Annotated in this window: 215 protein-coding genes and 2 tRNA genes (2 of these 217 only partly in view); 152 read left to right on the top strand and 65 right to left on the bottom strand. The window is 37.1% G+C overall.

Annotated features, from left to right (window positions below; translation table 11 throughout):
• A protein-coding gene (gene lysS / locus AC27G3_RS04720; protein WP_487119271.1) for a lysine--tRNA ligase crosses the window boundary here: on the top strand, positions 1-931 show its 3' portion. 653 nt of this gene lie to the left of the window's left edge; only the last 931 of its 1,584 coding nucleotides appear in the window; the start codon falls outside the window, past its left edge; the stop codon is at positions 929-931.
• A gap of 107 nt (positions 932-1,038) precedes the next feature.
• Here the strand turns inward: lysS and AC27G3_RS04715 are convergent, their stop codons facing one another.
• Both AC27G3_RS04715 and ygfZ read right to left on the bottom strand, forming a co-directional pair.
• Positions 1,039-1,527 carry an FKBP-type peptidyl-prolyl cis-trans isomerase gene (locus AC27G3_RS04715; RefSeq protein WP_487119269.1) on the bottom strand — a complete coding sequence of 163 codons (489 nt, stop codon included), beginning with the start codon at positions 1,525-1,527 and terminating at the stop codon, positions 1,039-1,041.
• Between the two features lie 4 nt (positions 1,528-1,531).
• Positions 1,532-2,524, bottom strand: coding sequence for a tRNA-modifying protein YgfZ (gene ygfZ, locus AC27G3_RS04710; protein ID WP_487119267.1), 993 nt, complete (start codon positions 2,522-2,524; stop codon positions 1,532-1,534).
• 148 nt (positions 2,525-2,672) lie between these two features.
• Here ygfZ and AC27G3_RS04705 point away from each other — a divergent pair, with 148 nt between their 5' ends.
• Together AC27G3_RS04705 and AC27G3_RS04700 are read left to right on the top strand one after the other, a co-directional pair.
• Positions 2,673-2,972, top strand: coding sequence for an FAD assembly factor SdhE (locus AC27G3_RS04705; RefSeq protein WP_487119265.1), 300 nt, complete (start codon positions 2,673-2,675; stop codon positions 2,970-2,972).
• Positions 2,920-3,411, top strand: coding sequence for a protein YgfX (locus AC27G3_RS04700; protein WP_487119382.1), 492 nt, complete (start codon positions 2,920-2,922; stop codon positions 3,409-3,411). Before AC27G3_RS04705 ends, AC27G3_RS04700 begins: the two co-directional genes overlap by 53 nt.
• Here AC27G3_RS04700 and nadB read toward each other — a convergent pair.
• Positions 3,386-4,987, bottom strand: coding sequence for an L-aspartate oxidase (gene nadB, locus AC27G3_RS04695; protein ID WP_487119263.1), 1,602 nt, complete (start codon positions 4,985-4,987; stop codon positions 3,386-3,388). The two genes, AC27G3_RS04700 and nadB, sit on opposite strands and share 26 nt — an antisense overlap.
• Before the next feature lie 244 nt (positions 4,988-5,231).
• On the opposite strand from nadB, the gene rpoE reads away from it, so the two are divergent.
• From rpoE to AC27G3_RS04640, 11 genes are all read left to right on the top strand, one after another.
• Positions 5,232-5,810 carry an RNA polymerase sigma factor RpoE gene (rpoE, locus tag AC27G3_RS04690; protein ID WP_487119261.1) on the top strand — a complete coding sequence of 193 codons (579 nt, stop codon included), beginning with the start codon at positions 5,232-5,234 and terminating at the stop codon, positions 5,808-5,810.
• 58 nt (positions 5,811-5,868) lie between these two features.
• Complete coding sequence (locus tag AC27G3_RS04685; RefSeq protein ID WP_487119259.1) at positions 5,869-6,474, top strand: sigma-E factor negative regulatory protein; 606 nt, start codon at positions 5,869-5,871, stop codon at positions 6,472-6,474.
• Positions 6,471-7,475 carry a MucB/RseB C-terminal domain-containing protein gene (locus AC27G3_RS04680; RefSeq protein ID WP_487119257.1) on the top strand — a complete coding sequence of 335 codons (1,005 nt, stop codon included), beginning with the start codon at positions 6,471-6,473 and terminating at the stop codon, positions 7,473-7,475. The genes AC27G3_RS04685 and AC27G3_RS04680 overlap by 4 nt, the downstream gene beginning before the upstream one ends.
• Positions 7,472-7,969 (top strand): SoxR reducing system RseC family protein, encoded by a 498-nt coding sequence (locus AC27G3_RS04675; protein ID WP_487119255.1) that lies wholly within the window; start codon positions 7,472-7,474, stop codon positions 7,967-7,969. The genes AC27G3_RS04680 and AC27G3_RS04675 overlap by 4 nt, the downstream gene beginning before the upstream one ends.
• Positions 7,970-8,069: 100 nt before the next feature.
• The gene (gene lepA, locus AC27G3_RS04670) at positions 8,070-9,860 is read left to right on the top strand and encodes a translation elongation factor 4 (protein ID WP_487119253.1); all 1,791 of its coding nucleotides are present in this window, start codon (positions 8,070-8,072) and stop codon (positions 9,858-9,860) included.
• Between the two features lie 36 nt (positions 9,861-9,896).
• Positions 9,897-10,817 (top strand): signal peptidase I, encoded by a 921-nt coding sequence (gene lepB, locus AC27G3_RS04665; protein WP_487119251.1) that lies wholly within the window; start codon positions 9,897-9,899, stop codon positions 10,815-10,817.
• Positions 10,818-11,510 (top strand): ribonuclease III, encoded by a 693-nt coding sequence (rnc, locus tag AC27G3_RS04660; RefSeq protein WP_487119249.1) that lies wholly within the window; start codon positions 10,818-10,820, stop codon positions 11,508-11,510.
• Positions 11,500-12,429: a GTPase Era gene (era, locus tag AC27G3_RS04655; RefSeq protein WP_487119247.1), complete on the top strand. Its 930-nt coding sequence runs from the start codon at positions 11,500-11,502 to the stop codon at positions 12,427-12,429. The genes rnc and era overlap by 11 nt, the downstream gene beginning before the upstream one ends.
• A 14-nt stretch (positions 12,430-12,443) precedes the next feature.
• Positions 12,444-13,130, top strand: a complete 687-nt coding sequence (recO, locus tag AC27G3_RS04650) for a DNA repair protein RecO (RefSeq protein ID WP_487119246.1) — start codon at positions 12,444-12,446, stop codon at positions 13,128-13,130.
• A 22-nt stretch (positions 13,131-13,152) separates the two neighbouring features.
• Complete coding sequence (gene pdxJ / locus AC27G3_RS04645) at positions 13,153-13,887, top strand: pyridoxine 5'-phosphate synthase (RefSeq protein WP_487119245.1); 735 nt, start codon at positions 13,153-13,155, stop codon at positions 13,885-13,887.
• Between the two features lie 122 nt (positions 13,888-14,009).
• The gene (locus AC27G3_RS04640; RefSeq protein ID WP_487119244.1) at positions 14,010-14,267 is read left to right on the top strand and encodes a hypothetical protein; all 258 of its coding nucleotides are present in this window, start codon (positions 14,010-14,012) and stop codon (positions 14,265-14,267) included.
• A 14-nt stretch (positions 14,268-14,281) separates the two neighbouring features.
• Here AC27G3_RS04640 and barA read toward each other — a convergent pair whose 3' ends face one another.
• The gene (gene barA, locus AC27G3_RS04635; RefSeq protein WP_487119243.1) at positions 14,282-17,158 is read right to left on the bottom strand and encodes a two-component sensor histidine kinase BarA; all 2,877 of its coding nucleotides are present in this window, start codon (positions 17,156-17,158) and stop codon (positions 14,282-14,284) included.
• Positions 17,159-17,355: 197 nt separating this feature from the next.
• On the opposite strand from barA, the gene rlmD reads away from it, so the two are divergent.
• From rlmD to AC27G3_RS04615, 4 genes are all read left to right on the top strand, one after another.
• Positions 17,356-18,672, top strand: coding sequence for a 23S rRNA (uracil(1939)-C(5))-methyltransferase RlmD (gene rlmD, locus AC27G3_RS04630; RefSeq protein ID WP_487119242.1), 1,317 nt, complete (start codon positions 17,356-17,358; stop codon positions 18,670-18,672).
• 19 nt (positions 18,673-18,691) lie between these two features.
• Positions 18,692-20,920 (top strand): GTP diphosphokinase, encoded by a 2,229-nt coding sequence (relA, locus tag AC27G3_RS04625; protein WP_487119240.1) that lies wholly within the window; start codon positions 18,692-18,694, stop codon positions 20,918-20,920.
• Positions 20,921-20,981: 61 nt separating this feature from the next.
• Positions 20,982-21,815 (top strand): nucleoside triphosphate pyrophosphohydrolase, encoded by an 834-nt coding sequence (gene mazG, locus AC27G3_RS04620; protein ID WP_487119238.1) that lies wholly within the window; start codon positions 20,982-20,984, stop codon positions 21,813-21,815.
• Between the two features lie 37 nt (positions 21,816-21,852).
• Positions 21,853-22,236: a YbaN family protein gene (locus AC27G3_RS04615; RefSeq protein WP_487119237.1), complete on the top strand. Its 384-nt coding sequence runs from the start codon at positions 21,853-21,855 to the stop codon at positions 22,234-22,236.
• Positions 22,237-22,242: 6 nt separating this feature from the next.
• Here AC27G3_RS04615 and AC27G3_RS04610 read toward each other — a convergent pair whose 3' ends face one another.
• Positions 22,243-22,827 (bottom strand): DUF4202 domain-containing protein, encoded by a 585-nt coding sequence (locus AC27G3_RS04610; RefSeq protein ID WP_487119235.1) that lies wholly within the window; start codon positions 22,825-22,827, stop codon positions 22,243-22,245.
• A 290-nt stretch (positions 22,828-23,117) separates the two neighbouring features.
• On the opposite strand from AC27G3_RS04610, the gene pyrG reads away from it, so the two are divergent.
• The 12 genes from pyrG (at position 23,118) to rpoS (ending at position 33,981) form a co-directional block, all read left to right on the top strand.
• Positions 23,118-24,755 (top strand): CTP synthase, encoded by a 1,638-nt coding sequence (gene pyrG, locus AC27G3_RS04605; protein ID WP_487119233.1) that lies wholly within the window; start codon positions 23,118-23,120, stop codon positions 24,753-24,755.
• Between the two features lie 117 nt (positions 24,756-24,872).
• The gene (gene eno, locus AC27G3_RS04600) at positions 24,873-26,171 is read left to right on the top strand and encodes a phosphopyruvate hydratase (RefSeq protein ID WP_487119232.1); all 1,299 of its coding nucleotides are present in this window, start codon (positions 24,873-24,875) and stop codon (positions 26,169-26,171) included.
• Positions 26,172-26,416: 245 nt separating this feature from the next.
• The gene (locus AC27G3_RS04595; RefSeq protein WP_487119230.1) at positions 26,417-27,046 is read left to right on the top strand and encodes a hypothetical protein; all 630 of its coding nucleotides are present in this window, start codon (positions 26,417-26,419) and stop codon (positions 27,044-27,046) included.
• Positions 27,047-27,194: 148 nt separating this feature from the next.
• The gene (gene ftsB, locus AC27G3_RS04590) at positions 27,195-27,524 is read left to right on the top strand and encodes a cell division protein FtsB (protein ID WP_487119228.1); all 330 of its coding nucleotides are present in this window, start codon (positions 27,195-27,197) and stop codon (positions 27,522-27,524) included.
• Between the two features lie 2 nt (positions 27,525-27,526).
• The gene (gene ispD, locus AC27G3_RS04585) at positions 27,527-28,249 is read left to right on the top strand and encodes a 2-C-methyl-D-erythritol 4-phosphate cytidylyltransferase (protein ID WP_487119227.1); all 723 of its coding nucleotides are present in this window, start codon (positions 27,527-27,529) and stop codon (positions 28,247-28,249) included.
• A gap of 34 nt (positions 28,250-28,283) precedes the next feature.
• Complete coding sequence (gene ispF, locus AC27G3_RS04580; protein ID WP_487119225.1) at positions 28,284-28,796, top strand: 2-C-methyl-D-erythritol 2,4-cyclodiphosphate synthase; 513 nt, start codon at positions 28,284-28,286, stop codon at positions 28,794-28,796.
• A 6-nt stretch (positions 28,797-28,802) separates the two neighbouring features.
• Positions 28,803-29,849, top strand: a complete 1,047-nt coding sequence (gene truD / locus AC27G3_RS04575) for a tRNA pseudouridine(13) synthase TruD (RefSeq protein WP_487119223.1) — start codon at positions 28,803-28,805, stop codon at positions 29,847-29,849.
• 13 nt (positions 29,850-29,862) lie between these two features.
• Complete coding sequence (gene surE, locus AC27G3_RS04570; RefSeq protein ID WP_487119221.1) at positions 29,863-30,615, top strand: 5'/3'-nucleotidase SurE; 753 nt, start codon at positions 29,863-29,865, stop codon at positions 30,613-30,615.
• 34 nt (positions 30,616-30,649) lie between these two features.
• Positions 30,650-31,312, top strand: a complete 663-nt coding sequence (locus AC27G3_RS04565; protein ID WP_487119219.1) for a protein-L-isoaspartate(D-aspartate) O-methyltransferase — start codon at positions 30,650-30,652, stop codon at positions 31,310-31,312.
• A gap of 50 nt (positions 31,313-31,362) precedes the next feature.
• Positions 31,363-31,941, top strand: a complete 579-nt coding sequence (locus AC27G3_RS04560; RefSeq protein WP_487119217.1) for a YqaA family protein — start codon at positions 31,363-31,365, stop codon at positions 31,939-31,941.
• A gap of 200 nt (positions 31,942-32,141) precedes the next feature.
• Entirely contained in the window at positions 32,142-32,960 is an 819-nt protein-coding gene (locus AC27G3_RS04555; RefSeq protein ID WP_487119215.1) for a peptidoglycan DD-metalloendopeptidase family protein, read from the top strand.
• Between the two features lie 79 nt (positions 32,961-33,039).
• Complete coding sequence (gene rpoS / locus AC27G3_RS04550) at positions 33,040-33,981, top strand: RNA polymerase sigma factor RpoS (protein WP_487119213.1); 942 nt, start codon at positions 33,040-33,042, stop codon at positions 33,979-33,981.
• Positions 33,982-34,056: 75 nt separating this feature from the next.
• Here the strand turns inward: rpoS and mutS are convergent, their stop codons facing one another.
• Positions 34,057-36,639, bottom strand: coding sequence for a DNA mismatch repair protein MutS (gene mutS / locus AC27G3_RS04545; protein ID WP_487119211.1), 2,583 nt, complete (start codon positions 36,637-36,639; stop codon positions 34,057-34,059).
• Between the two features lie 362 nt (positions 36,640-37,001).
• Here mutS and recA point away from each other — a divergent pair, with 362 nt between their 5' ends.
• The 10 genes from recA to nirD all read left to right on the top strand — a co-directional run bounded on the left by recA (position 37,002) and on the right by nirD (position 50,282).
• Positions 37,002-38,039 (top strand): recombinase RecA, encoded by a 1,038-nt coding sequence (gene recA / locus AC27G3_RS04540; RefSeq protein WP_487119209.1) that lies wholly within the window; start codon positions 37,002-37,004, stop codon positions 38,037-38,039.
• Positions 38,040-38,261: 222 nt separating this feature from the next.
• On the top strand, positions 38,262-39,269 hold the full coding sequence (locus AC27G3_RS04535; RefSeq protein ID WP_487119207.1) for an AraC family transcriptional regulator: 1,008 nt from the start codon (positions 38,262-38,264) through the stop codon (positions 39,267-39,269).
• Between the two features lie 133 nt (positions 39,270-39,402).
• Positions 39,403-40,074, top strand: a complete 672-nt coding sequence (locus AC27G3_RS04530) for a c-type cytochrome (protein ID WP_487119205.1) — start codon at positions 39,403-39,405, stop codon at positions 40,072-40,074.
• 14 nt (positions 40,075-40,088) lie between these two features.
• The gene (locus AC27G3_RS04525) at positions 40,089-41,369 is read left to right on the top strand and encodes a cytochrome-c peroxidase (protein ID WP_487119203.1); all 1,281 of its coding nucleotides are present in this window, start codon (positions 40,089-40,091) and stop codon (positions 41,367-41,369) included.
• A gap of 1 nt (position 41,370) precedes the next feature.
• The gene (locus tag AC27G3_RS04520) at positions 41,371-42,888 is read left to right on the top strand and encodes a parallel beta-helix domain-containing protein (RefSeq protein WP_487119201.1); all 1,518 of its coding nucleotides are present in this window, start codon (positions 41,371-41,373) and stop codon (positions 42,886-42,888) included.
• 177 nt (positions 42,889-43,065) lie between these two features.
• Positions 43,066-44,007 carry a bifunctional Delta(1)-pyrroline-2-carboxylate/Delta(1)-piperideine-2-carboxylate reductase gene (gene lhpI, locus AC27G3_RS04515; RefSeq protein ID WP_487119199.1) on the top strand — a complete coding sequence of 314 codons (942 nt, stop codon included), beginning with the start codon at positions 43,066-43,068 and terminating at the stop codon, positions 44,005-44,007.
• 26 nt (positions 44,008-44,033) lie between these two features.
• Positions 44,034-45,344: an aminopeptidase P family protein gene (locus AC27G3_RS04510; protein ID WP_487119197.1), complete on the top strand. Its 1,311-nt coding sequence runs from the start codon at positions 44,034-44,036 to the stop codon at positions 45,342-45,344.
• A gap of 198 nt (positions 45,345-45,542) precedes the next feature.
• The gene (locus AC27G3_RS04505) at positions 45,543-47,108 is read left to right on the top strand and encodes a sensor histidine kinase (protein WP_487119195.1); all 1,566 of its coding nucleotides are present in this window, start codon (positions 45,543-45,545) and stop codon (positions 47,106-47,108) included.
• Positions 47,109-47,376: 268 nt separating this feature from the next.
• On the top strand, positions 47,377-49,911 hold the full coding sequence (gene nirB, locus AC27G3_RS04500; protein WP_487119193.1) for a nitrite reductase large subunit NirB: 2,535 nt from the start codon (positions 47,377-47,379) through the stop codon (positions 49,909-49,911).
• Between the two features lie 20 nt (positions 49,912-49,931).
• Positions 49,932-50,282: a nitrite reductase small subunit NirD gene (gene nirD / locus AC27G3_RS04495; RefSeq protein ID WP_487119191.1), complete on the top strand. Its 351-nt coding sequence runs from the start codon at positions 49,932-49,934 to the stop codon at positions 50,280-50,282.
• 364 nt (positions 50,283-50,646) lie between these two features.
• Here the strand turns inward: nirD and AC27G3_RS04490 are convergent, their stop codons facing one another.
• Positions 50,647-51,933 (bottom strand): NAD(P)/FAD-dependent oxidoreductase, encoded by a 1,287-nt coding sequence (locus AC27G3_RS04490; protein WP_487119189.1) that lies wholly within the window; start codon positions 51,931-51,933, stop codon positions 50,647-50,649.
• A 10-nt stretch (positions 51,934-51,943) separates the two neighbouring features.
• Positions 51,944-52,975 carry a proline racemase family protein gene (locus AC27G3_RS04485; RefSeq protein ID WP_487119187.1) on the bottom strand — a complete coding sequence of 344 codons (1,032 nt, stop codon included), beginning with the start codon at positions 52,973-52,975 and terminating at the stop codon, positions 51,944-51,946.
• A 546-nt stretch (positions 52,976-53,521) separates the two neighbouring features.
• Here AC27G3_RS04485 and AC27G3_RS04480 point away from each other — a divergent pair.
• From AC27G3_RS04480 to AC27G3_RS04455, 6 genes are all read left to right on the top strand, one after another.
• Positions 53,522-54,535, top strand: coding sequence for a 4-hydroxyproline epimerase (locus tag AC27G3_RS04480; RefSeq protein ID WP_487119185.1), 1,014 nt, complete (start codon positions 53,522-53,524; stop codon positions 54,533-54,535).
• Positions 54,536-54,621: 86 nt separating this feature from the next.
• Positions 54,622-56,154, top strand: coding sequence for an aldehyde dehydrogenase (NADP(+)) (locus tag AC27G3_RS04475; protein WP_487119183.1), 1,533 nt, complete (start codon positions 54,622-54,624; stop codon positions 56,152-56,154).
• Positions 56,155-56,323: 169 nt separating this feature from the next.
• Complete coding sequence (locus AC27G3_RS04470; RefSeq protein ID WP_487119182.1) at positions 56,324-56,992, top strand: GntR family transcriptional regulator; 669 nt, start codon at positions 56,324-56,326, stop codon at positions 56,990-56,992.
• Positions 56,993-57,271: 279 nt separating this feature from the next.
• Positions 57,272-58,801, top strand: coding sequence for a SulP family inorganic anion transporter (locus AC27G3_RS04465; RefSeq protein WP_487119180.1), 1,530 nt, complete (start codon positions 57,272-57,274; stop codon positions 58,799-58,801).
• A 109-nt stretch (positions 58,802-58,910) separates the two neighbouring features.
• Complete coding sequence (locus AC27G3_RS04460; protein WP_487119178.1) at positions 58,911-59,231, top strand: DUF1289 domain-containing protein; 321 nt, start codon at positions 58,911-58,913, stop codon at positions 59,229-59,231.
• A gap of 138 nt (positions 59,232-59,369) precedes the next feature.
• A tRNA-Phe gene (locus AC27G3_RS04455) sits at positions 59,370-59,445 on the top strand.
• A gap of 88 nt (positions 59,446-59,533) precedes the next feature.
• Here AC27G3_RS04455 and trhA read toward each other — a convergent pair.
• Complete coding sequence (gene trhA / locus AC27G3_RS04450) at positions 59,534-60,169, bottom strand: PAQR family membrane homeostasis protein TrhA (RefSeq protein ID WP_487119176.1); 636 nt, start codon at positions 60,167-60,169, stop codon at positions 59,534-59,536.
• A 188-nt stretch (positions 60,170-60,357) separates the two neighbouring features.
• A complete protein-coding gene (locus AC27G3_RS04445; protein WP_487119174.1) occupies positions 60,358-60,576 on the bottom strand; it encodes an EF-hand domain-containing protein in 219 nt (72 codons plus the stop codon).
• 419 nt (positions 60,577-60,995) lie between these two features.
• Between AC27G3_RS04445 and AC27G3_RS04440 the strand changes: the two genes are divergently transcribed.
• The 11 genes from AC27G3_RS04440 (at position 60,996) to ribBA (ending at position 74,001) form a co-directional block, all read left to right on the top strand.
• Entirely contained in the window at positions 60,996-63,692 is a 2,697-nt protein-coding gene (locus AC27G3_RS04440; RefSeq protein WP_487119172.1) for a TonB-dependent receptor domain-containing protein, read from the top strand.
• Positions 63,693-64,098: 406 nt separating this feature from the next.
• Positions 64,099-65,649, top strand: coding sequence for an alpha/beta fold hydrolase (locus AC27G3_RS04435; protein ID WP_487119170.1), 1,551 nt, complete (start codon positions 64,099-64,101; stop codon positions 65,647-65,649).
• Positions 65,646-66,404 (top strand): ABC transporter ATP-binding protein, encoded by a 759-nt coding sequence (locus AC27G3_RS04430; RefSeq protein WP_487119169.1) that lies wholly within the window; start codon positions 65,646-65,648, stop codon positions 66,402-66,404. Before AC27G3_RS04435 ends, AC27G3_RS04430 begins: the two co-directional genes overlap by 4 nt.
• The gene (locus AC27G3_RS04425; protein ID WP_487119167.1) at positions 66,401-67,564 is read left to right on the top strand and encodes an ABC transporter permease; all 1,164 of its coding nucleotides are present in this window, start codon (positions 66,401-66,403) and stop codon (positions 67,562-67,564) included. The genes AC27G3_RS04430 and AC27G3_RS04425 overlap by 4 nt, the downstream gene beginning before the upstream one ends.
• On the top strand, positions 67,564-68,148 hold the full coding sequence (locus tag AC27G3_RS04420; protein WP_487119166.1) for an RNA polymerase sigma factor: 585 nt from the start codon (positions 67,564-67,566) through the stop codon (positions 68,146-68,148). The genes AC27G3_RS04425 and AC27G3_RS04420 overlap by 1 nt, the downstream gene beginning before the upstream one ends.
• Positions 68,149-68,784: a hypothetical protein gene (locus tag AC27G3_RS04415; protein ID WP_487119164.1), complete on the top strand. Its 636-nt coding sequence runs from the start codon at positions 68,149-68,151 to the stop codon at positions 68,782-68,784.
• Positions 68,785-69,083: 299 nt separating this feature from the next.
• Complete coding sequence (gene glyA, locus AC27G3_RS04410; protein ID WP_487119162.1) at positions 69,084-70,343, top strand: serine hydroxymethyltransferase; 1,260 nt, start codon at positions 69,084-69,086, stop codon at positions 70,341-70,343.
• A 149-nt stretch (positions 70,344-70,492) separates the two neighbouring features.
• Positions 70,493-70,987: a transcriptional regulator NrdR gene (gene nrdR / locus AC27G3_RS04405; RefSeq protein WP_487119160.1), complete on the top strand. Its 495-nt coding sequence runs from the start codon at positions 70,493-70,495 to the stop codon at positions 70,985-70,987.
• A 2-nt stretch (positions 70,988-70,989) separates the two neighbouring features.
• Positions 70,990-72,138: a bifunctional diaminohydroxyphosphoribosylaminopyrimidine deaminase/5-amino-6-(5-phosphoribosylamino)uracil reductase RibD gene (gene ribD / locus AC27G3_RS04400; RefSeq protein ID WP_487119159.1), complete on the top strand. Its 1,149-nt coding sequence runs from the start codon at positions 70,990-70,992 to the stop codon at positions 72,136-72,138.
• A gap of 14 nt (positions 72,139-72,152) precedes the next feature.
• A complete protein-coding gene (locus AC27G3_RS04395; RefSeq protein ID WP_487119157.1) occupies positions 72,153-72,827 on the top strand; it encodes a riboflavin synthase in 675 nt (224 codons plus the stop codon).
• A gap of 64 nt (positions 72,828-72,891) precedes the next feature.
• Positions 72,892-74,001, top strand: a complete 1,110-nt coding sequence (gene ribBA, locus AC27G3_RS04390; protein WP_487119155.1) for a bifunctional 3,4-dihydroxy-2-butanone-4-phosphate synthase/GTP cyclohydrolase II — start codon at positions 72,892-72,894, stop codon at positions 73,999-74,001.
• A gap of 135 nt (positions 74,002-74,136) precedes the next feature.
• Here ribBA and AC27G3_RS04385 read toward each other — a convergent pair whose 3' ends face one another.
• Positions 74,137-75,420: an Ig-like domain-containing protein gene (locus tag AC27G3_RS04385; RefSeq protein ID WP_487119153.1), complete on the bottom strand. Its 1,284-nt coding sequence runs from the start codon at positions 75,418-75,420 to the stop codon at positions 74,137-74,139.
• An 83-nt stretch (positions 75,421-75,503) separates the two neighbouring features.
• The gene (locus AC27G3_RS04380) at positions 75,504-76,019 is read right to left on the bottom strand and encodes a hypothetical protein (RefSeq protein WP_487119151.1); all 516 of its coding nucleotides are present in this window, start codon (positions 76,017-76,019) and stop codon (positions 75,504-75,506) included.
• Between the two features lie 216 nt (positions 76,020-76,235).
• Between AC27G3_RS04380 and AC27G3_RS04375 the strand changes: the two genes are divergently transcribed.
• The gene (locus AC27G3_RS04375; RefSeq protein WP_487119149.1) at positions 76,236-76,613 is read left to right on the top strand and encodes a hypothetical protein; all 378 of its coding nucleotides are present in this window, start codon (positions 76,236-76,238) and stop codon (positions 76,611-76,613) included.
• Positions 76,614-76,782: 169 nt separating this feature from the next.
• Here the strand turns inward: AC27G3_RS04375 and dxs are convergent, their stop codons facing one another.
• Genes dxs through AC27G3_RS04360 form a run of 3 tightly spaced genes read right to left on the bottom strand, consistent with a single transcriptional unit; the run spans position 76,783 to position 79,857 of the window.
• Entirely contained in the window at positions 76,783-78,645 is a 1,863-nt protein-coding gene (gene dxs / locus AC27G3_RS04370; protein ID WP_487119147.1) for a 1-deoxy-D-xylulose-5-phosphate synthase, read from the bottom strand.
• 58 nt (positions 78,646-78,703) lie between these two features.
• Positions 78,704-79,594, bottom strand: coding sequence for a (2E,6E)-farnesyl diphosphate synthase (ispA, locus tag AC27G3_RS04365; RefSeq protein ID WP_487119146.1), 891 nt, complete (start codon positions 79,592-79,594; stop codon positions 78,704-78,706).
• Entirely contained in the window at positions 79,594-79,857 is a 264-nt protein-coding gene (locus AC27G3_RS04360) for an exodeoxyribonuclease VII small subunit (protein WP_487119144.1), read from the bottom strand. The genes ispA and AC27G3_RS04360 overlap by 1 nt, the downstream gene beginning before the upstream one ends.
• Before the next feature lie 230 nt (positions 79,858-80,087).
• Between AC27G3_RS04360 and pomA the strand changes: the two genes are divergently transcribed.
• The 3 genes from pomA to thiI all read left to right on the top strand — a co-directional run bounded on the left by pomA (position 80,088) and on the right by thiI (position 83,517).
• Positions 80,088-80,855, top strand: coding sequence for a flagellar motor protein PomA (pomA, locus tag AC27G3_RS04355; RefSeq protein ID WP_487119143.1), 768 nt, complete (start codon positions 80,088-80,090; stop codon positions 80,853-80,855).
• 9 nt (positions 80,856-80,864) lie between these two features.
• The gene (locus tag AC27G3_RS04350) at positions 80,865-81,806 is read left to right on the top strand and encodes a flagellar motor protein MotB (protein WP_487119141.1); all 942 of its coding nucleotides are present in this window, start codon (positions 80,865-80,867) and stop codon (positions 81,804-81,806) included.
• Positions 81,807-82,050: 244 nt separating this feature from the next.
• Positions 82,051-83,517 (top strand): tRNA uracil 4-sulfurtransferase ThiI, encoded by a 1,467-nt coding sequence (thiI, locus tag AC27G3_RS04345; RefSeq protein WP_487119139.1) that lies wholly within the window; start codon positions 82,051-82,053, stop codon positions 83,515-83,517.
• A gap of 159 nt (positions 83,518-83,676) precedes the next feature.
• On the opposite strand, the gene AC27G3_RS04340 is transcribed toward thiI, so the two are convergent.
• Both AC27G3_RS04340 and AC27G3_RS04335 read right to left on the bottom strand, forming a co-directional pair.
• On the bottom strand, positions 83,677-84,621 hold the full coding sequence (locus AC27G3_RS04340; RefSeq protein WP_487119138.1) for a ketopantoate reductase family protein: 945 nt from the start codon (positions 84,619-84,621) through the stop codon (positions 83,677-83,679).
• Positions 84,618-84,971 carry a VanZ family protein gene (locus AC27G3_RS04335; protein ID WP_487119136.1) on the bottom strand — a complete coding sequence of 118 codons (354 nt, stop codon included), beginning with the start codon at positions 84,969-84,971 and terminating at the stop codon, positions 84,618-84,620. The genes AC27G3_RS04340 and AC27G3_RS04335 overlap by 4 nt, the downstream gene beginning before the upstream one ends.
• Positions 84,972-85,119: 148 nt before the next feature.
• Between AC27G3_RS04335 and AC27G3_RS04330 the strand changes: the two genes are divergently transcribed.
• Together AC27G3_RS04330 and AC27G3_RS04325 are read left to right on the top strand one after the other, a co-directional pair.
• Positions 85,120-85,602 carry a YajQ family cyclic di-GMP-binding protein gene (locus AC27G3_RS04330; protein WP_487119134.1) on the top strand — a complete coding sequence of 161 codons (483 nt, stop codon included), beginning with the start codon at positions 85,120-85,122 and terminating at the stop codon, positions 85,600-85,602.
• Between the two features lie 236 nt (positions 85,603-85,838).
• Positions 85,839-87,185, top strand: a complete 1,347-nt coding sequence (locus tag AC27G3_RS04325) for a sodium-dependent transporter (RefSeq protein ID WP_487119132.1) — start codon at positions 85,839-85,841, stop codon at positions 87,183-87,185.
• 103 nt (positions 87,186-87,288) lie between these two features.
• On the opposite strand, the gene AC27G3_RS04320 is transcribed toward AC27G3_RS04325, so the two are convergent.
• Positions 87,289-87,492: a helix-turn-helix domain-containing protein gene (locus tag AC27G3_RS04320; protein WP_487119380.1), complete on the bottom strand. Its 204-nt coding sequence runs from the start codon at positions 87,490-87,492 to the stop codon at positions 87,289-87,291.
• Between the two features lie 402 nt (positions 87,493-87,894).
• Here AC27G3_RS04320 and AC27G3_RS04315 point away from each other — a divergent pair, with 402 nt between their 5' ends.
• Positions 87,895-89,535: an AMP-binding protein gene (locus AC27G3_RS04315; RefSeq protein WP_487119131.1), complete on the top strand. Its 1,641-nt coding sequence runs from the start codon at positions 87,895-87,897 to the stop codon at positions 89,533-89,535.
• Positions 89,536-89,547: 12 nt separating this feature from the next.
• On the opposite strand, the gene AC27G3_RS04310 is transcribed toward AC27G3_RS04315, so the two are convergent.
• Entirely contained in the window at positions 89,548-90,270 is a 723-nt protein-coding gene (locus AC27G3_RS04310; RefSeq protein ID WP_487119129.1) for a TIGR01621 family pseudouridine synthase, read from the bottom strand.
• A gap of 2 nt (positions 90,271-90,272) precedes the next feature.
• On the bottom strand, positions 90,273-91,631 hold the full coding sequence (locus AC27G3_RS04305; protein ID WP_487119127.1) for a Na+/H+ antiporter NhaC family protein: 1,359 nt from the start codon (positions 91,629-91,631) through the stop codon (positions 90,273-90,275).
• A gap of 350 nt (positions 91,632-91,981) precedes the next feature.
• On the opposite strand from AC27G3_RS04305, the gene AC27G3_RS04300 reads away from it, so the two are divergent.
• The 3 genes from AC27G3_RS04300 to AC27G3_RS04290 all read left to right on the top strand — a co-directional run bounded on the left by AC27G3_RS04300 (position 91,982) and on the right by AC27G3_RS04290 (position 97,470).
• Positions 91,982-94,870, top strand: a complete 2,889-nt coding sequence (locus tag AC27G3_RS04300) for a M16 family metallopeptidase (RefSeq protein WP_487119126.1) — start codon at positions 91,982-91,984, stop codon at positions 94,868-94,870.
• A gap of 134 nt (positions 94,871-95,004) precedes the next feature.
• Positions 95,005-96,588: a glutamate--cysteine ligase gene (gshA, locus tag AC27G3_RS04295; protein ID WP_487119124.1), complete on the top strand. Its 1,584-nt coding sequence runs from the start codon at positions 95,005-95,007 to the stop codon at positions 96,586-96,588.
• A gap of 261 nt (positions 96,589-96,849) precedes the next feature.
• On the top strand, positions 96,850-97,470 hold the full coding sequence (locus AC27G3_RS04290; RefSeq protein ID WP_487119122.1) for a transglycosylase SLT domain-containing protein: 621 nt from the start codon (positions 96,850-96,852) through the stop codon (positions 97,468-97,470).
• Positions 97,471-97,891: 421 nt separating this feature from the next.
• Here AC27G3_RS04290 and AC27G3_RS04285 read toward each other — a convergent pair whose 3' ends face one another.
• The 3 genes from AC27G3_RS04285 to AC27G3_RS04275 all read right to left on the bottom strand — a co-directional run bounded on the left by AC27G3_RS04285 (position 97,892) and on the right by AC27G3_RS04275 (position 101,256).
• Positions 97,892-99,178, bottom strand: a complete 1,287-nt coding sequence (locus AC27G3_RS04285; protein WP_487119120.1) for an HlyC/CorC family transporter — start codon at positions 99,176-99,178, stop codon at positions 97,892-97,894.
• 87 nt (positions 99,179-99,265) lie between these two features.
• Positions 99,266-100,063 (bottom strand): cytochrome C assembly family protein, encoded by a 798-nt coding sequence (locus AC27G3_RS04280; protein ID WP_487119118.1) that lies wholly within the window; start codon positions 100,061-100,063, stop codon positions 99,266-99,268.
• Positions 100,064-100,170: 107 nt separating this feature from the next.
• Positions 100,171-101,256 carry an SO_0444 family Cu/Zn efflux transporter gene (locus AC27G3_RS04275; protein WP_487119116.1) on the bottom strand — a complete coding sequence of 362 codons (1,086 nt, stop codon included), beginning with the start codon at positions 101,254-101,256 and terminating at the stop codon, positions 100,171-100,173.
• A 215-nt stretch (positions 101,257-101,471) separates the two neighbouring features.
• Here AC27G3_RS04275 and ffh point away from each other — a divergent pair, with 215 nt between their 5' ends.
• Positions 101,472-102,860, top strand: a complete 1,389-nt coding sequence (gene ffh / locus AC27G3_RS04270; protein ID WP_487119114.1) for a signal recognition particle protein — start codon at positions 101,472-101,474, stop codon at positions 102,858-102,860.
• Positions 102,861-102,938: 78 nt separating this feature from the next.
• Here ffh and nagB read toward each other — a convergent pair whose 3' ends face one another.
• Positions 102,939-103,730 (bottom strand): glucosamine-6-phosphate deaminase, encoded by a 792-nt coding sequence (nagB, locus tag AC27G3_RS04265; protein ID WP_487119113.1) that lies wholly within the window; start codon positions 103,728-103,730, stop codon positions 102,939-102,941.
• 205 nt (positions 103,731-103,935) lie between these two features.
• Positions 103,936-104,649: a 2OG-Fe(II) oxygenase family protein gene (locus tag AC27G3_RS04260; protein WP_487119111.1), complete on the bottom strand. Its 714-nt coding sequence runs from the start codon at positions 104,647-104,649 to the stop codon at positions 103,936-103,938.
• A 249-nt stretch (positions 104,650-104,898) separates the two neighbouring features.
• Here AC27G3_RS04260 and rpsP point away from each other — a divergent pair, with 249 nt between their 5' ends.
• From rpsP to AC27G3_RS04210, 10 genes are all read left to right on the top strand, one after another.
• Entirely contained in the window at positions 104,899-105,147 is a 249-nt protein-coding gene (gene rpsP, locus AC27G3_RS04255; protein WP_487119109.1) for a 30S ribosomal protein S16, read from the top strand.
• A gap of 29 nt (positions 105,148-105,176) precedes the next feature.
• Positions 105,177-105,704, top strand: coding sequence for a ribosome maturation factor RimM (gene rimM / locus AC27G3_RS04250; protein ID WP_487119108.1), 528 nt, complete (start codon positions 105,177-105,179; stop codon positions 105,702-105,704).
• 3 nt (positions 105,705-105,707) lie between these two features.
• Complete coding sequence (gene trmD / locus AC27G3_RS04245) at positions 105,708-106,535, top strand: tRNA (guanosine(37)-N1)-methyltransferase TrmD (protein WP_487119106.1); 828 nt, start codon at positions 105,708-105,710, stop codon at positions 106,533-106,535.
• 12 nt (positions 106,536-106,547) lie between these two features.
• A complete protein-coding gene (rplS, locus tag AC27G3_RS04240; RefSeq protein WP_487119104.1) occupies positions 106,548-106,901 on the top strand; it encodes a 50S ribosomal protein L19 in 354 nt (117 codons plus the stop codon).
• A gap of 547 nt (positions 106,902-107,448) precedes the next feature.
• Positions 107,449-109,743 carry a phosphate ABC transporter permease gene (locus AC27G3_RS04235; RefSeq protein WP_487119102.1) on the top strand — a complete coding sequence of 765 codons (2,295 nt, stop codon included), beginning with the start codon at positions 107,449-107,451 and terminating at the stop codon, positions 109,741-109,743.
• 86 nt (positions 109,744-109,829) lie between these two features.
• A complete protein-coding gene (gene pstA, locus AC27G3_RS04230) occupies positions 109,830-111,467 on the top strand; it encodes a phosphate ABC transporter permease PstA (protein ID WP_487119100.1) in 1,638 nt (545 codons plus the stop codon).
• A 70-nt stretch (positions 111,468-111,537) separates the two neighbouring features.
• Positions 111,538-112,362, top strand: a complete 825-nt coding sequence (gene pstB, locus AC27G3_RS04225) for a phosphate ABC transporter ATP-binding protein PstB (RefSeq protein ID WP_487119099.1) — start codon at positions 111,538-111,540, stop codon at positions 112,360-112,362.
• A gap of 27 nt (positions 112,363-112,389) precedes the next feature.
• Positions 112,390-113,091, top strand: a complete 702-nt coding sequence (gene phoU / locus AC27G3_RS04220) for a phosphate signaling complex protein PhoU (protein ID WP_487119097.1) — start codon at positions 112,390-112,392, stop codon at positions 113,089-113,091.
• A gap of 232 nt (positions 113,092-113,323) precedes the next feature.
• A complete protein-coding gene (locus AC27G3_RS04215; RefSeq protein ID WP_487119095.1) occupies positions 113,324-114,004 on the top strand; it encodes a TIGR00153 family protein in 681 nt (226 codons plus the stop codon).
• Positions 114,005-114,014: 10 nt separating this feature from the next.
• On the top strand, positions 114,015-115,280 hold the full coding sequence (locus tag AC27G3_RS04210) for an inorganic phosphate transporter (protein WP_487119093.1): 1,266 nt from the start codon (positions 114,015-114,017) through the stop codon (positions 115,278-115,280).
• A 105-nt stretch (positions 115,281-115,385) separates the two neighbouring features.
• Here AC27G3_RS04210 and AC27G3_RS04205 read toward each other — a convergent pair whose 3' ends face one another.
• Positions 115,386-115,664 carry a peptidylprolyl isomerase gene (locus AC27G3_RS04205; protein ID WP_487119091.1) on the bottom strand — a complete coding sequence of 93 codons (279 nt, stop codon included), beginning with the start codon at positions 115,662-115,664 and terminating at the stop codon, positions 115,386-115,388.
• A gap of 221 nt (positions 115,665-115,885) precedes the next feature.
• On the opposite strand from AC27G3_RS04205, the gene AC27G3_RS04200 reads away from it, so the two are divergent.
• The 3 genes from AC27G3_RS04200 to AC27G3_RS04190 are packed head-to-tail and all read left to right on the top strand — an operon-like array spanning position 115,886 to position 118,080.
• A complete protein-coding gene (locus AC27G3_RS04200; RefSeq protein ID WP_487119089.1) occupies positions 115,886-116,434 on the top strand; it encodes an RNA polymerase sigma factor in 549 nt (182 codons plus the stop codon).
• Positions 116,427-117,146 (top strand): hypothetical protein, encoded by a 720-nt coding sequence (locus AC27G3_RS04195; RefSeq protein ID WP_487119088.1) that lies wholly within the window; start codon positions 116,427-116,429, stop codon positions 117,144-117,146. Before AC27G3_RS04200 ends, AC27G3_RS04195 begins: the two co-directional genes overlap by 8 nt.
• A 4-nt stretch (positions 117,147-117,150) precedes the next feature.
• A complete protein-coding gene (locus AC27G3_RS04190; protein ID WP_487119086.1) occupies positions 117,151-118,080 on the top strand; it encodes a hypothetical protein in 930 nt (309 codons plus the stop codon).
• 112 nt (positions 118,081-118,192) lie between these two features.
• Here the strand turns inward: AC27G3_RS04190 and AC27G3_RS04185 are convergent, their stop codons facing one another.
• Both AC27G3_RS04185 and AC27G3_RS04180 read right to left on the bottom strand, forming a co-directional pair.
• Positions 118,193-118,651: a hypothetical protein gene (locus tag AC27G3_RS04185; RefSeq protein ID WP_487119084.1), complete on the bottom strand. Its 459-nt coding sequence runs from the start codon at positions 118,649-118,651 to the stop codon at positions 118,193-118,195.
• A 442-nt stretch (positions 118,652-119,093) separates the two neighbouring features.
• The gene (locus AC27G3_RS04180) at positions 119,094-121,259 is read right to left on the bottom strand and encodes a malate synthase G (protein WP_487119083.1); all 2,166 of its coding nucleotides are present in this window, start codon (positions 121,257-121,259) and stop codon (positions 119,094-119,096) included.
• 516 nt (positions 121,260-121,775) lie between these two features.
• Between AC27G3_RS04180 and AC27G3_RS04175 the strand changes: the two genes are divergently transcribed.
• Positions 121,776-122,144 carry a hypothetical protein gene (locus AC27G3_RS04175; protein ID WP_487119081.1) on the top strand — a complete coding sequence of 123 codons (369 nt, stop codon included), beginning with the start codon at positions 121,776-121,778 and terminating at the stop codon, positions 122,142-122,144.
• A gap of 99 nt (positions 122,145-122,243) precedes the next feature.
• Complete coding sequence (locus AC27G3_RS04170; protein WP_487119378.1) at positions 122,244-122,621, top strand: VOC family protein; 378 nt, start codon at positions 122,244-122,246, stop codon at positions 122,619-122,621.
• A 99-nt stretch (positions 122,622-122,720) separates the two neighbouring features.
• Here the strand turns inward: AC27G3_RS04170 and AC27G3_RS04165 are convergent, their stop codons facing one another.
• The 3 genes from AC27G3_RS04165 to AC27G3_RS04155 are packed head-to-tail and all read right to left on the bottom strand — an operon-like array spanning position 122,721 to position 124,777.
• A complete protein-coding gene (locus AC27G3_RS04165; RefSeq protein WP_487119080.1) occupies positions 122,721-123,449 on the bottom strand; it encodes an LrgB family protein in 729 nt (242 codons plus the stop codon).
• Positions 123,442-123,861, bottom strand: a complete 420-nt coding sequence (locus AC27G3_RS04160; RefSeq protein WP_487119079.1) for a CidA/LrgA family protein — start codon at positions 123,859-123,861, stop codon at positions 123,442-123,444. Before AC27G3_RS04160 ends, AC27G3_RS04165 begins: the two co-directional genes overlap by 8 nt.
• Positions 123,833-124,777 carry a LysR family transcriptional regulator gene (locus AC27G3_RS04155; protein ID WP_487119077.1) on the bottom strand — a complete coding sequence of 315 codons (945 nt, stop codon included), beginning with the start codon at positions 124,775-124,777 and terminating at the stop codon, positions 123,833-123,835. The genes AC27G3_RS04160 and AC27G3_RS04155 overlap by 29 nt, the downstream gene beginning before the upstream one ends.
• A 343-nt stretch (positions 124,778-125,120) precedes the next feature.
• Between AC27G3_RS04155 and AC27G3_RS04150 the strand changes: the two genes are divergently transcribed.
• A complete protein-coding gene (locus AC27G3_RS04150; RefSeq protein WP_487119075.1) occupies positions 125,121-126,707 on the top strand; it encodes an isocitrate lyase in 1,587 nt (528 codons plus the stop codon).
• Positions 126,708-126,821: 114 nt separating this feature from the next.
• On the opposite strand, the gene AC27G3_RS04145 is transcribed toward AC27G3_RS04150, so the two are convergent.
• From AC27G3_RS04145 to tkt, 7 genes are all read right to left on the bottom strand, one after another.
• Entirely contained in the window at positions 126,822-127,607 is a 786-nt protein-coding gene (locus AC27G3_RS04145; protein WP_487119073.1) for a DUF481 domain-containing protein, read from the bottom strand.
• Complete coding sequence (locus AC27G3_RS04140) at positions 127,597-128,427, bottom strand: mechanosensitive ion channel family protein (protein WP_487119072.1); 831 nt, start codon at positions 128,425-128,427, stop codon at positions 127,597-127,599. The genes AC27G3_RS04145 and AC27G3_RS04140 overlap by 11 nt, the downstream gene beginning before the upstream one ends.
• A 148-nt stretch (positions 128,428-128,575) precedes the next feature.
• On the bottom strand, positions 128,576-129,640 hold the full coding sequence (fba, locus tag AC27G3_RS04135) for a class II fructose-bisphosphate aldolase (RefSeq protein WP_487119070.1): 1,065 nt from the start codon (positions 129,638-129,640) through the stop codon (positions 128,576-128,578).
• Between the two features lie 287 nt (positions 129,641-129,927).
• Positions 129,928-130,818 carry a fructose bisphosphate aldolase gene (locus AC27G3_RS04130; protein ID WP_487119068.1) on the bottom strand — a complete coding sequence of 297 codons (891 nt, stop codon included), beginning with the start codon at positions 130,816-130,818 and terminating at the stop codon, positions 129,928-129,930.
• Between the two features lie 115 nt (positions 130,819-130,933).
• Positions 130,934-132,112: a phosphoglycerate kinase gene (locus tag AC27G3_RS04125; RefSeq protein WP_487119066.1), complete on the bottom strand. Its 1,179-nt coding sequence runs from the start codon at positions 132,110-132,112 to the stop codon at positions 130,934-130,936.
• Positions 132,113-132,201: 89 nt separating this feature from the next.
• Positions 132,202-133,227, bottom strand: a complete 1,026-nt coding sequence (gene epd / locus AC27G3_RS04120) for an erythrose-4-phosphate dehydrogenase (protein ID WP_487119064.1) — start codon at positions 133,225-133,227, stop codon at positions 132,202-132,204.
• A gap of 102 nt (positions 133,228-133,329) precedes the next feature.
• Positions 133,330-135,318: a transketolase gene (gene tkt, locus AC27G3_RS04115; protein ID WP_487119062.1), complete on the bottom strand. Its 1,989-nt coding sequence runs from the start codon at positions 135,316-135,318 to the stop codon at positions 133,330-133,332.
• Between the two features lie 354 nt (positions 135,319-135,672).
• Here tkt and AC27G3_RS04110 point away from each other — a divergent pair, with 354 nt between their 5' ends.
• On the top strand, positions 135,673-138,009 hold the full coding sequence (locus AC27G3_RS04110; RefSeq protein WP_487119060.1) for a CHASE domain-containing protein: 2,337 nt from the start codon (positions 135,673-135,675) through the stop codon (positions 138,007-138,009).
• 268 nt (positions 138,010-138,277) lie between these two features.
• Positions 138,278-138,415 carry a hypothetical protein gene (locus AC27G3_RS04105; RefSeq protein WP_487119058.1) on the top strand — a complete coding sequence of 46 codons (138 nt, stop codon included), beginning with the start codon at positions 138,278-138,280 and terminating at the stop codon, positions 138,413-138,415.
• A 78-nt stretch (positions 138,416-138,493) separates the two neighbouring features.
• On the opposite strand, the gene AC27G3_RS04100 is transcribed toward AC27G3_RS04105, so the two are convergent.
• Positions 138,494-138,691, bottom strand: coding sequence for a hypothetical protein (locus AC27G3_RS04100; RefSeq protein ID WP_487119056.1), 198 nt, complete (start codon positions 138,689-138,691; stop codon positions 138,494-138,496).
• Positions 138,692-138,725: 34 nt separating this feature from the next.
• Entirely contained in the window at positions 138,726-138,965 is a 240-nt protein-coding gene (locus tag AC27G3_RS04095; protein WP_487119054.1) for a hypothetical protein, read from the bottom strand.
• Positions 138,966-139,145: 180 nt separating this feature from the next.
• Between AC27G3_RS04095 and AC27G3_RS04090 the strand changes: the two genes are divergently transcribed.
• Positions 139,146-139,871 carry a pseudouridine synthase gene (locus AC27G3_RS04090; RefSeq protein WP_487119052.1) on the top strand — a complete coding sequence of 242 codons (726 nt, stop codon included), beginning with the start codon at positions 139,146-139,148 and terminating at the stop codon, positions 139,869-139,871.
• A gap of 40 nt (positions 139,872-139,911) precedes the next feature.
• On the opposite strand, the gene AC27G3_RS04085 is transcribed toward AC27G3_RS04090, so the two are convergent.
• Positions 139,912-140,421 (bottom strand): M48 family metallopeptidase, encoded by a 510-nt coding sequence (locus AC27G3_RS04085; RefSeq protein WP_487119050.1) that lies wholly within the window; start codon positions 140,419-140,421, stop codon positions 139,912-139,914.
• Positions 140,422-140,526: 105 nt separating this feature from the next.
• Between AC27G3_RS04085 and AC27G3_RS04080 the strand changes: the two genes are divergently transcribed.
• Complete coding sequence (locus AC27G3_RS04080) at positions 140,527-140,982, top strand: RNA methyltransferase (protein WP_487119048.1); 456 nt, start codon at positions 140,527-140,529, stop codon at positions 140,980-140,982.
• Positions 140,983-141,113: 131 nt separating this feature from the next.
• Here the strand turns inward: AC27G3_RS04080 and AC27G3_RS04075 are convergent, their stop codons facing one another.
• Positions 141,114-142,310 (bottom strand): hypothetical protein, encoded by a 1,197-nt coding sequence (locus tag AC27G3_RS04075; protein ID WP_487119046.1) that lies wholly within the window; start codon positions 142,308-142,310, stop codon positions 141,114-141,116.
• A gap of 187 nt (positions 142,311-142,497) precedes the next feature.
• The gene (locus AC27G3_RS04070) at positions 142,498-143,301 is read right to left on the bottom strand and encodes a ribonuclease H family protein (RefSeq protein WP_487119044.1); all 804 of its coding nucleotides are present in this window, start codon (positions 143,299-143,301) and stop codon (positions 142,498-142,500) included.
• A gap of 221 nt (positions 143,302-143,522) precedes the next feature.
• On the opposite strand from AC27G3_RS04070, the gene AC27G3_RS04065 reads away from it, so the two are divergent.
• Positions 143,523-143,999, top strand: a complete 477-nt coding sequence (locus AC27G3_RS04065) for a putative 4-hydroxy-4-methyl-2-oxoglutarate aldolase (protein WP_487119042.1) — start codon at positions 143,523-143,525, stop codon at positions 143,997-143,999.
• A gap of 94 nt (positions 144,000-144,093) precedes the next feature.
• On the opposite strand, the gene AC27G3_RS04060 is transcribed toward AC27G3_RS04065, so the two are convergent.
• A complete protein-coding gene (locus tag AC27G3_RS04060; RefSeq protein ID WP_487119040.1) occupies positions 144,094-144,399 on the bottom strand; it encodes a hypothetical protein in 306 nt (101 codons plus the stop codon).
• 158 nt (positions 144,400-144,557) lie between these two features.
• On the opposite strand from AC27G3_RS04060, the gene AC27G3_RS04055 reads away from it, so the two are divergent.
• The 3 genes from AC27G3_RS04055 (at position 144,558) to AC27G3_RS04045 (ending at position 147,992) form a co-directional block, all read left to right on the top strand.
• A complete protein-coding gene (locus AC27G3_RS04055) occupies positions 144,558-145,448 on the top strand; it encodes a mechanosensitive ion channel family protein (protein WP_487119038.1) in 891 nt (296 codons plus the stop codon).
• A gap of 205 nt (positions 145,449-145,653) precedes the next feature.
• Entirely contained in the window at positions 145,654-147,093 is a 1,440-nt protein-coding gene (locus AC27G3_RS04050; protein WP_487119036.1) for a zinc-binding metallopeptidase family protein, read from the top strand.
• A 95-nt stretch (positions 147,094-147,188) separates the two neighbouring features.
• The gene (locus AC27G3_RS04045; protein WP_487119034.1) at positions 147,189-147,992 is read left to right on the top strand and encodes a tRNA-uridine aminocarboxypropyltransferase; all 804 of its coding nucleotides are present in this window, start codon (positions 147,189-147,191) and stop codon (positions 147,990-147,992) included.
• A gap of 20 nt (positions 147,993-148,012) precedes the next feature.
• Here the strand turns inward: AC27G3_RS04045 and AC27G3_RS04040 are convergent, their stop codons facing one another.
• Positions 148,013-148,909 carry a LysR family transcriptional regulator gene (locus AC27G3_RS04040; protein ID WP_487119032.1) on the bottom strand — a complete coding sequence of 299 codons (897 nt, stop codon included), beginning with the start codon at positions 148,907-148,909 and terminating at the stop codon, positions 148,013-148,015.
• 173 nt (positions 148,910-149,082) lie between these two features.
• Here AC27G3_RS04040 and AC27G3_RS04035 point away from each other — a divergent pair, with 173 nt between their 5' ends.
• Positions 149,083-150,585: a CoA-acylating methylmalonate-semialdehyde dehydrogenase gene (locus AC27G3_RS04035; RefSeq protein ID WP_487119376.1), complete on the top strand. Its 1,503-nt coding sequence runs from the start codon at positions 149,083-149,085 to the stop codon at positions 150,583-150,585.
• A 372-nt stretch (positions 150,586-150,957) separates the two neighbouring features.
• Here AC27G3_RS04035 and AC27G3_RS04030 read toward each other — a convergent pair.
• Positions 150,958-151,034, bottom strand: a tRNA-Arg gene (locus AC27G3_RS04030).
• 151 nt (positions 151,035-151,185) lie between these two features.
• Positions 151,186-152,370: a flagellar assembly protein T N-terminal domain-containing protein gene (locus AC27G3_RS04025; RefSeq protein ID WP_487119030.1), complete on the bottom strand. Its 1,185-nt coding sequence runs from the start codon at positions 152,368-152,370 to the stop codon at positions 151,186-151,188.
• Positions 152,371-152,667: 297 nt separating this feature from the next.
• Between AC27G3_RS04025 and AC27G3_RS04020 the strand changes: the two genes are divergently transcribed.
• Positions 152,668-153,324 (top strand): FlgO family outer membrane protein, encoded by a 657-nt coding sequence (locus AC27G3_RS04020; protein ID WP_487119028.1) that lies wholly within the window; start codon positions 152,668-152,670, stop codon positions 153,322-153,324.
• Positions 153,325-153,331: 7 nt separating this feature from the next.
• Positions 153,332-153,811, top strand: a complete 480-nt coding sequence (locus AC27G3_RS04015; protein ID WP_487119026.1) for an LPP20 family lipoprotein — start codon at positions 153,332-153,334, stop codon at positions 153,809-153,811.
• A gap of 216 nt (positions 153,812-154,027) precedes the next feature.
• Here the strand turns inward: AC27G3_RS04015 and flgN are convergent, their stop codons facing one another.
• The 3 genes from flgN to flgA all read right to left on the bottom strand — a co-directional run bounded on the left by flgN (position 154,028) and on the right by flgA (position 155,620).
• The gene (flgN, locus tag AC27G3_RS04010; protein ID WP_487119024.1) at positions 154,028-154,459 is read right to left on the bottom strand and encodes a flagellar export chaperone FlgN; all 432 of its coding nucleotides are present in this window, start codon (positions 154,457-154,459) and stop codon (positions 154,028-154,030) included.
• 79 nt (positions 154,460-154,538) lie between these two features.
• Positions 154,539-154,853: a flagellar biosynthesis anti-sigma factor FlgM gene (gene flgM, locus AC27G3_RS04005; RefSeq protein WP_487119022.1), complete on the bottom strand. Its 315-nt coding sequence runs from the start codon at positions 154,851-154,853 to the stop codon at positions 154,539-154,541.
• A gap of 74 nt (positions 154,854-154,927) precedes the next feature.
• The gene (flgA, locus tag AC27G3_RS04000) at positions 154,928-155,620 is read right to left on the bottom strand and encodes a flagellar basal body P-ring formation chaperone FlgA (protein ID WP_487119020.1); all 693 of its coding nucleotides are present in this window, start codon (positions 155,618-155,620) and stop codon (positions 154,928-154,930) included.
• Between the two features lie 193 nt (positions 155,621-155,813).
• Between flgA and AC27G3_RS03995 the strand changes: the two genes are divergently transcribed.
• The 24 genes from AC27G3_RS03995 (at position 155,814) to AC27G3_RS03880 (ending at position 179,071) form a co-directional block, all read left to right on the top strand.
• Positions 155,814-156,749: a chemotaxis protein gene (locus tag AC27G3_RS03995; RefSeq protein WP_487119018.1), complete on the top strand. Its 936-nt coding sequence runs from the start codon at positions 155,814-155,816 to the stop codon at positions 156,747-156,749.
• A 73-nt stretch (positions 156,750-156,822) separates the two neighbouring features.
• On the top strand, positions 156,823-157,653 hold the full coding sequence (locus AC27G3_RS03990) for a CheR family methyltransferase (RefSeq protein ID WP_487119016.1): 831 nt from the start codon (positions 156,823-156,825) through the stop codon (positions 157,651-157,653).
• 117 nt (positions 157,654-157,770) lie between these two features.
• Positions 157,771-158,172 (top strand): flagellar basal body rod protein FlgB, encoded by a 402-nt coding sequence (gene flgB / locus AC27G3_RS03985; RefSeq protein ID WP_487119015.1) that lies wholly within the window; start codon positions 157,771-157,773, stop codon positions 158,170-158,172.
• Complete coding sequence (gene flgC, locus AC27G3_RS03980; RefSeq protein WP_487119014.1) at positions 158,172-158,591, top strand: flagellar basal body rod protein FlgC; 420 nt, start codon at positions 158,172-158,174, stop codon at positions 158,589-158,591. The genes flgB and flgC overlap by 1 nt, the downstream gene beginning before the upstream one ends.
• Before the next feature lie 80 nt (positions 158,592-158,671).
• The gene (locus tag AC27G3_RS03975; RefSeq protein ID WP_487119012.1) at positions 158,672-159,361 is read left to right on the top strand and encodes a flagellar hook assembly protein FlgD; all 690 of its coding nucleotides are present in this window, start codon (positions 158,672-158,674) and stop codon (positions 159,359-159,361) included.
• A gap of 78 nt (positions 159,362-159,439) precedes the next feature.
• On the top strand, positions 159,440-160,840 hold the full coding sequence (gene flgE, locus AC27G3_RS03970; RefSeq protein WP_487119010.1) for a flagellar hook protein FlgE: 1,401 nt from the start codon (positions 159,440-159,442) through the stop codon (positions 160,838-160,840).
• Positions 160,841-161,052: 212 nt separating this feature from the next.
• Positions 161,053-161,796, top strand: a complete 744-nt coding sequence (gene flgF / locus AC27G3_RS03965; protein ID WP_487119008.1) for a flagellar basal-body rod protein FlgF — start codon at positions 161,053-161,055, stop codon at positions 161,794-161,796.
• Positions 161,797-161,860: 64 nt separating this feature from the next.
• Positions 161,861-162,649, top strand: a complete 789-nt coding sequence (gene flgG / locus AC27G3_RS03960; protein WP_487119006.1) for a flagellar basal-body rod protein FlgG — start codon at positions 161,861-161,863, stop codon at positions 162,647-162,649.
• A gap of 15 nt (positions 162,650-162,664) precedes the next feature.
• On the top strand, positions 162,665-163,348 hold the full coding sequence (flgH, locus tag AC27G3_RS03955; protein WP_487119374.1) for a flagellar basal body L-ring protein FlgH: 684 nt from the start codon (positions 162,665-162,667) through the stop codon (positions 163,346-163,348).
• A 54-nt stretch (positions 163,349-163,402) separates the two neighbouring features.
• Positions 163,403-164,494: a flagellar basal body P-ring protein FlgI gene (locus AC27G3_RS03950; RefSeq protein ID WP_487119004.1), complete on the top strand. Its 1,092-nt coding sequence runs from the start codon at positions 163,403-163,405 to the stop codon at positions 164,492-164,494.
• 18 nt (positions 164,495-164,512) lie between these two features.
• Positions 164,513-165,574, top strand: a complete 1,062-nt coding sequence (gene flgJ, locus AC27G3_RS03945) for a flagellar assembly peptidoglycan hydrolase FlgJ (protein ID WP_487119002.1) — start codon at positions 164,513-164,515, stop codon at positions 165,572-165,574.
• Between the two features lie 47 nt (positions 165,575-165,621).
• Positions 165,622-167,592 carry a flagellar hook-associated protein FlgK gene (gene flgK, locus AC27G3_RS03940; protein WP_487119000.1) on the top strand — a complete coding sequence of 657 codons (1,971 nt, stop codon included), beginning with the start codon at positions 165,622-165,624 and terminating at the stop codon, positions 167,590-167,592.
• A gap of 20 nt (positions 167,593-167,612) precedes the next feature.
• Positions 167,613-168,818 carry a flagellar hook-associated protein FlgL gene (gene flgL, locus AC27G3_RS03935; protein ID WP_487118998.1) on the top strand — a complete coding sequence of 402 codons (1,206 nt, stop codon included), beginning with the start codon at positions 167,613-167,615 and terminating at the stop codon, positions 168,816-168,818.
• A 128-nt stretch (positions 168,819-168,946) separates the two neighbouring features.
• Positions 168,947-169,762: a flagellin N-terminal helical domain-containing protein gene (locus AC27G3_RS03930; protein ID WP_487118996.1), complete on the top strand. Its 816-nt coding sequence runs from the start codon at positions 168,947-168,949 to the stop codon at positions 169,760-169,762.
• 273 nt (positions 169,763-170,035) lie between these two features.
• Positions 170,036-170,848, top strand: a complete 813-nt coding sequence (locus AC27G3_RS03925; RefSeq protein ID WP_487118994.1) for a flagellin N-terminal helical domain-containing protein — start codon at positions 170,036-170,038, stop codon at positions 170,846-170,848.
• 75 nt (positions 170,849-170,923) lie between these two features.
• The gene (locus tag AC27G3_RS03920; RefSeq protein WP_487118992.1) at positions 170,924-171,373 is read left to right on the top strand and encodes a flagellar protein FlaG; all 450 of its coding nucleotides are present in this window, start codon (positions 170,924-170,926) and stop codon (positions 171,371-171,373) included.
• 58 nt (positions 171,374-171,431) lie between these two features.
• The gene (fliD, locus tag AC27G3_RS03915) at positions 171,432-172,790 is read left to right on the top strand and encodes a flagellar filament capping protein FliD (RefSeq protein ID WP_487118991.1); all 1,359 of its coding nucleotides are present in this window, start codon (positions 171,432-171,434) and stop codon (positions 172,788-172,790) included.
• A gap of 32 nt (positions 172,791-172,822) precedes the next feature.
• Positions 172,823-173,266 (top strand): flagellar export chaperone FliS, encoded by a 444-nt coding sequence (gene fliS, locus AC27G3_RS03910; protein WP_487118990.1) that lies wholly within the window; start codon positions 172,823-172,825, stop codon positions 173,264-173,266.
• Positions 173,266-173,595, top strand: coding sequence for a hypothetical protein (locus AC27G3_RS03905; RefSeq protein WP_487118988.1), 330 nt, complete (start codon positions 173,266-173,268; stop codon positions 173,593-173,595). The genes fliS and AC27G3_RS03905 overlap by 1 nt, the downstream gene beginning before the upstream one ends.
• 232 nt (positions 173,596-173,827) lie before the next feature.
• On the top strand, positions 173,828-174,814 hold the full coding sequence (locus tag AC27G3_RS03900) for an NAD-dependent 4,6-dehydratase LegB (protein ID WP_487118986.1): 987 nt from the start codon (positions 173,828-173,830) through the stop codon (positions 174,812-174,814).
• 42 nt (positions 174,815-174,856) lie between these two features.
• Complete coding sequence (gene neuC / locus AC27G3_RS03895) at positions 174,857-176,017, top strand: UDP-N-acetylglucosamine 2-epimerase (RefSeq protein WP_487118984.1); 1,161 nt, start codon at positions 174,857-174,859, stop codon at positions 176,015-176,017.
• A 52-nt stretch (positions 176,018-176,069) separates the two neighbouring features.
• Entirely contained in the window at positions 176,070-177,176 is a 1,107-nt protein-coding gene (gene neuB, locus AC27G3_RS03890) for an N-acetylneuraminate synthase (protein WP_487118982.1), read from the top strand.
• 133 nt (positions 177,177-177,309) lie between these two features.
• Positions 177,310-178,371: a nucleotidyltransferase family protein gene (locus tag AC27G3_RS03885; protein WP_487118980.1), complete on the top strand. Its 1,062-nt coding sequence runs from the start codon at positions 177,310-177,312 to the stop codon at positions 178,369-178,371.
• Positions 178,364-179,071, top strand: a complete 708-nt coding sequence (locus tag AC27G3_RS03880; RefSeq protein WP_487118978.1) for an acylneuraminate cytidylyltransferase family protein — start codon at positions 178,364-178,366, stop codon at positions 179,069-179,071. Before AC27G3_RS03885 ends, AC27G3_RS03880 begins: the two co-directional genes overlap by 8 nt.
• Positions 179,072-179,223: 152 nt before the next feature.
• Here AC27G3_RS03880 and AC27G3_RS03875 read toward each other — a convergent pair whose 3' ends face one another.
• From AC27G3_RS03875 to AC27G3_RS03855, 5 genes are all read right to left on the bottom strand, one after another.
• Entirely contained in the window at positions 179,224-180,789 is a 1,566-nt protein-coding gene (locus tag AC27G3_RS03875; protein WP_487118977.1) for a B12-binding domain-containing radical SAM protein, read from the bottom strand.
• 13 nt (positions 180,790-180,802) lie between these two features.
• On the bottom strand, positions 180,803-181,828 hold the full coding sequence (locus AC27G3_RS03870; protein WP_487118975.1) for a 6-hydroxymethylpterin diphosphokinase MptE-like protein: 1,026 nt from the start codon (positions 181,826-181,828) through the stop codon (positions 180,803-180,805).
• A 9-nt stretch (positions 181,829-181,837) separates the two neighbouring features.
• Positions 181,838-182,014 carry a hypothetical protein gene (locus AC27G3_RS03865; RefSeq protein WP_487118973.1) on the bottom strand — a complete coding sequence of 59 codons (177 nt, stop codon included), beginning with the start codon at positions 182,012-182,014 and terminating at the stop codon, positions 181,838-181,840.
• A gap of 95 nt (positions 182,015-182,109) precedes the next feature.
• Positions 182,110-184,590 (bottom strand): 6-hydroxymethylpterin diphosphokinase MptE-like protein, encoded by a 2,481-nt coding sequence (locus AC27G3_RS03860; RefSeq protein ID WP_487118971.1) that lies wholly within the window; start codon positions 184,588-184,590, stop codon positions 182,110-182,112.
• A 237-nt stretch (positions 184,591-184,827) separates the two neighbouring features.
• Complete coding sequence (locus AC27G3_RS03855; protein ID WP_487118969.1) at positions 184,828-185,100, bottom strand: hypothetical protein; 273 nt, start codon at positions 185,098-185,100, stop codon at positions 184,828-184,830.
• 149 nt (positions 185,101-185,249) lie between these two features.
• Here AC27G3_RS03855 and AC27G3_RS03850 point away from each other — a divergent pair, with 149 nt between their 5' ends.
• Positions 185,250-186,524: a motility associated factor glycosyltransferase family protein gene (locus AC27G3_RS03850; protein WP_487118967.1), complete on the top strand. Its 1,275-nt coding sequence runs from the start codon at positions 185,250-185,252 to the stop codon at positions 186,522-186,524.
• Positions 186,525-186,537: 13 nt separating this feature from the next.
• On the opposite strand, the gene pseC is transcribed toward AC27G3_RS03850, so the two are convergent.
• Complete coding sequence (pseC, locus tag AC27G3_RS03845) at positions 186,538-187,695, bottom strand: UDP-4-amino-4,6-dideoxy-N-acetyl-beta-L-altrosamine transaminase (protein WP_487118965.1); 1,158 nt, start codon at positions 187,693-187,695, stop codon at positions 186,538-186,540.
• A 147-nt stretch (positions 187,696-187,842) separates the two neighbouring features.
• On the opposite strand from pseC, the gene pseB reads away from it, so the two are divergent.
• The 20 genes from pseB to AC27G3_RS03745 all read left to right on the top strand — a co-directional run bounded on the left by pseB (position 187,843) and on the right by AC27G3_RS03745 (position 208,115).
• Positions 187,843-188,838, top strand: coding sequence for a UDP-N-acetylglucosamine 4,6-dehydratase (inverting) (pseB, locus tag AC27G3_RS03840; RefSeq protein WP_487118963.1), 996 nt, complete (start codon positions 187,843-187,845; stop codon positions 188,836-188,838).
• 28 nt (positions 188,839-188,866) lie between these two features.
• Positions 188,867-190,033, top strand: coding sequence for a glycosyltransferase family 2 protein (locus AC27G3_RS03835; RefSeq protein WP_487118961.1), 1,167 nt, complete (start codon positions 188,867-188,869; stop codon positions 190,031-190,033).
• On the top strand, positions 190,026-191,141 hold the full coding sequence (locus AC27G3_RS03830) for a glycosyltransferase (RefSeq protein WP_487118959.1): 1,116 nt from the start codon (positions 190,026-190,028) through the stop codon (positions 191,139-191,141). The genes AC27G3_RS03835 and AC27G3_RS03830 overlap by 8 nt, the downstream gene beginning before the upstream one ends.
• A 63-nt stretch (positions 191,142-191,204) precedes the next feature.
• Positions 191,205-191,738 carry a dTDP-4-dehydrorhamnose 3,5-epimerase gene (gene rfbC, locus AC27G3_RS03825; protein ID WP_487118957.1) on the top strand — a complete coding sequence of 178 codons (534 nt, stop codon included), beginning with the start codon at positions 191,205-191,207 and terminating at the stop codon, positions 191,736-191,738.
• On the top strand, positions 191,735-192,637 hold the full coding sequence (gene rfbD / locus AC27G3_RS03820; protein WP_487118955.1) for a dTDP-4-dehydrorhamnose reductase: 903 nt from the start codon (positions 191,735-191,737) through the stop codon (positions 192,635-192,637). Before rfbC (AC27G3_RS03825) ends, rfbD begins: the two co-directional genes overlap by 4 nt.
• Positions 192,638-192,696: 59 nt before the next feature.
• Positions 192,697-193,470: a glucose-1-phosphate cytidylyltransferase gene (gene rfbF, locus AC27G3_RS03815; RefSeq protein ID WP_487118953.1), complete on the top strand. Its 774-nt coding sequence runs from the start codon at positions 192,697-192,699 to the stop codon at positions 193,468-193,470.
• Positions 193,470-194,552 carry a CDP-glucose 4,6-dehydratase gene (gene rfbG / locus AC27G3_RS03810; RefSeq protein ID WP_487118951.1) on the top strand — a complete coding sequence of 361 codons (1,083 nt, stop codon included), beginning with the start codon at positions 193,470-193,472 and terminating at the stop codon, positions 194,550-194,552. Before rfbF ends, rfbG begins: the two co-directional genes overlap by 1 nt.
• Positions 194,549-195,100, top strand: a complete 552-nt coding sequence (gene rfbC / locus AC27G3_RS03805) for a dTDP-4-dehydrorhamnose 3,5-epimerase (RefSeq protein WP_487118949.1) — start codon at positions 194,549-194,551, stop codon at positions 195,098-195,100. The genes rfbG and rfbC (AC27G3_RS03805) overlap by 4 nt, the downstream gene beginning before the upstream one ends.
• On the top strand, positions 195,097-196,347 hold the full coding sequence (locus tag AC27G3_RS03800) for a methyltransferase domain-containing protein (protein WP_487118948.1): 1,251 nt from the start codon (positions 195,097-195,099) through the stop codon (positions 196,345-196,347). Before rfbC (AC27G3_RS03805) ends, AC27G3_RS03800 begins: the two co-directional genes overlap by 4 nt.
• Position 196,348: 1 nt before the next feature.
• A complete protein-coding gene (locus tag AC27G3_RS03795) occupies positions 196,349-197,467 on the top strand; it encodes a DegT/DnrJ/EryC1/StrS family aminotransferase (protein ID WP_487118946.1) in 1,119 nt (372 codons plus the stop codon).
• A complete protein-coding gene (locus tag AC27G3_RS03790; RefSeq protein WP_487118944.1) occupies positions 197,460-198,254 on the top strand; it encodes a class I SAM-dependent methyltransferase in 795 nt (264 codons plus the stop codon). Before AC27G3_RS03795 ends, AC27G3_RS03790 begins: the two co-directional genes overlap by 8 nt.
• Positions 198,255-198,304: 50 nt before the next feature.
• Complete coding sequence (locus AC27G3_RS03785) at positions 198,305-199,084, top strand: cephalosporin hydroxylase family protein (RefSeq protein ID WP_487118942.1); 780 nt, start codon at positions 198,305-198,307, stop codon at positions 199,082-199,084.
• A complete protein-coding gene (locus AC27G3_RS03780; protein ID WP_487118940.1) occupies positions 199,084-200,391 on the top strand; it encodes a glycosyltransferase family A protein in 1,308 nt (435 codons plus the stop codon). Before AC27G3_RS03785 ends, AC27G3_RS03780 begins: the two co-directional genes overlap by 1 nt.
• 184 nt (positions 200,392-200,575) lie before the next feature.
• The gene (locus tag AC27G3_RS03775; RefSeq protein ID WP_487118938.1) at positions 200,576-200,974 is read left to right on the top strand and encodes a hypothetical protein; all 399 of its coding nucleotides are present in this window, start codon (positions 200,576-200,578) and stop codon (positions 200,972-200,974) included.
• The gene (locus AC27G3_RS03770; protein WP_487118936.1) at positions 200,971-201,768 is read left to right on the top strand and encodes a hypothetical protein; all 798 of its coding nucleotides are present in this window, start codon (positions 200,971-200,973) and stop codon (positions 201,766-201,768) included. Before AC27G3_RS03775 ends, AC27G3_RS03770 begins: the two co-directional genes overlap by 4 nt.
• On the top strand, positions 201,761-202,330 hold the full coding sequence (locus tag AC27G3_RS03765) for an adenylyl-sulfate kinase (RefSeq protein WP_487118934.1): 570 nt from the start codon (positions 201,761-201,763) through the stop codon (positions 202,328-202,330). The genes AC27G3_RS03770 and AC27G3_RS03765 overlap by 8 nt, the downstream gene beginning before the upstream one ends.
• Before the next feature lie 6 nt (positions 202,331-202,336).
• Entirely contained in the window at positions 202,337-204,397 is a 2,061-nt protein-coding gene (locus tag AC27G3_RS03760) for a hypothetical protein (RefSeq protein WP_487118932.1), read from the top strand.
• Positions 204,398-204,409: 12 nt separating this feature from the next.
• A complete protein-coding gene (locus AC27G3_RS03755) occupies positions 204,410-206,749 on the top strand; it encodes a PEP/pyruvate-binding domain-containing protein (RefSeq protein ID WP_487118930.1) in 2,340 nt (779 codons plus the stop codon).
• On the top strand, positions 206,746-207,345 hold the full coding sequence (locus tag AC27G3_RS03750; RefSeq protein WP_487118928.1) for a gamma-glutamyl-gamma-aminobutyrate hydrolase family protein: 600 nt from the start codon (positions 206,746-206,748) through the stop codon (positions 207,343-207,345). The genes AC27G3_RS03755 and AC27G3_RS03750 overlap by 4 nt, the downstream gene beginning before the upstream one ends.
• Positions 207,345-208,115 carry a phosphocholine cytidylyltransferase family protein gene (locus tag AC27G3_RS03745; protein WP_487118926.1) on the top strand — a complete coding sequence of 257 codons (771 nt, stop codon included), beginning with the start codon at positions 207,345-207,347 and terminating at the stop codon, positions 208,113-208,115. The genes AC27G3_RS03750 and AC27G3_RS03745 overlap by 1 nt, the downstream gene beginning before the upstream one ends.
• Here AC27G3_RS03745 and AC27G3_RS03740 read toward each other — a convergent pair.
• Genes AC27G3_RS03740 through pseG form a run of 9 tightly spaced genes read right to left on the bottom strand, consistent with a single transcriptional unit; the run spans position 208,086 to position 216,320 of the window.
• Positions 208,086-209,288, bottom strand: coding sequence for an acyl-CoA reductase (locus AC27G3_RS03740; RefSeq protein ID WP_487118924.1), 1,203 nt, complete (start codon positions 209,286-209,288; stop codon positions 208,086-208,088). The genes AC27G3_RS03745 and AC27G3_RS03740 overlap by 30 nt on opposite strands.
• Positions 209,272-210,363, bottom strand: a complete 1,092-nt coding sequence (locus AC27G3_RS03735; RefSeq protein ID WP_487118922.1) for a LuxE/PaaK family acyltransferase — start codon at positions 210,361-210,363, stop codon at positions 209,272-209,274. Before AC27G3_RS03735 ends, AC27G3_RS03740 begins: the two co-directional genes overlap by 17 nt.
• Entirely contained in the window at positions 210,356-211,744 is a 1,389-nt protein-coding gene (locus AC27G3_RS03730; RefSeq protein WP_487118920.1) for an AMP-binding protein, read from the bottom strand. Before AC27G3_RS03730 ends, AC27G3_RS03735 begins: the two co-directional genes overlap by 8 nt.
• The gene (locus tag AC27G3_RS03725; RefSeq protein WP_487118919.1) at positions 211,744-212,478 is read right to left on the bottom strand and encodes an SDR family NAD(P)-dependent oxidoreductase; all 735 of its coding nucleotides are present in this window, start codon (positions 212,476-212,478) and stop codon (positions 211,744-211,746) included. Before AC27G3_RS03725 ends, AC27G3_RS03730 begins: the two co-directional genes overlap by 1 nt.
• Before the next feature lie 15 nt (positions 212,479-212,493).
• Positions 212,494-212,763 carry an acyl carrier protein gene (locus tag AC27G3_RS03720; RefSeq protein ID WP_487118917.1) on the bottom strand — a complete coding sequence of 90 codons (270 nt, stop codon included), beginning with the start codon at positions 212,761-212,763 and terminating at the stop codon, positions 212,494-212,496.
• A complete protein-coding gene (locus tag AC27G3_RS03715; protein ID WP_487118915.1) occupies positions 212,744-213,340 on the bottom strand; it encodes a GNAT family N-acetyltransferase in 597 nt (198 codons plus the stop codon). The genes AC27G3_RS03720 and AC27G3_RS03715 overlap by 20 nt, the downstream gene beginning before the upstream one ends.
• Complete coding sequence (locus AC27G3_RS03710) at positions 213,333-214,103, bottom strand: cytidylyltransferase domain-containing protein (protein ID WP_487118913.1); 771 nt, start codon at positions 214,101-214,103, stop codon at positions 213,333-213,335. The genes AC27G3_RS03715 and AC27G3_RS03710 overlap by 8 nt, the downstream gene beginning before the upstream one ends.
• Positions 214,100-215,182: a pseudaminic acid synthase gene (gene pseI, locus AC27G3_RS03705; RefSeq protein WP_487118911.1), complete on the bottom strand. Its 1,083-nt coding sequence runs from the start codon at positions 215,180-215,182 to the stop codon at positions 214,100-214,102. Before pseI ends, AC27G3_RS03710 begins: the two co-directional genes overlap by 4 nt.
• 19 nt (positions 215,183-215,201) lie before the next feature.
• The gene (gene pseG, locus AC27G3_RS03700; protein ID WP_487118909.1) at positions 215,202-216,320 is read right to left on the bottom strand and encodes a UDP-2,4-diacetamido-2,4,6-trideoxy-beta-L-altropyranose hydrolase; all 1,119 of its coding nucleotides are present in this window, start codon (positions 216,318-216,320) and stop codon (positions 215,202-215,204) included.
• Positions 216,321-216,574: 254 nt separating this feature from the next.
• On the opposite strand from pseG, the gene AC27G3_RS03695 reads away from it, so the two are divergent.
• The 12 genes from AC27G3_RS03695 to fliM form a co-directional block, all read left to right on the top strand.
• Complete coding sequence (locus AC27G3_RS03695) at positions 216,575-218,077, top strand: sigma 54-interacting transcriptional regulator (RefSeq protein WP_487118907.1); 1,503 nt, start codon at positions 216,575-216,577, stop codon at positions 218,075-218,077.
• A 225-nt stretch (positions 218,078-218,302) separates the two neighbouring features.
• The gene (locus AC27G3_RS03690; RefSeq protein WP_487119372.1) at positions 218,303-219,475 is read left to right on the top strand and encodes a sensor histidine kinase; all 1,173 of its coding nucleotides are present in this window, start codon (positions 218,303-218,305) and stop codon (positions 219,473-219,475) included.
• Complete coding sequence (locus AC27G3_RS03685) at positions 219,465-220,853, top strand: sigma-54-dependent transcriptional regulator (RefSeq protein WP_487118905.1); 1,389 nt, start codon at positions 219,465-219,467, stop codon at positions 220,851-220,853. The genes AC27G3_RS03690 and AC27G3_RS03685 overlap by 11 nt, the downstream gene beginning before the upstream one ends.
• Positions 220,854-221,124: 271 nt before the next feature.
• The gene (gene fliE, locus AC27G3_RS03680; protein WP_487118903.1) at positions 221,125-221,484 is read left to right on the top strand and encodes a flagellar hook-basal body complex protein FliE; all 360 of its coding nucleotides are present in this window, start codon (positions 221,125-221,127) and stop codon (positions 221,482-221,484) included.
• A gap of 138 nt (positions 221,485-221,622) precedes the next feature.
• Positions 221,623-223,332 (top strand): flagellar basal-body MS-ring/collar protein FliF, encoded by a 1,710-nt coding sequence (gene fliF / locus AC27G3_RS03675; protein ID WP_487119371.1) that lies wholly within the window; start codon positions 221,623-221,625, stop codon positions 223,330-223,332.
• Positions 223,325-224,374: a flagellar motor switch protein FliG gene (gene fliG, locus AC27G3_RS03670; RefSeq protein WP_487118901.1), complete on the top strand. Its 1,050-nt coding sequence runs from the start codon at positions 223,325-223,327 to the stop codon at positions 224,372-224,374. The genes fliF and fliG overlap by 8 nt, the downstream gene beginning before the upstream one ends.
• A gap of 89 nt (positions 224,375-224,463) precedes the next feature.
• Positions 224,464-225,249, top strand: coding sequence for a flagellar assembly protein FliH (fliH, locus tag AC27G3_RS03665; RefSeq protein ID WP_487118899.1), 786 nt, complete (start codon positions 224,464-224,466; stop codon positions 225,247-225,249).
• Positions 225,250-225,285: 36 nt separating this feature from the next.
• Positions 225,286-226,662, top strand: a complete 1,377-nt coding sequence (fliI, locus tag AC27G3_RS03660) for a flagellar protein export ATPase FliI (RefSeq protein WP_487118897.1) — start codon at positions 225,286-225,288, stop codon at positions 226,660-226,662.
• Positions 226,663-226,676: 14 nt separating this feature from the next.
• Positions 226,677-227,117 (top strand): flagellar export protein FliJ, encoded by a 441-nt coding sequence (gene fliJ / locus AC27G3_RS03655; RefSeq protein WP_487118895.1) that lies wholly within the window; start codon positions 226,677-226,679, stop codon positions 227,115-227,117.
• 131 nt (positions 227,118-227,248) lie between these two features.
• A complete protein-coding gene (locus AC27G3_RS03650) occupies positions 227,249-229,258 on the top strand; it encodes a flagellar hook-length control protein FliK (RefSeq protein ID WP_487118893.1) in 2,010 nt (669 codons plus the stop codon).
• Positions 229,259-229,355: 97 nt separating this feature from the next.
• A complete protein-coding gene (gene fliL, locus AC27G3_RS03645; protein WP_487118891.1) occupies positions 229,356-229,898 on the top strand; it encodes a flagellar basal body-associated protein FliL in 543 nt (180 codons plus the stop codon).
• A gap of 66 nt (positions 229,899-229,964) precedes the next feature.
• A protein-coding gene (gene fliM / locus AC27G3_RS03640) for a flagellar motor switch protein FliM (protein ID WP_487118889.1) crosses the window boundary here: on the top strand, positions 229,965-230,686 show its 5' portion. 355 nt of this gene lie beyond the right edge of the window; only the first 722 of its 1,077 coding nucleotides appear in the window; it begins with the start codon at positions 229,965-229,967; the stop codon falls past the right edge of the window.

Raw genomic sequence — 230,686 nt, 5'->3', positions numbered from 1 at the left:
TAAGCCATTTATGACGCATCATAATACGTTCGATCTTGATATGTACCTGCGTATAGCGCCAGAGCTTAACTTAAAACGTTTAGTGGTAGGTGGTTTTGATCGGGTATTCGAGATTAACCGTAGCTTTAGAAACGAAGGTATTTCAACTCGTCATAACCCAGAATTCACTATGATTGAATTCTACCAAGCTTATGCTGATTACCATGACTTAATGAATACAACTGAAGAGATGTTACGTACTATCGCGCAAGACGTTTTAGGTACGACAACGATTCGTAATACTGTTAAAAACGCTGATGGCGAAGTCGTAGAAGAGAAATTCTACGACCTAGGCAAGCCATTTGCGCGTTTATCAATGGTTGATGCTATTTTACAATACGGTAAAGATCATCGTGGCGCAGCAAGCTTTGATGAAGCAGCGTTACGTGATCCAGAAAACAACTTCGACGCAATTAAAGCCATGGCGAAGGCAGTAGGTGTTAAAGAAGGCGATGCAGCTAAAGTATGGGGGCCAGGTAAATACATTTGTGAAATCTTTGAAGAAGTAGCAGAGCATTTATTAGACCAACCAACATTTATAACAGAATACCCGTGGGAAGTATCACCGCTTGCTCGTCGTAACGATGAAAATCCATTCATTACTGATCGTTTTGAGTTTTTTGTTGGTGGCCGCGAATTAGCTAACGGTTTCTCAGAGCTTAACGATGCTGAAGATCAAGCTGAACGTTTCCAAAAGCAAGTAACAGAAAAAGATGCGGGTGATGATGAAGCAATGCATTATGACGCCGATTATATTAACGCTTTAGAGTATGGCTTACCGCCAACGGCAGGTGAGGGTATTGGTATCGATCGTTTAGTGATGTTATTTACAGATTCGCCAAGTATTAAAGATGTTATTTTATTCCCGCATATGAGACCAGAAGCAGAATAATACATTTAAGAACGAAAATAAAAAGCCGACAGTATTTATATACTGTCGGCTTTTTTTATCAGCAGATTATTTTAACCAGCTCACGATAGCTGACTTTAATCTAAAGATTAGTGATTATGACCACAACCACCTTCAGCATGCACATGCCCATGAGCTAACTCTTCTTCGCTCGCATCACGAATTTCTAATACTTCAACATCAAATTTTAAGTCGATACCTGCTAAGGGATGATTTCCATCTACAGTAATTTCATCATCTTGCACATCAATAACGATAACGGTTTGTTCACCATCGTCAGTCGTTGCGCGAAGTTGAGAGCCAACAGCTAAGTCTTCGATACCTGCAAATAATGTTTTAGGTACGGTTTGAACATAATCATCAAATCGTTCGCCATATGCTTGAGCAGCAGGCACTTCAACCTCAAATTTATCGCCAACAACATGATCTGTTAGAGCTTCTTCTAATCCTGGGATTAAATAACCCGTACCATGAATAATTTCAAGGGGCTTATCATCGTAAGAACTATCAATTAAGGTATCTTCGCTATCAGATACTGCGTAATGCATAACGACAACTTTGTTTTTTTCAATTTTCATAGAATTAATCTTCTTGGTTAAGTGAATAAGGTAAATCGACCAACGAGAATTGAAGCTCAGGAGTTGATTTAAGTCGAAACACTGTGCTTTGTTCTACATCGCTAGCAAGCACAGCTTGAATGTTTACTTCTTCTTGACAAATGTAGGTTGATAAAACATCTCCAGCTTTACGCCAATTATCCCCTAGTTGTTTTTCGATAATATCGCCAGCAACAATTTTTGGGTAATCAGTATCTACTGTGCCAGTTGAGTTAAGTCGAAACAAGGCTCGCTTATTTTTTCCTAAGTATTGCATACGAGCTACTGTTTCTTGTCCTAAGTAACAGCCTTTAGTAAAGCTTATGCCGTTAATAGCTTGTAGATTTAACATTTGTGGCACATATTGTTCGACACTTTCTGGCGCTAACACTGGGAAGCCTTCTGTTATTTCTAATAAGTTCCAAACGTCGTGATTATATATAGCTAAATTGAAGTTACCTATTAATTGCTCAACAGTGCTGCTTTCATCAATTAATAGGTAACGAGCTGTTTCTCCTGCAATATAAACCAAGGTAGTTGAGCCTGCTTGAATTACTGGAGTTAAACTATCGGGAATACGATTAAATTGCTGTTGTAACACTTGTGTTGCTTGCTCGCCAACTAATGCATAAAAGCTTAACTGTGAGGCTTGTTCAATTTCAACTTTAGCAAATACCCCAAATTTTTGTAATGCTGCTAATGAAAGGGCGATACTGGTTTTAGGTTGGATTAATAAGTAGCGACTATTGCGCTCAATTAATCGAAAAACTGAAAGCACTTTTCCTTTAGCATCACAATGCGCGCCATGAGTTAAACTGTGCTCGTTAACTGAATTAACATCGCAAGTAACTTGCCCTTGGAGATACTGACATTGATCTTGGCCAACTAATGAAATAGCACTCAAATCACTTAATGCAATAACATACGTTGCAGGAAGCTGTGAAACGTTTGGCTGTGAAATTACGGTTTGAATAGACATAATGTTATTTATTGAGGGGTTTGATATTAATATGATGTGGGCAATAATAAAAATCTCAAGATTTAAACAAAGAAATGTCAGTAAAAAGCTGCGACTTTATTGGCGAAATTGTTACAATAGCACTAGTTTTAATCTTAAGTGGTAAATTATGTCTGTTCAATCTTCTCATTCACAATCTGTTGGTGCACCTTCATCAAAGTCGCTTAAAGATAATAAGCCGCGTTTAAGGTGGGCATGTCGTCGTGGTATGTTAGAACTCGATGTGTTGTTTATGCCTTTTGTCGAAGAGGCTTACGATTTATTGTCAGATAAAGATAAAGATATATTTGAGCGTCTATTAGCAGAACAAGACCCAGAGTTATTTGCATGGTTTATGGGACATAAAATTTGTGAAGATGAAGAACTTAACGCCATGGTCCAATTTATACTCGATAGAGTTAAAGCATAAAATCACATTAAAAACGTCACACTATAAGTACTTTTGCTCTGGTGTGACTGTTTTTTTACTACTCGCCTTTATTACCTATTTCTACAGCACCAACCTATACCCATTAGCTAGTTTGATTTTTTTTACTGTGCTTTTTTTACCTTTAATAAGTTTTAGTTTAAAAGATGTGGATCAAAAATTCATTGCTAAAGAGCAACAGGAAGTTTTTACTGTTACTCAGCAGGGCAGTTGCCAGTTTTATCGTTCAAATGGAGGCGCTCAAGAATGGCAGCTATCAGCACACTCTAGAGTGAGTTTTCTCGGGTGCTGGCTAATTTTTAATAAACAAGAAAATAAGTTAACTCATGCGGAGCCAATATTTATTTTCAAAGACCAACTATCGACAGTAGACTACTCTCGATTAAGGCGAATTATTAAGGCGTTAAAACCGTTACCTTAGCGGTGCTATCTGTTTCTGGGTAATCAAGAGTATAGTGCAAGCCTCTACTTTCTTTACGAGCTAAGGCACTGTTAATAATTAACTCTGCTACTTGTACTAAATTACGTAACTCAAGCAAGTTATTACTGACTTTAAAGTGGCGATAATACTCATCAATCTCACTTTGGAGTAACTCAACACGGTGTAAAGCGCGCTCTAACCGCTTGGTTGTGCGCACAATCCCAACAAAATCCCACATAAATAATCGAAGCTCGTGCCAATTATGTTGAATAACCACTTCTTCATCAGAGTCAGTCACTCGGCTTTCATCCCAATTAGGTAACTGTTGGTGAGGTTGTTTATGGTCAATTGTTTCAGTTATTTCTAGGGCAGCGGCTCTAGCAAAAACTAAACACTCTAATAAAGAATTACTTGCCAGGCGATTGGCACCATGAAGCCCTGTGTAAGAAACTTCGCCGATAGCATATAAATTTTCAATATCGGTTTTGCCATGATTATCTATCATAACTCCGCCGCAAGTGTAGTGTGCTGCTGGCACAACAGGAATAGCTTGCTTGGCCATGTTTATGCCTAAAGACAATGTTTTTTCATAAATTGTTGGAAAATGACTCTTTATAAAGTCTTCATCTTTGTGGCTAATGTCTAGGTACATGCAATCGGCGCCTAGGCGTTTCATCTCAAAATCGATGGCTCTGGCAACAATATCGCGAGGTGCTAATTCAGCACGCTCATCAAAGTCAGGCATAAAACGGCTACCGTTTGGGCGTCTCAGGATTGCGCCTTCACCTCGAAGAGCCTCGGTGAGTAAAAAAGTTCCAGCATCAGCATGAAATAAGCACGTTGGATGAAATTGATTAAACTCCATATTAGCGACTCGACAACCGGCACGCCAAGCCATTGCAATACCGTCACCACTAGCAACATCAGGATTTGAAGTGTATTGATAAACTTTACTTGCTCCTCCTGTTGCTAAGATTGTTTTTTTCGCCTGAATACTTTCAACTTGCTCGTTTGTTCGATTCCAAATGTAGGCGCCAATACAACTTTTAGTTGTAGATTTATTAGGAAGCATCTCAGGCTTACAGATAAGATCGATGGCATTATAGCGCTCGAGTAATGTAATGCGTTTATGTTGTTTAACACGTTCAACTAAAGTCGTTTGAACAGCTTGACCAGTGGCATCAGCAGCATGCAGTATTCGTCTGTGGCTGTGGCCACCTTCACGGGTTAGGTGATAATCTGAATGGCCTTGCTCAGTGACTTCTTTATCAAAGACAACGCCTTGTTCAATTAACCATTCTAGACAAGCTTTGGCATTTTCTGCGGTATAACGAACAGCAGATTCATCACACAAGCCTGCGCCTGCAATTAAGGTGTCGGATACATGTGAGTCAATGCTATCATTTTCGTCAAAAACGGCTGCAATCCCTCCTTGGGCATAAAAGGTAGAGCCTTCATTCATTAGCCCTTTACTTAAAATGATGACGTTAGAGGTTTGCGCTAAATGCAGAGCAAGAGTTAAACCGGCAGCACCGCTGCCAATAATTAATACATCACAATTGTATTGTTGATTCATAAAAGTTGGATTTTAAGGTATTCTATACGCTAATAGCTTGATGTTAACGTTTATTGCCGTCATGGAACAGTAATAAACGCGCGATTGTGGGAATATTTTCATATTATTTTCATCTTTTTTAAAATTAAAATAAAATAATTAGAACTTTTTAATAAATGTGTAGTCATACTTGAAGCGTTAACTGTTGCTTGATTTGAACAGAAGTGGAAGTTTGTTAAAAATGTAGTTGGGAGAAATGGCTCAAATGAGCGAACAGAACGTTGACCAAGAATTGGTTGAGCGGGTGCAACGTGGAGACAAAAACGCTTACAACCTGCTAGTAACAAAATATCAACATAAAGTGACGAGTTTAGTCTCACGTTATGTAAAGAATCAAAGTGATGTACCGGATTTAGTGCAAGAAGCGTTTATTAAAGCCTATCGTGCTTTACCCAATTTTAGAGGCGAAAGCGCTTTTTATACTTGGCTATATCGGATTGCTGTAAATTGCGCAAAAAATCATTCAGTGGCATTAAGTCGCAAACCTCCGGGGAGTGATATTGATGTTAATGATGCCGAGTTTTATGACAGTGGTGACGCATTAAGAGAAAATGCCTCCCCTGAAAAGGCCTTATTAACAGCAGAAATTAAAAAAGTTGTTTTTGATACTATGGAACAGTTGCCTGAAGATTTACGTTTAGCGATAAATTTTCGAGAGCTTGAAGGATTAAGTTACGAAGAAATAGCTATTATTATGGATTGTCCTGTTGGTACGGTGCGCTCAAGAATATTTAGAGCACGCGATGCAATAGAGAAAAAGATTAGGCCTTTGCTACAAAATTAACCGTAAATTGAGCAATGTACCTAAAGATTAAATATTTACCAACATTAAAGGTTTAAGTATGAGTGAAAGTAAATTTGAAAAAATATCATCACTTGCTGATAATTATCGTGACAGTAATAAATCAAACGATGACTTATTCGAACAATTAGCAAATGATAATGTGCTTTCTGAGACTTGGGATCGTTATCACTTAATCGGTGATGTACTTCGTGATGAACTTCCTGAATCTGTTTCAGTAGACTTATCCGCTCAAATTGCTCAATCAATTGCCGATGAACCTACGATACTTGCGCCTAAAAAGTCGACTATTTATCGTGATGTAAAAGCGAAAGTAGTTCAATTTGCTAAACCTTTTGGTCAAGTTGCTATTGCTGCATCAGCGGCAGGTTTAATGATTTTAGGTGTTCAACAGAATGTTGCTCAAAATGAAGTCGTAATGCCAAGTCACGTGGTACAAACAACACCGCTAGCGGGGTTTGCTGCTCCAGTAAGTTTTAATACGCAGTCGAATTCTCGTTTAACACAAAAACAAGCGTATATTGAACAACAAAGACGTTTTCAAGCACTCTTGTCAGATCATCATCAACAAGTTAAATTAAGTACTCCTAGTGATAAAGTCACTGCAACTTCACCAACCAACAAGGTTGAAAGCTCCGCTAAATGATAAAAATTATTTCTTTTATGCTGCTGTTAAGTATTAACTTAGCAGCAGTTGCTAGTGAAACACCGCTAAACTCCTCCGAAGAAGCTAATAAAATTAAACCGGTATCCGCTAAGTTATGGCTTGAGCGTTTATCTGTTGCGTTAAAAGAACTCAACTTTAATACCTCTTTTGTTGTGGTAAAAAACAACCAAGCGGAGCCTTACCATTGGTTTCATGGTGTCGATGAAAATAATGAAGAGTTAGAAATTTTTGCAACCCTTAATGGCCCTAGACGCGATATTTTGCGAAAAGGCGATATTATTAGTTATATCGAGCCAGAAACACCACCATATTCTGTCGACTCTGAAACTATTAGTGGACCAATTCCAGCGATTTTAAGTGGTGATATTGCCTCTTTAGAAGCAAGTTACGAATTTATATCAGTAGGGCGCAGTAGAATATTAGGTCGGGTAGCGCAACTAATTAGAATTGTATCGAAAGAGCAAGACAGATTCGGTTATTGGTTATGGTTAGATCAAGAGTCTGGTTTGTTATTAAAACTAGCGATAATTTCTCGCAAAGGTCAATTACTTGAACAAGTACAATTTACCCATTTAGAAATTACCGATCATTTGGTCGATACAATTAAACAATTGAAATTTGCCGAACTACCGCCCGTGATTGAAAACATCAATAACTCAACTGTCGAAGAGTTAGGATGGGAGGTTCAGTGGTTACCTACAGGTTTTAAGCCTGTTAAATCGAATCGTCACCGTATTTCTGCAACAAAACAAGCGGTAGAGTTTATTTTATTTAATGATGGTTTAGTGGATGTTTCTGTTTATGTTGCTGCTAGTCGAGATAAAAATAGAGACGTTGAGTATGTAATGGATGGTGCAACGTTAGTATTAAACCAAGTAGTGAATGGCTTTGAAGTTAGTGTTGTAGGTAAAATACCTTCGAGTACAGCAAAAGCGATAGCTGATTCTGTTCGTATTAAAACGATTACCTCAGCGCCATGATGGAAGAGTTAGCAACAGTTGTTGCCATTAAACCCTCTAATTTGGCTGATGATACTCTCTCTACGGTCACCGTTGAAAGTACAATAAAGTCTACCTGTAGTGGTTGTAAACAAGTTGACAGTTGCGGTAGCGGACAAGTATCCAAGGCTATCCCCCAAAAAAAATTAACAGTAGACTTAAACACTGATCTTAACGTTAACGTAGGTGATACTATTGTCCTCGGTTTGTCTGAAAAAGGGATGCTACATTCGGCGTGGCAAGTATACTTATGGCCTTTAATTGGTCTTATTTCTTTTTCTGGGCTAGGGCAATATTTTGTACAATCTGCCATTTTCTCAACTGAGTTATATGGTGTGTTGTTAGGTTGTGCAGGGGGATATCTTGGCCACCGCTTAGCGAAGTTCTGGCAAACTCACTCTGAACAAGGGTTGGCTTTGATGCCTAAAATTCTTCGTATTCAATCAAATGATTTAAAAATAACCACTCTCGACTAATTCCCGCTATAGATATGTGAATAAAGATAGCCCCAGCGCGTGAAATTAGCTAAAATCTCGCCATTACTTAATTTATCAGCCTATATTTGACCTTCTATTTATGAAAAATATTCGAAATTTCTCCATCATAGCTCACATTGATCATGGTAAATCTACGCTTTCCGATCGTTTGATACAACATTGTGGCGGTTTACAAGACCGAGAAATGGAAGCTCAAGTACTCGACTCTATGGATATAGAACGAGAACGTGGTATTACCATTAAAGCACAAAGTGTAACGTTAGATTATAAAGCTCAAGATGGTGAAGTTTACCAGTTAAATTTCATTGATACTCCTGGACATGTTGATTTTTCTTATGAAGTTTCACGCTCTTTAGCTTCTTGTGAAGGGGCGTTGCTTGTCGTTGATGCAGGTCAAGGTGTTGAAGCACAAACCGTTGCAAACTGCTATACCGCTATCGAAATGGATTTAGAAGTTATTCCCGTTTTAAATAAAATTGATTTACCTCAAGCGGATCCGATACGAGTTTCAGAAGAGATAGAGCACATTATTGGTATTGATGCCACCGATGCAGTAACTTGTTCGGCAAAAACTGGTATCGGAATTGAAGACGTTTTAGAGTCTATTGTTAAAAATATTCCTCCACCAGAAGGAGATAAAGAAGCTCCTCTTCAAGCCCTTATCGTCGATTCTTGGTTCGATAATTATCAAGGCGTTGTTTCATTGATTCGTGTGATGAATGGTGAAATTAAAAAAGGCGATAAAATGTTGGTGATGTCCACTGGACAAGTACACCAAATTGATAAAGTAGGTATTTTTACTCCTAAGCAAACTGATACCGGTATCTTAAAAACCGGTGAAGTAGGTTTTGTTATCGCGGGTATTAAAGAAATTCATGGTGCGCCAGTAGGCGATACTATTACTATTTCAAAGAAAGAAGCTGCTGAACCATTAGCGGGCTTTTCTAAAGCGCAACCACAAGTATATGCCGGTATTTTCCCTATTAGTTCAGACGATTATGAAAACTTTAGAGACGCACTTAATAAGTTAAGTTTAAATGATGCCTCTTTATTTTTTGAACCTGAAAACTCGTCAGCATTAGGCTTTGGTTTCCGTATTGGTTTCCTTGGCATGTTGCATATGGAAATTATTCAAGAACGCTTAGCGCGTGAATACAATCTTGATTTAATTACTACTGCGCCAACAGTAAACTATGAAATCGCTTGTACCAGTGGAGATGTGTTATCTATTGATAACCCATCAGATTTACCGCCAATTAATAATATAGATGAAATTAGAGAGCCTATAGTACAAGCTAATATTTTAGTTCCCCAGGAGTTTTTAGGTAACGTCATTACACTGTGTATTGAAAAGCGTGGTATGCAAAAAGACATTATCTATCATGGTAATCAGGTTGCGGTAACTTACGAGTTACCTATGGCTGAAGTCGTTATGGACTTCTTTGATAAATTAAAGTCTACCAGTCGTGGTTACGCATCACTTGACTATAACTTTGTTCGTTTTGAAGCTGCTGACATGGTTCGTGTTGATGTCATGATTAATGGCGATCGTGTTGACGCTCTAGCGATGATCACACATAGAAGTAATTCAGTATCACGTGGACGTTTATTAGTAGATAAATTGAAAGAGCTTATTCACAGACAAATGTTTGATATTGCTATTCAGGCGGCTATTGGCAATAACGTTATTGCACGTACTACTGTTAAACAACTGCGTAAAAACGTAACTGCAAAATGTTATGGTGGCGATATTAGTCGTAAGAAAAAACTTTTACAAAAACAAAAAGACGGTAAAAAACGTATGAAGCAAGTGGGCAATGTTGAAGTTCCCCAAGAAGCGTTTTTAGCTGTGTTGAAGCTAGAGAACTAATTAAGTTATATTAAGTTAACGTGTTTTAGGAAAATTATGGCTGTTTATTTTTCAATTTTTTTGGTTATTATCACTGTTATTACAGGGATAGTTTGGTTAACAGATAAATTTTACTTGGCATCGCAACGTCAATTAAAAGTCGATAATGCGCAAAGTCAATGCACAGAGCCGTTAACTAAAGAAACTATTGCAACCTTGTTAGAGCCTTCTGCTGTTGTTGATACTTCGGTGCAAGTATTTCCAGTGATTGCTTTTGTTTTGGTGCTGCGATCTTTTATCTATGAACCTTTTCAAATTCCGTCTGGTTCAATGATGCCAACATTACTTGATGGCGATTTCATTTTAGTGAATAAATTTAATTACGGACTTCGTGATCCTGTGGTTCGTAATAAGTTTTTTGAAGTAGGTTTACCTGAGCGCGGAGATGTTGTGGTATTTAAATACCCTGAAAATCCGGATATCGATTACATCAAGCGTGTTATAGGTTTGCCAGGCGAACGTATTATTTATCGAAATAAATCGCTTTATATCAAACCTGTGTGCCAGCCTACTGATGATAAGTGTCCTGAGTTTGAACAAGTTGTGCAAGACTTTCAAAATACGGGTGAGTACAGCAATCAACAAAGACCATTAACTCGATATACCTCGAAAATGCCCAACAAAACTCATGACATCTTAATTGATAATCAAGTGGCGCCACGAACGGCTAATTACTTCCCACAAACTGGCACGCAGCGCGACGAGTTTGTTGTACCAGAAGGACAATACTTTGTGATGGGTGACAATCGTGATAACTCACTTGATGGTCGTTACTGGGGCTTTGTTCCAGAAGAAAATTTAGTTGGTGAAGCGGTAGCTATTTGGATGAGTTTTGATTTTGAGCGTGATTCAAGAGACATACTTCCTCATTGGATCCCAACGGGTGTAAGGCTTAATCGTATAGGTGCTATTCATTAAATGATCAAAAATAATGCCCAAGCTATCGCACGATTAACTAAACGCCTTGGTTATAAATTTAATGACGAGTCGTTATTGATTCAAGCGTTAACACATCGAAGTGCAAAAGGTGCTCACAATGAGCGTCTTGAGTTTTTAGGTGATTCAATTTTAGGCTTTGTTATTGCTGAAGAATTATTTGAACGTTTTCCTGCACAAGATGAAGGCGACTTAACTCGCATGCGCTCTAGTTTAGTAAAAGGAGTTACTTTAGCTGAACTAGGTAAAGACTTTTCACTTGGTGAACACCTTATTTTAGGACCTGGTGAATTGAAAAGTGGCGGACATCGTCGAGAATCTATTTTAGAAGATGCTATTGAAGCAATCATTGGTGCGGTTTATTTAGATTCAGATGGAGCTACTTGTAAAGAGTTAATTTTACGCTGGTTCGATTCTCGCTTAACAAAAATTAAACCTGGTAGTGTTCATAAAGATCCCAAAACACGTTTACAAGAGTACCTGCAAGGCAGAAAAATAGAATTGCCAAATTATGAGGTTATCCATACAACTGGGCAATCACATAATCAAGAGTTTACGGTACGTTGTACTACCCAAATTATTGACAAAGAAGTGGTATGCAAAGGAACAAGTCGACGTAAAGCTGAACAAGCGGCAGCCCAACAAGTATTGGAAATAATTGATAATGCCAAATAATTCAACACAACAAAACGAGACTAAACGTTGTGGTTTAATCGCCATTATTGGCCGACCTAATGTCGGTAAATCAACCTTGCTTAATGGTTTGTTAGGGCAAAAGATAAGCATTACTTCTAAAAAGCCTCAAACGACAAGACATCGTATTTTAGGTATTTTAACCGAAGGTAATAACCAAGCGGTATTAGTCGATACCCCAGGGCTTCATTTAGATGAAAAAAGGGCGATTAACCGATTAATGAATCGTGCGGCAAGTAGTTCTATAGCAGAAGTAGGCTTAGCAATATTTCTTGTTGAGGGGACGCATTGGACTGAAGACGACGAAATGGTGTTAAAGAAAGTCCAACAGGCGAATGTGCCTTGCGTGTTAGCAATTAATAAAGTAGATAATGTACAAGACAAAGAAGCCTTATTACCGCATTTGCAAATCTTAGCAGAAAAATATGACTTTCAAGAAATAGTGCCAATTTCAGCAAGTAAAGGCTACAACATAGATAAAATAAGCAACGCTTGTTTTGCTAGCTTACCTGAAAGTGATTTTTGGTTTCCTGAAGACTATATTACCGACCGTTCAAGCCGTTTTATGGCTTCAGAAATTATAAGAGAAAAGCTCATTCGATTTACTGGTGACGAACTTCCTTATTCGACTACAGTTGAAATTGAACAATTTAAAGTTGATGCAAAAGGCATTCTACATATCAATGCTTTGATCTTGATTGAACGTAGTAGCCAAAAAAGAATGGTGATCGGTAATAAAGGTGAGCGTTTAAAGACTATTGGTGCAGAAGCTCGCAGAGATATGGAGAGCTTGTTTGATCAAAAGGTTTTCTTAGAAACTTGGGTTAAAGTGAAATCAGGTTGGGCGGACGATGAAAGAGCTTTACGCAGTTTAGGGTATGGCGACGAGTATTCAGGCTAGCTGTAAGCTTTAATATGGAACCTATTGAGCAATTAGCTTTTGTCTTACACAGCCGTCCTTTTCGTGAACATCAGCTCATTGTCGAATTATTAACTGAGCACGACGGTAAAGTATCAGCTATTGTCTACTCAGGGAAAACGAACAAATCAAATAAAAAAGGGCTCCTTCAGCCCTTTTGTCCACTTAATGTCGTATTAAAAGGTAATAATAGCCTTAAAAATCTTAGCCGTGTTGAGGTGGCTGAAAAGTCATATTTACTTAAAGGTGATTGCCTGTATTCTGGCTTTTATTTAAATGAGTTAATTGTTAAGTTACTCGGTGAGTTAATTGCCTGTCCAAGTTTATTTCATCATTATCAATTAAGCTTATCCTTGTTATCAAAACAACTACCAATTGAACCAATTTTAAGAAAGTTTGAATTAGATTTATTAGAGGAGTTGGGATTTTCTTTTGACTTCTCTCCTGTATTCGAGCATGAAGTTAAAAACTTCTATTATATTCCAGAAGAGGGCTTTATTCCTTGTACTGAAAAGATTAACCTTCCACTATTCAACGCCAATCATTTACAAGCTATTAGTCAACAAGAATTAAGTGATATTAACGTTTTACGCAGTCATAAATTGTTAATGAGACATGTTTTTAATGGCTTGCTTGGTGGTAAACCCTTAAACAGTAGAAAACTGTTTAAAAAGAAAAATTAACATTATTAATGGATAAACAGTTATGAAAGATATTTTATTGGGCGTAAATGTAGATCATATTGCAACTTTACGTCAAGCACGCGGTACTAATTACCCTGATCCTGTTTATGCAGCTTCAGTTGCCGAGCATGCAGGTGCTGATGGTATAACTGTTCACCTCAGAGAAGATAGACGCCATATTCAAGACCGCGATATTTATGTCTTAAAAGAAACACTACACACGCGCATGAACTTTGAAATGGCGGTCACCGATGAAATGTTAGCTATAGCATGTGATGTTAAGCCAGTATTTTGTTGCTTAGTACCTGAAAAACGAGAAGAGCTGACTACTGAAGGTGGTTTAGATGTCGCAGGACAGCTAGCTAAAATTACTGATGCAGTTGAAAAACTTGCCGCAGTTGGTACACAAACAAGCTTGTTCATTGATGCAGATAAAGCGCAAATTGATGCGGCATTAAAGAGTAAAGCCACTTATATTGAAATTCATACTGGCACCTATGCTGATGCAACTACCGAGGAAGCTCAAGAAGTAGAGCTTCAACGTCTTATTGAAGGTATTAAATACGCACATGGCTTAGGATTAAAAGTGAATGCTGGCCACGGATTAAATTACTTTAATGTTAAACCTATTGCTGCAATTGAAGAGATCATCGAGCTAAATATTGGTCATGCAATTATTGCTAGGGCTGCAATAGATGGCTTAGATAAAGCTGTTAGAGATATGAAAAACCTCATGAGAGAAGCAAGAGGCTTGTAACCTTAAAAACCATACCAAGCGCAGAGTTATTGAGTGTTAGATTAAAAATTAGCCGTTTTTATGCTTATTTTGGGAAATGTCCTATACTAACTATAGTTATGTAATTTTTCTAGGATGGAGCTATGACGGCAACTGAGCGTACTAACAACCCGTTAGTTGAAAGAAGAGCCGAGCCACCAGAGCAGTCTGTTTGGTGGTCTAAGCTTTCTTTAGCCCAAAAATTTTCAGCGAGTAGCCTAGGAAAGTTTGGTTATGAGTTGAAATTTATCCGTCAAGAAAAAGGCCAAAGTGTTGCTGTATTAGTATGTAATGATGGTATTGCGGTCATCTCTGAAGAAGGAGACATCAATACCTCACCCAATATTATTATTAGAGAATAATATTGGCTATAAACTTAATTTACCATACTTAAAAATTTTGGTGCTTGCGCCATAACATTATCTAAATGTTCGAAGAATTCAAAAAATTCAGGCTCTAAATCATCGAGTGAATTGTCAAGTTTTAACTGTGTCTCTATATGATGGGTAATCTTTCCTAAACTGGGGACTCCTGTATAACAGCAGGCACCGTTCAATTTATGAATCAAGGTTTTTACTTGGTCAATATCTTGACTAGTAAGCGCATCTGAAATGTATTGTTTTGTTTCAGGCAAGCTTTTAACTAACCCTTCTAGCATATCTTTAGCTAACTCCACCTTATTACCCGTACGTTTTAATGCGAGTGGCCAGTCAATGATATTATTGGCTTGAATGATATGAGACTGCATATCAGTAGCTTTCATTGAGCTAGCCTGAAGTTCAGCTTTTTGTGCTTGTTCAATGTTTGTCTGTGTTAAATCAATATTCCTTGTTGGCAATGTCTTATTTTGGAAGCTATTGTTAATATTATTTGAGCTAGGTATAAAAAGCTCTAAATCGCAATATTCATAAATACTGTGGCGTAACATGGTTTCATCTATAGGCTTAGTTATATAGCCACTGAAGCCTTCTTGTAATAACTTCTCTTTTTCACCACTTAATGCATGGGCGGTAACCGCAACAATAGGGGTACTATTATTAAAAGTATTAGCTTTAATGGTTTTTAATGCCGTAACTCCATCCATTATTGGCATTTGGATATCCATAAAAATTAAAGCAAACATTTCGTTCTTACAGATATCTACAGCTTGCTGACCATTACTTGCCGTAGTCACTTCTGCAACTTGCTCTAATAGTAAGGCTTTTATCAGCTTTAAATTAGCTTCGTTATCATCGACAGCCAGTACTTTTATCGGCACATTTGACGTTAATTGTGTCGGAGTATTTTGGGGGATTTCATTTCGTTGTGGTTGTAACACGCGGCTAAGTCTTGAAGGAGTTATCGGTTTACTTAAACAACTTAATGCCCCACTTGCTAATAAAGCCTCTTGAAGGCTCGGTGAGTTAGAATTGATTGCTAAATGGATAGCTGGAATGTGAGTGGATATAGTACTAATTAATTCTTTTAAATCGTTAATTTCTGTTGGTGTTACTGCATGACCGATTAACGCAAAATCAAATGTCTGATTTTGCGTTAAGGCGTTACTTAATTTTTCCAAACTATGCACAGGAGTTACCTGCATTTGCCAAGACTCCATAATTTCGCTGGTCGCAATACGTGAGTGCGTTAATGGCTCAAAATACAAAATACTTTTACCAAAAAGTGCCTTGGTATCTAATGGCGAATCAATGGGAATAGGGTTGATTTCACACTGAAAATTAAACCAAAATGTTGAGCCTTTACCTTCTTCAGAGGTAAAACCAATATCGCCTTGCATTTCGTTAGCTAAACGTTGAGAAATTACCAATCCAAGGCCTGTGCCGCCATATAAACGGGTAACACTTTTATCTGCTTGACCAAATGCTTCAAAAATAGTCTTTTGTTGCTCGGCATTCATGCCAATGCCCGTGTCGGTGACAGTAACTTTTAATCTAACACTGTAAGAGTCAACTGCTTCACCTTCTACATCAATGGTTACTGAACCTTTTTCAGTGAATTTTATCGCGTTATTAGCAAGGTTTATCAGTACCTGTTTAATTCGCATCGCATCACCAATTAACGAATCTGGTAAATTAGGGGCGATTCGTAAAGAAAACTCAATATTACGTTTTTGTGAGCTGGGGGCTAATAGGGTTAAGGTTTCTTCTATGGACTCTCTTAAAGTAAAAGGTATTTTTTCGATGACCATTTTGCCGGCATCTAATTTAGAAAAATCTAAAATATCATTAATTATTGCTAGTAGATTATTAGCTGAGCGCTCAATCGTTTGTAAGTAATCACGCTGAGTTTCAGATAACGGTGTTTTCAGTACTTGACGAGTAAAGCCGATAACACCATTTAGCGGTGTTCTTAACTCGTGGCTCATGTTTGCCAAAAATTCTGATTTTACTCGGTTAGCATCTTGTGCTTTTCGTTTTGAAATATCTAATTCAACATTTTGAATTTCAAACTGCTCTAAGCTTTCTCTTAAATCTATAGTTGCTTGGTCAATACTTCGCTGCATTTCATCACGATAATCGCCCAGCGATTGAGCCATAGCATTGATACCGTTTTTTAAAAAGTTTAATTCACCAATTAGTTGTCCACTCACTCGACTTTCTAGTTTTCCTTCCCTAATGCGATCAACCGCTTGCACCATAGTGCTAACAGGGCGAGTAACATTTTTAATGAGTCTAATGGCAAATATAGCATTAATTAATGAACCAAATACCACGATAGTAAAAGCAACAATTAATTGGCTTTGCTGGCTGTATTTAATTTTATTTTTATCAATTTGCATTGCGACATAGCCAACTATTATTTGGTCATTGTCTAAGTTGTTATTAACGTCAATGAGGTTTTCATTAATAATCGGAGTTCTAAAGATGAAGTAATCGTCGAGGGTTTGACTCATCGTATGTTGAGGAATGGCTTCTGAAGGCTGTAAGCGCATAATACTAGTATCACCATGGTAAGCACTAGTAACTAACACTTGGTTATCTGTTGTAAAAACAGTGATACTTTTAACTATGTTTGCATGGTTTCTATGGGCAAAACCTATCAACTTTCTCAGTTTTTCACGATCTTTCTTTAAAATAGGATCGACACTTGCAATCGCAATGGGTTCAATAATACTTTGAGATCGAATCGATAAAAACTCGTTTAGTTCAAGATAACGGCCATAAGAAAAATAGCCAGCGACTGTTAAACTGATTAACGTCGTTGGTATTATAGTGAGTAATATAACCCAATCTTTGAGGCTTATTTTATGCATTGTTTAGCAACCGAAAATGAGTCAACCTTAAATTAGCCAGCATAATAAAATCTTCGTTAAAGATTAGTTGGAAATTAGTTTGCTAGTCATATGAATAAGGTTAAAATTACCTTTGTTGATTTATATAGCCAATTTAATTGAATATATCATGTCACACCCTCACAAAACTATCCATATAATCATTGGTAATCATAAAGATGGCGAATTTTTTTCAAGCAAGCAAAAAGAAACAAACCTTAGGTCAAGTTTTCGATATGACAATTGAAAGAGTCGACTTAAATGGCTGTGGTGTTGCTCGATTAAATAAAAAGCCAGTATTTATTGAACAAACACTGCCAAATGAAGTGGTAAAAGCGAAAATTGTAGAGCAAAAAAGTAAATATTCGCGAGCTAAAATTATTGAAATCAGTCAATCTTCACCACAAAGAATTAAACCACTTTGCGAGCACTTTCGTTTATGCGGTGGGTGTGATTTGCAGCATTGGAGTTTTTCAGAGCATTTAGCGTTTAAGCAAGAAAAAGTCATCAACCTTTTTCAGCGAAACCAGGTAAAGCAACCACTACCTTGGCAAAGTGCTATTGTTAGTGAACCTTGGCATTATCGACGTAAAGCGCGAATTGGTGTGCAATACGATAAACACAATAAAGCCGTGTTAGGTTTTAGGCAAAAATCAACCAATCAGCTTACCGCAATTAAAAAGTGTCACGTACTCGTAGAGGAAATTTCCACGATATTTACACTATTAAAAGATATTGTTAACCAGTTAAGCTTAAGTCGCTCGGTTGGACACATTGAAATAATTGTAACTGAACAGGTAAACTTGGTTATTAGGCAGCTTAAAAATCTAAATGATAAAGACAGATCGCTTTGGGAAAGTGCAGAGCAGTTAAATCGGTGGCAGGTTTTTATTGATGATGGCGAACAAGTACAACCGTTAACTAAAGTAAAACCCTTAACATATGCTTTATCAAACAATATAGAACTATCATTTAAAACAACAGATTTTATACAAATAAATCATCGCGTTAATGTAAGTATGGTTGAGCAAGCGTTAAATTGGCTATCATTAAAACCAACGGATATTGTCCTTGATTTATTTTGTGGCTTGGGCAACTTTAGTTTGTCTTTAGCACAGAAAGTTAAACAAGTTGTTGGTGTTGAAGGTGTGCAAAATATGGTTGAGCGCGCAACTATTAATGCACAAGCGAATCAATTAACGAATTGTCGATTTTATCAAGCCGACTTAAATGCTGACTGGTCAAAGCAAACTTGGAGTCAAGAAAAGTTTAACAAAGTGCTACTCGATCCAGCACGTGCCGGAGCTTTAGAGGCTATTGAACAATTAGTTCAGTTACCGGTTAAACAAATACTTTACGTAAGTTGTGACCCGTCGACGTTGGCAAGAGATGCTAAGCAATTGATTAGTCACGGTTATAAAATTGAGAAAATAGCACTAATCGATATGTTTTCTCAAACAAAACATGTCGAAACTATGGTACTGTTTTCACGTTAAACAATAATAGGGATTGATAATGGTTTCGGTACGTAAGTCGCACCAAATGTCTACCACAACTTTTGAACAGTGGTTAGAATCTTTAGATATTTCCACTGCTAAGTGTCAAGCACTTGAGTTGTTATGGGAGCAAGTTGGACAAAGGTTTGAAAACCAAGCTGAATGTGAAGCTAAATCACTAGAGATGGTTGAAATCTTGTCGCCATTAAACCTTGACCGCGATTCGTTATGTGCAGCCTTTTTAACGCCGCTTCTGCAGTATCAATGTATTACCATGGATTTTGTTGAAGAGCACTGTAATAAACAAGTTTTCTTGCTTTGCCAAGGGGTTGAGCAAATGGAAGCGATAAAAACCTTACAACACAACCCATCTAAACAAAATGTTGTGAATAATGTTTCTGCTAACCAAATTGATAATATTCGTAAAATGTTATTGGCAATGGTTGATGATGTTAGAGCTGTAGTGATTAAGTTAGCTGAGCGTCTATGCCATTTACGACTGGTTAAGAATAGTGATGAAGAAACTCGTGTTTTAACCGCAAAAGAAAGCGCTAATATTTATGCGCCTTTAGCCAATCGGTTAGGTATAGGACAATTAAAGTGGGAGCTCGAAGATATCTCTTTTCGCTATTTACATCCCGCACTTTATAAAAAAATAGCTAAACAACTTGATGAAACTAGACTAGACCGTGAACGCTATATGAGTGATTTTGTTGAAGGGTTGTCGCAACAATTATCTGAACTTAATATCAGTGGAACGGTTTATGGCAGACCCAAGCATATCTATAGCATTTGGAAAAAAATGCAGCAAAAATCGCTCGATTTTGAGCAATTGTTTGATGTGCGAGCTGTTCGGGTAATTGTTGAGCAACTTCAAGATTGTTATGGTGCTTTAGGGGCAGTACATACCAGTTGGCAACATTTACATAATGAGTTTGACGACTATATTGCGACACCTAAACCTAATGGTTATCAATCTATTCATACGGTTGTTATTGGCCCTGAACAGAAGTCTGTAGAAATACAAATACGTACTCAACAAATGCACGACGATGCTGAAATGGGGGTTGCTGCTCATTGGCGTTATAAAGAAGGTAGTACTGGCGCTAAAGGTAGTGAGAAAAAATCAGGCTTTGATGAAAAAGTCAGTTGGCTACGTAAAATTTTACAATGGCAAGAGGATGTAAGTGATAGCGGTGAGTTAATAGACGAACTTCGCAGTCAAGTTTTTGAAGACAGAATTTACGTTTTTACCCCTAACGGTGATGTCGTCGATTTACCCGTGGGTTCGACACCGTTAGACTTTGCCTATTACATACATTCTAATGTTGGTCATTGCTGCATAGGGGCTAAAGTATTTGGTAAAATAGTGCCTTTTACATATCAATTACACACTGGCGATCAGGTGGAGGTATTAACCACCAAAACACCCAATCCTAGCAGAGATTGGTTAAACCCTAACTTAAACTATATACATACAGCGCGAGCGCGTGCAAAAGTTCAGCACTTTTTTAAACTTCTCGACAGGGATAAACATATTGCTCAGGGCAAGCAATTACTTGAAGTTGAGTTGGCTAAACTTAAATTAGAACAGGTCGAACTTAGTAGTACGGTTGAACGTTTTAACGTAAAAACTATTGATGACTTATATGCTGCTATTGGCTCAGGCAATGCACGTTTACAGCAAGTTACCAACTTTTTGCAGCAACAAGATGATAAGTGTAAGCCAGTAGAGGATATTGATCCGCAAAGTTTAATTAAACAGCCATCAACACAACCAACTTCTTCTGATAATAACGGTATCACGGTTTCTGGTGTTGGCAACTTACTCACACATATCGCAAAATGTTGTCACCCTGTACCAGGCGACGAAATTATGGGATTTATTACTCAAGGTCGTGGTATTTCAGTTCATCGACTCGATTGTGAACAGCTTTCCAATGCGTTAAATCAACAGCCAGAGCGAGAAGTTGAAGTGCAATGGGGACAACAAAACCTAAAAAGCCAACAAAGTTATCAAGTGAAAGTTCAAATAGTTGCAATGGACAGGCAAGGACTACTTAGAGATGTTTCAACGATTATTTCTAACGAAAAAGTGAGCATTATTGGGATGGAAAGTCATTCTGATACTGATAAGCAAACAATGGTTATGTCGATTACTTTAGAGTTGTCCAACAGCAGTGCTTTGTCGAAACTTATCAGCAAACTGTTGCAATTAGAAGATGTAGGCGAAGTTAGACGGTTATAAAGTAGTGCTCATTGCGGCGCTTTATTTAGAGTAAATGAACATACCGAAAAGTTGAGAGACTATGTTAAACGAACAAGCTTCAGTAAATAAACTTAAATGGATAATGTCAGCACTTAGGGATCCTAAAACGGGTTGCCCGTGGGATATCAAGCAAGACTTTGCTTCAATTGTTAAATGCACTATTGAAGAGGCATATGAGGTTGCTGATGCAATTGAATCTGAAGATTTTACCGAGCTTGAAAAAGAGCTCGGTGACTTGCTTTTTCAGGTGATTTTTTATAGTCAATTAGGGCAAGAAAAGAAGCTATTCGATTTCGACTCAGTTGTGGCCGCGATTTGTGAAAAACTGATCCGCCGACACCCTCATGTATTTGGTGAGGCTAACTTGACGTCAGATGAAGAAATAAAAGCGAATTGGGAAAATGAAAAAATAAAAGAACGCCAATTAAAAAATGATGCACAACAAGGCGACAGTCATGTGTCTTTGAGTGTTTTGGCTGATATTCCGAAAAATTTACCCGCACTTACTCAGGCTGCCAAAATTCAAAAGCGGTGTTCGCATGTTGGTTTTGATTGGCATGAAATTGATGATGTCTTTGATAAAGTCGCTGAAGAGGTCGACGAAGTTAAGGCTGAAATTAATCACTATAAAAACGGAGAGCCTGACGCTTTAGCAGAAGAATTGGGGGATTTAATGTTTGCAGTGGTAAATTTATGTCGTCATGCAAAACAAGATCCTGAAACTATCCTCAGACAAGCTAATCGAAAATTTTCTAAACGCTTTGCTGGTGTTGAGCAAAGTGTTGAACGTTCTGGCCTTAGTTTTGAACAGCACAGTTTAGCTGAGTTAGAAGACTATTGGCAGCAAGTTAAACAGGCAGAAAAGTTTAAATAAATTTATACCTTAACAAGAGTAACTTAAGGGTTTAGCAATGCTATATAAATGTGTCGGCTATTTGTTTTTAGGGTTAGCAGTACTAGGTGTTGCTTTGCCTGTATTGCCGACAACACCTTTTGTATTAGTCGCTGCTAGTTGTTTTGCTAAATCGTCACCAGCATTACACCGAAAGCTTTTAAATAATAAAGTCTTTGGCCCACTCATTATTAACTGGCAAACTCATCGCGTTATTTCCTTAAAAGCAAAGGTTATCGCTTTAGCAACCATGTTTATATCCATGTGTTGGTCTATTTATATGCTGGACAATATTTATCTACAAGTATTAGTTGCAGGTCTTATTTCTGGCCCTTTCGTGTTTATTTTAACGGTGCCAAGCAAGATTACACCTGTTGAAGATAGAAATGATCAACAGGAATAGTCGTTATTAGGCGAGTGCTTTTCCTACTAAAGTAGATAAATGCTCAGGTAATGTAAGAGTTAACGCAATGTTTTGCCCTTGAACTGACATTTTTCCCCAAGTTTTTTGTAGTACACGGATAATTTTTTCTTCACTGTGTTTTTCAGCAAAATCATCAAAATAGAATTGTAAAAAGACCAGGCAGGCAACATCTTCTAGTGTTTGCGTATCGCTGTTAGATTTGAGTTGCTCTTTGCGAATAATTGCCGCAGTTTGTAAAGACTCCTCAGTAGAGTATCCATGAGTTAACATTAACTCTTGCGTTAATTGTGCATGAAACTTTCCTAAGGCAATACGCCATTTAAAGTAACCTTTTTTACCTAAATCAAATTCTGAGCGTTTTAAATGCCAACGCTTGATGTGCTGAGCTCTAACCGCTACTTGTAATAACTCAGAAGCTTGTGGCCAATGTTGAGTAAGCATATTAGTCATTTGATGACCATAAACATATTCTTTTGGTTGCTCAATATCGTCAAAAACTATTTGATTAGGATCTTCATTATTAATCGCATCAATGGCTGCTAAAATATTGTTAAGGCGTGCATTATTCATAAGAGGTAGCTGTAAAAATTTTGGATAAACTAAGCTTAGCATTTTTACTTCAATAATTTAGCGTGTTTTCATAATATTTTTTAGCGATAGATTCATTGAACATATTGTCGTTGGCATGGGATTTAAGTATAATGTTTTCCCGTCCTGCTAAATTTGTTTTTCAATAGTAAACACATTGCTCTTTCTGCCATTTTTCAGCTGAAAGGGGCGTTCATCTATTGCATTTTTAGCTATCGTAATAGTTGACAGCTATTTGAATATAACCCGTTCATTCTGACTTTTGGTATCACATGACAACTCGATATATTTTTGTAACTGGTGGCGTTGTATCGTCTCTTGGTAAAGGTATTGCAGCAGCATCTCTAGCAGCAATTTTAGAAGCACGTGGCTTAAAAGTTACTATGCTTAAACTGGATCCATACATTAACGTTGATCCTGGGACAATGAGCCCTATTCAACATGGTGAGGTTTTTGTTACCGAAGACGGTGCGGAAACTGATCTCGATTTAGGTCATTACGAGCGTTTTATTCGCACCAAAATGACCAAACGAAATAACTTCACTACTGGTCGTATTTATCAAGATATTTTGGCAAGAGAGCGCAAAGGTGAGTTTTTAGGCGCAACAATTCAAGTTATCCCACATATTACCAATGACATCAAACGTCGTGTAATTGAAGGAGCAGAAGGATACGATGTTGCCATGGTAGAAATTGGCGGCACGGTGGGTGATATTGAATCACAACCATTCTTGGAAGCTATTCGTCAATTAGCCGTTGAATTAGGGCGTGAACGTTCAATGTTTATGCACTTAACTCTTGTGCCATATATAGCTGCAGCGGGCGAAATTAAAACTAAGCCAACTCAACATTCAGTAAAAGAATTACGTTCAATTGGTATTTTTCCTGATATTTTGGTTTGTCGTAGTGAACGCACTATACCTGCGATTGAACGCGGAAAAATTTCATTATTTACTAACGTAGAAGAAAAAGCCGTACTTTCAATGCGAGATGTCGACAGTATTTATAAAGTCCCTGCATTACTGAAATCTCAAGGCATTGATGAGTTAGTGGTAAAACGTTTTGGTTTAGATGTACCTGAAGCAGACTTAAGCGAATGGGAAAAAGTACTTTATCAAGAAGCTAATCCTTCAGGCGAAGTGACTATTGGTATGGTAGGGAAATATATTGAATTACCAGATGCTTATAAATCAATAAACGAAGCGTTAAAACATGCAGGTATTAAAAAGCAAGTTAAAGTAAAAATTCAATACATTGACTCGCAAAATTTAGAGTCTAAAGGTACAGATGCTTTAGCTAACCTTGACGCGATTCTTGTTCCTGGTGGTTTTGGCGAACGTGGTGTAGAAGGTAAAATTCTTGCCGCCCAATATGCTCGTGAAAACAAAGTACCTTATTTAGGCATTTGTTTGGGTATGCAAGTGGCTCTTATTGATTATGCCCGTAATGTTGCTGACTTAACGGGTGCACACAGTACAGAGTTTAACGAAGAAACACCTTACCCGGTTGTTGGTTTAATCAGCGAATGGTTAGACGAAGAAGGCCAAGTAGAGTACCGTCATGAAGGATCAGATTTAGGCGGCACTATGCGCTTAGGCTCTCAATTGTGTCACCTTGTGAAAGGTACCAAAGTGTGTGACGTATATAACAGTGAAACAATTTATGAAAGACACCGTCACCGTTATGAGGTAAATAATAACTACCGAGAACAATTAAGCCAAGCGGGTTTAGTGTTTTCGGGATTATCTACGGATAAAACTTTAGTTGAGGTGATTGAAATTCCTGATCACCCTTGGTTTATTGCTGGGCAGTTCCACCCTGAGTTTAATTCAACTCCGCGTGATGGACACCCATTATTTGAAAGCTTTATTGCTGCCTCGTTTGAGCATCAAAAACAGCAATCTAGCTAAACATACAACTATTGAAAGCCGTAACACTTGTTACGGCTTTTTGTTATTAAATTAAGTTAACAAACGACGCGTAGGTTAACGAAAACTATTTTAGATTTAATTTTAAAGGAAAAAGTAATGTCGACTATTAATAAAATTATTGCTCGTGAAATTATGGACTCACGTGGTAACCCAACCGTAGAAGCTGATGTCTACCTAGAATCTGGTGCTTGGGGACGTGCTGCAGCACCATCTGGCGCATCAACGGGATCTCGTGAAGCTTTAGAACTTCGCGATGGTGATAAAACTCGCTACTTAGGAAAAGGTGTTTTAAAAGCGGTTGCAGCGATAAATAACGATATTCAAAGTGCTTTAATCGGTAAAAGTGCATTAGAGCAAGCGAGCATTGATCAAATCATGATTGATTTAGACGGTACTGAAAATAAAGAAAAATTTGGTGCAAACGCTATTCTTGCTGTTTCATTAGCAGTAGCTAAGGCGGCAGCAATGGAAAAGAAAGTACAATTATTTGAACATATTGCTGACTTAAATGGTACTTCGGGCCAGTATTCACTTCCTTTACCTATGATGAACATCATTAATGGTGGTGAGCACGCTGATAATAACGTTGATATTCAAGAGTTTATGATTCAGCCTGTTAGTGCTAAAAGCTTTAAAGAAGCACTTCGCATGGGCGCTGAAATATTTCATGCATTGAAAAAAGTTTTATCATCGAAAGGATTAAACACTGCCGTTGGTGATGAAGGTGGTTTTGCACCTGACTTAGCATCAAATGCAGATGCACTTGCTGTTATCAAAGAAGCAACTGCTTCAGCAGGCTACGAGTTAGGTAAAGACGTAACCTTAGCTATGGATTGTGCTGCTTCAGAATTTTATGATGCAGACCAAGGTATTTATGATCTTAAAGGCGAAGGCAAGCAATTTACCGCCAATGAGTTTTCAGACTTCTTAGCGACACTTTGTCAGCAATACCCAATTGTTTCTATCGAAGATGGTCTAGACGAGTCAGATTGGGACGGTTTCGCTTACCAAACAAAACTACTAGGTGACAAAGTTCAAATCGTAGGTGATGATTTATTCGTTACTAACACTAAAATCTTAGCACGTGGTATCGAGCAAGGTATCGGTAACTCAATTTTAATTAAGTTCAACCAAATAGGTTCTTTAACAGAAACACTAGCAGCCATCAAAATGGCAAAAGATGCTGGCTTCACAGCGGTTATCTCACACCGTTCAGGTGAAACAGAAGACGCAACAATCGCAGATTTAGCCGTAGGTACAGCAGCAGGTCAAATCAAAACAGGTTCTCTATGTCGTTCAGACCGTGTTTCAAAGTATAATCAACTGTTACGCATTGAAGAGTACTTAGGCGACAAAGCCATCTTTAACGGCTTGAGCGAAGTTAAAGGCCAATAATTAACTCAATAGCTGCGTTGCTCGTGCTTATTGACTATCGTCAACGCCGCGCGAGCGCCTTGCTCTTGGTTAATTATGTCAACAGTACTTATTAGGTTAATCAACACCTTGTACTTAGGACAGTTAACGTCTTAATACACAAAAATCCGATATTTATATCGGATTTTTTTATGGGTAATTTTATCTTTTGTTCACAATCGCGTATGCTTAAACAATAAGCAGTAATTTACTGATTTTTAAGCACCATGACCCAAGCCTCACTTTGGCAAGAACAACAACAATCTCCTGATTATGCAGAGCTTTGCAATGCGCTTTATGAGCGAGAATTGGCATTGCTTGCGAATATGACGTTACCTAGTGCTCAAGCGGTTCAGGGGCGGTTAAAAAGCCTTTCTTATTATATTAATCGCACCGCTTTACTTATGACTCAAGTCGACACGCCTCTTGAGTTAGATGTTCAAAATGCATTGTGGCAAGCAAAACAGAGCAATAAAATTCCTTTAACTGGGCAAATTAGTGAAGACGTAAATACTTGGTACTTATCAATTCCGCTATCGTTAGGGTTAATCGTACCCGTATTTTCGCAAGCGTATTCGAAAGAACATATATTGTTAGATTGTATTGATCGTGTGGATAATGATAATCAGCGATTTAGAACTAACGCTGCAGGTTGGTTTTACTTGACAGAAAACAAAGAATCCAACGACTTCAAACCTCGATTACTTAAACCAAATAAAAAAGTAATGTTAGCTGCTTGTGCAGGGCATTGCTGGCAAGACGGGCAAAAAATACGACCTATTATTCCCAGTTTACGAGAGCTGCTTCTTTCTTGCTCTATTAATTGGAAGAACTTCAAAAAGTCCTCTAATCTATAACGTCCTGTAGATATCACCATTAATTGCTAATTCTGTGCCACTTTAACTTGAATAACAGCAGTGTCTTCAAACTCGCATCTTAGAGTGATTTGAGTATATAATACTGACAACTTTTCACTGCTGTTTCATTTTACTGTAATACTCCGTTATGCGATTAATCACTGCTGGGCTTGTTATATTTTTGATCCTGTTACAATACCGACTTTGGTTTGGTAAAAACAGTGTGCCTGATTACTTGTCTTTACAACACGAAGTTAGCCGTCAGCAGCTTGATAATGAAAAACTAAGACAAAGAAATAAACTTTTATATGCAGACACTGATGATTTAAAACTTGGTGTGGAAGCAATTGAAGAGCGAGCAAGAAACGAGTTAGGGATGATTAAAGAAGGCGAAACTTTTTTTCGAATTATACCTAACCAATCTAAAAGAAACGATCTTGATGATTCCTTTGCTTCAACGAAAAAAACGAAAGAATAACTATGACATCTGGTTTAACGTATCCCTTTAATTCGCTAGTTGTTGTTGTTCCTGCTGCAGGTGCAGGAAAAAGAATGCGAGCAAACTGCCCGAAACAATACTTAAAAATTAATGAACTTAGTGTACTAGAGCACACGGTACTTCGTCTTTTAGCACACAAGGCAATTATTAAAGTTATTGTCGTGATTAGCCAAGAAGATGAATACTTTTGTCAAACAAGCTTGCACAATAACCCTGATATATTAACGGTTAAGGGCGGGCAAGAACGAGTGGATTCGGTACTGTCCGGCCTTAAAGCTATTGATGAAGTAAAGTTTTCATGGGTTATGGTTCATGATGCTGCTCGCCCATGTGTTTCCCACCAAGATATTGATGCGCTGATTGCTAGCTGTCAGTCTAATAAACAAGGTGGTTTATTAGCTTACCCTGTTAAAGACACTATGAAACGGGGGAATAAATCAAGTAAGAACAGTGTTAATTGTACTGTTGAACGTGACGATTTGTGGCATGCACTCACTCCTCAAATGTACCCTGTATCTCAGTTGATACAGGCGATTGAGCAATCTAAAAATGATGCTGCCAATATTACTGATGAATCGTCAGCAATTGAACATGTTGGTTTGCCAAGTTTATTAGTTGAAGGCAGTAGTGAAAATATTAAAATAACGCGCCCAGAAGATTTAGCGCTAGCAACGTTTTATCTTGCTCAACATAACGCTACTTAACAAAATAGAGCAAAGTTTTTAAAAAGGAAGTGATATGCGAATTGGTCATGGTTTTGATGTTCATAAATTTGGTGGCAAAGGGCCCCTTATTTTAGCCGGTATAGAAATACCTTATAAACAAGGCTTTATTGCTCATTCTGATGGTGATGTTGCAATCCATGCTTTATGTGATGCTATTTTAGGAGCTTTAGCTTTAGCTGACATTGGTAATCACTTTCCTGATACAGATGCAAAGTTTGAGAATATTTCTAGTCGAATATTACTCAGACATGTTGTTAAATTGATGACAGAAAAAGAGTATGAAGTTGGAAATATTGATTTAACCATTGTTGCACAAGCACCTAAAATCGCACCTCATTTAATAGCCATGCGTGAGTGTTTATCACAAGACTTAGTATGCGACGTTTCTCAAGTTAATGTAAAAGCAACTACCACTGAAAAACTTGGCTATGCCGGTCGAAAAGAAGGTGTTGCCGTGCATTGTGTTGTTTTACTAAGGCCTATTGTCCAAGCTTTCGAGTCCATTCCTCTCACCCCAGAAGGTTAGTTTTACATGTCAGCAGTACTTGCTTATTTATTTGGTAAACCCAAGTCTTCTGGGTTGTTACGTTCAACTGAAAGCGATTTTAAAGTGTTTGAAGAATTACCTTTTCAGCCTTGTGGCGAGGGTGAACACTTACTTATTCATATTCGTAAAATAGGTCAGAATACTTTAACGGTTGTTAGTGCCTTGGCTAAATACTTTAAAGTAAAGGAGCAGTTAGTTTCTTATGCGGGTTTAAAAGATCGCTTTGCTGTTACCGAGCAGTGGTTTGGTGTACACCTTCCTGGAAAAGAAAACTACGATTTGAGCGATCTGCACATTGATGGTGTTGAAGTAATATCTTTTAAACGCCATAACAAAAAATTACGTATTGGAGCGTTAACGGGCAATCATTTTGAATTAACATTAAGAGATGTTACCGAGATTGAAACGTTAAAGCAGCGCTGGCAAAAGATTATTGACCATGGTGTTCCCAATTATTTTGGTGAGCAACGTTTTGGCATTGATGGCGGTAATATTGACAAAGCTAAACAGCTTTTTGCTGGTGATATTAAAGTTAAAAATAAAAAAAAACGGGGTTTTTACTTATCTGCGGCAAGATCTTATATATTTAATGAACTGGTTAATAAGCGCATTGAACATGATTATTTTGATCGCCTCGTTGAAGGTGATGTTTGCATGTTATCAGGAACTCAGTCTGTATTTATAGCCCAAACAGTTGATGAAGCTCTAACAGAACGGTTACTGAGTAAAGATATTGATATTACCGCACCACTTTGGGGAGCTGGCGAGTTAATGTCTCAAGGTGAAACTCGCCATTTTGAACAACAAATGGCTGGGGCTGAGTCTGAACTTTGTCAAGGTTTAGCAAAATTTGGCTTAAAGCAAGAGCGTCGCAGAATTCGTTTAAACTTGTCACAGCCGACTATTGAAATAAAAACAGAGACCGAACAACTCAGTATTGTAACATTAAAATTTTTTCTGCCTGCAGGCTGTTATGCCACAACAATTTTAAGAGAATTAATTGATTATACCGATGTTAACTCGTCTAAGTAGAAGATAAAGACAAATGAAAATATTGCTCAGTAATGATGATGGCGTTAATGCTTTAGGTATAAAGGTTTTATATCAAGAATTAATGAAACTAGCCAAGGTTACCGTGGTAGCTCCTGATAGAAACTGTAGTGGCGCCAGCAACTCACTCACTTTATTAAACCCTTTACGCGCACAGACTCTAGAGAATGGGTTTATCTCTGTTAATGGTACACCTACAGATGCTGTTCATGTAGGCATTAGCCAGTTAACAAACCCTATGCCTGATTTAGTCGTGGCAGGCATTAATAATGGCGCCAATTTAGGGGACGATACTCTATATTCTGGTACAGTTGCCGCAGCAACCGAAGGGCGACATATGGGAATGCCCGCTGTAGCAGTTTCGTTAGTGGGTCATAAAGAAGCGCACTATCAAACCGCAGCTGTAGTTGCGGCCAAAATTATTCTTAGGTTGCAAGCACACCCTTTACCTGCGGACCAAATATTAAATATAAATGTGCCAGATATTCCATTATCGATGTTAAAAGGTGTTAAAGTAACGCGCTTAGGGCATCGCCATAAAGCCGAAACCATGAAAAAAATGCAAGATCCATGGCAACGTGACATTTACTGGTACGGAACATTAGGACAAGAGTTAGACGGCGGAGAAGGAACAGACTTTTATGCTGTTGCTAATGGGTACGCCTCAATAACCCCTTTAACAGTAGATATGACTGCCCATAAAAGTTTGTCATCCATGACTGAGTGGTTGAAGAACCTTTCACTGTAAATCGTTAATAAAAGTTGAGTAAAAGAGCTGTAGTATGAATGTAAGAATCGCGAAAAGTATCAGTGGAAAGTCAAGTCGCAGTGGAGAAATTTTAGCCCAAAAATTGCATGCCGAAGGTATTGTCAGCCAACAAGTGTTACAAGCGATTGCTCGAACTCCCCGCCATATTTTTGTTCCGGAAATTCTTGCTCATAAAGCTTACGATAATACCGCTTTGCCTATAGGGCAGGGACAAACTATTTCTCAACCTTATATTGTTGCTAAAATGTCTGAGTTATTATTAGCTCAAGGTTTACCTAAAAATATTTTAGAAATTGGTACAGGTTCGGGTTATCAAACGGCTATTTTAGCGCAATTAACACAAAACGTATTTTCTGTAGAACGCATTAAAGCGTTACAGTGGCAGGCAAAGCGACGGTTAAAATCAATGGATTTACATAATGTTTCAATGAAGCATGGCGATGGTTGGCAAGGCTGGGCCAGTAAAGCGCCTTTTGATGCAATAATTGTCACTGCAGCGCCAACCAGTGTGCCTAAAGCACTATTAGAGCAACTTGCTGATGGCGGACGTTTAATTATTCCAGTTGGGGATGATCAACAAGTCCTTAAAGTGATCACCCGAAATAACAATTCATATAGCGAGCAACAGGTAGAAGCTGTTCGCTTTGTACCTTTAGTTCCTGGCGATTTGTTATAAGCCATTTTATACGTTTAATTTAATACTAATCTTACCTGAGTTAACAAACAGTGAAAATTTTTTCTACATTATATCAATGGACATTACGTTGGGCAGAGCACCAATTTGCACCAAGAATTTTAGCCATACTAACGTTTGCCGAGTCTGTTTTTTTTCCAATTCCTCCTGATGTGCTTTTAGCGCCAATGGTTTTGGCTAAGCCCCAAAAAGCTTGGTACTTTGCTAGTTTAACGACAATTGCTTCTGTTCTGGGCGGGGCGGTAGGATTTTTTCTAGGGTATTTTATGTTTGAACCCTGGATTCAACCTATTATTTTTGAGCTTGGTTATCAAGCACGCTTTGAAAAAATTATGACTTGGTTTGAGCAGTGGGGCGTGTGGGTCGTTTTTATTGCAGGCTTTTCCCCTGTGCCGTATAAGTTATTTACTGTAAGTGCTGGCTTTTTACATATGGCGTTTTTACCTTTTATACTAGTTTCATTTATTGGCCGTGGTATGCGTTTTTTCTTAGTGGCAGGGCTTATTAAGTGGGGGGGCGCTGCAATGGAGAGCAAAATTCGTCAATATATTGATTTTTTAGGTTGGGGCGTTGTTTTACTTATTGTGCTGGTTTATTTATTTAATCGTTAGAAATCATAGCGTCTTAAAGGTAGTATTAAAGTTAGTAAGCTGAACTCAGGTTAAGTTAACTAATTGTTTTAAGTTTTGCACAAGGAGATATTTATTTTAACCATGTATTGCACCACTCATTGTCGGAGAAGGAATACCTTTATATCATAATGAGGCAAGTTAATTTAAAATGGGTAAACTGTTATTGGGCATTCATTGCTATGGCCTTTTTCTTACTGTCTGGTTGTTCAACTAGAGAAACACCCGCTCCCGTCGTCAATGCTTATAGTACAACTCCTCTTAAAGATCGTGTTAAAAATAGCATCAGTTCTACCTATTACACCGTTAAACCGGGAGAAACTTTATACTCTATTGCATGGCGTGCAAATTCAGATGTTAGACAGTTAGCAAAGCTGAATAAAATTTCGTCTCCTTATAAAATTTTTCCGGGGCAAAAATTAATTGTTTCTGAAAAAAAATCATTAAAACCCTCCCAAGCTAGTAGTAATAAGAGTTATGCAAAAAACTCGAATAAAAGCTCTAGCAAAAACGTTCAAAAAACCATAAAAAAAACTGTTGCACCGAATAAAAAGCAGGAGTATGGTAAAAATGTAAGTGAGCAAAAAGTAAGCGAAAAAGCCACTTCACAAGGTTCAACCTTCTCAGCAAAAATAAGAGAATGGCAGTGGCCAGCTAATGGAAAAGTGATAGCTCGATTTTCTACGGCACAACATGGTAATAAAGGCATTGATATCGCAGGTCGGCGAGGCAATAAAGTTAAAGCGGCAGCCGATGGTAAAGTAGTTTATGCGGGAAGTGCATTAAGCGGTTATGGAAAATTAATTATTGTTAAACACAATGACGATTACCTTAGCGCTTATGCACATAACGATAAAATACTGGTTAAAGAAAAACAACAGGTAAAGGTTGGCGATGTTATTGCAAGAATGGGTGACACAGACGCGAAAAGAGTCATGCTTCATTTTGAAGTTCGCTTTCGAGGAAAATCTGTTAACCCTATGAAGTACTTACCTAAATAATACTTATAACTAAAAAGATGGAGTTACCGTGAATATTTAATCTAATTATTAGCTTTGCTACTTTATTGGGAGATATAGTATGGGCGTAACAACGAAAGAACAAAAAGAAAAAAATGCAGTTTCACAAGCAGATAATAAAAGGACCAAGGAAGTGTCTACAAAAACTAAAGAGAGAGTTTCGTCATCTAGTTTGGATCCAACACAGATTTATTTAGGTGAGATCGGCTTTTCTCCATTATTAACAGCAGAAGAAGAAGTATATTTTTCGCGTTTATCACTTAAAGGTGATGAACCTTCACGAAAACGTATGATTGAAAGTAATTTACGTTTAGTTGTCAAAATAGCCCGTCGATATAATAATCGTGGCTTACCCTTATTAGATTTAATTGAAGAAGGTAACTTAGGGCTCATTCGAGCCGTTGAAAAATTTGATCCTGAGCGTGGTTTCAGGTTTTCAACTTATGCCACATGGTGGATACGTCAAACCATTGAACGTGCCATTATGAATCAAACCCGTACTATTCGATTACCTATTCATGTTGTAAAAGAACTTAACATCTATTTACGCACCTCAAAAGAATTAGTACAAAAGCTGGATCATGAGCCAACCGCAGAAGATATTGCTCAAGCACTTGATAAGCCAGTGGCTGACGTAGCAAAAATGCTTAAACTCAACGAGCGTATTACTTCTGTAGATACCCCGTTTGGTGGCGATTCAGATAAAGCTTTATTAGATGTTATCCCTGATGAAAAAAATAGTGGTCCAGAAGGCGATTTACAGTCTGCGGATATGAGTCATAATATTATTCATTGGTTAAATGAGCTAAATACCAAGCAAAGAGAAGTACTTGCGAGACGATTTGGTTTGATGGGTTATGAAGCGGCGACCTTAGAAGATGTCGGTAGAGAAATTGGCTTAACTCGAGAACGAGTACGTCAAATCCAAGTCGAAGCTTTAAAACGTTTACGTGATATTTTGAGTCAACAAAATCTCTCCATTGAAGCGATTTTTCAAGCCTAATAACAACTGTTAAATTAAAGCCAGCATATTTGCTGGCTTTTTTATGTATGCGTAAATAATTGTAATTACAGTGGCTTATAATTGCTCTTTCAGTTGAAACAATAAATCGAGTGCTTGTTTTGGACTTAATTCGTTAATATCTAAGTCTTGAATCGCGTCAACTATTGGATGTGTTTGATCGACTAAAGACAACTGCTCAAATAAACTCTCATCATTGGGTAAAACAGAAGGTGTTTGATTACTCTCTAATTCACTTAAGCGCTGTTTAGCGCGTTGGATCACTTTCTTAGGGACACCGGCTAGTTGAGCCACTTGCAAACCAAAGCTCTTACTCGCAGCTCCCTCTTGAACCGCATGCATAAAAATAATGTTGTCATTGTGTTCAACAGCATCAAGATGGACATTGGCAACGCCATCTATTTGCCCTGCCAACTGTGTTAACTCGAAGTAATGACTAGCAAATAATGTAAAAGCTTTAGTTTGTATCGCTAACATTTCTGCACATGCCCAAGCTAAAGACAAACCATCGTAGGTGCTTGTACCACGACCAATTTCATCAAGCAGTACTAAACTTTTTTCTGTGGCGTTATGCAAAATATTTGCAGTTTCCGTCATTTCAACCATAAAGGTAGAACGACCACTTGCAAGATCATCAGATGCTCCGATGCGTGTAAATATACGATCAACCATGCCAATATTCGCAGCACTTGCCGGAACAAAGCAACCAATATGTGCTAAAAGTACAATTAATGCCGTTTGTCGCATATAGGTTGATTTACCCCCCATGTTAGGTCCTGTGATGATTAACATCTTTCGTTGAGGCGTTAATACCACAGGGTTAGCGATAAAGGCATCTTGAGTCATTTGCTCTACAACCGGATGGCGGCCTGCTTCTATATTAATACCTGGCGCTTTCGATAAAGTAGGCTTGGCATAATTGAGCGCTTCGCTTCGTTGGGCAAAAGTATTTAGTACATCTAATTCGGCAATTGCCTGAGCTAATCGTTGTAACCTCTCAAGCTCAGGGAGTACTTGATCAAATAATTGATCATATAAACGTTTTTCTAATGCTAAAAATTTACTTTGTGCATTTAACACCGTCACTTCGTGCTGTTTCAATTCTTCAGTAATAAAGCGTTCATTATTTTTTAGCGTTTGTCGGCGTATATAATCGTCGGGCACTTCACTAGCAGCACTGCGACTTATTTCTATAAAGAAACCATGAACTTTATTGTAACCCACTTTTAATGATTGAATACCTGTACGCTGTTTCTCTTTTGCTTCAAGTTGAGCTAAAAAGTCGGTAGCACCATCGCTCAAATCGCGAAGTACGTCGAGTTCGTCATGATAACCTGGCGCTATAACGCCGCCATCGCGTATCAACACTGGTGGGTTCTCAACCAGTGCCTGCTCAAGTAATTGTTGAATACTCGAAATTGGTAAGCTGCTCTTTGCTAGTGTAGGTAGATACCCCGTAGTAAACACCTGCAAATTTTCTTGTAACTCAGGAAGCAGTATTAAAGCATTTCTCAGGCGGGCAAAGTCACGAGGGCGAGCAGAGCGAAGCGCAATGCGCGAAACTATACGCTCTATATCACCTAATTGTTTCAATAGATTGTGTAAATCAACATGTTGATCAGCCGCTAAAATATCACTAATTGCACTGTGCCGGTTTGTTAAAACATCAATATCCCTTAGTGGGAAATGAATCCAACGTTTTAATAAACGAGATCCCATGGGGGTGGCTGATTTATCTAGAACTGATGCTAAGGTATTCTCAGTACCGCCATGTAAGTTCGTCGTTAACTCAAGGTTTCGTCGAGTTGCAGCATCTAAAATAACGCCAGTAGCAGAAGATTCACAAACAATATTTCTAATATGCGGTAATGAACTACGTTGACATTCTTTTACGTATTGAAATAAACAGCCGGCGGCAGACAAACCTAATGTCTTATCATTTACACCAAACCCGGTAAGTTCTTTAGTGCCAAATTGTTGATTTAATAAACTGTTTGCCGTATCTAAATCAAATTCCCAGTCTGGGCGGCGACGTAAACCTTTGTAACTCTCAATTAAAGTAAACTGTTTAAATGATTCTGGGTAGAGAAGCTCAGCTGGGGTAAGTCGCTGCAATTCGGCGAGTAACTGTTCTTGGCTTTGTGGCTCAGTTAATACAAAACGGCCGCTAGTCATATCGAGATAAGCTAAACCAAAAATATTCTTAGTTAAAGTTGCTGGCGATTCAAAAATAGCAACGATTAAATTGTCTTGCTTATCGACAAGTAAGGCTTCGTCACTAACGGTACCGGGAGTGACTACTCTAACAACTTTTCGCTCAACAGGGCCTTTACTTGTGGCAGGATCGCCGATTTGTTCACAAATAGCGACCGACTCACCTAATTTAACCAATTTAGCTAAATAGGTATCAACAGAGTGATAAGGAACACCAGCCATAGGAATAGCATTACCGCCTGTTTTACCTCGTGCTGTTAACGATATATCTAGTAAATCAGCAGCTTTTTTAGCGTCATCAAAGAATAATTCATAAAAATCCCCCATACGATAAAAAATTAAAATATTAGGAAATTCAGCTTTAATGGTTAGATACTGACGCATCATAGGGGTGTGAGAACTTAAATCTTGCGGTGATGTTGTCATTTAAATCTTTTTATTCGTATGGTCATGTAAAATTGAAGCTGTAGATTATGACATAAAGCTTGAGGAGAGATCTTAATTATTTTGTTAATTAAAAAGGATTTTGCGCGCGGTACAATCATGTTGAAAACAACTGTACAGGTTACTGTAATATCAGCAGTATATGATTTAGTAACTTTTTTGTTGGTTTTTCTAAAAAGTTATTAAGGATGATATAATTTATTTATATCAATAAGTTAAAAGTATAGGTTTTTATTATTTTACTTAATAAAAAAATAAATTGTAAAAAAACTTGATACTGTACGACCATACAGTATACTTGCTTCATCAAAACGAAATTCCAGAAGTTATCAGCGGAGCAAAATATGAAAGACGATAAAGAAAAAGCATTAGCAGCAGCCTTAGGCCAAATTGAAAGACAATTTGGTAAAGGATCTATTATGAAGCTTGGCGATAATAATACGATGGATGTAGAAACTATTTCTACAGGTTCGTTAGGATTAGATATTGCGCTAGGTGCTGGAGGTTTACCTTTAGGCCGTGTGGTTGAAATTTATGGACCAGAGTCAAGTGGTAAAACAACCCTGACACTAGAAGTAATCGCAGAGGCTCAACGTAAAGGTAAAGTTTGTGCTTTTATTGATGCAGAGCATGCACTTGATCCAATTTATGCTGAAAAATTAGGTGTGAATATTAATGACTTGTTAATTTCACAACCAGACACTGGTGAACAAGCTTTAGAAATTGTTGATATGTTAACGCGCTCTGGTGCCATCGACGTTATTGTTGTCGATTCTGTTGCTGCTTTAACCCCTAAAGCTGAAATTGAGGGAGACATGGGAGATTCTCACATGGGCCTTCAAGCACGTATGCTTTCTCAAGCTATGCGTAAATTAACCAGTAACTTAAAAAAATCGAATACTATGCTAATTTTTATTAACCAAATTCGTATGAAAATTGGTGTTATGTTTGGCAGCCCTGAAACAACTACTGGTGGTAATGCATTAAAATTTTATGCTTCTGTACGTTTAGATATTCGTCGTATTGGTGCGGTTAAAAACGGCGATGAAATTGTCGGGAATGAAACTCGGGTTAAAGTCGTAAAAAATAAAATTGCGCCGCCGTTTAAACAAACTGAATTTCAAATACTTTATGGTGAAGGTATTAATAGTTTAGGCGAGTTAATTGAATTAGGCGTTAAAAATGGTTTTGTTGAGAAAGCAGGCGCTTGGTATAGTTGTAATGGTGAGCGAATTGGTCAAGGCAAAGCAAATGCCGCTAAGTATTTAGAGGAGCATCCTGAAATGGCCAAAGATGTTGATACTAAATTACGAGACTTACTATTAACAAAAGCCTTACCAGCTGAAAAAGAAGAAGTATTGGTTGAATCTGAAGCTGAGTAGTCTGAATCAATAAGTATCAATAAACAAAAACGATAACGACGGTTATCGTTTTTTTTTAGTTAAAATTTATCTAGTTTCAATTTTGATAAATTGCGTTTAGACTACTGAAAGTCATACTTTTTCTTTTTGATTAACCTTTTTCTAATTTATCTGGCTTATAGAACTCATTATATGCAATCTCTTCAACTGTTTTTTTATAATTTTGTTTTAGCGCAAATGTTAATGAGCACCATTATTTTGCTGCCACTATGGAATAAAAATCAATCTATTCGTTTATACATTTTACTGATGATAAGCAGTAGTGGTTATCTGCTTGGAGAAATATACGCGCCTAGTTCTGTTGATTCTTTAGCGCACTGGTTTGAATTAATTGGTGGTAATGCACTACCGGGGTTATTTTGGTTAGTGAGTTTAAGTGTATTTGGTGATCACGTTATTTTAAAACGTTGGCAATATATAATTGCTTCATTAACTTTATTCGTGCCACTCACTAAAGAAATTACACAAGTGTTATGGTCGTATCAATTATCCGATTATCAAGCGTTTTATGGTTTTGTAAAATATAGCTCTATGTTGTTAGAGCTGGTGTTAATTGCTCATGCGCTAATGATTGCTGCTCAGCAGTGGCGTGACGATTTAGTACAAGACAGACGTTACATTCGCGGCGGCTTTATCACATTTTCAGCAATGTATCTTTTTCTTGTGATTGTAATGAATGATATTTTGACACTAGAGTGGCTTTGGTTAGATTTAATGAAAAGTCTTCTTTTAGCTATATTAATTGCAGGAACAAACTTTTTATTATTTCGTTTACGTGAGGCAAGTTTATTTGAAGTGGTAAAAACAAAAGTAACACCTGTTGCAGAAGTTAAAGCTCCATCAAAAGCCTTAAGCAAAGTGATTGCTTCTATGGTTGAAGATAAGCTTTACCAACAAGATGGCATGACAATTTCTAGCTTAGCAAAACACCTTTGCATACATGAATATAAATTACGTCATTTAATTAATGGTGAATTAAATTATCGTAACTTTAATGACTTTTTAAACTATTACCGTATTAAAGAAGTCACAGAAAAACTAGGCCAACATGAATACAGTGGAGTGCCTGTATTAACATTAGCGTTAGAGAGTGGCTTTAGAAGTTTAAGCTCTTTTAATAAAGTATTTAAAAGTACACACCATGCTACACCTACCGAGTATAGAAAAAGAATATTAGCGCAAACTTTGTAAAACACACCTAGTTACATCCTATAATTGCTGATGAATTTTAGAATTCGTCAGCTTTTTTTGGTAATCCGTAAGCTTTTTTAAAATAACAACTCTATATTTAGCTGATAAATATTTATGTTTGTTACAAGGCTTAATGATGTTATTTAATTTCTCTTATTCTTATCTGGTACGATTATTTTTACTTTTTAGCAGTATTTTTTCATTGAGTGTTTTGGCTAACTCTGCATCAAGTGGCGAAGCTTTATATCAACAATGTGCTGTTTGTCATGGAGCAGCAGGAGAAGGTAATGAACAATTAAATGCTCCAGCACTTGCAGGACAATTTGATTGGTACATAACTCGTCAATTAAACAATTTTTCAAGTGCATTGCGCGGCGCTCACAAAGATGACTTGCACGGAAAGCAAATGGCTAGTATTGCCAAGGGCCTAACCAGTGAAAGTGATACTTTACTGTTGAGCCAGTTTATTAATTCATTTCCTGAACCCGTAGTTAATACGACAAGTAGTGCTCAAATAGATGCAGCTTCACTTAAAAATGGCAGCCGATACTATCACGCAAAATGCGGCGCTTGTCACGGTGGTGAAGGTCAAGGAAATAAAGCCTTCAATGCTCCTAAATTGAATATGCTCAATACTGACTACTTATTAAGACAAATGAATAACTTTTCCACAGGTATTCGTGGCACAGAAAAGGCCGATAAACTGGGAAGGCAAATGGCGATGATGGCTAAAACAACGTCAGGGCAAGAGCTTAAAGATATTGTTTATTACCTTACTACTATGAAAAATAGTGATGTTAAGTAGGGAGGCTGCGATTAATGATTAATTTTTTACTACCGTCACTTGTAAAAGGTTCACTATTAACTTACCTGGTTATACTAAGTTTTTTGGTGACTCAAATAGGCAATGCTACTGATATTGCTGATAATAACTTTGCACTTAAAGACAACTGTCCACCAAGTTTTGAGTTAATCAAACAGTCAGAGAAAAGTATATGCCGATTAGTAACCTTATATCAATTTTATGATTCAGTTCAAGACAGAGGGTTAGGTGGCACGCAAACTTCATTACCTAAGCATCGAGATGGTTTTACACCGGAGCAAATTGATTTAGGCCGATACTTATTTTTTGATCCGCTGTTATCCAAAGATGGTTCTATTTCTTGTGCAAGCTGTCATCAACCTGATAAAGGATTTAGTGACGACTTAGATCGAAGTATTGGTATTACAGGTGAAAAAGTCACCCGTGGTGCGCCAACATTATGGAATGTTGCCTTTTTAGACAAGTTCTTTTGGGATGCGCGTTCAACGACTTTAGAAGATCAAGCCCAAGGCCCATTGTTTGATCCTAAAGAAATGGGAAATACTCCCGAGAACCTTTTACAGTCATTGAAAACTAACACAATTTATCCAACATTATTTGCACAAGCATTTCCTGAGCAAGAAACTATAAATTTAGAGCAGGTATATACCGCTATTAGCGCTTTTCAAGCCTCATTAATATCGCTAAATAGTCGTTATGATCGATATGCTCATGGTTATCATCAAGCCTTAACTGAGAACGAAATCGCAGGATTAAATGTATTTCGTTCGTTTGTAGCCCGTTGCGCTGAGTGCCATCAACCACCTTTATTTACCAATAATCAAATTGCCGTTATTGGTACACCAGAGCCTGAAGGACAGGTATTTGATGTTGGAGCTGAAAAAACATACAACGAGAAAAAATTAAGAGGTGCATTTAAAGTACCTACGCTTAGAAATATTACAAAATCAGCACCTTATATGCATTCAGGTCGATACGATAATTTATTAGATACCGTGAAATTCTATAATGATGGTCGAGGTAACGCAGTGCCTGAAGATGAAGATTTATTACTGCATTGGCATATTTCTGAGCCTGATTTAACAGATAAAGAAATGCAGCTGGTTGTTGAGTTTTTAGGTGCGTTAACTGATGAAAGCTTAACACCAGAAATTCCAAATGAAGTGCCATCAGGTTTAGCGGTTATCGATATAAAATATCAATTATCAAAACAAAGTGAACAAGTTAATCAGCAACAACAATTACAACAAAAAAATAAACGACAAAGTGGAGAATAATATGAGTGCAGGCAAGGTAATCAGTGTCTTATTAGTAGTAGGGGCCTTTGCAGGAGGCGTGTACTATGGAGGAAGTAATAGCTCTCCTGTTATTACAAGCTCTAAAGGTGGGGCAAGCTATAGTGGTGGTTACGATAAGTCATCAGAGGAAGCTAACCAAAGTTCAAAGAGTAAAAGCACCGTATTAAAAAGAGAAGTAGAAGGCACCACTCACACTGTGAATGATGGCGATAGCATCATGGACGCTGTTCAGCTAGCAAAACCTGGCGACACCATTCAAATTATGCCGGGTAATTATCACGAAACTGTTTATATTGATAAAGACGATATACATGTTATTGGTGTGATTAAAGAAGGAGAGCGAGCTACACTTGATGGCAAAGATCTACTTAATGATGCTATTTTATACTCAGGTAATAATATTATTATTGAAAACTTATTGATCACCCGTTACAAAGGTAACGGCATTATGGGTCAAGCAGGTAATAATTTTGAAATTCGAAATAACATTATTGTTGATACTGGCGTATACGGAATTTTCCCGCAATTAGGAAAAAACGGCTTAGTTGAATATAACGTTATCTCTGGCATTGAAGATGCTGCTATCTATGTTGGTATGAGTGATAATATTCACGTAGCCTATAACGATGTTTTTGACAGTGTGGCAGGTATTGAGATTGAAAACTCTCGTCATGCCATAGTTGAAAATAATTATGTTCATAATAATACTGGTGGAATTTTAGCTTTTATCACTCCAGGTTTACCGATTAAAACCACTTTCGACGTAATTATTCGTAATAACTTTATTTCAGCAAATAACCATAAAAACTTCGGTGCGCCTGGCTCTACCGTTGGCGGAATTCCTGCCGGTACGGGAATACTTATTATGGCAGCCGACGATGTTATTGTTGAAGGAAATATTATTTCAGACAACAAAACAGCAGGGATTTTAATCACTGACCATCACAATGCACCTAACGTTACCATTGATCCTGAGTCAGATCCTGTGCCTGATCGCGTGATGATCTTAGATAATTTAATGCTTAACAATGGTTACGACACAATTGATGAAGTTAAAGCATTAATGTTGACGGAATTTAAGCAAGGTAAGGCTGATATTGTGTCTATTGGCGCAAAAGATGGTTGTATCATTAACCGTCATCGCTATGTAACGGTTGGAATTAAAAGCTTTAAAGAGTGTAGCTTTACTAATACAGCTTCTACTGATAGCTACCTTTTAGATGAGCCAGTTCCACCAAGAATGATCGACCCTGCTGAACGAGGAAAAGTCGTTTATATGGGGATTTGTGCAGGGTGTCACACATACACAGGACGAATGATTGGTCCTCCAGTGCAAATTATTCAGGCGTTATATATGGATAACCCACAAGGTATAGCGGATTATATTAATAAACCAACTAAGAAACGTGAAGATTATCCTGAAATGCCACCACAAAATTACTTAGATGCAGAAACGCGATTAGCAGCGGCTAAGTATATGTTAAGCCGGAGTAACTAGTAGCGCTACATAGTTTCAGAGAATATTAACACTTATGGAAACAGTACGATTTATCGTGCTGTTTTTTTTTGCAAATTTAACTTGGGATAATATCTGAACTTTTAAATTGGTATACAGTATGCAATAATGCCGGTTGATTTAATATTGGTTTTATCACTTATTATTACGAGGCTATACATGTTAACCATTTCCGCGAAGACAATAGATCAAGCATTACAATTCCCCCTATTAATCGACGCACTTGAGCAAGCATTTGCAGATGATTTAACCGTGCCTCCACGCCTGCATTATGATATGGAAAACCCCAAGTCTAGCCGTGAAACTACCTTGTTAATGATGCCTGCATGGCAAGCAGGAGAAGTAGCTGGCATAAAAATCGTAACAGTGGCTCCTGAAAATAGTCAAAAAGACTTACCGTCAATTCAGGGGACATACTTACTGTTAGATGTTGATACAGGCTCTATGATTGCCATGATGGACGCTCCTGCGATTACAGCAAAGCGAACAGCTGCAGCTTCTGCACTAGGATCGCGCTTTTTATCACGTGAAAACAGTGAAAATTTATTAGTGATTGGCACAGGCACCTTATCTTCTCAACTTATTGCTGCCCATGCCAGTGTACGGCCAATTAAAAAAGTAAAAGTGTGGGGCCGAACAATAGAAAAGGCACAGGCGGTGTGCGATCTTGTCAGTCATTTACATCTAGATTGTCAGCCGGTAACGGATATTGAAAGTAATATTGCTGATGCTGACATCATTTCATGTGCAACTCTGAGTCAAAATCCTCTCGTTTTTGGTCAATGGTTAAAGCCCGGTCAACATTTAGATATGGTTGGAGCCTATCGTCCTGACATGCGTGAAATGGACGATGAATGTATGACTCGAGGGCGTATTTTTGTAGATAACACTTCGTCTGCTGTCAGAGAAACAGGCGACATAGCTATACCACTTGCTAATAAGGTTATTACTCTTGACGATATTGAAGCCGATTTATTCGCTTTGTGTAGAAAACAAATGGTTATTACCCGCGATGTTAACGACATTACTGTTTTTAAGTCAGTCGGGCATGCATTAGAAGATTTAGCAGCAGCTAAGCTTGTTGCAGATTTTGTTAAATAAGTAAACGAGTAAATTTGAGAGGTTCTATGCTAAATATGAAGTTTTTTGCCGAGCGTCGCGCTTGGTTAATGAATCAACTTGATGAAGATTCGGTTGTGATAGTCGTTGGTAATACTGCTAAAACACGCAGTAAAAATATTAAATATCATTTTAGGGCTGATAATGATTTGTATTACCTTACCGGATTTACTGAGCAAAATTCGGTAGCTGTTATTCGGCCCAAACACCTAAATAACTTTATCCTATTTACTCGACCAAACGATGCCGACGCTGAAACAAGTTTTGGTGCTCGAGCAGGAATAGAGGGCGTTAAGCAAAAATTTGGTGCTAATCAAGCTTTTGATATTAATGATATAAATAGCGAGTTGCTTCACTTATTGGAAGAGCGAAGTAAAGTTTACTACCTAGATGAGCAAGGTATTTACAGCGACCAAATTTTAACATGGATCAATCACCAAAAACGAAATACCGGCTTTGATACGATAAAGCAGCATCGACAATTATTGCCTTTAGCGCCAATTTTACATAATAAACGTGTGATTAAGTCTGATGAAGAAGTGGTCTTAATTAAAAAAGCGGTACAAGCGTCAGTAAGCGCTCATAAAAAAGTCATGCAATTAGCAAAAGTTGGCATGAATGAACTACAGATTGAATCAGCATTTAATCATGAAATTGCTGAGTATGGTTGTCGCGATGTTAGTTATCCTTCTATTGTCGCTAGCGGCAATAATGCCTGCTGCTTGCACTATGAAGATAATAACTGTGTATTAGAAGATGGTAAATTGCTACTTATTGATGCTGGCGCAGAATATCAATACTACTGCAGTGACATTACGCGTACTTGGCCTGTTAATGGTAAATTTTCTGTTGAGCAAGCACAGTTGTATCAAATTGTGCTTAACGCACTTGATAGCGCAATTGCAATCATTAAACCTGGCTTGTCTTGGCACAAAATTTATCAAACTTGTGTTGAACAAATGGCGAAAGGACTCTTGGAACTTGGTTTATTAACGGGCACCTTTGAGCAAGTCATGGCAGATGAGTCCTATAAAAAGTTCACAGTACATAAAACAGGTCATTGGTTAGGAATGGATGTCCACGATGTGGGAAGTTACCACCAAGCAGATAATACTTGGGTAGAGTTAGCAGCCAACATGATATTTACCATTGAACCTGGCATTTACATTCCTGAAAACTGCACATCGGTTGATGAAAAGTGGCGGGGCATTGGCATTAGAATTGAAGATGATATTTTAGTGACAAGTCAGGGCGTTGAAAACTTGTCAAAAGACGTGCCAAGAACCATTGAAGAAATAGAAAAAATAAGGGCGATTTAATTAACATGCTTTAAGGGGAGTTTTTTTGTTTTATCAATTAAATACCCCTTTATATGTTAATGAATTGCTAAATAATCACCATTAGTATTGACTTTTTTTTGTTAGCTGCATTTAATGAGGTAAAGCAACTAACAAGGACAGTAAAAGCTGCCAATCCGGTCGGGATATTTTTATAAGCTAATTTACTGAAAAGTGTTCATGACTAAAACAAATGGTATTAATAACAAATTAAGCCAACGTGTATTAATTTACATCGTTTTATGTAGCTCAGTTTTGTCTATTTGTTCTACCTTTGTACAGTTATATTCTGACTTTAATGATGATCTTGTTTATTTAGATCAAAAGTTTGAAAGTATTAACACCAGTTACCTTCCTTCTATTGCTACAAGTTTATGGGACTTTAATCAAACCTTAGTTGAACAACAAATTAAAGGGATTGTCGAGCTCTCTGATATTCAGTACGTTAAAATAGTGACCGACTTTGGTAATGAATATTCGTCTGGTGATCCTAATGCACAAACCACTAAATATTTAGAGTATCCAATTAATTATGGTGGCGGCACCATAGGAACTCTTCAAATATCGGCCAATTACCATGATATTTACTCTGCGCTTTGGCAAAAAGCTAGTTTTATCATTACTTCCGAATTCATTAAAATTTTTATTGTGGCCTTTTGTCTTATTTTTATTGTTCATAAGTTGATTACGAGGCACATCTATTTAATCACTGATTATTCACAGCAACTCAGTGGCGATAATTTAGATCTGCCTTTGGCCTTAGTTAATCGCTCTGGAAAAAAAGATGAGTTAGATTTTTTGGTTGATGCCATTAACGCTATGCGCATAAAACTGAAAAATGACATAATTAAATTAGAAGAAGCCGAGAATGCTCTTATCTCTCTTAACGGTGAATTAGAGGTAAAAGTGTTTGATCGTACTTCAAAATTAGCTAGCACTAATGAGCAGTTACAACACAGTCTAGATAATCTTACATTAGCGAAAGATCAATTGGTACAGTCTGAAAAAATGGCTTCACTGGGGCAATTAGTCGCAGGTGTTGCTCATGAAGTTAATACGCCATTAGGTATTTGTGTTACCTCTATCACTGCGTTAAAAGAAAAAATCGACGATTTGGTCAAAGCTGTCGATTCAGAAGAGTTAACCAAATCCTACCTTTCAAATACTTTAAATTTGTTGATTGAATATCAACAAATTATTGAGCGTAGCTTAAATAAGTCTGTTGAATTAATTCGCGGTTTTAAATCGGTTGCAGTTGAGCAGCATACAGATCCTGAAATTAATATTAATTTATTTGGGCATGTTACAGACGTGGTTAATACTGTAAAAACAATGTTTAAACATAAAAAGTATCAAATTTCTGTATCGGTAGATCCTGAACTAAACTTAATTACTTACCCTAGCGCTTGGAACCAAATTTTAACTAACTTTTTGATGAACTCACATATACATGGTTTTGAAGGTTGTGTTGAAGGTGAAATAAGTATTGAGTTTACTGAAAGTAGTGGCTATTTAACCCTGTTATATAGTGATAATGGTAAAGGGTTGAGTGACGAAATTAGAGAGAAAATATTCGATCCTTTCGTAACCACCAAAAGAGGGCAAGGCGGTTCGGGCTTAGGTATGAATATTGTTTATACTCTCGTTGATGCAAAACTTGAGGGCACTATAAGGGTACTTAAAACAGAACAAGGCTGCGCTTTTAAAGTTAAAGTACCTATACATAAAAAGACTGTAACGAAGTAGCGCTTACGTACTATATAAAGAATATAAAAATACAAAACACCTAAGGGTATGTCGTTAGCTTAGGTGTGTAAACGGTCATTTAGTTGCACCAATTAAACATACACCCTTCCTAAATTATGCACTTTAATTGTGCATGTTTAATTTATCATAGTTTTCCTTTTTATTATTAATTCATTAAAAACATAGACTTATGTTTTTCGTTGTCGTTGGTACAAGCTTTGCAATCTTGGATTTATAAATCTCAAATAATGTAGATTCAGGAAAACACATGAGTAATAAAATTAATTTAGTTGTTATCGGTAATGGTCCGGTTGGGCATCATTTTTTAGAGTCTTTGGTGCAAAGTGGTAAGTCGGGGAATTATAACATCACAGTGTTTGGTGAAGAAGTAAGACCTGCGTATGATCGTGTACGTTTAACGGCTTGGTTTGATACTCGTGATGCTGCCGACATTAATATGGTAGAACAAGGCTTTTATCCCAGTAATGATATTACGCTTTTTACTAGTGATAAAGTGGTTGCCATAGATCGCTCAGCTAAAACTGTTACCTCACAAACAGGTAAAATTGTAAACTACGATAAGATTATTTTAGCCACTGGCTCTTACCCTTTTGTCCCTCCAGTACCTGGCTTTGACAGAGAAAATGTTTTTGTATATCGCACCATTGAAGACTTAGAAGCTATAACAGCAGCGGCACAAAAAGGCAAAACAGGCGCGGTAATTGGTGGAGGCTTATTAGGTCTTGAAGCAGCTAAAGCTTTAAAGGACTTATCTTTAGAAACTCATGTTGTTGAGTTTGCCCCAAGATTAATGGCGGTTCAAATAGATGATGGTGGCGGCAAAATGCTGCGCAAAAAAATTGAAGATATTGGCGTTAGTGTGCATACCGAAAAAAATACCAAGAGTATTACCGATGGTGAAAACGCTGTACACAAAATGAGTTTTGCTGATGGCGAAAGCTTAGAAATAGATATTATAGTGTTTTCCGCTGGTATTAGACCCAGAGATGAACTCGCTAAATCATCCGATCTAAAAATGGGCGAACGTGGTGGCATTGTTATTAATGACCAATGTCAAACAAGTGATGAGGATATTTATGCCATTGGTGAAGTTGCTTTGTGGGAAAATAAAATATTTGGTTTAATTGCCCCTGGTAATGCAATGGCAAAAGCGGCATGTGAACATTTACTTGGCGATAGTGGTAATGAGTTTACCGGCGCCGACATGAGCACAAAGCTTAAGTTAATGGGCGTAGATGTAGCCTCAATTGGCGATGCTCATGGCAATACACCAAACAGTCGCAGTTATACTTTTGTCAATGATCGTGATGAAGTTTATAAAAAAATAGTCGTTTCTGAAGATGATAAGTATCTACTAGGTGCCGTGCTTATTGGCGACGCAAGTGAATATGGCAACTTATTACAGTTTATGCTTAACAAAATGGAACTTCCTAGTGAACCAGAAGGCTTAATATTGCCACAAGTTGATGGTCAATCAACTGGACTCGGTGTTGATGCACTGCCTGAAACCGCTCAGTTATGTTCTTGTATGAATGTAACTAAAGCTGATGTGGTATGCGCGGTCAGCGAGGGTGCAACTAATATAGGTGATATTAAAAATGTCACCAAAGCTGCTACGGGTTGTGGTGGCTGTACGGCGTTAATTACCCAAGTTCTTAATTGTGAATTAGAGAAAAATGGTGTTGAAGTAAACACTGATCTTTGTGAGCACTTTGCTTATACCCGCCAAGATTTATATAACATTATTCGTGTTGAAAAAATAAAAAGTTTTGAGGCATTACTTGAAAAGCATGGCTCTGGTTTAGGTTGCGATATTTGTAAGCCTACAGCAGCCTCACTATTAGCTTCTTGTTGGAATGATTACATTCTTGAAAAACCATTACACGGTTTACAAGATACCAATGATTACTTTATGGGAAATATGCAAAAAGATGGCACTTATTCCGTTGTGCCACGTGTTGCAGGTGGTGAGATTACCCCAGACAAGTTGATTGTTTTAGGTGAAGTGGCTAAAAAATATAACCTTTATACCAAAATTACCGGTGGACAACGGGTCGATTTGTTTGGTGCTCGCTCTGAGCAATTACCACCCATTTGGCGAGAACTTATCGATGCAGGTTTCGAAACAGGTCATGCATACGGTAAATCATTACGTACGGTTAAGTCTTGTGTTGGCGATACCTGGTGTCGATACGGCGTACAAGACTCTATGGGAATGTCACTATTACTAGAGAATCGTTATAAAGGCTTACGCTCACCACATAAGTTGAAAATGGCGGTATCAGGCTGTACGCGAGAATGTGCTGAAGCACAAAGTAAAGATGTGGGAGTTATTGCCACCGAAAATGGTTGGAATATGTACGTATGTGGGAATGGAGGGATGAAACCAAGACATGCTGACTTATTTGCCTCTGATCTTGATGATGTCACCTTAATTAAATACATAGATCGCTTATTTATGTTTTATGTTAGAACTGCAGATCGTCTACAACGAACTTCTGTTTGGATGGATAACATGGAAGGTGGTTTAGCCTATTTACAATCCGTTATTATTGATGACAAATTGGGCGTTTGTGCTGAGCTAGAAAAAGAAATGAGCACCGTTGTCGAAACTTACCAGTGTGAATGGAAATCTACCCTAGAAGATCCAGAGCGGATGAAACGCTTTAGTCATTTTGTTAATAGCGATAAGAGTGATGACAATGTGGTATTTACTCAAGAGCGCCAACAAATTAGACCAAAAATTAAGAATGAACGTATTGAAGTGACCACCATAGACTAATAATCCAAGAGGACTTTATTATGAGTATGATAGAACAAACAGAAACATGGGTAGATATTTGTAAATTTGAAGATATTCTACAAAACATGGGGCGTTGCGCGCTGTTTGAAAATGAGCAAGTAGCTATTTTTAGAGTTTTAGAAGCAGGTATTGAAAAGATTTACGCTATTGACAATTATTGCCCATTTAGCCAAGCGAATATTATTTCACGTGGCATAGTTGGCAGTGTTTCTGATAAAACGGTGGTTGCTTCTCCTTTGTATAAGCAACACTTTGATTTAGCCACAGGGCAGTGCTTAGAAAACGAAGCTGTATCGATAAAAACGTATAGTGTACGTTTTGAGGCTGGCATGGTGCAATTAGCTGCTTAAAACAATTAGCAAGCCCCAGTAATAAAAAAACCACAATAAGGTAAAAGCATTATTGTGGTTTTATTTTTTTAAGCTTTTTTATTTAACCTGGGCTCGGCTTAACAAATATTTCTCTAGCAGCTATTTTTCCTTACTTCTTCGTTAAATTTCTTGCAATAGGCCAGCTATTGACGCGAAATTTGCCTTGAATTAAGAAAAACTACCAAGCTAGAGTAAAGTAATTATTTACTTATTTTTCAAACTGTTAACCATCTCTTAAACCGAGTTCAGGTTACTTAAGCAGAACTTGCTTTAAGAAATCTTAAACGAAGATATAAAGAAATCGCTGTTACTGTTAGAAAATATTTATTAAGCCGTTTTCAAGCTAATTAAATCGGCTAATCGAAAAAGGACTAATATCTATATCAGTAGCGTTATCTGTAACGACTTGTCCAATTAACTTACCAGTTATAGCCCCTAGTGTTAATCCTAAGTGCTGATGTCCTAGTGCAAAGTAAATATTGTTATGCTGTGGTGCTCGACCTATAACCGGAAGCGAATCGGGTAGAGAGGGTCTAAAACCTAACCACCGTTGATCTTCATTTGCCTCGTTAGCGTTAAAGCTTGGTAAGTTATCAAGCATTTGCTCTGCATGTTGGTAAAGCATGTCTGCGCGTTGCATGTTAGCTTTCTTTTTTAATCCAGCGAATTCTACCGTACCAGCCAATCGCAAGCCATGTGCCATTGGCGTCATAATAAATCGACGCTCAGCAGAGGCTACAGGGCGAGTCAATTCACTGTTTTTAATGTTATTTGCTAAATTTAAACTGTAGCCGCGTTCTACTTCTAAAGGCAATTTATAATTTAATTGCTTCAGTAATGTTTTTGACCAAGCGCCTGTAGCAACAATAACTTGATCAAAAGTGAGTGTTTCGTTGTCACTGGTTAACTCCACACTAGCATTACTGCCATGTTTATAGATTATGTGGTTTACGCTAAATTGTCTGTATTGGCAGCCTAAGGATTGTGCATACCGAGCAATAGCTAGACATACTTGTTGAGGATCAGCGGTATGAGCAACATCAGTGAAATAAAGGGCATGTTGAATTTTATGGCTTAAATTAGGCTCTAGTTCCAGTACTTGATTACGGTTAAGTAATTTTACTGATATACCTGCATCACTATAATGCTTTAATTGCTTTTCGACTTCCGTTAATGGACTGTCTTCAAAAGTTAGTAAACTGCCGTTAGTTGTTAATAAATATTCGGCATTAGCTGCTTTTAATAACGGCTTATAATAGTCAATAGCATGTTTGTTCAGTGATTTAAGCGCTTCACCATTTTGCTTTCGTTTACTGGGGAACATATTTGTAATGAACTTTATAAACCAAGGCAATGCTTGAGGCAAATACATTGGCGATAAACGCACAGGCCCTAGGGGAGCAAGTAATAACTTAGGTAGTTGCCATAATAAGTTCGCTTCAGCCAGGGGGAATACTTGTTCAGTAGCAAAGTGGCCTGCATTACCCTTCGAGCAACCCTCTCCAATATTTTCTTTGTCTAACAATGTCACGTTAAACCCTAGCTTCTGTAGCTCAGCAGCACAGTTCACGCCAATAATACCGGCACCAATAACAGCAACATTGTTGTTTTTTATTGTTGATAACGACATGGTGTTACCCTTATCTTAAAATAAAACCGTTGGGGAAAATATCATCTTTGGCAAGCATGAATTGGTGATCGCCAGTAATAAAAGCTCGGCCGCTGACTCTTGGAATAATGGCCGATTTTCCATAATAATCACAATGTGATTGAATATTTACAATCATTTTTCCGCCAACAATGCTTTCAATGGTCACGTCTTCTTTATCAGCAATATTTTCTTTTACCGCAAGTAAAGCAATTCGTGCACTAACGCCGGTGCCGGTTGGTGATCTATCGACTTCACCGTCGGCAAACACACACACATGACGAGAATGCGAGCTAGGATTATCTGTTTTTGTAGAGTAAAAAATAATGCCATACAAAAAGCTTAAGTCGGTTTCTAACGGATGTTTAATGGTATAGCTCGCCATTACCGCCTTTTTAATTGCGCGACCAGCGTCGATTAATGCCTGTTGGTTTTCCGGAGTACAGTCAAGTCCTAATGCATCGGCATCAACATAACCATAATAAGCACCACCATAGGATAAATCGTAGTTGACTTCACCAAAACCTTCAACATTAACCACTTGATCTAAAGCTTCAACAAAGGAAGGAACATTGTCAAAACTAACAACGAGCTTGTTATCGCTATTAAGGTGAGCATAGGCACTAATAAAGCCTGCTGGTGCGTCAATACCAATGACTTGATTGGGGGATGGCATATCTATCGCTCTAGTTTCAATAGCAACTGAGACCACCGCAATGATGCCATGGCCACACATACTGCTATAACCTTCGTTATGCATAAATAAAATACCAAAATCGGCTTCTTTAGTGCAAGGCTCGGTAATAAGAGCGCCATACATATCTGCATGACCGCGAGGTTCAAACATCAATAATTGACGAAGGTGATCTAAGTGTTCGGTTACATACTGGCGTTTTTCAAGAATAGTACTACCAATAATTTCTGGGTAGCCTGAAGATATAATGCGCAAAGGTTCGCCTTCTGTGTGTGCATCAACCGTATGTATTTTTTGGTATTGTGTTAAATTATCAACGCTTAACTGCATGTATCCCACCTTTTTTAGAAATAATAAACATTGTGCTTGAACTTTAAAAGAGATTGTATACAATATGCTTTGTTGTTTCTAGGAATACTTTACGGTATTTGTACTAAATTTAACGCAAACGCCATAACTGCATATGGGCAAGGTAATTATCTAGCGGTAGTAGATAATATAACAAAGGTTTATCTACTAACGTCGGCGCGCCTCAATTTATGACTGATATCATCATTAAATAAGGTGTTACACGTCGTATTTTTATATTGTTTTGGTGTTGTTGATATTTCTATAAAATTTGCCGTGAACTTAGTCAAAACATGAAACATTGGTATCGATAGCTTGATGGTATTATCTGGTATAATTTACTAATTAGATAAAGCCGAAGCGATTCATCATAACCAACAAGATACTTGTAACTGTGCTCGCTGAACGTGTTAACTATTTGCGTGGTCTACACAGGCTAATCGCGTAATAGATAAGCAGGTAACTCGTGGTTTATGAGCTACCTGTTTTGTTGGTTTGTAAAATTGAATTATTTTTTCTGAGAGATGTATGATCAAAGGAACGTTTTTTTGTATTGATGCTCACACTTGTGGAAATCCTGTTAGGTTAGTGACTAGCGGTCACCCTAATTTAAAAGGTGAAACCATGAGCGAAAAGCGTCTAGACTTTATGGCAAATTACGATTGGATTCGTCAAGGGTTGATGTTCGAACCTCGGGGTCATGACATGATGTCTGGTGCATTTTTATACCCACCTTGTAGTGATAATGCTGATGCATCGATATTATTTATTGAAACTTCGGGTTGCTTGCCGATGTGTGGTCACGGCACGATTGGCACAATAACTTCAGCATTAGAAAATGGCTTAATTACGCCGAAAACTCCTGGGAAACTCATTATTGATGTGCCTGCTGGGCAGATTTCCATTGAGTATGAAGAAAATAATGGCAAAGTAAATTCCGTTAAAATATTTAATGTACCCGCATATTTAGCACACCGTGATGTTGTGCTTGAAATACCAGAACTTGGGCCTCTTAAAGTTGATGTTTCTTACGGAGGAAATTTTTACGTTATTGTTGAACCACAAGAAAACTTCCCAGGTATCGATCTTTGGGATGCTGGGCAAATTCTTCGTTGGAGCCCAATAGTCCGTGAAATTGCCAGCCAAACATTAAAGTGTGTTCACCCTGAAGATCCTTCAGTTAATGGTGTTTCGCATGTGTTATGGACAGGTAAATTTCAAACCAATGGATCAGATGCTGCGAATGCGGTTTTTTATGGCGAAAAAGCAATAGATCGTTCTCCATGCGGTACAGGAACCAGTGCACGAATGGCACAATTGTTTACTAAAGGCTTATTAAGCAAAGGTGATACATTTGTCCATGAAAGTTACATAGGTAGTCAGTTTATTGGAAAGATTGAAGACGTTATTGATATTGATATGCCTACCGGAAAAATACCGGCTATTATGCCGAGTATTCAAGGATGGGCAAAAATATTTGGTAGTAACCGTATTACCATTGACGATGATGATCCTTATGCTTTTGGCTTTGTCGTTAAATAGAAATTTAAAAAGGAGAGCTTTCTCCTTAGTTGTAAAAATGAGTGTCGATAACCTTCGACTAAATGAAATTGAAAAGTGAGAACATTATGTCAATTACAGGAAAGAATTTAATCGCAGGCGAATGGTCTGGCGAAACAGAAGGCGGCTTCACCGCATTTAATGCAATCAGTCATGAGGCTATTGCCATTTCTTTTGCTGATGCAACAGAATTAGAAGTCAATACTGCAATTAGTCGTGCGAATGATGCTTTTGCATCGTATAGCCAATTAAGTGCTGAAAAACGCGCACAATTTTTACGTACTATTGGTGAGCAAATTAATGCGTTGGGTGACGAGTTAGTAGAAACTGCTTGTGCTGAAACAGGTTTACCAGCTATGCGTATACAAGGTGAACGAGGCCGTACTGTTGGACAATTAGGTTTATTTGCTAACTTGTTAGAAAGTGGCGAATACCAAGGTGTAATCGATTTAGCTGATAATGATCGTCAACCGTTACCTAAACCCGATACCCGTTTAGGTTATTTGCCTTTAGGCGTTGTTGGGGTATTTGCTGCCAGTAACTTTCCTTTAGCATTCTCAACTGCTGGTGGTGACACCGCTTCTGCATTGGCCGCCGGTTGTCCTGTTGTAATGAAAGCCCATGCTGCGCATCCTGCGACAGCTGAATTAGTTGCTCGTGCTATTTTAAAGGCCATTGACATATGTGGCGTAGATAAAGGTGTTTTTTCGCTTATTCAAGGGAAAAACTATGCTATTGCTAGCCAAATAGTTACTCATCCATTGATTAAAGCTGTAGGATTTACTGGTTCAGAACGTGTTGGAATGATATTGCAACAACAAATTAATGAGCGTCCTGAGCCTATTCCATTCTATGGCGAATTAGGCAGTATTAATCCTCAATTCATTATGCCTGCAAAGCTAGAGAATGATTCAGAAGCAATTGCCCAAGGTCTTGTTGCCTCATTAATGATGGGACAAGGTCAATTTTGTACGAGTCCAGGAGTGTGGGTGGTTGTAGGTAAAGAAACTGATGAAAGCTATCGTCAGTTTATCAACAGCGCAGCACAAAGTTTGAAAGAACAAAGTGCAGGAGTCATGTTAACGCCTGCAATGTGTAAAGCTTACGACAGTGCCGTTGCTCAGAGAACGTCATTGTCTGGCGTTGAATTATTAGAGACAGGGCAATCAGGTAATGAAAAAGAATGTTCTGCGTCGTTATTTACAACAGATTTAACGACATTTATTAATACTCCAGCTTTGCATGAAGAAGTGTTCGGTTTTAGCGCATTAATTGTTCGCTGTGAAGACTTCGCTGAAATGATGCAGTTTATTACTTTATTAAAAGGTAATTTAACGGCGAGTATTCATGGTGTTGATGCTGATCTATCGTTAACTCGTGAAGTTGCGCAAGCTGTGGCACACAAAGTAGGTCGTTTAATTTACAACCAAATGCCTACCGGTGTTGAAGTTTGTGCATCGATGAATCACGGTGGCCCATTCCCTGCGTCAACTAATATTCGTACGACTTCAGTAGGTAGCGAAGCAATAAAACGTTTCCAACGTCCAATTTGTTATCAAAATATGCCAATAGAATTACTTCCTCTGGCATTACAAAGCTAATTTTTGTAATAATAATTAGCGTTTTTGATAAATAAACTTATCTACTAAAAACGCTAATTTTAAGCAAAAAAAGCATGTTATTGGTTGAATAACGTGCTTTTTTGCTATTAATGCTTTGATTTTGATCCTTAATGATTATAATGGATGCAATAATATTAGGGACCCAATAATGACGATAGTATATAAAACAAGAACACAGCTAGTGGTGGAAACGCTTAGAGAAAAAATCCTAAACGGTGAAATTAAGGCTGGGCAACCATTAAGACAAGCAGCCTTAGCAGAAGAATTAAATGTTAGCCGTATACCTGTACGTGAAGCACTTTTGCAATTAGAGGCAGAAGGTTTAGTTTCATTTGAGCCTCATAAAGGCGCAACGGCTACTGAGTTAAGCGTGGATCAAGTGGGTGAATTATTCGACTTGCGTGCTATGCTAGAGTCTGACTTGTTAGCGTCTTCTCTTCCTTTTATTACCGAAGAAAAACTGGATGAAGCAACCGCTATTCTTAAAAAATTAAATAAAGCATTAGGTAAAGAAAATGCTGCGAATACTTGGAGTGAATTAAATTCACAATACCACAACTGTTTGTATTCGGGAGCTACAAGACCACAAACTCAAGATTTAGTTAATACCTTAAATAAAAATGCAGATCGTTATATTCGTATGCATTTATTGTGGGCTGGCGGAATTTCTAGAGCAGAATCTGAACATAATGATTTGCTTGATAAGTGTAAAGCTCGAGATATTGACGGTGCTGTGAAAATATTAAAACAACACGTTTTAGGATCTCGCGATGAAATTAAAGAGTTTTTGAGACAGCGTGAAGCTGCTAATTCGTAACGCTCTGGGTATTTAAAATTCACCTATTTATATCCAGTAACACCCGCTTAATCATTTCTCGATAAGTTGATATAAGAATAACAATAAGTGTTTGTTTAGTTGTTTTAAAAATAAACACTTATTGACATTTTCCCTGTAAATCTATAGTATTCCCGCGCTTTAAAATCCATTAGCATGATAAAAAATATCAGTACTGTTTAGTCGTTCAATGGCAAAACTTTGAACTGATGTGCTTGATTTTTATCACAATCCTATTGCTTTAATAACCGTGAGAAAACAATGTTTGAATTACACGCCAGTAAAGTCTCTAACCTGAAAAATGATGTACTATCAGGTTTAACCGTTGCACTTGCTTTAGTACCTGAAGCTGTTGCATTTGCATTTGTTGCAGGTGTTGAACCCCTTGTTGGATTATATGCTGCCTTTATGGTGGGATTAATTACTTCTATTTTTGGTGGTCGCCCTGGTATGATTTCTGGTGCCACTGGCGCTATGGCTGTTGTTATGGTCAGTTTAGTTGCTATTTATGGAGTAGAGTATTTATTTGCCACAGTGGTGCTCACCGGTTTACTGCAAATATTGGCCGGGATTTTTAAACTCGGAAAATTTATTCGATTGGTTCCTCACCCAGTAATGCTCGGTTTTGTTAATGGTTTAGCGATTGTAATTTTTCTTGCTCAACTTGGGCAGTTTAAAGAAGTAAATGCAGCAGGTGAGTTAGTTTGGATGGTTGGTACGCCACTTTATACAATGGCAGGCCTAATTATTCTTACAATGGCAATTATTCATTTATTTCCAAAATTAACCAAAGCTGTACCTTCTACCCTAGTGGCTATTGTGGTCGTTTCATTGGTAGTTTTTGGTGCTGATTTAGATACTCGCCTTGTTGGCGATATTGCCTCTATTGCCGGCGGCTTGCCTACCTTTAGTATTCCTTCTGTACCTTTTAATTTTGAGACCTTCAGAATTATATTCCCATTTGCTTTAGTTCTTGCTGCTATTGGCTTAATAGAGTCTTTATTAACTTTAACACTAATTGACGAACTAACAGGTACACGTGGGCGTGGTAACAAAGAATGTGTTGCCCAAGGTGCTGCTAATACCGTTACAGGTTTTTTCGGTGGCATGGGTGGTTGTGCCATGATAGGGCAATCGATGATTAATGTTAACTCTGGTGGGCGAGGTCGTGCGTCAGGTATTACAGCAGCACTAGCTTTACTTGGCTTTATTCTTTTTGCTTCTGGGTTAATTGAGCAAATTCCATTAGCGGCACTTGTTGGTGTTATGTTTATTGTTGTTATTGGTACCTTTGAATGGTCAAGCTTCCGTATTTTAAATAAAGTACCTAAAGCAGATGCAATTGTTATTATTCTTGTTTCCGGTGTTACTGTTATTTCAGATTTAGCTGTTGCCGTGGTTGTTGGGGTGATCGTTTCAGCGTTAGTCTTTGCTTGGGAGCATGCAAAGCATATCCTTATTACCCGTAACGAAGATGAAAATGGCTCTACTGTTTATCAAGTGACAGGGCCTTTGTTTTTTGGTTCCGTATCAAACTTTTTAGAGCAATTTACCGTTGAAAATGACAGCAATGATGTCATTATTGATTTTGATCGTTCACGTGTAGCAGATCACTCTGCAATTGAAGCAATAGATACGTTAGCAGAGCGCTATTTAGCTAAAGGTAAAACATTGCACCTTAAGCACTTAAATCAAGAATGTCAGTTATTACTTAAAAAGGCAGGTAACTTGGTTGAGGTAAATGTGATAGAAGATCCTGATTATCATATTGCTTCTGATAAGTTAGAATAAAAGCAATAGTTTAGTGCTTGAGCAGTCAAGCGCTTATCGCTTCAAGATAATAGCGCGTTAATAGGGTATAATAATCCTGTTAACGCTTTTTTATCTCAAACGGAATGTTATGCAATTAGAGTTTTTTGATGTCCCAAGTCCTTGTGTAAGCGTCTGCGAAACTGACGAGAAAGGTTTGTGCTTGGGCTGTTTTCGAAATAGAGAAGAAAGGCTGAACTGGATTAACTTAACCTCTAACGATAAACAAAAAGTTATTAAACGTTGTAAACAACGTAAAAAGCGTAAAGATGCTTTAGTTAATGAAAAGGCGACAACTAAGCAAGACGAGCAACCAGAAAATGATATTATTCAACCCTCTCTATTAGATCCGCCAATAAAAATTAAAAAAGAACAAAACTCAGATCTAGACTTTGAAGATTTTGAACTATAAACGTTCAGTTAAACCTTATTTCCCACTTTAATTGAAGCAGAGAACTAAAAGATAACTAAAAGTTGTTGCGAGCAGTAGCGTTTATCGTTACTATACGCGCTCTTTGAAGCATCTTACATTATTAAGAGCACTCAAATTGCCCCGATAGCTCAGTTGGTAGAGCAGAGGATTGAAAATCCTCGTGTCCCTGGTTCAAATCCGGGTCGGGGCACCATAAAATCAAGGCTTGCAATGAATTGCAGGCCTTTTTTATTGGAAAAAATTTACTGTTGTTATTATCCCCGTCACTGAAATAAACAATACTACAGATAAAAGTAGATCATAAAGAAGTGACATCCCGCACCTGCAAGTACAAATAAATGCCATAGCGCATGATTATATGGGATAGTTTTACTCATATAAAAAACAACGCCAAGCGTATAAATCGCGCCTCCGCTGATAAGTAATATTAAGCCTTCGGCAGATAAGCTTAGATACAATTGATTAATTATGCCTAAAGAAATAAATCCCATCCCCAAATAAGTCATTAGAGATAACTTTTTATATTTATGACCAAATACTATTTTAAAGATAATGCCGGCGACTGCGATTATCCAAACCATAAGCAACATGCCATAGCCTAATGGTCCCTTTAAAGTGATTAACATTAATGGGGTATAGGAGCCGGCAATTAAAATATAAATAGCGCAATGATCGAGTAATTTAAATTTTTGTTTTAAATGCTTGTTACTCACGCCGTGGTATAACGTTGAGGCTAAAAAAAGTAATACTAAACTGCAACCATATATGGCAAAGCTTAGGGTTTTTATGTTGTCTTTTTCAGGCAATGAATAGCTCAATAACATAATTAATGCGATAACACTAAACACCAACCCTAAACCATGGGTAACGGTATTTGCTAGCTCTTCAACTGGGCTATATTTAGGCTCGTTTATCATAGGCTATTTATATATTCATTAATTTATGAGGTTAAGCGTACACTTGTACGCACAAATAATGAAAGAGGCAAGTGTTAAATGTAGAAAAGACTGTTTTGGCTGAGGTCTGTAATTTTTTAAGTATAAAATTATATTGAAAATAAGGAGAGACAGCGTAGCACTTTGAGGATAAGCGCCACGCATTGTCGTTATAAGGCGAGTTCTATTACCATTTCTTTTAATTCATCTTTAGAAATTGAATTATCATGATTTTTATCGAAACGATTAAAAATTGTTTCACACATTTGAATGCCTTTATCTTGTAAAAGTACATCTATCAGCTCAACAAATTCGCTTCGATTAATAACACCATCTTTATCTTCATCGAATACTTCGAACAGTTCGTCTACCCATTGGTTTATTTCCATAATGCTTCCTTAAATGCTTAGGTAAAAACTTATTAAGTCAACCTTATCCCTTATTGCTCAGTTTTGGAATGATTAATTAAAGTTTTTATTAACTTATCAACCAGTAGGCTAAATGCTTCGTGTTTTATCTTAGTTAAAGTTCAATAACTACGTCAATAAATCAGCATTCTTCAGTCAAAATGTAACCGTTCTTAATTAGAATTTAACAGAATTACGTTTTCTTATTGTTAATTATAATTATAGCTCGTTGTTTTTGTTATATATAACTAATTATAATACAAATACACAAAAAAATAGTTGAATATTAAAAAACCCTTAAATATACTTGAGCAACATATATTGTATACATTATATGTTGCTACATAGATAGCCTGTAAGATATTAAAAACTTATAACAACGAAATTCAAGGGTAAACAAAATGTCAAAGAAAATTACGCGTGGTTTTAAACCACAAAAATCTCTTCTTGCCGCAGCAATTGCTTCTATAGTTACTATAGCCCCTGCTTCAGCATTCGCTGCAGAAGAAACTCTAGACGCAACTGGAGAAGTTGAACGTATATCTGTTACTGGTTCTAGAATCAAAAGGATTGATTTAGAAGGAGCCTCACCTGTTACAGTTATAAAAACAGATGATTTAATGAAAGCAGGTTTTACAACTGTTGGAGATGCATTACGTGATTCAAATTTGAATGCATTTGGTTCTTGGGGAGGGGGATCAAACAATAGTTGGGCATCTCAATCAACAGTCCAATTAAAAGGTGCTTCTGCTGAACATACGTTAGTATTACTTGATGGTCAGCGCTTATCTAAATCTCCTGTATTAAATGGTGGAGCTTCTAATCTTAACGTTATCCCGATGGCTGCTGTTGAACGTATAGAAATATTAACTGACGGTGCATCTGCTATCTACGGTAGTGATGCAATTGCTGGTGTAATTAATATAATCATTAAGAAAGAATTTGAAGGTATTCAAGTAGACCTTCACAAAGAAGAACCAGATCTAACTGGTGGTGATCAAAATCGAATTTCATTTACTGCAGGTATTTCTTCTGATAAAGGTCATTTAGTTTTAACTATGGAGCATTACCAGCAATCAGGTGTCATGCTAAATGATCGTTGGTATACCCGACCGGTATTACTAGAAGGCGGAAACCCAGGAGAATTCCAAGATTATGCTAATTTATCTCCTACAGGTCGTGTACTTCGAGGTGGTGCGGCTGATAATTGGGTTTGGTCGGCACCAACAGATGATTGTTCTATCTACGGGAATGATTTTAAAGGCTCATTAACTGATAGTGATTATGCTGGTGATACACTATGTGCGTATGATTATTCTAATGCGGCAGCATTAATAGGTAAAAGTAAGCGAGATAATACACTAGTTAATTATACTTATGATTTATCTGATGAAATTAGATTTACTGCTCGTGCTTTTTGGGCTAAAAACGAAACACAAGATGTTTCTGCTCCAGTACCAGGTGCTATCGGAATTCCTCAAGGTCTTCCAGAACGTACTTTATCTGATGGCACTGTACTTAAAGCATTATCACCTGATCCAGATGCCGCAATGAGCTATCGTTTTGATACTGCAGGTCAACGAATTGGTGAGCATCACGATAGTGTATACGATTATTTATTCGCTTTAGACGGATCTGCAGAAAATTTTGATTGGAACATTTCAGCCAACTATAGTAGTTACACTAACTTTACTTGGGGTACAGGCTATTTGTTAGACGGTGCAATTGATGAATTAGTAGGTGACATTGACCCTGTAACTGGTGAGTTTGTAGGTTGGGATCCACGTGATCCAAATGAACCACTTCCTCAAGGAGCGAAGGCTAATTATGATAAACGTAAATCTTCAGATAGTTTAAATATTATTGGTGGTATTTCGTTTGAGCCAGTAGAGCTTCCAGCTGGTGCTTTAAGTGTTTATCTTGGTGCTAATTACATGGAAGAGTCTTTAGATTCTCAAGTGGATGCGCTAGCTGAAGCTGGACTTATTGTTGGTGGTAATGGTGGTTCAGGTGGTAAAGGTGAGCGCGATGTTGTTTCAGCATTTTTTGAAACGATCATTCCTGTTATTGACGGTTTAGAGATTAACTTAGCTGGACGTTATGACGATTACTCTGATTTTGGAAGTACATTTAACCCACAAGCTTCAATTTCTTACCGCCCAATAGAGTCTTTGCTGCTGCGTGCATCAACAGGACAAGGATTCAGAGCACCAACGTTATCTGATTTATACATGGGTACAGTCGAAGGTTACTTAGACACGACTAACTATGTTCAGTGTGAAGCATTAGGAGAAGATATTGATTCGTGTGAACGAGTAGAGAATGTTGCGGTACGCACAGGTGGGAATTTATTACTCCAACCTGAGGAGTCAGAATCAACAAGCTTTGGTTTAGTTTGGGAATTTGCGGATAATTTTGATGTGTCAGTAGATTACTGGCAACTTGATACCAAAAAGTTAATTAGTCAAATTGATCAAGATGAAATCTTATATACTCAAGCTAAATTGAATGCAGCAGGCGGTGGTGATGTAGGGAATGTTTATCCAGGTTCATCGGTATCTTTTTTAGGTAATGGTCGCATTGATAATGTAGTAGCACCTACGTCTAATATTGGTATTACAGAACGTGAAGGTATAGATATTAGTTTTAGTGGTCAACTAGAAACAGGGGTTGGTGATTTTGGGTTAAGTTTAAATGCATCTAAATTCTTAACTTATAAAGATTCTTACTTAGACAGTGGTAGTTTAGTTGTATCAAGAGATCGTACTGGTGATGAAGGTTATCCTGATCTACGTATTAACATGACATTAGATTGGCAAATGGATGATCACGTAGTGACTTACTTCACTTCTAGCATTAGCGCACAAGAAACAGATGTATATACAGACTCAACAGAAACCAACTTCTATGAAATAGAGTCGTACTTTACTCAAAATATTTCTTATGGTTATACAACTGGTTGGGATAGCACTATCTCGGTTGGTGTAAATAATTTTACAAATGAAGAGCCTAAGTTTGATAAGTTCGGTGGTTATAATGGTTCATTATATAGCCCTTACGGACGTACATATTATGTATCGTTTAGTCAGAGCTTCTAAAACTAAATAGTTAGTTTGATCTTTTAAAAGGTAATAACATCATGTTATTACCTTTTTTATATCTAAAAATAAGCATTTTGTTAACCTTTATTGACTTTGGCAGAAACAAAACATCTAAATAATGCCTCTTGCTCCATTCTTTGGATATAACATGTGAATTCTAATAAAAATTTTTGTTGGAAATATTTGGTGATAATAAATTACTGGCTTCTTGGCCTTTTCTTATATTTAAAAACAACTCAGAATTATGCGTTTTCTCCTCGCTATCACTTTGTTGAAGTATTAGCAGGCGTTTTTTGCAAACTGTTTGTTATAAAATACGATGAATAAAAATTTAAATTAAAAACTTTGTAATAAATCAGCCAAGTAAAAGACTATGTATAGGACAAATTAAAAAGGAAGCTTAATGAAACCACTTTTACAACAACTTCTGGTTTTGAGTGTATTCTCAACCAGTCAAATAACTTTAGCGAGTGAAAGCCAAGTAATTACTCAGAGCGAGTTGGTAGCATCACCCGTAAATCAACCTCTAGAACAAAAGAATAAACTCACGATAAACAACTGCCACTTAGATGGTATAAAAGAACAAGTTCAATGTGGTAATTTACTCGTGCCTGAAAACTATTCACAAAGTGATGGCGAGCAAATATCAATTAACTTTGCGGTATTACCTGCTATCGACAACAGCGATAATAAAACGCCGCTAATGTTTTTAGCTGGAGGACCTGGTCAAGCAGCTGTAGAGCTAGCAGCAGGGTTAAGAAGAGCCTTTAGCGAAATCCGGAAAACTCGCGACATTATTTTAGTCGATCAACGCGGTACGGGTAAGTCCCATCCGTTGGAGTGCGTAGAAGTTTCGGCAGAGCAAAATGTTTATCAAGTGATCCCTGAAGACTTTTCTGAACAAGAAATTAAAGACTGTATTGCTGAATTTACGGGGGATTTAAGTCAATATAACTCTGAAAATGCGATTCGAGATTTTGATGCTGTGCGTGAAGCACTTGGGCATCAACAAATTAATATTTTTGGGGGGTCGTACGGAACTCGTGCAGGTTTAGTCTATATGCGAATGTTTCCAGAATCTTTACGCAGTGTCGTACTCGACAGTGTAGGGCCTATTGAAGTACCCATTGGTTTATTTGGTCAAAGTTCAGCGCAATCATTTGAGTTAGTGCTTGAACACTGCAAAGAAGATAACGCTTGTAACAAGGCTTATCCGAATTTACGCGACGAATTTAGCCAACTTATGTCGAGACTTTCAGATAAGCCGGTTTCAGTGACAATTCCACACCCAAGATTAGGTACAAATACCGAATTTGTTATTAGCAAAAGTAAAATGCTAGGGACATTGTTTCAACAATTATACTCAGTTCAGTCGCGCACATTAGTGCCGTTAATTATTCATCAAGCTTACTTGAATAATTACATGCCATTAGCCGGTTTAATTGCCGCTACCGATGGTGAACAAGTAGTGTACACTGGTTTGTTGTTTAACATTACTTGTAATGAAGATTTCCCTAGAATTACTGCTGAAATGTTAGCCGAAGATGCAGACAATAGTTTTGGTGGCGATAATAGTCAATTTGCCTTTAAAAAAGCCTGCGATATATGGCCACAATATCGCCCGAGCGAAGATTTCTACCAGCCCGTTACTGCCGATATTCCTACGTTAATTTTGTCGGGTGGTCTTGATCCTGTCACACCGCCAAGTAATGGCGATTTCCCTGCGGCAACTTTGCCAAACAGCCATCATATTGTTGTAGATAATGTCTCTCATATTGTTGCAACGAGCACAGGTACATGTGGTGTGTTAATGGTGAATGAATTTCTGACAACCTTGTCTCCTACATCACTTGATGAAACATGCCTTGAAGACGTACCTCCTGAGTCATTTATGACAAGCTTAAATGGTGGTAACAGTTTAACGGAGCAAAGCAGTGAAGGAGATAGAAAATGATTGAAGTTAATAATTTACGTAAAACTTTTGCTGGCGCTGAAAAAGGCGACAAAAATAGAGTGATAGCCTTAGATGGTTTATCTTTCACAGCAAGCGACGGCGAAATTACCGGTATTTTAGGGCCAAACGGCGCAGGAAAAACAACCTGCTTGAGAACTCTTTACGGATTATTAAAAGCAGATAGCGGTTTTGCCACCATTGACGGAATCAATGTGGTTGAAAATCCTCTTCTTGCCCGTAAAGAATTAGGCATATTTCCAGATAAATTTGGTTTGTATGAACGATTAACTGCTTATGAGCAAATTGATTATTTTGCTAGCCTGCATGGTTTACAAGGAAGTGCTAAGCATCAAGCTATTGAAAATGTGATTCAGGATCTAGAAATGACAGAGCTAGCGCATCGTAAAACAGCAGGTTTTTCTCAAGGCCAACGTATGAAGGTAACACTTGCACAAGCTTTAGTTCATCAACCGAAAAACTTTGTGCTTGATGAGCCTACTCGTGGTTTAGATGTCATGAGTACACGTGTATTACGTAACTATTTAGCGCGCTTTAAAGAAAAAGGCCACTGTATTTTATTTTCATCGCACGTTATGCAAGAAGTAGCTGCTTTGTGTGATCGCGTTATTATTGTTGCCAATGGTAAATTAGCTGCACAAGGAACGCCGCAAGAGTTATGCGAACTTGCGGGCGAGAGTCAATTAGAAGAAGCCTTTGTGAAGATCATCGGTTCAGACGAAGGAGTTGCTGCATGATCCAGTTTAAAGCATTATTAACCAAAGAGCTTAAAGAAGCGCTAAGAGACAAACGTGCGCTTATGATGGCATTGATGATGGCAGTTATGGCACCTGTGATGATTTTTGCTATGTCTAAAGTGATGATCAAAAAAGCCGTTGAAACACCAGCTATTTATGTGAAAATTAGCGGGGAAGAGCATGCTCCAGAGTTAATAAAACATTTAAAAGATGAAAATATTTTATCGTTTAGTGATGTGCCTGCCGCTGAAAAAGTTATGTGGGATGAGCGTGATGTTAAACTTACAATTCCAGAAACGTTTAATCAAGACATGGTGGAAGGGAAAACTATTGAGCTAGTACTTAATACTGATTATAGCGATAAAGCAGTACTTTCACCGATACGACGAATTAAAGATCAAATTAACGCATACTCACTGTCCATTGGGTATAAACGATTGCTTGTTAGAGGGCTAGATGTACGGTTATTACAACCCATAAAACTGATTGAGCAAAACAGTGCCATGCTCAATAACAACGCTATGATGATTTCTATGATGCTAGGGCTTTATTTATTAATGGCTGCTTTTATGTCAGGTTTACCGGTAGCTATAGACTCTAGTGCTGGAGAGCGTGAACGCAATGTGTTAGAAATGTTGTTATGCCAACCAGTCAGTACCGTTAAAATTGTTTTAGCAAAACTCACCAGTGCAAGCCTCATTGCTGTAGTTGGGGTTATATTAACCTTAGCTCTGACAAGTTTTGCGGTTGGCTTTATCGATTTAACCAAAATTGGCGCAAGTTTTAGTTTAGATATTTTTGCTATTAGCGCTTTACTATTGCTGTTAATTCCTATTTGTTTTTTTGCCTCTGCATTACAGTTGTTTGTTGCTTTTCAGTCGAAAAACTTTAAGGAGGCACAGTCTATGGTGTCGATGATTATTATGCTTCCTGCTATGGTACCGTTTGTTATGATGATGATGGATGATAGACCTAAGTGGTTAGAATGGTTGCCTGTTTCTGGACAATCATTGATCATGGAAGACTTATTTAAAGGGCTACCGGTGAGTTGGAGTTTATTGTTTTTTACCGGTTTTGTGACTATTTCAATGACAGCATTACTTGTTAAAGCAATGGCGACAAAACTTAAGTCAGAAAAAGTCGTGCTAGCGTTGAGTTAGTGAATAAAGTAACGGTTAGTGCTAGTTTATTCGTCTTTGCACTAACCGTCAACGAACGACCCCCTAAAATAGAGGAAACCTTGAAAAATCATCATTTATTTAGTCAATGGATGACTGAACACGAGAAATTAATTCGCCATTTAATTATTGGTTTTGAAGCGAATGCTGCGCTGCAAGATGAATTATTCCAAGATATTGCGCTAAACATTTGGCGGGCATTACCAAGCTTTCGAGAGGATGCAAGCGTAAAAACTTTTGTTGCTCGAATTGCGCATAATGTTTTAGCGACTCATGTTGCTAAAACCGTTAGAACATTAAAAACTGAGCCTAATAATGATGATAAAGAGCCAGAGCATAAATCGACTCTGCACACACCTTATCAAGCACTAGATCAAAGCCAAAGGCAACAACGACTATTACGTTGTATTCGTCAATTAAAGCTCAATCAACAACAAGTTATCACCTTAGCGCTTGAAGGCATGAGCTACCAAGAAATCGCTGAAACCCTCGCCATTTCAACTAACTTGGTTGGCGTTAGATTAAAGCGGGCTAAATCCTCATTAACTCAATTGCTGGAGGGTTAAATGAAACACGAAACTACAAAAACTCAAACTAACCATCAAGATCAACAACAGTCAAAGTCTCAAGCACAAGGTAAGCCACTTGAAGATGAGTGGCTAGCAATTAGTGACGATTGGCAGTCCCAACCTTACGAGAAAGTCGATATGCTGAGTTTGTTAACGCAAACAAAGCGTAAAATGAATTACAGTAAAGCTATATTGGCTTTCGATATTTTTGGCACATTTATTTTAATAGTCGCTGCAATTTATGGTTATTTTATTGGGCAATGGGAAACACCAACAATTATCTATTTAACTGTTGGTGGTTTGTTGTCGATAGTGTTTGTTTATTATGAAGTGAAAATTAGACTGGCGTCATGGAGACTCTTTGACATAAATCCAGAAAATGTCCTTGAAAATGCGATAGCAGGTTGCAAATCGTCAATCCAATATATCAAGCTAGTTAAACTTTCCTGTTATGGCTTAATGCCTATAATGAATTGGTATTTAGTTGAGATAATTAGTATGCAAGAAAAAGCCATACTTAAACCTTTAATTATCGCAAATAGTTTACTTATTGGTATGTATCTTATTGCACACTATTACCATATAAAACGTAAAAACGAGTTAACGCAATTAATGTACTCATTGGATAGATAAATTCATGAATTTATTTTATTTCTGAATTATATTTTGGTGATTGTGTTCTTGGTTGTATTAAATTTGTTGAAAAATCACTTTTAGTTGGTTATATTCTTCTGGTTGGTAATTTGGTGCTTGCGTTAAAAGTTTTTACTGCATAATTCATGATAATTTGAGCTAAGACATCACGGTTTATTTATATACACCATAGTTAAATTAAGGCAGAATATGCCGCATTATTTTACCTAAACTTTTTATGCATTCGTGCTAATTTAATCTGATGCGCAGCGTTTTTGCTGACCACTTGAGGAAGAAACATGTTTACACGTGATATGAATATTGCTGATTTTGATCCTGAACTTTATGAAGCAATGACCAAAGAAACCGTTCGCCAAGAAGAACATATCGAACTTATTGCTTCTGAAAACTACTGTAGCCCTCGCGTGCTTGAAGCACAAGGTTCGCAGTTAACGAATAAATACGCGGAAGGTTACCCAGGTAAACGTTATTACGGTGGTTGTGAGTACGTTGATGTTGCTGAGCAATTAGCGATTGACCGTGCTAAAGAATTATTTGGCGCGACTTATGCTAACGTTCAGCCTCATGCTGGTTCTCAAGCAAATGCTGCTGTTTTCCAAGCACTTGTTTCTCCAGGTGGTAAAGTATTAGGTATGAGCCTAGCTCATGGCGGACACTTAACGCATGGATCGCATGTAAGTTTCTCAGGTAAATCGTATGAAGCGTTTCAATACGGCTTACACCCTGAAACTGGCGATATTCATTATGAAGAGCTTGAGCGTTTAGCCCAAGAGCATAAACCTGAAATGATTATCGGTGGTTTTTCTGCGTTCTCTGGTGTAGTTGATTGGGCGCGTATGCGTAAAATTGCTGACAGTGTTGGTGCATATTTCTTTGTTGATATGGCTCACGTTGCAGGTTTAATTGCTGCAGGTTTATATCCTAACCCAGTGCCACATGCACATGTAGTGACAACAACAACGCATAAAACATTAGCTGGCCCACGTGGCGGTTTAATTATCTCTGGTTGTAATGACGAAGATGTTTATAAAAAATTAAACAGTGCCGTTTTCCCAGGTGGCCAAGGCGGCCCATTAATGCACATTATTGCGGCTAAAGCGGTTGCATTTAAAGAAGCCTTAGCACCAGAGTTTAAAGAATATCAACAAAATGTATTAGCTAACGCTAAAACAATGGTTGCTGTGCTACAAGAGCGCGGTTACAAAGTTGTTTCTAACGGTACTGAAAACCATTTATTACTTCTTGACCTAATTGATAAAGATATCACTGGTAAGGATGCGGATGCGGCGTTAGGAAATGCTCATATCACGGTAAATAAAAACTCAGTGCCTAACGATCCTCGTTCTCCTTTTGTAACTTCTGGATTACGTTTAGGTACACCTGCAATTACCCGTCGTGGTTTTGGTCTTGAAGAAACTCAAGCATTAACAGGTTGGATTTGTGATATTTTAGATGACATTGAAAATCAAGATGTTATTGAAACAGTTAAAGCCAAAGTTAGTGAGCTTTGTGCACGTTTCCCTGTTTATCAAAAATAAACAATTAGTCACTTTATTGGTGAATAATAGAAATAAAACAAGTTAATTTAGATTAACCAGTTGTTTTACATTAAAATGGTCGCATTAAGCGGCCATTTTTGTTTTCTAGTACCAGAAAACTGTGCTCGAAAATTTGTAAAGGTGAATAAATGCATTGTCCATTTTGCGCAACAGACGACACTAAAGTTATCGACTCTCGATTAGTTTCTGACGGCCATCAAGTACGTCGTCGCAGAGAATGTTTAGCGTGCCATGAAAGATTTACAACGTTTGAAACAGCGGAACTTGTCATGCCTCGTATTATTAAAAGAGATGGTTCCAGAGAGCCTTTTAATGAAGAAAAAATGACAACTGGTCTAATGCGAGCATTAGAGAAAAGGCCAGTAAGTACAGAGCAAGTTGAGTCTTCTATTATTACTATTAAGTCGCAGCTTCGAGCAACAGGTGAGCGAGAAATACCTAGTGAACTGCTAGGCAGTTTAATTATGGAACAATTGAAAGAATTAGACAAAGTCGCCTATGTTCGATTTGCTTCTGTGTACCGCTCTTTTGAGGATATTCGTGAGTTTGGTGAAGAAATAGCGCGTTTAGGTGGTGACAGTATTGCTGCTAAACAAGGTAAAAAAAGTAAAAAAGGTCAATAAGCGTGAGCGAGTTTAGTAAACAAGACTACTTATTTATGCAGCGCGCGATTACTCTGGCTAAGCAAGGTCGATATACCACATCGCCCAACCCTAGAGTCGGTTGTGTAATCGTTAAAAATCAACAGATAATTGGTGAAGGTTTTCATCAGCGAGCGGGTTTAGCTCATGCAGAAGTCAATGCTTTATTAGCCTGTAACAAGGCTGGAGAAACTCCAAAAGGAGCTACTGCTTATGTCACTTTAGAGCCATGTAGTCATGTTGGAAAAACGCCACCTTGTGCGAAAGGTTTAATTGAGGCTGGTATCAAGCATGTCGTTATTGCTATGGTTGATCCCAATCCTCAAGTGTCAGGTAGTGGGATTACTATGCTAGAGCAGGCAGGTATTACTACGGCCATCGGTTTGCTTGAATCAGATGCAATACAGCTGAATAAAGGGTTTATTCACTTAATGACCACAGGTTTACCTTACGTTCGCTGTAAAATGGCAGCAAGCCTTGACGGTAAAACTGCGATGGCTAGTGGCGAAAGTAAATGGATAACATCGTCGCACGCTAGAAAAAATGTACAAGCACTTCGAGCACAAAGTTGTGCGATTATTACAGGTGCTGATTCGGTGATTACCGATAATGCCAAGATGACTATTCGCTATCAAGAGCTTGAGGAGGCAGTCAAAACCTTCCCTGAATCTAAGCTAAGGCAACCTGTTCGCGTGATTATTGATTCACAGCAACGTTTAACACCTGATTTAGCTTTATTTCAGTGCGAGTCACCGATAATTTTAGTTGGCACAGGCATTGAAAGTACTAACAAGTGGCCTCATTTTGTAGAACAACTTCAGTGTTCAAGTGTTAAAAATAATGCGGGCGAAGATAAGGTTAACTTAACCGAATTATTAACCTTATTAGCTCAACGTGGTTTTAATGATATTTTGGTTGAGTCGGGTGCTCGATTATCAGGTGCATTTTTTGAGCGAGATCTTGTCAACGAACTGATATTATTTCAAGCACCTAAACTTATTGGAGGGCAGGGAAAAAACTTATTACAACTGCCGAGCATCGAGCGTCTAGCTTCTGCAAAAAAATTAACGATAAATAATGTCACTATGGTGGGGCCTGATATTAAAATAACCGCCACCTTTAACAAAAATTAAAGCGAATAACTCTTATGTTTACTGGAATAATTGAAGCAATTGGTACAATAAAAGCGATTAATATTAACGAACAAGGTGCGCGGCTAGTTGTTAGCAGTGGCAAGCTTGATATGAGCGATGTTAACCTTGGTGATTCAATTGCAACCAATGGGATCTGTTTAACGGTAGTCGCTCATGATGATACAAGTTATAGTGTTGATGTCTCTAAAGAAACACTAACTCGTACAGGTTTTGCTAATTATCAAGTGGGGCATGAAGTTAATTTAGAAAAAGCAATGCAACCAAGTACTCGGTTTGGTGGTCATATCGTTTCTGGGCATGTAGATGGTGTTGCGCAAATTGTCTCTATTACCCATAATGGCAATAGTATTGAATACTGGGTTTCTATGCCTACTGAATTAGCACCCTATATTAGTGAAAAAGGCTCTGTGACAATTGATGGTATTAGCTTAACCGTTAATAGCTTAGTTGATCATGACAAGGGTGGTAAATTTCGACTAACAATTGTGCCGCACACTTCTGAACAAACTATCATTAAGCATTATCAAGTTGGAACGAAAGTTAACTTAGAAGTTGACGTTATCGCTCGATACCTTGAACGCTTATTATTAAAAAAATCACCTGAAGCTGACAATCAAACGTCATCAGTTACCCAAGACTTATTGATGAAAAGTGGCTTTATTAAATAAAGAATGTAGTGATTAACATTACATAGTAAAGAGTTATAAAAATTAAACGTATTATGAGGTTGTTATGAAATTAAATACTCCCCAAGAAATCATTGCAGATATTGCACTAGGAAAAATGGTTATCTTGATGGACGACGAAGATCGCGAGAATGAAGGTGACTTTATTATGGCGGCAGAAAAAGTTACTCCTGAAGCCATTAATTTTATGGCGACTCATGGTCGTGGTTTAATTTGTATGCCAATGACGGTTGAAAAATGTCAACAGCTCAAGTTACCGCTTATGGTCGAAAAAAATGATGCACAGTTTAGTACTAACTTTACTGTGTCAATTGAAGCGGCAGAAGGCGTGACAACAGGGATTTCAGCAGGCGATAGAGCAACAACAGTTTTAGCTGCTGTTGACAAAAATGCCACGCATTTAAGCATTGTACAGCCAGGGCATATTTTTCCACTGATCGCTAAAGATGGTGGCGTTTTAAATCGTGCAGGCCATACTGAAGCTGGTGTCGATTTAGCGCGTTTAGCTGGATTAGAGCCTGCTTCAGTAATTGTCGAAATTTTAAATGAAGATGGCACCATGGCGCGTCGTCCCGATTTAGAAGTGATTGCTGAGAAGCACGGCGTTAAAATGGGTACTATTGCTGATTTAATTGAATATCGTAATGCTAATGAAACGACCATTGAACGGGTTTCTCAATGCAAGCTTCCGACAGCATTTGGTGAATTTGATTTAACAATCTTTAAAGATACTATCGATGGTCAGGCGCATTTCGCCCTAACTAAAGGCGAGATTAAAGCAGACGAGCCCACGTTAGTACGCGTGCATTTAGAAAACACATTCAGAGATTTATTGTTTAGTCAGCGAGAGAGTGTTGCTAAATGGCCAATTGCTAATGCGTTAGAAAAAATAGGTAAGGAAGGCGGGGTATTAGTCTTACTTGGTAAGCATGAATCTCCTCTAGAGTTAATTGCTCAAGTGGAAAAATACGCGAAAAAAGATGCTGGCGAAGTGGTTAATGAAGTGAAACGCCACGTTGGTTCACGAAATGTTGGCGTTGGCTCTCAAATATTGTCGAACTTAGGTGTAAGTAAAATGCGTTTACTAAGCTCGCAAACTAAATATCATTCTTTATCTGGTTTTGGTTTAGAAGTTGTAGAGTACATCGCTGAGTAATTATTTTACTCACTAAGATTGTGAATTAGCTTTTATAGCGTGTTTATTAACATCTATAAAAGCTAACTTTTCTTTTATTGGCCAAATCTTTTGAGCTATACCTTCTAAGCATGCTCTTCAAACTATACTTTTTATCTATTCAATCGTGATAATTACACTTGCCGTAATGCCATCGTAAACCGTTGAAACAATCAATTCGCCCGTTTTATCTTTTACTGCTGTCAGTACATAAGTGGTTTCGTTAGTGCCTGTATCAGTAAGTTCTGAGGTAACTAATGGACTACCATTTATACTCCATGTTGCAAACTCAGTAACATTAAGGCTAGTAGGATCTGAAGAATAACTAGCCGTTAACGTCAGTGCTAAAGTGCCATTTTTCTCTAAAATTAAGGTACTTTCATCATCATTAATTTTCACGTTTTGTAAATGCGAGCCTCCTTTAATCGCGATTGTCGCACTGCCAATTTTCCCACCACAATTTGCTGTTAGCTCAGTAACCCCTGATTTTAAAGCTAATAAGGTACCTTTTTCATCGCCATTGTTAGTAATGCCTAAATAATTTTCATCATTTTGTTGCCAAGTTATGCTCTGATCAATATTAACGGCTTCTTCAGAAATTTCTGGTAACAAGTTTGCTTGAGCGTTAACTTGTATGCGATCGCCAACGTTAAATTCGAAAATACTGGTAACTTCATCATCTAATAAAATGTCAATTGAAGCGAGGTTACTTGGATCAGCTATTACCGTTAAATTAGCTGATAGTGTGTCGATATTGCCTGTCACCTCGATGCTTTCGGTAAACTCACTTTGAGTAAATAAATTACCGTTATTATCAATTTCAGCTGTAGTGTTGTTATTAAGAGAAAACTCCATATTATTTACTGTGTTTAATGATGTATACCCATCTTCATAGGTTACATCACCAACAATACTAGCAGCTATACAAGTATTGATATTGCCTGACTCAGGGCTGAGTTGTTTTAATGTGATTAAGCTAGGTTTTACATCGCTGACTGAAATATCAGTTTCATTGGCAATGCCATTAATCGTCGTACCGGTAATTGTAACCTTACCTTGGTTAACATCTGAATTTGCTACGGCGGTGACTAATCCTTTGCTATCAATTTTAGCAATAGCAGGATCGCTGGAAGTCCATATAAGTTCGCCGGTTACATCGCGAGTGTCGTTATTGCTATCAATACCAGTAGCCGTTAATTGATGTGTTTGATCGGCGATTAAACGGTATTGACCCCCTTTAATCGTTACTGACTCTATTATGGTACCTTCTTGACGTTGTACTTCTAGGGCAACAGCATTTGCTAGGTTTTCAGAGTCACCATCAGAGCCGCAACCGACTAATGCTAACAAAAGTAAACTAATTGCTGGAAATAACATTGTGTTTTTTACGGTATGAGTCATGAGAAATACCTGTATTTTGCCAAAAAATTAAAAGTGAATACCATTACCATGTTCCGATGGATATTAGTGATAGGGGCAGTAGGTTAAAATTGATAAGTTAATCCAAGTGCAATACCTGTAATAGCAAGGTCGCTATTTTTAAAGTAAGACTGATAACCTAGTCTAATCTTCATATTATCCATATAAGGTATTTTTTGTTGAATAGATGCTCCCCAAGAAAACCCTTTGTATTCATCTGTACCGTTATACGTTTCTGTAGGTCCAGTTACCGTGAGTTCATTAATGGCATAGCCCAGAGATACATCAAAGTGAAAACCTTGTATGTCTTCTGATTGAAAGACCATGTAGAGCCCTTTACTTTCTTCAAGATCAAATTCCATTCTATAAATATTATCGGTACTAGTTGATAGTAAATATTGCGCTTCAAATGCAATATTATTATTACTCACCCCTAGTCTTATAGCAGTCATGCTTGGTTTAGCATTTTCATTATAAATATCAATATCAGCAAGTACATAATCAGCGCCAATATAAGCAGTGTCAGCTAAACTGTTAACTGAAAAGCTAAGGGTAAGGAAAATAAATAAATACTTGATCATTATTGGCTACATAATTCTGACAAAAAATAATGAACAGAGGATATACAGGCTACTAAGTACAGTCAATAGCACAAGTCGTTTGGCAAGGTAAGAAAAACTAAAACAGACAAGCGGTGTAAAGAGTAATTGATGAGTTTTTAAGCAGTAAGTATTGTTAAGGTTGTAAAAGCCATGCTATATTATTGTATCCAATATACTTGTATGCACGAGATAAACATGAATAAGACGACGTTAGTAGCCACAGGTTTTGCAACTGTTGTGATAGCTGCTCTAGCTGTTAATTTGATAAGTAGTGATGAATCAACATCAATAGAACAAGTAAATGCAGAACATTTAAAAACACACTCACATGATGAAGCACCAACAGTAATTCATGCAGCAGATGTATTGCATAAAGAAGGGAAAGATATAGATACTGATTCTTTAGCACATAAAGAAGATACAATTGAAAGGCGCCCACCGCCTCCTCCGATTGCAGCTAAACCTAGAAGAAAAACAGATAACCACCACCCTCAAGCCCATGGACATGAAGCTCATGATCATAATCATGAAACAGACGTGAATATGCCACCACCACCGACGGGTGCTAATTAACCAGAACTCGGTTTAACAAAAATCTCATTAGCGGTTACATTGTTGCTTCTTCGTTAAACTATTGGTAATAGACCAACTATTGAAGCGAATTCGAGTGGAAAAGGGAGGTAATTACTCCCCTTTATTGAAATAAATAGCTTTCAAAGAGAAAGTTTTTTAGAAAGAAGTGTTACGCTAAAAAGGTATTTATTTTCTCTATAAAACCTAGGGAATCTAAGCCAAGTTCATGATGAACTTCTTCTTGTGTACCGTGTTTAATAAAACTATCAGGCAAGCCAATATTAAGCACTTTTATTGCAATGCCTTGGCTAAGTATATATTCATTGACGCCTGAACCTGCACCGCCTGCAATTGCATTATCTTCTATGGTTACAAATGTATGATGAATTTGCGCTAACGTTTTTAATATATCAACATCGAGTGGCTTAATAAAACGCATATCAACAAGGGTAGCATTTAATGCTTTGGCGGTTTTTTCAGCTTCTCTTAAGAAGGTGCCAAAGCTAAGTAGAGCAATACCTTCACCTTGTTGTTTTATTTGCCCTTTGCCTATTTCTAGAGTGTCAGTAATCCCAGGCAAGTCTTGACCTACGCCACTACCACGTGGGTAACGAACAACACAAGGTTGCGCTGATTGATGGCCCGTAGTTAACATTAGCTGACATTCATGCTCATCTGAGGGCGCCATAATAATAAGGTTAGGAATGCAACGTAGGTAACTTAAATCAAACGCACCTTGATGAGTTGCGCCATCAGCACCTACCACACCCGCTCTGTCTACAGCAAAGAGTACTGGCAGGTTTTGTATGGCTACATCATGAATTAATTGGTCATAGCCACGTTGTAAAAAGCTTGAGTAAATGGCAACTACAGGGTGTAAACCACCAATTGCAAGGCCTGCTGCATAAGTTACTGCGTGTTGTTCAGCAATGGCAACATCAAAGTATTGTTCAGGAAAACGTCGGCTAAACTCTACCATTCCAGAGCCTTCGGCCATGGCAGGTGTAACCGCAATCAGCTTTTTATCAATCTCTGCCGTTTTGCATAACCAATCACCAAATATTTGTGAATAACTCGGTAGGCTAGGGGCTTTTTTCGGTAAACTGATTTCTTCAGGATTAAATTTTGGTACTGCATGATACTTTATCGGATCTTCTTCCGCAGCTTGGTAACCTTTACCTTTAGTGGTAATAACATGAAGTAATTGTGGACCTTTTAAATGGCTCATGTTTTTGATGGTATTAACTAAACTATTAACATCATGACCATCTATCGGGCCAATATAATTAAAACCGAGTTCTTCAAAAAACGTGCTTGGCACAACCATGCCTTTTATATGCTCTTCGGCTCTACTAGCAAGCTCTTTAATTGGTGGAATATTACTTAGAATACGTTTGCTACCTTCGCGCAAACTAGCAAATACACTACTTGATAACACTTTCGCAAAGTGATTGTTTAATGCGCCAACATTTTCTGAAATAGACATGTCATTATCATTAAGGATCACTAACATGTCTTTTTTAATATCGCCAGCATGATTTAATGCCTCAAATGCCATACCTGCGGTCATAGCGCCATCGCCGATTACTGCAACTGTTTTACGGTTTTTACCTTCTTTTTCTGCTGCAACAGCTAATCCTAAAGCTGCTGAAATAGAGGTACTTGAATGACCAACACTTAAGGTATCGTATTCACTTTCTTCACGCCATGGAAAAGGATGTAAGCCATTTTTTTGTCTAATGGTGTGTAACTGATCGCGGCGGCCGGTAAGTATTTTATGCGGGTAAGCTTGATGGCCGACATCCCAAATTAAATGATCAAAGGGCGTGTTATAAATATAATGTAATGCAACGGTTAATTCTATCGTGCCTAGACCTGAAGCAAAATGACCACTACTTTTACTCACTGAATTGAGTAAATAACTTCGTAGCTCATTACTCACACTAATGAGTTGTTCTTGGTTTAATGCACGCAAGTCACTAGGGGAGTTAATGGTTGAAAGTAATGGAAATTTAGCAAGGTTTGTGGTCATAGTGTCTGATCAATTTGTAAGTATTTATTTTTATTGCTATCGAGTATTATATTTTAAACTAATGCGAACGTTTTATAATAAAGGTGGCAAAATCTGATAATGCTTGGCTATTGTAAGGCAAACTCGTTAAAGCTTGAAGTGATTGTTGGTATAAGTGCTGCGCTTTTTCTTGTGCGCCCTGTAAACCTAACAATGCAGGGTAAGTACTTTTGTTTGCCGCAACATCAGAGCCTTTAGGTTTACCTAATTCTTCTTCTGATGAGGTAATGTCTATTATATCATCTCTTACTTGATAGGCTAAACCAATAAATTGAGCATATTGCTTTAACGATATTTTATCTTGAGCAGTCGCATTTATAGAGCATTCTGCTGCCATTAATACCGAAGCTTGTAAAAGTGCACCTGTTTTTAAAGAGTGTAGGGTTTCTAGGGCGTTTAATGATATTTTTTTGTCTGTTCCTGATAAATCTAACGCTTGCCCACCACACATACCTTGATAGCCTGAGGCGTTAACAAGTTGCTGAATAAAAGTAATACGTTTATTCGATACCTCAGCAGAGAATTCATAATTGGCTAAGATATCAAAAGCCAAGGTTTGTAAACTATCCCCAGCAAGAATAGCAGTAGCTTCATCAAAAGCTTTATGGCAAGTAGGTTTGCCTCGACGTAAGTCGTCATCGTCCATTGCTGGTAAATCATCATGCAATAACGAATAAGCATGAATGCACTCAACAGCAGCAGCAACTGCGTCTATATCTTCAATGTTCGCGCCTAAGGTTTCACCAGTAATATAAGCCAGATAAGGGCGCATACGTTTGCCGCCAATAAGTAAACCATACCGCATTGCTGCTAATAATTTTTCATCATTCACGACAAGCTGATCAAGTCTGCTTTCTAGAAATTGATTGATTCTTGATTGATATTGTTCAAGATTGACTATGTCGGTCACTAAACTTCTTCCGTGGCGTTGTCATCTGAAGGTAAAGAAAACTCGGTTAATTGCTCTTGGCCATCTTTTGCCAATAAAATTTTAATTTTCTGCTCAGCATCTTGTAACTTAGATTGGCTTATTTGGCTAAGGTTAAGGCCGCGCTCAAAAAGTGTCATCGACTCTTCTAAACTAAGCTCACCCTGTTCAAGATTTTGTACTATGGTATCGAGTTCATTTAAAGATTCTTCAAAACTCAAGTTTTCAAGTTTTTTCTTAGCCATAATGTTACTAATTTTATTTTAAAATGTGAGGTAAAGATATCGCGCAAACTTACCTCAGCTTGGCGCTTAGGTCAATGAAGCATCCCATATTTGGGCAATAATTCAAGATTTTTAAAAAAAAGTACAATTAATTATTAAGAAATTGGTGCTATGGGCGATAATAATCATATACTTATGATTATTATTTAAAAGATACAACTCGAACTCGGGAGTTGTTTTAGGAGTTAAGTGTGGATTTAGCAACAATACTTGGAATTGTCGGCGCGATTGGTTTACTTATCATGGCAATGGTGCTTTCTGGCGATGTTGGTATGTTTGCTGATACACAGTCAGTTATTATTGTTTTTGGCGGCTCTGTTTTTGTCGTGCTAGCAAACTATAACTTAGGACAATTTTTTGGTATCGGTAAAGTGATCGCCAAAGCTTTTTTATTTAAAATTGAAAAGCCAGAAGAGCTGATTGATAAAGCCGTTGATATGGCCGATGCCGCGAGAAAAGGTGGATTTTTAGCTTTAGAAGAAGCAGAAATCACCAATCCTTTCATGCAAAAAGGCGTAGATATGCTTGTTGATGGTCATGATGCCGATGTTGTTCGAGGCACTTTGCAAAAAGATATTGCCCTAACCGCTGAGCGACATGAAAGGGGCGTTGGTATGATGATGTCGCTTGCTGATGTTGCTCCAGCTATGGGGATGATCGGTACGTTAATTGGCCTAGTTGCCATGTTATCAAATATGGATGATCCTAAATCTATCGGTCCTGCTATGGCGGTTGCTTTATTAACCACATTGTACGGAGCATTTCTTGCCAATGTTATTGCGATCCCTATTGCCAATAAATTAAAACTTCGTTTAGCGGAAGAACAAATGAATCAGGAGCTGGTATTGGATGCTATTTTAGGTATTCAAGACGGTCAAAATCCTCGAGTTATTGAAGGGCTTTTACGAAATTATCTAGCGGAAGGTAAACGCACTATTAACACGACTGAAGAAGAGTAGGAGAGGCTAATGGCTGAAAAAAGTAAGTGCCCACCTCCTGGACTTCCCGCATGGATGGGGACTTTTGCAGATTTAATGTCATTGTTAATGTGCTTTTTCGTGCTGTTGCTTTCTTTTTCTGAAATGGATGTTTTAAAGTTTAAGCAAATTGCAGGGTCGATGAAATTTGCTTTTGGTGTACAAAATAAAATAGAAGTTAAAGATATCCCTAAAGGCACCAGTATTATTGCCCAAGAATTTAGACCAGGTAAGCCTGAGCCAACACCAATTGAAGTCATTCAACAACAAACCATGGAAATGACACAGCAAATGCTGGAGTTTCAAGCGGGTGATGAAACGTCTGCTGGTGGTCGTCAAGAGCAACGTGGTGACGCAAGAGGTGGACAATCTCAAAGTACCGCAGATGAATTATCAGCGGCAACTGTTCAAAAAGCTCAAGAGCAAATGGAAAAAGCTCAGCAAGAGCAAGTTAATGAGTTAGTGAAAAAAATTGCCGAACAACTTGAACAGGAAATACAAGATGGTGCGATAGAATTGGAATCTTTAGGGCAACAAATTACCATAAGAATTCGTGAAAATGGCTCATTCCCGTCAGGTTCATCGTTTTTACAACCTAAATTTAAACCTATTATTCAGGCTATTGGGGAGTTGCTAAAAACTGTGCCTGGAGAGATTATGGTGTCGGCTCATACTGATAATCGTGGTATTAGATCTGAATTATTTAAATCTAATTGGGATTTATCGAGCCAACGCGCAGTAGCCATTGCTCATGAACTTTTACAAGTACCGGGTTTTGATAAAGCACGAATGCTTGTTGTAGGACACGCGGATACTCGACCATTGGTACCTAATACTAATAGGCTCAACCGCAGAAGAAATCGACGAGTAGAAATATCCATTAACCAAGGGAAGTCGAAGATTTCTGAGCCGGTTACTGTAATTAAGGAATAGTTGTTCTAATTGTTAAATACATAATGCAGTAGTTGGTTGCTTTAAGCATGAGAAATGATCACAGAGTTAGTGAGATTGGTATTCATGCTCTTATACCTTTGATATTTTTAATTTCCCTCTAAACGTTAGCGGCTTTTTTATTCTATCCAATACTCGCTTCTTGTAGCGTTGCTCCCTTTTCATGTATAATTTGCGCCATTATTTTTTGCTAGTCTTATTCTAGTTAACTTGCGAGTTATAGCTGATGAAATTCATCGTTAAATTACAGTCTGAAATCACCATTAAAAGTCGTCCTGTACGGAAACGTTTTATAAAAATATTAGAGTCTAATGTTAAAAATGTATTACGCCGTGTTGACGAACAAGTAACGACTCGTGCTAACTGGGACAATATTGAAGTTAATACCAAAGACGACAGTCCTGAAAACCGTTTAGCGTTAATTGACACTTTAAAGTGTATTCCTGGTATTCCCCAATTTATTGAAGTACAACGTACAGACTTTAGTGATTTGCATGATATTTTTGAAAAAACCTTAGCTGTTCACGCCGAAACTATTGAAAATAAAAGCTTTTGTGTAAGAGTTAAACGCACTGGAACGCACGATTTTAACTCTATTAAAGTAGAGCAGTATGTTGGTGGTGGCTTAAATCAAGCGGTTGATAGTGCAAAAGTTAAACTTGCAAAACCCGATGTTACTATTCGTTTAGAAATTAAAAATAATGATTTATTTATTATTACTAACACGCACAAAGGCTTAAGCGGTTTCCCTATCGCTACCCAAGAAGATGTACTTTCGTTAGTTTCTGGTGGCTTTGATTCTGGTGTTGCTAGTTATCAAATGATTAAAAAAGGTGCTAGAACACATTACTGCTTTTTCAATTTGGGCGGTTCTGCCCACGAAGTTGGTGTTAAACAAGTATGTTATTACTTATGGAATAAGTTTGGCGCGTCTCATAAAGTTAAATTTTTCGCCATTGATTTTGAACCGGTTATTGGTGAAATTTTAGAAAATGTTGAAAATGGTCAGATGGGCGTTGTGCTGAAACGTATGATGATGCGCGCAGCAGCACAAATTGCTCAAAAAGGTAAAATTCAGTCATTAGTCACTGGTGAAGCTTTAGGGCAAGTTTCTAGTCAAACATTAACGAACTTAAATGTGATAGACAGAGTAACCGAAACCCTTATTTTAAGACCATTAGTCGCATACGATAAACAAGATATTATTGATATTGCTCGTGAAATTGGTACTGAAGATTTCGCTAAAACAATCCCTGAATATTGTGGGGTTATTTCTAAAAGTCCAACGGTTAAAGCGGTGCTGTCAAAAATTGAAGCCGAAGAAGCAAACTTCGACTTTAGTATTTTAGATAAAGTGATCAGCGAAACTCGTGTCTTTGATATTCGAGATATTGGCCAAGAAACCGAGGCTGAAATTAAAGCTGTAGATATGGTCGAACAAATTGCTGAAGGTACAGTAATTGTAGATATTCGTAGCCCTGAAGAAGAAGAGAATAATCCGTTAGAGATTGATAATGTGGAAGTTAAGCATTTACCTTTCTACAAATTGGCAACACAGTTTGGCGATTTGGACCAATCTAAAGAGTATTTATTATATTGTGATCATGGTGTGATGAGTAAACTACAAGCACTATTTTTAATCGATAATGGTTATAAAAACGTGAAAGTTTATCGTCCTACTCATAAAAAGTAATTTTTAGACGACGCTTCTTCATAAGTTTTTACTTTAACTCTACCGTTAATAGTTACCACAAAAACCGATCGCTATGATCGGTTTTTTTATGACCTAAAACACCATCAGAACGCTTGTTCTGAAAAATAAGAAAGGTGGGAAGTAAAGTTTACTAAAAGGCTAACTGTATTGAAGTTTATTGATTTGTTTATAAAGCAAGCTGTTAGCAGGAGTCGCGATGTTGAACTCTTGGCCTAAGTGATGAACAAAGCCATTAATGTACGCGATTTCAGTTTTTTTGTGTTTATTAACATCACAGCGCATTGATGAACTGTTATTCGCTGTTGCTTTGGCTACGTTGATTACAATGTTAATAAGAGCGTCAATTTCAAGAACTACTTTTTGAGTTTTTGCCACTAAAACAACTTCTTGTAAAATATCACGTATTTTCGAATGATATTTTTTCTGTGTAATGTCGCCATTATTCACATCATTCAAAGCAGTTAACGGGTTGATAACACAATTAATTGCTAATTTTTGCCATTGTTTTTCTGTAATGTTTTGATGAAAAGCTGCAGGGGCAAGTAAAGAAGTGAGAGTAGTGGTGATATGATCTGAAACAGGCGGCTTAGTTTTATTAATGTTAGAGGGCACATGCTCAGCCAAACCTAAGTCAACTTGACCTAAGCCCGTATGAACAATGTTTAACAAAGAGTTTTTTAAACAACCATGGGTTGTTAGCATTGTGATTACTACTTGAGTTGGCAGTAAGAGTGGAGCAATGTCTTCTAAAGTGCCCATGCCATTATGACATAGTGCTATGGTTGCTTTAGTACAAAATAATGACCTGAGATTTTCTACTGCTTGTTTAACTTGATAAGACTTTACTGCAAAGATAAGAATATCCGCATTTGTTATTGCCTCATCATCTGCATAAGTTAGCTCTTGGTCAGATATATCGCCCTCGATATTGGTGAACTGATAGTTCGCTTGTTTTTGTTTAGTTTGATAAGAAGGTCGAAGCGATACTGAATAGTGTGTTTTGTTTATAGTACCCTGATGACGGTTGATTAAATGATAAAGCAATAACCCTATTGCTCCTTGGCCGATAATAACAATATTCATAATGCGCTTTTTCGCCAGTAAACAGTGTAAATCCATTTCATTAAAGCAAAGAAAAGTATACCAACAACATCGGCGACAAAGTCTCTAAACTCACCATTTCTAAAGCCTAAATAGTACTGTCCTATTTCACTCAGTGCAGCGTAAAAAGTTAAACAAACCACTGTTGTCATTAAAGGGAATTTAAAAATGCTGTTGAGCAATAAAGATAGACAAAAGAATCCAATGAGGTGGCCAATAGTATCAATACCAGTTTGTTTAAAAATTAATCCCCTGATATCACTAGAAAAAGTTAAAACAATTACACATAACAATACAGTTAACAAAAACAAATAATGATGACGACTTTTCACAGGTAGGTACTAATAAGTTATATAAATTAAGTGGTGCCATCATACCATGTGTTTGCTAGATGTTTCTATTGCGACTTCGTTAATAGCTTTGTTACTATATCGATATATTTTTCCCCGTTATTAATACGTCAATACAGTAGAGATTACTATGCCATCGTTAGATATTGTTTCAGAAATAGAATTAGAAGAAGTGCGTAATGCAACTGAAAACGCCATCAAAGAGCTTGCGACCCGTTATGATTTTCGTGGTGTTGAAGCTAGTTTTGAGTGGAAGTCGCCTGTTGTTTCGGTAAGTGCAGAGTTAGATTTTCAGGTGAACCAAATGTTAGATATTTTACGTAGTAACTTGGCAAAACGTAAAGTAGACGCCAAAGCAATGACTGTCGGTGATTTTGTTCACAGTGGCAAAAAATATACCGCGAAAGTTACCTTTAAAGAAGGTATTGAGCAAGATGTGGCTAAGAAAGTCGTCAAGCTCATCAAAGAAGAAAAAATGAAAGTGCAAGTTGCCATACAAGGTGAACAAGTGCGAGTGACAGGTAAAAAACGTGATGATTTACAAGCGGTAATGCAGCTTGTGCGACAAGCCGATTTATCACAATCTTTTCAATTTACTAACTTCAAAGACTAATTAGAACCGACCCTAATATATTACCCTTTTTAGTATTGAACGCTAAAAAGGGTAAAAGCCGATAAAAAGGTGTAAAAGAGGTGTTGCTTTTATTCAGTAACTAAATCTTTACACTATTGCCTGCTTATTATGTACTCTAATAATGATAATAATTCGTTTTAACTCTATTTTTTAATTGATAAGTTAAGTAGATTAGAACGCTGAAATTCAACCTAATAATAAAAAGATGTGATCAAATGAGTGTTTCAAGAGGCGGCTTTAGTTCGCGTTTAGGCTTTATTATGGCTGCGGCAGGCTCTGCAGTAGGACTGGGAAATATTTGGGGATTTCCTACGCAAACAGCAAGCAATGGTGGCGCGGCATTTGTGTTAGTTTATTTAGTGCTAGCTTTTTGTTTAGCCTACCCTGCGTTTATGGCGGAACTGCTCATTGGTCGTTATGGGCAAGCGAACGCTGTTACTTCATTGCAAAAAATGTCTCGTAACCTTTGGCAAAAACGTTTCGCTTTTCTTGTCGGTTTTGGTGGAATTATTTGTGCAGCTCTTATTTTAAGTTTTTATGGAATTTTGGCTGGTTGGATGATGTCTCACGCTATTGAGCCTATCGCCGACTTGTTAGGCTTCGATTATGTTGCCAGTTGGCTAACTACGCAGACAATAACCAGAGATTTAGTCTTTTGTGCTTTGTTTATGGTACTAACAATATCGATCATTCGTAGTGGTGTTGAACAAGGTATAGAAAAGTGGTCGAAAAGATTAATGCCGTTACTCATTGGCTTACTTATTCTGCTGATAATTTATGTATTTACATTAGATGGCGCTAAAGAAGGCTTTGAAGCGTATCTTAATCCTGATATTTCGAGAGTTTTCGAGCCTAATCTATTAATTAGCGCGTTAGGCCAAGCTTTCTTTTCATTATCGTTAGGTACTAGCGTAATGATTATTTATGGCTCTTATATCTCTAAAAAAGAAAATTTAGTGACCTTAGGTGCACAAGTGACCTTAATTGATGTTTCAATTGCATTTTTAGCTGGGTTACTGATTATCCCTGCTATGTACGTAGCTCAGGCACAAGGTGTGGCGATATTTGCCGATAACGGTAGCTTGATTTCAGGCCCTAATTTAGTTTTTGATGTACTACCAACTTTATTTAATAGTATGGGCGCTGTGGGACTATTTGTAGCTTTTGGCTTTTTTGTTTTAATGTCGATTGCCGCATTAACTTCGTCAATCTCTATGCTTGAAGGCCCGGTGTCTTTTGTTGTTGAGCGCCATAAGGTTGAACGTAAAGTGGCAACCACTTTTATCGGAGGTGGCATTTTTCTGCTAAGCGCTCTAATCATTTACAATTTTGATATGTTATTTGGCTTAGTGATCAGTTTATCCACTGTTTATGGTCAGCCGTTAATTGCAATGCTTTGTTGTGTTTTTGTTGGCTGGATTTGGCATAGAAACGATGTATTAAGTGAAATAAAGCAAGGCAATGATGATGTTCAAAATAGCGTCTTTTGGAAAATTTGGCCTTGGTATACAAAGTTTGTTTGTCCTTTAGCTATTGGCGCCGTTTTTATTCATTCTTTGTAGTTGGCTACTAAATGCTTCAATAACAAATTTAATTTATTACGAACATAATTTACGGGTTAATCAGTAATGATTAACCCGTTTTATTTATATAAATAAAATTCGTTTAGTGCGTAAAACGCTTGCGGATTTCTGATGGCGTATCTCCGGTCCATTTTTTAAAAGCAGCTCGGAAATTAGACACATCATTAAAATCTACCGAATAGGCAATATCCTCTATTGTTAATTGTGTTTCTTTTATTAATTTTTTAGCCGCTGATGTGCGTAATTCTTTTATAATTTCTCTAAAACTTGTCCCTTGGCTTGACAGTCTTCTTCTTTGAATACTTTAGAAGCACGTTAAATTTTTATCATTCGTCAAAGCAACATGTTGATGTTAACTTGAAGTCATTATATGAAATAGATGCTTATACTAAAATTGATCTTTGTATCGTACTTCAAAGTGAGAATGTTAATATTGCGCTCGTTTGAAAAAATATTACCCATGAAGAAGTATTAGCTTATGTAGGAACTACACCTTTCTCAAGAAGTACGTTTGGTACTAATACTTTTTATGGCTTTGTAGATCGCCCTGCAACTTATGGCATTCAACTCGACTATAATTTTTAACACTACATAACAAAGCTTTACAATATAAGGATTTAATACCACTATTATGTGAGAATTAAATCCTTTATTGTTTATCAATACCTGTACTTTCTAAGGACAACTTATGGCTCAAGCATGGTTTAAAAACTATCCCGATGGTGTTGCTCATCATATTGATTTTAACGCTGAACATTCTTTATTAAATGCATTTAATCAAAGTGTGGATCAGTATCAAGATAACGTTGCCTTTAGTAATTTTGGCGCAGAACTTACTTTTAATCAGGTGGATCAATTATCGACAGATTTCGCCGCATATTTACAAAACCATTTAGCTATTAAAAAAGGAGAAAGAGTGGCGTTAATGTGCCCCAATACCTTAAGCTTTCCAGTAGCTATGTGGGGCATTATTAAAGTAGGTGCTGTACAAGTAAATGTTAATCCACAATATACAGCGCGAGAATTACAACACCAGTTAACAGATGCACAAGTCGACACCATTGTAATTTTTACACCTTCGAGTCAAGTGCTGGCTGAGATAGTTTCAAACACATCAATAAAAAATATTATCACTATTAATCTTGACGATTTAGTTGATAAAGGCCTTCCTGGGACACCTGTAGATGAAAGATTATCTTCAACAACTGAATTTTTAACCGCATTATCTATTGGGAAGAAAGAGCAATTTACACCCGTTGATATCACCTCTGCTGACTTACTTTTTTTACAATATACAGGTGGAACAACAGGGTTGTCTAAAGGAGCAATGTTAAGTCATGGAAACATTATGGCGAACACACTTCAATACCAAGAGTTTACCAAGGACAAAATAGATTTTGGTAAGGAAATAATAATTACTGCGATTCCTATGTATCATATCTTTGCATTAACGGCGAATGCACTGTGTTACTTCTTTTTTGGTGCTAAAAATATACTCGTTACTAATCCACGAGATATGGCAAGTTTTGTAAACGTTTGGCAAAACAATAAGGTGACTTTCTTTACTGGGGTGAATACCTTGTTTAATGGCTTATTACATACGCCTGGCTTTGATAATGCTGACTTTTCCGCCTTAAAACTTACTATAGGTGGTGGTGCTGCTGTACAAAATGCTGTGGCTAATAAATGGCAAAGTGTTACCGGAAATCGCTTACAAGAAGGTTATGGTTTATCGGAAACATCTCCTGTTTTAACGTTAAATCTTGGTAATAGAAGTAATGATAAAGGCGAGTATATTTCAGGTATAGGCTCGCCTGTACCTTCAACAGATATCTCTATTCGAGATGATAATGGTCATATTGTCGCTCAAGGTGAGGTCGGGGAGTTATGTGCTAAAGGTCCTCAAATAATGTTAGGTTATTGGCAAAATGAGCAAGCTACGAAAGCAACAATGACCAGTGATGGTTACTTTAAAACAGGAGATATAGCATTCCTTAGTCATCAAGGTTTTTTTCATATTGTCGACAGAAAAAAGGACATGATAAATGTTTCTGGTTTTAATGTTTACCCCAATGAAGTGGAAGCGGAAATAGCAGCAATTCCAGGTGTGTTAGAGTCTGCTTGTATTGGCGTTACTGATGATAAAACAGGTGAAGCAGTAAAAGTGTTTGTGGTTAAAGAAGATAACCAGCAAGCACTGACTGAGCAAAGTATTATAGATTACTGTCGCCAGGGGCTTGCTGCTTATAAAGTGCCGAAACAGATAGAGTTTATAGCTGAATTACCTAAATCGACAGTCGGTAAAATTTTACGACGAGAACTTAAATAAACGTTAAACAAACTATAGCGTTGGCCAATTCAATAACCAAGGAGTTTGCAGTTTGTTAAGCTGTTCAGTGGTTACTTCCTCCAAGTAATGATGTCCTGTACTTGGAGGTAAAGTGTACTGGTATTGTTGGTCATTTAGCTTAAACCTTAACGCGAAAGCGTGTAAATAGCCTCTGTCTTGTGGTGTTTTTTCTGCATTACTGTAATACCGTTCGTCACCGATAATAGGTGCGCCAATACTCGATAATGCGACACGTATTTGATGAGTTTTACCCGAATGCGGTTTAATTAAATAAAGGCGTTTACCGTTAACTAAAGGGTAAGAAAAAAACTGGCTAATAGCCGGATTATTCATACTTCTGACTAACTTCCAAGTGCCTCTACGGCTTTTTTCCATATCGCCCTTTATCAATCCTTGTTTCTTTTTAGGCTTTTTATCACTAATAGCCAGGTAGTATTTTTCAATACTGTGCTGACTAAATAATTGTTGAAACTGCTGTGCTGTCTCTAAATTTCGAGCGAATATTATTAATCCAGAAGTCATTTTATCTAAACGGTGTACAGGGAAAAGTTTTGCATTTCCTTTATTATCAAATGATTGGCAAACCAGATTAAACAGTCCCTGACCAAGTTCACTTTCATCATGAAAGTTAATCCCTGCGCCTTTATTGATTACAATAAAATCATGCTGAACATCGATAATAGAAAAGTTTAATTGTTCAGTTTTAGCGCCCATTTTTAAAAGCTCAACCCAACCAGTACATATAAGACAAGCGTGATTATACCGCCAAATAGTGCGTAAGGTAGTTGTGTTTTAACATGTTCAAAATGATCACAACCACTGGCAATAGAGGCGACAATGGTGGTATCTGAAATGGGCGATGCGTGATCGCCAAATATACCGCCGCCTAACACTGAAGCAACGAGAAAATGTATTGGCAAGCCGCTTTCTAAAGCGATAGGAACAGCAATAGGAATAAGAATTGCCCATGTTCCCCAAGAGGTTCCTGTAGCAAACGCCATAATTGCTGCAGCAATGAATAAAATCGGTGCCATTAACACTAATGGTACTTCTAGATTCATTAACTGACTCACATAAATTCCTGTACCTAATGCTTTTATAGCACTCCCAAAAGCAAAAGAAATTATCAATATGCTAACAGGGGCGATCATGGTTTTAATCCCTGAAATGGCTGATGCAGTAATTTGCTTTGGGGTTAATAAACGATAAAGCAATATCATTGAAATAAGTAGCGTAAGTGAACTCGCTATCGCCCAAAAAACAGAGAAAGAGCCTGATCCTCGTCTTATATCACCGTCACCAGTAATAAAGAGTAAGCCCAACGTAATAATCAGCAGACTTATTAACGGTAGCCACATCACACGGGCTAATGCTACTTGTTGAACAACAGGTGTTTTGGCGGTATTAATATGGGACTCTGCGTGTTTCATTGGTCCATAAACCTTACCTGAATACGCCGTATAATAAGCTAAAGCAACGGCAATAATGGCATAAAAATTATAACCAATGGTGCCAATTAGGATCCCGACAGGATCGTCAAAACTAAACTCGTCCAATAAGCCTAAAACATAAGCTCCCCAACCATTAATTAAAAACAAAATACTAACAGGAGCACAGGTTGAATCAAGCAAATAGGCGAGGCGTGCGCGGCTTAATTTATGTTTATCGAACAATTGCTGGCTTGCCATACCACCAGTAAACATACTTAAATTAGTGTCGGTAAAAATACTGGTACCAATAATGGTTGGCAGTAAGCTGGCTTGGCGTTTATTCTTGACAAAGTTTAAATCACTTAAATGATTGATGAAGCCGTTAACAGCGCCTGACGCATTCATCAGTGTGACAAGGGCACCAATTAATAAGCCAAAACAAATAATATAAACATTACCTATTGAGCTAAATACATGAAACAGTTCATTAACACCGCCAACGATACCTTGGAGTGGTTGCCAAGAAGAGATCATAATATGGCAAAGGAAAAGTCCAGCTAGTAGCGCTAGTAAAGCATTTTTACGCCATATTGCGATAATTATAGCAACGAGTGGAGGTAATAAGGTAATTGGACTGTCTTGCATATGAGCTTCTTGTTAGGCGGTTATTTTTGTTTTTTGAAGGGCTTTTTACAACCATGAATACTCTAACTGAAAATTGCTTGTTTATAAACAAGCTTTGTTGATTAAGAGTTTAGGACGTGTTGATTTTTCAAGCTCACCTCTGGAGGGCTAGGCTATTATTCCCTCCAGCTTCGTTATAAATCATTCAAATAGAACAACTATCAGCCATTCTTTATGCCTTGTTGGAGGAAAAAATAGCGCTAGCAGAGATAAGCATGAAAGATCACACGCCCTAATTTATTACAATTATTATACGACTTATGTCATGCTCTAAAGTCATTGAATTATATCTATTTGGGTTGCGAGTTATTATGGCAAAAAGCGTATTGTCTTTATCTTATTTTGTTGGCTTTTTTTTTCTTATTCTCGGGCTATCTTCTTGTAGTACAACATCAGAAATAGTTTTGCCTCAAGGTGTTGTTTTGCTAGAAGAGATTACCGCTGTTGAAGGCGAGGTGAGCATTCCATTTAAAAAATATCGCTTAGCTAATGGATTAACTGTGATATTGCATCAAGACTTTTCAGATCCACTTACCCATGTAGATGTTACTTACCATGTCGGTTCATCGAGAGAAGAGCTCGGAAAGTCGGGATTTGCACATTTCTTTGAACACATGATGTTTCAAGGTTCAAAAAATGTCGCCGATGAACAGCACTTTAAAATTGTGACTCAAAGTGGAGGTCATTTAAATGGAACAACCAATTCAGACAGGACTAATTATTATCAAACCGTGCCTAATAATCAGCTTGAGAAAGTTTTATGGTTAGAATCAGATCGAATGGGGTTTTTATTAGAGGCGATCACTGCAGAAAAATTTGAAATACAAAAGGCAACGGTTAAAAACGAACGGCAACAAAATGTGGACAATCGCCCTTATGGACGGTTGAACGAAACCATTAATCAAATGGTTTTTGACCGAAAACATCCATATTCTTGGCCAACAATTGGTTATATGACAGATCTTGATAGAGAAAACGTTACTGATTTGAAGCATTTCTTTTCTCGTTGGTACGGCCCAAATAATGCAGTATTAACTATAGGTGGCGACTTTGATGAACAACAAGCGCTTAACTGGGTAAACAAGTATTTTTCAGATATTGCTTCAGGGCCTAAAGTTGAAAGTTTAGAGAAACCATTAATTACCCTTAAAGAAAATCGTTATTTATCAATTACAGATAATGTCTCTCTGCCTTTAATTTATATGAGCTTTCCTACTGTTTATGCGATGCATGAGGATGAAGCCGCTCTTGATGTGCTTGCCAATGTATTAGGCAATGGACCTACTTCATTGTTATATAAAAACTTAGTTAAATCAGGGATTGCAGTACAAGCCGGGGCTGGACATCCATGTAGAGAACTCGCTTGTGGGATGAACTTTTTTGCACTACCTAACCCGCAGCAAAGTTTGTCACTAGTAAAAGTCGAACAAGTAATAAGGCAAACATTGGCAGAATTTGAGCAGCGCGGAGTGCTGGATGATGATTTACTTAAAACGAAAGTTAGCATTGAAACAGGCAATATTTATAGCTTGCAAAGCGTTGCGGGTAAAGTGTCGTCGTTAGCTGCTTTTCAAACCATGACAGGTGATGCTAATTATATTGCTAAAGACATTGCACGATATAATAAAGTTACAAAAAAGGATGTCATGCGGGTTTATCAAAGTTATATAAAAAATAAAGGCGCGGCAATATTGTCCGTTGTACCTGACAAAATGAATAAAGTGAATAAAGTGAATCAACTTGCTATCCTACCTCAACCAGATAACTTTGTTTTACCTGACGTGACTGAACCACCACTGAACAGCTCGGATCAACCTGTTGCTGTTGTTAATAAAGTTAACCAGTCGAGCTTTGATCGTAGCCATATACCTGCCGCTGGTAAGAACCCTCAAATTAAACTGCCTAAGTTGTGGCAAAAGCGTTTCGACAATGGGCTAAAGATTATTGGGGCAAAAAATACAGAAACTCCAACCATTAGTTTGTTACTCTCACTAGAGGGTGGTCCTTTATTAGATCCCATCGAAAAAGCAGGGCTGGCTTCATTAACTGCTTCTTTAATGGAAGAAGGCACCACCAATTACATAAAAGAAGCGCTTTCAAATGAGTTGGCAAAACTTGGTAGTAGTATTTCAATTGGCGCATCAGGGCGAAATACTTATATACAACTCTCTAGCTTAACCAAGCATTTTGATGCGAGTTTACTCTTAATGTACGATATGATGTTTAATCCTGCCTTTAATCAAGCAGACTTTGACCGAGTTAAAAATCAATTACTCCAAGGTTTAGAGCAAGCTGATAACGACGCTAGTAGCTTATCTGCACGAGCCTTGAAACAAACCTTGTTTGGTACAAATAACCGTGTGGGTTTTCCCGACCATGGTACAGTTAACACAGTTACGGCTATTACACTCGATGATGTTAAACAGTTTTATCAAAGCTATTTTTCTCCGAGCATGGCAAGCATGGTGGTTGTTGGTGATATCAAAAAAAACGATTTATTAAAAAAAATTGCAATGTTTAGCCATTGGCGTAAAAAAGAATATGCCATAGCTGATTATCTTGAGTTTCCTAAGCTTGATGAGAGCAAAATATTGTTTATCGATCTGCCTGATGCGAGTCAGTCTGTGATTAGTTACTCAAGAAGGGCAATGCCATTTGACACTTTAGGTGAGTATTTTAAAGCTACCTTAATGAATTATCCGATAGGAGGTGCATTTAATAGTCGAATTAATTTAAACCTACGTGAAAATAAAGGTTACACTTATGGTGCATCGAGCGGCTACTCGAGTGGGAAAACGTTAGGCTCTTTTAGTGCAAAGGCGAGTGTTAAAAAAGCGCATACTAAAGACGCAATGCTGGAGATTATGGCAGAATTAAAACGTGCTAGAGTTGATGGGTTATATAGTCACGAAGTGGAATTTATGAGGCAAGCTATCTCGCAAAATGAAGCGCTGAGTTATGAAGCACCTGGCCAGAAAAGTGCTTTTTTACGACAACTGCTGCAATTTGAACTCCCAATTGATTATGGCAAAAAGCAAACCAAGATAATTAAGACTATTTCCATTGAAATGTTAAATAGTATAGCTAAGCAAGAATTATCAAAACCGATGCAATGGATCGTCGTTGGCGACGGTCAGGTAGTCAAAGAGCAACTCAACGCCTTAGCACTTGAGGTAATTGATTACTCGTTAGTTGAGTAATGGCATTTATCTGTCAATATTCACACTTGTTTGAAAAGACTATTTTATTTCATTTAAGTGTAAACATTGAATTATTATTATTAACCCTCAAATAAGGAATAACTATTTGAGGGACGTATGTCCCAGGAGTTATTTTGACTTTATCATTGAATGATCGTATCCATGCCTTAAAAGAAGCGCCTAACCTTGCCAAAATTACTGAATTTGGTCGTGGTATAGAGCGTGAAGCGTTACGGGTTTTACCTCAAGGTGGTTTATCCCAAGAGCCGCACCGTTATACTATTGGCTCAGCACTTACACACCCTAATATTACTACGGACTACTCTGAAGCCTTATTAGAGTTTATCACACCTGTATCTACTGAACCTGAACAAGCAATTGCTCAGTTGCAAGATATTCAGAAATTTACCATGTCCAACATTGACGGGGAATTATTATGGCCATTTAGTATGCCTTGCTTTGTTGATGACGAAGATAAAGTACAGTTGGCTTATTTTGGTGAGTCAAATATTGGCAAAATGAAAACAGTTTATCGCCAAGGGCTTAAAAATCGTTACGGCTCCATGATGCAGGTAATCTCAGGTATTCATTTTAATTTCTCTTTTTCTGATGATTTTTGGCGATTAATCCAGCAGACAAGTAATAATCAAGATGATTTTGAGCAATTTAAATCTGATGGATATTTTGCGCTCATTCGTAATTATAAGCGTTACTGTTGGCTGATCCCTTATCTATACGGCAGTTCGCCAATTTTATGTGGCTCTTTCTTAAAAGCCGCGTCAATTAATGAAGATAATAGTCCTTTGGCCTTTAAAAAGTCAGATAGTGGCTATGTGTATTTAGAGCATGCAACGTCATTAAGAATGAGTGATTTAGGTTATACCAGCACTGAGCAATCAGAACTGCCTATATGCTATAACGATTTACCTGGTTACCTTGACGGTGTTGAGCATGCGATGAGCTTAAGCTCTGATGAATTTGCTAAAATAGGCGTTAAAGTCGAAGGGAAATATCAACAGTTAAATGCGAATGTGCTGCAAATTGAAAATGAACTATACGCACCTATCAGGCCAAAACGAGTGGCTAAGTCAGGCGAAAAACCATCACAAGCATTAAAGCAGCGAGGTGTTGAATATATTGAAGTGCGCGCCCTTGATGTTAATCCGTTTGTCGATACAGGTATTAGCATTGAGCAGGTTTATTTTTTAGATACTTTTATTACCTTTTGTGCGCTTGCGCCAAGCCCTCTGTTTGATTGTGATAGCCAGAATGACGCAGGAACCAATATGGATGAGGTAGTTGTCCGTGGTCGTGATCCTAAGTTGTTACTTAATGATAACGGCACTGAAAAGTCGGTAGTACAGTGGGGTAATGAGCTGTTTGAGCAATTTGAAGATGTTGCTCAATTACTTGATCTTGCTAAAAACACAAAAAAATATAGTCAACATTTGGTTAATGAAAGGGCTAAAATTAATGACAGTACTTTAACACCTTCAGCCAAGTTGTTAGATTTAGTGGTTAATCAAGATGAAAACTTAACGCAATTAGCACTAAATTATGCAGCAGGTTATCGAGCGTCATTAATTGCTTCAGACTATCAAGTATTTGATGAGCAATACTTCACATCCAGTGTGGCAAAGTCTCATCAAGACCAAGCAACGATAGAAAAAAGTGACGAAATAGACTTTGACGGTTTTTTAACTGAATATTTTTCTTAAGTGGAAATGGCTAAATAATAGGTAAAAAAAAGCGCGAAAACTTATAGTAAGTATCGCGCATAAAACATGAAACACTAAGGGAAATAAAAGCCTCTCAATAATTAAGAGTGTAAAGTTTCCCATTAGTTCAATTAATTTAATACGTATTTAAGATTAATTTAATTTTATCCCTCACTTATTTAAATAACTGAATAAATACTGCATTTTCAATCTCAATTCTGGCACACTATCGGCTATTGTATTAAGTTGCTGAACTTTTCTATGTCATTAAAAACACAATCGCTTGTTGCTTCGATCCTTTTTGTATCGTTAGTTGGCTGTGCGACCCCACCGCCTAAAAATCCCGAAAATATTTGTGAAATTTTTCGTGAACATAGAGATTGGTACTTTGCTGCAAAAGATGCCAGAGAGCGCTGGGGAGTACCAATACACGTGCCCATGAGTATGATGTATCAAGAAAGTTCTTTTCGTCATAATGCAACTCCTCCAAGAGATTATTTATTGGGTTTTATTCCGTGGGGACGTGTTAGCTCTGCTTATGGTTATTCACAAGCTAAAACGATGACTTGGGAAGACTATATTAAAGATACGGGTAACTCAGGCGCAGATCGCGATGATTTTGATGATGCAATCGATTTTATGGCGTGGTTTATTTATAAAACTCAAAAAATTAATAAAGTCTCTAAATGGGATGCGTATAATCAGTATTTAAACTATCACGAAGGTTGGGGTGGTTTTAAAAGAAAAAGTTATAAAAAGAAACCTTGGTTAGTTAAAGTTTCTCGTAAAGTAGATAACCGCGCTAGACGATATAGCAGTCAATTAAAGAGTTGTGAAGAAGAGTTAGATCATGGTTGGTTATGGCGATTGTTTTTTGGTTAGTCGTATTAACTAATATAAATTAATCAACATAAAATATTTAAATTGTTGTTTTTATTGTGTAAATTTTGTGTTGTTTTAATATGCTCTTGTCCGAGATAACAATTTAGTTGTACAGTTTTCTATTGATTTTAGGAAAACATATCTACGCATAAATCTTGCCAAAAAGTTAGTTTTTAATAGAAAAAAATAAACTAATGATCTAGGTAAACCTTCGTATAAATGATAAAAAAAAAGTTTAATCTTTTGTTAAATATTCATTGCAAAAGTCGAAGCTAGTATTTTATTGGTCTTGCATTTGTTATCCACAGAAATTGTGGAAAGATCGAATTGTGTGATGCCTGTGTATAACTTTGTGGTTAACTATTTATTCTAAAATATAAGTAAGCAGGCACTAGCATGTTTGTAGGCCTGCCTGTTTATTTTACTCTTCACTTGGTGATGATTCTAAACAAAACTCGGGCATTACTCTGACAGTTTTTATCATATTGTCACCAACATCAATAATTTCTATTGGGTAACCGGCAATGCGAACACTTAAATTATTTTCTGGTATATCTTCTAAATATTCGACAATTAATCCGTTAAGTGTTTTAGGTCCATCAGAAGGCAATTCCCAAGACATTTCTTTATTAATATCTCTAATTGTTGCGCTTCCATCGACTAAATAACTGCCATCAGGTTGCAAGTGGACTTCTTCACAAGGTTTAGGTGCCATGGTGGTAGTGAAGTCGCCAACAATTTCTTCTAGGATATCTTCTAAAGTAACTAAACCCTGTATATCACCATATTCATCAACTACTAAGCCAATACGTTCTTTTGCGTCTTGAAATTTAAGTAACTGAACATTAAGTGGTGTGCCTTCTGGAATAAAGTACAATTCGCGTACCGCTCTTAACAAGGTCGCCTTGGTAAATTGCTTTTTAGAGACCAGCTTTAAAGCATCTTTAACGTGTATATAACCTACAACATCATCAATGTTATCTCGATACAGTAAAATACGAGTATGGGTTGATTGTGTTAATTGCTTCTGTATTTTTTTCCATTCATTATTTACATCTATACCTACTAGTTCGCTGCGTGGGATCATAATATCTTCCACAGATACATTTTCGAGATCTAAAATACTTACTAGCATGTCTTGATCACGCTCAGGAAGTAATGCACCTGCTTCATTAACCACAGTCCGTAATTCTTCACTGCTTAAGCCGTGTTGTTCTCGTTGTTCAGCATTGATACCAATTAGCATTAGTATGCCATTTGTGATCCAATTAATTGCGACTACAAAAGGAAAAAGTATTTTAAGCAACACTTTTAAAATGATAGAGCTTGGAAAAGCAACTTTTTCAGGGTGTAAAGCGGCTAACGTTTTTGGCGTAACTTCTGCAAAAATTAGAATGACCAAGGTCAAAGCGATAGTGGCAATAAGCACACCCATATCGCCAAATAAGCGTAAACCAATAATGGTAGCTATCGCTGAAGCGGCAATATTAACTAAGTTGTTACCAATGAGAATAAGGCCAATAAGCCGATCTGGACGTGCCAGTAGCTTTGCAACTCTTCTAGCGCCTTTATGATTTTTGTTTTCTAAGTGCCGTAACCTATAACGGTTTAGTGACATTAGGCCGGTTTCTGAGCCTGAAAAGTAGGCTGAGATGAAAATAAGTAAGGCAAGTAAGCCAAACAGCATTTCGGTTGATATGTTATCCAATAGGGGATCCTAAGTTATGAAAAAAAGACTAGTGCTTAAAAAATAATCATTAAGTATTAGCCAAGAGACTTTATACCTTATAAATGTTTATAAGAGAAACTCTTTTACAAATCGACTGCCAAAATATGACAAAGTAAGCAGTGATGTTGCAATAACAGTTAATAATAATACTCTATGGCCTCGCCACCCTTGTTTAAAGTGGCCCCATAAAATAATGATATAAATAAATAGTGAAATCAACGATAACACAGTTTTGTGAGCTCTTTCTTTTGACAAGAAATCATCAAGAAAAATAAAACCACTAAATTCACTGATTAGTAAGCACAAGGTTCCAATATTTAAAATTAAGAATAGCTGATTCTCTACCTGCATCAAAGGCGGTAAATGACTGACCGCCGTTAGGTTTTTTCTTTTTAATTTATAATTTATATAGACAACTTGAAAGGCATATAAGGTGGCAATAACCAGTACACAATAAGCAATTAACGCTAAGGTGATATGTGTGATTAAAAACAGCTTTTCTGCGCTCAGTGGAATTTGTGCAACAGGCGGAATAAAAATCATTAATAATTGCCACAAACCTGCGAAACCATAAACAACAGGTAATAATAAATTGACTTTATATTTAAGCGCAGCTGCTGTTACACACAAGGTTATGATCAAACTAACTAAAGAGATAACATTAGGTAAGCTAAAGTTAACTTCTGCTTGTTGAAATAAATATTGTCCGTTAGTTAAAGTATGGGCAACAATTGCAATACAGCCTAAGGTCAGTACTAATAGTATATTTGGCCCCTTAGGGTGAAATAATTTTGATACTAAGGTAATTGCTGCAAGTACATAACCAATAAACGCAATACTTGATCCTAAAACTAATAAATCCACTAAGTGCTCCAACACTAAAATGCAACGACTTGATTCTAACAGACTGCTAAAGCAACTCCATGATTAAAATTAACTATTTATCATTTAGCGCTATTGTTTAAGCCAGTTTACTTGATAAAAATTTTTCTTAACGGTTTTATTGCTAATAATGCAATAAGTATTGCGCATGACAGATTAAACCAATATGGCAATATTGCATGACTATGCTGCATTTGCTCTGAAATATTAATGTCATAAAAATTAAGACCAAAATCAAGTAAGCTGCCAAAAGCAATAGCACAAACGGAAATTCCGATTAAATAATGCATCAATACCTTTGAGCCCATTTCATTTTTTATAACTCCTAACGTGGAGATATTTGTTGCAGGGCCTGCCATCATAAAAACTAGTGCGGTACCAGGGGATAGCCCGGCTAAAATAAACCCAGCCGCGATAGGAGTTGATGCCGTGGCACAAATATACATAGGAATTGAAATTACAATCATAACTAACATGGCGCCTAAACCACTGCCATAACTTAATAAAAACTCAGTAGGTAAAAACGTTTTTATTAAAGTTGCAAAAATTAATCCTATTGCTAACCAAACAATAATATCATCAATTAATTGGGTTGCAGCGTACTTCACTCCATGTAATGTTTTACGTAAAGGAGATTCCGTGAGTGGGGCTGATTTTGTGCTAGCGCAACAGGTAGTTTTTTCAACAGCTTTCATTTCTTCTTTAGGCGTTGATGAACTACAACAGCTAGTTGATGGCGTTACAGTTGGGGATTTTTCTGTCTCATCTTCTTTAATTGTCGCCACTAGTAGCCCGGTAATAATTGCTGACATTAAGGCGGTAACAGGGCGGTAAACGGCCATAATAGGGCCTAGCATTGCGTAGGAAACAGAAACTGAATCAACCCCTGTTTCTGGTGTTGCTACTAAAAAAGCAGAGGTTGCTGATTTTGATGCGCCACTTCTTCTTAACTCGGTTGCTACGGGAATTACACCGCATGAACACAAGGGTAAAGGTGCTCCGATAAAAGACGCTTTGAGTATGCTTTTATAGCCGCCACCTAAATGTTTGCTTAATATTTTTGTTGGCACCCAAGCTTTCATTAACCCCGCGATTAATAAGCCAAGTAATAACCACGGACTTGCTTCCGCACTTAATTCGACAAAATTATTGATTAATTCCCAAAACTTACTCATTAAACTACTCGATTATAAAAGAGGCAATCTATAGGGTAAGCCTAACAAATTCAGTGTTTATATTAAAGATTTCTTCGCACTAGTGGCATAATTTTGATAAGAAACGATGGATTAAAATTTTAATATATCGCTTTGTTGATATTTTATGCTTTCGCTTATTGCTATGGACGTTATAATAGAACAAATTTTCCATATTTTTGCTTTTAGAGTATTTCATGTTTGAGAACTTATCCGATCGTTTAACTAAATCGCTCAAGAATATCAGTGGCCGAGGCCGTTTAACCGAAGACAATATAAAAGATACCTTGCGTGAAGTGCGTATGGCATTGCTTGAGGCTGATGTCGCTTTACCTGTTATTCGTGACTTTATTGGTAAAGTTAAAGAGCGGGCACTTGGTAGTGATGTTTCAAAAAGTTTAACGCCAGGTCAAGTGTTTGTAAAAATTGTTCAGTCAGAGCTTGAAAGTGCGATGGGGGAGCATAACGAAGGCTTAGATTTAAAGGCGACGCCTCCTGCAATTGTATTAATGGCGGGCTTACAAGGGGCAGGTAAAACAACCTCTGTTGCAAAACTTGGTAAGTATTTAACTGAGCGTGAAAAGAAAAAGGTATTAGTGGTTAGTGTTGATATTTATCGACCGGCTGCGATTAAACAGCTGCAAACATTAGCTACTGAAGTTAAAGTTGAATTTTTTGAAAGTAATATAGATCAAAAGCCTATTGATATTGCTAATGCAGCAATTGATTATGCTAAAAAGCAATTTTTTGATGTATTAATTGTTGATACTGCTGGTCGTTTGCATGTAGATGAAAGCATGATGGATGAAATCAAAGATCTTCATGCGGCAATTAACCCTATTGAAACGTTGTTTACCGTTGATGCAATGACAGGCCAAGATGCGGCAAATACTGCTAAAGCCTTTGATGAAGCTTTACCATTAACTGGCGTTATCTTAACGAAAACCGATGGTGATGCCCGTGGTGGTGCGGCTTTATCTATTCGTCATATTACTGGTAAGCCGATTAAGTTTATGGGGGTTGGCGAAAAAACGGATGCTTTAGAAGCTTTTCACCCAGAGCGTATAGCCTCACGCATTTTAGGTATGGGGGATGTTTTATCACTTATCGAAGAAGTAGAGCAAAAGGTTGATAAGAAGCAAGCAGCTAAACTTGCCGCTAAAGTAAAAGGCGGAAAAGGCTTTGATTTAGAAGATTTTCGTGATCAACTCGTTCAAATGAAAAGTATGGGCGGTATGATGGGCATGATGAATAAATTGCCTGGTATGGGCAACATGTCTGATAAGATTAAAGACCAAATGGATGATAAAATTACCATTCAAATGGAAGCTATAATTAATTCAATGACACCAGGCGAACGTCAGCGTCCTGATGTGATTAAAGGTTCGCGTAAACGTCGTATCGCTGCTGGCTCAGGCACGCAAATTCAAGATGTGAATAAGTTATTGAAGCAATTTTCTCAAATGCAAAAAATGATGAAAAAAATGTCAGGTAAAGGCGGAATGAAGAAAATGATGCGTAGCATGCAGGGTATGATGCCACCAGGCGGAGGTATGCCACCGGGTGGAGGTATGTTCGGTCGCTAGGCAAATACTAGTTAATCAATAGACATTAAAAAAGCGCGGTAAGCGCTTTTTTTATTATCGTTATATACTGCTGGGACTTTAAAATCCTAAACTCTTTTCAAGTTTTTGATTTTCAATCTCGATATGTCTAAAAAAGTCTTTGTTTTTTAATAATGAAGCTGCGGCTTCATCAACGATAATAACGGTATTAGGGTGGAACTGTAATGCCGAAACAGGGCACTCTGCCGTAATATAACCTTGCACTGTATCAACTATGGCTTGTGCTTTATTTTCACCGGTAGCAAGTAATACGACTTGTTTTGATTCTAAGATAGTGCCGATCCCCATCGTGATTGACAAATGAGGTTGGTACTCGTCTTCATCAAAAAAACGTGCGTTGTCGTCAATAGTTTCTTGAGTTAAGGTTTTAACGCGAGTTCTTGACCCTAAAGAAGATGATGGTTCGTTAAAACCAATATGACCATTGCGGCCGATACCTAATAACTGAATATCGATCCCTCCGCTGGCAATAATATCGTCTTCGTATTGTTGACATGCTTCAATAGGGTTTTTGGCGTTACCAGGAGGAACTGCAGTGTTTGCTTTGTCGATATCCACATGATTAAAGAGCTTATCATTCATAAAGTGGCGATAGCTTTGTACATGATCACTCGATAAGCCTAAGTATTCATCTAAATTAAAACTAACAACATCTGTAAATGTAACTTCTTTACGTTGATAACTGGCAATAAGTTCATCATACATAGCAACTGGAGTAGAACCTGTAGCTAAACCTAAAACAGAGTCAGGCTTTTTATTTATTTGTTTAACAAAAATATTAGCGCCATATTTTGCTACTTCAATAGCATCTTTTAATATTACAACTTTCATCTAGATAACCCCTGGAAAAGCAGCTTCAACTGTAAAAACATTTTAATATCATTTTATAGATGACACTAGAATGACCAATTGAGAGCACATTTATTAGTTAAGTTTATTATGTTTTAGATATGCTAACATAAAAATGACAGCGTTGTCATTATGGCGTTCAAAAAATACTGTAGATGGACTATCGTGCTTACAAGGTTGTGGCGTATTACCTAAGTAACCAGCCTAAATAGCTTAATCTGTCTTTTTGGGCGAAAGAAGTTACCTGTTGAACGGCATGTTCTTGAGGAACACTAAATAAAATTAAGGTATTAAAACTAGGCATAAACGCTTCTTTAATATTATCGAGTGCATCATAAAATGCTAGGTAGCCTCCCCAGTTTTTATTCCACTGTTTAGTCATACCTAAAGTAAAAGCAGCCGATCGGTTGTGCTTTTGATGATTATCATCATGAGAAGTTAAAAAATGACGGTTTTGGAATGAGGAAATATAAGAGTCTGCTTTAACAATATCTTCATCAAGAGTGATTTTTTTCATCAATGCAAGTAAAGTATCGCTGTTAAAATAAGCATCAACACTATGTATTGGGCTCCCGATGTTTTCTTTATATGCGATAGCTTGACTAATATAATATTGATTGAATGCATATTGAAAATTGTTACTTGCCCGAGCCTCTATATTACCCATAAACTGGTTATAAGTTTTTTCTGGCAAAGCACGTACATCTTCTACAGTACTTTCATAATATTGATCGTTGTTATTATAAGCAAAATACCATATTTCATGCTTAATGATTAAATCTAGTAAATACTCAGCAGTGTTGTCTGTAAAAAAATTAGCAATTCTAACTCGCCCATCCTTTAAATACTTATCACGGCAACTTTCTAAATCTATATTAGGATTTATTTGAATTTTATTCATATTTATTGCTCTTTTCTCTCAGTATTGACTATTTAACGCAATAAATAAAGTATCGTTAACTTGTGCTGTTTGAAGGAAAAAAGGCTGTTTATTTATTATTAAAAGAAACTCCGTGGCAATTTAAAATAGTGGTTCGAGGTATTGCTTGCTATTTATTAATAAAAGCGTAAAATACGCGGGCTTTTCTGTCACTGCGGTGATGGAAGTGTCTGGAAAATCCGTTTAACAATTAATTAAATAGAGGGCGATATGGTTACCATTCGTTTAGCTCGTGGCGGCGCAAAGAAGCGTCCATTCTATCAGGTTGTTGTTGCAGATAGCCGTAACTCTCGCGATGGTCGTTTCATCGAAAGAGTTGGTTTCTTCAACCCAACAGCACAAGGTCAAGCAGAGAAATTACGCTTAGATCTAGACCGTATAACCCATTGGGTTGGTCAAGGTGCAACTGTATCTGATCGTGTGGCTAAGTTAGTTAAAGACGCTCAAGTAGCGGCTTAATAGCTTAGTAGTTGTAGAAGGAGTATTCGGTGAGCGAAGAAAAGAAGATCATCTTAGGCAAAATAGGCGCTGTTTATGGAGTCAAAGGGTGGTTAAAAGTTCATTCATTTACTGATGAAACTGACGCAATATTAGACTATTTTCCTTGGTCTTTAAAATTAGGAAATAAAACACAATTAGTAGAAATTACCGATTGGCGTAAGCATAACAAAGGTTTAATTGTTAAAGTTGCTGGTTTAGATGATCGCGATCGTGCTCAAGCATTGGTTGGTTCTGAAATTTTAGTTAACGAAACCGTGTTACCTAAATTACCCGAAGGGGAATTTTATTGGCGCGATTTGATTGGCATGAACGTTGTTACGACAAAAGGTTACGACCTTGGTTCGGTTTCTGAAATGATGGAAACTGGCGCTAACGATATACTAGTTGTAAAAGCGAATCCGAATGATGGCTTTAGTAAAAAAGAGCGGTTAATCCCTTACCTTTTTGAACAAGTGATTATTTCGGTGGATGCAAACACTAAACAAATTTGTGTTGACTGGGACCCAGGTTTTTAATTCGTGACTAGCGATAAATCATGCAAACTTTGGATTGGGGTAATAAGCCTTTTTCCCGAAATGTTTGATGCTATTACCGAATATGGGGTGACAGGCCGAGCGATCCGTAATGGGTTAATTGAGTTTCATAAGTGGAACCCGAGAGACTTTACCCATGATCGGCATAGAACTGTTGATGATCGTCCTTATGGCGGTGGTCCAGGAATGTTGATGATGGTGCAGCCATTACGAGATGCAATTGCTAAAGCGCGTAAAGCGGCTCAAGCGAATGCTTCTCTAAATGGAGGTGGGAAAGTGAAGGTTATATATTTGTCTCCTCAAGGACGAAAATTGGACCAAGCCGGTGTACGTGAATTAGCACAAAATGATCAACTAGTATTTATTGCTGGTAGATATGAAGGCATTGACGAGCGACTTATTGAATCAGATATTGATGAAGAATGGTCGGTTGGTGATTATGTTTTAAGCGGTGGGGAACTACCTGCGATGAATGTAATTGATGCTGTAGCGCGATTTGTGCCAGGTGTGTTAGGACATAAACAATCAGCCGAAGAAGATTCGTTTTCTAATGGTTTATTGGATTGCCCTCATTACACTAGGCCAGAGATATTTGATGCTTCTTCTGAAGAAGAAAAATCAGTTCCTAAAGTGCTACTAAGTGGTAATCATGAACATATAAGGCAGTGGCGTCAATTTAAGTCTTTAGAACGAACATGGACTAGACGACCAGAATTATTAACTAACCTAGCTCTGACTGCGGAGCAGGAAGCAATGCTAGATACCATTAAAAGTGGTAAAAAGTACAAACTTGCTGATGACAGTGAATACTAGGAAGAAGGTATTATGAGTAAAATTATTGACATGCTCAATCAAGAGCAATTAAAAACTGACTTACCAGATTTCGCTCCAGGCGATACTGTTGTAGTTCAAGTTAAAGTAAAAGAAGGCGATAAAGAACGTTTACAGGCGTTTGAAGGTGTTGTTATTGCTGTTAAAAACCGTGGCTTACATTCTGCTTTCACTGTTCGTAAAATTTCGAGCGGTGTTGGTGTTGAGCGTGTATTCCAGACACATAGCCCAGTTGTTGACTCTATTGAAGTCAAGCGTCGCGGTGATGTACGTCAAGCGAAACTTTACTACTTGCGCGAGCGCTCTGGTCGTTCTGCACGTATTAAAGAGAAATTGGCAAAAAGATAATTTATTATCTTTAGTTAGTTTTGCTTAATGCAAGATGTATAAAAAGCCTGAATAACTTGTTATTCAGGCTTTTTTGATCTTAATGTCTTATATTTAATGAAGAGGAGTTAATGCTTTCTTGCAGGGGGGGAAAGGCAGTTTAATGTAAAAGTTGTCCCGAATTCTTCACTACTGTGAAAATATAACTTGGCTTGTAGCTCGTTAATAATTTAAAAGGCAAGGTATACATCAAAAGTCGCAATATTTAACTCATAATTTGGATAGTTTATGTGTTCAACACTATTCATAAATTCAGCCTCAATCGAGCTCATATTATGTGTTATTACGTTTTATTTGAGTTCTTTATATAAAGCTAAACCGTCTACTTCTGGCATCATGGTATCTAATGAAATGAAACCTGGTGGATTATCCGAGAAACAAACTTTCATCGTATTTTTGGTATTCATTGCAGTTTTAATTACATTTTCGAACTGCTGTCACAAAACTGTCATACAACTGCCTTATACTTTTCATTGTTATTTTTAATTTATCATGAAAGGGCTTTTGCGTGGCACTAGCAACTAAATCAGCAGGCATCCGTCAGCTTAAAAATTCATTAGCACAATGGTTAATTACGTTAGGTGGCATAAGTGTTTTATTTACGCTTGTCCTTATTTTTATGTACTTGCTTTATGTCATTAAACCGGTCTTTGATTCAGCAAGTATAGAACCAATAACTAAGGTAAAAATTGACTCACCAAGTCCCGTATTATCAACCGGTATTGATGAGCTTAAAGAATTAGCTTTTGTTATTAATCAAGAAAGTGTCATTGATTTTTATCCGTTAAAAAGCAATGTGTCAGTTGATACTAAAGAAGAAAACCACTCTAAAGGTGAGTATTTTACATCGACGCCTAAATTATCTGTTCAACTACTATCAGATCAGGAAGCATTATCTCAGGTCATTAGCTCAGGTGTTGATCATCAACTTCTGCTAACAGAAAGCGGAACCGCTCAGCTTATTCGTCCTACCTTTACTGCAAGCTATCACGATAATGATCGCGAGATTATCCCTGCAGTGTCTTACCCGTTAGGTGAAGACTTAATTGTTATTGATGAGCAAGAGCAACGTATTGATAAACTTGCATTTAGAATGAATGATGAAAAAGCTATTTTTGTTGCGTTTACCCAAGACTCTCGTTTAATTAAGACCACATTAATTGCTGAAGATGACTTTAGTTACGACACAGAGTATGAAGCAATTTACCAAGAAATTGATCTTTCAATATCCAGTGTTGACGATATCTTAATTACACCTGATATGGATATGGCTTTTGTTAGAAATAATAATCAGGTTTCAGTATTTTTATTAGATGATGAATACAGTGTTGAGTTAAAAAGCCAAATTATTCCTAACCTTACAAACAATGAAGCCATTAGCTCAATGTCGCTACTCTCAGGCGGATCTTCATTGTTAATTGGGACAAGTGCTGGGCAGGTGAGCCAGTGGTTTGAAGTTTCGACTGAAAATGGACGAAAATTTACTCAAGCGCGTACGTTTACTGCAAGTAAAACTGAAGCGATCACCCATATTTATACAGAACAATTTCGTAAGAGTTTTTATACTTTAACGCCTTCTGGTGAAGTCGGCTTGTTTTATACAACAAGCCATGCAGATTTATGGCGCGGAAACCTTATCAACGCTAAACCTAAAGCCTTTTCTATTGCGCCTCGAGCAGATGGTTTAGTGCTAATTTCTCCTGAAAATACTCAAGACAATAATACGAATTTTAGCTTGCAAGTATTTGCCGTTGAAAATGAGCACCCAGAAGTGACTTGGCAAGCACTTTGGCAAGAAGTGTGGTACGAAGGATACCCTGAACCTGAATATATTTGGCAATCAACGTCTGGAACAGATGATTTTGAAGGGAAATTTTCACTAGTCCCCATTACCTTTGGCACCATGAAGGCTGCTTTGTATGCCATGCTGTTTGCTGTGCCTATTGCCCTGACTGCTGCTATTTATACAGCTTACTTTATGACTCCAGCTTTGCGAAAAAAAGTAAAACCTACTATTGAGATGATGGAAGCACTACCTACGGTTATTTTAGGGTTTTTAGCAGGGCTTTGGTTAGCGCCTATTATTGAAAATTATTTGCCTGCAGTAGCGCTTCTGCTCATTTTTCTCCCGCTTTCAACCATGATAACTGCTCTAATTTGGCACAAAATGCCAAGGGAGCTGAAAAGTAAGATAGCTGAAACTTGGGCGCCAGTCATTTTAATACCAGTTATGCTACTTGCAGCATATAGCGCTTTTGCCTTATCTCCTTTGTTAGAAACTTACTTTTTTGGTGGCGATGTTAGACAGTTTATTACTAACGATTTAAATATTAATTTTGACCAACGTAATGCGCTAGTTGTCGGTATAGCCATGGGCTTTGCTGTTATTCCTACCATTTTTTCAATGGCGGAAGATGCGATATTTAGTGTGCCGGGGCATTTAACCAGTGGTTCGCTCGCTTTAGGGGCAACTCAGTGGCAAACATTGGTCAAAGTTGTGTTGTTAACGGCAAGTCCTGGAATATTCTCGGCAGTAATGATGGGATTAGGTCGAGCAGTAGGCGAAACCATGATTGTATTAATGGCTACAGGTAATACCCCAATACTTGATTGGAGTATCTTCCAAGGTATGCGTACTTTAGCGGCAAATATTGCCGTTGAAATGCCAGAGTCTGAGGTAGGCAGTTCGCATTATAGAATTTTATTCTTAGCCGCCTTTGTATTGTTTGTATTTACTTTTGTATTTAACACCTTAGCTGAATTTATACGTCAGCATTTAAGGGCTAAATATAGTTCCATGTAACGAAATGATAAGAATGAATAAGTGATTCTTGACGTTATTAATGTTGTTTGAAATGTAAAAAATAAAAAAATTATAGAGATAATTTTATGAATAATTGGTTTAAATCTGGTTCACCTTGGATATGGCTGTCAGCTGGTGGTGTTAGTATCAGCTTAATTTCTGTACTGGGTTTGTTGTGGTTAATTGCTTCACGTGGTCTGTCCTATTTTTGGCCGGCAGATTTGGTTCAATTTAATCTATTAGACGAGCAAGGCTCACGTTCAGTTGTTATTGGAGAAATATATGATCGAGAACGCATACCAGTACAACAATTAGCACATACAGGCATTACCCTAGATCCAGCCATAGAAACAGTTGAGCGTTTATTAGTAAAAACAGGTAATCGTGAACTCGTGAGTCTAGATTTTCGTTGGTTACTGGTACCGCAAATTACCGAACAAACTACGCCTGAAAACTTAGCGGTTATTGAGCGCCGATCGAATGGTAATTTTTATGGTGTTATACAAACATTAATGCTTGATGGCAAAGAAGTCGAATTAACCGAGCTTCCTAAGTTACTTGAGCGTGTTGAAGACTTTCAAACACAAATTGATAGTTTACAAAAAACAGATATAGGCGCTATTAACTACCAATTAGAGCGTTTACGCTTGAAAGAGCGAAAGCATAAGCTTGATGGTACGTTAACACCAAGCTTAACTAAAAGTATCGCCAACGACATTAGTTCACTAAAGGCTGAATATATGCTTTTAGAAGATAAGCTAATGGCGCTACGCCAAAAAATAGCGCGTGATCAATTAACTGTTCGTGCAATGGGTGGAGAAGTTGTCACGATAAATTTTGAAGATATTTTAGCTATTACCTTCAATAACCGTTTAACCCTGCTCGATAAAGTTGCACTATTTTTTAGTCAAATAGCTGGCTTTATTGTTGATGACCCTCGAGAAGCGAATACCGAAGGAGGCGTGTTTCCTGCTATATTTGGCACAGTATTAATGGTGCTATTAATGACGGTTATCGTTTCACCTTTTGGCGTGATAGCGGCTATTTATTTACATGAATATGCAGGGAACAATGCTTTTACTAAGTTACTGCGCATTGCGGTAATTAATTTAGCAGGTGTCCCCTCAATTGTTTACGGTGTCTTTGGGTTAGGCTTTTTTGTTTATATGGTGGGAGGAAGTTTGGATCAACTTTTTTACGCTGAAACACTACCAAGTCCAACTTTTGGTACCCCAGGTGTTATGTGGTCAGCGATAACCTTAGCGATTTTAACCTTACCTGTTGTTATTGTGTCAACAGAAGAGGGGTTGTCTAGAATACCTTCAGCAATGCGTCATGGCAGTTTGGCATTAGGCGCGACTAAAGCTGAAACTTTATGGCGTATTATATTACCTATTGCTAGCCCTGCTATTATGACAGGCATTATTTTAGCAATCGCCAGAGCGGCAGGTGAAGTTGCGCCATTAATGTTAGTAGGTGTTGTTAAAATGGCGCCTAACTTACCACTTGATGGTAACTTTCCATTCTTGCATTTAGACCGCAAGTTTATGCACTTAGGTTTTCATATTTATGATGTTGGCTTTCAAAGCCCAAATGTAGAAGCTGCAAGACCATTAGTTTATGCAACCGCCTTTTTATTGATCACCATTATTGTTGCATTAAATATGACGGCCGTTTCAATACGAAACAAATTACGAGAAAAATACAAAATGTTAGAGCACTAATTATAGCGCTGATATTTTAGAATTGATTAGTTATTAACATTTTCAACAGATTGATAAATAAGAGTTAAATATGATTACAGTTACTCCAAATGCCCTAGCAGACAGTCCTAATAAAATAGACTTGTCGAATATGACACCAGAGCAAGTCGCCTTAGATATTAAAGGATTAAACCTTCATTATGGTAATAAACAAGCTTTGCAAGATATTACTATGTCTATCCCTAAAGGGCAGGTAACCGCATTTATTGGGCCTAGTGGTTGTGGTAAATCAACGTTACTGCGTTGTATCAACCGAATGAATGACTTAGTCGACATTTGTAAAATTACTGGCGAAATAAATTTACATGGCGAAAATATTTATGATCGACATGTTGATGTTGCTGCGTTAAGGCGCAAAGTTGGCATGGTATTTCAGCGACCAAATCCATTTCCTAAGTCGATATATGAAAATGTTGTTTATGGTGTTCGTATTGCAGGTGAAACGAGTCGTCGTAACCTTGATGATATTGTAGAAAGCTCTTTAAGAAGTGCGGCACTTTGGGATGAAGTGAAAGATAGATTACATGAAAGTGCGTTAGGCTTATCAGGAGGGCAACAACAACGTTTAGTTATTGCAAGAGCGATTGCGATTGAGCCAGAGGTATTGCTACTTGATGAACCAACATCTGCACTCGATCCTATTTCTACATTAACGATAGAAGAGTTAATTAACGACCTTAAAAAACAATTTACCGTGGTAATCGTTACTCATAATATGCAACAAGCGGCACGAGTGTCGGATCAAACTGCATTTATGTATATGGGCGACTTAATAGAATACAGCGACACCAACACTTTGTTCACTACTCCAGCTAAAAAGAAAACAGAAGATTACATTACGGGTCGTTACGGCTAAAACTGAAAAGTTTAGGATTAATAAATTATGAATAGTTTAAATTTAGGTCGCCATATTTCAGGGCAATTTAATGAAGATTTGGAAAGAATGCTTAACTTAGTGATGCACATGGGAGGCTTAGTTGAAAAACAATTAAGTGACTCATTAACATCCGTTGTAGATTCAAATCACGATCTTGCAAAAAATGTATTAAAAAACGATGACCAAATCAATAATTTAGAAATAAATATTGATGATGAATGTACTCGCATTATTGCTAAGCGCCAACCTGCAGCTGGTGATTTACGTTTAATAATGGCGATTGTAAAAACAATTGCTGATCTTGAACGTATTGGGGATGAAGCGCAAAAAATTGCCAAAGTAGCTTTAGAAGACTTAACCTCGCAGCAAAAAGATCTTTTAGTAAGTTTAGATAATTTAGGCAGAAGAGTTTTAGAGTTTTTACAAGCGACTTTAGATGCATTTACTCGAATGGACATTGATGCAGCGGTAAAAATTCACGCTTCCGATGGAAAAATTGATCGCGAGTACGAGGCATTAATACGTCAGTTAATGACTTATATGATGGAAGATCCTCGCTCTATTCCACAAATCATGAGTGTAATTTGGTCTGCTCGCGCCTTAGAGCGTATTGGCGATCGTTGCCAAAATATTTGTGAATACATTATTTATTTTGTTAAAGGCAAAGTTGTGCGTCATACGACTTCAGAAGATGTGAAAAATATATAACTACAGGGTAACTAAAAAAACCACTTGGCAGGATTGAAAAGGCGGTTATACTCAATAAAATGTTAGCCTCGATTTGGCTATGTCTTTATATTGCTAATTAAATTAGCTATATATCTACAAACGGACTTAACACTGTTTCGGATAATGACTAAAGGGCTTGAAAATCACTTCAAATGCTTTATTATCCGCGGCGAATAACAATAAAGAGATTCGTTCTCCCTGGAAATAAATTATGGCTAGTAATTCCATATTAGGTGTATTTGCAAAGTCACCTATAAAACCTTTAGAAAAACATATTAGATTAGTAATTAAATGTACTAACCAACTTATCCCATTTTTTGCCGCTTGTGTTGAAAATGACTGGTCAACTGCAACTAAAGTGCGGAAAAAGATTTCAAAACTAGAAAACGATGCTGACACCCTTAAACGTAAATTACGTTTAGAGTTGCCAGGTGGTTTATTTATGCCTGTTGATCGTGCCGATTTGCTCGAATTGTTGTCTCAACAAGATAAAATCGCTAATCGTGCTAAAGATATTGCTGGGCGTGTATTAGGTCGAAAACTAGAAATCCCAGTTAGCTTACAAGAGCAATTTATTGCGTATTTAACACGTTGTATAGATGCAACTGAAAAAGCAGCTGAAGCGATTAATGAATTAGATGGTTTACTAGAAACGGGCTTTAAAGGCCGTGAAGTAGGTTTAGTTGAAAATATGATAAATCAACTTGATGTCATTGAAAATGACACGGACGGTATGCAAATAAATCTTCGCAAAGATTTGCTTGCCATTGAAGATGATTTAAAACCTGTTGATGTCATGTTTTTATATCAAATTATAGATTGGGTTGGCGAACTTGCTGACTTAGCTGAACGTGTAGGTGCCCGTTTAGAAATTTTATTAGCTAGAAAATAGGGTCGAACTGATGGATATATTACTCTCAAGTGGCTCTACTTTAGTCATTATTGCAGCGGTTGTTGGTTTTTTTATGGCATGGGGCATCGGTGCAAACGATGTTGCTAATGCCATGGGTACATCGGTTGGCTCGAAAGCGCTAACCATTAAACAAGCGATTATTATCGCAATGGTATTTGAATTTGCTGGCGCTTACTTAGCCGGTGGTGAAGTTACCTCAACCATTCGAAAAGGCATTATAGATGCCAGCTTCTTTATAGATGCACCCGAATTACTCGTTTTTGGTATGATTTCTTCTTTGTTTGCTGCAGCAACCTGGTTATTAATCGCCTCGGCACTTGGTTGGCCTGTATCAACTACTCATTCTATTGTTGGTGCAATCGTTGGTTTTGCGGCAATGGGGGTTAGTGTTGATGCTGTTACATGGAGTAAAGTGGGTGGCATAGTCGGCAGTTGGATAATAACTCCTTTAATTTCTGGTGTTATAGCCTTTTTAATTTTTAATAGCGCGCAAAAGCTTATTTTTGATACCGAAAAGCCGTTAGAACAAGCAAAACGTTGGGTACCATTATATATGTTCCTTGCTGGCTTTGTATTGGCACTAGTGACTATCAAAAAAGGTTTAAAACACTTAAACCTTCATATTGATTCTCCTAACGACTTTATATACGCAGCTATAGTGGCAGTCATTGTTTCTATTATTGGTAAAATATTTATTAGCCGAATAAAGTTTGATGAAACAGCAGCGAAAACCACACATTATGCCAATGTAGAAAAAGTATTTGCCATATTAATGATTGTAACTGCTTGTTGTATGGCGTTCGCTCATGGCTCTAATGATGTGGCAAATGCTATTGGTCCATTAGCTGCTGTTGCTAGTATTGTTGATAACGGTGGTCAAATAGCCTCTAAGTCAGCGATTGCATGGTGGATTTTACCACTAGGTGGATTTGGTATTGTGGCTGGTTTAGCATTGTTTGGTCATAAAGTTATCGCAACGATTGGTCAAGGTATCACTCATTTAACGCCAAGTCGTGGCTTTGCCGCAGAACTTGCTGCAGCTTGTACAGTGGTTATCGCTTCAGGTGCCGGTTTACCAATATCTACGACACAAACATTAGTGGGTGCTGTTTTAGGTGTAGGAATGGCACGCGGTATTGCAGCTATTAACTTAGGTGTTGTTAGAAACATTGTGGTTTCTTGGGTGATCACTTTACCTGTTGGTGCTGGACTTTCTATTGTCTTCTTCTGGATGATGAAAGGTATGTTTATGTAGGTTTGAACATTAAGTGAGTAATTAAATACTCACTTAACATTTAGTTTCAAGCAATAAAAAAGCTACAAGTTACCTTGCAGCTTTTTTTGTTTGAGCTAAGAGGTGTTAACTACGCTCGGTAACTTCTAATAAGTGGTAACCAAACTGTGTTTGCACAGGACCTTGCACAGTATTTAACTCAGCAGAAAAAACAACTTTATCAAACTCTGGCACCATTTGACCTGGGCCAAATGAACCTAAATCTCCACCTTGCGCTTTTGATGGACAATTTGAATGTTCTTTCGCAACTTCGGCAAAATCAGCTCCAGCTTCAATTTGAGCTTTTAAATCTAAACATTGTTCTTCTGTATCTACTAACAGATGACGGGCACTAGCTTGAGCCATAATACAATTCCTATTTATTTTAACGTTAATCGAACTTTGGCAACTCTACCTTATTTAAACTTTCTTTTAAAGTGAGTAAGCTAAACGGCGGTAGATAACCATTGCTTTATATATTTTTTAAAAATTTTTGAAATAAATTCAAACTATTTCCTCTCGAGCCTCTACATTATGAATAACTAAGTTAAAAGAAACTATTATGAATAGAAATTATCAGGTGATATGTGTTTGAACGTAGTGATGAAACCCTCATCAAACAAGCACTAAAGGGTAAAAAATCGGCATGGATTGCACTCGTTAAGCGTTACGAAAAAAATATTTATAATTATTGTTTACGTATGGTGAGTAATCCGGATGACGCTTTTGATTTAATGCAAGATATCTTTATGGCGGTTTTTAGAGGTTTAGCTTCTTTTCGTGCTGAGAGTGCGTTTAAAAGTTGGCTTTTTAGAATAGCGCATTATCGGTGCATTGAATATTATCGCCGAAAAAAACCGATGCAATCATTAGATGATGTTCCTGAGCAAGAAGATGAAACTCAGAACGCATGTCCTGAGCAACAATTGTTTTCAGGGCAACAAACTAGTGCATTACATAAAGCAATACAGTTATTACCTGTGAATCAAAAGTTAGTGGTTGAGCTAAAATTTTTTCAACAGTGTACCTTTGATGATATTGCTCATCAGCTAGGTATATCAACCAATACGGCAAAATCGCGACTGTATAGCGCATTAGATAAATTAAAAGATCATTTGGAGGTTAGTCATGTCTGATCACAACAAATCTAAAGATGAACAAGCATTTTTAAACTGGCTTGAGCAATCAGACCAATCAAGTCATATTACCGACCCATTAAAAAGCGAAATACACGATAAACATTGGCAACAAAGATTAGCCGTAGCTAAAACAGTGAAGCATCAAGCAAACATGGAAACTGATGAAAAAGTCCCCCATTGGGATAGGGGCGAAGCTTTTACCTCAGATAAAGAGCCATGGTGGCAGTGGAGAGGTTTACCGGCAATATCTATGGCATTTTCATTATTCGCCGTCGCTTTAGTGTTGTTTAAAGTGGAGTTGGTCTTTCAACCTGAAGGTATGATGTTAAGTTTTGCAGGTAATCCAGCGACAAAGCAAGCAGAAGAAGTGTCAAAACTGGTTGATTTAAGGTTAAGAGAATTTGCTGCTGAGCAACAAGTTGTACTTGCTAATTACGCTACAGACTTTACCAATAAACAACAAGAAAGCAATTTACAGTTAGCTACCTATGTTATTGGAGCTGCAAGACAAGAGCGTAAAGAGGATATGAATGACTTTATTACCTACTATAACAGCCAGCGTAAAGATGAAAGTTTAAATCAAAAAATTAAGTATCAGCAGCTTGAAAGAAAGATTGATCGACAATCTTATCAAAGCGGTAACAAAAGTAATCAACCTGACAATTTAGGTTATCAAGTTAATCCAGCAAACTGGGCCACCGAGGAGTAGAACAATGACAAAATTAACTATCGCACTAACAACTATAAGTTGTGCCTTCATAACATTAGGAATAAGTGCTCAAGAAAATTATCAAGATATGCACAAACAACTCAATATTATGAATAACATCATTACTTCTTCTGTTGGCGATCAAGGGAGTAACAGCGCAGGAAGAATCAATAATGTTGATAGCTTGTATTTGCATGACCAAGGAGTTGTTTTTACCATAAGCACAAATTCGTATGGTAATCGTTGGGGAAATTTTAATTTTAATTATGCTATGCCTGCCATCGCTCCTATTGCGCCTGTAGCACCTGTTTCAAAAATGCCACCGTCACATGTACAAGTGAATTTTGACCGAGAGATTGAAATGTCAGTGGAGAATGCAATGGCCATGGCTTCATCAAGCTATGAATACGCGGTTGAAGGCGCTAATGAAGAGCGTGAGAGATATCGTGACTTGCGTGATGAAGAGCGCGACTTAAATTATGAAATGCGAGATATAGAACGTACCAAAAGAGACTTAGAGTATCAATCTAAACGGGCTGATGTGCAAACTCAAAAGGAAATAAAAGAAGAGTTAAAAGCCCTTGAAAAGAAAAAAGCTAAATTTGAAAAAAGTAAAAACTCAATTCAAAAAGAAGTTGCTAAAGTAAGAGCGGAGCAGCAAAAGTTAATTGAAGAACAAGAAAAGCAAAGAACAAGCTTTTATCAAGAACTAAAAGTATCGTTAACTCAAACACTGTGTTTATATGGAAATGGCTTAAAAGCCTTACCGAGTAATGAACATGTAAGTCTTATATTGAAGTCGGGTGGCGATAAAGAAGGGAGACGTTACAAAGATCAAATTTATGTGTTTGATAAAAAAGATATTAGTGCTTGTTCAGCGGATAAGATTAATGTTGATGCATTGTTAGCAAAAGCCAAGCATTATCAATTTTAATACTAATTTATCCACCAATGGGTTGAGCGAAACTAGGAAAAGGTATTAACAAAAAACCAACGATTATATCGTTGGTTTTTTTATAACAGCTATAAATTTAAGTAACTTTAAATTAACCTTTACAATCTGAAAGCACTGTTGAAGTTGCGTTGGCAAGTTCATTAACATGTTTGACTTTTTTAGGTTCATAAAAATATGAAAGGAAAGTTTGCAGTTTATCATTAAAAATTGCTGTCATTTCGTAAAAACTGCTACTTCTTGATTCTTGTGAAACTTCTGCGGCTAAAGTTGAATGATGACCTATCATTAATAATGGGTTGTGGAGTAAACCTGCAATAGAGTTTGTATGACCATTGATCGGTTTAGTATTTGAGTTCATAACTAAATTACCACCAATAAGTTGACTACCTTCACTATCTAATAACGAAAATGCATAAACATAAACTTGAGAAGTTGCGACCGGCTTATTTAAGTTAATAACATGGATATTTGAGGCATAGGAAATCGTAAAGCACAGGCTTATTAAGCTTAATGCTGTACTTAGAATAATAGGTTTTAATAATGATTTCATTTTGGCTGTCCTCGCACTCGAAATTATTTAGTCTGTTAGGTCGACTTAAGCCCTATATAAACGATTAATAATAAATTTTGATAATTAATTATTACATTGTAACTATAAGCCTATAGTTAACTCAATGCGATACTTGTGAGGTCAATTGCTAGTATTATACGATTAAGTGCAATTTTGTTTCGATTTGTAAGACTTTATTACTGCTAATCATTCTCCATAATCAATTGTAAATGTTTATACTCGTAAGTCATTTATAACTGTTTAAGCTAACTAAACCGGGTTCAGGTTAACTAGACCGATTCAGATGCTGTGTCATTTCATTATTTTAAATAATAGATAAAGCCATAAAATGTAAACGGCTAATCATATTGATTAGCCGTTAGTGTTAATTAAAATATGTAAAGTATCAATCTACGATGTTTAATTTAACTATAACTTACTACTATCGCTCACTTTTTTTCAATTTTCTAAATTCGTGTAATAAAGGCTCAGTGTAACCATTGGGTTGTACTGTGCCATCAAACACTAATTGGCATGCGGCTTTAAATGCAACGCTATTTGTAAAGTCAGTCGACATAGCTTGATAACTATTGTCGCTGATATTTTGTTGATCAACAATTTTTGCCATTTTCTTCATACTTTGCATTACTTGCTCTTCAGTACAAATATTATGACGCAACCAATTAGCTAAATGCTGGCTTGAAATTCTCAACGTGGCTCGATCTTCCATTAATCCAATATCATTTATATCAGGTACTTTGGAGCAGCCAATACCTTGGTCTATCCAACGTACTACGTAGCCTAAAATACCTTGTGCATTATTATCTAGCTCTGCTTGTATTTCGCTATCACTCCACTGTGTGTTTTCGGCTAATGGAATGGTTAAAATATCATCAATATTGGCGGCTGTTCTGTTTTTTAATGATTTTTGTAATTCAAACACATCTACTCGATGATAGTGTAAAGCATGTAATACTGCAGCAGTAGGAGAAGGAACCCAAGCAGTGTTTGCGCCTGCTTCTACATGATTAATTTTACTTGCTAGCATATTTGCCATTTGATCGGGTATCGGCCACATACCTTTGCCTATTTGAGCTTTACCACTGAAACCACAAGCTAAACCAATATCAACATTATTATCTTCGTAGGCAGCGATCCAAGGCGTTAATTTAATTTCAGCTTTTCGCGCCATAGCGCCAGCTTCCATTGACGTATGTATTTCATCACCTGTTCTATCTAAAAAGCCAGTATTAATGAAAACTACCCGATCTTTAGCGCTATGAATGCACGCTTTTAAATTAACACTCGTGCGACGCTCTTCATCCATGATGCCCATTTTAATTGTTGAGCGAGTTAATGATAATGCATCTTCTACTGCAGCAAATAATTTATCTGCAAAAGCAACTTCATCTGGACCATGCATTTTAGGTTTTACTATGTATATCGAGCCCTTATCACTATTTTTCTTTATCGATTTTATATCGTGTAAAGCAATAGTAGAGGTGATCATTGCATCTAAAATACCTTCAGGAACTTCATTGCCGTTAGCGTCTAAAATGGCATCATTAGTCATTAAGTGACCGACATTTCGAACAAACATCAAGCTGCGGGCTTTAACGATAATATTATCGCCTGACAAGCTTTGATATTGACGATTTGGATTCATCGAGCGGGTAAATTCGTCACCATTTTTGGTAATGCTTTGCGATAAAGTGCCTTTCATTAAACCTAACCAGTTCCGATAGGCAATGACTTTATCTTGTGCATCAACGGCAGCAACAGAATCTTCACAGTCCATGATTGTGGTAAGTGCTGCCTCAATTAGAATGTCGCTAATACCTGCTAAATCAGATTTTGCGATAACATTATTGCGCTCAAATGCAATCTCAAAGTGCAAACCATGGTGTTTAAATAACAATGCGTTTGGTTGAGTTATACTACCTGTAAAACCGACAAAAGTTTCAGGATGCGCTAAGCTAGATTGTTCTCCGCTTTCTAACGTTACGATGACTTGTTCTTGGGTTAATTGATAATCGACAGCGTTTTTATGACTGCCTTTAACTAATGGAATAGTTTGGTCTAAAAATGTTTTTGCAAACTCTATAACTTTTTGGCCCCGCACAGCATTATAACTTTTTGTTTGCTCGGCCCCGTCTGTATCACTAATAACATCTGAACCATATAAAGCATCATATAAACTACCCCAACGAGCATTAACTGCATTTAATGCAAATCTAGCGTTCATTATAGGCACTACTAATTGTGGACCGGCTAAAGATGCAAGTTCATCATCAACATGGTTTGTTGAAATAGAAAAGTCTTCAACTTTTGGCACTAAATAATTAATTTCGTTTAAAAACTGCTTGTATTGTTCGAAATTAAAAAGCTCTCCTTGATGGGCTTGATGCCATTGATCAATTTGAAGTTGTAATTCATCTCTTTTATTAAGTAATTGGCGATTCTCATCACTTAAATTATGGATGATTTCTGAAAATCTTGACCAAAAGTGTTCTGTTGAAATGCCGCTTTCAGGTAAAACTTCATAATCTATAAAATCAGCAAGGCACTGAGAAACGTGTAAATTAGCTTTGGAAATTCGTTGATTCATAGATATCTCACTTAAAATAATTGTGCAAATAATGTTATTTGCCAAAGTGAATGAAAACAATCATTCATACATAAATATAGCGTTATCCTAGGAGGAAAGTGATTTAACTTCAATAGACTGAATGTGCAGCCCTTGGGGGATTATTGCTTTTTAAGTGAAATTAAAATTTATATATCAATAGGCTTTTGTTGTAGTTTGTTGTTTTTGAATGATTTTTATTTGTTTTAATAAGGCTGATTTAAATAGCAAGTAAAGTTATTGCACTTGATGATAGTTGCTATTCATTGGGTGAATATCTTATTCTGTTTGTAGAAACACTGTTTATGTCAATATTGGTGGAAGTGATATTTGTTGTAGCTCTAGTTATTGATTTATCATGTTTATTTTAAAAATAACCAGAAAATTGAAACCTTTGTTATAGATTATTAAGTTAAAGCCGATATGATAGGTGAAACCACTTAGTGAATAAGTAGGTATTTTTCGGAGGTGTTTGTGCGGGAGCATGGTTCTTTTAAAATGAAAATTATTGACCAAACATTAATTGTTCAATGTTTCGATGCTTGGAATATAGAAACTGTGCTGAGGCTTTGTGAAGAATATAAAGTACTTGTTGCAACCATCTATGATAAACCTTGGGCTTGTTTAGTTGATTTAAGTCAATGGGAATTATCTACTCCGGGTATGTGGGATGAAATAGATAAATTGAATCAGTGGGGAAATACACATAACCAAAGGTATGAAGCGGTGATTTGCTGTATGGCAACCCAGCAAACACTTATGGAAGCGAGCCATGACGTATTAACTAATGTAGAAAGTAAGTTCTGTAACGATATTGAAGAAGCTGTTGGTTGGTTAAACAGCAAAGGGGTATATGATATAGAATGAGTTGGCTTATTTTTTTGCCTTTCATCTTATTCATATCTATATTTCAACATGACTATTTAACTTAAACGATATAACTTCATTTTAAGGAACTACTTGATGATAAATAACCCTGCATGTTGGTTTGAAATTTATGTAGATGATTTGCCTCGCGCAAAATCGTTTTACCAGACTGTCCTCGATTTACAATTAGAAAGTTTAGGCGATCCTAATGATACAGATATTGAAATGTTAGCTTTTCCCGCTGATATGGAAAAGTATGGGGCAACTGGTGCATTGGTCAAAATGAAAGGGGTTAAAGCAGGAGGTAATAGTACTTTGATTTACTTTACTTGTGAAGATTGCGCGGTAGAGGAAGCGCGTATAGAAGAAGCCGGAGGAAAAATTGAACGAACTAAAATGTCTATCGGTGAATATGGCAATATTACGTTAGCACTAGATACTGAAGGAAATATGTTTGGTTTACATTCATCAAAATAGTTAGCTTTTTAGTTAGCTTTGTGTAAGTCGCAGCTGCTGCTCTCAAAAATAACAGGGTGCAGCAAATAGATATTTAACACGGTTACAAAAAATAGTTATTTACAAGAAGATTAGATGTAAAAATTTAATTAACATCGGGCTGAACAATGCGGTTAAAGTAGCACTAACAATAAGTGCTAACGAACTATAAGCCCCATGCTCGTAACTGATTTTTCCTACACTGGCTGTGCCAATAGCATGGCTAGCTGCTCCAATAGCTAATCCTTGAGCTTGAGCTGAGTCTACATTAATAAACTTAAGCCAACTCGGCCCTAACAATGCTCCAAATAAGCCTGCAAGTATAATAGCAAAAGCTGTTATCGAATTATCGCCATTGAGTTGCTCACTAAGTGCAATACCAATGGGCGTAGTAACAGATTTTAATGATAAGGATATAGCTATTTCAGGTAATGAAATTAAAATCATGGTTAGCATAAAGCTGATTGTAATTACGATGACCACACCAAGCATGAGTATCAAACCGAGTGTTTTCCACTGATATTTTATACTGGTTAAATGTTGATAAAGCGGGAAGCCGAGTGCTACCACTGCGGGCTCTAATAAGGCATTAAGGCTTTGTGTTGCCTTAAAATACTGTTCAAACTTAAGGCCCGTTAAGAGTAAGCAAGGAATAATAACTAAAATTGTCAAAATCATTGGGTTTAACCAAATACGTTGACACCGATTTTGAATGTAAGCAAAAAATTGATAAAGCACTATGGTTGCCATAATCAACAACACGTTAGTGAAAAAAGGTAAATTTACAAATTGCTCAGTCAAGTTATTCAATTGCCTCGCCTTTGTAGCTCTTAGTCGTTTTTTCTCTGATTAACTCTTGTTTAGTCAAAAACTTTTGATACACCAAACCGACAAAGGTAAGCAATAAAAACGTACTACAAAAAATAATACCCACAAGCGCAACACCGTGAGTTTTAATTAATTGATAATGATTAATTATGCCGACACCCGCTGGCACAAAGCACACCCCCATATGTTGTATTACCCAAGCGACTGTGTCGGTAAATTTATCAGGATTAACCCATTGAAAATGCAAAGCACAAGTTAATAAAAGCATACCGTATAAACTAGCCGGTAAGCCTCCTAGGTAGGTTGCCGTTAATTTACCTGCCGCTAAACAAGCTGCAATGGTAAAGATCGCATACAAGGCACTCTTAATTTTTTGAAGCAAGCTTTGCTGCATTGATCACCAATTTCCTAAACCAAATATGGCTAGCATCGTGATGGAGTAATGGACTCCAAATCATTTTTAACTCAATGTCAGGAATATCAAAAGGGGGTTTTAATATTGTATAGTTACTATCATTTTGATGAAGCATTGCCGCTTTGGTGGGGAGGGTAGCAATAATATCAGCTTCAAATGCAAGTTGCATCGCGACTTGATAATTACGGGTAAATACACTTATGTCTCGTTTCTTGCCCAAGCGTGCTAGTGCTTCGTCAACCCAACCAAGTTTTTGCACATCTTTGGGATCCATGCCAACCCCTACACCAAAGCCTGTTTTGGATACCCAAACATGCTTTGCCGCTAAATAAGAATTTAAATTAAATTTCGAAACGACAGGGTTGTCAGCACTTAATAGGCAAGAGAATGAATCACGCCATATGGTTTTTTGATGAAATGATTGCGGTAATTCATCAAAGCGGTTTATTGCCATGTCGATTTTACCTTCCTCTACGTCGTGGAAGTTAACATCACTTGGAGTCATAATATCAATGGTAATACTCGGGGCTATTTCATTGATGCTTTTTAATAATTTAGGAATAAGCGTTGAAGCAGCATAATCACTGGCCATTAATCTAAATACGCGTTGACTTTTTTGTTCGTTAAATTCCTCTTCACCTTGTAAAGCTTCTTCTAATTCCAGCAATATTTTTCTTATTGCAGGGCCAAGAGTACGAGCTCTTTCTGTAGGTACCATACCATCAGAGGTGCGCACTAAAATAGGATCATTAAATAAATTTCTCAAACGTTTTAAGCCATTACTCATCGCTGGCTGAGTTATATTTAATTGACTCGCAGCACGGGTCACATTCTTTTCTCGAAGTAATACGTCAAGATAGATCAGCAGGTTTAAGTCGATTTTTGAAATATTCATAGTTTTAATGAAGTTCCTAAAAAACATAAGTGATATAGATATTGCCACTATAGTGTGAATACTCATGTTATTTCAATGTTTTCAACAAAATAAAAATACAAAAATAGTTGAAAGTTAAACAGGTGTTTTATCTTAACTGTTTGTATAACAATGAATTATTTTAATGTTTTATTAGAGTAATTGTACCAATATATTTTTTATGAATGGTGGTAATAGAAAATATATATTTCATAAATGTTTCTGGGTTGAACTATGCTTTGTGTTGTTCGGTGTGACAGCTTTCATGGTTAGTTACATCATTTTGATTATCAATAATGTCGGTGAGACTCTTGGAGAAAGTGTTATGTCTAATTATCAAAGTGCGATAGACGCAGTAAAAGCAATAAAAGAACAAGCAGGTAGCTCTTGGGATACTATTAACCCTGAATCAGTTGCCCGTATGCGTGCTCAAAATAAATTTAAAACAGGCTTAGAAATTGCTCAATACACTGCTGATATTATGCGTAAAGATATGGCCGCATATGATGCTGACAATACTAAATATACACAGTCTTTAGGCTGTTGGCATGGTTTTGTTGGTCAACAAAAGATGATTTCTATCAAGAAACATTTTGGTGGAAAAACTGACCGTCGTTATTTGTACCTATCGGGTTGGATGGTAGCTGCACTTCGAAGTGAACTAGGTCCACTTCCAGATCAATCAATGCATGAAAAAACGACAGTGGCAGCTTTAGTTAAAGAATTATACACTTTCTTACGCCAAGCCGATGCACGTGAATTAGGCGGTTTATTTCGCGAGTTAGATGCGGCAAGCGATGCTGACAAACCAGCAATTCAGGAACAAATTGATAATCATGTGACACACGTTGTGCCTATTATTGCCGATATTGATGCCGGATTCGGTAACGCTGAAGCAACTTACCTAATGGCTAAGCAAATGATTGAAGCCGGTGCGTGTGCATTACAAATCGAAAACCAAGTAGCTGATGAAAAACAATGTGGCCATCAAGATGGTAAAGTAACAGTGCCCCATGCTGATTTTCATTCTAAAATTCGAGCACTACGTCATGCTTTCTTAGAATTAGGTATCGATAACGGTATTATTGTTTCTCGTACTGACTCTGAAGGTGCAGGTCTTACTAAAGAAATTGCTGTAGTTAAAGAGCCAGGTGATCAAGGTGATATCTATAACTCTTTCTTAGATGTTGAAGAGATTGATGTATCAGAGATGGCAGAAGGCGATGTATGTTTCAATCGTGACGGCAAACTTGTTCGCCCTAAGCGTTTACCTTCTGGATTATATCAATTCCGTCCAGGAACAGGAGAAGAGCGTTGTGTGTTTGACAGTATCGAAGCAATTAAAGCAGGTGCTGACTTATTATGGATAGAAACCGCTACGCCGAACGTTGCTGATATTACAGCAATGATGAACGAAGTACGTAAAGAAATTCCAAATGCCAAACTTGTTTACAACAATAGCCCATCATTTAACTGGACTTTAAACTTCCGTCAACAAGCGTACGATGCCATGGTTGAAGCTGGTGAAGATGTTTCAAATTATGTGCGTGCAGACTTAATGAAAGCTGAGTACGATGATTCTGAGTTATCTGCAAGAGCTGATGATAAAATCCGTAGCTTCCAAGCAGATACTTCGCGTGAAGCTGGTATTTTCCATCACCTAATTACGCTGCCAACTTATCATACAACAGCGTTATCTGTTGATAATTTAGCGAAAGAATATTTCGGTGATGCAGCAATGTTAGGTTATGTTGAAGGTGTACAACGTAAGGAAATTCGTCAAGGTATTGCCTGTGTTAAACATCAAAACATGTCAGGCTCTGATATGGGTGATGATCATAAAGAATACTTTGCTGGTGAGAATGCACTTAAAGCAGGCGGAGCTAAGAATACTTCTAACCAATTTAGTTAATAGTTAATGAATTAACTGAGTTTCATGACAAACTAAAAAGGGATAACGATTACGTTATCCCTTTTTTATTTATCAGCTAAAGCTTGTTAACTCATAGCTATTGAGGTCGTTATCTTAGAAACTATACACTAAGGTCATTGCTGTTTGGGTATCTGTGTTATCAAAACCTTCTTCTACTTCTGTATTGTGATCAATAGTTAAAGCAAATTTCAGTTGTAAAGATTCAATTAACTTTGTAGTTATTGACGTTTCTGATTTATAAATACTGTTTTCGTCAGCTTTAACAGCGGTTTTAGCAATAAATAATTGTCTAAACTGAACAAACTCATTGATTTTTCTAATATAAAGTGCCTGAGCTTGAACGATGAAAGTATCTTTACTTTCTTCCATTACCGTATCAGAGCCACGAATAACATCATGCTTATAACCCGGTCCGATATCTGCAAATAAAGAAGCGTCTTTAGTTTTATACCAATTACGACCCCAACCGATAGAAACAGAGCTTTGTTTTTTGAAACTGCTAAACTCATCTTCTTCGTACGCTAAGTTTCCATAAAGGTAATTTTGGCCTTCAGGTGTAAGCGTGTAGTTTGTTTGAGTAGTTAAATTCCATTTGTTATCAGTTGTGACAAACTCTTTTTCACCATCATCATGAGTTTCTTCAAGCTTTTTACCTAGAAAGTTAAACGTAATTAAACTTAACCATTGGTTTTTCTCATGAGTAAAATTTAAACCTGCTTTCATATCGGCACTTTTTGTGTTGCCGGTTTTATAGAGAAATCCTAATTCAGCAGAAAGGGTAAACTCTGGTGCAACGGGAATAGCTTCTTCTAATGCTTCTTCACTAAAAGCAGTAAATGGTAATAGACAAAATGCTGTTAGGACTAGTTTACGAGTCATGATTTTCCTCTCGATTCGTGTGTAAAGATAGTTGTGGGTAGGGTATTTCAATGCCTGCTTCATCTAAAGCGACTTTAATGTTTTCTAATAATTCAAAATAAACCGGCCAGTAATTTTCAGATTTCACCCAAGGACGAACGACTAAGTTAACTGAACTGTCTGCAAGTTCGCTAACACCAATAGTAACGGCTTGGTCTGTCAATACTAATTCATTTTTAGCGACAACATCGGCAAGTATTTCTTTGGTTTTTGCTAAGTTAGCGTCGTAACTTACACCAATAATTAAATCAATTCTTCGGGTAGGCTTGGCAGAGTAATTAGTGATAGTACCGCTAGTAATCGAACCATTTGGTACAATAACGGTTTTATTATCGCCTGTTCTTAATTTGGTTGAAAAAATTAATATTTCTTCTACAACACCGGCAATACCAGAAACTTCAACAAAGTCGCCAGACTTAAACGGGCGTAACGAAATAATTAACACACCAGAAGCAAAATTAGACAATGAGCCTTGTAAAGCTAAGCCAATAGCTAAACCTGCAGCACCTATAATAGCGACTAGAGAAGAAGTGTTAAAACCTAAGTGAGAGATAGCTGCAATTAGCGCGACTACAAAAACTAATCCATAAGTTAAGCTTGATACGAATGAGATAACAGCACCATCAACACCACGCTTTTTCAGAAGCTTGCCTGTTGCTCGGCTGATAAGTTTGGCAATAAACTTACCAATTATAAATATAACAATCGCGACGATAAACTTGATCGCGTAATCGATAATTAGTGTTTGATTGTCGTTAAACCAGTTAATTATTAAATCCATCTTAGTAGACTCCGCTTGAAAAAGAGGTGCTATTGTAACCAACTATTTAACTCAAACCTACCTTAAATGGCGATAAAAGTTGTTAAAATGCTATTTTAGCGACAAAAAAAGGGCAAGAAGCCCTTTTTTAAGTCAATATAAAAACTTGTTATTTAATGAGTGCCTTCAATTCACCGCTATTATAACGGTTGAACATTTCATCTAAACTAATCGGATTTATTTTACTTGCGTTGCCAGCAGCGTTAAATGCTTCATATCGTGCTTTGCAAATATCATACATGGCATCGGTTGATGCTTTTAAGAATTTACGAGGATCAAATTCATTGGGATTTTGCGCTAAAAATCGACGAACAGCCCCAGTAGAAGCAAGGCGTAAATCAGTATCTATATTAACTTTACGTACCCCATGTTTAATGCCTTCTTGAATTTGCTCTACTGGCACACCATAAGTTTCAGGAATATTGCCGCCAAATTCGTTGATAATCGCTAGCCACTCTTGTGGTACCGAAGAAGAACCGTGCATTACTAAGTGAGTATTTGGAATGCGTTCATGGATAGCACGTATGCGATCAATCGCTAAAATATCGCCTGTAGGAGGACGAGTGAATTTGTAAGCACCATGGGAAGTACCGCAAGCAATGGCTAGTGCATCTACTTGCGTTTTATTAACAAAGTCGGCTGCTTCTTCAGGATTGGTTAGCATTTGCTCTTTGGTTAAGATACCTTCAGCGCCTATACCGTCTTCTTCGCCTGCCATACCTGTTTCAAGTGAGCCTAAACAGCCTAATTCGCCTTCTACAGAAACACCGCAAGCATGAGCCATTTCAACAGTTCTGCGAGTAACATCGACATTGTACTCATAACTTGTTGGCGTTTTTCCGTCTTCGCCTAGAGAGCCATCCATCATTACTGATGAAAAACCTAACTGAATTGAGCGTTGGCAAACGCTAGGAGAGGTACCATGATCTTGATGCATAACCACAGGGATATGTGGGAATTCCTCAATCGCGGCTAAAATTAAGTGACGTAAAAAAGGGGCTCCTGCATAGCTTCTTGCACCTGCAGAGGCTTGCATTATCACCGGGCTATCTGTGTCGTTTGCCGCTAGCATTATTGCGCGCACTTGTTCTAAGTTATTTACATTAAATGCGGGAATTCCATATTGAAACTCTGCTGCGTGATCAAGCATTTGGCGCATTGAAATTAAAGCCATGAACAACTCCTAAGGTCGTTATAAAGTATTCGTAATTTGGGTTTTGAAGGTTTCAATGAAAGTTAAACTGGAAGCTTTCATTTTTGGCGACAGAATTATAGCAGGAAGGGGCGTTGAGGAACAATATGCAATTTTTATATTTACTTATGATACTTAGGGTTATATCGATTTTTATTCGGTATATTAAGATGTTATTGAAATTTAAATTGGAAAGTAAAAGTAAAACACTCAACAATAAACGCTGAAAAGTCAGCTAATATGTTGAGTGTTATCTAAACAATAAACGCTTAAGTGTTGGATGCTTGATAAATACTTTCAATTGCAGTATCAAGTAATTGATCAAACTCTTGGGTTGATTGCTTCGCCGATAAACCTTCGGTTAATGCACGAGAAAAACTGGCAATAATACCGTTATTTGCAGAGACCTTCTCGTTGGCTTTTTGACGATTATAACCGCCAGATAGCGCAACAACTTTAAGGGTGTTTGGGTGAGCGATACATTCACGATAAAAATTATCAGTTTCAGGAAGCGTTAATTTAAGCATGACTTGTTGATCTGAATCTAACAAACTTAATTGTTCAAGCAGTTGGGTTTTAAGTATGCTTTCTATCTCACTTTTATCTGCGCTGTTAATATCAACTTCTGGCTCGATAATAGGTACTAAACCTTTTGCTAAAATTTGCTTGGCCACATCAAATTGCTGTTTAACTACAGCTTCGATACCTTGTGCATTAGCTTGCTTAATAACAGAGCGCATTTTAGTACCAAATACATTTTGAGCTACCGCTTTATCAAGTAACTGATCAAGTTCAGGCATTTCTTTCATTAACTGAACGCCATTGGCTTCGTCAACTAAACCTTTGTCGACTTTAAGAAAAGGGACAACTTGTTTTTCTTGCCATAAAAATTGTGCAGACGATTTACCATTAATTTCTCTGTCTAGGGTATTTTCAAATAAAATAGCACCTAAGATACGTTGGCCGGTAAATGAAGGACTAGTCACAATACGTGTACGCATTTGGTGAACTAAATCAAACATTTGTTCGTCATTACTAAATTCATCTTCTGTAACACCGTATAAGCCTAAAGCCTTTGGTGTACTACCGCCACTTTGATCTAAAGCGGCGATAAAACCGTTTTGGGTAGCAATTTTTTCTAACATTTCTGTAGAAGCCATTGTGGTTTCTCCTTAATATTTGTTGAGGGTTATCGGTCTCTTAGGAAACTCTTATTACCCATCAACAGAGGGTGATTTAACTGATTTTTGCTATTTATAATATTTTACTAATTAATTACGATTGTGCTCTTTGTTCTAAAATTTCCACTGCAGGAAGTTTTTTACCTTCTAAAAATTCAAGGAAAGCACCGCCCCCTGTAGAAATATAGGATACTTTATCGGCAATATCATATTTATCAACGGCAGCTAAGGTGTCGCCACCACCGGCAATTGAGAAAGCGTTACTGCTAGCAATGGCATGAGCGATAACTTCTGTACCTTTTGAGAACTGGTCAAATTCAAAAACGCCAACAGGGCCATTCCATACAATTGTGCCTGCTTTAGCAATAATATCAGCTAGCGCGTTTGCTGAGTCTGGGCCTATATCAAAAATCATGTCGCCATCAGCTACTTTACTCACATCTTTTAAAGTAGCAGGTGTGTTTTCTGAAAACTCACTGCCAACAACAACATCGGTTGGTACAGGAATTAAGCCATTATTAGCTTTAGCTTCGTTACTTAAACGTTGTGCTTCGTCAACTAGATCAGCTTCAAATAACGATTTACCTACATTATGGCCTTGTGCTGCAATAAAAGTGTTAGCAATGCCACCACCAACAACTAATTGATCAACAATACCCGCTAAAGAATCTAATACTGTTAGTTTAGTTGATACTTTTGAACCACCAACAATAGCAACAAATGGACGTGCAGGTTTATCAAGAGCCTGAGCTAAGGCCGCTAATTCTGCTGCCAGTAATGGACCTGCGCATGCTGTTGCTGCATATTTTGCAACGCCATGCGTACTTGCTTGGGCGCGATGTGCTGTACCAAAAGCGTCCATAACAAATACATCACATAAGGCAGCTAACTTTTTCGCTAATGCATCATCATTACTTTTTTCACCAACATTAAAACGGATATTTTCAAAAATTACTAATTCACCAGCGCCCACTTCAACACCGTCAAGGTAATTAGATACAAGTCTTACAGGGTAATTTAACGCTGCCGCTAAATAATCGACAACTGGCTGTAAAGAAAACTCTGGATTAAATTCGCCTTCTGTTGGACGGCCCAAGTGAGACATTACCATGACTTTTGCGCCTGCTTCTAAAGCAAGTTTAATAGTCGGTAAAGCTGCTTTTAAGCGAGCATCAGAAGTGATTTTCCCGTCTTTAACTGGTACGTTTAGATCTTCACGAATTAGTACTCGTTTTTCGGCTAATGCCAAATCAGTCATTTTAATAACAGACATAATGTCTCCGTTGATAAAGTATATTGTGATAGTTATCCGTTAACTTTCAGATAACTAAAGTAAAGTTATTCATTTTTAAACTGTGTTAATTATGTTTTTTCTAATGAAAGTTGGCCCATAAAATTTGCGGTATCTAACATTCGGTTAGCAAAACCCCACTCGTTATCACACCAAATAAGCATTTTAACTAACCGTTTATGACTCACTCTGGTTTGATTACCGTCAACGATACAAGAGTGAGAGTCGTGGTTAAAGTCGGCTGAAACGAGCGGCTCTTCGGTGTAATCTAAAATGCCAACAAGATCGGACATTTTAGCATTAATAATTGCTTGATTAATTTCATCAATACAAACATCGGTATTGACCGTTAAACTTAAATCCATAGCCGTGACGTTAAGGGTGGGAACACGAACGGCAATCGCTTCAAATCGTCCTGAAAACTGCGGTAAAATTCGCTCGATACCAATGGCAAGTTTTGTATCTACAGGAATAATTGATTGGCTAGCAGCGCGGCTTCGTCTTAAGTCTGGGTGATAGGCATCAATCACTTGCTGATCATGCATCGATGAATGTATGGTGGTAATTGTGCCACTTTCAACGCCAAACGCATCATCAATCACTTTAATAACAGGTACAACACAGTTAGTTGTACAAGACCCATTAGAAACGACAGTATCAGTGTCTTTAAGTTGCTGATGATTTATCCCATAAATAATGGTGGCATCTAAATCATTACTGCCAGGGTGAGAAAATAAAACCTTTTTCGCACCTTGAGCAATATGTACCTCTCCATCGGCTTTACTGGCAAATCTTCCTGTACAATCGAGCACAATATCAATATTGAGTTCATGCCAAGGTAATTCTGTTAAGTTTTTATGGTGAGTTAAGGTAATAACATCATCGTTGATGATTAATTGCTGATCATTTTGTTTAACTGAACCAGAGAAGCGGCCATGAGTAGAGTCATACTTTAATAAGTGTGCAATGCCTTCTGGCGGCGCTAATTCGTTGATCGCTATTAAATTAAAATTGCTGTATTGGGGATTTTCATATAACGCTCTAGCAATACTTCGGCCGATACGACCAAAGCCATTGATGGCAATGTTAATAGGCATATTTGAACAGCTTTTTGTTGGTGTACTCTTGTTAAATATCGAAGCTGTTAGCGATGAGCGAGTTTATCGTCTCAAGGCTAACAGCAAACAATCATTAGCGTGTTATAGTTGATTTACCGTGTTAACAACATTTTCAACGGTAAAGCCAAAGTGTGCTAGCAATACGCCGCCTGGCGCTGACTCTCCAAAGGTTGTCATGCCGACAACGGCTCCTTGTAAGCCAACATATTTAGCCCAAAAATCAACATGTCCGGCTTCAATAGCTACACGGTTAGTCACTGCACAAGGAAGTATCGATTCTTTATACTCTTTTGATTGAGCATCAAATACGTTTGTAGACGGCATTGACACCACACGTACATTTTTACCTTGTTCTGTTAATGCTTGTGCCGACTCTACAGCTAAAGCAACCTCAGAGCCTGTTGCAATTAAAATAACATCTATCGCGCCTTCACAATCTTTTAAAATGTAAGCACCTTTAGCAATATCAGCTACTTGGCTTTGTTCTCTGGTCATTGCAGGTAAGCCTTGACGACTAAAGATAAGCGATGTTGGACCATCTCTGCGTTCAACAGAGGCTTTCCAAGCAACAGCTGATTCAGTTGCATCACACGGGCGCCAAGTTACCATATTTGGTGTGGTTCTTAAGTTCGTTAATTGCTCTATCGGTTGATGTGTTGGACCATCTTCACCTTGACCAATTGAGTCATGGGTGTATACAAAAATGTTTTGAATACCCATTAATGCAGACATGCGAACAGCGTTACGTGCATATTCCATGAACATCATGAAAGTTGCGCCATAATTAATGAAACCACCGTGAAGTGATACACCATTCATTATACCGCTCATACCAAATTCGCGTACACCGTAAAAGATGTAGTTACCAGCAGCATCAGTTTCAATACCTTTTGAGCCAGACCATAAGGTTAAATTCGAACCCGCTAAGTCGGCAGAACCACCTAACATTTCAGGTAATACAGGACCATAAGCTTCAATTGCATTTTGAGAAGCTTTACGAGAGGCGATGTTTTCACCTTTCTCGTGACATTCTTGAATAAAGGCGTTTGCCGCAGCTTCAAATTCAGCTGGTAAGTCGCCTTTAATAACACGGCGTTCATATTCACTTGCTAACTCAGGATATGCTGCTTGGTAAGCAGCAAACTTTTCATTCCAAGTTGCTTGGTTTGCTTGACCTTTTTCTTTTTGATCCCATTGTTCGTAAACATCAGCAGGCACTTCAAATGGTGCATGTTCCCAGTTTAAAAATTCGCGAGTTGCAGCGATTTCGTCATCACCTAAAGGTGCGCCATGGCAATCATGAGTGCCTGATTTATTTGGTGAGCCAAAACCAATAACGGTTTTACAACAAATCATTGATGGTTTATCTGTTACCGATTTTGCTTCAGTAATGGCGGCGGCAATCGCTGCTGAATCATGACCGTCAACACTAATAACATGCCAGCCATACGATTCAAAACGAGCAGGGGTGTTATCAGTAAACCAACCTTCAACATGACCATCAATAGAAATACCGTTGTCATCCCAAAAAGCAATTAATTTACCTAAACCAAGGGTGCCAGCAAGTGAACTGACCTCATGAGAAATGCCTTCCATTAAACAACCATCACCTAAAAAGCAGTAGGTGTGGTGATCAACAATGTTATGCCCATCACGGTTAAATTGAGCTGCAAGCGTTTTTTCAGCAATTGCCATACCGACGGCATTAGAAATACCAGCACCTAACGGGCCTGTTGTCGTTTCAACGCCTGGGGTATAACCATACTCTGGGTGACCTGGAGTTTTAGAGTGTAATTGACGAAAATTTCTTAAATCATCCATTGATAAATCATAACCTGATAAATGCAGTAATGAATAAATCAACATTGAACCGTGGCCGTTAGATAGAATAAATCGATCTCTGTCTACCCACTGTGGATCTGTAGGGTTGTGCTTTAAAAAATCACGCCACAATACTTCGGCAATATCTGCCATGCCCATTGGGGCGCCAGGGTGTCCTGATTTTGCTTTTTGCACGGCATCCATGCTTAAAACACGTATTGCATTCGCTAGTTTTTGACGAGTCGACATATTTTCTCCAGAGATTTTTTAAGCTCTATTTGAAGGTAAGAATAAAAATTGCACGTATTTTCCCTTAGTGTCTTCATGACTGCAAATTTTATTGCCTAGTTTTTTAGTTTTTTTCGCTATATCTTTGATTATAATTTTAGAAATTTAGGCTTTATAACCTTTCTTGGTTGTTTTTAATAATTTACAGACAAAACAATCTAACTTAAATTATTTAGGTAATTTTCATTGTTTCTAAAAGATTTTTCGATTCTTTACCATTATTGTTGCTATTATCAACGACCAAAATCATTGATTGATTTAATAATAAAATATTCATTATTTAAACTTTATTAGTTATGAGAGAGGGAAACGCGATTGAGTAAAGCAAATAAGTTAGTTATAGCTACTTTTATTTATGTCATGGTTTGCTTGTTAACAACTTTGATTATAAAGCCTTATTCAATTATTAATTTTATTGGACCCGCAGCTGGCGTTGCTAGCGCCTTTATTATTGTTTGGGGCAGTAGAGCCCTTTTTTGTATTATTTTTGGCACTATTGCTTTTAGTTTTATTTTATTAATAATTAATGGTGCTGGGATAGACTTTCCCATTTTTTTAATAGCCATTTTAGCCATATTGTTACAGAGCTTTTGGACAAAACAATTAACTTACCGAATTGTGCGGCAACAAAGGTGGTTAAAATCTCGTACCGTTTTATTTAGCTTTATTTTAAAAATTGGTCCTGTTGCTGGATTAATTTCAGCGAGTAGCGTTGTAGTTATTGCAATGCTTGATGTTAAAATTATAGATAACTCGATTGCTTATATTTTTATGTCAAGTTGGGCTGGCAGCATACTCACTAGTATATTTTTTATCCCTATTTTATTGTTTACCCAAGGTGCTCAACAGCTTAGTCGTGCAAAGCGATTTTTTGTTATTTTTGCCTCAGTTTTAGGGGGACTTTCGATTGCGATACTGTTTAAGGTATCTCAAAATGCTCATCAACACTTTAGAGTTGAACAGTTTAAAAAGTCGCAGCAAAATATTGAATTGTTTGTTAATAAAGAAATAGATCACATTAGTGAACAAGTAAATGCTTTAGCTGCTCTCTTTCACTCAAGTGATCATGTTTCTTTCGAAGAGTTTAGTACATTTTCCAGTCGAATTTATCATGAAAATTCAAGTGTTAGAGCTTTAGAATGGGCCCCATTAATAGAAAATGAGTATAGAAGTGCTTTTGAAAGTAGTGCCACTAAAGCATTAGATTCACCGTATGAAATAAAGCAGGAGTTAATGAATCAAGATGTAATTATTGCTTTGGAAAAGCCTGAATATTTTCCCGTTTATTATATTTATCCACAAAAAGGTAATGTACAAGCTCAAGGTTTAGATTTAATGAGCCATCCAGGTAATAAAGTGGCAATACATTCAGCATTTAAATTGAATAAATTAGTTGCTAGTGCCCCTTTAACATTAATACAAGACAGTAACGCGAACCCTTCTATTATTGTATTTTCCCCTGTTTTAAACAGCCCATCACTTAATCCATTTAACGATAATAGCTCTGATGAATATCAAAAATTGAATGGTTATGTTATTGCTGTCGTTCAATTTGAGTCTATATTTCAAGAGCTTACTAAAACTGATTCTGCCAAAAACGTTAATTTAATCATTCAAGACATTACCTCTAGTGAACCTTTTTTGCTATTTGGTCGTCAAGTAGATAACAGCGGCCGCTTGAGTGAGACATTAGAATTAACTGTATTCGCTAGAAAGTGGCGTATTTGTGTTACTGAGAAAGCACCTTGGATAAACCAACCCAAAAGTTGGCAAACTTGGATGTTGCTTTTAGGTGGGACCACAGGAGGGATAATTTTTCAGTTGTTAATCTTAATGATGGCTGCTTATTCTGTTGAGTTAAGCCATCAAGTTGTATTAAAAACTAGAGAGTTAATGACAGCTAAACAGTCTTCAGATGATAAAAACCTAGCGAAGAGTAACTTTTTACAAACATTAAGTAGTGAGTTGAGAACGCCAATTTATGCGATAAAGTATTTTATTGCAAAATTTAGGCAACATCCAACTTATGCGCAAGCGGAAATATCAATGGCTGATATTGATAATGCGTCTCATAATTTAACTCAACTAATTGATACGGTAATTGACTTGACCGAAATAGAGTCAGGGGCGACTGAAATGATTCAAATAAATGTGTTTGACTTTCATCATTTTTTACAGCGAATTGAAACACTATTAAATGCGACTAATAAAGATAATAAGTTGAACTTTACTTTTTTGATTAATGAAAATGTACCGCATTTAATAGCCTCTGATGAGCTAAGAATTCAAAAGCTAATGGTAACTTTGGCGGAGAGTGCTGCCCAACTATTAAATACAAATGAATTAAATTTGTCGATTAAAGGGCATATTCATCAATTTAAACGAGTGTCTTTATTTATGGTTGTTACACCATCAATGAATTATTTAACTGAAATCGAAATGGAACAAAATGAAAAACATTTGGGGTTAGTTGATAGTGATTTGAGTAGTTTTAGTACCAATATGGCGATGGTTAAAAAATGGTGTCAGTTGTTTGATGGTGATGTTAAATTGACGCAATTGCCTACTGGCTTGGTTGTGTTAAGTGCTTCAATTAAAGTAGATTTATCACCAGAAGGACATGTTTTTACACAAGATAAACAGCAAGATTAATTAACCTGAGCTCGACTTAACAAATATTTCTCTAGCAACTATTTTTCCTTACTTCTTCGTTAAATTTCTTGCAATAGGCCAGCTATTGACGCGAAATTTGCTTTGAATTAAAAAAAACTATCAAGCTAGAGTGGAATAAAATTTAGTTTTACATCATATTTTTTCTTTAATCTATTGATATTTATATTTTAATCATTTAAGTTTTATGCGTTGTTTTTTTTATACTAATAAAAATGATGTAAAAAAGTAAAAAATTCAGGAATATAAAATGAGTAAGTCATCCTCGAAAGGGTTTAAACTGACAACAGTAATTTTGGCTGTTTTGGTTTTAACCATCTCGGCACTATTAAGTAATAGCACGATAGCTGATGACATGGATGTTAAAGTAGAAACATCAGAACAATAGATTTTGTCACTTTAAAACCTCACCCAGGGTGAGGTTTTTTTTATGTCTAAATTTATTATTTATTATAGGTAAGTCGTATTAACTATTATCTGAGTCGGGCATTAAATAATCATGATAATTCTGAATAGCAAAGTATCTTATCGACTTTTTTACATGAACTTTTTTAGCAATAAGCTCATTATTCGCAAAAACCTTTAACACATGTTTGTCACCATTAGTGTTAGAGTCGACCCTATGATTAATATTCAGCTTTAAGTTGTCAAACTCCGTTTTCATTATCAGCTTCAAAGTACTTCCTTTACTATTTTATTTACAGTTTACTGATTTCTTTTTGGAGGTTATAACCTTCATCGGTAACGATTTTTTCTAACACTTGAACCCGTTCTTTAAGGGTTGTTAGTTGCTCTTGTAAATTTTGACTTTCTTCACTTTGTGCGAGTTTCTTTAACGATTTTTCTTTAAAGGCCATATGCCTTTTATGCATAGCGCCAATAACACTAAAGCCGACAGAAATGAAAACGATAATAACGACCATAGTTGTGCCGTGCATATAAAATCCTTATTCTAATGAGTCTTTTGGTTTGATGAGTATATCTATTTTTAATTTAAAGTCCTACAAACCACCTTAAATTTTCACGTTAACTTTACTTTACAGGTAAAAGTTAAACATGATTGATAAATATTTTATATAATAAAGCATCGAAAAATTTTGATTTCCTAGGTAGTAATAATGGCGTTAAGCCGTATCCGACTAGACCGATTTATTAGTCAGCAACTTAATATTAGCCGTCGTGATGTTCGTTTAATGTTGGCACAAAAACGTATTTGTGTTGATGATTGTATTGCAAAGAATATTGAACAAATTGTTGATACATTTTCAGTTATTACTGTAGATAACCACGTTATTCAAAACAATACACCGCATTATATTATGCTCAATAAACCAATTGGTGTGGTAAGCGCAACTAAAGATGAACAACATAAAACGGTGATTGATTTACTTAACGACTCAGGAAATTTTACTCCTCAATTGGTTGAAGAATTACATATAGTAGGCCGATTAGATTTAAATTCGTCAGGGCTTTTGTTGCTAACCAACAATAGTCGGTTGTCGTCGTTTTTAACCTCTCCTGACAATAAGATCATTAAAAAATATCGTGTCACTCTCGCGAATCAACTAAACAACGATTACATCGATGCGTTTGAAAAAGGCATGTATTTTTCATTTGAAAATATCACAACCAAACCTGCCAAACTGGTTATATTGTCAGATAACGTCGCCGATGTTTATTTAAGTGAAGGGCGCTATCATCAAATAAAAAGAATGTTTGGTCGATTTCGAAACCCTGTTGTTAAGCTACACAGAATGTCGATTGGCAGCTTATCGTTAGATGAAGCATTATCACCAGGGCAAAGCCGACGATTGTCAAAAGAAGAAGTCGAAAAAATGAAGTAAACTCAGACTCTGTAGTGATTTTTATGTGGTTTGGTGTAGTTTAACTGTATATATCGCCATAAATTTCCAGTTGAGTTAAATAAACCCTCATATCAAATTCTAATTGGTGGTAATCCGGCAACATATGTAAACATAGCTGGTAAAAATTTTTATTATGTTCTTTTTCTTTTAAATGCGCTAATTCGTGCACTACTATCATCGATAAAAAAGCTTCTGGCGCTTTTTTAAAAACACTTGATATGCGAATTTCATTTTTACTTTTAAATTTATTCCCCTGCACCCTAGATACATAACTATGCAAGCCAAGCGCATTGTTAATAACATGAATTTTTTTATCAAAAACAATTTTACTTAATGGCGGTGATTTTTTTAAATATTGGTTTTTAAAGGTAATAACAAAGTCTCGTAAAGCTTTGTCAGTGCTAACGGTATGAGGCGATGGGTATTTTTTTATTAATAAGGCCTTAAGCTCATTTTTATCGATTAATCGCTGAATTTGACTTTTAAGCTCATCAGAATAACCGGTTAAATATTTCAATGACGTATGCATTTAGATCGCGAAGTAAAAATAAAAAATCTATTGTACCCGCTGATTTGGTGTTGAATCAATCATAGCTTATACTCTCAAAAAAATTTTACTGAGTATAAATAAATTATGTCAAAAGGTTATGCCTGTATTGGGCTGTTTAACCCAAAAACACCAGAAAATGTTGGCTCGGTTATGCGCGCAGCAGGTTGCTACAACGCTCATTCTGTATTTTATACAGGCAAGCGTTACGATCTAGCCAAGCAGTTTTGTACCGATACCAATAAAAAACATTTAGATATTCCATTAATTGGTGTTGAAGACCTACAATCAATTGTCCCACTAGATTGCGTACCCGTCGCCGTTGAATTATCTCCAGGCGCTAAATCGCTCGTTAATTACAAACATCCACCACGCGCTTTTTATATTTTCGGCCCCGAAGACAATTCGCTAAAAAAACACATCACCGACTTTTGTCGAGACACAATCTACGTACCAACCAACGGATGTATGAATCTTGCTGCAACCGTGAATGTGGTTTTGTATGATCGGCTAGCTAAAGGGGATAATTTCTCGAATCATTAAAATCTCATTGCTAGTAAGTGCTGTAACTGCCTCAGAAATACTCATTGATGCTTATCAACTGCGTTTTTCTTCTTTGTTACAGCACCTACTAGCTGCGAGATTGTCACTTTTTAGTAAGTAGTCACTTGTTACTAGCCAAAGATAGCGCGCATCATTTTAATAACATGATCAACGCTTTTTCCTTCTTTTACAGCTTTGACTATAGAGTCGCGTTTGTCTTGTATGTAAGCGGGGAGCTCTTCATTGAGTAGCGCTTTATCAACAAGGCTTTCTGCTGACTCTTTAGTGCGCTTAATTGGCGCTGCTGCTCTGCTTGTTGTTTTTTTGTTGGTTTTATCTTTGGCTTTTTCAGATAAGCGTAAAAAGTTAGACTGTTGTGCTGTTGTCTCGTCAGCAAATAAAAACAGGTCAATAAATAGCGCTCTTGATTGCCATAATTTTAACTCGGTTTGATCTTCTACATCATTGTCTGGTGCACTTTGATGCCACCAAGACATTGTTCTTAATGTGCCAATTAAATCATGCCAATAATCATCGAATGCTTTATTGCTAAGTTTTACAATCCCTAACCCTTGGCAAATAACGTCGACTTTGGCATTGGTTAAAGCAATAAACTGATCAGGTCTGTGCATAGCAAGCAATCGAGTTGCTGGCATTAACGGTGCTTTTTCACCTTGAGTATGCTCAGTGAATATACGTTGATAATGACTGACAAACTTTTGATAATCTTGAAAGCTAACGTCTCCCGTGCGTGGAATAAATGAAAGCGCAAGATCAAAGGCTTCAGGGTGACTTTGCAATAATTGATGGAAAGTTTTAGCGCCTTTGGTTGAGCTAAACCATTCTACATCAAAGGTATAAACTGCAATATCGTGACCACTGGTATGTTTTCCTGTAAACGCTAATCGGTCTTCTTCAATCATATTTGCTAGCGGTGTTTCTTTGATACTATTTAAGTAATCGACTAGGGCTAAGCGCTCTTCTAACGCTTGTGTTATCTTATTCTCAATAATAAATTGGCTATAAATAGGCCAAGGGGCAATACGTAACATTTTCAATTGAGCAATACTAACACCCGACTCTAAAGTATCTTGTAACTTTTTAAGTTGAGGTAATTGTGTCGGTTCAAGTAAATCAAAGTTAATGCCTTCACGACAAAGTCTGCCAAGTTCACGACACCACGAAACAAAGTCTTCAGGATGGTTGTCCACTTTAACAGCCATCAGGTTAAGCATAAGATCAGGAACAAGGGTAAGTATTTTTTGGTAAATCTGGTTTTCTACTTCAGACAGAGGCATTTTTACAGGGGAGGACAGCAGTTTTCTCATTTAGGACTTTCAACTCTAAAACAATTTTTCAAAGTGCGGCATCATACGGATATATAAAGCGAGTGCAAGCCAAACGTTTAAATTGTGGAGTAAAATATTCAACTCATTTTTTTAACGGCAAACTTGTATAAAAATTGAGTTGAATATGTCTGTTTTTTAGCTGTTAGAGGTTTTCGTTACTAGGCTGTTATGCGTCATCTGACATCGCTAATATAGTAGCAATGTCTAGCGTTTGTGTGTATTGAATAAAGTCGGTTGTTTTTTCTTTGCGCGCTAAAACTGCCATGCGATCGGATAACTCGTTACCTTCAATATTGGCATGACCTTTTACATGGCTAATGGTGATTTTTGTTTTGAGCTCTTGATATAAAGCAAAACATTGCTTTATTAATTCTAGGTTTTTAATTTCTTCGCCTTTACCTCGTGTCCAACCTTTGCTTTGCCAGCCTTTAGCCCATTTAGTAATACAGTCAATAGAGTATTTAGAGTCAGATAATATTTGGACATGTTTTTGTTGTGAGCAGTAACTTTTAGCGAGTTGAAATGCTTTTAACATGCCATTTAACTCTGCGGTGTTGTTGGTGCCGTTTGGTTCATACAAACCATACCAAAGGGAGGTTAACTGTGTTTGATGATAAACCGCTATACCTGTACCAGACTTGCCTGGGTTAGGAGAGCAGGCCCCGTCACAGTAAATGTTAATATCACTCACGCTTACTGATCTTGATGAACTTGCTTTGCTCGAGCTGCTTGCTTTTGATTTTGCATGCTTGGTCGGTGTCGCACTTGTAGACACCGGTTTTTTAGACAAAGACCGATTCATTAATGCTTTTGTATATGTTGATTGATAGGCCGCTTGTGCTTCTGCTTCAGTGGGAAACCCCATAAATTGGGCGTCTGCTCTACCGTCAGTTTGGCTTTTAGCTGCTGGCCATGAGTCATAAATTCCCGGTTTAATACCTTTCCATACCACGTAATATTTTTTACTCATTAACCATTAATCTCTTTATTGTTACTGACAAGCATTGATATCAGTTATTGTAAAAGTATTTTAAAACTAAAGCACGCACTTGTGTTTATCTGTTTCTATTTTAGATAGGTTCAGAAGTTATATTTTTAAAGGCTATAGTCACTATAAGGCTGAATTAGGTGCTTGTTAAATTGCCTGTGTTAGCATTATCTTAATTAATTATATGTAATAAGTGAGCGATTATGCCTTATATAACTCCCGATTTATGCGATCAGTATCCTGACGTTGAAGTGTTTGATCTACTGTTTACCAATTATGGTGGTAAGCAGTCTTTTGGTGGTGAAGTTGTTACCGTTAAGTGTTTTGAGGATAACTCCCTAGTTAAAGAGTTAGTTGCTACACCGGGTCATGGCAAAGTTATGGTGGTTGATGGTGGAGGCTCCTTACGTGCTGCGATGTTAGGGGATATGTTAGCAGAAAAAGCAGTTTATAACGGCTGGCAAGGGTTAATAATTTATGGATGTATTAGAGATATCGATGTTATTAAAACGTTAGATCTAGGCGTACAAGCTTTAAATATTCACCCAAGAAAAACCGAAAAAAGAGGGTTAGGCGATCATAACGTAACGCTTACCTTTGCTGGTGTTACTGTTAAGCCAGGAATGTATGTTTATGCTGATAATAATGGCATTATTTTATCTAAAAAGGCGTTAATCTAATACATGTTGGTAATCGTTATTTCGAGAATAAGGATACCTAAATAGCAAAGTTAACCGAAGCAAATCTTAATTCTAAATAAGCTTGGTTACTCAGTTAAATTTTCATACTAATAACAACAGGGGTACGACGATCTTTTTTATTACGCGACTCTAGCCAGCGTCCTCTGTTGTTTGCGTTGTGTCGGCGATCTTGGCCGGTTCTACGTTCAACCTTGGTTGATTTGTCGTTGAGAGCGACTGTTTGAACATTATCTTTATCTATCTGCTCTGACACTTCTTTTTCTTGTTCATTTAGTGTTGTTAAATGGTAGCGCTTTTTATTCTGGTGCTTAGGATCTTTGGCAGACTTTTCTGAAGTAATAATAGATGCTAATGGTAAAATACGTTGAAGAGAATCCATTCTGTTGCCTTACTTTTTTAACCTTTAATGTTTGTTTTTTCTTGTATTAGTTTAATAAATCGGCAGCAAGGTAAATTAGTTTAATATTTTTTAACTAATGATTTGAAAAATATGAAAGAATAAATGCATTCAGCGGCATTATTAAATAAGGAAAGTGCATGTCTACAGCGACAACAAATGATGTTGTTAAAACGTCTATTCAATCTATAGAACCTGGCGATATATTGAAAAAAGAAATTGATCAAATGGCAAAGTTTTATGACTTAGTTATTGAGTTTTTTTCCAATTATAGCTTCCAGTTAATCGGCGCTTTTATTATTTTTATTTTTGGTTATTTCGTCGCTGGTAAAATTGCCAACGGCGTTCTTAACCTGTGTGAAAAACAAAATCTTGATATTACCTTAAGTCGGTTTTTAGCTAATACCGCAAAAATGGTTATCGTTATAATGATTACCATAGTAGCGTTAGGGAAATTAGGGGTGAGTGTTACGCCATTTATTGCGGCAATTGGTGCTGTTTCATTAGGTGCGGGCTTAGCGTTACAAGGTTTGTTAGCGAACTACGCAGCAGGGTTCAATATTATTATTATTCGCCCGTTTGTCGTTGGTGACACAATAACAGTGCAAAATGTAACGGGTGTAGTTAAAGAAGTATTATTGGCTTACACCATAATTGAAGATCAAGATGATGTTGAAATAACCATCCCTAACAAGCACATTGTTGGTGAGGTACTGCATAACTCTAAACACGACTCATTGCTTGAGCTTCATGTTGGTATTGCATATAAACACAACCCTATTGAAGTAGTAAAACTGTTAAGAGAAACAATCGAAAGTCTTGATATTATTGGCGAGCAAAAGCACCTACAAGTTGGTATCGATGAGTTTTCTGATAACGCTATTACAATCGCTATGAGAGTTTGGACACCAACGATAAATTTATTTGAGGCAAAATACAAAGCATATGAGGCGATTTATTTAGCGTTAGAAAAAGCTGAGATCCATATTCCTTTCCCACAGCGAGATGTGCATATTATCAAGTCAGAGTAATTCTGCTTTGTCGTTCAGCATTTCAACATAGTTTCAACTTTTAAGCGTCAATGTTATAAATTAAAGGTTGAAACTTTAATCGTGGTTTATTGGTTATTCATCAATAAATATAGTTCATTCATCGGTTATCACTTGTCAGTGTTAAAGCTTAGCCTTTAATATGAAGGCTCACTCACTATTTATTTCCTTAATAAGAAACAAGCTAATGAATAAAAATATCAGCACAACTATCGTCAATATCGCGCTTGCGAGTACGTTACTTTTTTCAACTAGTGGCTTAACGGCTGAAAATGACAGTAAAAAGAAAGAAAGTACTTCTAGCTGGCTCAACTTATCGAAAAAAGAGTTAAAAGCTGTTGAAAACTATGCAGTAGAATTTAAAGAATATATTTATAAAACGCCAACAGAATTAACGTTTGTAACAGAGACGGTAAAGCGTGTAGAAAAACAAGGGTTTAAACGACTTACAGAAAAAAGCAACTTAAAACCCGGTGCACGATTTTATGACGTAAACCGCGATCGTACCATCTCGTTAATGGTTATTGGTAAAAAGGGGTTAACTGAAGGTACTCGTATCGTTGGTGCTCATATTGATTCACCTCGCTTAGAGTTAAAAGGCCGCCCATTATATGAAAAACAGAAATTTGCCCTGTTTCAAACGTATATTCATGGTGGAATTAAAAACTATCAATGGGTTAATATTCCGTTAGCGCTTGTTGGTCGTGTTGATAAAAAAGACGGCACGGTCGTTAATATTTCTATGGGATTTAACGATGATGAACCTATTTTAATTGTGCCAGATTTAGCCCCCCATGTAGATCAAGATTATCGTAAACGCGCTAACCGTGAAGTGATTAAAAAAGAAGAGCTTGATGTTATTATTGCTGCTAAGCCTAGCTTTGAACAATCGATGAAAGAGCAGGTCAGCCAATTTCTTAAAAATGAATATAATATTTCGATTGAAGATTTAGTATCAGCTGAACTTGCGTTAATTCCAGCGACTAAACCTCGAGATGTTGGTTTTGATCGCTCAATGATTGCTGCTTATGGTCAAGACGATAAAGTCGCGGCGATTGCAGCAGTAAAAGCAATTTCTGAACAAAAAACACCTGAGTATACCGCTATTGCTTTTTTAGTTGATAACGAGGAAATTGGCAATAAAAACAATACAGGGGCCGGTTCGAGCTATTTAGTCGATTTATTAAGTGAAATGCTCTTTATCCAAAAAGGTAATAAATACAACGATTATCTACTTCGTAAAGTGCTGCGCAATACCAAAGTTATTTCGACTGATGTTAACCCTGGTGTAAACCCTAATTTTCCGGGTGTTTGGGAATTAGGTAATGCGCCTCGCTTAGGTGATGGAGTTAACTTAAAACTTTATGGTGGTGGTTTTAATGCTAATTCAGAATACATGGCGTGGACACGCAATTATTTAGATAATGCCAATATTAAGTGGCAAACGTCTACCTACAAAGGTAAAGCTTCTGGTGGCACTATAGGTAGTGATTTATCGAATGATAATATGGATGTTATCGATTTTGGTATTCCGGTTTTATCTATTCACTCGCCTTATGCAGTGAGCTCAAAAGTAGATTTATATGCTTTATATCAAGCGATGTCTGTTTTTTATCAAGAAAAATAACTTATAATAAAGAGATTAGAATCTCAAAGCCGCACACTTAACTCAAGAGTTTAGCTGTGCGGCTTATTATATTTTGTTAAGCGAAGAAATTGTTCATGAATGCTGTTCAGCAACTCTATCAATACCGAGTAAGCCTAAGTACCACCACTTATAAAAGCAGAGGACAAAGAGTTATTCGCTGTGAACTCTGTCGTTTAGCTCAAACCCATTGTGTGTGTAGCATTTCTCCTACAAAGGTATCTGCTGATATTGTTCAAAAAAGTCAAGCTGACAGCGGCTTAGATTCAAGCGCTGGTTTTCTTTTACTGATGTACGACACCGAAGTAATGAAGCCAAGTAATACCGGAAAGTTAATTGCTGATCTTGTCAAAGATACTTATGCTTTTTTATGGTCAAGAACGGTTGAAAACCCAGAGTTATTGGCGGTGTTAGCTGATAAACAATGGCAACCTTATGTCGTTTTTCCTGCACAATACGCTCAAGAAAACCAGCAAGTGATTCAAAAAAAAGTAGTGTGCCCAGAAGGAAAAAGACCGCTTTTTATTATGTTAGATGGTAGCTGGCGAGAAGCGAAAAAAATGTTTCGTAAAAGCCCATATTTAGCTGGTTTTCCTATCGTCTCATTTGATCCTCAACTTGCATTACCTGACATGGTTGAAAATGAAAAGTTAACTTCGAGATATCAAATCCGGTTATCGAGTGTTGACAATCAATTTGCAACGGCTGAAGTCGCCGCTCGCGTACTGGCAATGGCAGGCGAGCCCCAAAGAGCACAATTATTAGATTTATGGTTTGATGTTTATAGCTACCAATATCAAAAAAGTGTTTGCCAAACCAATAAGGGTAACCCACAAGCAATCGATAATTACCAAGCTTATATAAAAGAAATAACTAATTAATCTAACTTAGGCTATTCATTTCAAGGCATTAAATGATGCTTTTCATCGACAACCAATTGTTTTAAATAATCCCAAACAGTAGATACGTGTGAAAGCCGCTTACTTTCTGGGTGGGTAATTAACCAAAAACTGCGAACAATATTTATTTCATCAGGAAAGACTTTAACAAGTTCATCGCTTTTGTCTTTGAGAAAACAGGGCAGAATACCGATACCTAAGCCACTTTTAATCGCATTGTATTGACTAATAATGCTGGTACTACTTAATGTTGGTGTTATTGGTTTAGCAAGTAGGCTATTGAGTTCTTTTGAGTACGATAGCTCATCGGTAAATAACAAGTTATCGACATAGCTCACCCACTGTTGCTCTGCTAAATTAGACAGTTTTATTGTTGGATTGTTCGCTAAATATGAGGGGTGTGCATAAAGCTGTAGCTGATAATCACAAAGTTTATTAACGATCATTGAAGTGCTTTTAGGTCGTTCTACCGCAATGGCTATATCGGCTTCGTTTCGGCTAATTTTAACAAAACGAGAAAAGTGTAATAAGTCGAGTTGAATATTAGGATAGCCTTGTTGAAGTTTTGCTAAGTTGGCGGCAATAAAATAACTACCAAAAGCTTCTGTAACGCCAATCCGCACTTTACCACAGTTTTTTTGGTGACTATTTTTAATCCCTTCAAGCGCTTGTTGAGCATTTTTCTCCATTTGTGTTGCACACAGTAATAGTTTTTCGCCATCAACTGTCAATATATGTCCATCAACTGTACGTTCAAACAATTGACTCACTAGTTGCTCTTCAAGTTTATGTAGGCGTCGTGAAACTGTAGAGGTGTCTAAGTCTAGCCGTTTAGCTGCAATAGATAGTCGTTCAGTTCGAGCAACTTCTAAAAATATTTTTACGTCATCCCAATTCATTTCAATATTTTACAAAAACAGGAGGGTGTTGTAAATATGCAATGAATATTGCATTTGTGCTTGTTGTTCTTGAGCCAATAAAAGCCTACCTTTGTTTGATAAAATTCTATACTTGTTTGCACAGTTCCTGTTCAGACAGATTATTATGAGGCTTCCCTATGAGCGTTACAGCAATGAACATTAAAGAAATTCCGTTAATTATTAACGGTGAGAGAGTTAGTTCAAAAACCAATGATTGGTTAGATGTTTTAAATCCTGCAACACAAGAAGTAGTTGCTCGTGTGCCTATGGCTACTCCAGAAGAAGTGAATGCCGCAGTAAGTTCTGCACAACAAGCATTTAAATCTTGGTCGCAAGTATCCCTTACTAACCGTATGCGTATTATGGTTACTTTTGCACACTTGGTGCGTGAAAACACTCAGGAGCTGGCAGAGCTAGTTACTCTAGAGCATGGTAAAACGTTACCTGATGCAGAGGGTGAAGTAGGGCGTGCCTTAGAAGCAATTGAAAATGCTTGTTCTGTCACTCGCCTGCAATTAGGAGATATGGGGAATAATGTTGCCACAGGTGTCGACACTTATACGTTAAATAAACCTATTGGTGTTGGTTTGGGGATCACCGCCTTTAACTTTCCATTAATGTTACCTGCCTTTATGTTTCCACCTGCACTCGCTTGTGGTAACACGTTTGTTTTAAAACCTTCTGAGCAGGCGCCATCATCAACTATTCGCTTTGTTGAGCTAGCTTTAGAGGCAGGTATTCCTGCTGGTGTATTAAATGTTGTGCATGGCGGACCGGATGTGGTTAATGCGTTAATTGAACATGAAAATGTTAAAGCAGTTTCTTTTATTGGTTCAACGAATGTCGGTACACATGTTTATAACCACGCCAGTAAATATGGTAAACGTGCACAAGCGATGATGGGCGCGAAAAATCACATGGTAATCATGGGCGATGCTAACAAAGATCGCGCTATTAACGATTTATTAGGTTCAGCGTTCGGTGCTGCAGGACAACGTTGTATGGCAAATCCTGTCACTATTTTAGTGGGAGAGGCAAGAAATTGGTTGCCTGAAATTGTTGAACGCACAAAATTAATGAAAGTAGGGCCGGGCTCGCAACGTGATGCTGATTTAGGCCCTGTTGTGTCGCCTCAAGCGAAAAAACGCATTATTAGCATACTCGACAGCGGTGTTGAGCAGGGCGCAACTTTATTAGTTGATGGTCGAAACTGTGAGGTTGAAGGTTATCCTAATGGTAATTTTGTTGGACCGACAATGTTTAGCAAAGTAACAACGGATATGGACATTTATAACAAAGAAATTTTTGGTCCAGCTTTATGTGTATTGGAGGCTGAAACACTTGAGGAGGCAATTGAAATTATCAATGCTAATCCTAACGGTAATGGGACTTCTATTTTTACTTCTTCAGGGTGGACAGCACGTAAATTTGAAAACGATATTGATGTCGGGCAAGTTGGTATTAATGTGCCGATTCCTGTACCTGTTGCCTTTTTTAGCTTTACTGGTTCACGCGCATCAAAGTTAGGTGACTTAGGACCGAATGGTAAACAAGTTGTAAGCTTTTGGACTCATACTAAATCAGTTACGGCGCGTTGGTTTGAACCTGATCATCAAGACGGCTCAGAAGTTCATACCACTATCAGTATGAAATAAAGGCATTAATACCAATATTACAAACTATTTGGTCATTTTACTTGCAAATAAAGTGGAGCAACTAATTAACCTGAACTCGGTTTAAGAGATGGTTAACAGTTTGAAAAATAGATAAATAATTATTTTACTCCACTCTAGCTTGATAGTTTTTCTTAATTCAAGGCAAATTTCGCGTCAATAGCTGGCCTATTGCAAGAAATTTAACGAAGAAGTAAGGAAAAATAGCTGCTAGAGAAATATTTGTTAAGCCGAGCTTAGGTTAATTAATGAAATTGGTATAAATTACTGTTTAAACTAGCATCAAAAAACAGCAAATTATGCTGTTTTTTTATGTCTTGGAAAGGGAGTTTGAGCAATATGATAAATAAAAAGTGGCGTCCTCGGCGGGAGTCGAACCCACGACATCGCCCTTAGGAGGGGCGCACTCTATCCAGCTGAGTTACGAAGACGTTTAATAGGATTTAAGTCTGTGTATTATATATAAATAAAACAAAATGCCTAGCCTAAAAATATAAATTTCAGACAAGGCATTTTATTTTAATAGGGTTAAATCCTCGATAGCTTTAATCGTCGCTGTTATTTACAAAAGTAATCGTGGTATTAATATCGCACAGCTAAATCATTAATTTGAATATTACCTAATAAGCTTGCATCAGGTGTCACCGCTGTTGCACTGTGTTGCAAGGTGCTAGTAACTTTAACTTTATAATCGCTCACTTCAAAACCGGCATAAACAATGCCCACATCACTTTTAAAAGTACTTTTGTGTAGTAAAGTAAATTCATCGCCAACTTTAACGCCATGTCTTTTACCTAAATTGAAAGTAATATTGTTTCCCGACACTCTAACTATTTTAGCTTGAGTGGGTTCACACATAATATTATCGTCAATATCTTTTGCTAAGCTATTAAGCGTATTATCAATCATGGTGCCATAATCACTTTGCCAAAACGTTTGGCTATATACATCAACGGTTTCACGTTTATCAAAAGTCCATAAAGCAGCATCTTTGTACTCTTTTTCAAACGTTAACTCACCACTGGTGCCATTGTAGATATAAATTGTGATGGCAAAGTTGCGTGAAAAAATATCAGATTGCCAAAATTGCCAATTATTTATTGCTGTATTCGAGAAAGAAATATCGGTGATTTCTGAATAGAGAATGTAGTGGCTATCTGTTCTGTCAGCTAAGGAGGTTGACAGCTTTTTAATCGTTTCAAATTCCATACTTTTATTTAATCGTGAAAATTCATTAATGTTCTTATTAAGTAATTTTGCATCAATATAACGACTGTTAGATTTGAGTTTACTCGATAATAAATTGGTTGTTGATTTTCCTAATGGGTAAACACCGCCAATATTGGCTTGTTCTCGGTGCAGTAATTTACTTCGTGTCATTAATAAGCTTTTACGAAAATCAGCAGAGAAGCATTGTTTTTCTTGTGGAATAATATCGGCTCTAATAGTTACCGTTACTTTATTATTAGTGTGTACTTCATCAATTAACTCTATCGCATTAACAGTTCCGCTAGCGCGAATGCTTATTTCATCTTGAGTTAATAAACCATTGACGACTTGTTGTATGCTTGAAACCGAAGCACCAGCAACTAACAGCGCTTTTTTCAACGCATTTTCCATCGCTTTTACCCGAGCACTTTCTATATTGTCTTGTTCAATAATTGCTTGGCCTTGCGTTTCGTAGAGTTGCGCCGAAGCAGAAAAACTGAACGCGACTACAATAAATGATAAACAAAGAGTGGGTAAAACGTTAAACCATAAGCGCATAGGGTTATCCATTAATATTATTGGTTCGACTTCTGCATTTTCATCTGCATCTGTAACTTTTTTGCATTAAAACGTTAATGTATTGGTTTGAATGCGATGTTAACTTAGCACGGCGTAAACTAACAATTAACTGTCTATTTTATTACTGTAAGGCACAATGCATTATTTGTGCCTGATTATTTTTTTACGTTTAGATGTTGTTATTGTGGCGCGATATATGCATTTAAATACCACAAGTTATCGGCGTTATTATAACTATCGTCGAACGAATTAATTTTAACCTTGAGGAGCGCCTCCATGAAAAAGTGGCTTATTCTACCTATATTATTGTCATTAGCTTCATGCACTATGATGGAAGAAGAAGATTTTTATCATAAAGACCAACAGGCTAGAGAAGAGATAGACAGCTATGATCTTCCTCGACATGCTATTAACGATGTGGTGAAAGGTTTGGCTTATCAGATGCTAGAGAGTAGCTCCTTTGTTAATGCAAAAACTCCAGTTGCTGTGGCGTCGTTCGTTAATATTAAAGACTTAGAGTCAACCAATTGGTTAGGTAATCAATTGGCGGAAAGTTTTGTTCACGAACTACAACGCCATGGGTTAATTATTGTTGATTTTAAAACAACGGGTCATATTAGAGTAACTGCTGACGGAGATTATGTCTTTAGTCGCGACTGGCAAGAACTGCCTGAACGTCAGATTATTGACTATGTTGTCGCAGGGACCATGATTGAACAAAAAGATGGCGTTTTGGTTAATGCACGTATGATTGGTATTAAATCGAAAGTTGTTGTAGCGACTGCACAGTCATTTATTCCTGCTTGGGTTATTGGCGATGAATTAACTCACCAGAAAAACATTAACAATAATGTCAAAATGAAAGATGGCATGATCATCAGAAGCAGCGCAATGTTGTCAGAAGATGAACGTGCAGTTCAAATTCAACAGTAGGTGATTTATGATGCGAAAATTATCAACTAAAATTCTTTGTGCTTTGAGCTTATCGGCAACTATTATTTTGATGAATGGCTGTACTTCAAGCAAAGACAAGCATATTCAATGGCAACGTGTTAAACCTGATGTTTTCCCTGTTATTTTGGGGATTGGTTATGCGCCAATTAGCTTACAAAAATCAGAGCATGAAACGCAACGTATGTTAATGGCAATAAGTGCGTCTAAAGTTGCCGCTTATGCTGAGCTGGCAGAACAAGTATACGGACAACAAGTTAGTGCTAACATGACAGTGGCAGACTTATTGGTGGAAGACAATCAGTTAAGTAGTTCTGTTAAAGGCTTAATACGTGGCGCTAAAGTAGTGAAAAGTTATCCTGTTGGTGATGTTTACACTACAGAGTTAAGTTTAGATTTTGAAAAAGTATATCAACTGTATTTAGCCAGCAGTAATAATAAAGAAATAAAAGAAGTTCGCTATTTTTAGGTTAACGATAGTAAACTAACGAATATCCATCTCATTAATTAGGTGATCTATTTAATGAGATTGCTATAAACAGTGAATGATAAAAAAGTAAGCAGAACTGCTTACTTTTTTTGTTTATTGACTAGTCTATTTATTTCAACTTAGGTAGTTAATTTATTAGCCTAATTTATTAGCCTAAGTTATTCAGCCTCAGTTCTTCAGACTAAGTTTTTTAATCTAAGCTTTTAAGTCTAAACTACTTAACCCTGCGCTTTTCTTACCTTTACCGTCATAGGTTATAGCTGACTTATTATGATTTTCTAGCAGACTGGTTTTCATGCGTTCAACAGCAAGTTGAGACTGCTCAATAATTTGGCCATTTATAAAGTTAAGCTCTTGGCAATGAGTTAATCGGACTTTTATTTCTTCAAGTTCTTGTTGAAACAGTCCCGCAGCTTTATTTTGAGCAAACTCTGTATGCACACTGAGCACGGAGTCTAGAGATTGGATTTCAATTAATAATAGATTTTTTTGCTGGCTAACTTCAATTAAAGCATCAGGATTATGCTGTTGAAGTATTTCTTTTTCAGTGGTTAATAAACTTTCTAAAGTTAGCAATTGTGTTAACTGTTTTTCAACCAGTTGTTGGGCAGTTTGTTCTGTCGTCATTGAGGATTAACCTATAGTACTTAGTCGCTATATAGATATTACAGGTTAAACAAAGATGAATAACAACAACTAAATAGCGTTAAGTCAGTTTAAATTCAAAATTAGCAATACTTGCAGCTAATTTCTCCGGATTAATTTTATAGTCACCAGAAGCAATCGCTTTTTGTAGCTGCTCAATCTTCTTTTGATTAATTGCAGGCTCTGCGCTTGCTTTTTTCTGCAACTCATTAAGCTGTTTAGCTTGCGGTGTAATAGATACTGAATCTTGGCTTGAACGTTTAGTTTGTTCAGTATTATTCAGTGTTTGTGTTGCTTTTTGTTTAACATCACTGTGTTGCTCAAGCTTTTGTTTAACTTGTGTGGTGTTATTCAAGTTGTTGATATTTATAGCCATAATAAATTCCTGTGGCGATTAAGTATTTTTCATCTACCTTGTTATCGGCTAGAGGGTAGATAACTTAAGCTAAATTATAAATTAATTACCACTTTGTTAATAGCCTTTACTTGAGCAGTAATTATTTTACCACTCTGTTTATTTTTTACATTAATTTGTTCGCCAATATTACCACTGCTCAATGCTTCGCCATTGGTTTTAATAGTGAAGTTTTTTGACTGAGCAATAATGGCAACTTGAGAGCCTTCACAAACAATACAAATGTTTCTTAAGGTTAACAACTGCCCCTTGTTCACTCTTCTTTCGGATTTCGTGCCGATAACTTTATTAAGGTCTGTTAAAAATGTACCTCGAATTTTATAGCTATCTTTATAGGCTAATTTCACGTGTGATTTATCTAATAAAGTGCCTTTGTTTATCGATTTTTTAGCGACTATAACTGGTAGCATTGTATTTATTTTTGCGGCTAAATAAATATGCCAGGGTGTTGAATCATCACAACTTATTTTAATATTTACGTTTCTACCATTAAAGTTTTGCGGTATATTTGCTTTTAATTGGGTTTCACAATCATCGAACTCTACTCTTGGATCAATATTAGCGACTTTTATCGTTAGTTTTCCGTTAGGAGGAGAGGCAATATTTTCTATTAAATAATTTTTTGCAAAGCTCTCAATATAGGCATTATCGGTCTTTGCCTCGATAGTTTTCGATAAAAATACTAGAGTTATTGTTAAAAATGTTATAAAAATCTTAATATTGCTCATATTTTTCACAATCTATTTTAGGTAAATTTGAATACTCGTCTATGCTTTAATATAGGCGTAAGCTAAGCTAATGAGAGTACGTTTAATTATATAAATCTAAGTGTCAAAAAAAAGACACTTACGATACTCTTACTTTTATAATCAAGAACTGTGCCGATGTATTATAATCTGTGCAGTCTACAACGAGGTTTATATGGCAGGTATTCTAGACTCCGTAAATCAACGCACCCAAATGGTGGGACAAAATAGACTTGAGCTCTTGCTATTTAAGTTAGTTGGTCGTCAGCGTTATGGTATTAACGTCTTTAAAGTGAGAGAGGTTTTACAATGCCCCAAATTAACTTCACTTCCCAAGCAAGATAAATACATTAAAGGGATAGCGCACATACGTGGTCAAACTATTTCGGTTATCGACTTAAGTAAAGCTACAGGGGGGTCTCCTATAACCGACATGACCGACAGCTTTATTATTATTGCTGAATATAACCGTAGTGTGCAGGGGTTTTTAGTAGCTGGAGTTGAGCGCATAGTCACCCTAAGCTGGAAAGATATAATGCCGCCTCCAGAAGGTGCGGGTAAATCGAGTTACTTAACCGCTGTTACAGAAATTGAAAATGAAATGGTGTCTATTTTAGATGTCGAAAAAATTCTTAATGAAATAAGCCCTGTTTCTACTGAATTAAGCGAAAACGTTGCTGATGAAAGTGTAGGTAGTGATTTAGGTGATAAGTTAGTGATGATCGCTGATGACTCAACCGTTGCTCGAAATCAAGTAAAGCGTGCTTTAACGCCATTGGGTATTAATATGATATTGGCTAAAAATGGTCAAGATGCGTTAGATCAATTACAAGCGATTGAAGCAACATGTGAAAACGGTATTAGTGATAAAGTCGCCTTACTTATTTCTGATATTGAAATGCCTGAGATGGATGGTTACACCTTAACAGCTGAAGTTAAAGCAAATGAACGAATGCGAGATATGCCTATTATTTTACATACTTCTTTAAGTGGTGTTTTTAATAATGCGATGGTTGAAAAAGTGGGAGCCAATGACTTTATCCCTAAGTTTCATCCTGACGAATTAGCCACAGCAGTTAAAAAATGGTTGAAAATGGATTCTGATGAATAACTAAAACCTAGTATTAGTGTTTGTAAATATAAATTAAGTAATGAAGTTACCTGACTAAAGTGAGTGGAATATAGTGTCTGCACGTGAGCTTGATGATAAAAGCTATCATCAATTTAGAGCTTTTCTAGAGCAGCAATGTGGTATTGTGCTCGGTGAAAATAAACAGTACTTGGTGAAAAGCCGGCTAGCCCCTTTAATGGCTAAGTTCAGTCTTGTGTCATTAAGTGAGTTAGTCGCGCGCACTTTATTACCAAGTGAGCGTCAACTTCGAGCGGCAGTTATAGACGCCATGACTACGAACGAAACGTTATGGTTTCGTGACGATTATCCCTTTCAACTTTTGAGTAACAGGCTGTTGCCTGATTTTGTTGGTCGACGCACACCTGTTAAAATTTGGTCGGCGGCAAGCTCATCTGGGCAAGAGCCTTATTCAATCGCTATGACAATTTTAGAGTACCAACAAAAAAATCCTGGCGCTTTTCCTGGGGGGGTACAGGTAGTTGGTACTGACATTTCAACAACGATGTTGGAGCATTGTAAATATGGTCATTATGACAGTTTAGCTTTAGCTCGAGGGCTTTCAGCTGAGCGTAAAAGGCAGTTTTTTGAAAACGGTGATAACGGCATGCTAAAAGTGAAAGATCATGTTAAAAGTATGGTGAGCTTTCGACCGCTTAATCTGCTTAACAGTTATAGTTTAATGGGGCGTTTTGATATTGTTTTTTGCCGTAATGTATTAATTTATTTTGCCCCAGAAATTAAGTCTCAAATAATTTCTCAAATTCAAGGAGTACTCAACCCAAATGGCTACTTGTTTTTAGGCGCTTCTGAATCACTTTCAGGCCTAAGCCAAGATTTTAACATGTTGCGTTGCAACCCCGGTATTGTTTATCAAAAGGCATAAACTTTACTTAATTTCTTTCCCTTCCTACTCTCTTACATAATTTTGACAGTTAGCTTGGCATAAATATTGAATAGTGTTTTTACTAAATTTAGAAACACTATTGATGGAGTGCTTATTATGGCTATTAGTTTTGAAAAAGCATTTGCTTTACATCCTGCTGGTATCGAAGTGCGCGCAAAACGTGCTGAGATTATCGCTAGTAATATTGCCAATGCTGATACGCCCGGCTATAAAGCGCGCGGGATGGATTTTCAAAAGGCACTTGCTGAAGCTAGCCAACATCAACAGTCGGGTATGAAGCGTACCCATGAAAAACATTTCGATGTACGTACGCAATCAAATAACAATATTGATTTTAGAGTGCCAGATCAAGCAGATACCGGAGATGGAAACACAGTGGATATGCAGTTGGAACGAAACTTGTATCTAACTAATTCATTAGAGTATCAAGCAAGCATTCAATTTCTTAATGGCAAGGTTAAATCCTTGAAAAAAGCAATTACTGGGACGGGACAATAATGAGTCTATTTAACGTATTTGATATTACAGCTAGTGGTATGAGCGCACAGTCTATGCGTTTAAACACTACCGCAAGTAACATTGCTAATGCCGATAGTGTTAGCAGTAGTGTTGACGAAGCCTATAGAGCGAGGCATCCAGTTTTTGCCGCTGCTATGCAAAAAGCTGCCGCAGGGCAAAGTGAGACTTCGGTAGGTGTTGATGTATTAGGGATTGTTGAAAGTAACAAACCACTTAACGTTGAGTATTCGCCCGAGCATCCCATGGCTGATAAAGACGGGTATATCTATAAGCCTAACGTTAACGCAATTGAAGAAATGACCAATATGATTTCAGCTTCACGCTCTTATCAAACCAATGTGCAACTAGCTGAGTCAGCTAAAAATATGCTGAATAAAACTCTACTGTTAGGTAAATAGCTTTAAGTAAAAGCAATTAGGTAAGCTTTATTAATGAACAATGTGAACACAGCAATATCGTCAAATTGTAGGAGCAAGAAATGACTACTGTAAGCAATACTAATCCATTAGATGGTATTCGTTGGCAAAACGAAGAATACAAAGTTGCCGAGGAAGGCAGCAATGGCATGTTAACACAAGCTGATTTCTTTGCTTTGCTAACTCAAGAGTTGGCCAACCAAGATCCTACAAAGCCTGTGGATAATAACGAAATGATCTCACAGATGACGGCATTTTCAACTACAGATGGTGTAGCTGAGCTTAACAAACAATTTGGTAGTTTTGCCGATTCCATGTCATCAAGCCAAGCTTTACAAGCGTCCTCCCTTGTTGGTCGAAGTGTGTTAGTTAACGATAATGTTTTTGGTATGAGTGAAGGCGAAAGCGTTAAAGGTAAAGTGGTAACAGAAAGCCCTGCAAGTAATGTCAACATTTACGTTGAGAACATCGCGGGTGAAATTATTCAAACTGTTCCTGTGGGGAATATTCCTGCTGGAGGTTTTGTTTTTAATTGGGATGGTCAAGCTGCTGATGGTGAACCAGCACCTGAAGGTGCATACCGTTTTAGAATTGCAGGTTTAGTCGATGGTGAAGCATCTGAATTACAAGCCATGACATACCGAAATGTAGAAAGTGTTACGTTAGCGGGAGCTGGCGGCAGTATAGTTTTAAACCTTAATGGTGGTAGTAACATGGCGCTAAGCGATGTTGTTGAAGTTGCCCAAGGGTAGTTTGAGTTAATTAGTGTCAGTTATTCATTATTTAGTTAGTGAGTAGTTTTAAAAAGTTTTTCAAAATGAGGTGTCAATATGTCATTTAATATAGCATTGAGCGGATTAAACGCAGCTCAAAAAGATCTTGACGTTACGTCAAATAATATCGCCAACGTTAATACGGTCGGCTTTAAAGAGTCACGCGCAGAATTTGTTGATGTATATGCTGCCTCGTTATTGGCTTCTGGTTCAACCAAAGTAGGTGACGGGGTACTAACCTCTGATGTTGCTCAGCAGTTTTCACAAGGTAGTATTCAGTTTACTAACAATGCGCTTGATTTGGCGATTACCGGGAATGGCTTTTTTGCCACCGTTCCTGAGCTAGGTAGCCTAGAAAAATCTTACACACGTGCAGGGCAATTTAAACTAAATTCAGACAACTTTGTGGTTAACTCGCAAGGTGGGCATTTACTAGGCTTTCCTGTTAACCCTGATGGTTCGTCAGCATCAGTAAGTTTAAGTACTGCTGAACCCATTCGTATTCCTACTGCATCGGGTGCACCAACTCCTACTAGTGAAGTCGACATTCGAATGAACCTTCCGGCAGGTGATGCTTATATTTCAAATGCACCAGGTAATTTTGACCCTGATGATCCACTAACATTTAATCATTCTACCTCAGTCACTATTTTTGACTCGTTAGGAGATAGTCATATTATGACTTACTTCTTTGTTAAAGATGATGCAACACCACCACCAGGACCTGATAATGCGAATGAATGGATGGTATTTGCAGCTGTTGATGGTCAAGTTATTGACTTAGAAGAGGAAACTCCTGGTGCTGCAGCTGCAGATAATCGCGTAGGTGGAGCTGTTTCAGGGCCATTGGCGCCAACAGGTGTTATTGGTGCGCGTTTAGAGTTTAATAGTTCAGGTGATTTTATTTCACAATTACCAGCATTGGCTGATGGTGGTATAATTACTATACCTCTAGGGGCAACTATTTTATCGAATGGCGCGGATCCAACGCAAACGATAAAAATTGATTTTAACTTAGATCCTTTAATACCAAACCCTAATGAACCCACTCAATTTGCGTCAAACTTTGAAGTAACGGCATTAAATCAAGACGGTTTAGCAGTAGGGCGTTTAACAGGCATTGATATTGGTAAAGATGGTTTAGTAAGAGCAACCTACAGTAATGGTACTTCTCAACCATTAGCGCGTATCGCGTTAGTGAATTTTGCTAACGAGCAAGGATTAACACAAGTTGGGAATACTGGCTGGAAAGAAAGTATCCTTTCAGGTGAAGCCCTTGCAGGTGAAGGTGGTACAGGTACATTTGGTACTGTTAACTCTTCTGCGCTAGAGCAAGCCAATGTTAACTTAACCACAGAGTTGATTGATTTAATTTCGGCACAACGAAACTTCCAAGCTAACTCAAGAGCACTTGAAGTGGATAATCAATTAAACCAAACGATTTTACAGATTAGATAATAGTCGTGTTGTTTACGATAAAACGCTGAACTTATGTTCGGCGTTTTTTATTTTAGCTTTATTGTTTTTCGAATTATCACTTTCTACTTTTTTATTTTTTGTCTGGTTATGCGTCATCTCGCGGTGGTCCCTCTAACTAAAGTGAACAAATTCCCTTTCTGGCATTGTTATTGCAAATATCTTTATAACGATTTTAATTTTTGGATATGACCATGGATAAGATGCTTTATGTTGCGATGAGCGGTGCAAAACAAAATATGCACGCCTTATCAGTGACAGCCAACAACTTAGCTAATGCCAAAACAACAGGCTTTAAGGCTGATTTAGCCCAAGCTAGAGCAATGCAAGCTTTCGGCGATGGCATGCCTACACGGGTTTTTTCAATGACTGAGCGAGCGAGCCAAAACTTTGACAGTGGCGCATTACTCACCACTGGACGCGACTTAGATGTTGCGATAACTGGTGAAGGTTGGTTTTCTGTTCAAGCGGCTGATGGTAATGAAGCTTACACACGAAGTGGTCATTTACGGTTAAGTGAAAACGGCGCTTTAGAGACTAACGAAGGTGAGTTGATCATTGGCGAAGCCGGTCCTATTTTTTTACCACTGCCAGTTCAAAATATTGAAATAGCTAAAGATGGAACTGTAATGGTTCAGCCGTTAGGCGCTCCTGCAACAGCCCAAGAAGAAGTGGCAAGGATTAAATTAGTCAATCCTGATGTACGGTTAATGGAAAAAGGCAACGACGGTTTATTTAGGCGTAAAGATGGGCAAGAAGCCGGCGCGGATATAAACGTCAGAATGCAAAACGGTACCCTTGAATCGAGTAACGTTAGCGCGGTATCTGAAATGACCGACATGATCGCTCTACAAAGACAATTTGAAATGCAACTTAAGCTTATGGCTACTGCAGAAGAAGTTGATAAGAGTGCTGCTTCTTTGTTACGTGCTTTTTAGTGTTAGTTAAAGTACAGATAAAGTAAATAAATATAGACAATAAATAAAGGTATTGAGGTGATTTATGAATGCTGCTTTATGGATTAGTAAAACAGGTTTAGATGCTCAAAATAAAGACATAGCGGTTATTTCAAATAATTTGGCGAATGCGAGTACCGTTGGTTTTAAAAAGAGTCGAGCTGTTTTTGAAGATTTACTCTATCAAACAATTAATCAACCCGGTGGTCGTTCAGCACAAGATACTGAAATGCCTTCTGGTTTAATGCTTGGTGCGGGTACAAAAGTTGTAGCGACACAAAAAATTCATACCCAAGGAGATATGCTAACTACAGATAACTCTTTGGATTTAATGGTTCAAGGTGAAGGTTTTTTTGAAATACTTTTACCTGATGGTAGCTCGGCTTACAGTCGAAATGGCCAATTTACCATGGATGAAGAAGGTAATTTAGTAACGCCAGGTGCTGGTTACCCTTTAGAGCCACAAATTACAGTCCCTCAAGATGCGACACAAATTATTGTATCTCAAGATGGTGAAGTATCAGTGCGATTACAAGGTGAAGCTGAAAATGCCGTGATTGGTCAAATCAACTTAATCAACTTTATCAACCCAACAGGTTTACAACCTGTTGGTCAAAATTTATATATCGAAACAGCGGTTAGTGGTGACCCTCAAGAAGGCATACCAGGTCTTGAAGGTTACGGCATGATTGTTCAAGGGGCGCTAGAAACCTCTAACGTAAATACTACCGAAGAACTGGTTAATTTGATTGAAAGTCAACGTGTTTATGAAATGAATTCAAAAGTAATTTCAGCGGTTGATCAAATGTTGAGTTATATCAATCAGCAACTTTAATTTAAGGAGCCTATGATGAAGCAATCATTGTTTATTTTTCTTATTGCAGTGCTAGCCAGTGGTTGTGCTGCTATTGAAGAGTCGAAGGTTTTACCAAATGATCCTGATTTCGCTCCCATTCTCCCTGAAATGGAAGAGGACTCGGTTATTCCATCGGGCTCATTGTTTAAAGCCAATTATATTAACAATATTTATTCAGATTCAAAGGCTCATCGTGTAGGCGATATTATTTCTGTCATTTTAAGTGAGAGCACTCAAGCGAATAAAAATGCGAAAACTGAAATTACCAAAGAGAACACGGCTTCAATGGGCGCTATTTCTGGATTAGGTGGTGCGCCAGTGACAATTAATGGTGACTCTATTCAGTTTGGCGTCTCTCAAGATAATGACTTTAAAGGTGATTCTAAATCTAACCAAGGTAATAGCTTAAACGGCAATATTTCAGTGCATGTTTTACGTGTATTGCCCAATGGTAATTTAATGATTCGTGGCGAGAAGTGGATCACCTTAAACAAAGGCGATGAATACATTCGTTTAACGGGCATTATCCGTTCAAAAGACATTAGCTCTAACAACACGATTGTTTCAACTAAAGTGGCCAATGCGCGTATTCAATATGCTGGAACTGGAACTTTTGCTGATGCAAATGAACAAGGTTGGTTAACGCAGTTTTTCAATGGCAAATGGTGGCCATTATAAATCGTCTTTTGTCGATTTATTAAAGTAAGTGTTTAGCGATAAGTAGGTATTGATATGAAAGCTGTAATAAAATTCACTATTTTGTTGTTGATAATGACAACATCGTCAGTTAATGCTCAGCGTATTAAAGATTTAGCTGATGTTGCTGGAGTGCGCTCTAATCAACTAATTGGCTATGGTTTAGTTGTTGGTTTAGCAGGAACAGGTGAGCAAAGCCCATTTACTGAACAAAGCTTTAAAACTATGTTAAGTAATTTTGGCATTACAATGCCTGATAATTTAAAGCCTAAAATCAAAAACGTAGCGGCCGTTGCTGTTCATGCTGAATTGTCTGCGTTTGCCAAGCCCGGACAAACTGTAGATGTTACCGTATCGTCTATGGGCAGTGCAAAAAGCTTAAGAGGCGGCACATTAATTCAAACAATTTTAATGGGTTTAGATGGTAATGCTTACGCGGTTGCTCAAGGTAGCTTAGTGGTAAGTGGCTTAGGAGCTGAAGGGCTCGATGGCTCTCAAGTGCTCGTTAATACCCCTACAGTTGGGCGTATTGCAAATGGTGCGATGGTTGAGCGTGAAGTATTATCACCCTTTTCAACAGGCGATCATATCACCTTTAATCTTCGTCGCTCTGATTTTACAACAGCGCAAAATTTATCTGATGCCATAAACGACTTTATCGAAGGTTCAGCTCGAGCGATTGACGCCACTTCAGTAGAAGTTACTGCGCCAAGAGATATAGCTGATCGTGTCAGCTTTTTATCAGTATTAGAAAACCTTGAATTTGAACCTTCTTCTCCTGCAGCCAGAATTATTGTTAATTCTCGAACTGGCACAATTGTTATTGGCTCTAACGTACGTTTATTACCTGCAGCTATTACTCATGGTGGTATTACCGTTACTATTAATGAAATACAAGATGTCTCTCAACCGAATGCTTTTGCTGATGGTGAAACAGTACAAACAACACAATCTTCTATTAATGTTAGTGAAAATGATTCGCGTATGTTCGTTTTTAATCCTGGTGTGACGCTAGACACTTTAGTGCGAGCTATCAATGAAGTGGGGGCAGGGCCTGGTGATGTAATGGCGATACTAGAAGCATTAGATCAAGCAGGCGCTTTACGAGGTGAGTTGATCATTATTTAATGACCAACAATTAATACTATGGATAATCGTTTAGCTGAATCAAGAAACTTTCTCGAACTTAATGGTTTAAATAACATTCGGTTAGATGCGAAATCTGGAACTGACATTGAGAAAAAAGCCGCATTAAAAGAGGCCGCTCAACAATTTGAAGCGATTTTTATGCAAATGTTGCTTAAAAGCATGCGTAAAGCACAAGAAGTTTTAGAGTCTGATAGCCCGTTTAATTCTGAATCCACTAAATTCTACCGAGATATGCATGATCAACAAATGGCCATGGAGCTTTCTAGTAATGGTTCATTAGGCTTATCCGATCTTATTGTTCGACAGTTAGGTGGCGATGATAATTTTATGCCCAACAGTGTGCTTAGAAGTGATGGAAATATTGAAGAGCAAAAAGCACTGGCAAAACAATTTGCATTAGATAAACAAGCACAGTTAAATGCTTTATCGCCAAATGAAAATTATTCTCAAAGTAACCCTCAAGGTCATTCACAAAACCAAACACCACCAAATGTTGTTAATGTTTTAACAAAAGATGATGCTCAACTTGCGTCAAATTATCGTCAATCACATACAGAGCAAACAGCGTCGGTAACTCCGCTTATTTTTGAGCAACCTAAAGATTTTGTAACTGCACTCACCGAACCAGCAAAAATGGTAGAGCAAAAAATTGGTATTCCTTTTGAAGTTGTTATTGCTCAAGCCGCTCTTGAAACAGGTTGGGGACAAAAAATAATACAATCAGAGCAAGGTGGTAGCTCTCATAACCTCTTTAATATCAAGGCTGACAGCCGTTGGCAGGGTGACAAAATAACTAAAGACACCTTAGAGTTTGAACAAGGGGCGTTAGTGAAACGATCGGCTCCTTTTAGAAGTTATCAATCGATTAAAGAAAGTGTTAATGATTATGTCGACTTTCTCTCGTCAGGGGAGCGTTATCAGTCGGCACTTAAAAATATCGGTAATGTGGAACAATTCCTGCAAGGTTTACAAAAAGCAGGCTATGCGACCGATCCAAATTATGCCAATAAAATTATGGCAACACTTCGCACAGTCTCAGGCTTAGTAAATCAAAACTAAAAATAATGAGCGTATCGCCTTATTTTAGTGATTTTGGGAGTTAAGAGATGTCAGTAAATTTATACCAGACAGGTGTTAGCGGATTATTATCTGCACAGCAACAACTTGCCACTACTGGTCATAACATTGCCAATGTGAATACTGAAGGCTATAACCGTCAGCGTGCAGAACAAAATGCATCGCTTGGCATAGTATCAGGTGGAAATTATGTTGGTTCAGGCACTTATATTCAAGATATCACCCGCATTTACGATCAGTTTTCTTATAAAGAACAATTACTTAATCAGTCTAATTTGTCGAGTGCAGACTCTATTCATCTAGATTTAACTCAACTGAATAATATTATGGCTTTCTCTGGAGATGCTATTGGTTCATCGGTTGATTTGTTTTATCAGGCGGTCAACGGTATTGCTGATAATCCTAGTGATTTAGGATTACGTAATATTGCGCTTAACCAAGCAAATATTGTTAGTAGTGACTTTAGAGCGTTAACTAATAACTTTGATCAATTAGAAAAAGCAGTTAATGGCGAAATAGAGCAAATGGCCAGTAAAATATCTGAGATTTCTGTTGAACTTGCCAAAATTAATGAAACCATTTTACACAGCCAAAACCTTAATCAAGCAGGTAAACCTAATGACCTTTTAGATAAGCGAGATCAACTTATTAATGAATTAGGCGAATTTACTAATGTGAGTACTATTGAAGATCCCTATGGGGTGATGACGGTTATGATAGGTCAAGGCACCACATTAGTTGCAGGTATAACACCGTTGACTGTTCAGGTTGAAGCAGGAGACCCTGATCCGCTTCAAACTGAGTTGCGTTTAGTTGGCCCTAATTCTACCGTGGCATTAAATGGCTCTGTAGTGGGTGGATCGTTAGCCGCAAAGTATGAATTTAGAGATGAGCATTTAGCCCAAGCGCGTACCGACATTAACCGTTTAGCAATGGCAGTATCGGAAACCTTAAATGCTGCACAAGCCGATGGATTAGATTTGAATGCTCAACAAGGCGCTAACTTTTTCACTGATATTAATGCATTAGCGACCCAGCAAGCACGAGTGTTATCTCCGTCGACTAACTCAGGTAACTTACAATCTAAAATTAATATTACCGATGTTAGTAAAGTGCCAACAGATGAATTTGAAATTCGTTACGATGGTACAGATTATATCATGACCAATATGACGGATAAGTCGACCACCAATTTAGGTCCGCCAGGAAATGGTACTTATACCACTGCATTAGGTTTTGAATTTATTGAAGAAGCTGGTGTGCCTGCAACAGACGATTCTTTTATAATCAGACCTACAGAGAATAGTGCTGCCAATATGGTCGTCACATTAAAAGATGCAGCAGGAATTGCCGCAAGTAGTGCGGTTGAAGTAACGCCATCAGATACCAATGTTAGTGCGGGTGAAATTACCATTACTAATATGATGGATCCCATTGCCGCACAAACTGCCATGCCTATTCGTATTGATGTTTTAGAAAGCCCTGTTGGCGTGTTTAATTATACGATTACCGACAACTTAGGGGTTACTTCTGCACCTGCAGCTTATACTCCGCCATTACAGAGTGTTGATTTACCGCCTGCACCTGCTACAGCAGCATTTACGGTTGAGATCAAAGGCTCGCCTTCAGGTCTTGCACCAAATGCTCCAGAGCAATTTTTTATAGGTGATGCTTTTGGGGTAGGGAACTCTGGTAATGCTGTTGCAATGGCATTAACGCAAGAGCAAGGCACTATTAATAATGGTAATGAAACCTTTACCCAAAACTTAGCTAAAACAACATCTGTTATTGGTTCAAAAGCCAGTTCAGCTGAGTTAGTGGCTAACACAGCTCAAGCGCTTTATACCCAAGCTTATAACCGTAATCAAGCAACGTCTGGGGTTAATTTAGACGAAGAAGCTGCCAACATGTTGAAATATCAACAAGCCTACCAAGCCGCTTCTCAAATTATTTCGGTGGCAAATACCATATTTGATACCTTACTAGCTGCTGCTAGATAACGGCAGTTCAGGAGATAACAATGAGAGTTTCAACCGCACAATTTTATTTTCAAAATACTTTACAGCTTACCAGTAAGCAGTCTGAAGTTAACCAACAAGTGGAATACTTATCCAGCGGTAAGCGTGTACTTACTGCTAAGGATGATGCGGTATCTTACGGCACGCTTTCTGGTTATAAAGATGAGTTGAGTAATATCGATAAATATAAACGTAACATTACTCAAGCGGAAAATAGAAACGATTTACAAGATATCTCTTTCGCCTCCGCAGAAGATATTATTCAAGAATTAAAGCAGCTTTTTATTCAAGCCAATAACGGTACTTTATCAGATGCTGATTTAAAATCTCTTGCCCAATTAGCAGGTAATACCCAATCTCAAATGTTAGATATTGCGAACAGTAAAGATGAAACTGGAGGGTATATTTTTGCTGGTTACCAAATCGATGTAGAGCCTTTTGCAAAGCAACCCGATGGTTCAGTAAATTATTTGGGCGATAGTGGTGTTAGAGAATTGCAAATAGCGAAAAATGTTATGGTAGGTATTAATCAACCTGGTGATAGCGCCTTTGAAAAGGCGGCGAATCCGATGGGAGATTTTACGACCAATTATGTAAATAATACTTCTGGCATATCCGTTAACCAAGCCATTATTGCTAACCCTGGTGCTTATGATGCTGTAGCAAACCCACCTGATTATACTTTTGTATTTAGTGCACCAAGTGATCTAACTGTAACAGATAGTTTAGGAGCTACAGTTTATCCTACAGCACCTTATACTGCCGGGCAAACAGTTGCCTTTAATGGTTTAGAAGTGCAAATAAGCGGCAACCCTTTGCCGGGCGATGAGTTCGATTTAACCCCACAAACTCATGTGAGCATTTTCGATACAATAAAATCGGCAATCGACTGGATGAATGTTGGTGCCTCACCGGCGGATCAAGTCCAACATGATGTTGATTATGGTGAAATTCTTACAGAGTTAAACTTTGCGCTTAACCATCTTACTTCACAGCGCACAGACGCGGGCGTAAGAGGGCAGTTAATCGAAAATCAAGAAAATAACCATTTAGACAGAGAGTTAAACCTAGCGCAAGGTCAATCTAGTATTGAAGATTTGGATTTTGCAAAAGCTATCTCTACCTTCGAGCAATCGCAAGTAGCATTACAAGCAGCTCAGCAAACTTTTGTACAAATTAAGGGCTTGTCCTTATTTAATTATATTTAATTTTAAATTTTTTACCTTTTGGCACGCGAACTGCATAATTGGTTGTGAGTCAAAAAATATGTAACGTGGTTCCTAGTAATGTTGTTATCAGCAATTGGACCACTACCTAAACTTAGGAGATGATAGCAATGGCATTAGTAGTCAACAGTAATATAGCTTCCTTGAACTCTCAACGTCAGTTGAACAGTGCAACTAACGAGCTACAAACCAATTATCAACGTTTATCTTCAGGTAAACGTATTAATAGCGCCAAAGATGATGCGGCAGGCTTGCAAATTTCAAGTCGTTTAACTGCACAAATCAATGGCTTAAACCAAGCGTCAAGAAACGCGAACGATGGTATTTCTTTAGCCCAAACAGCTGAAGGGGCGTTAGATGAGTATACTAACAGCCTACACCGTATGCGTACGCTTGCAGTACAATCTTCAAACGGTTCAAACAATACTTCAGATCGCGCGGCGTTGAACTCAGAATTTACTGAGCTGTCTATTGAGTTAACGCGTATTTCTGTTGATACTGAATTTGGTGGCGTTAAACTACTTGATACTTCTTATAATGAAGCATTTCAAATAGGTGCTAACAAAGGGCAAACCATTACGATTCAAATCAGTGCTAACTTAAGTGCGGGTGGTGTAAGTGTATCGCAAGGGGTTTCAACCTTTACTAAAGCGCAATCGGTAATCGCGAAAATTGATGCGGCATTAGCGACCGTCAATGGCGTGCGCGCTGACTTAGGTGCGAAGCAAAACCGTTTCTCTTCTATTATTCGCAGTAACGATAATACAGCAGAGAATGTATCAGCATCACGTTCGCGTATCGAAGATACCGATTTTGCTGCAGAAACAGCTCAATTAGCACGTAGCTCTGTATTGCAGCAGGCTTCAAGCTCGATGTTAGCTCAGGCGAATCAGCAGCCACAAATAGCGTTATCATTATTACAATAATAGTAATTAAGTAATAAGCTATGATGTTAAAAAGCCCTTTTTAGGGCTTTTTTAGTTTTTATTTATAAAAAAACAAAAAAAAATTAGTAAATTAATTTTATTAAAAACATAAGCTTAATTGTTTTATTGTCAATTAATTCACTTTTTTTCTTAAAAAGTTTAAAGATATTTTTAATCCTTCCGATAAAGTTTTCAAGAGGCGCTAATAACACTTTTACATTAAACCCTCGGACTTTTAATAATCAATGGGTCAAGTATCCCGGGAGCATTATCATGGCTTTAGTCGTAAATAGTAATATCGCATCATTAAATTCACAGCGTCAATTAAGTCGTTCAACTAACGATTTACAAGAAAACTACCAACGTTTGTCTTCTGGTAAGCGCATCAACAGTGCAAAAGATGATGCTGCTGGTCTACAAATTTCAAGTCGTTTAACTGCACAGATTAACGGTTTGAACCAAGCATCACGTAACGCAAACGATGCTATTTCTTTAGCACAAACTGCTGAAGGTGCATTAGACGAGTACACGAACAACTTACAACGTATGCGTACGTTAGCGGTTCAATCATCAAATGGTTCAAACAATACTTCAGATAGAGCGGCACTAAACTCTGAGTACACTGAGCTGTATACTGAGTTATCTCGTATTGCTAAAGATACTGAGTTTGGTGGGGTTAAATTACTTGATTCTTCTTATACTGAAGATTTCCAAATTGGTGCTAACAAAGGTCAAACCATTACTATCGAAATCAGTGCTGGTTTAAGTGCCGGAGCTGTTAGTGTATCTATGGGTGTATCTACATTTACAAGAGCACAATCAGTTATCGCTAAAATTGATACTGCATTAGCAACAGTGAATGGTGTACGTGCCGATTTAGGTGCTAAGCAAAACCGTTTCTCTTCAATTATCCGTAGTAACGATAATACAGCTGAAAACGTATCAGCTTCACGTTCACGTATTGAAGATACCGATTTTGCGGCAGAAACAGCTAAGCTAGCACGTAGTTCTGTACTACAGCAAGCATCAAGCTCAATGTTGGCACAAGCGAACCAGCAACCTCAAATAGCATTGTCACTACTATAGAGCGCGGTAGGGTACTGACAAATAAATGGCACTCTACCTAGAGTGTCATTTTCGTTTTTATTACTGGAGGTTTCTATGGCTACGCAAATTTCAATAAATAGCGGTGCTAATCAATTTTCTGAACTTGTTTCACCTCAGAATAATGACAATAATTCTGCTATCATTGATAATGAACAAGCTGAAAATGTTGAACGTTATGAAGCAACGCCCAAGTCAAATGAAAGTGCGACTCTTTTTGAACAAGAGAAAAATAGCTCTGAGAGTGTTAATAAGGAAGATGAAGCGAGTAAACTTGATGAAGCAATGGAGAGCATTGCAGAGTTTATGCACTTATCAACACAAAATGTGAACTTCCAAAAAGATGACAGTACCGATAAAACCATTATTAAAGTATTTGATTCAGCAAGTAACGAATTGATTAAACAGTTTCCATCTGAAGAAGTGATAGAGATAGCTCAAAAAATTGCTGAGTTACGTCAAGATGTTGGTATGAAAACTGGCATACTTCTTGATGAAAAAGTGTAATAAAACACATATTATCAAATAGAAAAATCATCTCTATTTGAATATTGTAGGAGGTTAAATGAATATTACTTCAGCCGGTATTGGCTCAGGTCTTGATTTAGAAGGTATTATTGAAGCATACGTCAATGCTGAAGCAGTGCCCAATGAAATCCGCCTACAAAATAAAGAAGAAAGAATAACCACAGAACTATCAGGCGTTGGTACTTTTAAGTCAGCCTTGTCTAGTTTTGAGTCTATGCTTAAAAAAATATCAGATGTTGAAGACTTTAATAAGCAAACCATTGATGTTGATTCTAGCGATATAGCAGTAACCACTAACGGTTATGCCAGTAACGGTAGCTTTGCTGTTGAAGTGAAAGCCCTTGCTCTTGGTACTCGCTCTGAGTCTACAACCTTTGCAAGTGCCAGTGATGTAGTTGGTAATGGTACATTAACGTTTACTGCAGGCTCAGAAACCTTTGATGTTGCCATAGATGGAGCTGACAACCTTTCAGCCATTCGCGATAAAATCAATGAACAAAGTGAGAACTTTGGTGTAACAGCTAATGTTATTACTACCGACGCAGGTTCTTTTCTCTCATATTCTTCTGAAGTTACTGGTTTAGCGAATGAACTCTCGGTAAGCACTTCTGATGCTTCTTTAGATGCTATTTCAACGAATGCGGTTGTTAAGCAAAATGCTCAAGATGCTCAAATTGAAATAAATGGCAATTTAGTTACTAAGCCAACCAACGAATTTAAAAATGTTATTGAAGATGTCACTATTACCGCTGTTGCTCAAAACATAGGCCAAGTATCTACCATTACAATTGCTCAAGATGAAGAAAATGGTCAAAAACTTGTCGATGACTTTGTTAATGCATATAACCAACTCCGTAGCACTATGGATACTCTCGGTAATGCTGAAACGGGTGATCTAGCGTTTGATCCTAATATTCGTCAGCTAAAATCGCAACTCAATAGTATTGTTACCGACTCTATCAATGGCTTAGCCGATGGCTTTACAAGCTTAAGTGACATTGGTGTTACTATTGATAAAACAGGCCGTTTAGAGGTTAACCCTGTTCCTTTTGGATCTTTAAAAAGCGGTACTGAGGCATTATCTGATGCTTTAGAAAATAATCTTAATGAAATTGGCGAGCTTTTTGCATCCTCTAATGGTGTTTCTGCACAGCTTTCTACTTTAATAGAAAGCTATAATGGCAGTGATGGCACCCTTACAGTTAGAAAAACTGCGTTAAGCCTTGAAAAGTCAGGAATCGCAGATGAGTACGAAGCATTAGAAACTAGGCTTCGTGGTTTTGAAGATACGCTTAGGTTAAAGTTTGGCTTTTTAGACCAAACGGTTTCTCAATTTAATGCAACATCAACTTTTTTAACTTCGGCATTGGCAAACCTGAATCCTAAAAGTGAATAGTTTTTAAAGGATTTAGTGTTAGGAGTAATTTCATGAGAAAAAATTTAAAAGCATACAATCAAGTTAATATTGAAAGTTCATTATTAGCCGCGAGTCCTCATCAAGTCATATTAATGATGTACGATGGACTGTTAGAAAGCATTGCGAAAGTTAAAGGCGCTATAGAGCGTAAAGATTTAGAAACTAAATCTAAACAAATGACAAAAGCTGTGAATATTTTAGACGCCCTTGAGAACTCATTAGATGCCGATGCAGAGCCTGAAATTTCTAAAAACTTTTCTGCACTGTATGGTTATTGTATTAACCGATTAAATGAAATTAATATTTCGATGGATGTTCAAGGCTTAGATCAAGTGATTGAATTTTTAAAGCCATTAAGAGATGCATGGAAAGATATGCCTGAAGCTTCTAAAGAAGAAGGTCATGATTTACTTAAACAAAAAGATCAGCAAGCGACTCAAGCCAGCGCGATTTAATGACAGTGTTATCACCACAGTTTGAAGAAATTAAAGAACTCACTTGTTCAATTGTAAAACACCTTGAACAAGATGAGTTTGAATTAGTTAATGAGTTACTTGATAAAAGACTAGCGTTGTTAAAAAAACTGGATAAATTGGTGAATACAACGATATTAGATGAAAGCCTCATTCACTCCTATCAGCAATTTTTATTAGACATTCAACAACAAGACAACATTCAGCTTGATGCGTTATTAGCAGAAAAGTCCAAGCTAATGGCTCAATCCCTTCAACAAAAAAAGACCAAAACGGCTATTACTGCTTATACCTCTGTAAAACACGGTTAATTAGTTGATTAACCACAGCTTGAACTTTTGTCACAGACAAAAAGTGAGTTAGGTATAAGTATTGCTTGTCTAATGCACTTATCGAGTTACAATCAATAAATTGATTAATCTTACTAATTTTATTCAATTTATTTTTAATTTAACGCTTTAGTAGTGAGTTTAGAGCAAGAAAAAATGGATGAATTTAGTGAGTTTATGTTGCTTTAAGGTATAACTGCTTTTGGACAAAACAATGACAACAAAAACAGCATTAGTTACAGGTGCCGATGGTTTTATAGGTTCGCACTTAGTTGAATTATTAGTGGCAAACGGCTACCAAGTTAGAGCTTTAGCACAATACAATTCTTTTAATCATTGGGGTTGGCTTGAAGATATTAGTTGTCTAAATGACATTGAAGTCGTTACAGGTGATGTTAGAGATCCGCATTTTTGTCGCCATATTACGAAAAATATTGATATTGTTTTTCATTTAGCAGCGCTTATTGCTATTCCTTATTCTTACGTAGCGCCTGAGAGCTATGTGTCAACTAATGTCAGTGGTACATTAAATATATGCCAGGCGGCAATTGATAACAAGGTGAGCCGCGTTATTCATACTTCAACCAGTGAAGTTTATGGCACCGCGCAATATGTCCCCATAGATGAAAAGCATCCATTGCAAGCCCAGTCGCCTTATAGTGCTTCTAAGATGGGAGCTGATGCAATGGCAATGAGTTATTTTAATGCCTTTGATTTACCGTTAACTATAGCAAGACCATTTAATACTTATGGTCCTCGCCAGTCTGCCCGTGCAGTAATACCCACTATCATTACTCAAATTGCTAACGGCGAGAAAAGAATTAAGCTAGGTGATGTTACACCTACTCGCGATTTCAATTTTGTTCATGATACTTGTAGAGGTTTTTTAGCATTGGCTAACGCCGATTCAACGATTGGTGAAACCGTGAATATAGGCTCTAATTTTGAAATTAGTGTTGGTGATACTTTAAATTTAATTAAAGAGATTATGAACAGCGATGTAGAGTTTATTTTAGACGAACAACGTATTCGTCCAGACAAATCCGAAGTATTTAGGTTATGGTGTGATAACCGCAAAATTAATGAGTTAACAGGCTTTGTTGCTAAAACGGATATTAAAACAGGTTTATCACAAACAATTAATTGGTTTACTCAAAAAGAGAACTTGTCTAAATACAAACACCAAATTTACAATGTTTAAAATGAATTTAACGTTATTGTTTGCTTTACTAAGGTGGGGCGCTTGAAAAAAATATCCGTGTTTACCGGCACTCGTGCAGAATATGGCTTATTGTATTTAATTTTAAAGGGCTTAGAAGCAAGCCCTCAAGTTGACTTACAGTTACTTGTTGGCGGCACACACCTGAAAAAAGAGTTTGGACATACGGTTAAGCAGATTATTAATGATGGTTTTAGCGTGACACACACGCTCGATTATTTAGTGGACTCTGATTCCCCATTAGGCATTAGTCAATCGCTGGCAAAAGCCACTGTAATGGCAGCAGAGATATTTGAACAAGCAAAACCTGACTTATTGGTTTTACTCGGTGACAGGTTTGAAGCACTAGCATTGGCACAAGCGGCAATGATTACTGGCATACCAATTGCGCATATCCATGGTGGAGAGCTAACAGAAGGGGCAATGGATGATGCTATTAGGCATGCGATTACTAAAATGTCTCATGTACACTTCACATCTACTGAAATTTATAAACAACGACTCATTCAGTTAGGTGAACAACCTGAGCGGGTATTTAATTTTGGCGCACCTGGTATCGACAATATTGTTAAATTACCTTTGTTATCCAAGGCACAATTAGCAAAACAGCTTAATCTTGATTTAGCACAACCTTATTTTTTAGTAACTTATCACCCTGAAACCCTTAGTGAGCAAGAGCCAACAGTCTCGTTAACTCAACTATTATCAGCTTTTAAAGCCTTTCCAAATTATCAAATTATAATCACTTATCCGAATGCTGATACTTATGGCAGAGCATTGATGATGTTACTTGAAGAGTTTGCTTTGGCAAATAAAGAACAGGTGCATTTATATGAATCTATCGGACAAATAAATTTTTTATCTGCAATGAAATTTGCCTCAGCAGTTATCGGCAACTCTTCAAGTGGTATCATTGAAGCGCCATCATTCAAGGTACCTACGGTCAATATTGGTGATCGTCAAAAAGGAAGATTAGCTAGCGACAGTGTTATCCATTGTGGTGATAAAAGGGAAAGCATAGAGCGTGCGATTACTTGTGCATTATCAAGTGATTTTACTAAAAAAGTGAATCAATCAAGTAACCCTTACGGAGAGGGAACAGCTTGTTCTAATATTATTCATACGCTCATTAATTATGATATTAAGTCGTTAAATAAACCGTTTTATGATATTGATTTTAAATAAATTTATTTAAACCTTTTTGGATGAAAATGACTAGATTATTAAGCGAGGGTCAATGCCGACATTAATTATTGCTGAAGCTGGAGTCAACCATAATGGTAGCGAAAAACTCGCCTTTGAGTTAGTTGATGCTGCCGTAGCTGCAGGTGTAGATATTGTTAAATTTCAAACATTCAAAGCTGATAATCTGGTGACTACGCAAGCGAAACAAGCTGATTATCAAATTAAGAATTTAGCCGCGAGCAACGCCACTGACGCGACAGAACTTTCGCAAACGCAACACCAAATGTTATCAGAGTTAGAGCTTAGTTATCAGAGTCATTTGGCGATTAAAGCTTATTGCGACAAGTTAGATATTGAATACCTTTCAACAGCTTTTGACTCTGAAAGTTTATCATTTTTGCTTGATACTATGGGGCTAACAAGACTTAAAATTCCATCTGGCGAAATTACCAATGCGCCATTTGTCTTAGAGCATGCTCGCAGTGGTTGTGATTTAATTGTTTCAACGGGTATGGCGACTATGGAAGAGATTGAATCGGCGCTAGGCGTTATTGCGTTTGGTTATTTGAATCTAAATAACCAGCAAGAGCCGTCAATAGCTAAGTGCCAACAGGCATATCAGTCTAAATTAGGGCAACAGTTATTAAAAGAAAAAGTCACATTGTTACATTGCACAACGGAATATCCAGCGCCTTTAGATGAAGTTAACTTAAATGCCATGGATACTATGCGAGAACATTTTCAGCTAGCTATTGGCTATTCTGATCATACTGAAGGCATTGTTATACCGCTTGTGGCAACAGCAAAAAATGCTTGTGTGATAGAAAAACACTTCACTTTAGACAAAAAAATGCCAGGGCCTGATCATAAAGCGTCAATAGAGCCGCATGAACTTGCGCAAATGGTTCAGGATATAAGAAAGGTTGAGTGTGCATTAGGCAGTGTCACTAAAGGGCCAACAGTATCAGAGCTAAAAAATAAGGTAGTTGCTAGAAAAAGCATTGTCGCTAAGGTGGATATTGCCAAAGGTGAGCAACTTACCAGCGATAATCTAACCATTATGCGACCAGGTAATGGCTTATCGCCACTCCTTTATTGGCAAGTTATTAATGGCCATGCGATTAAAGATTTTAAGGCTGGCGATCTCATTATTTTGTAATGTTATCAATTAATAATTGGTTTAAATTTTGCATTAACATTTACTGAAAATTCATTCTTAATGCGTAATATGCTAAGCGTTATTCGTTTGTGCTATACATGTGATTAGGAAGTTAATCAAACAAGGTTTAGTTATGAATCATAGATGGCAAGACATTAAAATTCTCCCGACAGCCACAATGGAAGAAACCATTAATGTGATTGATAAAGGTGCCTTACAATTAGCCTTGGTTGTTGATGAGCAAGATATTTTATTAGGGGTTGTTACCGATGGTGATATTCGTCGAGCCTTAATTCGCCATCAAAGTATGGATTGCCTTATTAGTGAGGTGATGCATACAACGCCTGTCGTCGCTAATTTAGGAACATCACGTAATAAGCTCCTAACTTTAATGAATGCTAAAGGTTTAAATGCTATTCCGTTGTTGTCTGAGGGAAAGTTAGTCGGTTTAGACACGCTTCAAAAAATTATTGAACGCCCTAGTTATGATAACCCTGTATTTTTGATGGCAGGAGGCTTTGGCACACGTTTAAGGCCACTAACAGATAAATGCCCAAAACCACTTTTAAAGCTCGGCGATAAACCTATTTTAGAAACCATTATTGATAGTTTTATCAGTTCAGGGTTTCACCATTTCTATATTTCTACCCATTATATGCCAGAAGCCATTCAAAATTATTTTGGCGACGGAGCTAAATGGGGAGTTCAAATAGAGTATGTTCACGAGAGTGAACCTCTTGGCACTGGTGGAAGTTTAGGCTTGTTACCTGATCACTTACCGGATCTCCCCGTTATTATGATGAATGGTGATGTGCTAACTAAAATTGATTTTGAGCAGTTACTTAACTACCACAACCAACTTCAACCTGCTTGTACTATGTGTGTGAGAGAGGATGAGTATCAAGTGCCTTATGGTGTTGTTGAAGCTGATGGTAATCGCATTACAAGCTTAGTGGAAAAACCAACGCACAAATATTTTATTAATGCAGGCGTTTATGTTGTGAGTAAAGCGATGATAAACGCAGTTAAGCCTAATGAAAGAGTAGATATGACAGATTTAATTGAAAACTATATAGCTAACAAGCAGCATGTTGCCATGTTTCCTGTGCATGAGTATTGGTTGGATATCGGTAAAATGGTTGATTTTTACCAAGCACAAAAAGATGTAATGCAAGGAGGGCGCTTTGATGGCTAAAAAAATATTGGCAATTGTACCTGCGCGTGCGGGTAGTAAACGATTACCAGGAAAAAACAGTAAAATGTTATGTGGCAAACCGCTAGTGCAATGGACAATTGAAGCGGCATTAAATTGCCCAAGTATTTCAAAAGTTATTGTCAGTACTGACAGTAAAGATATTGCTGAAATAGCTGATAGATGTGGCGTTCCAGTGCCATTTCTACGTCCTGAAGAGATTGCTGGCGATACAGCAACCGCCATAGATGTAGTAAAACATACGGTAAAATATTTAGCACAGCAAGACGAATATTACGATTATATTGTCTGGCTTCAGCCAACTTCTCCGCTACGATCTACTAAGAATATAGAAGCAGCGCTTGAAACATTGCAAAGCAAAGAGGCCTTAGGGGTTATCAGTGTATGCGAATGCGATCATTCTCCTCTTTGGAGTAATACACTCGATGAACACGGCAGTATGCAGCATTTTTTAACCAGCTTTTTAAAAGAGAACCCACGTAGTCAAGCCCTTCCTACGTATTATCGATTAAATGGAGCGATATACATTGCTAAGGTTGACGAATTAATCACCCAAGGTACTTTCTTTTTAAAGGATGAATTATATTCTTATATTATGGATAGAGAGTCTTCTGTGGATATTGATCATCATTTAGATTTTAAATTAGCTGAGCTTTTGCTAAATGAAGAGCTGAGTCAGTAGTTATTGGATAAGTAAATTACACGTTTAGTTAATTGATAAATGCAAAGCTAATCGAGGAAGTTAGCCGAGAAAAGCTATATAAATATAGATAATATAAAAAGGTGAGTGTTTACTCACCTTTTTTAAAGGCAAAAAAAGGTGAGTAAAAATAGTTAGCTTGCTAGCGGTCCTGCTTGTTTCACCGCTTTTAAGTTGAACGAAACTTTATGCTCTGCAATAGGCTGAATATAGTCTTTAGCGGTTGACCAATGTTTTTCAGATTGCGATAAAAGCCTCAAATCTTTTAAATACACTATTTGCTGTAACCCTAATAATTGAACAGCGGAAAATTCATGAGAAATTATCGCGGTAATTTTACTAGCATCTCCTAAGTCCATAATGTACTGCTCTAGATCGCCATCGTATTGTTCTAAAATAGATTCTTTGTAATTGTAATACCATTCTGAACCGGGATAAGGAGTCGCAAAGTGAGGTTTTGCTGTAATGCCTAGCTTAATTAGCGCGTCTATGGTGTTGCGCACACTATCAAAACTCTCTTCTGGGAAGCCGATAATAATATTAGGAATAGGCTTAATACCTGACTCTAAACATGTGGCAATACTATTCATGTTTTTACGAGCATTGGAGCCTTTGCCTAAATTACGTAAAATTTTAGGATCAAAAGACTCGAGCCCATAAACTAAATGAGTGCATCCTGCTTCATGCATTAATTTTAGCGTCGCAGGACGATGTAAACCTGCATGGCTTGTTCCGTTCCAGTGAACCCCTTTACAGTTTTCATCGTGCGGGATCCCTTTTTGTCTGCAAGTAGGTTGCAATCCTGCTTCTATCCACTTTGCACATAGCTCTTTTAACCATGTGCCTTTACTGGCAACATCCATGGTCATCAAATTTTCGTCAATAAAGGCAGCAAAATCAATATCGTATTCATCATGGAGATGTTTCACCATAGAGACAATATAGTCAGCACTGTGATAGCGAATATTTCGCCCATAAGTAAACACTACATCGTTATCGCCTTGTTCATTTTCTTCAATGAGCATGTCGCCTGTTGTGCCTAAATGCCAACAATATTTACAGGTTAAGCCACAACCAAAACTACCATTAATATCCATTCTGCGTTTTGAAGTGAACGACTCTTCACTGAACAAGCTAGCGGAGTTTTCAAAGTAAATATCAAGTGGAAATAACTCCCATGCTGGCCAAGGGAGTTCATCTAATTCTGCAATGTTAGCGCGCACTTGTGTTAAAAAGCTTTTGCCTGTTAAGTCTCGATAAATAACACCTTGGACACTGGCATAGTCAAATGATTGATCGTCAATTTTATCTAGTACCGCAGGAAAAGTAACAAAAGACTCACCAATACAACCGACATCGATTTCAGGGATCCATTCGAATATTTCGTGCGGCATAGAGGTTAAAAAGCCGCCACCCGCAATCAGCTGAGTATTCGGAGAGGTTTCTTTAATGAGTTTACAGGCTTTTTTAATGTAGTTGTAAGTTGTGGTGAGTCCGCCAATACAAATAGCGTCCCAGTCATCGGCTTGGCAAACCTCGATAATTGACTCTATAGGTAATCGCCAGGCATTGGCATCATATACTTGCACTAAGTGACCGTTGTTCATGGCTATTTTGGCAAGTAGTGCAATTCCGTAAGGAATATGTCTGGGAACGTCTTCTTCACGCACTATGGGGTTTATAAATAAAATTTTAGCCATGAAGTTTTCCTCGTTAGGTGTTCTGTGTCAAAAAATTATCAAATGTCATACATGGTAGTGTATCAGCAAAAAGTGTACCTGCCTCGGAACAGTTAATAGTCAAGCCTACTGCTTTTTCAAATAATTCTAAAAAGTTTTTACGATACCAAAAATATGTGGGGTCGGTATAGAAAGTTTCGCCTGTTAATGGGAAGGTGAATTGAGGAAATAACTTTTCTAACTCAACCCTATCTTTAACAAACTCTTGCAATTCGTAATACGTTTGGGTCATTTCAAGGGGAGTATCGTTGTGATAGCCTAAATCCATCCCTGTAATGGCTATTTTGGGGATTTTTAAAATAGCATTGGTAAATAACCAAGCTGCTGTGCCAACCGTTCCACCGGTATTCATACAGGATTTTTTATTTATGGCGTGTATCTGACGCGTTAGACTATTTTCTTGTTGTGGAGCATCAACAATAGGATTCCACCAATACATGTCAAATTTCGCTTCGATAGCTCTTTGCACTACGTTTTCAGGCGCTGAAGAGCAAATTACCAATTTTATTTGTGGTGCATATTTATTGATTAATTCAATATTGGCTTGATTCTCTTTGATGGAATCATTTCTAAATTCAACGTCTAAATCTTGCCGAGAAAAGTAATCATCATTACGGGTGTTTTCTTCAAAGTTATTATCACCAAACCACCTAACAATACGCGTTGGATGAGGATCAAGCGTTAGCACGTAGTCGGGGATAATGCCGTTTTTTAAACACTTTACCAAAGAACCATCTATAGCAACAATCGCGCCTGTGTAGTTTGAGTTTTTAAGTTTTTTTAGCACATTAAATTTGTGCAAGCTTGGTCCGGCACTTACTACAATCGCAGACTGTTGTTTAGTTTCAGATAATGGCGGTAAATCTTTAAAGCTTTTTAAGCAATAAGGAGCATTTTTTTGCGCATTAACTACCAAATCATTACTGTGCCATTGTTTACCAATATCGGTAATCTTACTGACAACATCGACAAATTTATCGGATAAATTATTTACACTCATATGCTACTCTTATTCGTCTTCGCCATCCCAAGTTAGGTCGGTTCGTTCAACATAAACCATGCTGCCGCCAATCGAGTTTAATGCCGCTTTTTTAAAGTCGTCGGCTAACGTTGTTTTTTCGCTGTCTTTGTTAGGGCTTTCTACATTTTTTTGTGTAGTAAAGTTACCCTTTAATAAATTACTCATGTTGTGCCTCTTTTTGCTGTAGTTGTTGAAGGTATGGTATCAGCTCATAGTACATAATATATAATGTTGCTTATTGTTACCTCTTTGGCATTAATTTAGCTGACATGTTCGATAAAATGCTGCGCTTCTACATTGGCGGGATCTAAACTAAGCACTTGGCTGAAGACTTCTTTAGCCTGTGTTGTTTTTTGGTTGTCCGATAATATTTTACCTAACGCTAATAACGACTTAATATCTTGTGGGAACAGTTCTAAATAATCATAAAGTACATCAATAGCTTGTGTTACTTTGCCGTTTAATTTGAGAATCGTGGCATATTTAGGCATATGTGTTTGGGTGAGTTGTGCTAGTTTTGCTAAATGGTTTTCTGCCTTTTGATAATTTTGAAGTTGTATTTCTAGGGACGACATTTGTACTAACTCATCTTCAGAAGTATGTTTTTCATCGAGCTGGTTAAAAAAGTTAATCGCTTGCTCGGGTTGTTTATTCAATAATGCATAATAGGCTGAGCATAGGTTTATCAAGCTATCTAAATCAGGCTCTTCACGAGTTAAGTTTTTTAAGTTCGTAATTAAATGCTCTAAGCCATCGACATTTTTGCTATTAAACATATAAACAGCTTTTCGATTAACACCATTTAAACTGCTTTGTGCTTGGGTTCTTTTTAGGTGTGCTGTTTCAGTATTTTTTAATACAGCAAAATATTCATCAATTTGTTGTTCAAATTTAGCTTTGGTTTCTTCATTTAATGTTGAATAAAGCGCTGGATTAGCTAATTTCCAATTGTAGGCACGGCCAGGTTGCAGGTCATTCTCCCACTGTTCTAACAAAGGGAAGTAACTTTTTTGTTCGCTATGCTCATTTACTCTCGATTGAATTCTTTTTTTCGCTTTAATCAACAAAGGGGTTAGGCCATCAATTGTTTGTATAAAACATTGATAATAGGTGTCACCAATTTGTTCCATCTCTTCATCGCTCCATTCACCATCGCCGTCTGTTCGAGCAATTTGAATAAAGCGATGAATGGCATATTTTTTCAAAAAAGTGGTAGTTTCATCATATTTCGTATTGAGCTTCTTTTCTGCTTGATCAATTCTAAGTTTGATTTGAGCATTCTTTTCTTCACTCGCGTAAGTTTTATATAAAGCCTTATTATCTTTAATTGCTTTTTTTACAATGATATTGATTTCACTTAACTCTTTCATTAATCGGTCAATATCTTTTATCACTGCTTTGTATTGTTTGAGATCTTTTTGAGAATATTGAGCTTTTATGTCAGCGAAAATTTGTTTGGTTTTATCTGTTTCAACAAAATCAATCGTTTCAATATTCATTTGACCTATATTGCTAACTTTTGCTGCATTTGGTGAAAGGTTAAATAAATGACAATTATTTTCTAAAGCATAGCTAGCTTGCGATTCAATAGTTTTACTGGCATGAATAAAAGTCATCATGGTTTCGGCAAGCTTGCCGTTATAAGTGGTTACCCATTGTTCGCGTTTTCCTAGCATGGGCCCAACATTGGCTTCGTTACTTCCTTTGGCGTGTGTGAGTCCTGAGCTGGCGTAACATAAATCTACACCAGAAAGGAATATACGCTTAAACCCTAATTCTATGGCAACAGAAATGGCACAATTAGTCACCGTTGGACCAATCATGTTGACATTGTCTTTGTTTAATTTACTGGGCCAAGGAACACGTTGACCATCATTAAAGTTAATACCGTTCCATTGCCCTAATAAGCTAGGAACAACATATGTTGAGTGTAAGAAAATTGACGAGTCTGACATTTGCAGCATTTCTTTACTAACATCAAAGCTCACTTCATTAGGATCAACAGATACAACAAAATGCGGTGTGATCCCTTCACTGATTAAGCGTTTAGCAATACGTGATACTGCAAAAATAACTACCTTGTTATCGAGCGTTTTTAATTGCTCAATAATTTCATCTAACGAAGGACCGCCACCAAGTACAATACAGTCCATGCCAGTAAATTTACTTTCAAGATCGCTGATCGGGTTAATGTTTTCTGCTAGGTTTTCAATTTGTTTGACGACAAATTGTGCTCGAAACAAACTGACTCGAGTTAAATGTTGTAATTGCTCTAATTGCAGCGACAAGGCGATATTTTTTTGATGGTAATAATCTGAGTATTCATCAGTTGCAGCAATAGATTTAATGTAGCGTACGCGATTAGTATACATGTAAGCTTGCAGCTTAAACTCCTCTGCTTGATCTTCCCAATCTTCATACGTGCAAAGGGTAACTCTGTCGTCCCAGTTGGTAAAGCTAAGCTGGCTACTTAGGTTTTCAATAACGTGGGCCGACTCGATAAATAGATAGCGAGAACCTTTAGTGAGTTTATTATCAATTATATAATCAATGAGCAGTCCAGAGTCTGAACCTAATATAATGTAGAGGTAATCCTCATCAGAAAAGTTTTTTCTAAAGTAGTTGTCAAAAATAACTTTTGCGGTGTTTTGCTCAAACGTTGTACGATTAACAGAATACAAATACGGCTCACTAAACTTACTAATGCGGTATTGTTCAAATTGAGCGATGGCTTCTGTCATTATTTATTCCTGTTAAAACGTTGCTAATTGTTGTTATAGCATTTAATTGTATTTTCACTGCTATAAGAGCCAAAAAATTAAGCGTCAAAAAATTTACAGTACGACTTAACATACTCGCTTATAAAGAAATAATAGCAAATTTTACGCCAGAAGGATGAGGAGATTAACTTTTAATAAAATAATAATAACTTAGGATGTATATTACAATTAATTGGGGAAACCTTAATGAAGTAGCGCTTATACAGCATTATTTTTTAAGTAGGGTAGTAATTCATATTGGAGAATGTCTGCTACAAATAAGACATCTTTCCTAGTGTAAGCATCAGTCATTACAGCTAAAAGGTTATTTAAAAACTCATCGTTAATTAAATTATATTGGACTGAATATTTTTCAAAATAGGTAGTAAAGCTAAATAAAAGTGCTCCAGCATGTCCTTCTTCACCGCATCGTAAGGCGTTTTGAAGCTGCGTCGCCATCAATTCTATATGTTGTAAACTACCGAGTTCCAATGTATTTCCTTTCTTCTTGTTTAGGTGGCTTGATAAAATAACAGACCTAAAAGTATATACTGATTTATTAATTTATTAAGTTTTAATTAAATATCATAATTGAGTATGATATTTTATTAGTAATCTTTTGATTCTACTGGGTTAATTTAGTGAGCGATATATTAGAAAAAAACCTTAATGTTATCGATAAAAAATGGCCTAAATTAAGAGAACTGCTCGATTTGGCGCATTTAGATTCGTTTGATGTAGCAGTTGAACAAAACACCTTATTAGTCAATGGTATTCAGTTAACCAGCAATTATGACCGACTTGCCGAAGCGAAATTACAATGTGAACGAATCCCTAATAATAGTCAAATAGCTTATTTGTATGGTGTTGGTTTAGGTGATGTTCCGTTAAATTTATTACAAAGACCACAAATTAAATCGTTAGTCGTTTGTGTGCTTAATTTCGACTTATTTCTACATATTCTTAATGTCATCGATCATACTAGTTGGTTGAATGATCCTAGAGTAAATTTAACGTTCGCTACTCAGTTAGCTGATGTTCACTTTCCTTTTGTAGCATTACCTACTGAGTTAATGTATTGCGATGAAGCTAGTTCTGTCGTTCGTGATAGAGTTGTGGTTGAATTAAATCATAATCACTCTGTCAGGTATCACGAGGAAAATAACCAATTAGCTCAACAAGAAATTAGTAGTAATATATTTGCATTATCCCAGGATAAAAGTGTTGGGGAGTTATTTAACACTGTAAAAAATGGTCGATTTATCATTGCGGCGGCAGGGCCGACTTTAAGCGATCATTTTGATTTTATAAAATGTTTCAAAGCTGAATCTTCATCAAATATATTGGTTGCATTAGATGCCTCGGTTATAGCGCTTATGAATGAAAATATCATTCCTGACATCGTAGTTAGTATTGACTCTCAAGGTCAGAGACTTTTTTCTAAAGTCGACTTTAATCGTTTAAAAAATACAGCGTTAGTTTACTTCCCTCGAATTTCTGCGGAACTACTTAAATCTTGGCAGGGGCATCGTTATTGTGCTTATTCAACAGGTGCTATTTTTAAGAAAGTTGCTCAAGAGTACCCTAAATCAACACTGCACTGTGCTGGCAGCGTAATTCATACAGCAACTGATTTAGCGGTAAAAATGGGAGCAGATGAAGTAACTTTCCTCGGTGCTGATTTTGGCTTTCCTAGAGGAGAAGTTTACGTAAAAGGCCAAAGCTATAACTTTACTGAGCAGTATGCAAACTCTGAACATTGGGTATTAAATGGTAAAGGTGAGAAAATTTCTACCATGCTTAATTATCGTAGTTATTTAAGAGATTTAGAACGTTACATTGAAACTAAACCTCATATCACTTTCATAAATGGTAGTGATGAAGGAGCCAAAATCGCAGGTACCAAGCTCCTTTAAATTTATAGCACAATCAACCTTTTGTCTGTAAAAGTGAGGTAATATTCTCTATAACTTTAGGTTGCTTCGCTAAATCAGGAAAAATTGGTAGTGATAAACACTGTTGATAAAACTGTTCAGCATTAGGGAAGTCTCCCCAATTAAAGCCAAGTGATTGATAATAAGGATGAGTATGTACAGGAATGTAATGCACCTGACAACCAATGTTAGCTGACTGTAGTGCTTGATAAAGTTCAAGTCGGGTTATACTCGCTTCTTTCTTTAATCGAATCACAAAAAGATGCCAAGGCGAATAACAGTCTTCTGGAACTTGAAGTAATTCAATAGGAAGCTCAGCAAACGCTTGTTGATACAACTGAGCTTGTTTATTTCTTTTTTCAACAAACGCCTCAAGTTTATTCAACTGGCTTAGTCCTAGTGCTGCGTGAATATCACTCATTCGATAATTAAAGCCTAATTGTTGTTGTTCATAGTACCAAGGCTCTGCAGTTTTATTCTCCATTAACTGATGGTCTTTAGTTATACCGTGAGAGCCTATCAACTTTAATTTATCGGCGAGTGCTTTATTGTTAGTAGTGATCATCCCGCCTTCACCGCTGGTTATTATTTTTACGGGATGAAAACTGAAAATTGTCATATCACTGTATTGGCAGCAGCCTATTTTATTACCCTGATAACGACCACCAATGGCATGGGAAGCATCTTCTATTATGACAATGTTATAAGGCTCGCAAAGTGCTTTAATACGCTGCATATCACAACTAATACCACTGTAATGGACAACGATGAGTACTTTAGGCAGTTTATTATTTTGGTGAGCTATTTTAAGTTTTTCTGCTAAAGCGTCGGTAGAAATACAGCCCGTTGCTAAATCTATATCGACAAAGTCGACGGTTGCGCCACAATACCGCATAGCATTAGCCGACGCAGCGAAAGTTAAAGGGACGGTCCAGCCAATATCTGATGAGGTTAAGCTTATTGCTAAACACGCAAGGTGAAGTGCAGCGGTAGCACTACTACTGGCAACTGCATACTGGGCGTTAACACTTTTTTTAATGGCAGCTTCAAATTCGGGTACCTTTGAACCTTGAGTTAAAAAAGTCGAGCTTAACGTTTCAGTTACACTATCTATGTCGCTTAGGTCTATTGATTGGCGTCCGTATGGGATCATGATTTAATTGCTCATTTGCTTTTTATTTCATTGATAGTCTAATGATAATACAAAGAAGGTATTAATAAATAATGGTTTTATATAGATTTATCACCTTTTACCTTTTATTATTCTCTAATAGAGTGAAAATAAACGGAAACAGTCAATATGTTTGATAACAAGAGTATTCTCGTCACTGGTGGTACTGGTTCATTTGGTCGTCAGTTTATTCAAACATTACTAAAAGAGTACTCTCCCTCAAGAGTGATTGTTTTTTCTCGAGATGAGCTGAAGCAGTATGAAATGGCGCAAGAATTTACTCATAAAGCCATGCGTTTTTTTATTGGTGACGTTAGAGATAAAGCGCGGTTGGTTACTGCTATGGTTGATGTTGATTATGTTGTGCATGCTGCAGCATTAAAGCATGTTCCCGCAGCTGAATATAATCCTATGGAGTGTATTAAAACCAATGTTCTTGGTGGTCAAAATGTTATTGAAGCCGCTATTCAGCAAAATATTAAACAAGTAATTGCCCTTTCCACAGATAAAGCTGCTAATCCAATAAATTTGTATGGGGCTAGTAAGTTAGCGTCAGACAAGCTATTTGTAGCGGCCAATAATATGGCAGGCAAGAACGGTACACGTTTTTCGGTGGTAAGGTATGGTAATGTGGCTGGTTCAAGAGGTTCGGTATTGCAACTTTTTGACAAGCTCGCAAGAGAAGGACAAACAACTTTCCCTATAACCGATGTACGAATGACTCGTTTTTGGTTGCCATTGTCACAAGGTGTTAATATTACAATTAAGGCATTTAAAAGGATGCAAGGAGGGGAAATATTTGTTCCAAAAATACCTTCCATTTACATGAGTGATTTAGCCAAAGCTATGTGTAAAAATGCATCGATAAATGTCATAGGTATTCGCCCAGGTGAGAAGCTACATGAGGTAATGGTTACTGAAGAAGACAGCCGGCAGACCTTTGAATTTGAAGATCACTTTGTCATCACGCCCGCTATATCATTTTTTGAACCAGTTGATTACTCTACCAATAACTTAAATGAAATAGGAACATCAGTAAAAGAAAATTTTGAGTATCATTCAGGTAATAACCCGCATTTTTTATCCGTTGATGAAATAAAACAGATGAACGAACTTATTTTATAGAAAGTCACTTTTAATTATTGAGAGGAATATGGCAGTAACGGATCGTGTAAAAGTTAGCATAATTGTTCCTAACTATAATCATTCACTGTATTTAAATGAACGAATAAATTCCATTTTGGCGCAAAGTTTCCAAAACTTTGAATTAATATTACTCGATGACTGTAGTTCAGATAATAGTATTGAAATATTATCAAGTTATCAACATCACCCTAAAGTCAGTTATACCCATTTTAATCAACATAATAGCGGTTCAACTTTTATCCAATGGTCAAAAGGTTTAGCACATTGTGTTGGCGAGTATGTATGGATAGCGGAATCTGATGATATTGCTCACCCAGAGTTTTTAGCTACCCTTGTTCAGCTTCTAGATGATAATAAACAACTTGCTTTTGGATACTGCCAGTCTTTAGAGATTAATAGTACAAGTGAAGTTATCGGGTCTTACTATAGACATACTGAAGATTTGAATAGCACTTTATGGAAAAACGATTTCACTTTAGATGGAAAGGCCTTTGTTACTGATTACTTAACGCAAAGAAACTGCATTCCGAATGTAAGTGCTGTGTTATTTAGAAAAAACTCTTTAATTGTTAGCAATACGGTTAAGTCGTATCGTTATTTAGGTGATTGGTTACTTTATATTCAAGTACTTAAAAACAAAAAGATAGGTTATGTTGCCAGAGAGTTGAATTACTTTCGAACTCACGCCAATACAACGCGTTCTGGTAAATCTTTGGATGACTGGTTATATACAAAAAAAGAATTTCACGGCGTTTTTCAAGAAATTTATACCAGTTTTGCATTACCAGAAGCTGAGTGCATGCGATTAACATCCACTATGTCGCTATTAATAGACAATATAGTCACTATTATTCCGACAATTACGCGGCTCTCAAAACAAGGCGATTCACCTCAAATAGCTATCTATGCTTCAGGCTCTTTAGGACTTTTTGCGCTTAACTTAATTCAAAAATCCTTTGATAAATCAGTACTAAGTATTTTATGCTTTATTGATAAAAAAGCAGAAAATCACAATTATGAACTTGACGGTATACCTGTTATCTCGTTAACTCAATTTATTGAAGATATGCCTAAAGTACCTATTTTTATTGCCTCAATTTCATACTATACAGAAATTTATCAAGAGTTAACCAAGCAAGGGTTATCACATTTAGTGATATTGCCCCATGAATGATATTGTTTTTAATCGTTTTATATTGAATATAAATAGCAAGGAACAATACCTTGTTATTTTCGATCACGCCTTAGGTGGCGGTACACAAAAATACCGCGAACGTTTGATTAATCAACAGCAAAAAAATAATAAAAAATTATTACTTATTACGGCAACTGAACATGAGAAACCAGCATCTGTCGCGATACAAATAATTCTAGAAAGTGAAACAATAACCTTATCAGGTGTAGCCTCAGAAGCAGTGTTTGGCTATTTAAATCGTATAAATATTGAAGGCATTATAATAAATTCCTTAGTAAGTTATCGTCCATTTATTGTTTTTACTCAAAACTTATTAGTCTTTTTAAGGTTAAAAAAGAAGGTTGCCATAGAGGTAGCATTTCATGATTATTACCCCATTTGCCCTAGCTTTAATCTTCTCAATTATAAAGGAGAATATTGTCATGCTCCCGAAGAAGATGAATGTAAAAAGTGTCGGCCCAAGCATTCATTAAATATGCTAAAAGAGCCCGAAATATCACAATGGCAATCACTTTGGCTGGCTATTTTATCATTGGCTCAAACTGTTTTAGTATTTTCTGTGTCGAGTAAAAATATTGTAATTAGCAAATTCCCATCGATTGAGAGTAAAGTTCATCTTGCTCCCCATAGTATGGATTATTTCAAATTTCAGCCTTTAGCGATTAAACATTCAGCTTACTTAAATATTGGGATTGTTGGCAATATTGTTTTCCATAAAGGACTCGAACAAGTAGTCATGTTAAGCCGGTACCTGCAAGAGAAAGATCCTACGGCAATTATTACTATTTATGGCGAATGCATTCTCCCTGAAAATATAACTAATATTAACGTCGTAGGAGAGTTTGAAAATAAATACTTGGCAAATTTAATTGTTAAACATGGTAGTAACGTATTTTTACATCCTTCAATTTGCCCTGAAACTTTTTCTTATGTCTTGGAAGAATTGATGATTCTAAATGTTCCAATCGTTACATTTGATTTAGGCGCTCAGGCAGAAAAAACTAGAAGATACTTTCAAGGCGAAGTGGTTGATTTAAATATTACTATGCCTGATTTAGTTAATGTGTTGAAATTGCAAAGTATTTGATTTATTGGCATTAATATTGAATGTTCAAATATATCTATTTTAATTATCTACAAGTGACCTTAAATGAAAGTAACTCAAAGTAATATAAATGACGTACTTATTATTGAGCCGGATGTTTTTGGTGATGAAAGAGGCTTCTTCTTAGAAACATTTCATACCCAGCGCTATAAGGAAGCAGGGATAACTTTACCCTTTGTTCAAGATAATTATTCACGTTCAAGTCATGGGGTATTACGTGGTCTACATTTTCAAAAGACTAAACCTCAGGGGAAATTAATTAGAGTAGTGCGAGGAAAAGTATTAGATGTCGTGGTTGATTGCCGTGCAGAGTCTTTGACTTTTGGTCAATGGTTTTCAATCGAACTCTCAGAGCATTGTAAAAAGCAACTTTGGATCCCACCGGGCTTGGCACATGGCTTTGTTTCATTAGCGGACACTACAGATATTGAATATAAGTGCACAGACTTTTATGACCCTACAGATGAGGCTTGTTTGATTTGGAATGATCCCAGTTTGAATATTCAATGGCCTGATATTCCTTTTATTTTGTCTGAAAAAGACCAAAAAGGCTTAACGTTTGCTGAGCTATTTTTATGAATATACTGCTAACAGGTGCCAATGGGCAGCTAGCGAAAAAATTCCTTGAAATAGAAACCAATGCTACTGTTTGGGCTTTTTCTCATTGTGAATTAGACATTACTGACGCTTCCCAAGTACAGTTACAGTGTAATCAATTAAAGCCTGATATTGTCATTAATTGTGCAGCATATACTAATGTTGAACAGGCTGAGTTTTCATCAGAAATAGCTCACGAGGTTAATGGATTAGGTGTTAAGTATTTAGCGATAGCATGTAATGAATTAGCTATTCCGTTGATACATATATCAACGGATTATGTTTTTGACGGTCACAAAGACCATTCCTGTGAAAGTCATTGGTTGAATGAAAAAGATAAAACTCACCCATTAAATGAATATGGCAAGTCTAAATTAGCGGGAGAGAAGTTTATTATTGAATACTGTCAAAAATATGTCATATTGAGAACTTCTTGGTTGTTTTCTGAGCACGGTAATAACTTTGTAAAAAGTATGATTAGCTTAGCTAAACAAAAAAAAGAACTCTCTGTCGTTTCAGATCAATGGGGGCATCCCACTTATGCTGGCGACTTGGCTAATGCTATTTATTCATTGGCGCAGCAAATAGTTATTCAGAAAAAATTTCAGTCGTGGGGGACTTATCATTTTGCAGGTATACCGAGTACTTCATGGAATAAATTTGCTCAAATGATTTTTCAAAAAGCGTTAGACATTGATTTATTAGGAACAATACCTGTTGTTAAAGGGATTTCCAGTGAAGAATATTTGTGTAAGGCGCAGCGCCCCAAAAATAATCAAATGTCCTTTAAAAAAATAGCTCCACTTCTAGGGGAAATGCCTCAGTGGAATATAGGTTTATGCAAAACATTAATTCAATTACAAAAAGATAACGTTAGATAATCTTCAAGCTTACTTCTTGAACGAGCAATAATAAACATAAAATATTTGGAAGTATTTAAATGAAAGCAGTGATTTTGGCCGGTGGATTAGGCACTCGAATAAGTGAAGAGTCGCACTTAAAACCCAAACCTATGATTGAAATAGGTGGAAAACCTATCCTGTGGCATATAATGAAAACGTACTCACAACATGGCATAAATGACTTTATTATCTGTTGTGGCTACAAAGGGTATGTGGTGAAAGAATATTTCGCTAACTACTTTTTACATATGTCAGATGTTACTTTTGATATGCAAAAAAATGAAATGGAGATTCATTCTAATCATTCAGAGCCGTGGCGAGTCACTTTAGTTGACACAGGTATAGATACAGGCACCGGTGGGCGATTAAAAAAAGTTGCGCATTACTTAACTGATGAAGATAAACACTTTTGCTTTACTTATGGTGACGGAGTAACGGATGCCAATATTAACGAAATTATTGCTCACCATAAATTATCAAACCGTTTAGCTACTGTCACCGCTATTCAGCCTCCTGGACGATTTGGCGCTTTAAATATTGATGGTGATAAAATCAGCCACTTTCAAGAAAAACCACCAGGGGATGATACTTGGGTAAATGGTGGGTATTTTGTTTTATCTAAAGGCGTGTTTGACTACATCGAAAACTACGAAACAATGTGGGAGCAGGAGCCTTTGCAAAAACTTGCCGAAGATGGAGAGTTATCCTGTTATAAGCATAAAGGTTTTTGGTTACCTATGGACACCTTACGCGATAAAAATCAACTTGAAAAACTGTGGCAATCAAACAGAGCACCATGGAAAAAGTGGTAATGGAGATGAATTTTTTTAGCGGTAAAAAAGTGTTGGTTACTGGGCATACTGGCTTTAAAGGTAGTTGGTTATGCTTATGGTTGCAAAAAATGGGGGCGAATGTCACAGGGTATTCATTAGCGCCACAGGAACCAAGCTTGTATGAGCAAGCGGCAGTAGCTGAGAATATGAAAAGTGTTATTGGCGATATTAGAGATGTGAACTTATTACATTCAACCATTAAAACCACGCAACCCGAAATTGTTTTTCACCTTGCCGCACAATCATTAGTGAGAGCCTCTTATGTAGATCCACTTGAAACCTACGCCACTAATGTTATTGGCTCACTTAACCTTTTAGAAGCGATCAAAAAGGTTGCTAGCGTAAAAGCTGTTGTTATGGTTTCAACGGATAAATGTTATGAAGATGCTCGAATTAGTGACAAAGCAGAAGGGTATAATGAAAGTGATAGGTTAGGTGGCTACGATCCTTATAGTAGTAGTAAAGCTTGCCTTGAAATATTAGTTAACTCCTATCGTCAATCTTTCCTAAGCGATTCAAACAACACACTTTTTATTGCCACAGCGCGTGCGGGTAATGTTATCGGCGGAGGTGATTATGCACAAGATCGCTTGATCCCCGATATTTTAACCGCGATCAATAATAACACATCTATCGAATTGCGTTACCCCAATGCTATTCGCCCTTGGCAGCATGTTTTAGAGCCTTTATCTGGCTACCTATTATTGGCGGAACAATTATATAAAAAGGGAGCTGATTTTGCACAAGCGTGGAATTTTGGTCCCAGTAAAAGTAGTGAAAAATCGGTCAGTTGGGTGACACAATACATGTTAGATAACATGGTCACTCACTCTAAAATCAGACTGAACGAAGACACGAAATTTCATGAAACGTCATGTTTGAAGTTAAATTGTCAAAAATCTCAACATCTTCTTAATTGGCAAGGAGCATGGACAATAGAGCAAACTTTAGACAAAGTGATTGAATGGCAAACTGTTTATTTTAATGACAAAAAAACAATCAAGGTATTATGTTTGCAGCAAATTGAAGAATACTGCCAAAGTAGGGCGAGTGCTGCATGAAAATTAATTTAACGCCCATCGAAGGTTTACTTGTTGTTGAAGCTCTCACTATCGCTGATGAACGAGGCAGCTTTACTCGATTTTTTTGTCCCAAAGGTTTCGATGAGTTACTTAATGGTAAAGTTATTGCTCAGGTGAATAATTCAAAGACGGATAAAGTCGGTTCAATTAGAGGATTACATTTTCAACAATTTCCAGCTTTAGAGACTAAGTTTGTCCGTTGTACATCTGGACGAGTATTTGATGTCGCTGTTGACTTAAGAGCAAAATCAGCAACATTTCTTCAGTGGTTTGGTATCGAGCTATCCGCACAAAATAAGAAAATGCTTGTTATCCCAGAAGGTTTTGCTCATGGGTTTCAGGTGATTGAACAAGAGAGTGAAATGTTGTACCTGCATACTGAATTTTATAAGCCAGAACATGAGGGGGGCATTCATTTTGAAGATAAAAAAATAGCCATTAATTGGCCATTATCTTGCAGTGAAATATCAGAAAAAGATGCTAATTTACCTAGGCTAAGTAAAAACTTTACAGGACTTATTACATGACGGTGATTAGGAAGTATTTAACACAATGTCGTGCTTGCTCAAACAACCTTAAGCATGTCTTTGTCGATTTAGGGGTAATGCCACCGTCTAATGCATATCTCGATTCAGAAAAAGCGATTAATAATGAAAAGTGTTACCCACTTAAAGTCTTTGTTTGCCACCATTGTTGGCTCGTCCAAACGCAAGATTTTGTTAATAAAGATGAAATGTTTAGTGCAGAGTATGCGTATTTTTCATCAGTTTCAAAAGGTTGGTTAGAGCACGCGAGAGAGTATAGTGAGATGATAATTAATCGTCTTTCGCTAACTAACACCAGCAAAGTCTTAGAAATTGCTTCAAATGATGGTTATTTACTTAAAAATTTTGTTCTAGCAGGCATTCCTTGTTTAGGTGTAGAGCCTACTTTAGCAACGGCTCATGTTGCTAGAAAAAAAGGGATCCCAGTAGTTAGTGAATTTTTTACGAAAAAAACATGCGAAGAATTAGTGAAGTTAAACGGCACAGCAGATTTAATTATTGGCAACAATGTTTTAGCGCATGTCCCCGATATTAATGATTTTGTCTCTGGGTTGAAATTAGGCTTGTCAGCAGAAGGTACAGTTACTCTTGAGTTCCCCCACTTATTGGAGTTAGTAGATAAAAATCAATTCGATACAATTTATCACGAACACTTTTCTTATTTATCATTGTCAGTGGTAAGCAATATTTTTAAGCGTCATCAATTAAAAATTTATGATGTTGAACAACTTGTCACTCATGGCGGCAGCTTACGCGTTTATGTTTGCCATGAAAATGCCAATATATCTATTGAAAATTCTGTGGCTACATTGCTCGATATAGAAAAAGAGAGTGGTGTTTTATCATTAAGTTATTATCAATCTTTTCAACAAAAAGTAGAGCAGATAAAAACACAGGTGAAGGCTTTTTTAATCAGTCAAAAACAACAAGGGAAATCAGTAGTCGGTTATGGTGCTGCCGCTAAAGGTAATACCTTATTAAATTATGCCGGTATTTCCTCTGAGCTTTTACCAGTGATTTTCGATGCTGCGCCTTCTAAACAAGGTAAATTAATGCCTGGCAGCCATATTGCCGTAAAACACCCAGAACAAATGGCTCGTTACTCTCCTGATTATATTTTTATTTTACCTTGGAATATTAAGGAGGAAATAATTAAACAGTTAGAAGACAAATTTTCTTTCTCTACATTTGTTGTTGCGATGCCTGAATTAGCAAAGGTAGGGGGTTAACATGAGAAAAATTCTTGCCGCAAAACCTTCAATCACCGAGTTAGAAATTGAATACGTCAATGACGCCATTAGAAATGGGTGGGGTGAACACTGCTACGATTACATTAATAAGTTTGAACAACAATTTTCTTCTTATACGCAATCCCCTTTTTCCATGGCAACTTCTAGTTGTACTGGTGCATTACATATTGCTTTTGCTAGCATGGAGTTAAAGGCTGGGGATGAAGTAATAGTGCCTGATATCACCTGGATTGCATCTGTATCGCCAATTGTGCAATTAGGATTAATACCTGTTTTTATTGATGTAGAACTTGATACTTGGTGTATAGATACTACAAAAATTGAAGCAGCAATTACATCGCGTACTAAAGCTATTCTTGCTGTCCATCTTTATGGAAACTTAGCGGACATGGACAGTATTATGTCTATTGCTAAAAAACATAACTTGTATGTTGTTGAAGATGCTGCAGAAGCGCTTGGCTCTCAATATAAAGGAAAAAAAGCAGGGTCAATAGGTGATTTCGGTGCTTTTTCGTTTCATGGTACTAAAACGATGACTTCTGGCGAGGGAGGAATGTTAATTAGTAATAACGAGCAATTGTTTAATAGCGCTAAAGTTATCTCTGACCATGGCCGAGATCCCAAGGTAGATAAAATATTTTGGTGCGAAAGAGTTGGTTTGAAATATAAAATGTCAAACCTTCAAGCTGCTATTGGCTTGGCACAATTGACTCGTTTAGATGAATTAGTCGCAAGCAAACGTGCAATATTTTCACAATATAAACAGTTACTTAATCATCTAAATATACAATGGAATGTAGAAAGTAAAAGCGATGTAAATAGTTATTGGATGCCGACATTCATACTTCCTAATAATTATTCGCTTAAAGATCGCAACCTTATAATAGAACAACTCATATCGAGTGGTATTCAGGCAAGACCATTTTTTTACCCTATTTCTAGTTTTCCTATGTTCGAGCCGATTGAAGAAAATAGAGTGAGTTATGCAATATATCAACGAGGAATCAACTTACCTAGTTATATGGATATGACGGAAGAAGATATTCTTTATATTTCTAAAGTGGTAAATGAGATTTTACAGGAATTTTACAATGAATAATTCAATATTAGCTATTAAGGATTACTGGGATAGTAGGGCTTTAAAACATAGTAAAGATACTCAAGGGACAACTAATGACATTTACTTGAGAGCATTAGAAATTAAAACCGTTAAAACGCAAATAAAAAATGCGAATTTATTGGCAGGCGCTGTCATTATTGATATTGGTTGTGGTGATGGACTTTCAACATTAGAGTTAGCTAAAGAGTTTCCTGATTATCAGTTTATTGGTGTCGATTATTCGCAAAACATGATTTCCAATGCTAAAAGTAATAAATCAGATCAATATAAAAACGTTGAATTTAAAGCGGTTGATATATTTAAACTGAATGAAGTTTTTTGTTTGGCTAGTTTTGATATTGCAATAACAATGCGAGTGTTAATTAACCTACCTGATTTTCAATTACAATCAAAAGCGTTGGAAATTATTTCAAAACTTCTTAAAAGTAATGGTCGTTATATTGCCATTGAAAACTTTGAGGATGGGCAAGAAAATATGAATAAGATGAGAACATCATTAGGTTTACCTCAAATCCCCATTCGATGGCATAACTTATTTTTTGACGCAACTCCTTTTAAATTAGTTGCCCAGCAACATTATCGAAATGTTGAAATTATCGATTTCGCTAGCACCTATTACTACATTACAAGAATTGTTTATTCACAAATGTGTCTTTTACAAGGTGTAGAGCCTGATTACGAACACCCAATTCATCGAGTAGCTGTAGAATTACCTGCTAATGGAGAGTATAGCCCTGTTAAGTTAGTAATTTTAACTAAAGATTAAAAGAGCATTTTTTTAATTATATGTGAAGTATCAAAAATAGAGGTCTTTTTGTGAGTGAAATAGAAAAATTTGAAAATGAGATTACTCAGAATATCTCTAAAATGGGGGACGATGATAATTTTAATTCTTTGTCAAATCAATGGTTAATTGATAGTGCAAAATTAAATTATTCATATAATTTTAAAGCTTTTGGTCAGCCTATTATTCAATACCCCCAAGATATCGTTGCAATGCAAGAGTTAATTTGGCGAATAAAGCCAGATCTTATTATAGAAACGGGAATAGCGCACGGTGGGTCTTTGTTATTAAGTGCTTCAATGATGGCGCTGTTAGATTATACCAATGCAGTAAAGCATAACTTAACGTTAAATCCTAGGGAGTCGAAACGTAAGGTATTAGGCATTGATATAGATATTAGAAAGCATAATTTACAAGCTATTCAACAGCACCCATTATCACATCATATTGATATGATTGAAGGATCAAGTATTGCGAGTGACACTATCGAACAAGTAAAAAAATACGCTAAAGATTTTGAAACCGTACTAGTTTGTCTTGACTCTAATCATACACATCAGCATGTTCTAGAAGAGTTAAATGCATATGCATCTTTAGTGAGTATTGGAAGTTATTGCGTTGTATTTGACACTATTATTGAAGACATGCCGGAAAACTCATTCCCCAATCGTCTATGGGGAAAAGGAAATAACCCTAAAACAGCTGTCACTGAGTTTATAAAAGGTAATCATAACTTTGAAATAGATCATAAAATAGATCGAAAATTAATGATCACAGTTGCTCCTAATGGATATTTAAAGCGAGTAAAGTAATGCAAGAAAGTTCTAAAAAAAAGGATAGACCTTTTTTTACAATTGTTATTCCTACCCGTGATAGACCTGAATATATATCATATTGTTTGAAGTATCTTGCTATGCAATCTTTTGGTGATTTTGAAGTTATTGTTTCTGATAACTTTGTTAAGAAATCTTGTCGTAGTGAGTTTGAACAATATGCTGATGACGAACGTTTTAACTATGTACAGCCACCAAATTCACTTGCGATGTGTGATCATTGGGATTTCGCCATCTCACATGCACGTGGTGAATATGTTGCAGTAATAAGTGAAAAATATATATTAAGAAATGATGCATTAAACATAGTGTTTGAACAATTGAAAAAAACACCTGCAGAGTTAGTTACTTGGTGGCATGAAACGTATCATGTTATCGAACAAACAAATGATATACTTAAAGGGCGATTCTTACCGCTTAATAAGCCTAAAAGTGCACACGAATTTTCGCCTCTCGAAGAACTGAAACGCTGTTTTTCATTTAAACAACGTCCATATTCAAGAGAGTTAGGGGTAAAAGAGTGTTTAGGTAAAATATATTCAGGCTGTTTTAAACGTACTTTACTTGAAAAAATTAATAAACAATATGGTCGGATATTTCCACCTATCTCCCCTGATATTACTTCAAAAATAGCAGGACTTTCACTTAGTGAAAGCTGTATCGATATTGGTCAACCATTAATTTTAGTTTGTTCAAGCCCTTCAATCTCTAATGGTTATCAATGCAGTGAAAATACTGCAAGCATAAAGAAATATTTTGCAGAGTTAGACAATTCCAAGCAACTTTTAAATGATTTACCTCTAAATAAAATATGGGTGGGTATAAGTAATTATATTGCTCATGACTATTTAACAATTCAAAAACTAAGTCGCAGTTCTGAGTTTAACAGTATTAAGCTGGACTATTGTCATTTACTCGCCTGGAGTAAAAAAGACTTAGATGCAATACAATATTGGGAGAGTGATGAAGAAAAGAATGAGTTGTTTGCTATGTGGGAGTTTTATTTTGAGCAATGCAGCACAGTTGATAAAAATAAAGTTACTGAGTTAATTTTTCAAAACACAAGTAATTCTCCATCTAAAGACGAAATTAGTGTTTCATTAACAAACAACATAGGAACACTTTCTCATTATGTGTCTGCTAAGGAAAGGGCTAAAGTTAATTGGGTTGATGAAAATGTGTTTAGGGTAGCAGATGAGTATTTGGATTATGAATCTTTAGATGAGGCTATGAAATATTTTACTGAATATTATAGTGAAAGTTTTAAGCTTTTAAAGTTGCAATAATGCATTGGTTATTTATATGTAACTACGCTCTTTCGTTTATATATTTAGTTTTTATAGGTCATAAATTTTGAATCTCCACATTAAGCATACTCAAAATAAACATGAAAGCGAGATCCCATCACTTGATGTTAAGCGTACAATTAACTTATTTTGCACTACTAGAGAGTTATTTCTAACCAAAATAATGAAAACTCAACAAATCAAAGAAAAGTTTATAATAAATGAGTTTGATCAGGAAATTAAAAGGTTATATGAAGCAACTTCCGAACGATGTCTTCTACAATCAGAAGTTGATTATGTGTTTACCTTAGAAAAACGCTTTGTTATCACGGGAAATTTGTATCTAAAAAGCCTAGATGAAAAAGTAGATAAAGTTATTGATGGATATTTTTACTTAGCAGGAATTTTATTGAATTTGTATACAAACGAGCATGATTTTAACGCTTTAAATAGTGCAGTAAGGGTTCTAGATAAGGCCAGTTTATTATTTAATGATGATGCTGTTTTGTCTGATGTACCAACAGCAATATGCGTGCTGGGTAAAGAAAAAGAGGTGCTTTCTTTAAAAAGCGAAACGTTATGACGGCATTTAAAAACAGGAGGCATGGCTTAATTTGGTTTCCTTCTATGCGAGGTATTGCATACTTATCTGTATTACGTGAGTGTTTGGTATTGCCTAGCGTAATTATAGTACTAGAGAATGAACTTTCGTTGGTTAAAGGTTTAGCAGAAGAAGACAAAATAAACGGTTATAGCAAAAAATATTTTAATATAAATGACTCTATTGAATCTTTTGCTATTGAATTTAATATTCCTATTATAACGACGAGTGCTCATAGTATTAATGATGACTCTGTTGTTAAAGAATTGAACAAAACAGCCCTTAAATATTGGCTATTTACTGGAGGAGGAGTGTTAAAAACTAAGCTGTTTGAAAGTGAAAGACAATTTTTACATATTCATCCAGGAAAGTTACCTGAGTATAGAGGGAGTACTTGTTTTTATTACAGCCTGCTAAATAACCTATCGCTTTGTTCTTCTGCATTTTTTCTTACGCCCTCATTAGATAAAGGGACAACATTAGTAAGCTGTGACTTTAGCTTAAATTTAACCATAGATGAAAATCAACAGCTTTTTATGGATTATATTTTAGACCCTTGGATCCGTGCTCAAACACTAAAAAAGGTATTAATGCTTAGTATTCCAGATCCTTTTCTTGATCCACCATCAGTTGAAGAGTCGACAACGATAAATAGCAACAAGGTCATTGATCGTACCTATTATGTCATGCATCCATTATTGAGAGCATTAACCATTAATAAAGTTAACCAGGCATTTAATGTTAATCAACCGACAGGAGTTTTTCTCATTGAGTGAACAAAAATTAGATAATTACTATCTTTCTTCAGGTCGTGTGCTTTGGTTAACAGGATTGTCTGGTGCAGGAAAAACAACACTAGCCAAGCTGTTACAACAAAAGTTATCAACTCATAATGTGAAGGCATTAATATTCGATGGCGATCAGGTAAGAGAAGCTATTAATGATCCCTATTGGCAATATGATATGGAAAGTCGCCTAAAAGGTTCTTATCGTTACTCAAAGTTGGCTGCACTTGCTGCAAACCAAGGTCATACTGTAATTGTACCGACAATTAGTATGTTTCACGAAGTACAAAAGTGGAATAAAGACAATTTACCTGGTTATTTTGAAGTGCACCTTAAAACATCGAAAAAAATAAGAGAGCATCGAGATAGCAAAGTACTATATCGAGATTATCAGTCAGGCAATAATTCGAATATGGTGGGGCTTGATATACAACCAGAAGAACCTATTTCACCTGATTTCGTCGTTGAAAATAACGGCACAATAGAGTGTTTATCAAAAGTGTGTGAACAACTTTTAGCTGCCTTTTTTAACAAGTCATTAAGTAAAGGTTGAAGTCGTTTGGTTAAATTTTCAAAAAATTTCCATCTTAATTTTTCACATTGTTTACCTGAAGAACAAGTCGCTTTATGGTTAAGCCTTACTTCATTAAGGCGGGAAGAACCTGAGATAGATTCATTAATAATCGACTTGTCCAACGTCAAATATGAAACTATTTTACAAACACTTTTTCAATTAAATTTGTCAAAAGCAAAAGATTTTTTTTCTTCTCAGCCTCAAAAAACTATTGCGACTAGCTATTGTTTTTCCTCAGTATGTAATCAAATGACACATATTGGAGAGAGGTTTGAATTAGAAAATCAATATCAACATATAGCGTTAATATGGCAACCGCTAATGGTAACTAAAAACATATACTCTATTAGTGATTTTGACTCTTTTAATTTTCTTTTTGTTCCAGACTTTACTTTCAATCATGAGCTGTCATTTATATCAGCAATTTTTTTACCTGAAACTAACCACTTTCTATCATGGAACTTATCAGATAATACGGTAAAAATAGGATGCCCGCACGGTGTTGATATTTCGTTACCTGATACTTTATTTAAGTATGGTGGGGCTTTACAATTTGAATTTATTCTACAAGCTAAACCATATAAAGGCGATGATATTACCTTACCTCCATATTTACCAGAGTCACTTATTACTCATAACAGTGAGTTGATTTATTTGGTGCCAATGGGAATTCCCAAACTAGATAAGCTTCACAGGCTTTCAAGCGAGGTGAAATCTAACAAGCCTTGTATTGGTTATCACTTGTCTAACTGGGAAATCGAGAGTGAGTATGTAAGGAAGAATGTCAGTAATACCGTCTTGAGTTTAACTCAAAATTTTCCGGAGTTTGACATTTTAATCAGACCTTTTCCTGGAGATATACAACGGACAGAGTTAAAGAAACAGTTAGCACCGTTTGTTGATCACCCAAGAGTCAAAATTAGTTTAGCTAGCTCGTATGTAGAAGACTACGCGAATATAAATATACTAGTAACGCATCGAGAAAATACGGGCCATAACTTCGCTTTGGGTACTGGACGTCCAATCATCACATTGCTTCAGAACTCTAAAAACCAAATAACTCAAACAGATTTAGGTTATCAGGTAAACGATTTAGCAAGTTTGATAAAGCAGTTGAGTTATTGCATAAAATCAATGGAAAATGAGCAAAATAGAATTAGTGCTTATGCTAATTCAGTAATATTTAATTTAGGTCATAGTCTAGATTATTTAGTGGAAAATTTTGACCTTATTATTAATAGGAAAAATCAGAAGTCTTGGCCTAGGTTAGCGTTAAAACATGAAGATGATATAAATAATAATATCGAAAAGAGCATAAAAAGATGTATGAAAGATAGGATTCCTTTTATTCATTTGGCTTTAGCTGCAGTTGAAAAATACCCTAAAATTGCTCAGTTTAATTACTTTGCAGCAATGTCATATTCTAATTCGCCAGAGCCAAGCGAGCATCAATATTACTACTTACATTGGTATATGGCTCTTAAATATTTTAAACGTGCTATCACTTTAGAAAGTAAACAAGATAAAAGTTTATTAATTAAATTGCATAAATGGTATTTTCAGTTTTATGCTCGATATTTACAGGGAATTACCGCTCATTTTGATGAAACTCATTTAGAAATTTACCAACTTATAAATGAATTAAATAAGGAGGAATATCAAAAAAAGCATTTACACGTTTTAGAGAAGTTAGAAATTAACATTGATGATATTTTAGTGGAATCTACTACATTTAACGTTCTAAAACTGATTCAAGCAATACCTAATAATAATCAAGCTATTTATTTATATGGTGCAGGAGAGATAGCTAAGGATGTCATTTATTATTTAGAGCAACTCACTAATCTACAAATAATAAGTGTTTTTGATAAAAATAGTAATCAAATTAAATCACAAATAATGGGACATACTGTTCATCAAATAGAGAAAAATACGCATTATAAATATCCCATTATTATTTGTTCATTGGCTTTTGGTTCAGAGATTGAAGCTGAACTAAATAATTTATTTATAACGTTCCCTTTAATCATTAAGCTTTTTCAATAAGTAGGATTTAGCGTGTCTAAAACGATAAAAAATAGTCAACGAACTAAAGCCGAAATGCTTTCATATTTACAAGCTGAAGTACAATTGAGCTATATATTACCTTTAGTTAAGTTCACTTTAGCTCAGTGGAATGAAGAGCGTCATAAAGTTTTTAATCTTATTTCAAAGCTTAAAACGGAGCAGTTAGTGATTAGGTCTAGTGCTCAAGGTGAAGATACAAAAGGTCATTCATGTGCAGGGCAATACTTATCGTTGTTAAACATTGGAAATTATCCCGAGGCTATTGAAAAGGCAATAACTCAGGTTTTTTCATCTTATCAAGATAGTGATAGTAATCATCAAGTATTGATACAACCTTTACTCTTAGAACCTTTACTTTCAGGTGTTATTTTTACTCAAGAGCCTAATACAGCAAGTCCTTATTACATTATTAGTTACGATGATACTAGTCAACGAACAGATACTATTACCTCAGGTGAAAGTAATGATATTAAAGTGGAATATGTATCCCATTTTTTTAACAGTAAAGACACTTGGCAAGCCAATCTAATACTAGCCTGTAATGAAATACAGACTTTACTAAATCAAAAAAGTTTGGATATTGAATTTGCAATTGACCGAACAGGCGCAGTATGCATTTTTCAAGTAAGAGAGTTACAAGTAACTAGCGATAACCAGTTAAGTTCAGAATTACATCAATTAGAACTCAATTGCATTCAAAATAAAGTAGAACGCTTATCTCAACCACACCCTTATCTATTGGGAAAAAAATCTATATTTGGCGTTATGCCTGATTGGAATCCCGCTGAAATTATTGGCATAAAACCACGACCATTAGCACTCTCCTTATATAAAGAGTTAATTACTGATGATGTTTGGTCTCATCAACGTACTAATTATCATTACCGAAATGTTAAAGATTTTCCTTTGATGATTATGCTAGGCGGCACTCCTTATATTGATGTTAGGCTTAGTTTAAATTCGTTTATACCTCGCACGCTAGATAGAACGATTGCTGAGAAACTTGTTAATTATTATGTTGATAAACTAACGGAAAACCCACAACTGCACGATAAAATAGAGTTTTCGATTGTTTATTCATCTTTTACTTTTGATATTGAAAAACAGCTCTCTAGCTTGTTAGCTAACGGGTTTAACAATAATGAAATTTCACAAATTCAATCATCGCTACTTGAATTAACTAAAAACCTTATTGAGAGTCCACAAAGTATTTGGCAAGAAGATATAGCAAAAATTACTCAGCTCCAAAGTAAGCAAAAAGAAGTGCAGTTAAGTCACTTAAATAGCGTTGAAAAAATTTATTGGATGCTAACTGATTGTAGAAACTTTGGCACGCTTCCTTTTGCTGGCTTAGCTCGAACAGGCTTTATTGCTATGCAAATCTTAACGTCATTATTAAGTGTGTCTATATTTTCCAAAGCACGTTATCAAGAGTTTTTAAACTCGATTGAAACGGTAAGCTCTCAAATGATGACAGATTTTAATATCCTCGATAAAAGTGATTTTCTATTTAAATATGGCCATTTACGCCCTGGTACTTATGACATAATGTCTCAACGTTATGACGAACAACCTGATTTATATTTTGATTGGGGTAAGAAAAACGTAAAAGGTTTACAGGTTAAAAAAAAGTGCTTCACTTTAACTGGAAAAGAAAAAAACAATATTAACACTTTGCTGATTCAGTATGGGTTTTCATTAGATGCGCAAGGATTGATGGATTTTATAAAAACGGCTATTGAAAAGCGGGAGCTAGGAAAATTTGTCTTTACGAAAAGTTTAAGTGATTGTTTCTTGTTAATTGAAAAACTGGGTAATAAACTAGGTTTTTCAAGGGAAGATATGTCATATATCGATGTGAAAGATCTCTTCAAACTTTATGCTAATTCATATAGTGCTCAAACCACTATTGCTAGCTCTATTTCATTGGGAAAAAGTCAGCATTGTGCTTCTCAAACAATACATCTACCCTCACTTATTCTAGATAAGCAACAAACATATAATTATACGTTGATGCATGAAGAGCCTAACTTTATTACTCTTAACACTATTTCAGGTCGTGTTTGTAAACTCAATCAATTAAAGCAACAAAATATGAGCGGTTGTATTGTTTTTATTGAATCTGCTGATCCCGGTTTCGATTGGATTTTTTCGAAAAATATTCTTGCTTTTGTTACAAAATATGGTGGTTGTAATTCACATATGGCTATTCGGGCTGCTGAGTTAAATATGCCTGCTGTTATCGGGTGTGGAAGTACATTATTTAATCAGTGGGCAGAATCAACAATTTTAACCATAGATTGTTCAAATAAAAAAGTAGATAAACGATGAGCGGAAATATCTTATTAACGCAACGAATTGATCATGTGGCAGATCGCCATGAGTGGCGAGATTCAATCGATAGAAGGTGGTTAACTTTGGTTGAACAAGCGGGTTATATGCCTATAGTTGCTTCGAATATCGGTAGTGGAATAGAAACCTACGTGAATTCATTAGATATCAAAGGAGTTATATTTACTGGAGGCAACAGTCTATTAAATTATGGTGGTGATGCGAAAATTCGAGATATTACCGAAAAGTGTTTATTGAATTTGGCCATTAAGAAAAAATTACCAGTACTAGGTGTTTGTCGGGGTATGCAGTTGATTCAAGATAAATGGCAAACTCAGCTTGTGCAACTTAATGGACACATTCAAAGAGAGCAAACCGTTATGATTAATAACAGTGCAGAGCAAGTTAATAGTTACCATCAATGGGGAAGTTTTGAAGCAACTCAAGATTTTAATATCTTTGCAGTATCAATGGATAATGTAGTTAAAGGTATTAAACACAATGAACTGCCCATAACGGCTATTATGTGGCACCCCGAAAGAATAGAACCATTTAGAGAGCAAGACATTATGTTACTCAAAGCGTTGTTTAATTAATGAATATTGTAATATTAGCGGCAGGAACGGGTTCTCGCCTTTTACATCATACTGACAATACGCCGAAAGCACTTGTTCAACTCGGTGGTACGCCATTATTGGAATATCAATTAAGAGTCTTTGAAAAACTAGGTTTGTCGAAAGTACATATTGTGTCAGGTTACATGAAAGAGCAGTTTGAAAAATACGATATATATCAATATGTTAATTGTGAATATCAGCAATCCAATATGTTGTATTCATTAATGAAAGCTAAAGCTTTATTCAATAAAGAAGAAGATTTGATTATTAGTTACTCAGATATCGTTTACGAGCCAGAAATTCTAACGGCTCTAATCAAAAAAGAGGGAGATATTGTTGTATCAGCAGATAAAGACTGGCAGCTTTTATGGGACTTACGAATGGAAGATCCTATTCAAGATGCTGAATCTTTTAAATACGATGATAAAAGTAATGTTACAGAGCTTGGTCAACCGCTGACAGATCTTTCAAGTGCTCAGGCCCAATATATTGGACTAATTAAAATTTCAGCTAAGAGTTTACCTAAGGCTTTACAAGCGTTTGAATCACTGGGGCTTCATCAAACTAAAAATATGTATTTAACCGATTTTATTCAACATCTAATAAAAATTGAAATGAAAGTTACTGCTAGCTTTCACCAAAGAGGGTGGTTAGAGGTAGATACCGTTGAAGATTTAAGTGCTTATGAAGAACTAATAAAACAAAGAGATTACAACACACTAGGTGTTAGTGGTAAGCTCTTTCAATAGATTGACACCATCCCAGATATGATTAAATGCTAATGCCGTTCCTAAATGTGTATAGCGTTTATAATGTTTATTATTTATTGACTTAAATAGGTTACTGTCGATACCGGAATAACTAATCGTTTGTAGTTTTTCATGTAGAGGCAATTGAGCGATATCATCTATATCTTGCACCAGTAACAAGCCATTACCTTGGTGATTAATGAGGTGTTTAGGAGTTATACTATTAAGGCGAATGTGTGCTAATTGACTGCTAGATTGATTAGCCATTACCTGATTGTCGCTAAGTAGTAATAATTCTTGCAAGTTGATCTGTCTTTCTACTTGGTGGCTAATATTAAAACCCTCTGAACTTTTGATTAAAGTGCATAGCTCATGGTAGAAGTCTCTTTGTAAAGAGTTAGATGTATTTAACCAAAATAAAGCTTTTGGTGACGAACAAGCTTGCTGGTTAAAAGGTAAAAAATCGGCAATAAAGGCGCTTGCCACTTTTCTAATATTATCTTCTTCATTGAGCTGACAAACCGCGATAGAAAACCTGTCAGGAAAGCTTAGCTGTTTAGTTGTTGGCTCAATTATCGATATCGCCTTTATGGCAGAGTCTCCGCCCCATATCACGCGCAAATCACACCACTGGCTAAAGGTTGCTGTTGTTGAAGTATCTATTGCTGAATATTCAACAATTGAAACTAACGCAGGCATTACTTTAGGATGTTTAGTCTGCAAAAACTGTTGAAGTAACTGTATAAGTAAACGGCATATTTTGCCACTTCGCTCACTTATACGCACAATGTTTTGATTGCCTGAAAGCATGGAAAGTAAAAGTGAGTAGAAAAATACGGTATCAACATTGGCAGGGGCAATATGAAACACCTTTCCAATAGGTTCCCTAGCAGCTGAACTCGTTAACTTTTTAAAGTCTGACGTTATGGAAAGTAAGTTTGATTTTCGGCACCAAAAGGCGAGAGCAACTAACTCAGGCTGCTCTTTACAGGCTTTTTTCGAGAGTAGAAACTCTGAAAATTGAGCGACTTCAGCAATTATCGATTCGTGCCAAGGTGGAAAATCATCAGTTTGCTCGTTATTTAGCTTCACATCATTTTCAATAGCATGCTGTGGTGCTTTGATATGGCAAATAACATTCGATAATGACGCTAAATTAAGAGAATGTGTCACTGCAACCTCTCTTTTCAGCCAAAGGCACACGTCCTTGTACGATAAAGTATTTACCCTTTCGCCCACATGGACAATCATCTTCTCCGATGATCATGCCAAGATCTTCAGTTAATAAACAATGACCAGGATAACTGTGAGCAATAATAGAATTAACCTGAATTAAGCCGAGCTCTTGAGTATCTGCCAAGGATAAATCGCTTGGCCGACGAATTAAAATATCCGCCCAAATTGGCGTGTGTAAATAACCATGCTCGCACTCAATATGAATGGTGCCAGTTTGCTCCACCATACCGTAATAGTCGTGGATATTAATATTTCCTAAGCACGCTTGTATCACCCTTTTAAAGGTTTGCTTAGTTACTGCATGGTCGAGCATCTTCTTCCAACCACCGCCATGAATTAATATTGCTTGAGGCAGATTAAAAGTGAGGTTTTTATCTATTAATGCTTGGATAAATTTTTGCCAAACAATAGCTGTAAAACCAAAAAGTAATATTTTATCTTGCTGATATTTTTCAAAAAATTTTGTCACAACTTCAACATTAAGCTGCATATCGTCATCTAATGCATAATGATGATCTCGACCAAACATCGAAAACCCATTAATTCCTGCGGCTCGTGCAGTCATTGCTGTACTTTTTTTTGAAGTAGTAGGCGCATCAATAATTAGCATAGGTAGTCGCGCTTTTCCTAACCAGTGTTGTAGCGTTTTTACTAACACTTTACTTTGTAATTTCGCGGTATCGGTATCCAATATTATGGTGGAAGGGCTGCCAGTTGTGCCCGAAGAGTTCAGGGTTTTATAATGATTTTCTGCAGAGATACTCGACAAACTATGTTCTTTAAAGTGCCGTACGGCAAAAGGGGGAATATCACTTGCGTGATTGAGCGAGCTTGCTGCTGAATGCGCATTAATAAACCTGCTGTATAGCAAACAGTTTTCTTGATGGTGCGCTGTAAGCTCAAGTAGGTGTTGCTCAAGAAGTGTTTGTTTTTGCTGACAAGTGTATTGGTAAATCGCTAAGTCGGCTAATTCACTAGGGTTAACTTTTGTTAGATGCGATTGCTCAATCATTTAATGCCCTATAATCTATCTTGCCATTAGTCAGTAATGGAAAAGCAGTTAAGTAGTGAAGTGTAATATAGTGGCTATTCAATCGAGTAAATTTAGTTGTTTCCTCTAGCAACTTCAAATGTTTATTATTGCTAATAACTTGCTCATTTTTTTCGACTAGAAGGTGTATCTTTAATTGGTCATCAAGCCCTGTTACTACCAAAGGGTATTGATAAAATGCGTTTAAATGTTGCTCTACTTCATCAAGGTTTACTCGTTTTCCCACAACTTTAATGATCCGTTTAATACGCCCTATAATTTTAAAGTCGCCGTCTAAATCAAATTCTGCAACATCGCCAGTAGCTAACCAGTTAGGGCATTCAGCTTCCGATAACTCTGTGCTATTTAACGCATAACCGATAAAAACATTTGCACCTTGATAACATAACTCGCCAGCTTGATTAGGTTGGTTAATTTTATTGTTATTCTTATCTAATAAAAACAACTCACCATTAGGGATCGCTTGGCCAATAAATGTGGGTTTAGTGGAGGCTTTGCTTGGCGGCAAAAAAGCCATTCGTGCGGTAGCCTCTGTTTGTCCGTACATTAAATATAAATCTTGTTTATGTTGTTCACAAAACTGCGTTAATAACTGACAGTCAGTTGCTGCTATTTTGCCACCAGCACAGGCGAAATACTTAATAGTAGTTAACGGTAATCGTTTTAAATTCAGCTTGTTTAATAAGGAGAAACTAAAAGGAACACCATAAAAGGCTGTGATGGAAAAATTGTTAAACACTTGCCAAAAGCGCTTTTCTAAAGGATTAGCATTACTCAATATTAGTGAAGCGCCAACAGATAAATGGCTATGCAGCAGCGAAAGACCAAAACTGTAATGCAAAGGCAAAGTGGTCATTACAGTGTCACTGGCTGAAATAGGTAAATACTGACAAATAGCTTGGCAATTTGCCGTTAAGTTATCATAACTTAATTTAACCATTTTTGAGCTGCCAGTAGACCCGCTTGTCGATAACAATAACGCTAAAGTAGGGTGTAAATTAATCGCTTCTTTTGAACGCCAGCTTATTTGCCTTTTATGAATTAATCCATTGACTTTATATTGCGCTAAAATTTCGTGGTGGCGTTCGTCAGGGTCCTCTTTATCGAGTAATAGTATAACGTGTTGAGCTCGAAGCAATGCAAGATAAGCAATGACAAAGTCAAGTGAGTTATCGGCGATTAACGCTATAAGTTGACGTTGGCGGGGGAGTGAAGTGATAAAGGCATTTATTTGTTGATTAAGCGCAGAATAACTTAAACTCGTTTGAGTTTGCTCGTCGATAATTTTACCAGAGTATTCAGCTAGTTGCGTTGTCCAAAATGTGCTGGCTGTATCTGTCATTACAATGTAAGACCTGCATCAACCGCTAGAATTTGTCCGGTAATATAACTGGCTTGTTGTGAAGTTAAAAAGCCAATGGCGTTGGCGACATCTTCTGCTTGGCCAAGTTTTTTTAAGCACGTTGCTTGGCTAAGTATATGGCGTTGTTCAGGTGAGTAGTCGCTTACTAAAGGTGTTTCAATAAAGCCAGGTGCAACCGCATTAATACGAATATTAAAGCTGCCTAGCTCCTTAGCTAAACTTTTTACCATACCGTGCAAACCAGATTTTGCAGCACTATAAAGGACTTGCCCTGCAGCTCCTTGATTTGCAGCCACAGAGCTAACAAAAACCATAGTCCCTTGTTTATTTCTTAGCATTAAACGGCTAGCAAGTTGCGCTAATAATAAAGACGACTTTAAGTGAAGATTAAATTGTTGGTCAATCTCGTCTTCTCTTATCATTGCTAAAGAGCCTTGAACCAAATTGCCGGCGCAATGCACTAACTTATCTAACCCTTTAAAAGTTTTGTTAATTTTTTGGAATAATGGCTTAATAGTCGCGCTATCGTTAAGATCGCCAACATAGTAAGTACAATTTATTTGATAGCGTTGCGTTAATTCATCACAGAGACGAATGAGCTTTTCTTCATTTCGACCGGTGAGCATTAACTGGCAACCTTTGTTAGCAAACCAATGGGCACAAGCATTGCCAATACCACTACTAGCTCCTGTAATTAACACGCTCTGGTTCATTGCTTTCCTCAAATGTTAGCTAAACGCTATGTCATATTTTGTCAGAATCTCTTTTGCTTTAGCGTATGAACTCATATCAATAATATCGTCTGTATCGAGCATAATATCGAACTGATTTTCCAATGCGGCAATTAACACCATATGGGCCGTGGAATCCCATTTTGCATGTTGTGCATAACTAAGGGAGTCGTTAATCTCGCTTTCAGGAATTTCTAACGCGTTAATAAAGGCATTACTTAGTAAAGTACTGTTAACTAAAGTTTTGCTAGGTTGCTCTGTTGACAAGCTTATTTCCTCTGGATAAAAACTGTTTAAGGGATTTTGTAGTCTTATGATAGTTATCGGCCGTTAAGCTAATTGCTATAAATCCATTTTCTTCTGGTGCTAATTGATAGCCAAGTTGTTGATTATATTTCAGTGCAGCAAAATTGTCTGCCCTAACTTTAGAGGATAATCGTTTTAATTTTAACTGTTCAAAAGCTAGGTCGTTAATGACCAATGAAGGAGCAAAAGCAACTATGTTGCCTTTATAGTTTTCATTGGCAATATAAAGGCCAACTTCGCCATTTTCATGATCTTGTGTTTGCCCCACGGTTTGTATAGTTTTAATATTTATAACGCCAATGGCATCATTTTTATAATAAATAACAAAGTGTTGTTCAGATTTTTTACTTGATAAAGCATTAAACCATTGTTGGTGTTGTTCAAAAGAAATTAACTTTTGGTCAACCATTTGCTCTCGAATGCTTTTCTCGTTACGCCAATTAAACAATAACGCTAAGTCTTGTTGTGCTACAGGTAATAACTTTACCGAATACCCTGTTAATGTAGAACCGTTAAGCTGGCTATGCATATTATTCATAACTCTTTTGCTGTACGTGTTGATTTATCTGAGAAATTTGAGGAGTGTTCGTTAAAAAATCGATAATTTCATGAGCACTTGCTTGGATTATATTTTTAGGAAATTGAGTGATAAGTTGTTTAACTAATTCAAAATCAGCAGGCTCATCAACGCATAACCTGAGCTTTGCAGGAGGTAATGATGTTAATAACGAAGAGTCGCTGTCAGCTTTAGCATAGCTAATACTCTGGCAGGGGTATTGCTGTTGATGCTGATAAAAATATGGCGTAACGTGCTCTTGTTGAAAAGCAGTAGAAGCTTGATAAAACGCTTGAGTTAATGCAGCCATACTAAAAATTTCCGCATCAAAGCCACGTGGGTAAGATTGTATATCGATATTAGAAATAGCGATGTTTTTATTGGCAGTATGTTGTTCAATAAGTTGATCAATTAATTCAGGAGCAACTAGTGGACAATCGCTGGTTAAACGGATAATTAAATCATTCTCTGTTGCATTAAAGGCAAGGGCAGTATGATAAAATCGGCTCAAAACGTTGTTTTCGTCACCACAATAAAACTTTATCTGATGTTGGTGACAAAAGTGAACGATAGCGCTATCGGCTGCATTATTTGTGGTCGCGATAATGTATTGGTCAACTAACTTAGCCTGTTTAATTCGCTCAACCTGATAGTGCAACAACGTTTTATCTTTTATTGTTTTTAACACTTTTTTAGGCAGACGAGTTGACCCCAATCTGGCTTGGCTAATACAAAAAACTTTCATCGTTTAATTTCTTCTACAATATGTTCAAAGCTTAATGCAGTTCCTGCCTTTAAATTAGTGTTAGCTGTACTTTTAACAACCTGCTCAAGATATCTTGGGTGCAACCCTAAGCCAGGACGTACAGATTTTATATTCTGCTCGGTAAAGTATTCGCCTGCTTTTATGTCGCTTGAAATATATAAGGAGCGTCGAAAATTTTTATTATCGACTTCACTACTTTTTAGCTGGTAATTAACTTGACCTAGTGCTTGCCAAGCGTTGTTAGATTCTTTTACTAGTCTAGAAAACTGACTGGGGGATAAAGAAAATTTAGCATCTACACTGTCATCATTTTCGACTAAGGTAAAATGTTTCTCAATAATGTTTGCACCTAAAGCAACTGCGGTAATTGCGGTGGTATCTTCAATGGTATGATCGCTTAAGCCTATTGGTAACTGATAGTGGCTTTTCAGATCGGTAATGGTATTTAAATGGCAATCGCTAATTGGCGCAGGATAACCACTAACACAGTGTAAAATTGCAAGCTGTTTGCCGCCGCCATCTCTAATGGCTTGAACCGCCTCATCTATTTCATCTTTAGTTGCCATGCCGGTCGACATAATAATTGGCTTTGCTGTAGATGCCGCATATTGAAGCAATTTAATATCGGTTATTTCAAAAGAGGCTATTTTGTACGCTGGGCAATTTAATTCTTCTAATAAATCAATCGCGCTACAATCAAAAGGTGATGAAAACAAAGTAACACCTAAAGTACGCGCTTTTTCAAACAATTGAGCATGCCATTCCCAAGGGGTATGTGCTTCTTGGTATAAATCGTAAAGTGTTCGTCCTTGCCATAAACCTTGTGTAAGACAAAACTCGGGACCATCATGATTTAATGTAATAGTGTCGGGGCGGTAAGTCTGAATTTTAATGGCATTAACACCTGTTAATGCGGCTTGTTCAATTAAGGTTAGTGCGCGCTCAAGTGAGCACTTGTGGTTACCTGATAACTCTGCAATTAAATACGGCGGACAGTTTTCTCCAATTAAGGTGTTGTTAATAGAGAATACTTTCTTAAAGGCTGATGAGTTGGTCATATATTATTTATTCGCCATTTTAGTGTTTTAAGTGTTGTTCAATTGCTGCAATTACTCGCTGACTGCCTAAACCGTCAATCGCGTGTTGCAGCTTCGTCGACATAGCTTCTCTTTGATTTTCTTGTTGCCACAGCTCAATGCAGACTAATGATATTTGATTTAAAGTTTTATCTTGTTGAGTTTTTTGCAACAAAGATACCAATTGTTGTTGATTGTCGTAATTTCTTAAATCATAACCTAAATAGCCCGGACCATTCATGGGAGAGTGCAGTGCTGAAATTTGATTATCGACAATGCATAAAGCAACAGCTGGAACCCCTAATAATGCCAGCTCATATAATGTGCCACCAGCTGTAGTGATTGCCATTCCTGCCTGCGACATTAAATCAGACATGTCGGTTATGTTGCGATGAATAGTTAAATAAGGATAATTTGAGTTAAGTTGTCTTAGCTGTGTTTCATCAATTTTTGTCATGCTACCAACGACAAGATCTATCGGTAAATTATTGTTTTTTTCTAATAAACACTCTGTCAATGGTAGGCTCAGTCCCTTAATATCAGAGTCGCCTAAGGTAATTAAAAGTCGTTGTCGTTTTGAAAAATCGTTTAATAATAAGCGCTTGTGCAAAAATTCATGCCGAATAACTCGGTATTGTGCCCCTAAACACAACTGCGTTTTTGCAGAAGTAAAAAGGTAATCATTTGCAGTGATATTATCCGCACTATTAACGACAATGTTAGCGGCTATGTTAACAATTGTGCTCGATAAAAATGGCTGTTGATCAATTTGATCATCAAAATAAACAACAGGAATAGGTAGTTTTTTAATGTTTTTTTGTTCAATATCCGTTAGATAATAATCGTCGATAACAATTGCATGAGCTTTGTGAACAGTAACTTGTTCAGCTAAAGAAGTGTTTGTTAACTCAAAAATACTGAATCCTTCGTCAAGAATACGCCGAACGATTGCTTTGTTGCATTCACGAAAAATAAAAACAACTTGCCAACCACTTTTTTGAGCAACTTGAGCTAACGCTATTTGGCGCATAACATGACCACCGCCAATTACTGCTGAGCTATTAGCGTATATTAATAATGTTTGTTGCTCGTTTATATTTTTGAAAGTCGGTTTATTCATATCGCCTTAAAATATCATAATTTTAATCATGATCAGTAGTTTAGTTACTAGAAAATTATTCATGCTGCAAAAAAGCGCAATGAGTTGTTCACCAACAAGAAGCTTAAAGCAAAGTGGTCAAACAATAAGCCGAAAGGCGACTTTTAATTCCATTGGTCAATATAATGACGAAGAAGCGTCAATTTATTGTTGCTTATTTAAAATCTCTGGTTAGACTTTAAATTATCCATAATAAAAAGACTAACTCCAATATTATGCACGAATATAAACGTATTTTAGTGGTAGACGACAATGTTGAGAGACGGCAACAAATTGAAACCGTTTTATCCTTTGTCGGCGAACATTTTCAAGTGGGCTCTCAAGATAGCCTAGCTAGTATGCTAAAAGACAATCCTAATATACTGACGGTAATTTTGTGCGGTCAATTGTCAGAGCCAATGAGTCAATTGGTTAAACAGCAGCCTTCAATACCTTTTTTGTTGTTCGACATAGTTGATCAAGCTTCACTTTCAATGTGCGTTAATATTATTGGTGAGCTGCCGTTACCTCTTAATTATGCCAAACTTACTGAGTTGATCCATCACTGCCATCAGTATCACAATAAATTACCTTCTAAGCATAATAAAAATTTAAGCTCTAAAGCTTTGTTTCGCTCTTTGGTAGGAGTGAGCGATGCTATGAATCAAGTACGTTTTCTTATCGAACAGGTCGCAACCACACAAGCCAATGTGCTAGTTTTAGGTGAATCGGGCACGGGTAAAGAAGTGGTTGCTCGTAATATTCATGACTTGTCTGATCGGGCTAAAGGACCATTTGTACCGGTAAACTGTGGTGCTATTCCTGGTGATTTATTGGAAAGCGAGCTTTTTGGTCATGAAAAAGGAGCATTTACCGGCGCAATATCTACGCGAAAAGGCCGCTTTGAATTAGCCGAAGGTGGCACCTTATTTCTCGATGAAATAGGTGATATGCCACAACCGATGCAAGTTAAATTATTACGGGTTTTACAAGAGCGTACCTTTGAGCGCATAGGAGGTAGTAAAAGCATTAAAGCAGATGTACGAGTGATTGCCGCAACTCATCAAAATTTAGAAGAAATGATAACCTCGGGCGATTTTCGTGAAGATTTATATTACCGCCTTAATGTTTTTCCTATTGAAACACCGGCTTTAAGAGAACGTAAAGAAGACATTCCCTTATTATTAAAAGAGTTAATTTCTCGGTTTGAACAACAAAACACAGGTTCGGTTAGGTTTACTGACCAAGCCATAGAGTCATTACAAGAGCATCCTTGGCATGGCAACGTACGGGAATTATCAAACTTGATTGAGCGCATGATCATCATGTTCGGTGAACAAGTGGTTAATGTCAGTGAATTACCACAAAAATATCGACATATCGATGCCGAAGAGTACCAACCTGACTACCCCGAAGAGCTGTTAGAGCAAGATGTTATTAATGATCTGTTTGCCGGTTTTAATGAAGATGAAGAGGTTGACAGTAATACCGACTTTTCTCAATTTGATGAAGCTTTTGCAGGCGAGACAACTGATAGTGCAACTCAACAAGTTGATATATTACCTCCTGATGGCATTGTCCTTAAAGATTATTTAGCAGAACTAGAGGTTTCATTAATTAGTCAAGCTCTTGATAAAAATGAATGGGTGGTGGCGCGTGCTGCAGAATTGTTAGGCATGAGGCGGACCACGTTAGTTGAAAAAATGCGTAAGTATGATTTGCAAAAAGCTGTAGATTAACTTGCTGTTTGTATAAAGCAATAAAGTAAAATGCCAAATAAATGACGAATTGAATAGGCAAATTTTTTATTGTTTTACATTTTAATTATTTGATTTATAACGCTATTTTTATTGGCATACTTAATGCTTTAACTTAATTATATTTTATAATTGAGTATTTATGCCATGGCCATTGCATTACATTCTATCACTAATAACGCCTTTCAAGGGAATAACACTTTATTTATGGACGCTAGTGAACCAAGCGCTCATGAAAAAAGTGCTCATCAAGCGTCGTTATTGGAGAAAGAAGCATTCCCTGGCGAACTCGCTTTATTAAGGCAACAATCAAGCCAAAACAACCAACTTATTGATGTTATGCCAACGGGCCTTGTGATGTTAGATGGCAGTGGTATTGTTACTAAAGTTAACAAAGTAGCCAGCCAATTACTTGACGAGCCTATTTTAGGTCAAGCTTGGTTTAACGTTATTCAGCGCTCATTTAAACCACGTGCCGACGACTGGCATGAAGTGTCGCTAAATGATGGCCGCAGAGTCAAACTTGAGATCACAACGCTAGGCGATCAGCCTGGGCAGTTAATTATGATCACCGATTTAACCCAAACGCGATTAATGCAAGACAAGTTAAGCCAATTACAACGCTTGTCATCGCTGGGTCGTATGGTCTCAACACTAGCTCATCAAATAAGAACACCATTATCAGCGGCTATGTTATATAGTGCGAATTTAACGAACTCAAAACTTGATGAAGCATCACGAAGCAGCTTTCAAGGCAAACTATCTTCCAGACTCAAAGATTTAGAACAGCAAGTTAACGATATGCTGTTATTTTCAAAAAGTGGTAAAGAGCAAGTCGTCACAGAGTTAAGCGTTAACGAAGTGGTAACTGAGTCACTACAAAAAATTGAAGCACTAATTACCAAGGCTGATGCGAAAGTTACTTTAAAGACTTGTGACAGTGATTGTTCAATCTTGGGTAACAAACATGCATTAACCGGCGCGATTCAAAATCTCATCCACAATAGTTTACAAGTGATAAAGAGTAATGCTGAAATTACTATACAAGCGAAATGTCATGGCGCATTTGCTTATATAAGTATTGAAGATAATGGCGAAGGTATAGATAACGCGCTAGCAGATAAAATATTTGAACCTTTTTACACCTCTAAAACCCAAGGAACAGGCTTAGGCTTAGCCGTGGTAAAGTCGGTGGTAGAAGCCCATCAAGGCCAAGTTAGGTTATTAACGGACCAAGGCAATGGCGCACACTTTTGTATTAAATTACCTTTAATCAAGCCAATAGATAAGAAAGCAGATAAACCTTCATCGCTGAACGAGTTTTATCAAGCACAAAACATTTCCCATACCTCAACACAGGAGCATAATAATGACCACTAGTAAAATATTAGTTGTTGAAGACGATGCTGGTTTACGCGAAGCATTAGTTGATACTTTATTGCTTGCAGGCTATCAATGTATTGAGGCGGAATCTGGCGAAGCTGCCTTATTGCAATTACAAAACCATGCAATTGATCTTGTGGTGAGTGATGTTCAAATGGGTGGTATGTCAGGGTTGTCCTTGCTAAGAAGTATCAAAAATATTGCTGCCAATATGCCGGTTTTATTAATGACGGCTTATGGCACTATCGATGATGCGGTACAAGCCATGCGTGATGGTGCTTGCAATTATATGGCTAAACCGTTTGCGCCCGAAGTATTACTCAACATGGTTAGTCAATACGTTCCTCTTAAAGTTGTTAATAAAAATACCCCGATTGTTGCAGATAAACACAGTATTGAATTATTAAGACTCGCCAAAAAAGTGGCTACTACAGAAGCTTCAGTTATGGTGCTAGGGCCAAGTGGTTCTGGTAAGGAAGTATTAGCACAATATGTGCACTACAACTCTGCACGAAGTGAGCAGCCCTTTGTGGCGATTAACTGCGCTGCAATCCCTGAGAATATGTTAGAAGCGACCTTATTTGGCTATGAAAAAGGGGCTTTTACTGGTGCTATTCAAGCTTGCCCTGGTAAATTTGAACAAGCCCAAGGCGGCACTATTTTATTAGATGAAATTACTGAAATGGATTTAGGCCTACAAGCTAAAATTTTACGTGTTTTACAAGAGCGAGAAGTCGAGCGTTTAGGTGGTCGGAAAACGATTAAGTTAGATGTTAGAGTTATCGCCACGTCTAACCGAGATTTAAAAGAAGCAGTAAGTGAAGGAAAATTCCGCGAAGATTTATATTATCGTTTAAATGTATTTCCATTAACTTGGTTGCCACTTAATGAGCGCCGAGACGATATTATACCTTTAGCTCAGCATTTGGTGGTTAAATACAGTCAACAAACAGGCGATAATATGCCGATGTTCAGCATAGCTGCTAGAAGTAAAATGTTAGCTTATAACTGGCCTGGTAATGTTCGTGAGTTAGACAATGTCATTCAACGCGCTCTTATATTGCAAAGCGGTAATGAAATTGGTGTTGACGATTTGTATATTGAAAATTTTGAAACAACTTCTGTGCAAGAGCGGAATTTAGTTGATCAATCAAATAACAATATTAAAGAAGAAAATGAGAGCCTTTGTGCACAAGAACAGGGTAGTGAATTAGGTAATGAATTGAAGTTACAAGAGCATCAAATTATTTTAGACACACTACAATCGTGTCACGGCAGCCGAAAAGCTGTTGCAGAGCGGTTAGGTATTAGCCCAAGAACTTTACGTTATAAAATTGCTAGAATGCGTGATAGTGGTATCCAAATACCTGCTTAACGATATTTTTAAGCTTTGATTATCGCGCTGTTGTCGCAATCCATATTATTAAAAACACTTTAAACGGTACTATCTTTAAACAGTACTATAGAGTTTAAAGTGTTTTTATTTTAAGCAATATCTTCCTTAGTATTTCTCTCAATAGACTCGGTCGAGTCAAGTAACTCCTAAGCTGAACGCTTTTTTTCTTAATTAAAGTTATTGGCACTATGCTTGCAGTATCACTGTTATATCTGGTTATAACAAAATTTTGACAGTAAGTGAGCACGCTATGGAAATATCCAATAATTCTTTATACGCCCAAATGCAAAGCATGTCGTTAGAGGCTAGTGGTAACCGTTTTCCGTCAATGCAAGCGGCCGATGTCGGTATGCAGGGAAGTGAAATTCCAGCTGTTAACAAATCAGGAAGTGACTTTGGTAACTTATTAAAAGACGCGATTGAAAACGTTAATGCAACGCAAAAAGAAGCGGGGCGACTAAAACAAGCTTTTGAAATGGGTGATCATAACGTGACCTTAGCAGAAACCATGATCGCATCATCTAAAGCTGGGTTAGCATTCGAAGCAACAGTTCAAGTGCGTAATAAATTTGTTGAAGCGTATAAAGAAGTCATGAGCATGCCAGTGTAATTTCATCGATTGAATACTGAAAAATAATCGTTAAGCGAAACGCAAAGAAGTACACAGCAAAAAATATAATAATGATCACTGTCCAAAATAACAGTTAAGCGGAGAAGTTAAGTGTCTGACGTAACCAGTTCAAATGATATGACCGTCAATAATGATAACACCGACATGGTGGTGTCAGATGATAGTGATATTGGTGAGCAAAAATCAGGTCTATCAGCTACTTTAGGTAATGTAGATGTATTAAGACAGCTTACCCTAATTATGGCATTGGCTATTTGTTTAGCTATTGCTGTGTTTGTTATTTTATGGGCCAACCAACCTGAATTTCGCGTTTTAACTAAACTGCCAACAGAGCAGTTAATTAAAACCATGGATTTTCTTGACTCGAACAAAGTCGATTACACCCAAGAAAACAACACGATTTCAGTTCCTATCGAAGAATATCAAAGCATAAAATTATTACTTGCTCGTGAAGGTTTAGCGACTAAACCAGAGCAAGGTAACGATGTTTTAATGCAAGATATGGGGTTTGGGGTGAGCCAACGCTTGGAAAGTGAGCGATTAAAATATGGCCGTGAACAGCAACTTGCTCACACTATCACCCAGTTGCAATCTATCTCTAAAGCTAAAGTATTATTAGCCATTCCTCGTGAAAATGTATTTGCCAGACGCGCTAAAACGCCTTCTGCTACCGTTGTTTTAACCATGCAGCGCGGTCGTGTGTTGTCTGAAGAAGAAGTTGACTCGGTTGTAGATATTGTCGCTTCTGCTGTGCAAGAGCTTTCACCTAACCGCGTAACAGTAACCGATCAAAATGGACGTTTACTTAACTCTGGAAGTCAAGATTCTATCTCGTCTCGTTCTCGTAAAGAATTTGAAATTGAACAAAAACGTGAACAAGAATACTTAGCGAAAATTGACAGTATCCTTATTCCTGTTGTTGGCTTAGGTAATTATACTGCGCAAGTTGATGTCACTATGGACTTTACCAACGTAGAAGAAACACAACGCCGTTATAATTCAGACTTACCTTCACTACGTAGTGAAATGAAAGTTGAAGATAGCACTATCGGCGGTTTACTTGGCGGTATTCCTGGGGCTTTATCTAATCAGCCTCCGTTAGATGCTGCCATTCCAGAAAATGCCGTTGCGAATAATCAACAAAAAGCTATGCCATCAAGAAAGCATGTTGAGTCAACCAAAAATTATGAATTAGACGAAGCAATAAGCCACACTAAACAACAAGCTGGTACGGTACGCCGCATTAGTGTATCAGTGGCATTAGACTATTTAAATGAAACAGCCGCGCCAGTTGACGGCGCTGCAACAGGTGAGTTAACACAAACCCCACGCTCGGTTACCGAATTGGCCAGTATTCGTCGTTTATTACAAGGTAGTATTGGTTTTGATTTACAACGAGGTGATATATTAGAAGTGATAACGTTACCGTTTGCTCGCTCTGATGTGGGTGTAGTTGCTGCGCTGCCTTTTTATGAAAAACCAGAGTTTTTCAAATGGGCTAAGTTGTTAATGGGCTTTTTGGTTATCGTGGTATTAATTCTTGCGGTGATAAGACCAATGCTTAAACGCTTGATTTACCCAGATCAAACACCGAACGATTATGGCGATAAGTCTTTAGATAGTCATATAGATTTAGGTGATGAAACCATGGATATGTTAACCGCTGAGTTTGATGCAGGTGCGGTAGGCTTTGCGCCTGACGGTAGTTTACAATTGCCTGATTTACATCGCGATGAAGATGTCTTAAAAGCGGTTCGAGCGCTTGTGGCAAACGAGCCAGAACTTTCCTCTCAAGTAGTTAAAAGTTGGTTGAACGAAGATGAGTGATGAAATACAAGAACTAACACCGGCACCAGCAGGTTTTGATGTTGATAAACTTGATGGCGCTGAAAAAGCGGCGATTTTATTATTAAGCTTGTCGGAAGAAGATGCCGCTCAAATATTAAAGCATCTTGAACCTAAACAAGTGCAGCAGGTCGGCATGGTAATGGCGGCGATGGAAGAATTTACTCAAGAAAAAATTACTTCTGTTCATAAGTTGTTTATAAAAGAAATTCAAAACTTTAGTACGATTGGTTTCCAATCTGAAGAGTTTGTTCGCAAAGCATTAACGGCAGCACTTGGTGAAGATAAAGCCGGCAACTTAATCGACCAAATTGTAATGGGCGGCGGTGCTAAAGGTTTAGACTCGCTTAAATGGATGGACTCTAAACAAGTGGCCAACATTATTAGAAATGAGCATCCACAAATTCAAACCATTGTTTTATCGTATTTAGATCCACAGCAATCGGCTGAAATTATGGGGCAATTTACAGACAAAGTCCGTTTAGATCTTATGATGCGTATTGCTAACCTTGAAGAAGTACAACCTGCGGCACTTCAAGAATTAAATGAAATTATGGAGAAACAGTTTGCTGGCCAAGCAGGTGCGCAAGCTGCGAAAATGGGTGGTCTTAAAGCTGCTGCAGATATTATGAACTTCCTTGAAACTAACGTTGAAGGAATGTTGATGGACTCTATAAGAGAGCATGACGAAGAGATGAGTCAACAAATCCAAGACTTAATGTTTGTCTTTGAAAACTTAGCAGATGTTGATGACAGAGGCATGCAGGCAATTTTAAGAGACGTTCAACAAGACGCCTTAATGAAAGCCATAAAAGGCGCAGATGATGCATTAAAAGAAAAAATAATGACTAACATGTCTAAACGTGCTGCTGAGATGCTTGCCGACGATCTTGAAGCCATGGGACCTGTTCGAATTAGTGAAGTTGAAGCGGCTCAAAAAGAAATCTTGGCTGTTGCTCGTCGACTATCCGATGCAGGTGAAATTATGCTCGGTTCTGCTGGTGGCGGTGATGAGTTTTTATAATACATTAGTGTATTGAGAACCTAGTACAAATTAAGTTCTCGTTTCACCTTTTATAACGTGCCAATAATAGTTTAGTGAAGTAGTTAACGATGAATAACGATCCTAAAGACAATCAAACAGGTGATGAATTAGATGCTAAAATTTGGCAGATCCCTGATGTGCAACAAGCATTAACGGAAAAAGAAGAGAATCAAACAAATGCTTTTGGCAAAAAAAGCACGTGGCGTTATGAAGCACCAGAAGAAACTGAAATAGAAGAGCCCACGCCGTTAACTGCTGAAGAAATCGAAGAAATTAGACAGTCTGCATTTGAAGAAGGCTTTAACCAAGGTAAAGAAGAAGGTTTTATCAAAGGTTATGAAGAAGGCAAACCTCAAGGTCATGAAGAAGGTGTTAAACAAGGCCATCAAGAAGGTTTACAACAAGGCTTGGATGAGGGCAAAGACAAAATTACAGAATTAACTGCTCAATGGTCTGCACTTATTGACCAATTGCATCAACCCATGAAAAGTATTGAAAAAAACGTTGAAGAACAATTGTTGCAATTGGCTGTACAGTTAACCGAAGCTGTTGTACTGCAAGAAGTTAAAGCGAATCCTGATATTCTTATCGCTGCGGTAAGTGCTGGTATTAAAGCTTTACCTAGCCAAGAAGCACAAACACAAATATATTGTCATCCAGATGACATTAAGTTGATAGAAAAAGAGTTTGGCGGCGAATTTATTAAAGAAAGTGGCTGGCGTTTATTGCCTGCGCCACAGCTTACAGCTGGAAGTTGTCAAATAGAAAACAGCACATCGAATATTGATTTATCAATGAAGTCGAGATTAAAGCAAGTGCTTGAGTCATTTCTTGAAAATGCTTTACACCAGTAATATCTATTAAGTAAACACGCAACAAAGGTTACCTAGATGGTTGATAGCACACGATTGGCGAACAATCTAAAAAGCGCTCAAGCGTTTATTCATCCCTACAAAGAAACGATTGCTGGGCGTTTAGTTCGTGTTGTCGGTTTAACTTTGGAGGCTGTGGGTGTAAAAGCTAATGTAGGTAGCCAATGTTTAGTTGAAACCTCTCAGGGTGATTTAATTGCCGAAGTCGTCGGCTTTTCTCAAGATATAACCTATTTAATGCCTGAGCAAAGCTTGCAAGGCGTAGCTCCAGGTGCACGAGTTGTTCCTTTATCAAGTAAAGCTAAAGTGCCATTATCGATGGATTTACTTGGGCGCGTTGTTGACGGTGTTGGTAAACCTTTAGACGGCAAAGGTCCTTTAAAACCTAACGATGATTATATTTTAGATACTAAACCGATTAATCCATTATTACGTCGTGCGATATCTGAACCGCTAGATGTTGGGGTTCGTTCTATCAATAGTTTTATTACGGTTGGTAAAGGGCAGCGAATGGGACTTTTTGCAGGCTCTGGCGTAGGTAAGAGTGTGTTAATGGGTATGATGACTCGCGGAACTAATGCTGACGTTATTGTTGTTGGTTTAGTGGGAGAGCGTGGCCGTGAAGTTAAAGAGTTTATTGAAGAAATCTTAGGTGAAGAAGGTCGAGCACGCTCTGTTGTCGTTGCTGCTCCTGCGGATAATTCTCCATTAATGAGGCTAAAAGGCTGCGAGTATGCAGTGCAAGTGAGTGAGTATTTTCGCGATCAAGGCTTGAATGTTTTATTGCTGCTTGATTCATTAACCCGATATGCACAAGCACAACGTGAAATTGCACTAGCCGTTGGTGAGCCACCGGCAACTAAGGGCTATCCGCCTTCAGTGTTTTCAAAATTACCTCAACTTGTCGAGCGAGCAGGAAACGGTGGAGCAGGACAAGGTTCGGTTACTGCCTTTTACACGGTATTAACAGAAGGTGACGACCTACAAGATCCTATTGCAGATGCCGCCCGCGCTATTTTAGATGGTCACATTGTTTTATCGCGAGATCTTGCTGACTCTGGTCATTATCCTGCGGTTGATATTGAAGGCTCTATTAGCCGTGTAATGCCGATGGTTACCAGTGAAGAGCATCAACAATTAGCGCGTCAACTCAAGCAAGTTTATTCGCTTTATCAGCAAAATAAAGATCTAATCGCGATAGGCGCATATACCCAAGGCAATGATCCTCGAATAGATCAAGCGATTAGTTTATTACCAGTGATTAACTTCTTTTTACAACAGCAAATGCGAGAAGTGATCCCGTACGATCAAAGTTTAACCCAGTTACAAGAAATCTTATCTGCCGCTCAGGCTCATTCTAACGCGCAAGCTAATGCACAAACAGCTGCCGGCTAAAAGAGTATTATGTTATGTCAATGAAACAGCTCGATACTTTGCTTAAGTTTGAACAAGATAAAGAAAGCCAAGCTGCGCAAAAATTGCAAAATGCTGAGCAGGAATACCAACAAAATATTTCTCGACTAAATGGCGTGGGAGACTACCGCTTAGAGTACATGAAACGGTTAAGTCATCAAGCTGAAAATGGCATTGACAGCGCAACGTATAGCCATTATCACGGCTTCATTGCCAAGCTAGACAATGCTGCAGAGCAAGTAAGAATTGCCATGGTTCAAGCAAAGGCTCTGGTTGAGCAAAGTAAAAACCTTTGGATGCAGCAGCGACAAAAAGTTCAAGCTGTAGAGCATTTACGAGAGAAAAAAATTAAACAACTAGCGCTGGTTTCTGAAAAAAATGAGCAAAAAATGTTTGATGAAATGGCGACCCAGCAATTTATTCGTCGCTCACGTTAACTTATGTTTTAAATACTCATGTTACTTGGTACTGGTATAAGTATTGCATTTAAAACGAATAAATAACTTAACAGTGATTTATTTCAGATCTGTTATTGAACTTATTATTAGACTGACGATTGGATTAATCTATGCCTCAATTAAATGTTTTACTTGCAGAGTATACTCAACCCACTGATTTTAAAAGTGAAAGTTTAAAATGTAATGACAAGGGCTCGCAAGAACATAAAGACTTTTCTCAGATGGTCGATCGCCATATTCAAAAAGAGCAAAGCGGCAATTCTTCACAAGATCTCGATGATAGCGGCAAAATAGTGTCAGCGAAAGAGCAAAAAAATGCTCAACAATCAGACGACGTAACAACTTCTAAAGAAAAAAACAATGTAGATCAAGAAAGCGAAACTTCAGGCGAGGTCAACAATGATGATGAAGAAACGAAGTTAAGCCAGTCGTCAGAAGCTATTAAGCAAGAAAGTGATAATGAAGCAGCGTTAGCGGCAAATAAGCTATCGGAAGAAGCACAAAAAAATGCGCTTACACACTCGCAACAATTTATTTCATTACTGAATTCTTCTCAACAAGTGCTAAAAGGCTCACAAGCTTCTGGGTCGAGCGAGGATAAATCAGCAGCTCAGGCAAATAACGTAAGAAATGAGACTGCAACTGCAATTAATTTAACTGAGTTAATGAGCGAAGAAACAGAGTTAACTGAGGAACAACTAGCAGCTAAGATTAGTCAAAATATTATTAAAGATCAGCAAAACACGAAAAATGATGCTGTGCTTGGCAATGAAAGTACCAGTAAACAAGCAGTGGCTAAATCGTCAGCAGATATTAACTCATCGTTATCTGAGTTATCTGATAACGAACAATTACAGAATAAAAAAGAGAGTGCTGGATTAATCAATCAAGAGAGTAGGGTATTATCACCTCAAGTGCAGGGAACTGAAGCAGCAATAAATGATCGTTCATCGCAAATAAAAAACAATGAAACAGTAATACAGCAGCTTAACGAGAAAAAACAAGCGGTTAACCAATCAGTTATCGAATCAGTTGATGAATTAACACAAGATACGGCTGTTAGTCGCCAAAAAGACGAAGCATTAACTCAAGCTGCGTTAGCAGGTCAAGCGCAAGAAAAGCTTGCGATGAATAAAGAATCAACGACTGCAGTAGGCGCTATTAACAATGAGCCGGTTAAAGACGGCACTAAAGTTTCGTCAGAAAATAATGATAAATATAATCAACAAGCAGCTAAGTCGGCGGATTCATCAATAACAAATATGAATAATCAGTCGCCAATTAACGACTCTGTTGATCTTGATAAAGTCATTCAACCTGCGGTAACACAATCAAAAGTTTCATCACCTGTTACAACATCATCCGCACAAACGGAAGGAAAAGTCACACTAGCAGAACAAAAATCGCTTGCTAGTGAATCAGAACAACAAGATGCTCAATCAGAACAGAATCAACAAGAGCAAGCACAAACTATGGCTGCCTCTGTAGAACAAAATACAGCGGTTGCAGATGATAAAAAGCAAGCGCAAACTCAACCAATTAATACTAATCAAACTAGCGCACACTTTACTGATGTTTCATCGCAGGCAACTAAAGTTGAAAGTAGTGAAAGTCAAACCAGTACGATTGAAGAGCTAAGCCATGCGATTGTTAATGATAATATGGTTAAAGCTAAAAATAATGCCGCGGCATTAAATGAAACTATTTCTATTTTTAGAAAAGACTTTGCCGAAGCCGTCAAAGACAAAGTCATGGTAATGATTTCTCAAAAGCTACAGCAGTTTGATATTCGTTTAGATCCACCTGAACTAGGTAATGTTCATGTGAGAGTAAACTTGCAAAGTGAACAAGCAGTGGTTAATTTTACTGTACAAAACCAACAAGCCAAAGAAGCGTTTGAAGAAAACTTACATAAGCTAAAAGACATGCTTTCACAAAGTGGTGTTGATGTAGGTGATGCTAATGTTGAACAACAAGCACAACAATCAAATGACGACCTAACAGCGCAACACAATGGTCAAGGTAGCCAAACGGTTAACCAAGAAAATGAGGAAGCACAAACGGTATTATCGGCTGATTTGTTTAAAAGTTCAGCATCTAGAGTTGATTACTACGCCTAAAAGTTAAAACACATTGGCTCAGAGTGCTTTCAAGGATATAGTTTAGCAATTGGTTATAAAGACAAATATTATACTCGTCGATTTTTTAGGATAAATTATGGCAGATGAAAAAGGCAAAGACTTAGAACTTGATAATCCGAAGAAAAAGAAAAAACTCATTATCATTATTGCCCTTGTTATTCTTGTTGCTGGCGCAGGTGCTGCCTATTTCTTTTTGGGTGGAAGTGACGAGGCTGTTAGTCCAGAACAAGTTAGTACAGAGACAATTACTACAGATGTAGATAGTGAGGCAAGTGCGGCTCCAGCTGCTGTGCAAACAGGCACCGCGTTATATGTACCTTTACCGCGTCCGTTTCGTTTTAACGTGCCAGGGGCTGCGCGAGATAGGTTTGTCGAAATTCGAGTACAATTATTGGTACGTGGTAGCGATAATGAAGAAACAACTAAAAAACATATTCCATTATTAGAAAGCACATTATTGAGCGTATTTTCTCAAGCAAATGCAGATGATTTAGCCACCAGTGCAGGAAAAACTTCGTTAAAGCAACAATCATTAACTGAAGTACAAAACGTAATGAAAGAGTTAGCGGGTAGCCCGACAGTTGAGAAGGTATTGTTTACTGGTTTTGTTATGCAATAAAAATAACAATTTACTATTATTTAACAGGCTCAGCATAGAAGTGATACAACATGAAGAGATATTCAAGTGAGTGATTTATTATCGCAAGACGAAATTGACGCGCTATTACATGGCGTTGATGATGTTGAAGAAGAAGAAATAGTCGAAGATGCGAGTGAAAGCTCTACAGATACAGCTGACTATGATTTTTCATCACAAGATCGTATTGTGCGTGGCCGTATGCCCACCTTGGAAATGGTTAACGAACGTTTTGCTCGTCATATGCGTATTAGTTTATTTAATATGATGCGCAGAACTGCCGAAGTCTCGATTAACGGTATTCAGATGATCAAGTTTGGTGAGTATGTTCATACCTTATTTGTTCCTACGAGTCTTAACATGGTTCGTTTTCGTCCATTAAAAGGTACGGCATTGATTACCATGGAAGCCCGTTTAGTCTTTATTTTAGTAGATAACTTTTTTGGTGGTGATGGCCGTTATCACGCTAAAATTGAAGGGCGTGAGTTTACGCCGACTGAGCGCCGTATCGTACAAATGTTATTAAAATTAATTTTTGAAGATTATAAAGAAGCTTGGTCACCAGTGATGGATGTTTCTTTTGAATATTTAGACTCAGAAGTTAACCCTGCCATGGCTAATATTGTTAGCCCAACAGAAGTGGTTGTTATCAGCTCATTTCATATTGAACTTGACGGCGGCGGCGGCGATTTTCATATAGCTTTACCTTACTCTATGCTAGAGCCTATTCGCGAATTACTAGACGCGGGTGTTCAAAGTGATAAAGAAGA

It is taken from the genome of Colwellia sp. SU-HH01217 (assembly GCF_057543495.1).
The sequence above is the reverse complement of the archived record's forward strand: the minus strand, read 5'-3'. Positions and strand labels throughout refer to the sequence as shown.

Coding starts and splice junctions, on each gene's coding strand:
- AC27G3_RS04715 (WP_487119269.1), bottom strand. CDS start 1,527: ATGAAAATTGAAAAAAACAAAGTTGTCGTTATGCATTACGCAGTATCT.
- ygfZ (WP_487119267.1), bottom strand. CDS start 2,524: ATGTCTATTCAAACCGTAATTTCACAGCCAAACGTTTCACAGCTTCCT.
- AC27G3_RS04705 (WP_487119265.1), top strand. CDS start 2,673: ATGTCTGTTCAATCTTCTCATTCACAATCTGTTGGTGCACCTTCATCA.
- AC27G3_RS04700 (WP_487119382.1), top strand. CDS start 2,920: ATGAAGAACTTAACGCCATGGTCCAATTTATACTCGATAGAGTTAAAG.
- nadB (WP_487119263.1), bottom strand. CDS start 4,987: ATGAATCAACAATACAATTGTGATGTATTAATTATTGGCAGCGGTGCT.
- rpoE (WP_487119261.1), top strand. CDS start 5,232: ATGAGCGAACAGAACGTTGACCAAGAATTGGTTGAGCGGGTGCAACGT.
- AC27G3_RS04685 (WP_487119259.1), top strand. CDS start 5,869: ATGAGTGAAAGTAAATTTGAAAAAATATCATCACTTGCTGATAATTAT.
- AC27G3_RS04680 (WP_487119257.1), top strand. CDS start 6,471: ATGATAAAAATTATTTCTTTTATGCTGCTGTTAAGTATTAACTTAGCA.
- AC27G3_RS04675 (WP_487119255.1), top strand. CDS start 7,472: ATGATGGAAGAGTTAGCAACAGTTGTTGCCATTAAACCCTCTAATTTG.
- lepA (WP_487119253.1), top strand. CDS start 8,070: ATGAAAAATATTCGAAATTTCTCCATCATAGCTCACATTGATCATGGT.
- lepB (WP_487119251.1), top strand. CDS start 9,897: ATGGCTGTTTATTTTTCAATTTTTTTGGTTATTATCACTGTTATTACA.
- rnc (WP_487119249.1), top strand. CDS start 10,818: ATGATCAAAAATAATGCCCAAGCTATCGCACGATTAACTAAACGCCTT.
- era (WP_487119247.1), top strand. CDS start 11,500: ATGCCAAATAATTCAACACAACAAAACGAGACTAAACGTTGTGGTTTA.
- recO (WP_487119246.1), top strand. CDS start 12,444: ATGGAACCTATTGAGCAATTAGCTTTTGTCTTACACAGCCGTCCTTTT.
- pdxJ (WP_487119245.1), top strand. CDS start 13,153: ATGAAAGATATTTTATTGGGCGTAAATGTAGATCATATTGCAACTTTA.
- AC27G3_RS04640 (WP_487119244.1), top strand. CDS start 14,010: ATGACGGCAACTGAGCGTACTAACAACCCGTTAGTTGAAAGAAGAGCC.
- barA (WP_487119243.1), bottom strand. CDS start 17,158: ATGCATAAAATAAGCCTCAAAGATTGGGTTATATTACTCACTATAATA.
- rlmD (WP_487119242.1), top strand. CDS start 17,356: ATGGCGAATTTTTTTCAAGCAAGCAAAAAGAAACAAACCTTAGGTCAA.
- relA (WP_487119240.1), top strand. CDS start 18,692: ATGGTTTCGGTACGTAAGTCGCACCAAATGTCTACCACAACTTTTGAA.
- mazG (WP_487119238.1), top strand. CDS start 20,982: ATGTTAAACGAACAAGCTTCAGTAAATAAACTTAAATGGATAATGTCA.
- AC27G3_RS04615 (WP_487119237.1), top strand. CDS start 21,853: ATGCTATATAAATGTGTCGGCTATTTGTTTTTAGGGTTAGCAGTACTA.
- AC27G3_RS04610 (WP_487119235.1), bottom strand. CDS start 22,827: ATGAATAATGCACGCCTTAACAATATTTTAGCAGCCATTGATGCGATT.
- pyrG (WP_487119233.1), top strand. CDS start 23,118: ATGACAACTCGATATATTTTTGTAACTGGTGGCGTTGTATCGTCTCTT.
- eno (WP_487119232.1), top strand. CDS start 24,873: ATGTCGACTATTAATAAAATTATTGCTCGTGAAATTATGGACTCACGT.
- AC27G3_RS04595 (WP_487119230.1), top strand. CDS start 26,417: ATGACCCAAGCCTCACTTTGGCAAGAACAACAACAATCTCCTGATTAT.
- ftsB (WP_487119228.1), top strand. CDS start 27,195: ATGCGATTAATCACTGCTGGGCTTGTTATATTTTTGATCCTGTTACAA.
- ispD (WP_487119227.1), top strand. CDS start 27,527: ATGACATCTGGTTTAACGTATCCCTTTAATTCGCTAGTTGTTGTTGTT.
- ispF (WP_487119225.1), top strand. CDS start 28,284: ATGCGAATTGGTCATGGTTTTGATGTTCATAAATTTGGTGGCAAAGGG.
- truD (WP_487119223.1), top strand. CDS start 28,803: ATGTCAGCAGTACTTGCTTATTTATTTGGTAAACCCAAGTCTTCTGGG.
- surE (WP_487119221.1), top strand. CDS start 29,863: ATGAAAATATTGCTCAGTAATGATGATGGCGTTAATGCTTTAGGTATA.
- AC27G3_RS04565 (WP_487119219.1), top strand. CDS start 30,650: ATGAATGTAAGAATCGCGAAAAGTATCAGTGGAAAGTCAAGTCGCAGT.
- AC27G3_RS04555 (WP_487119215.1), top strand. CDS start 32,142: ATGGCCTTTTTCTTACTGTCTGGTTGTTCAACTAGAGAAACACCCGCT.
- rpoS (WP_487119213.1), top strand. CDS start 33,040: ATGGGCGTAACAACGAAAGAACAAAAAGAAAAAAATGCAGTTTCACAA.
- mutS (WP_487119211.1), bottom strand. CDS start 36,639: ATGACAACATCACCGCAAGATTTAAGTTCTCACACCCCTATGATGCGT.
- recA (WP_487119209.1), top strand. CDS start 37,002: ATGAAAGACGATAAAGAAAAAGCATTAGCAGCAGCCTTAGGCCAAATT.
- AC27G3_RS04535 (WP_487119207.1), top strand. CDS start 38,262: ATGAGCACCATTATTTTGCTGCCACTATGGAATAAAAATCAATCTATT.
- AC27G3_RS04530 (WP_487119205.1), top strand. CDS start 39,403: ATGATGTTATTTAATTTCTCTTATTCTTATCTGGTACGATTATTTTTA.
- AC27G3_RS04525 (WP_487119203.1), top strand. CDS start 40,089: ATGATTAATTTTTTACTACCGTCACTTGTAAAAGGTTCACTATTAACT.
- AC27G3_RS04520 (WP_487119201.1), top strand. CDS start 41,371: ATGAGTGCAGGCAAGGTAATCAGTGTCTTATTAGTAGTAGGGGCCTTT.
- lhpI (WP_487119199.1), top strand. CDS start 43,066: ATGTTAACCATTTCCGCGAAGACAATAGATCAAGCATTACAATTCCCC.
- AC27G3_RS04510 (WP_487119197.1), top strand. CDS start 44,034: ATGCTAAATATGAAGTTTTTTGCCGAGCGTCGCGCTTGGTTAATGAAT.
- AC27G3_RS04505 (WP_487119195.1), top strand. CDS start 45,543: ATGACTAAAACAAATGGTATTAATAACAAATTAAGCCAACGTGTATTA.
- nirB (WP_487119193.1), top strand. CDS start 47,377: ATGAGTAATAAAATTAATTTAGTTGTTATCGGTAATGGTCCGGTTGGG.
- nirD (WP_487119191.1), top strand. CDS start 49,932: ATGAGTATGATAGAACAAACAGAAACATGGGTAGATATTTGTAAATTT.
- AC27G3_RS04490 (WP_487119189.1), bottom strand. CDS start 51,933: ATGTCGTTATCAACAATAAAAAACAACAATGTTGCTGTTATTGGTGCC.
- AC27G3_RS04485 (WP_487119187.1), bottom strand. CDS start 52,975: ATGCAGTTAAGCGTTGATAATTTAACACAATACCAAAAAATACATACG.
- AC27G3_RS04480 (WP_487119185.1), top strand. CDS start 53,522: ATGATCAAAGGAACGTTTTTTTGTATTGATGCTCACACTTGTGGAAAT.
- AC27G3_RS04475 (WP_487119183.1), top strand. CDS start 54,622: ATGTCAATTACAGGAAAGAATTTAATCGCAGGCGAATGGTCTGGCGAA.
- AC27G3_RS04470 (WP_487119182.1), top strand. CDS start 56,324: ATGACGATAGTATATAAAACAAGAACACAGCTAGTGGTGGAAACGCTT.
- AC27G3_RS04465 (WP_487119180.1), top strand. CDS start 57,272: ATGTTTGAATTACACGCCAGTAAAGTCTCTAACCTGAAAAATGATGTA.
- AC27G3_RS04460 (WP_487119178.1), top strand. CDS start 58,911: ATGCAATTAGAGTTTTTTGATGTCCCAAGTCCTTGTGTAAGCGTCTGC.
- trhA (WP_487119176.1), bottom strand. CDS start 60,169: ATGATAAACGAGCCTAAATATAGCCCAGTTGAAGAGCTAGCAAATACC.
- AC27G3_RS04445 (WP_487119174.1), bottom strand. CDS start 60,576: ATGGAAATAAACCAATGGGTAGACGAACTGTTCGAAGTATTCGATGAA.
- AC27G3_RS04440 (WP_487119172.1), top strand. CDS start 60,996: ATGTCAAAGAAAATTACGCGTGGTTTTAAACCACAAAAATCTCTTCTT.
- AC27G3_RS04435 (WP_487119170.1), top strand. CDS start 64,099: ATGAAACCACTTTTACAACAACTTCTGGTTTTGAGTGTATTCTCAACC.
- AC27G3_RS04430 (WP_487119169.1), top strand. CDS start 65,646: ATGATTGAAGTTAATAATTTACGTAAAACTTTTGCTGGCGCTGAAAAA.
- AC27G3_RS04425 (WP_487119167.1), top strand. CDS start 66,401: ATGATCCAGTTTAAAGCATTATTAACCAAAGAGCTTAAAGAAGCGCTA.
- AC27G3_RS04415 (WP_487119164.1), top strand. CDS start 68,149: ATGAAACACGAAACTACAAAAACTCAAACTAACCATCAAGATCAACAA.
- glyA (WP_487119162.1), top strand. CDS start 69,084: ATGTTTACACGTGATATGAATATTGCTGATTTTGATCCTGAACTTTAT.
- nrdR (WP_487119160.1), top strand. CDS start 70,493: ATGCATTGTCCATTTTGCGCAACAGACGACACTAAAGTTATCGACTCT.
- AC27G3_RS04395 (WP_487119157.1), top strand. CDS start 72,153: ATGTTTACTGGAATAATTGAAGCAATTGGTACAATAAAAGCGATTAAT.
- ribBA (WP_487119155.1), top strand. CDS start 72,892: ATGAAATTAAATACTCCCCAAGAAATCATTGCAGATATTGCACTAGGA.
- AC27G3_RS04385 (WP_487119153.1), bottom strand. CDS start 75,420: ATGACTCATACCGTAAAAAACACAATGTTATTTCCAGCAATTAGTTTA.
- AC27G3_RS04380 (WP_487119151.1), bottom strand. CDS start 76,019: ATGATCAAGTATTTATTTATTTTCCTTACCCTTAGCTTTTCAGTTAAC.
- AC27G3_RS04375 (WP_487119149.1), top strand. CDS start 76,236: ATGAATAAGACGACGTTAGTAGCCACAGGTTTTGCAACTGTTGTGATA.
- dxs (WP_487119147.1), bottom strand. CDS start 78,645: ATGACCACAAACCTTGCTAAATTTCCATTACTTTCAACCATTAACTCC.
- AC27G3_RS04360 (WP_487119144.1), bottom strand. CDS start 79,857: ATGGCTAAGAAAAAACTTGAAAACTTGAGTTTTGAAGAATCTTTAAAT.
- AC27G3_RS04350 (WP_487119141.1), top strand. CDS start 80,865: ATGGCTGAAAAAAGTAAGTGCCCACCTCCTGGACTTCCCGCATGGATG.
- thiI (WP_487119139.1), top strand. CDS start 82,051: ATGAAATTCATCGTTAAATTACAGTCTGAAATCACCATTAAAAGTCGT.
- AC27G3_RS04340 (WP_487119138.1), bottom strand. CDS start 84,621: ATGAATATTGTTATTATCGGCCAAGGAGCAATAGGGTTATTGCTTTAT.
- AC27G3_RS04330 (WP_487119134.1), top strand. CDS start 85,120: ATGCCATCGTTAGATATTGTTTCAGAAATAGAATTAGAAGAAGTGCGT.
- AC27G3_RS04325 (WP_487119132.1), top strand. CDS start 85,839: ATGAGTGTTTCAAGAGGCGGCTTTAGTTCGCGTTTAGGCTTTATTATG.
- AC27G3_RS04315 (WP_487119131.1), top strand. CDS start 87,895: ATGGCTCAAGCATGGTTTAAAAACTATCCCGATGGTGTTGCTCATCAT.
- AC27G3_RS04310 (WP_487119129.1), bottom strand. CDS start 90,270: ATGGGCGCTAAAACTGAACAATTAAACTTTTCTATTATCGATGTTCAG.
- AC27G3_RS04305 (WP_487119127.1), bottom strand. CDS start 91,631: ATGCAAGACAGTCCAATTACCTTATTACCTCCACTCGTTGCTATAATT.
- AC27G3_RS04300 (WP_487119126.1), top strand. CDS start 91,982: ATGGCAAAAAGCGTATTGTCTTTATCTTATTTTGTTGGCTTTTTTTTT.
- AC27G3_RS04290 (WP_487119122.1), top strand. CDS start 96,850: ATGTCATTAAAAACACAATCGCTTGTTGCTTCGATCCTTTTTGTATCG.
- AC27G3_RS04275 (WP_487119116.1), bottom strand. CDS start 101,256: ATGAGTAAGTTTTGGGAATTAATCAATAATTTTGTCGAATTAAGTGCG.
- ffh (WP_487119114.1), top strand. CDS start 101,472: ATGTTTGAGAACTTATCCGATCGTTTAACTAAATCGCTCAAGAATATC.
- nagB (WP_487119113.1), bottom strand. CDS start 103,730: ATGAAAGTTGTAATATTAAAAGATGCTATTGAAGTAGCAAAATATGGC.
- AC27G3_RS04260 (WP_487119111.1), bottom strand. CDS start 104,649: ATGAATAAAATTCAAATAAATCCTAATATAGATTTAGAAAGTTGCCGT.
- rpsP (WP_487119109.1), top strand. CDS start 104,899: ATGGTTACCATTCGTTTAGCTCGTGGCGGCGCAAAGAAGCGTCCATTC.
- rplS (WP_487119104.1), top strand. CDS start 106,548: ATGAGTAAAATTATTGACATGCTCAATCAAGAGCAATTAAAAACTGAC.
- pstA (WP_487119100.1), top strand. CDS start 109,830: ATGAATAATTGGTTTAAATCTGGTTCACCTTGGATATGGCTGTCAGCT.
- pstB (WP_487119099.1), top strand. CDS start 111,538: ATGATTACAGTTACTCCAAATGCCCTAGCAGACAGTCCTAATAAAATA.
- phoU (WP_487119097.1), top strand. CDS start 112,390: ATGAATAGTTTAAATTTAGGTCGCCATATTTCAGGGCAATTTAATGAA.
- AC27G3_RS04215 (WP_487119095.1), top strand. CDS start 113,324: ATGGCTAGTAATTCCATATTAGGTGTATTTGCAAAGTCACCTATAAAA.
- AC27G3_RS04210 (WP_487119093.1), top strand. CDS start 114,015: ATGGATATATTACTCTCAAGTGGCTCTACTTTAGTCATTATTGCAGCG.
- AC27G3_RS04205 (WP_487119091.1), bottom strand. CDS start 115,664: ATGGCTCAAGCTAGTGCCCGTCATCTGTTAGTAGATACAGAAGAACAA.
- AC27G3_RS04195 (WP_487119088.1), top strand. CDS start 116,427: ATGTCTGATCACAACAAATCTAAAGATGAACAAGCATTTTTAAACTGG.
- AC27G3_RS04190 (WP_487119086.1), top strand. CDS start 117,151: ATGACAAAATTAACTATCGCACTAACAACTATAAGTTGTGCCTTCATA.
- AC27G3_RS04185 (WP_487119084.1), bottom strand. CDS start 118,651: ATGAAATCATTATTAAAACCTATTATTCTAAGTACAGCATTAAGCTTA.
- AC27G3_RS04180 (WP_487119083.1), bottom strand. CDS start 121,259: ATGAATCAACGAATTTCCAAAGCTAATTTACACGTTTCTCAGTGCCTT.
- AC27G3_RS04175 (WP_487119081.1), top strand. CDS start 121,776: ATGAAAATTATTGACCAAACATTAATTGTTCAATGTTTCGATGCTTGG.
- AC27G3_RS04160 (WP_487119079.1), bottom strand. CDS start 123,861: ATGCAGCAAAGCTTGCTTCAAAAAATTAAGAGTGCCTTGTATGCGATC.
- AC27G3_RS04155 (WP_487119077.1), bottom strand. CDS start 124,777: ATGAATATTTCAAAAATCGACTTAAACCTGCTGATCTATCTTGACGTA.
- AC27G3_RS04150 (WP_487119075.1), top strand. CDS start 125,121: ATGTCTAATTATCAAAGTGCGATAGACGCAGTAAAAGCAATAAAAGAA.
- AC27G3_RS04145 (WP_487119073.1), bottom strand. CDS start 127,607: ATGACTCGTAAACTAGTCCTAACAGCATTTTGTCTATTACCATTTACT.
- AC27G3_RS04140 (WP_487119072.1), bottom strand. CDS start 128,427: ATGGATTTAATAATTAACTGGTTTAACGACAATCAAACACTAATTATC.
- fba (WP_487119070.1), bottom strand. CDS start 129,640: ATGGCTTTAATTTCAATGCGCCAAATGCTTGATCACGCAGCAGAGTTT.
- AC27G3_RS04130 (WP_487119068.1), bottom strand. CDS start 130,818: ATGGCTTCTACAGAAATGTTAGAAAAAATTGCTACCCAAAACGGTTTT.
- AC27G3_RS04125 (WP_487119066.1), bottom strand. CDS start 132,112: ATGTCTGTTATTAAAATGACTGATTTGGCATTAGCCGAAAAACGAGTA.
- epd (WP_487119064.1), bottom strand. CDS start 133,227: ATGCCTATTAACATTGCCATCAATGGCTTTGGTCGTATCGGCCGAAGT.
- tkt (WP_487119062.1), bottom strand. CDS start 135,318: ATGTCGACTCGTCAAAAACTAGCGAATGCAATACGTGTTTTAAGCATG.
- AC27G3_RS04105 (WP_487119058.1), top strand. CDS start 138,278: ATGAGTAAGTCATCCTCGAAAGGGTTTAAACTGACAACAGTAATTTTG.
- AC27G3_RS04100 (WP_487119056.1), bottom strand. CDS start 138,691: ATGAAAACGGAGTTTGACAACTTAAAGCTGAATATTAATCATAGGGTC.
- AC27G3_RS04095 (WP_487119054.1), bottom strand. CDS start 138,965: ATGCACGGCACAACTATGGTCGTTATTATCGTTTTCATTTCTGTCGGC.
- AC27G3_RS04090 (WP_487119052.1), top strand. CDS start 139,146: ATGGCGTTAAGCCGTATCCGACTAGACCGATTTATTAGTCAGCAACTT.
- AC27G3_RS04085 (WP_487119050.1), bottom strand. CDS start 140,421: ATGCATACGTCATTGAAATATTTAACCGGTTATTCTGATGAGCTTAAA.
- AC27G3_RS04080 (WP_487119048.1), top strand. CDS start 140,527: ATGTCAAAAGGTTATGCCTGTATTGGGCTGTTTAACCCAAAAACACCA.
- AC27G3_RS04075 (WP_487119046.1), bottom strand. CDS start 142,310: ATGAGAAAACTGCTGTCCTCCCCTGTAAAAATGCCTCTGTCTGAAGTA.
- AC27G3_RS04070 (WP_487119044.1), bottom strand. CDS start 143,301: ATGAGTAAAAAATATTACGTGGTATGGAAAGGTATTAAACCGGGAATT.
- AC27G3_RS04065 (WP_487119042.1), top strand. CDS start 143,523: ATGCCTTATATAACTCCCGATTTATGCGATCAGTATCCTGACGTTGAA.
- AC27G3_RS04060 (WP_487119040.1), bottom strand. CDS start 144,399: ATGGATTCTCTTCAACGTATTTTACCATTAGCATCTATTATTACTTCA.
- AC27G3_RS04055 (WP_487119038.1), top strand. CDS start 144,558: ATGTCTACAGCGACAACAAATGATGTTGTTAAAACGTCTATTCAATCT.
- AC27G3_RS04050 (WP_487119036.1), top strand. CDS start 145,654: ATGAATAAAAATATCAGCACAACTATCGTCAATATCGCGCTTGCGAGT.
- AC27G3_RS04045 (WP_487119034.1), top strand. CDS start 147,189: ATGAATGCTGTTCAGCAACTCTATCAATACCGAGTAAGCCTAAGTACC.
- AC27G3_RS04040 (WP_487119032.1), bottom strand. CDS start 148,909: ATGAATTGGGATGACGTAAAAATATTTTTAGAAGTTGCTCGAACTGAA.
- AC27G3_RS04035 (WP_487119376.1), top strand. CDS start 149,083: ATGAACATTAAAGAAATTCCGTTAATTATTAACGGTGAGAGAGTTAGT.
- AC27G3_RS04025 (WP_487119030.1), bottom strand. CDS start 152,370: ATGCGCTTATGGTTTAACGTTTTACCCACTCTTTGTTTATCATTTATT.
- AC27G3_RS04020 (WP_487119028.1), top strand. CDS start 152,668: ATGAAAAAGTGGCTTATTCTACCTATATTATTGTCATTAGCTTCATGC.
- AC27G3_RS04015 (WP_487119026.1), top strand. CDS start 153,332: ATGATGCGAAAATTATCAACTAAAATTCTTTGTGCTTTGAGCTTATCG.
- flgN (WP_487119024.1), bottom strand. CDS start 154,459: ATGACGACAGAACAAACTGCCCAACAACTGGTTGAAAAACAGTTAACA.
- flgM (WP_487119022.1), bottom strand. CDS start 154,853: ATGGCTATAAATATCAACAACTTGAATAACACCACACAAGTTAAACAA.
- flgA (WP_487119020.1), bottom strand. CDS start 155,620: ATGAGCAATATTAAGATTTTTATAACATTTTTAACAATAACTCTAGTA.
- AC27G3_RS03995 (WP_487119018.1), top strand. CDS start 155,814: ATGGCAGGTATTCTAGACTCCGTAAATCAACGCACCCAAATGGTGGGA.
- flgB (WP_487119015.1), top strand. CDS start 157,771: ATGGCTATTAGTTTTGAAAAAGCATTTGCTTTACATCCTGCTGGTATC.
- flgC (WP_487119014.1), top strand. CDS start 158,172: ATGAGTCTATTTAACGTATTTGATATTACAGCTAGTGGTATGAGCGCA.
- AC27G3_RS03975 (WP_487119012.1), top strand. CDS start 158,672: ATGACTACTGTAAGCAATACTAATCCATTAGATGGTATTCGTTGGCAA.
- flgE (WP_487119010.1), top strand. CDS start 159,440: ATGTCATTTAATATAGCATTGAGCGGATTAAACGCAGCTCAAAAAGAT.
- flgF (WP_487119008.1), top strand. CDS start 161,053: ATGGATAAGATGCTTTATGTTGCGATGAGCGGTGCAAAACAAAATATG.
- flgG (WP_487119006.1), top strand. CDS start 161,861: ATGAATGCTGCTTTATGGATTAGTAAAACAGGTTTAGATGCTCAAAAT.
- flgH (WP_487119374.1), top strand. CDS start 162,665: ATGAAGCAATCATTGTTTATTTTTCTTATTGCAGTGCTAGCCAGTGGT.
- AC27G3_RS03950 (WP_487119004.1), top strand. CDS start 163,403: ATGAAAGCTGTAATAAAATTCACTATTTTGTTGTTGATAATGACAACA.
- flgJ (WP_487119002.1), top strand. CDS start 164,513: ATGGATAATCGTTTAGCTGAATCAAGAAACTTTCTCGAACTTAATGGT.
- flgK (WP_487119000.1), top strand. CDS start 165,622: ATGTCAGTAAATTTATACCAGACAGGTGTTAGCGGATTATTATCTGCA.
- flgL (WP_487118998.1), top strand. CDS start 167,613: ATGAGAGTTTCAACCGCACAATTTTATTTTCAAAATACTTTACAGCTT.
- AC27G3_RS03930 (WP_487118996.1), top strand. CDS start 168,947: ATGGCATTAGTAGTCAACAGTAATATAGCTTCCTTGAACTCTCAACGT.
- AC27G3_RS03925 (WP_487118994.1), top strand. CDS start 170,036: ATGGCTTTAGTCGTAAATAGTAATATCGCATCATTAAATTCACAGCGT.
- AC27G3_RS03920 (WP_487118992.1), top strand. CDS start 170,924: ATGGCTACGCAAATTTCAATAAATAGCGGTGCTAATCAATTTTCTGAA.
- fliD (WP_487118991.1), top strand. CDS start 171,432: ATGAATATTACTTCAGCCGGTATTGGCTCAGGTCTTGATTTAGAAGGT.
- fliS (WP_487118990.1), top strand. CDS start 172,823: ATGAGAAAAAATTTAAAAGCATACAATCAAGTTAATATTGAAAGTTCA.
- AC27G3_RS03905 (WP_487118988.1), top strand. CDS start 173,266: ATGACAGTGTTATCACCACAGTTTGAAGAAATTAAAGAACTCACTTGT.
- AC27G3_RS03900 (WP_487118986.1), top strand. CDS start 173,828: ATGACAACAAAAACAGCATTAGTTACAGGTGCCGATGGTTTTATAGGT.
- neuB (WP_487118982.1), top strand. CDS start 176,070: ATGCCGACATTAATTATTGCTGAAGCTGGAGTCAACCATAATGGTAGC.
- AC27G3_RS03885 (WP_487118980.1), top strand. CDS start 177,310: ATGAATCATAGATGGCAAGACATTAAAATTCTCCCGACAGCCACAATG.
- AC27G3_RS03880 (WP_487118978.1), top strand. CDS start 178,364: ATGGCTAAAAAAATATTGGCAATTGTACCTGCGCGTGCGGGTAGTAAA.
- AC27G3_RS03875 (WP_487118977.1), bottom strand. CDS start 180,789: ATGGCTAAAATTTTATTTATAAACCCCATAGTGCGTGAAGAAGACGTT.
- AC27G3_RS03870 (WP_487118975.1), bottom strand. CDS start 181,828: ATGAGTGTAAATAATTTATCCGATAAATTTGTCGATGTTGTCAGTAAG.
- AC27G3_RS03865 (WP_487118973.1), bottom strand. CDS start 182,014: ATGAGTAATTTATTAAAGGGTAACTTTACTACACAAAAAAATGTAGAA.
- AC27G3_RS03860 (WP_487118971.1), bottom strand. CDS start 184,590: ATGACAGAAGCCATCGCTCAATTTGAACAATACCGCATTAGTAAGTTT.
- pseC (WP_487118965.1), bottom strand. CDS start 187,695: ATGATCCCATACGGACGCCAATCAATAGACCTAAGCGACATAGATAGT.
- pseB (WP_487118963.1), top strand. CDS start 187,843: ATGTTTGATAACAAGAGTATTCTCGTCACTGGTGGTACTGGTTCATTT.
- AC27G3_RS03835 (WP_487118961.1), top strand. CDS start 188,867: ATGGCAGTAACGGATCGTGTAAAAGTTAGCATAATTGTTCCTAACTAT.
- AC27G3_RS03830 (WP_487118959.1), top strand. CDS start 190,026: ATGAATGATATTGTTTTTAATCGTTTTATATTGAATATAAATAGCAAG.
- rfbC (WP_487118957.1), top strand. CDS start 191,205: ATGAAAGTAACTCAAAGTAATATAAATGACGTACTTATTATTGAGCCG.
- rfbD (WP_487118955.1), top strand. CDS start 191,735: ATGAATATACTGCTAACAGGTGCCAATGGGCAGCTAGCGAAAAAATTC.
- rfbF (WP_487118953.1), top strand. CDS start 192,697: ATGAAAGCAGTGATTTTGGCCGGTGGATTAGGCACTCGAATAAGTGAA.
- rfbG (WP_487118951.1), top strand. CDS start 193,470: ATGGAGATGAATTTTTTTAGCGGTAAAAAAGTGTTGGTTACTGGGCAT.
- rfbC (WP_487118949.1), top strand. CDS start 194,549: ATGAAAATTAATTTAACGCCCATCGAAGGTTTACTTGTTGTTGAAGCT.
- AC27G3_RS03800 (WP_487118948.1), top strand. CDS start 195,097: ATGACGGTGATTAGGAAGTATTTAACACAATGTCGTGCTTGCTCAAAC.
- AC27G3_RS03795 (WP_487118946.1), top strand. CDS start 196,349: ATGAGAAAAATTCTTGCCGCAAAACCTTCAATCACCGAGTTAGAAATT.
- AC27G3_RS03790 (WP_487118944.1), top strand. CDS start 197,460: ATGAATAATTCAATATTAGCTATTAAGGATTACTGGGATAGTAGGGCT.
- AC27G3_RS03780 (WP_487118940.1), top strand. CDS start 199,084: ATGCAAGAAAGTTCTAAAAAAAAGGATAGACCTTTTTTTACAATTGTT.
- AC27G3_RS03775 (WP_487118938.1), top strand. CDS start 200,576: ATGAAAACTCAACAAATCAAAGAAAAGTTTATAATAAATGAGTTTGAT.
- AC27G3_RS03770 (WP_487118936.1), top strand. CDS start 200,971: ATGACGGCATTTAAAAACAGGAGGCATGGCTTAATTTGGTTTCCTTCT.
- AC27G3_RS03750 (WP_487118928.1), top strand. CDS start 206,746: ATGAGCGGAAATATCTTATTAACGCAACGAATTGATCATGTGGCAGAT.
- AC27G3_RS03745 (WP_487118926.1), top strand. CDS start 207,345: ATGAATATTGTAATATTAGCGGCAGGAACGGGTTCTCGCCTTTTACAT.
- AC27G3_RS03735 (WP_487118922.1), bottom strand. CDS start 210,363: ATGATTGAGCAATCGCATCTAACAAAAGTTAACCCTAGTGAATTAGCC.
- AC27G3_RS03730 (WP_487118920.1), bottom strand. CDS start 211,744: ATGACAGATACAGCCAGCACATTTTGGACAACGCAACTAGCTGAATAC.
- AC27G3_RS03725 (WP_487118919.1), bottom strand. CDS start 212,478: ATGAACCAGAGCGTGTTAATTACAGGAGCTAGTAGTGGTATTGGCAAT.
- AC27G3_RS03715 (WP_487118915.1), bottom strand. CDS start 213,340: ATGAATAATATGCATAGCCAGCTTAACGGTTCTACATTAACAGGGTAT.
- AC27G3_RS03710 (WP_487118913.1), bottom strand. CDS start 214,103: ATGAAAGTTTTTTGTATTAGCCAAGCCAGATTGGGGTCAACTCGTCTG.
- pseI (WP_487118911.1), bottom strand. CDS start 215,182: ATGACCAACTCATCAGCCTTTAAGAAAGTATTCTCTATTAACAACACC.
- pseG (WP_487118909.1), bottom strand. CDS start 216,320: ATGAATAAACCGACTTTCAAAAATATAAACGAGCAACAAACATTATTA.
- AC27G3_RS03695 (WP_487118907.1), top strand. CDS start 216,575: ATGCACGAATATAAACGTATTTTAGTGGTAGACGACAATGTTGAGAGA.
- AC27G3_RS03690 (WP_487119372.1), top strand. CDS start 218,303: ATGGACGCTAGTGAACCAAGCGCTCATGAAAAAAGTGCTCATCAAGCG.
- AC27G3_RS03685 (WP_487118905.1), top strand. CDS start 219,465: ATGACCACTAGTAAAATATTAGTTGTTGAAGACGATGCTGGTTTACGC.
- fliE (WP_487118903.1), top strand. CDS start 221,125: ATGGAAATATCCAATAATTCTTTATACGCCCAAATGCAAAGCATGTCG.
- fliF (WP_487119371.1), top strand. CDS start 221,623: ATGACCGTCAATAATGATAACACCGACATGGTGGTGTCAGATGATAGT.
- fliG (WP_487118901.1), top strand. CDS start 223,325: ATGAGTGATGAAATACAAGAACTAACACCGGCACCAGCAGGTTTTGAT.
- fliH (WP_487118899.1), top strand. CDS start 224,464: ATGAATAACGATCCTAAAGACAATCAAACAGGTGATGAATTAGATGCT.
- fliI (WP_487118897.1), top strand. CDS start 225,286: ATGGTTGATAGCACACGATTGGCGAACAATCTAAAAAGCGCTCAAGCG.
- fliJ (WP_487118895.1), top strand. CDS start 226,677: ATGTCAATGAAACAGCTCGATACTTTGCTTAAGTTTGAACAAGATAAA.
- AC27G3_RS03650 (WP_487118893.1), top strand. CDS start 227,249: ATGCCTCAATTAAATGTTTTACTTGCAGAGTATACTCAACCCACTGAT.
- fliL (WP_487118891.1), top strand. CDS start 229,356: ATGGCAGATGAAAAAGGCAAAGACTTAGAACTTGATAATCCGAAGAAA.